Here is a 230686-nt window from a genome sequence, read left to right on the forward strand (position 1 = left end):
TTCCGGGAGCAACCTCTGCCGGTCTGCTGGCGATACTGGGTGTGGATGTAACGCGCAAGCGCAGCCTGCACTCCGTATCGTCACGTTTTTTTGCGTCACTGCTCGGTCTTGTGTTTGCATCAGTGCTGTTTCAGCTGCTGGGCTATCATTACTGGGTACTGGCATTATACATACTGATTGCGTTCCCGGCCATTTCCAAAGCGCATTTAAAGGAAGGCATTGTCACGAGCTCTGTGGTCGTATTCCGCGTATTCAGCGGGCAGGAGCTGGACATTCACATTTTTTGGACCGAGGTGCAGCTGCTTATGATCGGGCTGGGCTCGGCGATGGTCGTGAACATGATCTACATGCCCAAGGGTGAGGGGCAGCTGGGTCAAATCAGGCGGCAGGTGGACGGGCTATTCTCGCAGATTTTCACCCAGATTTCCCGCACGCTGCGGGAGCCGTCTCATCTGTGGGATGGCAAGGAAATGATTCAGGCTGGTAAAATGGTCGAGCGCGGCATTGCAGAGAGCAACCGCAATCTGGAGAACCAGATGCTGCACCCGGATCTGGCGTGGAACGTTTACTTCTATATGCGGAAGGAGCAGCTGGACCATATTGCCGCCATGATGCATCTGGTGTCCCAGATCTATGAGAAGCTGCCCACAGGCATATTCGCCGCCGAGCTGTTCGATCAGATCAGCCAGGATGTGATCGCAGAGGAATACACAGGCAAAACCGAGAAGCTGCTGACAGAGGTCCAAGCCAGATTCCGGGAAATGGAGCTGCCGAAGACCCGGGAGGAGTTCGAGGTCAGGTCGGCGATTTTGCAGCTGAGCAAAGAGCTGGAGGATTTTCTGAAAATTTCAAAGCGAAGCAAGGCGCCGACCAGTAAGGTCGCTAAACAAGCTTAGCATCACTATTTTTAGCATAAAGACAATTTATTTGGACCACTTCATTCAACATTCGCCCATGTCGTGCATACACTTGTAGGGAATGATTGTATGGAGGAGGTTCGAAGATGTCATTAAGCAGTAAACACCAATGTAGAGAAATTATCACCAAGGCGATCTGCGGCAAAGGGCGCAAATTCTCTACCGTAACACATACCGTGACTCCGCCCAATAATCCGACCAGTATTTTAGGGGCCTGGATTATACAGCATCAGTATGAGGCGGTGGCCGCCGGAGACGGAATCGAGGTTGTAGGTACTTATGATTTGAACATCTGGTATTCCTATGACAAAAATTCGCAGACCGATGTGGCCAAAGAAACGGTGTCGTATGTAGAGCGCGTGCCTCTCTCTTATCTGGATCCCAAGCACCGTTCCTCCACCGTAGAGGTATCGGCGGAAGCAACCCAGGAACCAAGCTGTGTGGAGGCCAGTGTATCTTCCAACGGGAAAAGCGTAATTCTGAGAGTGGAGAGAGAGTACTCCGTTGAGCTGGTCGCCGAAACCAAGGTGCTGGTGCTGGTGGGTCAAGCAAGTGATCTGGAGGACAAAGAGTTTGAATTTGCCGGGGGAGACAGCGGCGACAGCGATTATGAGGATCTGGAGTTTGACGATCTGGAGGATGAGCTGTAAACCAACCCTGCTGATTCCCATGTTACAAGATAGTCTATGCAGTAGGGGGCGGCTTTGCAGAGGGCAAACGCCCTCTTTTGTTGAAAGCTCCGAGTGCCGGGGCTTTTTTTGTTGGCGTGGAAAGGGTGGTGGATCATGAAGCTGGATGAGGTCGAATGGAAAGGGAGTTCCGGGAATGTGGAGCAGCCGCTCCAAATGAGTCTTGAAGACATTCATCATCGACTGGAGCGTTCCGGCATTCCAAGCCGGATTGGAGGTCCGCTGGAGGGAGATGCCTTGAGCATGCCGTCCAGGTATGCTGCCAGCTACCTGGTGACCGTTTATAGCCTGGAAGACGCAGAGGTCTGCAAGCTGATGGCTTCGAACGCCGGTTATTTGCAGACTTCAATGCAAGGTATGGAGCATTCCGGATCAAGTGATGGCCTCCACGCCCGGCTGTGCCGAGCCGCTATACGGACTCTGTACGTCTTGGGGCTGGAGCGCGGGGAGGTCACAATATCTTTGCTGCCGGGGCGACGTTACGTTGTGGAGCACATCGCCCGGCGGTCTCATTCCGATAATGGTAAGCCGAGGCAAGACAGCAGCCTGAAGCCTCAAGGCCCCGGCGCCCCCGTCTTGTTGGGCATGGACCCGGAATTTATCCTGGTGGACCGGGAGGGGAGGGTGGCTGATGCCTCTCAATTTCTGGACCGGTATGGCCGGGCGGGCTGTGATGCAGTTCGGATTGGCGAGACCGTGACCTATCCGCTGGCGGAGCTTCGTCCTGAGCCTAAAGCGGAGCCGGAAAGCCTGCTGCTGGAGATGAGAAGGGTGTTCCGCGACGCATGGAGCTTGATCACGGACCGGACGCTGGAGTGGAGAGCGGGCGCCATGCCGGCAGACGGCTATCCGCTGGGCGGGCATCTGCATTTCAGCGGTATTCCTCTCTCGCTTGAGGTGCTGCAGTGCCTGGACAACTACCTTTCGCTGCCTTTGGCCGCGCTTGAGGATCCGCGGGGACGCTCCCGCCGTCCGAGATATGGAAGCCTCGGCGATTTCCGTCACCAGAGCCATGGCGGCTTTGAATACCGGACACCCCCCAGCTTTCTCGTGTCTCCTCTGATTACGCGCGGGGTGCTCCACATGGCATATCTGATTGCCCACCATTATAGTGAGCTGAATCTTCGGCCGCTCTCCTATAACGAAGTGCACCGGGCTTATTACGAAGGTGACCGCAGCGTTCTATCTGCATGGGCTGTGCGGCTTCATCAGGATTATGGGAAGCTGAAGGCTTATGAGGCTCACCGGCAATGCATCGACCGATTGTTTCAGCAGATTTATTCCGGGAAAACCTGGAATGAATCGAGGGATATTCGCAGACTTTGGAATCTTCCGGTACTCCCGTGACCTTAACTCGATTTTTGGTATAATAGAGTTCAAGCTGAACACGGCATGGAGGTAAATATGGCAAAATACACGCCGATGATTGAACAATACTTAGGCATTAAAGAACAGGCGCGGGATGCGTTTCTTTTTTTCCGTTTAGGAGATTTTTACGAGATGTTCTTTGACGATGCCATTCTGGCATCCAAAGAGCTGGAGATTACATTAACCGGCCGCGAAGGCGGGGGCGGCGACAAGATTCCGATGTGCGGCGTTCCCTTCCACTCGGCCGAGGGCTATATCGTACGTCTGATTGAAAAAGGCTACAAGGTCGCCATCTGCGAGCAAATGGAGGACGCTTCGGTGACCAAGGGGATGGTGCGGCGGGAAATTGTCCGCGTCGTGACGCCGGGCACCATTATGGAAGGGAAGACGGTCGCCGAGAAGGCGAATAACTACATGGTCTGTATCACGTCTCAGGATGCATTAATGGCAATTGCGGCCTGTGACCTATCCACCGGGGAGCTCTATGTGACCTCCATGCCGGCTTCGGAAGAGTGGCTGCGGGACGAAATCGGAATCTATGAGCCTTCTGAAATTATTGGTGATGAGTCGCTGCTCAGCGCCGTGGCTTCAAGTGCGCTTCCTTCCGGCCGGCCCGTGCTCTATACGTCCTGGGAACGGAGACAGGATGATCTGGTCTCGGCACAGTTCGGGGACTCCACATGGGCCCGGCTGGATCAGGAACGGCAGAAATGCGTGTCGCTGCTCATCTCATACCTGAATGAGACGCAGAAACGAAGCATGGGACAGTTAACCCGGATATCCTCATATGAGCCCGGTCAATTTATGGTTCTGGATCCGTTCACGCGGAGAAACCTGGAGCTGGTTGAAACGGTTCGGGAGCGCTCCAAGAAGGGCTCGCTCCTGTGGCTGCTGGACCGGACGGAGACCTCCATGGGAGCGCGTCTGCTTCGCCGTTGGATCGATAAGCCGCTGCGCTCTCGCAGCCGTATTGAAGAACGTCTGGAGGCTGTAGAGCGGCTGTATCAGCAATATATTGTCCGGGAGGATCTGCGGGCCGCCCTGAAGGAAATTTATGACCTGGAGCGGCTGGTCGGCAGAATTGCCTTTGGCAGCGCCAATGGCAGGGATATGAACGCCCTGAAGCTGTCTTTGCAGCAGATTCCCGCATTGAAAGAGCTCTGTCAGGATTCAGGCTCGGAGACATTGCAGCGGCTCGCCCAAAGCATGGATATCTGCGGTGATTTATGCGCCCTGATCGGGGACGCCATTGCGGATGATCCTCCGGTGTCTCTGCGTGATGGCGGCATGATCAAGCCAGGCTATCATGAGCGGCTGGACGAGCTGCGCGAGGCAAGCCGGAACGGCAAGCAGTGGATCGCCGAGCTGGAAGCCAGAGAACGTGCGGCGACAGGCATCAAGTCGCTTAAGATCGGCTTCAATAAAGTGTTCGGGTACTATATCGAAGTGACCAAATCCAATCTGTCTGCGCTGCCTGAGGGGCGGTATGAACGGAAGCAGACGCTTGCGAACGCGGAGCGTTACGTGACTCCGGAGCTGAAGGAGAAGGAAGGCCTTATTCTGGAAGCCCAGGACAAGATGGTGGATCTGGAGTATGCCTTGTTTACAGAGCTGCGTGAAGCGGTCAATGCCGAGATTGCCCGTCTGCAGAAGCTCGCAGAGCAGGTCGCAGAGATGGACGTATACCAATCTCTTGCTGCAGTCAGCGCAGATCAGCGTTATGTCAAGCCGGAGCTGAGCGATGGCTATGATATGAACATTGAGGCCGGCCGGCATCCGGTCGTCGAAGCGGTTATGAAGGATTCTGCCTTTATTTCAAATGGAACCAGCCTCCAGAAGGACGGCTCGTCCATACTGCTGATTACCGGACCGAATATGGCTGGAAAAAGCACCTATATGCGCCAGGTGGCGCTGTTCTCCATCATGGCTCAAATTGGCTGCTTTGTACCTGCAGAGCGGGCTGTGCTGCCGCTGGTGGATCGTATCTTTACGCGGATTGGGGCGGCAGATGACCTGATTGGCGGTCAAAGCACATTTATGGTGGAAATGGCAGATATACAGGTCATGACAGAGAAAGCGACACCGAACAGCCTGATTATCATCGATGAGCTGGGACGAGGCACGTCAACGAGTGAGGGTATGGCGATTGCCCAGGCCGTGATTGAGTATGTACATGATGTCATACGCTGTAAAGCTTTAGTCTCCACGCATTTTCATGAGCTTGCCCATTTGGCGGACAGCCTGGACGGTCTCGTCAATTATTCAATGGCCGTGCAGGAGAGCGGGGATCAGGTTCATTTTCTGAGAAAGCTGGTTTCAGGTGCGGCAGACAGCAGTTATGGAATCTACTGTGCCAGATTGGCTGGGCTGCCCGGCAGCATCATTGACCGTGCCTACGGGCTGCTGCAGGATCTGGAGAAGGCCTCTCTGCATGCTGTAGCAGGAGAAGCGGCTGCTTCCCTGGAGACAGCATGGAAGCGGGATCAAACCAAAGAAAGCCGGGATGTATTCCAGCTCTCGATGTTCGGTGAGGAAGAAGAGGCTTCTACCCGAGCGATGGCCGCAGGCAAGCCTGAGACCGCCGTGAAGGCGTCGATCCCGGACCCTATGAAGGAGCAGATTCTGGAGGATATAAGGTCAGCCGATATTATGAACATGACCCCGCTGCAGGCCATGCAGCTCTTGAACGAGCTGAGAACGAAAGCGAAGCAATTACTATAATGTAAATCAGCAACAACGATGGAGGTAGAAACGATGGCCAAAATACACATATTGGACGAGCATATCGCAAACCAGATCGCTGCCGGTGAAGTCGTGGAGCGGCCGGCCTCCGTCGTCAAGGAGCTGGTTGAGAACGCGATGGACGCCGGGAGCACCGTGATTGAGGTGTCCGTGGAAGAAGGCGGCCTGCACAGCATTCGCGTCACCGACAACGGCTCCGGCATTGAGCCTGACGATTGCGAAACCGCCTTTTACCGCCATGCTACCAGTAAGATTTCTCAGGGTAGAGATCTGTTTCAGATTACGAGTCTCGGCTTTCGCGGAGAGGCTCTGCCGTCCATTGCAGCTGTATCCAAGGTGACATTGACGACATCGAGCAATACGGACGGACGGGGACGAAGGATTGTTATTGAAGGCGGGCAGCTGAAGGTGAACGAGGATACGGCGGCGCCGCGTGGCACAGATTTCATCGTGAAGGAATTGTTTTACAATACGCCGGCAAGGCTGAAATATATGAAAACGATCCAGACCGAGCTGGGCCATATCTCGGATTATATGTACCGCCTCGCCCTGTCTCGGGCCGATATTGCGTTTACGGTGCGTCATAACGGCAATGTACTGCTTCAGACGATGGGCGGTGGAGATACGCGCAATGTCATTGCAGCGATCTACGGGACGGGTACAGCGAAAGCGATGCTGCCCATTGAAGCGGAGGACATGGATTACCGCATTAGCGGCTTTATCAGCCGGCCGGACTGGACAAGAGCGAACCGCAATGCAATGTCCTTTATTGTGAATGGACGGTATATCCGCAGTTACGCCCTGACACAGGCTGTTCTGCGAGGGTATCATACGATGCTCCCGATCAACCGCTACCCGCTTATGGTCATGAAGCTGGACATGCATCCATCTCTGGTGGATGTCAATGTTCACCCTTCCAAGCTGGAGGTGCGGTTCAGCAAGGAGGCAGAACTGACAGCTCTGATTCAGGAGACTGTGCAAAAGGTGCTGATGCAGGAGGTGCTGATCCCGCGTCCGGCCAAGCAACATATCGGTAAAGAGGGAACGGCTTATATCCAGGAGCAGCTGTCGTTTCCAAGACAAGGCATGGGTGATCCGCAAGCTGCTGCTCCCCATCACGCAGCCAAGCCTTTTGAACCTGCTGAGGACAGGTCAGTGAAAGAGGCTCCGGCGACCCCATCGAAGCTGCCGGAGGCCACACGGCAGGAGGCGGGGCCCCATGCTCCCGAGCTTCGCGAGGCCGCCGCAGCTTCTTATGACGTACAGAAGCCGGCTTCACGAAGCAGCTCTGGCATGCCGGCTTCAAGTGGACAGAATTTCAAGCCTGGAGGGCAAAGAGAGTCGTCGTTATCGCCAGCGGCGAGACAAGTGTCCAAGGACTGGCTGCAGACTGGGGGCGGTGCGGCACCGGAAATCCCGGCTTTTCCCGAGCTGTCTTTGATCGGGCAGCATCACGGAACGTACTTGATTGCCCAAAACGACACCGGATTGTACCTTATTGATCAGCATGCTGCCCATGAGCGCATTAATTATGAGGATTACTTCGAGAAATTCGGCAGGCCGGCAGACGCTTCACAAGAGCTGCTGCTGCCGATTACCTTGGAATTTACGCCTTCTGACGCCTTGAAGCTGAAGGAACGCCTGCACTGGTTTGAGCAGGTAGGTGTCTATCTGGAGCATTTCGGCGGTCAGACGTTTCTCGTCCGTTCCCATCCCTACTGGTTTCCCAAGGGGGAGGAACGAGATCTTATCATCGAAATGGCGGAGTGGGTGCTGCAGGAGCGCAATATTGATCTCTCCAAGCTGCGGGAGGCTTCGTCGATTATGGCCTCCTGCAAGGCTTCGATTAAGGCGAACCAGAAGCTGACAGAGGTCGAGTCCGTGAAGCTGCTGGACCGTCTTGCGGCCTGCAAACAGCCGTATACGTGTCCGCATGGACGGCCGATCGTCATTTCTTTTTCAACCTATGATCTGGAAAAATTGTTCAAACGAGTGATGTAACGAAGCAGGAGGATACGATGATTATTACAACAGGTGAGGCTGAAGCGGCACATTTAGTAAGCCGGGCTCAGTATATTGCAGCAGAAACGGGATGCAGGTACGTGCCCCGCAGCGGACGTTCCTTGGCCCGTCTCGCAGCCAGTAGTGGCGATGAGGATATATTGATACTTCTGGAAGGGCATGTGCGGCTTGGGGGACCCGGGAAGGAAACGCTGGAATTCCATCCCAGCATGGGATTTGTCCGTCTCAAACGCGTCATGCGGGGGGAGACGGACCTTATGCTTCAGGCAGCGCGGATGGAGGAAGGAGATTCTGTTCTGGACTGCACCGCGGGTCTTGGAACGGATGCCCTCGTGTTTTCGTTTAAAGCAGGGCTTTCCGGGCATGTAACGGCTCTTGAAAGCTCTCATCCATTATATGTGCTGCTGAAGGAAGGCCTGAAGACCTATACCAGTCATTTGGCACGGAGTGATGAAGCGATGCGGCGCATTGAGGTCAAGCATAGCGGACATCTGGAATATTTGCAGAGCCTTCCGGACAAGAGCGTGGATATTGTGTATTTTGACCCCATGTTTCGGGATCCATTGACAGATTCGGCTTCAATTAATCCGCTGCGGCATTATGCAAATGGAAGTGCACTGGATCAACTCAGTGTTCAGGAAGCGGTACGGGTGGCCCGTAAGAGTGTTGTGATGAAGGAAAAGCGGAATAGTCCTGAATTCGAACGTCTCGGGTTTGAGGCAATGGCGCGCGGCAATTCAAAAATAACGTACGGAGTGATTTACATTGACTAGTGCTGCGAGACCCAAATTGCTGGTGCTGATCGGCCCGACAGCTGTCGGAAAAACGAAGCTGAGCATTGAGCTTGCGAAAGCCTTGAACGCCGAGATCATCTCCGGCGATTCCATGCAGGTGTACCGGGGCATGGATATCGGGACGGCCAAAATTACGGCAGAAGAGATGGAGGGCATCCCGCACCATCTCATTGATATTCACGAACCGGATTATCCCTATTCCGTAGCGGAATTTCAAGAGGAGAGTGTCAGGCTCATCCGTGAGATCAGCGCCCGGGGAAAGCTGCCGTTTATAGTGGGCGGCACGGGGCTGTATATCGAGTCGGTGTGTTACAATTACCAGTTCAGTGAGACAGGCTCTGACGAAGCATTCCGGCAGGAGAAATTTCAATTTGCCAAGCAGCATGGCGAAGCGGCCCTGCATCAGCAGCTGGTCGAGGCAGACCCTCTGAGCGCGGAGAGGCTGCATCCCAATGATGTCCGCCGCGTGGTGCGGGCTCTCGAAATTGTTCATCTGACCGGGGTTCCTATGTCCGCTTCGCTGCAGCAGCAAAAGAAAGAATCTCCCTATGAGCTCTGTTTGATCGGTTTGACAATGGACCGCCAAATGCTATATAACCGTATTGAGGAACGAATCGATATCATGCTGCGCCAAGGGCTTGTTGAAGAGGTAGCGGCATTGATGGACCGAGGCTTTGAACCCGGAATGGTGGCCATGCAAGGGCTGGGTTATAAGGAAATGGTGTCGTACTTACGCCATGAGCTGACGTGGGAGGAAGCTGTCACCCTCCTGAAGCGGGATACCCGCCGATTTGCCAAACGCCAGCTGTCCTGGTTCCGCCATATGAAGGATATCCAGTGGGTCGATGTGGGAGAAGCCGGAAATTTTATTGAAAGCTATGAAAAAATCCATGCTATAATAGCAGGAAAGCTTCACATTCATATGGAATAACATGATAACAATCTAATTGAACCATTGGGGGTACGGCTAAATGAACAAGTCCATCAACATCCAAGACACGTTCTTGAATCAGCTTCGCAAAGAGAACATTCCCGCTACCGTTTACTTAACGAACGGCTTCCAAATCCGCGGAACCATCAAGGCTTTTGACAACTTTACGATTGTGATCGACAGCGACGGCCGTCAGCAAATGGTGTATAAGCATGCGATTTCAACCTTTATGCCGCAGCGCAATGTTTCTCTGATGCAGGAGCAGCAGGGAGAGCAATAAGATTGGTTTCATGTTTAAGCTGAAACTTTTTGGTGTATATTTCGTTTAGTTGTATAAGAAGTGTGGAGGACAACCTGAGAAGGTTGTTCTTTTCTTTCCGAAGAAGACTTCACATTTCCACAGTACCAGGGAGTCAGGAGGGGGCCGCATATGGCTGGCAAGGATAATAACGGAATTTCAAGGGTAAACAAAAATAACAATGCCCGAAAAACAACGAAGCCCGCAGGCAAATCCAAGAGCAAGGGGAAAAAAGTCGGGTGGATCTTATTTTTCACCGGCGTTTTTGCCGTGTTCTGTGCGCTGGCGGGATACCTGTTTATCATGGTCAGCGGCGAGAGGCTGCTGGAGGAGAACAAAGACAAATTAACGGCATACGGCACATCAAAGGTTTATGATCGTAACGGGCAGCTTATGGGTGAGCTCTCCATTCAAAAGAGTGATCCGGTCGACATTGATCAGATCCCGGAGCTGCTGCAGCAGGCATTTATCGCCACCGAGGACAAACGCTTTTATGATCACAGCGGCGTGGATATTTGGTCGATCGGGCGCGCTGCCGTGAAGGATATTATGGCAAGAGCGATGGTTGAAGGGGGAAGCACCATTACCCAGCAGCTGGCCAAAAATATTTTCCTTACCCGGGATAAGACTTTCTTCCGAAAGGCCACAGAGGTTTCCATTGCGCTGGCGCTGGAGCGTCAGCACACGAAGGACGAAATTATGGAAATGTACCTGAACCGGATCAACTTTGGCGGCCCTTATTATGGAATTAAGGCTGCGTCGCAGCATTATTTCGGCAAGAGTGACTTGAATAAGCTGGAGCTCTGGGAAATGGCGACACTCGCTGCAATGCCCAAGGGACCTTCCAAATACAATCCGATTCGAAATCCGGAGCTCAGTATGGAACGTCGAGCAGTCGTGCTGACGCTGATGGAGCAGCAGGGCTATATCAGCGCGGCGGATGCCGAGAAAGCCAAAAAGGTTGAGTATACCTACGAGCCGCCTGCGACACAGCAGAAATATACCGCGTTCATTGACTATGTCATCGAGGAAGCCGAGGAGAAATACGGCCTGACCGAGGATGACCTGAATGTTGGCGGCTACTCTATTTATACCACGATGGATGCGTCTGCTCAGCAGGCGGTAGAAGATGAGTTCAATAATGACAGCAACTTTGAAAAAGGTGTCGGTGAAGACATTGTGCAGGGCTCTATGGTGATTATGAACCAGCATAATGGCAGCATCGTAGCCATTGGCGGGGGGCGGAATTATCAGCGCGCCAGCTTCAACCGGGCTTTTGACAGTAAGGTGCGGCAGCCAGGATCTTCACTGAAGCCGGTAGCTGTGTACGCTCCCGCACTGGAGAGTGATCCCGAACTGTCAAAAGACACTAGGATTACGAATGAAAAGCAGTGCTTCGGGGAGTATTGCCCGAACAACCTGAATGGATACTCCAAAAGTGTCAGCATGGCAGAAGCAATTCAGCGTTCTGAGAACATCCCGGCTGTTTGGATGCTGAACAAGATCGGGGTCAAGACCGGCTTTCAATTTGCTCAGAAGCTGGGCATCAGTGTGAAAGAAAGTGATCAGAATCTGTCTCTGGCTCTGGGAGCGACGGGCACCAATACCTTTGAAATGGCACGCGCCTTCACGGCCTTTGCCAATGGCGGTGAGCTGAAAGAGGCCTATGCCATTAAGCAGATTAAGAACAGCAATGGCAAAGTGGTTCATGAGAATAAGGGGATGACATCAGAGCGTGTTATGTCACCGGAGACGGCATCGGAGATCACAGATATGATGCAGCTGGTGGTGAATGAAGGGACTGGCCGAAACGCGAGAATCAGCCGCCCTGTTGCCGGCAAGACGGGCACGACGCAGAGCGGGATAACCGGGGTCAGCGGAATCCGGGATGTATGGTTTGTGGGATATACCCCGGAGCTGACTGCAGCAGTCTGGATGGGGTACGATGAACCCAGCGCTGAACGTATGCTGAAGCAGAGCAGCCCGATGGCTGCGGCACTGTGGGGCAAGATTATGGACAAGGCCGTTCAGAACTATGATCCGCAAAGCTTCCCGGTTCTGGATCAGCCCCAGGCGCCCGTTGAGCCGGAGCAGCCGGAGTTGTCCGCAGTCCGGAATGTATCCGGTTATTACAATGAAGAGGGGAATGCAGTTAACCTGACATGGAGTGCTTCCGAGGTTAGCGGAGCAGAGTACCGTGTTTACCGGAAGGAAGCGTCAGAAACAGATTATACCCGGATTATGAATGAGCTGGCTGGCACGTCTACCGATGATATCAGCGTGCTTGCAGGTCTGACCTACAGCTATTATGTCACCGCATATGATCCGGAAAGCGATCAGGAAAGTGAGCCTTCGAATACTGTTGAGGTGGTCATTACCGGTCCGGCACCACCAGAGGAAGAGCCGGAAACGGAACGTAATGATGAGAACGAGCAGGAAGAGGAAGATCGCGAGGAGAATGGGCAGGAAGAAGACAATGCGGAAGAGAATGAGGAGCCTGGCAACGGGGAAGGAAATTCTCGCAACGGGAGCGGTTCGGGTCAAGGAAATGGCTCAGAGCAGCCGAGTCCGGGTCAGAACGGTACCTCGAACAGACCAGGCGGTGAGAGTGGAGAAGGCGAAGGCGCTGGCGAAGAAGATGAAGGGGAGGACGATTCGGGAGAAACAGCACCCAGCGGTGACACCGGCAGCACGCCTGTCCCAGGCGGCACTGAAGGCCGCAGCAGTACAGGCACCGGCAGAAACGGCACGGGCACGGGTACTACAGGTGAAAGCGGAGGCAGCGGTGGGAACACATCTGTCCCTGGCACCACAACGCCTCAAAGCAGTCCATCTCCAGGCAATAATACGGCACAGCCTCAGCCTTAGCACAGTCCTGTCAGGCAGCAGGCACCTTATATTACCGCATTCAAGCATCTGCTACAGCAGCTAAGCAGGCGCGGCTGAGATTCACTCTCGGCTGCGCCTGCTTTGTTTATTTTGAGTGTATTTAACAAATGTGGTAAGCTGAATTTACGATATGGGGAGGAAAATTCCATGAAACGTAAATTCGGAGACCGGGCGAATTGGCGGCGCATTACGAGGCGGCATTTCACTTCCCGGTATGTGGAAGGAGAGCAGTTCACGGGATATCTCACCTTATACACCATCTACGGTTTGAAAGAGCCTTTGTGGAAGACGTATGGAAGGCATACATACCGTATTGCGGATCGAGGCTATTCGTGGCTGCAGTATTACCCGAAGGACAGCCATTTTATTGTCACGGCGATGTTTGATGAGAAGCGGAGAATTGTACAGTGGTACATCGATATCTGCAAGAAGCAGGGGGTTACGGACCAGGGTGTGCCGTGGTTTGATGATTTGTACCTTGACGTCGTCGTGAACAAGGATGGGGAAGTCTTTTTGCTGGACGAGGATGAACTGGAGGATGCGCTTCGGCGAAGCGACATTACCCGCGATGATTACAGGCAGGCCAAGGTAACGGCCCGCGAAGTGCTGAGAGCGATTGATGCGCATGAGTTTCCTTACTTTATGATGTCGCTGGATCATCGAGACCGGCTGTTTCATAATGGGGAGTTTCGCAGGAAACGCTAACAGGTGAGAAGGAGAGGATGAAGTAAATATGAGGGAGTCGAAGGCTGTACAGCCCTCGTCTGCTCGTCCTCGGCATCTAAGACATCACATGAAGATTTGGACGCGCTTAGGTCTGGTTGTGATCCTGTTGGGAGTGATATGGTGCGGTTACGTTTACACAAGAATTGGCCAAGCCGAATCTACACTGGATGACACTGTGGAGGTTGGAATTATTCTGGGAGCCTCGATGTGGGGAGAGAAGCCGAGTCCGGGACTGAAGGAGCGACTTGATTATGCCCGAATGCTGTATGATCAGGGGTATTTTGAGAAGTTTATCGTGACGGGTGGATTGGATGCGCCAGAATATCCTTACACAGAGGCAGAAGGCATGCGCAACGATTTAGTAAGTCAGGGGATCCCTGAGGAGAACATCCACCTGGAGAATGAAGCGACCAGCACGTACGAGAACTTGCTCTTTAGCCGCGCAATCATGGAAGAGCAGGGCTGGGAGCAGGCTGTTATTATCACTCATGATTACCATGGTGCCCGAGCTATGGAAATCGCTGAGGTTCTGGATTACAGAAACCCCAAGCTTGCAGTCACAACCTCGGACGTGCTGCCGCTGACTCAGCAAAAGGGCCGCGAAATTCTAGCGTTCAGCAAATGGAGACTAGACCGGATGCTGCTTGCTATGGGATGGAAGGAATAAGTCTTCTAATAACCGAAGTCCAAAGAGAATACATATGAAGGGATAGTGAGCCCTTTGGATTGAGGTGAGGAGCAATGAACGGGAGAACTAACGCTGCCGGCAGCCGATCGGAGTCGAGGCCTTCGAGACAAATTAATGTCGTGCTCCGAAGCAGCGAGGCCCCGCTGGTCAGCAGTGCCGTACCCGCAAGTGAGCCGGCAGCCTTGAATACGCCGGTACAAGGCCTGTTTCAGGAGATTCAGAAGGAGCTGGACCAATTGGTCGGGCTGGAGCAGATTAAAGAGCTCGTTTACGAGATTTATGCGCTGCTTCAGGTGGCAAGAATGCGATCAGTCGCCGGGCTCCATAGCGGCGGTCAGGTTTTTCATATGATTTTTAAAGGCAATCCGGGGACCGGAAAGACGACAGTAGCCCGGATCGTTGCGAAGCTGTTTCAGAAGATGGGTGTGCTGAGCAAAGGACATCTTGTCGAGGTAGAACGTGCAGATCTGGTTGGTGAATACATCGGACATACGGCCCAGAAAACGCGGGATCTGGTTAAGAAAGCGATCGGTGGGATTCTGTTCATTGATGAAGCCTACAGTCTAGCCAGAGGCGGGGAGAAGGATTTCGGTAAGGAAGCTATCGATACCCTGGTCAAAGCGATGGAAGACCATAAGAATCAGTTTGTTCTGATTCTCGCCGGTTATTGTGATGAAATTGATTTTTTTATGTGCAGTAATCCCGGGCTGCATTCCCGATTTCCGATCCAGATGAATTTCCCGGACTATAACCTGGATCAGCTGATTCAGATCACTGAGCTCATGGCAAAGGAACGGGATTATATTCTGATGCCGCAATCCATGAGCCGGCTGCGTGAGCATCTGCAAAGTGAGAAAGAGGACGGCAGTCATGCCTTCAGTAATGCGAGATACGTGCGAAATTTAATAGAGAAGGGTATCCGGAATCAGGCTGTGCGTTTGCTAAATCAATATGTTACCGGGAATCCGGGCAAGCTGGAATTGATGACGCTGCGGCCTGAGGACTTTCGTATGCAGCTTCCTTAAATGATTTTCTACAGATTTGATGCAATTACCTAACCTCTAAAAGGAGTACTATCTATGGCAAATCATTTACATGAGACGAATTCAGAGATGAAGGATCGGGCAATATTGGTCAGCCTCGTAACAGATCAGGTAAAGCGCTCCGGCCTGAATACCGAGCATTCTCTGCAGGAACTGGTTCAGCTGTCAGAGACGGCTGGCGTCGAGGTGCTGGAGGTGATTACCCAGAATCGCGAGACCCCGGACTCCCGGTGGTTTATCGGCAAAGGCAAGGTCGAGGAGCTACGCATGGCTATTGACGGCCTGGGAGCAAACACCGCTATTTTTGATCAGGAGCTGTCGGGTGCTCAGGTTCGCAATCTGGAGGAGACGCTGGACGTCAAAATAATCGACAGGACTCAACTCATTCTTGATATTTTTGCTCAGCGAGCCAAGACGCGTGAAGGGATTATCCAGGTTGAGCTGGCGCAGCACAGCTATTTACTGCCCAGGTTATCAGGTCATGGCAAAAATTTATCCCGGCTCGGCGGCGGAATCGGCACCCGGGGTCCCGGCGAGAGCAAGCTAGAAACGGATCGCAGGCATATCCGTGACCGCATCAGTGATTTGAAGCGGCAGCTGGATGAGATTACGAAGCATCGCGTCCTGCACCGCGAACGCAGAAAGAAATCCGGAGCCATTCAGGTCGCTCTGGTGGGATATACGAATGCCGGCAAATCAACCTTGCTCAACCGACTGACCGCTGCGGACGTATATATTGAGAATCAGCTGTTTGCAACGCTGGATCCGACGTCCAGAGTGCTGGAGCTGCCGAGTGGCAAGGAGGTCGTGCTGACCGATACCGTTGGATTTATTCAGAACCTTCCTCATGACCTGGTTGCGGCCTTTCGTGCGACCCTTGAGGAAGCGAATGAAGCGGAGCTTATCCTTCATGTGGTGGATGCTTCCTCGCCGATGCGGGATGAGCAGATGCAGGTCGTGTCCAAGATTTTGCAGGAGCTTGGAGCCGGTGATACGGACCAGCTTACCATTTTTAACAAGATCGATGCCTGTGAGCCGCAGCAACAGGAGATGCTGCCGGCAGGTGAGGGGAATCTAAAGATCAGCGCATTCAATGAATCGGATTTGGAGCGGGTAAAGCTTGCCATTCAGAATCATTTGTCCGGGGGAGCGGTCAAGTTCCGAATTCCGGCGGAGCGAGGCGATCTCAGCTCTCTCATTTATCGAATCGGCGATGTGGTAGAGCAATCGGTAGAGGATCATGATCTCCTCTATGAGGTGCACATCAACAGAGCCGACTATGAGAAGCATGGGTATCAGCTCAAAGAGTATCTGATTCCTTAAGGATGACATCGATCTGTTACAGCGGCTGGCTTCGTGCCGGTCGTTTGCAGGTTATATGCGCTATAGTGCAGCATGAATAGTTAGGAGAGAGAGACATGGCAAGGTTTGCAGAAGAAATTACGGCAATAAGTATCGCCGCAGAGGAGCGGATTTCTTCCCGGCACCGGGAGATCGATGAGCTTGTAGATTTTAATCAATGGAAAGTGATTGATGCATTTCAGCGTCATAAGGTTAGCGACTATCATTTCGCAGCATCTACAGGCTATGCGTATAACGATCGGGGACGTGAAGTGCTGGATGAGGTGTACGCGGATGTGTTCGGAGCAGAGGCTGCTCTGGTAAGGCCTCACTTTGCTTCAGGGACGCATACGATTTCAACAGCGCTGTTTGGGGTATTAAGACCTGGGGATGAGCTGTTATCGATCACCGGACGACCTTATGACACGCTTCACAAGGTCATCGGCAAGGAGCAGGACGGTACGGGTTCCCTGCGTGACTTCGGCATAACCTACTCAGAGGTGGCTCTGACGGAGGAAGGCGAGGTAGATTGGCCTGCCGTAGAAGCCGCCATTCAGCCCAACACCAAGGTGATCGCCATTCAGCGGTCGCGTGGCTATTCCTGGAGATCTTCTTTTACTATTTCTCATCTTAAAGATATGGTTGAACAGCTTCGGCGGATCCGAGAGGATCTTATCATCTTTGTCGATAATTGCTACGGAGAATTTACAGAGCGGCTGGAGCCAACAGAGGTCGGAGCCGATCTGATCGCGGGTTCGCTGATCAAGAATCCGGGCGGCGGGATTGCGGAAACCGGAGGCTATATCTGTGGCCGCAAGAAGCTGGTGGATCAGGCAGCCTACCGCTTAACAGCCCCAGGCATCGGGCGGGACGTCGGAGCTATGCTGGGAACCACCCGCGCCATTTATCAAGGCTTATTTCTGGCCCCGCATACCGTTGGACAGGCCTTGAAGGGCAGTATATTTGCAGCGGCCGTATTTCAAGCCATCGGATTTCAAACACGTCCTGCCTGGAACGAACCGCGGACAGATCTAATTCAGGCCGTTCAATTCTCGGGCCCGGAGCATTTGATCGCTTTTGTACAGGGTATTCAGCAGGCAGCTGCGGTGGATAGCCATGTGGTACCGGAGCCTTGGGATATGCCGGGATACGAGCATCCGGTCATTATGGCGGCGGGAACCTTTATTCAAGGAGGGAGTCTGGAGCTGTCTGCAGATGCGCCTATTCGGGAGCCTTATATCGGATATATGCAGGGAGGACTCACCTATTCTCATGTCAAATACGGCGTTTTATCGGCTCTTCAAACCCTAAAAGATCGAAATTTATTGTGAGTTTATCTCACATATGGTTGACATAAGAGATCAGGAAATATACAATGGGAGGAAGAAAAGATCACTTGGAAGGTTGATGAGTTATGGGTGATGATATCCGAAGAAATATGGCGCTGTTTCCGATTGGGATTGTCATGAAGCTCACGGATCTATCTGCAAGACAGATTCGCTACTACGAGCAGCATCACTTAATAGTACCTGCCCGTACTTCAGGCAACCAGAGACTGTTCTCCTTCAATGATGTTGAACGATTACTGGAAATTAAAGCTTTAATCGAGAAAGGCGTAAACATTGCGGGCATCAAGCAAGTGATGAATCCCGTGACGAAGGAGTCGGAGGAAGCCACGGTGCTGACCCCGGATACGGAAAGCAAGCGCCGGGAGATGTCTGAGTCCCAATTGCGGCGTCTGCTGAAGCAGGAACTGATTTCGGCTAAAAGACCGGGTCAAGTATCCTTGATCCAGGGCGAATTGTCCCGGTTTTTTAATAAATAAACCAAAGATGAAAAGGGAGAGGATATAGTGAGTTATTCGAAAGATGATATTCTTCGTATTGCCAAGGAAGAAAACGTACGTTTTATCCGCTTGCAGTTTACCGACCTTCTGGGGACGATCAAGAACGTTGAAATTCCAGTAAGTCAGTTGCCAAAGGCGTTAGACAATAAAATGATGTTTGACGGATCTTCCATCGAAGGCTATGTTCGGATTGAAGAGTCGGATATGTATCTGTATCCGGATCTTGACACTTGGGTTATTTTCCCATGGCATTCCGAAGATCGTGTTGCGCGTCTGATCTGTGATATTTATCTGCCGGACGGCACTCCGTTCCCTGGCGATCCGCGCGGCATTCTGAAGAGAAACCTGAAGGAAGCCGAAGAGATGGGCTTCACTTCGATGAATGTTGGCCCAGAGCCGGAATTCTTCCTCTTCAAGACAGACGAGAAGGGTAACCCGACTATGGAGCTGAATGACCAAGGCGGATACTTTGACCTTGCTCCTACCGATCTGGGTGAGAACTGCCGCCGTGATATCGTACTGACACTGGAAGAGATGGGCTTCGAAATTGAAGCTTCTCACCATGAAGTGGCTCCAGGACAGCACGAAATCGACTTTAAATATGCGGACGCGGTTAAAGCCGCTGACCAGATCCAGACGTTCAAGCTGGTAGTTAAGACGATTGCTCGTCAGCACGGATTGATCGCAACCTTCATGCCGAAGCCGTTGTTCGGTGTGAACGGTTCCGGGATGCACTGTAACCAATCCCTCTTTAATGGCAAAGAGAACGCATTTGTCGATGAGAGTGATGAGCTTGGGCTGAGCGCTACGGCACGTCATTTCATGGCAGGAATTATGAAGCATGCCCGTGCATTTGCAGCCATTACAAACCCTACAGTGAACTCTTACAAGCGTCTGGTTCCTGGCTACGAAGCTCCATGCTATGTAGCATGGTCTGCGAGTAACCGGAGCCCGATGATCCGTATTCCGGCATCCCGCGGACTGAGCACGCGTGTTGAGGCTCGTAATCCGGATCCGGCAGCGAATCCTTACCTGGCTCTGGCTGTAATGCTGAAGGCTGGTCTGGACGGCATTAAGCGTAAGCTTCCTTTGGCAGCGCCTATCGACCGTAACATCTATGTGATGACGGAAGAAGAGCGTATCGAAGAAGGAATCCCAAGCTTGCCTTCTAACCTGAAGGAAGCGCTGAACGAATTGATTCGCAATGAAACGATCTGCGAAGCATTGGGTGAGCACGCCCTGTCCCATTTCTACGAACTGAAAGAAATCGAGTGGGATATGTACCGCACACAGGTTCACGGTTGGGAACGCGATCAATACATGACCATGTACTAAAAGAGGAATCCCTTGCGCCGTATGGCGTGAGGGGTTTTTGTTTTGGGGGGCAAAAACAAAAAAAGATAACCCTGTACAAAGTACAGAGGTCATCTTCTCTTAATTAGATGGTGAATATTCCTAATGAATATCTCTAAAAATGCCTACTACTTTACCTAAAATCGATACATGATTCAAGCGAAGCGGCTCGTACGCCGAGTTCTCTGGCTGAAGACGGATATGATCCTTTTCCTTATAGAAGGTCTTGACTGTAGCTTCGTCCTCTTCGGTCATGGCGACGACAATATCTCCATTGTCCGCGGTCTGCTGCTGTCTCACGATCACGTAATCTCCATTGATAATTCCAGCCTCAACCATACTGTCGCCAGCGACGGAAAGCATGAAAATCTTGTCATCGCCAACAAAATGCTGAGGCAGCGGGAAGTAATCTTCGATATTCTCCGTAGCGGTGATCGGAACGCCGGCGGTAACCTTACCGACTACAGGCACTCTGGAAATCGTATGCGTGAAAAGATTGCTGCTCTCTGACTCTTCCTGGCCCAGCAGTTCAATCGCTCTAGGCTTAGTAGGGTCTCGGCGAATCAGGCCCTTCTTCTCCAGACGGTCTAAATGACCATGTACCGTAGAACTGGAGGCTAGTCCGACGGCTTCGCCAATCTCACGAACTGAAGGCGGATACCCTTTACTGCGTACTTCTGTACGGATAAATTCCAATATGGCCAATTGGCGGCTGGATATCTTCGACATTCCTTATCAACCCCATTTATGTAACGTTTGGTAAAAGTATAACATAGAACTACCGTTCGTACAAACGTTAGTTCTAAATAATTTTTCTCGGAACAATTGTTCGCAAAAACGCTTGAAACAAACAAGTGTTCTTGTTATAGTAGATTCAAACAGAACATTTGTTTGGGAGATGATCGACATGCTGAAATATAGTACTTATCGGAGTATTTATGACCACCCGGCGCAGCCGCAAGCCAGGGCACAGGGAAGGAAGTCCTTATCTCAAGCTTTGAATTACATAATGTCTTTAAACCGCAACAAGCTGTTAGGTATTCTGTTCGTGTTCTTTCTGGGCTTTAGCAGCGCATTGACTGTATTTGCAAAGGGTGAAGAGGAACCTGCAGAGGTGCGGGAGATCGTTGTGCAGTCAGGTGACACCTTATGGAGCATTGCAGCTAGTCACAAGCCGGATTCCATGGACATCCGTGACTATATTCATACCATTGCGAAGTTTAACGGACTGAATAGCCATGATATTAAATTCGGAGAGGTTCTGAGCTTACCCCTCTACTAAACTGTCATAGGGAATAGGCTTATCGTATACTCATTCTCCTTGATCTGCATTATTTAAAATGACGTATCTGTTTCTTCATAGATAATGATATAATATATCTGACTCTTTCATAATAAAGAGCTTGGTCAAGGCCGCTTTCTTGACAAGCTCTTTTTCTCATGTCACAGTTAGGAATGAACATATAAGTGGAGGTATTCAGATGGACATTGATGCATTGGTGGAGCGTATTAACGTTCTCGCGAGAAAGAATAAGACGGAGGGGTTAACGGAGCAGGAGCAGCAGGAGCGTGCTGAGCTTCGTGAAATCTATCTCAATAATATAAGAAGAAATTTCCGGCAGCAGCTTGATTCCATTGAATTTGTTGATGAAGAGCCCGGTAAAGGGAAAGGCTTAAAGCATTAAGTCTGCTTTTTAAATAAACATGAATAAAGGGGTAAGGACATGTCTCGTTCATGGGAAAGAAAAGTAAGCAAGAACCTGGCCCAGGTCAATAAACAGCGTAAGAAGCAGGGCCAGACCTCTATTGGCGGTAACGGTACAGCGGCAGATGGACACATTTTTAAGGGTCGTAAATATGTACTGCCGATTGTGCTTCTGGCCCTGGCAGGTCTGTACGCTTTGTTGGGCAGAGCTACAGCGAGCGCGGCTGGAGCAAGCGACGTTCTGAACTGGGTAGGAGTTAGTCTGTATGTGCTGCTAGCGATCATGATTTTTTTGAGAAAGCCGTTCTTGAAGGTTGGCCGAAATACGCTGTCAACGTTCAAATTCAATCGCGAACGGAAGCTATCACCTTCCGAAATTAGCAAGATTCGGCTTTTGAACGGCTCTGTCGTTATTGAAACGTCAGCAAAGGGCGGCAATTGGGTGTTTTCCCGTCTGATTAACCGATATGACACGGATGCTATGGGGAAAAGGCTGGAGGAATTCGCCAGCATGCACCAAATTGCGGTGGAGCGCGAGTAACCGACAAATTACAGAAGATTGAAGGGGAGAGGGACATGTCTAATGCTGCTGTGTTGTTTGATTTGGATGATACCCTGCTATGGGATGAGCGAAGTGTAGAAGAGGCCTTTACAGCTACCTGCAAAGCGGCTGCCGACGCTGTCTCCATTAATGCCGGGGAGCTGCTTGCAGCTGTTCGTGAAGAAGCTCGTAAGCTTTATGAAACCTATGATACATTTGCTTTTACTCAAATGATCGGCATTAATCCTTACGAAGGCTTGTGGGCGAACTTCACGGCAGGGGAACAGCCAGAGTTTCGCCGGCTGCAGGAGCTGGCGCCAGGCTACCGCAAATCGTCCTGGGACAAGGCACTGAACAGGCTCGGAGTGCAGGATGAGGAGCTGGCCGCTGCACTGGCGGAACAGTTCGCCGCGGAACGAAGAAAGCGCCCTTACGTGTACGCAGAAACGTTTGAAGTGTTGAAGTCGCTGCAAGGTAAGGTCAAGCTGCTGCTGCTGACGAACGGCAGTCCGGATTTGCAGCAAGAGAAGCTGGATGGAGTGCCTGATCTGGCTCCGTACTTTGATCACATTGTGATCTCAGGCAGCTTCGGTAAGGGTAAACCTGATCCTTCCATTTTCCTGCATGCGCTCAGCATGCTGGAGGTCGATCCACAGCGGGCTGTAATGGTAGGGGATAAGCTGACAACTGACATTAAGGGCGGTAATGCGGCCGGACTGACAACCGTCTGGATTAATCGAACCGACCGTCCTAAAGATCCTGCAATCCTTCCGAATTACGAAATTCAGGATCTGAAGGAGCTGCATCCCATCTTAAATAAGCTGCAGCTTACATAAACAATCCTTATATGCTGCGCTATTGAAGTCCCGAATATGATTCGGGGCTTTTTAGCGTTCCCTTTTTACTTCGTACCTCTAAAGCTGTGTTTCACATTCTCTCATTCAGGTAATTATACAGGTAGACCATGATGACCATGAGATCTAAACCTAGAGAGGAGAATTCACGATGAAGACAGCAGTGTTTGGAGCAAACGGACAAATTGGAAGAATCTTCACAGACCTCTGGATTCGAGAGCAGCATGGTGAGGTAAGAGCTTTGATACGAAGCAGTGATCAGGCAGGGTATTTTGAAGAACTCGGTGCAGATCCTGTGCTGCTTAATCTGAAGGATGATGTCAACACACTGGCGAAGGCGCTTGAAGGCTGTGAAGCAGTTGTTTTTGCTGCAGGCTCTGGAGGGGATACCGGGGCAGATATGACGCTGCTAATCGACCTCGACGGGGCGGTGAAAGCTTCCGAGGCAGCCTTGAAAGCAGGCATTGACCGGTTTGTGCTAGTGAGTGCTATGGGTGCAGGTGAACGGGAGCGCTGGAGCGACAGCATCAAGCCATATTATGTGGCCAAGCACTATGCCGATCAGGCCGTTGAATCCAGCGGACTTTCTTATACGATATTGCGTCCGGGTGCGCTGACCAATGACGAGGGCAGCGGAAACATTGAAGCGGGGCCGAGTCTTGAGCCTGGAAGCATTCCAAGAGCAGATGTTGCTGCTGCCATTGTGACTGCATTATTAGAGCCTAACACACAGGGCAAATCGTTTGAGCTGATTGAGGGCAGTACACCAATATCAGAAGCTTTATCAAAGCTCTGATTGAATACAGCAAATGAAGAATGCCTGGAGACACTATCCTCAATTGAAGGTGGTCTCCAGGTCTTTTTATAACTCCGGCGGGTTGAATCGTCACATAATTGTAAGTCTCCTGCAATGCACCGAAGGAGAGGAATCATGTATAATGACCTTACGGATGTAGAACCGATACTAAAGCAGGTGAATTGAATGAAGAGCACTGGCACGAAGCTGTCTTTGAAGAGAAATGCTGCTCTATGGTCCGCGCTCCTGCTCGCCGCGATTGCACTCGCTGGCTGCAGTGGGGAGTCCGTCAAAGGGAGTGGCGGGGAATGGGTGCTAGAGGATCCGATCCTCGTTGAATTATCTTTGAGCAAAGAGGTGGCCGCTGCCGGTGAGGCTGTGTCCATGATCGCGAAGGTCACTCAATCGGGCGAACCGGTGGATGATGCGGATACCGTAGAATTCGAAATTACGCAGGAGGGCGGAGGCATGCAGGTAAAGGTCCCGGCACAGCACTCCGGCAACGGAAATTATGAACTTCAGAAGAGGTTTACGGATACGGGTACATACCGAATTATCTCTCACGTTACCGCGAGGGGAATGCATTCGATGCCTGTCAAGGAACTACAGGTTACCCCATAGCGCACATGCTGGTCACCGCCATACTATGAATATTGTACAATGCAAAAGCAGCAAGACCTCTGAGGCCTTGCTGCTTTTGCTGGTTCCTGATCGTTTTTAGAGGCCTGGGTTAGGCACGGGTGTCGCGATCCAGCCATTGGCTTCAATGAACAAACGGACGGCTACAATTTGCTTGTTATCCATTAATGTAAAGAAGTGCGGCGTATTCTCAGGTACGGAAATAACGTCCCCCGGCTCCAATTCCACATTAAAATAACCTACATCCTCTGCACCTTTAATAATGAAAATGCCTTTACCGCCAACAATAGCGCGGATTTCATCTTCAGTATGAGTGTGAACCTCTTCAAATTTTTGCAGAAGCTCTTCCAGGTTAGGGGTAGATTCAGACAGGGTGATGACGTCCCAGATTTTATAGCCGCGGCGGGCAGCCAGATCCCGAATTTCTTCATCAAAAATATCAAGAATTCGTTTCTTGTCATCATCAGAGAGTGAAAACTGCTCCTGCAGCTCCTTTGGAAGCTTATCCATATTCCAATGCTCGTATACGACCTCTTGCGAGTTTAGGAATTGACGAACATTTTCCTCGCCGGAGATTCTTTCGTTCGTGTTGCGAATTACAATTTCAGCCATGATTATATCCCTCTTTCTCCACTTGGAATAATAAGTATTATAAGGATTTACAAGCAGCTTGTCATCCCTTAACCTGTATTTTATATGATTGCGCCGCATAATTCACGTTATAATCATTCTTTCCTAATGAATTTAATTCTGTTACACTAAGATTTAACGTTTTACGGGGAGGGGTAGCTTTGAGTAAGCCAAGTTTACAAGATATGCTAAAAGAACGAATATTAATCCTCGATGGTGCAATGGGCACCATGATTCAGCAGGAGGACCTCTCTCCAGAGGATTTTGGTGGAGAAGAACTGGATGGCTGTAACGAAATGCTGGTGCTTGAGCGGCCGGACGTGATTCAATATATACATGAAAAATACCTCGAGGCGGGTGCAGATCTAATCGAGACCAATACCTTTGGCGCGACATCCGTGGTATTGGCCGAATACGATATCCCGCATTTAGCCAAAGAAATCAATTTGGAGGCTGCTCGCTTAGCGCGTGCTGCTGTAGATAAATATTCGACACCAGAGCGCCCGCGCTACGTGATCGGGGCCCTAGGACCCACGACGAAGACGCTGTCGGTGACCGGAGGCGTGACGTTTGCTGAGCTGATTGAGAGCTACGAAGAGCAGGTTGTTGCTCTCATTGAGGGCGGGGTTGACGCGCTGCTGCTGGAAACATCGCAGGATACGCTGAATGTTAAGGCGGGTACGATTGGCATTCGTCAGGCTTTTGAGTCATGTGGCGTCCAGCTGCCAATTATGATATCAGGTACGATTGAGCCAATGGGAACCACACTCGCCGGTCAGAATATTGAGGCCTTCTGCATTTCATTAGAGCATATACAGCCGATTTCTATCGGGCTCAACTGTGCTACGGGTCCGGAGTTTATGAGAGACCACATTCGTTCGTTGTCAGATATGTCGAGTGCGGCGATTAGCTGCTATCCAAACGCAGGACTTCCAGATGAGAATGGTCACTATCATGAGTCTCCGGAATCCTTGGCGCAAAAAATGGGTGCTTTTGCCGAAAAAGGCTGGCTGAACATTGCCGGAGGGTGCTGCGGAACGACACCGGAGCATATCCGGGCATTAAGTGAGGTAATGAGCCGTTATGCACCGCGCCCGCTTTCAGGCAGCCATCTGCCCGCGCTTTCCGGAATTGATCCCGTCTACATTGAACAGGATAACCGTCCATATATGGTCGGCGAGCGGACGAATGTGCTCGGCTCCCGGAAGTTCAAGCGCCTTATTGTAGAAGGCAAGTATGAAGAGGCCTCGGAAATAGCCAGGGCGCAGGTCAAGAACGGTGCACATATTATTGATGTCTGCGTTCAGGATCCCGATCGGGAGGAGAAGGCCGATATGATCGCGTTCCTGGAACTTGTCGTCAAAAAGGTCAAGGTGCCCTTGATGATTGACACAACCGATCCGGAAGTGATTGATCTGGCCTTGAGCTACTCCCAGGGGAAAGCGATTATTAACTCCATTAACCTTGAGGATGGCGAAGAAAAGTTTGAGCATGTAACTCCATTGATTCATAAGTACGGTGCTGCGGTGGTCGTGGGTACCATTGACGAGAGCGGTCAGGCCATAAACCGGGAGGATAAATTAAACGTTGCAAAGCGCTCCTATGAGCTCTTGGTTCATAAATACGGAATCAAGCCGGAGGATATTATTTTTGACACGCTGGTGTTCCCGGTAGGTACCGGGGATGAGCAGTATATTGGCTCGGCCAAAGAAACGATTGAAGGAATTCGTCTCATTAAAGAGGCAATGCCGGAGTGCCATACGATTCTGGGGATTAGTAATGTCTCGTTTGGCTTGCCGGAGGCGGGCAGAGAGGTGCTGAACTCGGTATTCTTATATGAATGCACGAAGGCGGGCCTGGATTATGCCATCGTCAATACCGAGAAGCTGGAGCGTTATGCTTCTATCTCCGATGAGGAGAAGCGCCTTGCGGAGGATCTGATCTACCGGACCAATGATGATACCCTTTCCGCTTTTGTAGCCGCATTCCGGAATAAGAAGGTTGAGAAGAAGGAAAAGATCTCGAACCTTTCTCTAGAAGAGCGTCTAGCATCTTACGTGGTTGAAGGCTCCAAGGAAGGCTTGATCCCGGATCTGGATGAAGCCCTCAAAAAAAGCTCACCGCTGCAAATTATTAATGGTCCCCTGATGGAAGGGATGTCCGAGGTTGGAAGACTGTTTAATAATAACGAGCTGATCGTTGCCGAGGTGCTGCAGAGTGCGGAAGTCATGAAGGCTTCTGTAGCTTATCTGGAGCCATTTATGGAGAAGAACGAATCGTCAGTTAAGGGTAAAATCATGCTCGCCACAGTCAAAGGTGATGTGCATGATATTGGAAAAAATCTGGTAGAAATCATCCTCGCGAACAATGGTTACCATATTGTTAACTTGGGTATAAAAGTACCACCGGAGCAGATCATTGAAGCGTATCGCAGAGAACAGCCCGATGCAATCGGGTTATCCGGTCTGCTGGTAAAGTCGGCCCAACAGATGGTTCTGACGGCACAGGATTTAAAAACGGCGGGCATCAGCGTTCCGATCATGGTGGGCGGAGCAGCGTTAACACGCAAATTTACCCGGACGCGGATTCGTCCCGAGTATGAAGGTATGGTGTTATATGCCAAGGATGCGATGGACGGCCTTGATCTTGCCAACAAGCTGAGTGATCCGGTTAACCGCTCCAGCCTGCAGCTGCAGCTTGAACAGGAGCGCGAGGAGGATGCACAGGTTCAAACTGTCGTTAAGGTAATGCCAGAGCCGGTGCGGATTAAGCGTTCTGAAGTTTCTACGGAAGCGCCGGTATACATGCCGCCGGATTTGGATCGTCATATTATTCGTAACTACCCGATTTCTCACATTCTTCCTTATGTAAACATGCAGATGCTGTTAGGTCATCACCTCGGCCTGCGGGGATCGGTAGAGCAGCTCTTGGCAGCACAGGATCCCAAAGCAGTTTCATTGAAGGAGACGGTAGACAGCATTTTTGACGAAGCGATTCGCAACGGGATTATTCAAGCACACGCTATGTACCGCTTCTTCCCGGCGCAGTCGGAGGGCAATGATATCCTCATCTATGATCCAGCGGACTCCAAAACGCTGCTTCATCGTTTTAGCTTCCCAAGGCAGCAGGTTGAGCCTTATCTGTGTTTGTCTGACTTCTTGAAGTCTACAGACAGCGGAATTATGGATTATGTCGGCTTTCTCGTCGTTACGTCCGGGCATGGGGTTAACAAGCTCTCTACGGAGTGGAAGGACAAAGGCGATTATTTGAGATCTCACGCGCTCCAGGCAGTTGCTCTGGAAACCGCTGAGGGACTGGCGGAGCGTGTCCATCATATGATGCGGGATTCCTGGGGCTTCCCGGATCCGGAGGATATGACCATGAAGCGTCGACTGGGTGCTCGTTATCAAGGTATTCGCGTCTCCTTTGGATATCCGGCATGTCCGGATCTGGAGGATCAGGGACCGCTGTTCCAGCTGTTGAAGCCGGAAGACATCGGGGTGGAATTGACGGAAGGCTTTATGATGGAGCCGGAAGCCTCGGTATCGGCCATGGTGTTTAGTCATCCTGAGGCTAAATATTTTAATGTGGATAAAGCTTAACATCATATGCGGTGTACAGCCGCTGGAAATCCTCCGAGTATTCGGAGGATTTCTACGGTTTACATCCCTGCATAACGTGAAGGGAGAAACGACATGGAGCTCTATTTTCTAGGGACGAACGCAGGGGTTCCTTCCTTGCAGCGTAACGTCACCTCAGTTGCCTTAAGGCTGCTGGAAGAGCGCGGGACCATCTGGTTGTTTGATTGCGGCGAAGGAACGCAGCATCAGATTCTCCGCTCTCCGCTGAAGCTGAGCAAGCTGGAATATATTTTTGTTACACATATGCATGGTGACCATATTTTTGGCTTGCCCGGCCTGCTATCGAGCCGTGGAGCGCAGGGAGCAGCCACCAAGGTGACTGTATTCGGACCTGTAGGAATACAGTCGTTTCTTCAAACAGCGCTGACGCTTAGTCAATCAAGAGTGAACTATCCGCTCGACATTGTGGAGCATGATGGAGGCGTATTACTCGAAGACGGTACCTTCAAGGTCGAGGCCGCCAGATTAGAGCATCGGGTAGACAGCTATGGCTACCGGATCACCGAGAAGGACCGTCCCGGCAGTCTCGATTTGGATCAGCTCCAGGCGCTCGGCCTAAAGCCAGGCCCGTTATACGGTCGTTTAAAGCGCGGGGAAAGCGTCGAGCTCCGCGAAGGGGAGATGCTGCATCCGTCTCAGGTGCTTCTGGCTCCCAAGAAGGGACGGATCGTAACAATTCTAGGGGACACTAGACCCTGCGAGAATGTGGTGCCGCTCGCCCAAGATGCCGATGTGTTGCTGCACGAGGCAACTTTCATGCATGAGCTTGCGGATACCGCGGCTGAATATTTTCACAGCACCTCGACGCAAGCCGCAGAGGCTGCGCTCCAAGCTAACGCGCGTCAGCTTCTGCTGACTCATTTCAGCTCCAGATACAAGGATGTAGAGCATCTACAGCCGCTGCTGGAGGAAGCCAAGGCGGTGTTCCCTAACACCAAGCTGGCGGAAGACTTTGCTTTATTTCCTGTCGCTCGCAGGGAATAAGAAAATTATTTTCCGGGAAAGCGCAGGAAATGACAAGGGAATACATTCGATGTAGACTGTTGTCAATTGTAAGTCTGTTACACCTGAAGCAGACATTATGATCGTTAACCTTATAAATATTTAATGGAATGAAGGAAGGGTGTGATCGTGATGAGCATACACACAACAGGGATCTTGATTGATTTGGACGGAACCTTGTATCACGGTAAGCGCCGCATTCCCGGAGCGGATCAATTCGTTTCCCGGCTGAGGGAGCGTCAGCTGCCATTCCTGTTTGTGACGAACAATTCTTCACGGACTCCGGAGCAGGTTGCAGACCACCTGAAGGAAATGGGGATTGATGCTGCAGCGGATGAGGTGTGTACTTCATCCCTTGCCGCAGCGAGTTATATTTCCCGTGAATTACCTGGCGCAAAAGTGGCGATTCTGGGAGAAGAGGGACTTCACACGGCTATCGAACAGGCTGGCCTGCAGGTTACAGAAGATCAGCCGGATTATTGTGTTCAAGGCATATACCGTTCCTTCAGCTATGATTCGCTGGCCCGCGCAGTCCAGTGGATTCACGGCGGTGCGGTATCCGTGCTTACTAATCCGGACCTGCTCCTGCCTTCGGACGATGGCCTGTCTCCTGGCGCCGGCTCACTGGGAGCAGCCATTGAAGCCGCTTCGGGCGTCAAGCCGATTGTCATTGGTAAGCCTTCGTCGATTCTGATGAACTATGCGGCTGACCGCCTCGGCATTTCACCAAGACAGGCTGTTGTGGTTGGTGATAATATGAGGACCGATATTGCGGCAGGCGCTCAGGCAGGCTGCAAGACCATACTCGTCATGACGGGAATTACGACACCGTATAATCTCGAGGAGCACCGTACATCTGCAGGCGTGTCGCCAGACTACATTTGCGAAACGCTATCGCAGGCTGCCGACTTATTATGCAGCGGGGAGCTATTTACATAAAGCTGGAATGGAAAGGGAAGATGCATCATGCCGGAGCTTCCGGAAATGGAGAACTATCGCAGGCTGCTGTCAGAAGTAATCTTGAATACCCCAATTACGGATGTAACCGTTCAGCGGGAGAAATCCATTAACATGGCACCTGAGCTGTTTGCCAGTACTTTAATGGGTTCACGCTTCATTTTTATTGAACGCAGAGGCAAATACCTCATCTTCCACTTAAGCGACGGCAAACGGCTGCTGCTGCATCTGATGCTTGGAGGATTGCTGTACTTGGGACATGGACATGAAGACAAACCGTCCCGAAATACACAAATTGAAATTTCATTCGGGTCTGCTACGCTATACTTTATCGGATTGAGACTCGGCTATTTGCATCTGCTCTCTGCCAAAGAAAGTGATCTTGCACTGGAAGGTCTGGGCCCGGATCTGTTTAGCCGAAAGCTCACCCGGGAGCGCTTCACAGCGATTCTCCAGAGTCGCAGGGGAACCTTGAAAAGCTTGCTCGTTAATCAGCAGGCTATAGCCGGGATCGGTAACAGCTATGCGGATGAGATTGCATTTGAAGCGGGGCTGCATCCTTCAACCAAGGTTCAGCAATTGTCTGAGTCCGAGATCTCCAGGCTTTATGATGCTGCAATGAGCGTATTAATTGACGCTCTGGAGGCTGGCGGTTATATGGAGCTGCCTCTATTTCAGGGAGATGAACGAACGGGCGGCTTTGACGAATCCTTCAGGATTTATGATCGCGAAGGACAGCCCTGCGTCAGATGTGGCAGCACAATTGTTAAGACAGAGCTGAGCGGTAGAAAAGTATTTTATTGTCCGGTTTGTCAGCCGTAAAGGGACATGAATTCCACACATACCACACCTAAAGTTGGCGGACACGTAAGCACTCAAGGCGGATATGCTGCCGCTGCTCGGCGAGCCTTGCAGATGGGCGGTGACGCCTTTCAATATTTCCCGAAGAACCCGCGCCGGCTACACGTAAAAACCCCTGATTTTCATGACTGCCTGTCATGCAGAGCCTTTTGCGAGGAGCATGGACTTGTTTCTGTTGCGCACACGCCTTATCCTGTGAATATGGCTGCTGGTCTGTCAAAGGGAAAAGAGCATTACCGGCTGACTGTGGATTGTCTGATCAATGACTTGATCATTGCGGAAGCTTGCGGCTCCCTCGGAATCGTGGTGCATTTTGGTCACGGCAGCAGTCAGGATCAGCTTACTGCCTACCAGAATATGATTCGCTGCATGAATGAGGTGCTGCGTGAGTGGAACGGACAAGCCAAGCTGCTGATTGAGAACCAGGCGGGTGACCATGGCGATATGGGTATCACGCTTGAAGAATGCGTGAAGGTGAGAGAGCTGTCTTCGTCTCCGGACCAAATCGGCTTCTGTCTGGATACCTGTCATTGGTTTGCCTCGGGACAGTGGCAGGGGGAGAATACGGCTCAGCTTTTAAAGCGGGGCTCAGAGCTCGGGTATTGGGAGTCATTGGCTCTCGTTCACCTGAATGACTCCAAATACGGAGCCGGCTCCCGGAAGGATCGTCATGAGCGTGTGGGGCGCGGCAGGATTGGAAAAGAGTGTCTGCAAAGCTTGCTGCAGAGCAGGGAGCTGGCTGATAAAGTGTTCATTTTGGAAACGGAAAGAGGCGAGGACGGAACTCACCGGCATGATATTGCCAAAGTGAGATCCTGGCTGAACTAAGGAGGGAATGACCATAATTCATGTATATTTGGATGATTGGCGTGCCTGTCCCCCAGGCTTTGCTCTCGCTAGAAACGGGGAAGAATGCCTAATGCTGCTGCGAGAGTGCAAGGTGGGTATTCTATCTCTCGATTATGAGCTGGGGCCGGATGTGATGAACGGCGGGGATGTGGCCGCGGCCATTGTACGGGAGCAGCTGTATCCGGAAGAAATTTTTTTGCACACTTCAAGTCCATCCGGACGCACGCGAATGTACGAGATGCTCTATCAGCACAAGCCTCCGGGCGTGAAGGTTCATCATGGTCCCATGCCGGCGGATTATCTTAAGACTGCAGGGTATTCAGAAGCATGATTGCTATTTCAGAACGGGAGTTCAAGGAGCGTCTGGCCTGGCAGCAGCAGCTGCGGAAGCAGGGACGGAATGGGGTACAGCCGGTTATTGTCTTTTTACACACTCCGTTGTGTGGAACCTGCAAGGCTGCACGTAAAATGCTGGAGGTTGCAGAGGCGATGCTTCCGGACGGAGTGCTGCTGGAGAGCGATGTGAATTTTCTGCCTGACCTGGTCCAGCAGCTACAAGTGCGAAGTGTGCCGGCCCTATTGGCCGTCACTGATCATGACGCAGAGCCTTACAAGATATTGTACCGGATGGGCTCGGTTCAGGATATTTTGAGTTTTGTCAGAGGAGTGATGAGATGATCTCATTGCAGTATATTCACTACAAAAGGGAAGACCGCCTGATCCTTAACGATATTTCCCTCGACATGAAGCCCGGGGAGCACTGGGTCATACTTGGCCGAAACGGCTGTGGAAAGACGACGCTGCTTGAAATGATTACAGGCTATTTTTTTCCCAGTTCTGGGCAGGTTGAGGTGCTCGGGAATCTGTATGGCCGGTGTGATGTCAGAGAGGTTCGCAAGAGCATTGGTTATATCAGTCAGTCCTTGATGGAAAAGCTGTCTCTGCGTGATCAGGTATGGGAGGTTGTAGCCACGGGAGCGTATGCATTTCTTCGCTTTTATCAGCAGATTCCGGAGCAGGTGGAGAAACAGGCCCGTGAATTGCTTGATGATATGAATTTTGGTCATCTGGCTAATCATCCGCTCGGCACGTTGTCCCAAGGTGAACGTAAGAAGGTGATGCTGGCTCGTTCTCTGATGGCTGATCCTCAGCTGCTCATTATGGATGAGCCGTGTGCAGGGCTGGATCTGTATGAGCGTGAAAAAATGCTGCTTGAAATTGACCGGCTTCGTAAACGGAACGTAATGGTTGTCTATGTCACTCATCATATTGAAGAAATTGTTCCTCTGTTCACCCATGTTGCGTTAATGAAGGATGGACAGCTAGCAGGAGCTGGACGCAAAGAAGAGGTATTAAATAAAGAACTTATAAAAGCTGCTTATGATATTGATGCCGAGCTGGAATGGGACGGCGGGCGTCCGTGGATTAAAGTGAAATCTGGAGGGTAACCCCATTGCGAGACATTGAGCATGAAATTAGGAATGAACAAGCCGGTCACATGAAGCAGGTGAAGCTGGTATGTACAGCCAACCATGGCTTTGCACCTTATGCCCAGGAGGAGCTTCGCCGCTTGTTCGGCAAGCTGAAAAGCACTGTGCTAATTCCGGGAGAAGTATTCATCGTTACCCTGGAAGCCGAAAGTATCGAGCAGGTGATCCGCAAAATTAAAGAAGCGTCGCTGATTTTTTTGCGGCATCTATTTCCTGTCCATCTTGAAATGAAGGCTGAAGACGCTGAAGCTGCTGCCAGAGAACTGGAGCGTTATGCACTTGGCCGGGAGGAGCTGGGCGAGAGCCTTGTAGCTCTTCAAATACGAAAAACAGCAGATAGCAGCTGGAAGGAGCACCCTTCTGCTCTTAGAGACAGGCTGCAGCAGTCGATGACTCCCCTTGCTTCAGCGTTTGCAGTTCAGCATTCGGAGTGGATTCTGTCCGTATTTGCGGCAGCTGATCATTGGTATGCAGGCGTCGCTAGACCCGAAGATCAATTGTCGGATTGGAACGGTGGAGCGATTCGGTTCCAGCGGGAGGAGGGTCAAATCTCTAGAGCGAAATTCAAACTGCTAGAAGCAGAGCATCAATTCTCGATTCCGTTTGACTCCTTCCACAATGCTCTGGATATCGGGGCAGCCCCCGGCGGCTGGACCTCGTTCCTGCTGGAGCGCGGGCTGCGAGTTACGGCAGTGGACCCTGCTCAAATGCATGACTCTTTAAAGGGACATCCACAGCTCCGAATTCTGAACAAGAACGCTTCAGATGTGAAATTTAAAGAGCATGAGTTCGATCTGCTTGTGTGTGATATGAGCTGGAGTCCCAAGCAAATGGCTAGGCTCGTGACGGACCTGCTCTATAGTCTGACTCCCGGCGGAACAGCTATTGTGACGGTGAAGCTGCTGACCAAGAAGCCAATGGCGCTGGTTACAGAAATGCTGAATTGGTTCGAGGATGCTCATATGCAGGTCCAGGGAGCCAAACAGCTGTTTCACAATCGCGATGAGATTACGCTGTATATGATTAAATACTAAATAAAAAAAACTCTTTACAAAGTTCGGCCTGGCAAGCTATAATGATTCCAAAATTAACCAATAGATCGGGAAAGCATCCTGCTCTGTTCACTGCGTTACTGCAGAGAACAGTCGGGGTGCTTTTTTTTGTAATGTCGTAATCATGTCAGGAAATTAGGAAGGGCGAGAAGAATGCTGAAACAGCCAAGTAAGCTGAGGCCAGGCTCTGTGCTGGGTGAACGATACCGAATACTGACCCGGATTGGTGAAGGCGGTATGGGCTATGTGTATCTAGCGGATGATGCCAAGCTGCCAGGGAAGCAATGGGCGGTGAAGGAAAGCCTGCATGCAGAAGGGCAGGCAGGACATGTGCAGGCTGAGGCCGATGTGTTAATTGGACTTAATCACCCCATGCTGCCTGGGATCATAGATTTTTTCAAACCAGATCCAGATGGATATGCCTACTTAATTATGGATTATATCCATGGACAAACGCTGGAGCAGTTTATTAGGGGTGAGGGTGGTCAAGTCAGCAACAGCTTTATCTTTGCAGCTGCAAATCAACTGCTGGAGGTGCTGGGTTACCTGCACCAGCAGACGCCGGCTATCATCTACCGCGACCTGAAGCCATCGAATATTATGCTGACTCCGGACCATCTAATCAGACTTGTCGATTTCGGGATTGCCAGAAGCTACAAAGGCCTTCAAGGCGAGGATACCGTCAAGCTCGGAACGATCGGCTTTGCGGCTCCCGAGCAATATGGCGGAGGAGAAAGTGATGAGAGATCGGATTTGTACGGTCTGGGCGCTCTGCTGCTTTACATGCTTACTAATGGGCGGGCGAGTGAATGGAGACCTGGAATCAAGTCTTTTATCCGGGAAGGTGCACCCCCAGAGATGGTCTCCATGGTTCGCCGGCTATTAGAGCAACAGCCGCAGGATCGCTATCAGTCTGCTGCAGAGGTGCTTCGAGTTCTGAGGGAAAGCCAGCACTCCGGGGGAGGCGGCTCCTCTTCCGGCCGTTTCTCTTCTTTCTCCGGGAGCCTGGTGACTGCTGTACTGGGTGCTGCTCCCGGAATCGGAGTGACACACTGCTGCATTATGATGGCACATTATTTGGCGAAGAGCTTCAAGCGGGTAGCGATTGTAGAAATGGGACTCAAATCAACAGCGTTTAAGCAAATTCAAGAAATTGCAGTGGATGCATCAAGGCAGCACGAACGCAAGTTTGTCATTCAAGGTATCGATTACTGGAGGCAGGCGGCAAGAAGTGACATCATTTCACTTCTTGCAGGGAGCTATGATGCCGTTGTGCTCGATCTAGGAGCTTACCGTGACAGCGATAGGCTGGAGGAATTTTTCCGGGCGCAGATTCCGGTTGTAGTCTGTCCCTCAGCAGAATGGCGCTGGAAGGATGTGCAGGCTGTAACTCAAGCGTTGACTCGCTACAGCCAGCCCGGAAGGGTCTATGCGCTTCCTTGTTCAGATGAAGGTGAAGCAGAGAGAATGAGCAGAAAGCTGGGAGGAAGCCAGGTCATACCTCTGCCATTGTTGAAGGATCCTTTTCAATATACAGACACTACCCGTCAGGCTATGGATCAAATCTATGCTGCGGTTATTCCTGCAGGCACCAGAAGGCCGTGGTTTTCATTTGCAAAACGATGGATGCATTAGAAGGAGGTAGATTCAGCACATGCCAATATTAACTGCCCGAAACCGAAGGCTGCTGCTAGCGGGGCTGACTGGCGCCGTGGTTACTGCTTTTTTCGCCGCGGGAGGCTTATATTTTGCGCAAGATCATTTCCAAAGCCAGTATCGTGAGGAGAAGCAGCAATATTTGGATCAAATTGAGGAACTGCAGCTTTTGGCTTCGGCCGGCGGTCAAGGCATGAAGACCTTGTGGGTGCCGGATCAGGATGTTCCTGCAGGAGAGCTGCTAAGTATGAAGAAGATGAAGCAGGTTCAGGTTCCAGCTGAAATGCTGCCTGAAAATGTGCCGGCGTCCCTGGAGGAGCTTCAGGGAAAAGGAGCCAAGATCGAGCTTCGGAAAGGAACACCCATCACGCTGTCTATGCTGTTTGATCAGGAAATGACACCCGATGATCTCCGGCACCGGGAGCTGAAATCGGTGTGGCTGCCCAGCAACCTCAAGCTGCAGGATCAGATAGACATTCGTATTCAATTTCCGACGGGACAGGATTTTATCGTTCTTGCCAAGAAAAAAGTGGATCGCTTGGCGGCGCCTGCTTTTTGGACGACGTTGAATGAAGAAGAGATCTTACTGCTATCCAGTGCGATGGTGGATGCCTATCTGAATGGTGCCTCGCTGTACGCTCTGACCTACGTTGAGCCTGGAATTCAGGATCGGGCCATTCCCAATTACCCGCCTAACGTAAAAGTGAATTCTCTCATTAGAAGTGACCCTAACATTATTAGGGCAGCGGAGAGAGCCTTAGAAATCTCTATAAGGCAGGCTCTGGAGAAGGATCTGGCACCGCTGAATACAGGTGACAGCCCAAACAGCTACGACAACAGTTTTGGCAGCAGCTCTAGTATCAGACATGGCAGCGGTAGCAGCGGGACACAGGATTTTGCTACCTGGATTCCGGCGGGTGGACCATCGCAGCCTGATTTAGGAACGGGTACCCTGCCGAGTAATGAGTTCGTGCAGGAGCGTGCAGATCAGGAAACTGAGTCTAGTCGTATACTGGGAGCACCTCATGCAGGGCAAGCCTCCGGTTCTACGGAGAAGGAAGCTGATCTGATATTTTCAGCTCCATAAATGGAGCTAAGGAGGACTTATTGTTGTGAAAACATGGATATTTGCAGGTGTGAGTGAAAAAAACGATTTTCTGCTCTATATGGCTAAAGTGCTTAGCTGCAGCGGTTATCGGGTGCTCCTGGTAGACGGGACTTTACAGCACAATTATGCCCATCACATTGGGGCGGCAGGGCAAGATCAAGGCATTTATGAATTTAGCGGCTTTGATGTTGCGTGTTACTTCCGGCACGGGGAGGATCTGATGACTTGGATGAACCACTCCGAGGAAGAAGCATATGATTATTGGCTATGGGATGTTGAATGTTTAGATTATATTCTAGATCATCGTTGGAAGGAGGCAGACGCATGCGTATGGTGCAGCAGCTTCAGTCTTACCAATCTGTTGAGCGATCAACGGTGGCTGAACGAGCTCTCAAGAAGCAGCGCATGGAGCAGCGAAATCGCCTTTCACCAGCTGTATTTAAACGTTATCGAAGATAGAACTGCCGACTCTTATATTACTAGCATTATGAGCCAGGTGTCAGTGCACTGGCTGGCTGATCCAATCCGCATTCCCTGGGATGAGACCGCAGCAGCACTAAAAATTGATAACGAGCACACCTCCCGGCTGCGAATCAAGCCGCTAAGCCGCAGATACAAGCGGGCATTAGCTCAATTTATTCAAAGATTGAGCGATATGGAGGATCACCATATTCATAAAGCATTCAAGCAGGCCGGAAGGAGAAGAGCATGAGCTTGATTACCATTTGGAGTCCGTTGCCAAGTGGCAGCGGGAGTACGCTCCTGGCTGCTTGCCTGCCGGCGATGCTCTGTACAGCCTATTCATCCAGCTGCTTGCTGCTGCATGGTGGTGCTTTAGGTGACAGGGTTGAAGCAGGCTTGCTGCCATCTAATAAGCTAGAGGGCTTTAGGACTGAAGAAGAGGACTCAGGTATGAGGGCACTTCAGCGAATGTACCTAAGCGGCCGACTGGATTCACGGAACATTAAGGATTACACCGCCTCATTAATACCGGGCAAGCTGGATCTGATCAGGGGCGATCAGGATGGGGAATCGGGCTCTTACGGAGCAATTCAATTATTGCAATACAGCGGCATCCTTACAGCGGCGCTGAGTGGTTATGATGTTGTCATAGCCGATGCTGGTAATGGCTTGCCGAATGCTTTAGACATGGAGCTTATATCAAGATCTGATTTGTTAATTATTGGGTTGAACCAAAACCTTCTTGCGCTCGATCAGTGCTTTAGAGATCAGCTTCCGGCAATGGTTGAGCATGTCAAACAGTATTGTTTCGTTACAGGTAAATACGATGCTTCAAGTCACGCCTCATTGCTCAATATGAAGCGCAGGTATGGAGTGAAATCGTGGGCTGGCACCATACCCTACTGTACGGAAATACAGGATGCCTGGAATTCTAGAAACCTGCTAGCAGCGATGCTTCGGAGTGGTGGTGTGATGCGGAGAAGCCGTACACCATTCGGAGAAGCTGTTACAGTCATAGCTGCACATGTCGCTAAACAGCTGGGTCTGCCGGGTGCCGCCGCAGAAGGGAAGGGTGCTTGATGCATGGGGAGTGGTTACGAAACGCTCTGGCGATGGCGGCGGTCATTGTGCTGCTCTTGATTTACATGTTCATTCGTGTTTCTTCCAAAACATTCAAGAGCCGTACACCTGAACAGGGGGCCGCCACATATACGCTGGATTCATTGACGGATGGAGTGAAAGAGCAGCTTCATCAGCTGACCCATGGACAGCTGGCAGACCTAGGACTCCACGATGTAGAGTACCGTAAAAGGCTGAATAAGCAAAATGAGCTCAAAAGGGCGCTGAAAGGCTGCGTAACCGGTGATATTTCTGACAAGCAGTATGTTAAATCTTTTATCCGTGAGCTGTTAAGAACCAAACTGCGCCTGGACGAGCAGGCTATGAACTTGATCATTCCATTCGATCATCACGAACAGCTAACTTCAGCAGATAAATTCGATATTATCCTTTTTCTATTCAAGCAAGAGCATCAGGATGACGCACTTTCCAGATTGCTGGAGAAATATGAATTAGCAGTCCCGAGAGTGCTGGAGGGTTATGGGGAGGACCCTGTCTACGCAGTCAATGCTGCAGATATTGATTTGATTTACGAGCATGAAATACGAATGCTGACGGCAGGTGAGAAGCTGGATCTCATTGTACAGCGGTTATATCAGCATTACAAAGGCTTTTCGGTCATTGATGAGCTTCGAGAGCAACGTATTGATGGAATCAGTGGAGGCGTAAGCGGTGTAGTCGGCAGACTGCTGCAGAGTCCGATTCAGGATTCTTATTGTTTGGATGAGATCCCGATGTCCACGGAGCGGGAGAGTATCTGGCTGTTCTACAAAGGTGTATCTATCCATTTAAGCTTTCTGTCTTTTGACCAGCCTAATGAGCTGCGCCGGGTATGTCAGAACATTTATAAATTCAACCATCCCGGTCAGCTAACCGAGGCAGTAGGCTACAAAGTCAATGAAATGAAGGACGGCTCCAGAGTCGTTGTCGTTCGTCCACCTTTCTCAGAGGGCTGGGCTTTCTTCGTACGGAAGTTTGATGTCCAGAAGGCTACGCTTGCGCAATTGATTCAGGGTGATAATGCGGAGATGGCGGTAAAGCTGCTAGCGTTTCTAATGAAGGGAAGCCGAATCACAGCGGTCACCGGATCGCAGGGCTCTGGTAAAACAACATTGCTCATGGCTATGATTCAGCATATTTACGCGACCTATCCCATTCGGGTGCAGGAGATGTCCTTTGAGCTGCAACTGCGAAAGCTGTACAGCCGGCGAAATATCTTGAGCTTCCGGGAGACAGCTCATATCTCAGGACAGCAGGGCCTGGACTTGCAGAAAAAGACAGATGGCACGGTCAACATTCTCGGGGAGGTTGCCAGCGATGAGGTTGCAGCATGGATGATTCAGATGTCACAGGTAGCGAGTTTGTTTACCGTGTTCACTCATCATGCCAAGACATTCCCTGATTTAATCTTATCGCTGCGCAATTCCCTGCTAAAGTGCGGCATATTCCAGCAGGAGCAGCTGGCGGAGGAGCAGGTGGTTCAGGTGGTTCACTTTGACGTTCATCTGAAGCGCACCCACGATGGCCGTCGGTTTATTGAACGGGTGACAGAATGTCTTCCCGGTGAGCCGGACACCCACGGCATAGTAAAAGCAGGGTCATCCCGTAATGTGCTGGAGTATCGCGATGGAGCCTATTATGCGGTGAATCCGCTGTCGCGGCGCTCTATTCAGGATATGGAGCAGCAAATGCAGCCACAGGATCTTGAGGCGTTCAGGGCTTTTGTGCTGGATGCATGGGGGGAATCCGCTTGAGCCAGCAGCTGCTAATCGGCATTTTGGTATGCTCTCTTGTCATCTGCGTTATTCTGACGATAGCTTCTGTCCGTATTCAGCGCCGCTATGAGGCGCTATATGGCATGAACAGCAAGACGTTGGGCCCGGGCGGCTCTCTGAAGGATGTTAGGCTCAAGCTGAAGCAATGGCTGCAATCCTTGTATCTTGCTGCGATCGACATCCCTGGGATCTCTAACTATGTAAGAAGGATCCGAAGAAAGATCAAGCTGCTTCATCCGTATGACGAGGTTGCTTTAAGATACGAGACGATGAAGCTTATTCTACTTGTCATTACGGCGTCTGCTCTCTCCGGAGCCTTACTGTTCATGCATAATCCCGGTCCGGTCTTTATCATAACTTCAGTGCTGGCTGCGGTCATTATCCATCATTTAATGATTGATTTATTTCTCCACCGCCTGGAGCTGAAGCTGATGCATCAAACGGTAGAGCTGTTCTCCTCAGTCAGGCATCATTACCAGCAGCACGGTATGGTGGAAGAAGCGATCTACGAAGCAGCAAGTACTTCAGGTCATGAAATTTCTATCCATGGACACCGCATACATCAGGCATTAATTTCCCGGGATGCAGAGGAAGAACTCAATCATATATACAATACCTCACCGAATCGGTATATTCAGGCTTTCGCGGGTATTTCGCATTTAGTGCTTGAGCTTGGAGATCACGAGGATAAGAGCCATTCCGTATTTTTGAAGGGATTAAGCAGCCTGACTAAAGAGCTGCATCTAGATATTTTAAAAAGACAACGCCTTGATTACCTGCTGAAAGGCCTGCATGCTATTGCGCTGGTTCCGGTATTTTTCACCTCTCCCATTGAGCAATGGGCTCGAGCCAGCTTTCCGGCTATGGATGTCTTTTATATGAGCAAGCTCGGTATTCTGACCAAGCTATCCGTATACGTTGTTATTTTAGCTGCCTATATTCTGCTTCAAAAATTGTACTTGAATGATGAAGAAGAGGTTAAAGTCGGGTTTCGAAAAAAAAAATGGGGTGCCAGCCTGCTCCGAAATGTGATCATTTACCGAATAGTGATCGCCTTGCTCCCTTCTCCCGGAACACCTAAATATGAACAGCGAACTGGGCTCTTAAAAGACAGCAGCCGCCGTATTCATTTGGAAGTGTTCTATTTACGGCGGCTTCTCTTAGCTCTGGGAATAACCTTTAGTATGCTGGTCATATTTATATCTCTTCATCTATTTGCAAAACATCAGCTTCTCCATGGTCAGTCTGTAGAGGCAGGTTGGTTCGGACGGGGAAATCCGGAGGTCACTCTTTCCGGGAACACCATCAGAGTCAGTGATTCAGAAATTATGGCCGCCATGCTAGGTAACGACAAAGTGGAGGCAGGCCAGCTCATTGACTGGATTTCTAAAGCGACAGAAGGACGATGGAGCAAAGACCAGCTGCGAGAGACCGCAATGAGAGTACAGGATAAGCTGAATCGGTATCAGCATGAATATTTGAAATGGTGGGAGGTTCTTCTTGCTGCCGCCGCAGGCTATGCCGGTGCTTATTTTCCGCTAGGGCTGCTCTACTTTCATCGCAAAGTTCGAAGAATGGAGATGAAGCACGAGGTATATCAGCTATACACCGTCATATCAGTGCTCAGGGATATGAAGCGCATTTCGGTCGAGGAATTGCTGGAGTGGCTCAGCCGGTTCAGCGTGATTTTCAAAATTCCAATCCAAAAGGCCGTGCTGCATTACGAGCATGGTGCCGAGCTTGCGCTGCATGAGCTGAGGGACGAAGTATGGTTTGCTGATTTTCGCCGGCTGGTGGACAAGCTTCTGCTCGCCGAAGAAAAGGTGTCGATCTCTGAAGCCTTTGATGACCTGGACGGGGAAATGAGCTTTATGTTTGAGCAGCGCCGACAGGAGTATGAGGTCATGATCGAAACCAAGGCAGCGTGGGGCCGGATGATCGGCTTTGCACCGATGTATGCATTAGTGTTTCTTTATCTGGTTATCCCTTTGATCGGGATGAGCTTTGCCCAGATGAATGATTATTACGAACAAATTCAAAACATTTAAATTTTGAGAGGACGATACCTATGAATAATGCTTCATCGGCTTTAAAAGTAGCGGCTGGTATTTTTTTAACGATTGCCTTGATCACGATTGTTGTCATTTTGTTTATTTCAGCCCAGGAAGCCACGAAGACAGCGCAGAACAATTTCTCGGATATCCAGACTGAGCTCTCTCAGGCTGCATTTACCGTATATGACGGGACCACGATCAGCGGGTCACAGGTGACAAATGCGCTGCGTAAATATAAAGATAAGGATCAGTTTGGCATTATGATTATGACAGGAAAGAACCCGGGCGGACAGTGGTACGGTAATGTGCTTCGAAACGATGGCTCTGTCGATTCACCGGATATTAGACAAGGTGTCATTACGGAAACCTGGAATGAACGAAGTGCTGAGTATGTGAACCCGAGCGGGAAATTTAAAGCGACGATTGTCAAGGATCATTCCAATGTGATCCGGGGCATTATTTTTGCTCAATAAGTGATGACTAACCAGACCCTTGGTATGCTGGAGGTGGCTGCTTACGCCGCTATGTTTATAGCTGCCTGCAGCCTGGCCTTCAGTCTTCAGCAGGAAATTGGTATAACGCAAAAGTCTTATTATGAAGCCAGGTTTATGCAAAAGAACAATCTTACCGCATATGAGATCAATGACGCTGGAGCACCACGATCAGCCTTATTGAAGTTAACCAGTGCACAGGTATATTATATGCTGACGCATGCCGAAGAAGCTTACCTGATTGAGCTCGAAGGACATAGCTTTGTCTCTGGCAGACAAGCAGCCTCCCCAGTGATTCTCCAGAATCTAGCTGATAATGCCATGTATGAGGCTGAGTATGAGTACGACGCTGAGGGCAGGGTTAAGCTGATCAAATTGAGTAAGGAATGAGGAGAAAGCCATGGTAAATTCATTAACCAAATGGTTCGCCGCTTTGCTGGCGGTGCTTCTCCTGTATATTGTGCCCGCATGGGAGGGGGCGCGGAGACAGGAGGATTTGTCGCGGCTGATGATTATGCAGACCACTGTAAAGTTTGTGGACCATGTCAGGACGAAGGGGTATGTAACACCGGGAATGTACAATGATTTTCTGGAGGAGCTGTCGAATTCAGGAGGCGCTATGCAAGTGGAGCTGGAGCATGAGCACAAGAGGTATCACCCGGAATATGGTGACCCGGCAGACCCCGGAACCTTTCTCCAGTCTTTTGCCGTGGTGTATGATGGTTATTATAACGAGGAAATACTTGGCGTCCTGTTTCCGAATCAGGCAATGGATCTGGACGCTCCTGAACGCACCTACAAATTGACAGCCGGGGATCGTTTCTCGATTCAGGTATACAGAAGCAGCAGCAGTCCCTATGGCCTTCTTTCCAACTTCATAAATGGAGCATCCTCTGACGCTGAACCCGGATACCATTATGGCGGGGTGGTGCTGAATGAAGATTACTGACTTTGCAATTTTATTCACTGCTGTGTTTGCCCCTTTTTTTCTTGGCCTGAGTCTCCAGGGACACGAGCTGGAAGAGACAGCTTATCTAGAAATGAAATACAATGCTGCCTTGAAAGCTGCTGTTCAAGATGCTGGATACATGCTCCATGACAATGCGGAGCCACAGTATGAGGCTGGCTACGAGTCACTTAAAACTCTGAAGATTAATAAAGAGAAAGCCTTAGATACATTTAGTCAAACCTTGTACAGAAATTTCGGCATTCATGAGGATGTATTGGCTCAGGGTGCGCTTTGGACGTATATTCCTGCCGTTGCAATTATAGATGAAGACGGGTTTTACGTTTACTCTACAGAGTTAATTCCATCTGCTGCAGGCGAGACCCTGCTTAAACAGTTTTGGTCTAGCAAAATTCCTTTTGCGTATACGGATGATCAAGGCAATTATATTCAATTTACGCTTGATCGTCAGGTGAAGGCATATCAGGCCGGCAGCGGCATTTTATACGAAGGCATGCAGGATGAGCTGGTTGGTCAGAGCAGCATCCCATTGCTGAATGATTCTGTTCAATTCGAAGCTGTTCGCCGTACTACGATTGTTCACACTCTGCAAAGCTCTCTAGCTTCCTTAATCGCCAGACATAATGAGGCAGCGAGATCCTATGGGATCACGTATCAGTTTACACTTCCGCTTCTTTCCGAGGAGGATTGGCTGAATACGATCGACGATATTGGTGTGATGGCTTTTATTCAAGGAATGCCGCTCGGGAGCGGCTATTTCAACAATTATGCATTTGGAGGCGGAAGACTGATCAAGAAGCCTGTATATTTCGGTACGAGTGATCCGGTTTATGGTCAAAGGCTGTTTTACAGGGACAGCTGTGTTGTCCCCTATTCACCTCAAGAGGTATTCTTCTCTCGAAAAGCGGCTGCAAAGGCAGGCTACAAGGAAGTGGATTGTACCTCTTCTATCATTCCTTGACAAAAATACAGTTTCAGCTTAGCTTCTCTCTGTGATACAATAAATTCTTGATTGCGAGCCGATACATTGCCCGCTATTCAAGGGCTTATTCCATATAGACAGGAGTTACCTAAAGATATGAGCTTATTGACTGTTGAAGACGTATCCCATAATTTCGGAGATCGTGTACTATTTAAGAATGTTTCTTTCCGACTGCTGGCCGGTGAACATGTCGGGCTGGTAGGTGCCAACGGCGTCGGTAAATCGACGTTGATGAACATTTTAACAGGCCAGTTGCTGAAGGACAGCGGTAAAGTAGAATGGACGCCAAAGCTGCGCTACGGCTACCTGGATCAGCATACCAAGCTGACGCCGGGCAAGACCATCCGCGACGTCTTAAAGGACGCATTTCTGCCGCTGCTGGAGCTGGAGCAAGAGATGATGAAGATCACTGACCGCATGGGTGAGGCATCTCCGGAAGAGCTGGAGCTGTTGCTGGAGCAGATGGGTGAAATACAGGAGCAGCTGGAGATTGGCGACTTCTACTTGCTTGATGTAAAGGTCGAGGAAATGGCAAATGGCCTCGGGCTGTCCGTAATTGGACTTGATCGCGATGTGGCAAGCCTGAGCGGCGGACAGCGTACGAAGGTACTGCTGGCCAAGCTGCTGCTTGAGAAGCCGAATGTGCTGCTGCTGGACGAGCCGACGAACTATCTGGATGTAGAGCACATCGAATGGCTGACTCAATATTTGAAGGATTATCCGTACGCGTTCATTCTTATTTCTCATGATACTGAATTTATGAATCAGGTTGTCAATGTGATTTATCATTTGGAATTTGCGAAGCTGACAAGATACACTGCGAATTACGAGAAATTCCTGGAAATGGCGGATATCAACAAGAATCAGCACATTGACGCTTATGAGAAGCAGCAGGAGTTCATTAAGAAGCAAGAAGATTTTATTCAGCGAAATAAGGCTAGATACTCAACCTCAGGCCGTGCGAAGAGCCGGGAGAAGCAGCTGAATCGTTTGGAGCGCATTGATCGTCCGGAGGAAGCGGCCAAGCCGGTGTTCCAGTTTAAAGAATCCCGGGCAAGCGGCAAGACCGTCTTTGAAGGCATTGATTTTGAGATTGGCTACGATCGTCCGCTGCTCCCGAAGATGTCGATTACGATTGAGCGCGGCGAGAAAATTGCAATTGTTGGCTGCAACGGTGTCGGTAAGTCAACTCTGCTTAAGACGATTCTGGGTAAGATTAAGCCCTTCAGCGGCAAGACCTATCAAGGTGATTTTCTTGAGCCGGCTTATTTCGAGCAGGAGGTTCGGGCCGGAAATCTGACGCCAATAGATGAGGTCTGGAACGAGTTTTCACATCTGAATCAGCATGAGGTTCGTGCCCATCTAGCCCGCTGCGGTTTAAAGAATGAGCACATTACACGTCCGATGAAGGCGCTCAGCGGCGGTGAACAAGCGAAGGTAAGATTGTGTAAGCTGCTGATGCGGGAGAGTAACTGGATTTTGTTTGACGAGCCGACCAATCATTTGGATGTCGCGGCCAAAGAAGAGCTGAGAAGAGCGCTCAAGGAATATAAAGGCACCGTATTGCTCGTCTCTCACGAGCCGGAGTTCTATGAGGATTGGGTCACCAAGACCTGGAATGTTGAGGATTGGTCTCATCGTTCTTAGAATAATCAAGCTGTAGATATGCTGAGCCACTCTTCGGAGTGGTTTTTTCTTTATAACCAATCAGTTCAGAGTGGATGATATCCTGTGGAAGCTTAAAGCATAAGCACCCTTGCTCCTTGGCAAACTATGAATTGAGAGTTCAAGATGAAATGAGAAGGCGGTGCGCACTGTGACGGGAGAGGTGCTATGGATTGTGTCTCACGCGGAGCGCAGGCTATGCATTGAAGAATGGCTTCAAGAAGCTGGATATAAAGTCATTGTTGCACAGCAGCTGTCCACAGCGTTCATCCAGGCTGCACAAGCATCTGTTGATTTAATCATTCTCGACAGCTTGCAGGAGCAGGCGAATCTGATCGCGGTGATCCACGAGCTTCATGCCTTGAGGGAAGGAGTCCCGATCGTGATTTATGGACCTGGCAGTACGGTTGAGGCTGCGGATGCGTTAGAAGCTGGAGCTAATGACTATATCTTTGAATATGCAGATCAAAGAGAGCTTATAGCGCGAGTAAGGAACATGATCACGTTGTTTCGAAGTAAAGCCTCATCTGCTGCTGCCAATGATAATGGACTTATAAAGATTGGCGATTTATGCATTAATGCTCAAACGCGCCATGTCAAGCGAGCGGGAAAAACCATTGAATTGACAAGAAAAGAATATGACCTTCTGCTATATTTGGCTATCCGGAAGGACGAGGTTTGTTTACGAGAGGATATCTTAGGACAGGTATGGAATTTTGATTTTCATACAGGAACAAATGTGGTTGATGTGTACATTCTTCATTTGCGCGAGAAAATGGACAAGGGTCATAAGTGGAAGCTAATACGCACGGTGCGCGGAGCGGGATACCTTCTTCAGAGCCCCGTCACTTCATAGCGCCAATGACCACATGGGTTGGAATATGAAAAAGCCGCCTCCCAGCAGCTTATTGCAAGAGAGACGGCCTTTAAGGCGATGAATCCAATTCGATTTACAGCACGCGGCGTGCTTTCACATATGTCTTGCTCCAATGCCCTGAAGTTAGGGAAGAAACCATAACGCCAGGCTTGCCGTACGTGTGAAGGAATTTGCCGCTGCCAATATAAACGCCAACATGCGTCACATTTTTGCCTGTAGAGCGGCTGCCACTGGAGAAGAAGACCAGATCACCTGTTCGCAGGTTGGATTTGGATACGTAGGTACCCACCTTGGATTGAGCCGAAGAAGTACGCGGCAGGTAAACGCCGTATTTTTTGAAAATATGCTTCATCAGAGACGAGCAGTCGAACACTTTAGTCGTGCTTGTGGAAGCGCCAAATTGGTAAGGAGTACCCATAAATTGTTTGCCGTAATTAACGACCTTCTTGGCCGTAGAATAACTGGAGCTTACAGCCGCTTCAGCTTGTCCGACAGGACCTGCTGCCAGCAGAGTACCAAAGCCCACCGATGCGCTAAGGCTGACAATAATCGCTTTTTTGACCCAAGTATGTTTGTTCATGTTGTAATTACCTCCAAAGGGTTTATTGTTTTGCCGATGAACCGAGTATAACAGATATGAAACTATACATATTTTTCCTTTCTCTGTAAAAAGCTTGCTGTGACTGTATTGAAAGCGATTTATTAAAAGTTGATTAAAAGTTACAAATCTTTAAAAATAATGATTGTATAAGAAATAAAAAGAGCCACAACCCCTTATCAAATAAGGGATTGCGGCTCGAAGACTATGAATTTATTAAGTTACAAAAAAGTAATAACTATGCGTCTTTACTCTGAATAATCAGCAGCAGACCACTCTCAATACTGACATGTCCCACCTTATCTAAGAAACGGTTGCTAATTCCGAGGGATTGTCCGAGCTTAACGGTCGCATTGTGAAGAGGATACTGAAACCCTTCTAAATGAATGCCAGTGACCTCATGAGTAATTGGTAAAATAGATACATAGGTATAGCCTCGATCCACGAGCGAGCAGGAGGAGCCGGTTAATGTAATGAAATTATGCAGATCCAGGATGGAGCAGTCGATGTGATGCTGGACCCCGCGAACGAGCATCTGAATATTGGCAAGCGTATGATCCATTCGGGTTCCCGTGCCTCCGATAATCAGAATCTGTTTAGGGCTGCGGTCAATAGCCAGGTTGAAGGCCATCTCGGTATCCGTTAAATCCTTGGAGATCGGATCGCAGCTCCACACCTCACCGCTGTTCTTCTGGATCACCATCATTTCCTCTCGCGTTACAGAGTCAAAATCACCGAGAGCGATATGAGGTGTCAAGCCGTGCTCAATTAAATAGAGAGCGCCGCGGTCAGCGCCTATCAGAAAATCATCGTCTTCAATGTGCTCCAGTAAAGCAGGAGACATTTGGCCGCCGGTGACGATTACAATTCGGTCCGAGCTCATGGTATACCCTCCAATGTACGATTAATGTATCGGAAGCTGTCGTATTATACAGTATAAAGAAGTTTTTCATCTTGCACAATTGAATCGGCGGCGGATAAAATGGAAGAGCGATGTGAGGATGATGAGAGAAAGCGGGATGAAGGATTTTGGACATGCACGTTTTTGAGTGGTTCAGCATTATCGGTACGGTAGCTTTTGCGATGTCCGGCGCATTTGTAGCGATGGAAGAGGATTATGACATTTTGGGGATTGTAGTGCTGGGCCTTGTAACTGCCTTTGGCGGCGGTGTGGTCCGAAATGTATTAATCGGGGTTCCTGTCACGACCTTATGGAGCCAAGGTGATCTTATTCTGCTGGCCATCATTTCAGTTTTTGTTGCTTTTGTGCTGCCGATGGCTTGGATCAAGCATTGGAAGCGGACCGAGGCTCTTTTTGATGCTATTGGATTATCAGCCTTTGCGGTACAAGGCGGCATTTATGCCACGCAAATGAATCATCCGCTTAGTGCGGTCGTCGTTGCCGCGGCTTTGACCGGAATTGGCGGCGGAATTATCCGCGACCTGCTTGCAGGACGCAAGCCGCTCGTGCTTCGAGATGAGATTTATGCCGTTTGGGCGATGGCCGCGGGAGCAGCCATCGGCCTCGGACTGACCCAGTCCACATGGCAGCTGCTGCTATTATTTCTGCTCGTTATTGTGTTTCGTATGCTTTCTGTTCATTACAAATGGCGCTTGCCAAGAAGGCTGCTTCAGGCAGAATCGGCACCGACCGGTAAGGATACAGCCGCTTAGCTTTGGAATAAAGCTTGAGAGAGTAATCAGTAATAATGAAAGAAAGGATGAGGACCATGATCACAGTGCTATTCGTATGTCTCGGGAACATTTGCCGCTCGCCCATGGCGGAGGCCGTGTTCCGTCACAAGGTTAATCAAAGAGGACTGAGTGAGCAAATTGAAGTAGATTCAGCTGGAACAGGAGATTGGCATATCGGCAAAATACCTCATGAGGGCACGCGCAAGCTGCTGGACAGCTGGAGAATCAGCTATGAGGGCATGAGTGCAAGGCAGGTGCAGCATGAGGACTTGTCCGACTTTGATTATGTTATTGCAATGGATAACACAAACGCCGAGAATCTTAGCGCTCTGCCTGGAGGTTCGGAGGCGGACATTCTCAAATTTATGGACCTGCTTCCGGAAGAAAAGCTTAGAGAAGTGCCAGACCCGTACTTTACAGGAAACTTTGAAGAGGTTTATCGTCTGATCGATTCAGGCTGTGATGTATTGCTGGACAGAATTGTGAATGAAAAGTTATAATCATGTTCGTGTAAAGGGATGCGGCAGCATTCCTCCAGCTGTTCTTTTTGAAAGCGGAATCATAAGTAAGATGAGAGAGCATCAGCTACTAAAAAAAGATGAACAAGGCACATTGAGAAAGAATGCGCACGCTGTTCATCTTTTTTGCAAGGATTTGTATAGTGGAGCCTTTATTGAAGGAAGTATTTCAAAGCCGCCGGCAACTCCTGCTGCCAAAAGCCCCAAATATGACGGCCGTCCTTCTCTTCATAATGGACTGTAGCACCCCGTTCCTCTAATAAATCCCGCGTGTTCCGATTGAGCTCAACAAAATTGTATACGCCCGTATCCGTGGTGTAGCTGTCCTCCTGCAGTCCGACAATCATAAAGATATTTAGCCAGGATAGATCGGTTTCGAGTGCCGTATGATGCTGCGTCTGCTCGTAGTAGGCGCCGGACAAGCTGATAATTTGTTGAAAGAGCTTGGGATAGGAAAGCGCGAGATGCAGTGACACGCTGCCTCCGAGTGAGTCTCCGGCAAGCACACGCTGAGAGGGCTCGGGCCGCACAGGATATTTCCCTTCTATATAGGGAACAATTTCTTCGGCGAAGCACGACAAATAATGGTCAAACCGGTTGCCAAATGGCGCATACTCCTCGGTCCGGACTTTCGTATTCACTTCCACGCCGACAATGATGAATGGCTCAATTCCTTCTTCAAGTATAAGCTGGTTAGCCCAGGTTGCGATTCGCCCGAAATTGAAAAATTCCTCGCCATCCTGGCAGTAGACAGCACGGTAGCTGAGCTTGGGATCATAGCCTGGAGGCAGATAAATCCGCAGGGCTCTGGATTCCTTTAAATGAGCGCTCTGAATTTCTTCTTTGACAATGGTACGCTTCAATAAAGAACGGTCTGTCATATTTCGTCACCTTTCGAGGGTAAGTTTTTGAAAAGATGTCCACAATAAGTTAAGATTAACCTGCAGCCAGGAAAAAAGAAATGGAAACCACGTTACCTGTTAAACTGTTATACTAATTATCTTAACCTGTTACATATACAAAGTGAATTAAATTCACTTTTGTTCAGTAATTCTTTGACGAACATAGTGAAACAGGTGTATAATAATTCTATAACAGCGGAACTTGATATTCAAATATTTATTGAGGTGAAAAAAATGACCAAGGTTCCTTACGAAGTATATTCCGAGGAAGTTGAAGCGCTATCCGTACTTTCTCCGGAAGGCGAGATTGTAAACCAGGATCTGATGCCTGAGCTTACCGATGAGCAGTTGAAGGAAATTATGTACCGCATGGTATTTACCCGCACCTGGGATGACCGCGCCGTTAACCTCGGCCGCCAAGGACGTCTCGGGTTTTACGCGCCTGTATCCGGTCAAGAAGCTACGATGGTCGGCAGTGTGTACGCTCTGGATAAAGAAGATTTTGTATGCCCGGGCTATCGTGATATGCCGCAGATCGTCTGGCATGGACTCCCGCTTTACCAAGCATTTCTGTACTCCCGTGGACATCAGCATGGCGGCCAGATTCCAGATGGCGTAAACGTTCTGATGCCGCAGATCATTATCGGCGCACAGATTCTGCATGCTATGGGGATTGCCATGGGCTATAAGCTGAAGAAGCAGAAGCAGGTTGTTATTACTTATACCGGTGATGGCGGCTCCTCTGAAGGCGACTTCTACGAGGGCTTGAACTTTGCAGGCGTATATAAGCTTCCAACCATTTTCTTCGTTCAAAACAACGGCTATGCTATCACAACTCCGTTCTCTAAACAGACGGCTGCATTGTCCATCGCGCACAAGGCTGTAGCTGCCGGCATCAAGGGTGTTAAGGTAGACGGTATGGACGTGCTGGCTGTCATTAAAGCTGTTCGTGACGCTGCTGAGCGCGGCCGCAACGGTGAAGGTGCGACGCTGATCGAGGCTGTCACTTACCGTTTTCGTCCTCACTCCATGTCTGACGATGCTTCGAAGTATCGGAGCAAGGAAGAAGAAGCAGAGTGGAACGCGAAGGATCCGATCGTTCGTATGGCTAAATTCCTGGAGAAGAAGGGACTTTGGTCAGAAGAAGATACGGCTCGTGTGAAGGAAGAAGCGAAGGCAACGGTGAATGAACAGATCAAGAAGGCGGAGAAGACCGAGAAAATGACGGTTTCGGGCCTGATCGACAGCATGTTCGAGCAAACACCGAAGCACCTGGAAGAGCAAAAGGCTGATTTCCAATAAGATTATGCAGCTCTCGGCTGCGCTATAAATACGGTACTGTCAACCTGATGTGACTTGTAATGTCTAAGGAGGAAATGAAGCAATGGCACAAATGAACATGAAAGAAGCGATTCGCGACGCTATGCGCGTCGAATTGAACCGTGACCCTAACGTTGTCATCTTCGGTGAGGACGTGGGTAATGTAGGCGGTGTTTTCCGGGTAACGGAAGGCCTGCAGAAGGAGTTCGGTGACGAGCGCGTATTTGATACACCGCTGGCTGAATCCGCAATTGGCGGTATGGCTGTCGGTCTCGGTATTCAGGGCTTCCGCCCGATCGCTGAGATTCAGTTCGTCGGATTTATTTTTGAAGCATTGGATCAGATCCTGGTTCAAGCTGCCCGGATGCGTTACCGTTCCGGCGGCAAATATACGTCCCCAATCGTATTCCGTACTCCTTTTGGCGGCGGTGTTAAAGCAGCTGAGCTTCACACCGATGCGCTGGAGGGTTTGATTACACAATCCCCGGGTATTAAAGTCGTAGTTCCTTCCAATCCTTATGATGCCAAGGGACTGATGATTGCGGCGATCCGTGATAACGACCCGGTATTTTTCATGGAGCATTTGAACCTGTATCATGCATTCCGTGCTGAAGTGCCGGAGGGTGAATATACCGTTGAGATCGGCAAGGCTAATATTGTGCGTGAGGGCTCTGATGTGACTATTATCGCTTATGGCATGATGGTTCATACCGCGACGAAGGCTGCAGATGAGCTGGAGAAGCAGGGCATTAAAGCTGAGATTATCGACCTGCGCACCGTATCTCCGATCGACATTGATACGATCGTAAACTCTGTGAAGAAAACGAACCGTGCGATTGTTGTGCAGGAAGCTCAAAAGTCTGCCGGCGTAGCTGCTGAGGTTATCGCTCAGATCAATGAAAGAGCCATTCTGCATCTGGAAGCTCCTGTCCTTCGGGTAGCTGCTCCGGATACGGTATATCCTTTTGCCCAGGTTGAGGATGCCTGGCTGCCGACGCCTGCCCGTATTGCAGCGGCGGTCAAGAAAGTTATGGAATTTTAATCGCAGAATTATCTAGGGAGGTTATACAGTTGGCAAAATTCGAATATCGTTTCCCCGAGCTGGGCGAAGGTCTGCATGAAGGTGAAATCATCAAAATGCACATCAAGCCGGGTGACAAAGTAACAGACGACGACATCATCATGGAAGTGCAGAACGACAAGGCCGTCGTTGAAGTTCCTTGTCCCGTAAATGGTACGGTTCAGGAGGTATTTGCCAAGGACGGTCAGGTATGCCGTGTAGGTGAAGTGGTTGCCATCATTGATGCGGAGGGTGAAATTCCTGAACAGGAAGTCCAGGAAAATGAACAATCCGCTCAAGAGGTTGACGCTTCCCAAGGCGGAGTGGATACCGATTCCTCCCCAGCAGCGGATGCGCCTGCCGATTCGAAGCAAGGTGGAGCGGAGTCATCTGCACCTGCAGCACCGAACAAAGACGTGCTTGCTACCCCAAGCGTACGTAAATTTGCACGGGAACAGGGCGTAGACCTGTCGCAGGTATCCGGTTCCGGCAACAACGGCAAGATTACCCGCGAGGATGTAGAGGCGTTCAAGAACGGCGGAGGTCAAGCTCCTGCCCAGAAGGCCGAGGCTGCTCCAGTAGAAGAAGCGGCTGATGCGGCAGTACCTGCAGCGGCGGCTCCTTCCGATGCACGTGCTGAAGAAGAGCGAGTTCCGTTCAAAGGGATTCGCAAGGCGATTTCAAACGCAATGGTGAAGTCAGCCTATACTGCACCTCACGTAACCATCATGGATGAAGTGGACGTAACCGAGCTGGTTGCATTCCGCACCCGGATGAAGCCGATTGCCGAGAAGAAGGGTACGAAGGTAACCTACCTGCCATTCATCGTGAAGGCATTGGTAGCGGCAAGCCGTCAGTTTCCGGCCCTGAATGCCATGATCGACGAAGAGTCCAATGAAATTGTGTACAAGAAGTACTACAACATCGGAATTGCAACAGATACAGACAGCGGTTTGATCGTTCCTGTAATTAAGGACGCGGATCGTAAGAGCATCTGGATGATCGCGGACAGCATCCGTGATCTGGCAAGCCGTGGTCGTGAAGGCAAGCTGAGCCCTAATGAAATGAGAGGCTCGACTATCTCCATCACGAACATTGGATCTGCTGGCGGTATGTTCTTTACTCCGATTATCAATTTCCCTGAGGTTGCTATTCTGGGTACAGGCCGGATTTCCGAGAAGCCGGTTGTGAAGAACGGAGAAATTGTAGCTGCACCTGTCATGGCTCTTTCCCTGAGCTTTGACCATCGTATTATTGATGGAGCAACTGCCCAAAACTTTATGAATTACATTAAACAACTGCTCGCTAACCCTGAGCTGCTTGTGATGGAGGTGTAACACATGGTAGTAGGAGACGCTTCTCTGGATATTGATACATTAGTTATTGGTGCTGGTCCCGGCGGCTATGTGGCGGCAATTCGTGCCGCCCAGCTGGGCCAAAAGGTTCTGATTGTGGACAAGGCTGAGGTTGGCGGCGTGTGCTTGAACAGAGGATGTATTCCTTCAAAAGCACTGATCTCTGCGGCACACAGCTTTGAATCTGCGAAGCATGCAGATGCTTTCGGTGTTCAGGTTGGTGACGTGACGGTTGACTTTGCCAAGACTCAAGAGTTCAAGAGCGGTGTGGTCAAAAAGCTGACCGGCGGAGTTGGCGCGCTGCTTAAGGGCAACAAGGTTGAAATTTTCAACGGCGAGTGCATGTTCATTAATGAAAACGAAGCTCGTGTATTCAATGAGCATGAATCTCCACGTTATCGTTTCAAAAACTGTATCATTGCTACCGGCTCCCGTCCGATTGAGCTGAAAGCATTCCCGTTCGGTGGACGCATTATGTCTTCCACGGAAGCTCTGGAGCTGCAAGAGCTGCCGAAGAGCCTCGTTGTAATCGGCGGCGGCTACATCGGCGCTGAGCTGGGTCAAATGTTCTCCAAATTCGGCACGAAGGTTACGATCCTGGAAGGTCTGGACTCGATCCTGAACGGATTTGATCCTGATATGACGAAGCTGGTTGCTAAGAACATGCAAAAAACCGGCGTTGAAATTATTACGAATGCTAAAGCTGAAAGTGCAGAGCAGACGGATAAAGACGTCACTGTGAAGTACACTGTCAACGGTGAGAACAAAGAAATCACTGCAGATTATCTGCTTGTAACCGTTGGACGCCGTCCGAACACCGACGGTGAGCTCGGTCTGGATCTGATCGATATTGAAATGACAGACCGCGGTCTGATCAAGGTGGATCACCAGGGACGTACCAACCATCCGCATATCTTTGCGATTGGTGATATCGTGCCAGGTCCTGCATTGGCGCACAAAGCTTCTTATGAAGGTAAAGTAGCTGCTGAAGCGATTTCCGGTCTTCCATCCGTAGTAGACTACAAATGTGTACCAGCGGTTGCGTTTACAGATCCGGAATGCTCCAGCGTAGGCTTGACAGAAGCACAGGCTAAAGAGCAAGGCTACAAGCCGAAGTCCGGGAAGTTCCCGTTTGCGGGGAACGGCCGTGCCCTGTCCCTGAACAGCCCTGAAGGCTTCGTGAAGATTGTTGCTGATGAAGATACCGGTTTGGTGCTGGGCGCTCATATTGCCGGGATCGAAGCTTCCAATCTGATTGCTGAGCTTGGTCTTGCTATCGAAATGGGAGCTACCCTGGAAGATATCGCCCTGACCATTCATGCACATCCTACGCTTGGCGAAATCGTTGCGGAAGGCGCTGAGCTGGTGCTCGGTCATCCAATTCACGCCATGGCACCGCGCAAATAAAGAATTCATATCACTTTCATGATAAAATGGCCGGCGGACTCCATTAGGACTCTGCCGGTTTTTTTCTTTTTCACCTGGTTAGCTTGTGGTCAAAGTTCCACTTGATTTCACTTGATAGGAATACATGGATCACATAAACTAAATGAGAGAAGCTAAATTAAAAGAGATATAAGGTGGGAATCCGGTTGAAAAGTTACCTGGAATTATTACAGGATATTCTAGATCATGGAGTGGAAAAAGAGGACCGCACCGGTACGGGAACCTTGTCCGTATTTGGTCGCCAGCTTCGCTTTAATCTCGCTGAAGGCTTTCCACTGGTAACAACAAAGCGTATCCATCTAAAATCTGTCGTCCACGAGCTGCTATGGTTTCTGAGCGGAGACACGAATATCCGTTATCTGAAGGAAAATAAGGTGCGGATCTGGGACGAATGGGCAGACGAGCAAGGCGAGCTTGGGCCAGTATACGGCTCACAGTGGCGTCATTGGGAAGCGCCGGACGGTCGACAGATTGATCAGATTGCGAATGTGATTGAATCCATCCGACAGAACCCAGACTCTCGCCGGCATATTGTAAGTGCATGGAATGTCGCGGAGATTGAGCAAATGAAGCTGCCGCCATGCCATTTCGTCTTTCAATTCTATGTCGCCGGCGGGAAGCTATCCTGCATGCTGACGATGAGATCCGTGGATACGTTTCTGGGACTGCCTTTTAACATTGCGAGCTATGCATTATTGACGCACATGGTCGCTCAGCAATGCGATTTAGAGCCTGGAGAATTCATCTGGTCCGGCGGTGATGTTCATATCTACTCCAACCACTTGGAACAGGTAAAAACCCAGCTGGAAAGAGAGCCATATGCTCCGCCGCAGCTCGTGATCAAGCGCAAGCCAGACAGTATTTTTCAGTACGAATTTGAGGATTTTGAATTCCAGAATTACGAGCATCATCCGACAATCAAGGCAACGGTCGCCATTTAACGATATCTCTACCGTAGCAGGTCTGAGCGTAATTTAAGGCAAAGGAGCGTCTTTAAAGGATGAGCATTTCAATGATTTGGGCTATGGGCCGAAACGGAGTGATCGGCAGGGACAATGACATCCCTTGGCGTTTGCCGCGGGATCTGGCCTACTTTAAGAAAATGACACTGCAAAAAACGATTCTCATGGGCAGAAAAACGTGGGAGTCGTTCGGTGGCCGGCCGCTGCCTCAGCGTCGCCATTTAGTAGTGACCGGAGATCATAATTATTCGGTTCCTTTTGAAGAGGTGCACATCCTTCATGATTTGGAGGAGGCGATGCCTTACTCTCAGGATCAGGAGCTAATGGTTATTGGCGGATCTCAAATCTACAAGCAGATGCTGCCGAAAGCGGACCGATTGTATGTAACATTTATTGAAGAAGATTTTGAGGGAGACACGTATTTCCCCGAGGTTGATTGGAGTCAGTGGACGCTTGTGAGCAATGAGGCCGGAATTATGGATGAGAACAATCCGTACAGCTATCGATTTGCAATTTATGAGCGGGCTGAGAGCTAGAAACGATTTCCTGTGGTGACTCTTCGTGCTGAGATGGTTGTAGGAAAACACAAATGATTATGCATATAATCCATTTAACAGCAGAAAGAACTAATGCTACGATATTTTTACACTGTGAACCGGTAAAGATGCTGACAAGCCAGCGGACAAGCGGTGATAAAAGTTTTTCTTAACAGGCATAGAAAAAATAAATCGCGATTTTCACGGTTTATTCCTTCTTTCACAGATAGATAGCTCACATTTTATGATATGATTAAAAATACAATCACACGAATGACTCAGCATGACTAGAACGGATGGGGGAAAGCAGGATGTCAACACCAACTGGATTTATGGAATATAACCGTCAGCTGCCGGCAGATCGGGAACCGGCGGAGCGGATTAAAGACTGGGAAGAATTTCACAAACATATGGAAGAAGAAGAGCTTCAAACCCAGGGAGCTCGCTGTATGGATTGCGGAACGCCATATTGTCATACGGGCATCGACATGGTTGGAGGTACGGCAGGCTGTCCTGTGCACAACCTGATTCCAGAGTGGAATAATCTTGTTTATCGCGGCTTGTGGAGAGATGCGCTGGAGCGTCTTCATAAGACGAACAATTTTCCGGAGTTTACGGGACGAATCTGTCCGGCGCCTTGTGAAGGCTCATGTACAGTAGGCTTGATTGGTCAGCCTGTGACAATTAAGACCATTGAACAGGCCATTATTGATAAAGGCTTTGAAGAGGGCTGGGTAGTTCCAGAGCCGCCGGAGAAGCGGACAGGGTGCCGTGTTGCCGTAGTAGGCTCCGGTCCTGCCGGTCTGGCGGCGGCGGCGCAGCTGAATAAGGCTGGACATACCGTTACAGTTTACGAGCGTTCTGACCGTGTTGGAGGACTGCTTATGTACGGTATTCCATCTATGAAGCTGGATAAAGCAGTTGTTCAGCGCCGGGTGGATCTCCTCGCTGCAGAGGGTGTAGAGTTCATTGTGAACACGGAGATTGGGAAGGACATTCCTGCCCAGCAGCTGGTGGATGATTACGATGCGGTTGTCCTGTGCGGCGGAGCCACAAAGCCCCGTCAGTTCAACATTGAAGGCAGTGACTTGAAGGGCGTTCACTATGCGATGGATTACCTCAACGGTACAATCAAGAGCTATCTCGATTCCAACCTGGAGGATGGCAATTATATCTCCGCTAAGGATCAGGATGTGATCGTGATTGGCGGCGGCGATACAGGCTCTGACTGTGTGGCTACTGCTCTGCGTCACGGCTGCAGAAGCATTACGCAGTTCGGTACACACAAGAAAGCGCCATTAGAGCGTGATACCATGAACAATCCGTGGCCGCAATTCCCGAACGTGTACACGCTGGATTATGCACACGAAGAAGCCAAGGCTATGTTTGGACAGGATCCGCGTGAATTTTCCATTATGACGACGAAATTTGTCGGGGATGAAGAAGGCAATCTGAAAGAGCTCCATACGATTCAGATTGAACGGATTGTAGATGAAACAGGACGTAAGGTATACCAGCCGGTACCGGGCACAGAGCGGATCTTTCCGGCTCAGAAGGCGTTTATTGCCATCGGTTTTGACGGACCGGAATCTACGATTCTGGATCAGCTCGGTCTGGAAGCCGACCGCCGCTCTAATGTAAAAGCGAAATACGGCAAATATACAACGAACGTTGACAAGGTTTTTGCAGCAGGTGATATGCGCCGGGGACAGAGCTTGGTTGTATGGGCAATTAATGAGGGCCGTGAGGCTGCCCGTGAAGTGGATAAGTTTTTGATGGGCAGCACGGTGCTGGTTTAATCACTCTGTCATCTATGCTATAATTAAATATCATGTTGAGAAGGACTTCGCCTGGGCGGAGTCCTTTTTTAGAGTCCAGCGGGAGTCTGCAAGTGGTAGATTCAGCTGAAGAGTCGGCGGATAGGAGGGTCTTGCTATTGAAGACACTGGTCATTGCGGAGAAGCCGGATATGGGCAGAAATATCGCTGCGGTCATGGAGCCGCGAGCAAAGAATAACCGGACATATATCGAAGGAGAGCAGTATATCATTACCTGGGCGATCGGCCACTTGGTTGGACTGGCAGAGCCGGATGCCTATGATCCCAAATACAAACGCTGGAATATCAAGGATCTGCCGATTATTCCGGAGTCCTTCAAGATTGTTCCAAACCCCAAAACCAAGGATCAGCTTAAGGTCATCGGTGAACTGGCGAAGAAGTGCAACCAGATTATTAACGCCTGTGATGCAGGGCGGGAAGGGCAGTACATTTTTGCACTCATTCAGCAGCAGTTGAAGCTTAAGCAGCCGGTTAAACGCCTGTGGATCTCGGATCTGACACCAGAGAGTATTGCGAATGGCTTCAAAGGGCTAAAGGACGGGGCGGAATTTGATAATTTAACGAAGGCGGCACGGGCACGGAGCGAGGCAGATTGGCTGATCGGGATGAATGCATCCCGGGCGTTCACAACGAAGCATCAGACCCTGCTGTCTGTAGGCAGAGTACAGACTCCGGTGCTGGCGTTAATCTATGACCGGCAGAAGGAAATTGAAGCCTTTGAATCTCAAACCTTTTATGAAGTAAAGGCGGCTTTTTCTCAAGGCACGCTGCAGTACACCGGGGTCTGGCAAGGAGACCGTTTGACCTCCAAAGAGCTTGCGGAGGACATTGCCGCCCGCGTACAAGGCCGAACAGGCCGTATTGCTTCTTATGAGGTCAAGGACACGCGGGACTATCCCTTCAAGCTCTACGACCTGACACTGCTTCAGCGGGAGGCAAATGCGAAGCTGGGCTTCTCAGCTAAAAAAACACTGGATATTGCTCAGGCATTGTACGAGCGGCACAAGATTATCTCTTATCCTCGTACGAACTCCAACTATGTGACGGAGCAGAACATCGAGCCGATGCACAAGGCATTAAATATGCTGAAAGCTACAGCTTATCAAGCCATGGCGGAGAATGCGGATCCATCCCGGGTGCACAAGAACAATAAATCTGTATGCAATCCGCAGCGGGTCGAGGATCACCATGCCATCCTTCCGACCCTGAAGAAGCCAGGAACGTTAAGCAAGGAAGAGCAGCAGCTGTATGACCTGATCATCATCCGCTTCTTATCACAATTTTACCCTCCGGCAGAATATAAACAGCATACGGTCATTACGCAAGTGGAGCGCGATGCTTTTAAGACCAGCATCAAGGAGCTTGTCTCCTTAGGGTGGAAGGTACTGATTCAGCAGGATTCAGAGCGAAAGCCAGCGCGTTCATCAAAGAAAGCTAAGGACGATGAGGAAGAAGAAACACAGGAATGGAGCGGCAAATCATTCGGTCTAGAAGAAGACGAGCCGGTGCAATGTGTGCAGAGCGAAGCAAAAGAAAAGGCGACACAGCCTCCAAAAAGCTTTACGGAAGGAACCCTATTGAAGGCCATGGAGAGCGCCGGCAAAAGCATGGAAAATGAAGAGCTGCGCGATATTATGAAGGATAGCGGCCTCGGCACGCCGGCAACACGAGCAGCTACGATCGAACGGCTGAAGAAGGTTGGCTACATTACGATGCAGGGGAAAAAGATTACCGTGACGCAAAAGGGCAGATCCGCTATTGAGCTGATCCGTCACGCCGGCGTTGAACTGCTGGCTTCCCCGGAAATGACCGGACAATGGGAGCGCCGATTAAATCAGATCTCTAAAGGCGAGGCTTCCTCCGAGCAATTTATGAGCAATGTGCAGCGCTTTGCGGTTTCCATCATTCAGAAGGTGTCCACGCAGCAGGCAGCGCCGCCTTCCATGTTCGGAGATGAGCACAGCGCAAGCTCACCGCGTACCGGGAAGCGAAGTGAAGGGCCTACAGGGACGCGGACCAAGGCAGCTTCAGGCACAGCGGGATCCTCTAAAGCTGCGAAGACGGGGCGAACATCATCAGCAGCCTCCGCCGTGGACACGAGAGTGAAGACGACGTTAGGCAGTTGTCCTGTTGAGGGCTGCGGCGGACACATTATTGAGGGACGCAAAGGCTATGGCTGCTCCAGCTTTAAATCCGGCTGTACATTTGTCATCTGGAAGGAGTTTGCCGGCAAAACGATCTCACAGGCAATGCTGAAATCACTCCTGAGCCAGGGGCGAACACAGCTCTTGTCATTTAGGGATGAGCGGGGTCATCCCTTCAAAGCGAGAATTGTGCAGCAGCGTCCCGACAGCGGACAGCTTCGGGTGGAGCGGGAGCAAGGATCATGAAGCAGCACGTTTATCAAATGTCAAACAGGCAGAAGGCGCTCTCTATTAGAGTGCCTTCTGCCTGTTTGTAGTGAGGAAATTAAAGGGAGGTCTGTGTGAGATGGCTCGTAATAATTTCTGGCACCTCTGTCAGGGCCTCCACGGTGTATAAAATATTGTGGGGCTGCTTCTTTAACTCCACCATATTGTACTGCCATTCCGTTTCCTGCTTCAAATAAATGGTGTTAATGCCTGCCGTCAAAGCCGGCATAACATCCGTACGCAGGGAGTTGCCGACCATCCAGGTACGGGTGCGCTCGAAGCTTCGCATCTGGAGAATTTCCTCCAGGGCATGAATATTTTTGTGCTGACGAATGTAGATCCGGTCGTCAAAATACTGGAAAAGCTTCATCTGCTGAATCTTGCGCTGCTGAATCTTTGTCTCTCCTCCTGTGTACAAGTAGAGGTGATGACCGGATTCCTGCAAGGCGTTCAGCGTTTCGACCATCCCGGGATAGGCCTCAACCTCCTGATCGTAGACGCTCAGTCCCAGCTGATACAGCTCCTGCTCCTCTGAGGTGACCGGCGTTCTGCGGTGCCGCTTGCTGAAGAAGCGATAAGTGGCAATCAGCGATTCCGGAAAGTTGCTGCTGGCAAAGCCCAGCTTGTTAATCCCCTCGACATCAATTTCGATCTGCTTGGAACGCACTTCCTCTGTGGTCACGCCGTAATCCCGAAACCAGTCTGTGATCTGCTCGAAGTAGGCGGCCAGAATCAAATCAAAATACTTATTGCAATGAATTAACGTATCATCCATGTCAAAAATAATATGCTGGTTCATGCTGTTCATGCTCTCACTCCTCACAACATCTCTCTCTAGTATACCGCTATTAGGTTAACCGCATGTAAGATTCCAGAAACATTTGCAGCTCCGCGGCTCCATCAGGTCTTAAGCTAAAACGGCCATTCTCATCGGTAGTATCAACATGAGAACGCAGCAGTCCTGCTGCTCTCAGAATAACCAGATGATGAAGCAGCCTTTCGTCAGATAAGGCCAGGTGCTTTCCGATTTCGCCGACGGTCTTGGGCTCATGCGCCACAAATCGCAGCAGGCGGAGACGTTCCGGATGGGCGAGGGCGTCGGTCATGCGAAGCAGCACCATCGGCGGGTCGTCCTCATTGTCCTCTGGCACATCGACCGGATACTGAATCAGCAGCAGGTTTTCATAAAAGCAGTATGTATTAATGGGACGAAAATGAACACCCGGAAACAAAATGACGCTCGTGACAGGCAAATTGTCAAGAATTACGCCGCCGGTTGCATATTCAACCAGGCTCTCCGGCTCCATCTTGTTTAGCAAAATATTTTTTTCTTGAGCGTCCTCTTCCAGCAGAAGGCGGTATTCATGTTCGGCCTCTTGAAAATAATGATGGTACCATAGGCGCATCAGGGCAGGATAAGTATCAATCACGCGCTCCAGCTCATCCCGAGACAGAACGGGCATATAGGTTATCAGGCGAGAATACAGCTCATCCACAGGGGTGCTGTCCAGCCAATCCAGGAACGCCGCGGGCTGATCGTCCATATGAGGGTCGCGTAGCATAATCAGGGCGTACAGAACATCGAAATCTAGAAACGGCCAGTCACGGGCTTCATTCAGCTTAGACTTGACCTCTTCAGGAAGACGCTGATCCAGATCCTGCATAAATGAAGGGCCGATGTCGAGATTGTCCGTCCACTTCTTGGTTACATAGATCATAAAGCTGCTGAGGCATTCATAGACCACCGATACATCAACGCTTACTTTGTACTTCATAAACTAAAGTACCCTCCTGATAAATGACATTATTTTATTATGGCTTGTAAGGAATAGGCTTGTCTACTATAATGTTTCTTTGGCTTTTTTTATTTTAAAGCTAAGAACACAAATGTACAGCATACGCTGGAAGGGGAATATCCTGAAATGTCAATGACCCGCACGGTCAGTCAGAATTCAACACACTATATCATTCTCATCGCTGTCATTATTGCGGCGGGAATTAGCCAGGGACTGCTGCTGCCAGTACTGGCTATATTTTTGGAACGCATGGGTGTCTCCTCCGGGATGAACGGCCTGAACGCGGCTGCTCTGTATGTCGGCTCCTTCGGCATGACCCTAGTAGCTGAACGGATTCTCGGAAGACTAGGCTTCAAAAAACTGATTATCGGCGGGCTTTTGCTCGTGATGGCAGCACTTATGGCATTTCCGTTGTTTCCAAGCCTGGGTCTGTGGTTCGTCCTGCGCATTCTGGTCGGTATTGGCGACAGTGCCCTTCACTACGCCTCTCAGCTATGGGTGCTGATGATGTCCACGGACCGCAACCGCGGCAGAAGCATTTCCATATACGGAATGTCTTATGGCATCGGCTTCAGCATCGGTCCGCTGGGAATTAATCTCTTGAATTACGGCACAGCGGTACCCTTCTTCGCACTGGCTGCCTTGTATGCTGCCCTGCTTGTGGTGGTTCTGCTTAGATTGCCGGATGCACGTCCGGAGAAGCACTCAGGCAGCGCCGCCGAAACCAGAGGAAGATACCGTTTAAGCTACCGGCTTGCCTGGTTTGCACTTATTCCCGCCTTTTTGTACGGATATATGGAGGCGGGCCTGCATAGTAACTTCCCGGTTTACGGGCTTCGTAGCGGCTTTACGCTGGAGCAGATTTCCTCCCTGCTTCCTTTTATCGGCATTGGTGGACTGATCCTGCAGCTTCCGCTAGGCATCTGGAGTGACCGATTCGGCAGAAAAAGAGTGCTTACGCTTTCCGGCTTCATTGGCGGAATCAGCTTTCTGCTCATTCCGTTCGCGGGAACGAACTTTTGGATGGTTCTGATTCTTCTTACCCTTGCCGGGGGCATGGTAGGATCATTCTTCTCGCTTGGTCTCGCCTATGCAGCGGATATCTTGCCAAGGGCCATACTTCCGGCAGCGAATGTAGTCGCTTCCTTCCATTTTAACATGGGAAGCATCCTCGGGCCGAATATAGGAGGAGCGGTCATGCAGACCGGCTGGATCGGCGGCATGTTTGTTCTGCTGGGGCTGTTTTATCTGATCTTTTCCAGCCTTAGCCCCTGGTTTAAAGGAAGCCCGCTCAAGCTATAGGGAACATGTGTTCTCATGGCAATTAAGGGTAGTTTCTTCTAAACTAGAGGTATGGAATGTAACGCGACGGGAGAGAGACAAATGATAAAAGTGGATCGCCTGATCAAGAAAATTGTCACCGAGCCCAAGCCGGTGCTGAAGGATATAAGCTTTCAAATGGAGCCAGGAGAAATGATCGGCCTGATCGGCGGCAGCGGCAGCGGGAAGAGTCTGCTGCTCAGCTGTCTGGCACTGCGCCAAAAATGGGACGGCGGACGCTTTCTCATTGACGGAGAGGATGTGCTTAAGGCTGGCGGCCGGCGCAGAATCCGCCGGGAGTGGGCTTATCTGGAGCAAAATCCGGAGCTGAACCGCAACCGTACAGCCCTAAAAAATGTTCTGGTAGGACAGTCCAGCCAAACGCCGCTGTGGCGCATGATCACCGGTATGGTCCGCTCGGATGATTATATGGGAGCGATGGATACGATTGAGCATTTAGGTTTGCTGGACAAGGCCAAACGCAAGACAGGAGAGCTGAGTGGTGGCGAGAAGCAAAGAATTGCGATTGCACGGGCGCTCGTCCATGGTGCAAAGGTCATTCTCGCAGATGAGCCGGTTATGGGCCTTGATCCCAAGTCAGCCGAGCATGTCCTGCAAACGCTGCGCTCCCTGTGCGAAGAGGAGCGCCTTACCGTCATCGCAGTGATCCCGCTGGAGCTTGCTGAGAAATATTGTACTCGCATTCTGGGTCTTGCCGGCGGGGAGATTGCCGTAGATGTGACCGGAAGACGTCTTACACACGGTGAAAAAAGCAGACTGTAATTTAGGTGTATTCTCAGGAACAGGTACGTTATAGAAAGGTGATGCATGGAACATTGAAATGGATAAAGCAGACGACAGCCGGTCTGATGGCGCTTCTGCTCAGCGGATGCAGCTTTATCAGCGACCCGGTATCGCTCATGACGACACCGGATCTGCCTGCTGATAAGGCGACGCTGATGGGGGCTGTCAGCTCGGCTCTGAGTGCCAAAGGCTCTGAGAAGGGGGATATTATTCGTCCCCGCCGCGATCCGGATCCCAGCTCGATTCGAATCGAGGATTTGAATGGTGACGGTGTCATGGAGGCCGTGGTGTTCTACAAGACTCCGAATCAAGAGGTGCAGATTCACGGCATGATTATGCAGGAGCAGGGCAGCTCATGGGTGAAAAAGCTGGATTTTGACGGGGAAGGCACTGTTCTTGAATCCTTCGAGCTCATTGATATTACGAATGACGGCAAGCTGGATATTGTCGCAGGGTTCTCCAGAGGACAGGAGGAGCTGCAAAACGGTCTGGCTGTATACAGCTTCACAGGAGACTCACTTCGCAAAATTTTAACGATTCCATTCACGCAGGTGGAGATTACGGACCTTAACGGTGACCGGGTGGATGAGCTTACCGTCGTCTCGCTGCAGCGATATGAGCTGTCCTTTATTGCAACGTATCAGTATGACAGCAGTGAAGATGATTTCAAGGAGCTCTCGAAGCTGGACCTAGGCCAAAACATTGAGAGTTATTACAATATTGTCTCAGGAAACGTGTCGAAGGACAAAGAAGGAGTCATTCTGGATACGACGATTGTGTCCAATTCCTCTACCTCCAAGATGATTGTGATGGAGAATGGCGAGCTGATTGATGTGCTGAAGGAGGATGCAGCGTATAAAGAGCTGCCTGTGCTCAGCCAGGATGTAAATGGCGATGGAATTCTGGAAATCGGACTGCTGGAGGAGCCCGCAGGCTGGAAGGATGCCCGATATGAGGAAATTCCGTTTCTCAGCTCTTACTATCAATGGGATGGTGAGACAAGGCTGGCCAGCAAGAAAGAGGGCTTGTCCTTCGTATCACAGCGGTATGAGGATATGGAGCGCCGATTTTTTCTGAATTTTCCTGTCGAATGGCATAACCTGATTACGATTGATCCTGCGTCGGATAAAGATGAGTATCTGCGGTTTGTGATGACGAATACCGGCAAGACCGTAGCGGAAGTGAAGTTTTTCCCGGCTGCAGAGTGGGAGCAGGAGAAGCAGGAATGGAAGCTGCTGGTCAAGGACGACGATCAGATTATTGGCTATAAAGGGGACATGAAGCTGATTAAAAATGAGAAAAAGGCCAGCAGCGAGGTTGCGCCTATCGAGAGAAAGGGGAATTAACCATTGAGCAAAGTTCTCATATTGGAAGATGAAGAATCCATCCGCAGCTTTATTGTGATCAATTTGAAGCGTAACGGTCTGGAGGTTCTGGAAGCGGGAGACGGAAATGAAGCGCTGCATCTGCTGCAGACTGTACCGGATATTGATATTGCGCTTCTGGATGTGATGGTGCCTGGCATTGACGGGTTTGAGGTATGCCGCAGAATCCGCGAGACGAATGAGCGAATCGGGATTATTTTCCTCACAGCCAAGGTGCAGGAGCAGGATAAGGTATACGCGCTTTCGGTCGGCGCCGACGATCATGTCAGCAAGCCGTTCAGTCCGACCGAGCTGATCGCGAGGCTGCAGTCACTCCTTCGCCGTGTCAATGTACAGCGTGCCGGAAGCGCCAAGGTTAGCTTTCAGTCGGGGCCGTTTACGCTGGACCTCATATCCAAGCTGTTTAAGAAGAACGGCAAGACGCTGGAGCTGACGCCGACTGAATTCTCTCTGGTGCAGTTTTTTCTGGAGAAGGAGAATACGCCGCTGAGCCGGGACGTGCTGCTGGATCATGTATGGGGCAAGGAATATATGGGCGATCCCAAAATTGTGGACGTGAACATCCGCAGATTACGCCAGAAAATTGAAGACAATCCTTCCGAGCCGGAATTCCTGCAAACGGTATGGGGACATGGCTACAAGTGGAAGGGTAAGGGCCAATGATCAAAAAAGGGATCCGGCGGGAGATCGTTGTTCACTACTTTCTGGTAGTGTTTATGGCGCTCCTGCTGGTCGAGGTTATATTTCTTTTGGCGGTAAGGACTTATTACTATGACAGTGTCTACAGCCATATCGCCTCCCATATCGTGCTAGCGGATGAATATTATCAAACCTATGCGCTGCGTGATAAAAATACATCGATCATCAATCAGGTCATTTCCTACTTCGAGCTATATGGGACAGAGCTGCAGGTGCTGAATCTCGATGGAAGAATACTGTCCAGCTCTAATGATTTTGATACGGATAATGTGATTCAGACCAGTGATGTGACCCAGGCGCTGGCCGGTGAAACGAGCCGGTGGGTAGGGAAACAGCCCGGAACGAATCAGATTGTCATGTCCGTCTCCAAAACCTTGAAAAACGCAGGTGAGAATCAATACATACTTCGCTATGTAACCTCCCTGGAGAAGATCAACGACAAGCTGCTGAATCTCACGATGCTGTCCATTCTGATCGGAACTGCCGTGCTGGCTACCGTGCTGGCCTTCAGTATTGGCTTGGCGAACTCGATTGTTAAGCCCATTAACAATATTCGTGCTGTGTCTGCCCAGATGGCAAAGGGGCGCTTCAACGTACGGGTAAAGGGCGATTACAAATATGAGCTGGGTGAGCTGGCTTCAACGCTGAATTATATGGCACAAGAAATTGTACGCAGTAACCAGGTTAAGGATGACTTCATATCCTCCATCTCCCATGAGCTTCGGACACCGCTCACGAGCATTAAAGGCTGGAGTGAAACACTCAATTCTGGCGGGTACGATCCCGAAGAGACGCGCATCGGAATGCAGATCATTACGAAGGAAACCGATCGGCTTATCGGCCTCGTTGAAGAAATTCTGGACTTCTCCAAGCTGCAGCAAAACGAGATGAAGCTCGTAACCAGCTCAGTCAATCTGAAAGAGCTGCTGCAGGAAATCATGCTGAATATGTGGGCCAAGGCGGAGAAAAAAGGCATCAAGCTGAATCTGGCCGCGGATTGGAAGCCAGTCATTCAGGGAGATGCCAACCGGTTGAAGCAAGTATTCCTCAACCTGGTGGACAATGCCGTCAAATTCTCGCATGAGCACGGCACTGTCGATCTCACCTTTGAGATGGAAGAGGGCTTTGTGGCCGTTGTCGTGCGCGACTATGGCATTGGTATTAGCGAGGAGCATATCCAAAGAGTTAAGGATCGGTTTTTCCAGGTGAACCCTGTCAATGGTGGAACCGGGCTGGGTCTGGCAATTACGCAGCAGCTCGTGGAACTGCACCGCGGGACGCTGCAGATGGCCAGTGAGCTGGGTCAAGGCACTACCGTGACCGTGCGGCTGCCGCTGCTTGAGCCGCAGCCGCAGGACATGTCCGTAAATGATCAGCAGACAGAGATCGAAGCAACGGCTTCTCCGTCACAGCAGGATTATACGTAATTAGGTTTACGCAGAGACAGGAGGAGCCTGTAATGTTCAATAATTCAATAGCATATATAGAAACCTCATCCGGTGTATTCACGCTGGCCCCGGCGGAAGCAGGGGAAGAGGGCATGATGCTTCAGATTCTGGTCTCTACCGCGGAGGAGATGGTTCGGCAAGCGCGTCATCAATGGACGCCGGCCTTATTTGATCTCAAGCTGATGGAGCAGTACCTGAGTGAAAGATCCGTGTTTCTGCTCAAACATGAGGGGGAGCCTGCTGGCATGTTTACGATCCAGGAGAGCGACCCCTCCTATTGGCAGGATCGGAACGACACCCGTTATCATTATTTACACCGTCTCGCTGTTCTTCCCAGGTATCGGGGCTTCGAACTGGGGCGTCAGATGATCGCCTTCGCCGAGAGGCACTCCAGAGAGCAGGGGAAGGCAGGCTTACGCCTGGATTGTGTAACACACCTCCAGGGGTTAAATGATTATTACCTAAGACTAGGCTATCAATTTGTTGCTATGCAAAATATGGGTGGCCGCACGGTTAATTTATATCAGAAGCAGTGGTAGTCATCATTTTCTAAGCTGAAGAGGGCATCAAAAAAGCGATCCGAGTCATCGGATCGCTTTTTGTATAAGGATAATTAAGAAGAGGAGACGTTGGCGCGCAGACGGCCTTTCTCATAGACCTCCAGCAGACGCGCAGGCTGAGTACGAACCGTCGGCTTCGGTGTCACGGTTTCGTGAGGGGCAACGACAACAACATTGCCTAGTGTTCCTTTTACGCTGGCACCGTCTTTAATCACAGCACCTTCGCCAATGATGGCATGCTCGATGTGAACATTTTTCCCGATTTTTGCATTCGGCATAATAATGCTGTCCTTGACAATGGAATTCTTCCCAATCTCAGCGCCGCAGAAAATGACGGACCGCTTCGCTTTACCTTCGAATTGACAGGATTCATGAAGCAGGCTGTCGCTGCTGTAGTCATATTGCCGGCCAATGTGAGCAGAAAGCTTCGTACGCCATGGGCGGGTGAACATAGGCCATTCAGGCTTCTCCAGAACGAGCTCTGTTTGATCTAGAACGTCCATATGAGCTTCCCACAAGCTCTCCACCGTACCCACATCTCTCCAGTAGCCTTTGAACCGGAACGCGTACAGTGGATTCTGCTCGGCAAGCATCTTTGGAATAACATCCTTGCCAAAGTCATGGCTAGAATTGTTATCCTGTGCGTCCTCTTCAAGGTGACGCTTCAGGTAATCCCACTGGAACAAGTAAATGCCCATTGAGGCCAGATTGCTTTCCGGCTTTTCGGGCTTTTCAGCAAATTCAGTAATTTTCAAATTCTCATCTACACTCATCACGCCAAAACGGCTGGCCTGCTCCCAAGGCACCTCCATCACAGAGATGGTTGCAGAGGCTCCTTGCTCAATATGGCTCTCCAGCATTTCGCGGTAATTCATATGATAAATGTGATCGCCGGAGAGAACGAGCACATGCTCCGGATTCTGACCGTCAATGTAAGTCATGTTTTTATAAATCGCATCTGCCGTTCCCAGGTATTGACCCTGTGAAATCTCGTCTGAGGATAATAGCGCAACTCCACCTGCTTCACTGCGCGTCATTCCCCAAGGGGACCCGTCGCCAATATGCTCGTGCAGCGAGCTGCTCTCATATTGCGTCAATACGCCTACGGTATCGATTCCCGAGTTCACACAGTTGCTGAGAGGAAAATCGATAATACGGTAATGGCCCCCAAACGGAACGGCTGGTTTGGCAAGCTTTGACGTCAGTGGAGCGAGTCGTTTACCTTCTCCTCCGGCCAACAGCATAGCGATGCATTCTTTTCTCTTCATCACGTTTCCCTCCCAAAAATTTTCAACGTAGTACATTAATAAACGACTGCTCCGGGGTTTGAAACGATTATATTGAGCAATTTTTATGAAAATTACAAAATAATTTTTCAGTATCATTTTTATTTTCAACATGGTTAAAATGGGGTAATAGTGTTATATTGTTTAACCATAAGATCTATTCTAAAGCAGGTGATAATTTGATCGGTAAAACCTTTTGGGAAGGAAACGCAAGCTTGGAAGCCATGTATTTGTTTCATGAAGGCACATCGTTTCACAGCTACCGATTTATGGGCGCGCATCCGCGTATAGAAAACGGTCAGGAGGGTGTCCGGTTTACGGTATGGGCTCCGAATGCCTCTCATGTGGGGCTTGCAGGCGATTGGAACGCCTGGGACGGCTCCAAGGATTCATTACATAAGATACCCGAAACGGGCATTTGGACTCGCTTTTTCCCCGGACTTACGGTTGGTACTTTATACAAATATGAAATCACGGGGCCTCATCAAGAGATGTTTCTAAAAGCAGATCCTTATGCGTTTGCCTCCGAGCTCCGCCCGGCTACAGCCTCAGCGGTGACAGATCTTACCGGCTACAAGTGGAACGATGCAGCCTACCGCCGCAAGAAATCTGCTGGCTATCGCAAGCCGGTCAATATTTACGAAATGCACTTTGGAACCTGGCGCCAGCATGAGGACGGAAGCTTCCTGACATACCGTGAAATGGCAGATCACCTCATTCCTTACTTGCTGGACATGAACTACACGCATGTAGAATTTATGCCCTTGGCGGAGCACCCTTATGATTTATCCTGGGGCTATCAGGGTACCGGGTTTTACTCCTTGACGAGTCGTTACGGCTCCCCGCACGATTTCATGTATCTGGTGGATCAGCTGCATCAGGCAGATATCGGGGTATTGCTGGACTGGGTACCTGCGCATTTTGCCAAGGACGCGCATGGCCTGCGTCAGTTTGATGGGGGTCCGCTGTATGAGTATGAAGATCCCTCAAAAGCCGAAAAGCCGGGATGGGGCACACTCTCCTTCGATTATTCCAAGCCAGAAGTGGTTTCATTCCTCATTTCTAACGCTATTTTCTGGATGGAAATGTATCATATTGACGGTCTTCGAGTGGATGCCGTCACAAGCATGATTCGTCTCGATTTTGAGAAGGAAGAGTGGCAATATCATCCCAATGAGCAGGGCACACTGGAGAACCTGGAAGCCATCTCCTTCCTGCAGCAGCTTAACAAGACGGTATTTGAGTACTACCCGAATGCACTTATGATGGCAGAGGAATCCAGTGCTTGGCCTGGTGTAACATCCCCTGCGCACGAAGGCGGACTCGGCTTTAATTACAAATGGAACATGGGCTGGATGAACGATACGCTTTCTTACATAGAAGAAGATTTCGACCAGCGGCCGGGCAAGCATCATCTGCTGACGTTCCCGATCTGCTATGCGTATTCCGAGAACTTTGCGCTTCCCTTTTCCCATGATGAGGTTGTGCATGGCAAGAAATCACTGCTGGACAAATGTCCAGGGTCGTATGAGCAGAAATTTGCCGGACTGCGGGGGCTTCTGGGCTACCAGATGACCCAGCCGGGCAAGAAGCTTCTGTTCATGGGAGGAGAATTCGGCCAGTTTATCGAATGGAAGGATCAGGAGCAGCTGGACTGGCTGCTGCTGGATTATGAAGCCCATCGTCAGCTGCACACCTATACGGCGTCATTGAACAAGCTGTATAAAGAGCAACGCGCGCTATGGGAGCTGGATCATGATCTGGACGGCTTTCAATGGATCTGTGCGGATGATGCGGGGCAGAGCGTAGTCACGTATTTAAGGAAAAGCACCAAGCCAGGCGACACCTTGATCGTGATCATCAACTTTCAGCCTCAGCAGCATGAGCGTTACCGCATCGGCGTTCCGAAGCCGGGACAGTATGAAGAGATTTTTAATTCCGATGACGTGCTGTACGGCGGGGAAGGCCGCAGGAATAATGAGACGTTGAAGACGGATAAGGTCCCATGGCACAATCAGCATCAGAGCCTCGAGGTGAGGGTTCCGCCACTGGGCATGCTCGTACTCAAAAAAAAACCGCCTCGTCCCCGTAAAACAACTGCCTCAAGCAAGCCGGGTACGAAGGGGACTACTGCAGCGAACAAGTAGAACACAAACACCATATAAAAATCAGGAGATCAGGGGGAGAGAAACCATGAAGCTGTTATTTGCCGCGGCAGAAGGTGTACCTTTTGTCAAAACAGGCGGACTTGCCGACGTGATTGGGGCTTTGCCCAAAGCGCTGCAAAAGGCCGGTGCTGACATCCGTATCGTGATGCCGAAGTATGGATCCATTTCCGAGGAGTATGTCTCCCAGATGGAGCACGTCGGGGAGACCCGGGTGCAGGTAGGCTGGAGACGACAGTTTTGTGGTGTGGAAAAGATCGTGGAGGACGGAATTACGATCTATTTCATCGACAATGAGTATTATTTCAAACGGGATGGCATTTACGGCTATATGGACGATGGCGAACGTTTTTCCTTTTTCAATCGGGCCGTACTGGAAATGCTGCCGCTTGTCGATTTCATGCCGGATGTCATTCACTGTCATGACTGGCATGCAGGCATGATCCCGCTGCTGCTGGAGGCAGATTATCGGCATCGGGAGGGCTATGGTAATATCCGCTCTGTGTTTACGATCCACAACCTGCTGTACCAAGGTGTATTTCCGTATGAGGTACTGGTGGATACATTAGGACTGCATAGCCGTTACTTCCATGCTGAAGGTGTCGAGTACTACGGAAATGTAAATTTCCTGAAGGCCGGCATTGTCTATTCTGATCACGTTACAACCGTAAGTCCGACATATGCCCGTGAAATTCAGACCTCGTACTACGGCTATGGTCTCGATGGCATGCTGTCGTCCTGCGGTGACCGTTTAAGCGGCATTGTGAACGGCATCGATACGAAAAGCTATAATCCTGCTACCGATCCTCACATCGCGGTGAAATACCGCAGCAATCTGGGGAAAAAGGTCAAAAACAAGCTGCAGCTGCAGCAGGAGCTGGGCTTACCGGAATCCAGTACCGTTCCATTGATGGCGATGGTCACCCGATTGGTGGACTCCAAAGGACTGGATCTTGTCGTTCGTATTCTGGACGAGCTGTTATATTACGACGATATTCAGATTGTTATTCTGGGTACCGGTGACCCGTCATATGAGCACTGGTTCCGCGAGGCTGCCATTCGCTTTCCGAATAAATGCTCCGCACAGATCCGCTTCAGCGAGCCCTTGTCCCGCAAGCTGTATGCCGCCAGTGACTTGTTCCTGATGCCATCGAAGTTCGAGCCGTGCGGCATCAGCCAGCTGATTGCGCTCCGTTACGGAAGCATTCCCATCGTTCGTGAAACCGGAGGGCTGAATGATACGGTACAGGCTTATAATGAATTTACCGGCGAGGGTAACGGCTTCTCATTTACGAATTATAATGCCCACGATATGTTGAACACGATCCGCCGAGCGGAAGACATCTACCGGAAGCCGGAGCATTGGAAAAAGGTTACCAAGAACGCCATGTCCGGAGATTACAGCTGGCTGGTGTCCGCAAAGCAATACATGGATATTTATGATCTCATTAACAGCTCAGAGTAAGACGGCATGAATACAAAAACTTCCGAAGCAGGGAAAGGGCGAAAGCGCCTGTCTGCTTCGGAAGTTTTTTTTGGTTTGTTAATGAAGTTTGTTAATGAAGATTTCGGCAGAGAATACGGAAGCCATAGGGGTCCAGGCTAATATTCATGATGCCGTCCTCGGTGTCTACCTTTTCATTCGTAAAGGAGTCATACCAGTCATTCTTGACGAGCGGATGTGATAGGGTGCAGGGCTGGTCGGTATTGTTCATCCAGATGATGAAATGAACCTTGTCATCGACGCGCTCATATACCACGCACGGGTCATGAGGATCAGCCTTTAGGAACCGGAAGCGGCCTTCGCGCAGTGCTTTATGCTTGCGCCGTAACCCGATCATAAGCTGGTAGAAATCATACAGCTCCCGCTGCTGCTTATCGGGATCCCACTCCATACATTTGCGGCAATCGGGATCATCGCCGCCGGTCAAGCCAATCTCATCGCCGTAAAAGATACATGGGGTTCCCATATATGTAAACAGAAATACGACGGTCAACTTCATTTTGCGGATGTCATGTCCGACCCGGGTGAGCAAGCGTGGTGTGTCATGGCTGCACAACATGTTGAATACGACTTCATTCGTTTGCTGCGGGTAGCGCATGATCAAGGAGGCCATATTATCAGCAAAGGTACGCCCATCGAGTTCTCCATTGAAGAAGCTCAGCACCTTGTCAGCGAACGGATAATTCATGACGGAATCAAACTCGTCCCCCATTAGCCAGTTCAGGGAATCGGACCAGACCTCGCCGACAATATAAGCCTCCGGGTTCGCACCCTTTACAACCTTGCGGAAGTCTCGCCAGAACTCATGGTCAATCTCATTCGCGACATCGAGTCTCCAGCCATCCAGCTTGATTTCCTTGATCCAATATTCGGCGACGTCGAGCAGGTACTGCTTGACCTCCGGATTCGCTGTATTGAATTTGGGCATATTGGCAAAAAATCCGAACGTATCGTAGGTCGGTATGCCTTCATGCACTGTACATGGAAACTCATTCACATGAAACCAGTCTGCATAGCGGGAGTTCTCTCCGTTCTCCATTACATCCTTGAACGGCCCGAATTGATCACTGCAATGATTGAACACCGCGTCCAACATGACACGAATTCCTCGCTCATGGCAGGCTTCCACCAGCTCCTTCAACAGCTCATTACTGCCCAGATGAGGGTCTACCTGCTTATAGTCTACAATGTCATATTTATGGTTGGAAGGGGAGAGGAATAAGGGGGTAAAATAGATTGCATTAATGCCGAGATCCACCAGGTCATCCAGGTGATCCATTACGCCCTGCAGGTCGCCGCCAAAAAAATTGTCCAGCTGAGGCTGACCGCCCCAAGGCTCCGTGCCCTCAGGGTCATTAGAGGGATCTCCATTGGCAAAGCGCTCCGGCATGATCTGATAAAATACCGCCTCCTTGGCCCAGGCCGGAACCTTAAATACATCAATTTCATGGATGTAAGGAAACTCGAAATAGCCCCCTGGAGGGTAAGGGTAATCAGAGCAGAAGCCATTGTCGATGAGATAGACGGCTTCATCCCCTTTATGGAAGCGGAAGCCGTAAGACAAACGTTTGTACATCGGATTCACGGCACACTCCCAATAATCAAACATCCCGTCAGACGCTGCTTTTTCCATCGTAATCTCAAAATACGTACGATCCCAGTCATATTTATCGCCGGTCAGTGCCATCACACTGTCCACGTCATCCTTCTGGGTGCGGACACGCAAGTGAATGGTTGAAGTATCATAAGCGTAAGCCCACTTGTCTCGGGGAACATGGTAGATTGCTTCGAGCAGCATGGCAGCACCTCCAATACATTTATTCAGTCAGTAGGGTTTAATAACCAGCCAGCTTGTCTATTGAATCAAAACAGGAATTTTTTTCTTCATATTAAAAGAAGGAGGCTGGAATCGGAGAATTGACCATGGTTAAGATAAAATATGCCTGAAATGACTCGTTAATACACAGATCCAGAACTTTTTCATGAAAATAAATGGAAGAGGATTGAATAATCATACACACTGGTCTATAATAACTCAGTCATCAAGATCACCTACAGATACAATGAAGAGGAGAGAGTGCAAACGTGAGAACCAAAATAAAAATGTCCATGCTTATGCTTCTGGTTATGTTGTTGTCTTTTGGCAGCGTGGCTGGCGCTGAGGGTGTGAAAAAGACAATCATTCTGGGCACAAGCGCAGACTATATGCCTTATGAATTTCACAAAACCATTGATGGCGTCGATACCATCGTTGGCTTTGATATTGAAATTGCCAAGGAGATCGCCAAGAATCTGGGTGCGGAGCTGATCATCAAGGATACGTCCTTTGATGCGCTGTTACCGGAGTTAACCAGCGGCCGGGTCGATTTCGTTATTTCTGGCATGAATCCGACGGAGGAGCGCCGCAAGAGCATTGACTTCTCCATCCCGTATTATCGGGCAGAGCAGTCGGTCATCGTCCGCAAGGAGGACGAAGAGAAGTACAGCACTATGGAGAGCCTGGAAGGCGCAAGAATTGGTGTTCAGAAGGCGTCGGTTCAAGAGGGCATCGCCTCGAAGATTTCAAATGCCACGGTAACGTCGCTGGACAAAATCCCGGATCTCCTTCTGCAGCTGGAAAGCGGCAGGGTGGATGCGGTCATCGCCGAGTATCCCATTGCCAACGCCAATATGGATGCTGAAACGATGGCGATCACGGCTGCTGTGCCACAAAGTGAAAATGACGAGTATGCCGTCGGTGTGCGCAAGAACAATGAGGAGCTGCTGAACAGCATTAATCAGACGCTGCAGCGCCTGATCGAGAATGATCTGGTGCAGCAGTATGTGGATGAAGCAGGCGATCTCGCCGCAGGACGCGTGAAGGAGCAGCTGAACACCGTTGAATTTTTTTGGAAATATCGCGACTATTACCTGAAAGGCATTCAATACACTTTGCTGATATCCGCGCTTGGAGTATTTTTCGGCTTTATTCTGGGCCTGCTTCTGGCACTGATGAGAATGTCCGGCTTGGCTGTTCTGCGCTGGATTGCTGTCAGCTATATCGAGGTGCTGCGGGGGACGCCGATGCTGGTGCAGCTCTTCATCATTCATTACAGTTTGACCTCGTTTGGCATTAACTTCACGCCGATCCAGTCCGGTGTATTGACGCTCTCTTTGAATAGCGCAGCCTATCTTGCTGAAATATTCCGGGCAGGCATTCAGGGAGTGGACCGGGGACAGCTGGAAGCCGCGAGGTCCCTCGGGATGAGCCGCAAGCAAGCGATGAGGCATGTCATTCTTCCGCAGGCATTTAAGGGCGTTCTGCCAGCCATCGGCAACGAGTTTATTGTCATCATTAAGGAATCGTCTATCGTGTCTTTTATCGGCGTATTCGATCTGATGTATCAAGCGCAAATTTTGCGGGGCAGCACCTATGCTCCATTAAATCCGCTGCTGGTTGCGGCCATCATATACTTTATACTCACCTTCACGCTCTCGAAGCTGATGGGTGTGCTGGAAAGGAAGCTGAGCTCAAGTGATCAACGTTAAGAATTTGCATAAATCCTTCGGTAAAGTTGATATTTTGAAAGGCATGGATGTGGAGATTCAAAAAGGTGAGGTTGTCGTTGTCATCGGTCCCAGCGGCTCGGGCAAGAGCACCTTTCTCCGCTGCCTGAATCTGCTGGAGGAGCCGACGTCCGGTGAAATTAGGTTTGAAGGCAAGAATATTACCGCGAAGAATCATAACATCAATGAAACCCGGGAAAAGATGGGGATGGTATTTCAGCAATTTAATTTGTTCCCGCATAAAAGCGTGTTAGAGAACATTACTCTGGCACCGATTCAGGTTCAAGGCATGTCATCCGCAGAAGCAGAAGCCATTGCAGATGAGCTGCTCACAACCGTGGGTCTGCTGGACAAGAAAGGGGCGTATCCGTCACAATTGTCCGGCGGCCAAAAGCAGCGGATTGCTATTGCAAGGGCACTCGCCATGCGTCCGCATGTCATGCTGTTTGATGAGCCGACCTCAGCGCTGGACCCTGAAATGGTCGGTGAAGTGCTGGAGGTGATGAAGAAGCTTGCGATGAACGGCATGACCATGGTGATCGTCACGCATGAGATGGGCTTCGCCCGGGAGGTTGGCGACCGCATTCTGTTCATTGACCAGGGCAGCATTGCCGAGGAAGGGACCCCGGAGCAGATTTTCACCCAGGCGAAGCATCCTCGTACCCGGGAGTTTCTGAGCAAGGTTCTGTAATAGGGTGTTTCAATTCTAAGCCGGTTCCTCTATTGGAGGTTCCGGCTTCTTTTTCGTCGCTTTGATTGGCAGCATTTTCATGCGGAATTAGTTACAAAATCGTGATATATTTGTAACCAACTTACCACAGGAGGCAGCTAGATGAACAGACGTTTGCGAAACAAAAGGATGCAGAGCAGTAAAGCATTAAAATGGTTTACCGCCGCCATGATGGCATGCACCATGACCGCTGGACTTGCAATTCCAAAAGCAGAAGCAGCACGGATACATACAGCCAAGCAAGGAGATACCTTTTATTTGTTATCCAAGCAGTATAACGTGAATCTGACTACGCTGATGAAGGAGAATCCTTCCATTCACGCTCTGAACATTTATCCCGGTCTAAAGATTACAATTCCTGGCACCAGCACGAAGCCAGGTGTGTTTGTACCAAGCCTGAATGTCTTCCCAGACCAAAAGATCGTCGAGGCTTGGGGGAAAACCTTTAGCTACAGTAAGACGCTGGGGGTCAGAGCGACGGCCTATTCCTCGGACGCTGCCGAGAACGGGGGCTGGGGGGCTGTGGATTACTTCGGCAACCCTCTTGTGCTGGGCACTATTGCTGTAGACCCCAAGGTCATTCCCTTAGGCACCAAGGTGCTGGTGACCGGACATGCGCATCCTGGACTGCCTAAAAAAGCCTTTGTAGCTGTTGCACGGGATATTGGCGGAGCGATTAAAGGCAATAAGATCGACATCTTTATCCCTGGTTCTCAGCAGTCAGTCAGAATGTTCGGATTTCAGGATATCAAGCTTTATTTCATTCAATAATTCAACAAGGCCGCTTCCGTGGATGCTCTGGAAGCGGCCTTATGATGTTATGAGGCGCAGATCGGTTCGGTTCAACGCGGCTCAGACAAAGACAATAGCTCAGGTAAGGTAACAAACTCATAGCCTTGGCTGCGAAGCTCGGTAATAATCTCCGGCAAAGCCTCAATCGTACCACTCAAATCCGAGCCGGTTCCTCCGCCTGCATGCTGCAGCACGATGGCCCCCGGACCGGCTGCTGACAATACATTGCTCTTCACCTCATCTTTGCCGAGCCCTTTCCAGTCCAGGGAGTCCACGTTCCAATTTACAATCTTGTATTGGTGCTTACGTGCCCAAAGCAGTTGTTCTTCAGTAATATCGCCGTAAGGGGGACGAATGAGCAAGGTGGCCTCGCCAGTAATCTTCTGAATGATCTCATTCGTACGTTGAATCTGATCCTGAAATTGGGCCAGGCTCAGCTTGCCGAACTGAGCGTGATTGTATGAATGGTTGCCGATGGCATGCCCTTCCTGCTTCATTCGAAGAACAAGCTCGGGATGCTTTTCGGCCCGGCTGCCGACCACGAAGAAGGTCGCTTTGACGCCATGCTCTTTCAAGGCATCCAGCACCTGGGGGGTGAAGCGCGGATCAGGCACATCATCAAAAGTTAAAGCGATTTGCTGTGAAGAGAGCCCCTTAGTACGAAAGGTGTCCGGATACTTTTTGATCAACTGACTTAAGGTCAGAGGATCTGACCGTCCGCTCCGCGGGTTGGTGTCTATGCTGCTGGAAGCCATAGCAGCTTCCGGTGATGACATCAGCAACACGACCAGGAGCATCAGACATCTGCTGATGAAGGCAGTGTATTTCACAAGACTCCGCTCCTTTTTGTTTTTTTATGGTATTCCCTGGCAGCGGTGAAAATATGCTATGGGGATGAATATTAAAGCATTCCAGCGTTTTGGATGCCTGGTTTAAAGGGTGTATAATAAAGGAGCGTGAACTATTTAAGCACGGAAGGAATGAATGTTGTGGCTGACTTATTTACACCATATAGCTTTCATAATTTAACGTTAAAAAACCGGATCGTCATGCCTCCCATGTGTCAATATTCCGTTCAGGCGGAGGATGGCAAGCCTAATGACTGGCATTTCGTCCATTATGTCAGCCGTGCTGTCGGTGGAACGGGTCTCATTATCGTAGAAATGACGGCAGTCGAGCCGGACGGCCGAATTACGAATCGGGATACCGGTATATGGAGTGATGAGCATATTCCGGCATATCGCAGGATTGTGGAAAGTGTTCATACCTATGGCACCAAAATCGGAATTCAGCTCGGTCATGCGGGACGAAAGGCGCAGGATGCGGATCCGCCAGCAGCTCCTTCCAATATTCCGTTTAGCTCCACCTATAAAATGCCTGCAGCGATGTCAGCTGAGGACATTGAGAATGTGATCAACTCTTTTCGGGAGGGGGCCAGACGGGCGGTGGAAGCGGGCTTTGATACGGTTGAAATTCACGGTGCCCACGGATACTTGATCCATCAGTTTCATTCGCCGCTTAGCAACGAGCGCGAGGATGAATACGGACAGGATTACGCTCTCTTCGGTGAGCGCGTAGTTCAAGCGGTCAAAGAAGTTGTGCCTGCCGGCATGCCGATTATGATGCGGGTGTCTGCAATGGAATATGTGGATGGCGGCTATGGCTTGGATTACTGCGCAGAAATATGCCAAAGGTACAAGGCTGCGGGAGTTGATCTCTTTCATGTGACTTCCGGAGGAGAGGGTCCCATTGGCTCCGACGGAGGGCCGAAGGCGGTGCCGGGGTACCAGGTGGAGATGGCCTCTGCATTGAAGCAGAAGCTGCAGGTGCCAGTGATCGCCGTCGGGCTGCTTGATGAATATCAGGCGGCGCAGGAGGTGGTATTGTCTGGTAAAGCGGATCTGGTAGCCGTAGGCCGGGGGATGCTAAACGACCCGTACTGGGCGCTGCATGCCTCCCATGCACTGCAGGGTGAACAGAAGGTGCCGAAAGCCTACGAGCGTGGCTTTCCCAAAAAATAATGAATTCTCGTGCATTTTCGTGAAACCATGCGCAGCCTGCTGCGTATTCATTTAGCAAGTGAACCTACTAATAAGAAAATTTCAGGAGGAACAATACCATGTCCATTTTCAAAAGACTGCGTGATCTGACCATGTCCAATATCAATGCGATGATCGATAAGGCCGAGGATCCCATCAAGCTGACGGATCAATACATTCGGGATATGACAGAAGACCTGGAGGATGCCGAGAAGGCCGTAGCAGCACAGATCGCGATTGAGAAGCGCTTTAAGGCTCTGTTCGAAGAGCAGCAGGCGCTGGCCGAGAAGCGTACGCAGCAGGCTCATACTGCAGCACAGGCACAGAACGTGGATCTGGCGCGCCGGGCGCTGGAGGAGAAGAAGACGGCTGAAGCCAAGCGGGATGAATACAAGGCAAGCTATGATCAGAACAAGGCTGCCGCCGATAATCTTCGTGCCAAGCTGGACGAAATGCGCAAGCAGCTGACCGCGATGAAGAACAAGCGCGAGACCCTGGTTGCCCGTTATAATGCAGCTAAAGCTCAAACCGAAATTAACAAAGCGATGAACGGCTTCAGCAGTGACTCCGCATCATCAGGGCTGAAGCGCATGGAAGAGAAAATGCTTCAGATGGAGGCACGTGCCGAGGCGGGCAATGAGCTGAACGCCAAAGAGAAGTCGCTGGATGATGAGTTTGAAGCGCTGGGCAAGGATAAGGCCGTTGAAGACGAGCTGGCAGCGCTGATGAAGCAATACGAGAACAAGAACGAATAGCAGTAAGCCGCTGCTGGAACAGCGGCGGATCCATGGATCATAACGGAGGAGAATGAGCGCTGGATGCGAGCTTTTCCTCCGTTTTCCATGAGGTTACAAGCCTATTATGACGGAGGTTGAGTATGACTTTTGAAATGATCTTAGGAATCAGCATTTGGACCGGGGTTGGCGCGCTGCTGCTGTTTATCCTGATGTATGTAGATTCGCTGTTTACGAAATACAAGGATCTCGAGGAAGTGAAGAAAGGGAATATGGCCGTGACAGCCAGGCTGATCATGAAGTTGTTTGCACAGGGCTATATTCTTTCTGTATCGATTCAGACCTCACCGGATCTGGTGGAAGCCATTGTCGTGTCGGTCGTCTCCTTTATTATCCTCTTTATTGTGGAGCGGCTGACGGAGTGGATGCTCAAGCTGCTGGGTGGCATCAATCTGGATCTGGGCACTCAGCAGGGCAAGACGGGCTATGGATTATTTGCAGGCTCGCTCCATATTGTAGGAGCATTAATTATTACAGCCTGCCTGTAAAGATATTTATGAACGATAGGAGCCGCTTATCATGAGTGTATGGAAACGAATCCGCAATCTAATGACCAAGCCCGAGCCGCCGAAGCGGGAGAAAAGCATGCTGGAGCTGTCGCCGGGAGATATATGCGAGGTTTCTCTCGTGACCTACGAGGTAACAGGCCGCGTACATAATCGCGGCAGAAATGCAGTGATGCTCACCCTGCAGGACGGCAATACGACCATGTATTTGCAGATTGAAGAGCGCGAAACGCTCCAGTATAGATTGTATGAGCCGATTGATGGGCGATTGGATAACCCGCATGAGGTTCCGACCACGATTGAGCTGGATGACAGGATGTATCATTTGGAGGAAGAGTACGGCGGAATGGTTACGCTTGCCGGCCGAACCCCGTTTACTCAAAATGGCGAGCAGCACGTCTGGCAGCATCAGTCTGATGACTACCGACTGGTTCGTGTGGAATGGCAGAATGGAAGGTTTATGCTCTACGAAGGGGAGAAAGTCATACCGGGAGATGTTAAGGTCATCCGGGCAACCTAGGAGTGGTTAAATGAAGCAACGCTCAATGCTGTTTGTTAAATTATTGCTGGTTCTCAGCTTTCTCGTGTCGATTCTCAGCGGCTGCGGGACGCCGCCAGATGTGAAATCCAGCTATCCGCTGGAATCGGTCAACCGGATGGACAATGCGTCCTCCTATGTGTACCGGGCAGAGAATAAGAGTGTTCCCATCGTCGCCCAGGAGCTTGCGGCAGATACCGCGCCGGATGAAATGTCGAAGGAAGACACCGAGCGGATGTTCCTGGTGTATGGAGATGATATCTATCATTTGCAGCAGGATCCTGAAAAGCCGGAGGACACGCTGGTAGAGATCAGCTCCAGAGAATATGTAAGGCAGAATTATGATTCCAGCTTTCTGCAAGGGTATTTGACGGCTGTGCTGATCGGCAATCTGTTTGATGCTCTGGATGGACGGGGGGGCGGCTACCGGGGATATACAAGCCGGGAGGTGTACCAGCCCAAAGCCGGTACGTATAAGGTACCAACCGCTGATGATAAGAAGCTGGCTCCGCCCCTGACCTCTGATCGAAGCGGAAAGATTACGCGCCGCGGTCAGGATTCAGTAGGGTCAAGCGGCAGCATTTTCAAGCGGCCTTCTGATAATAGCAGTAAGGGCACGATTAGCCGCGACAAAAGCAGCGGCAGCAGCGGAGGAGGGCTGTTCTCTCCGCCTAAGCGTTCCTATACGAAGCCCAAAACGAGCTTCGGTTCCGGCAAAATCGGCCGCCGCGGCCGAAGATAAGGTTCTTGACGGGACCGTCTGATGCGATCACCTTCGCATCAGGCGGTCTCTTTTTATTACATTATTTTTACAATTCCGACAAAAGACATAATATTTACGTAACAATTCATCATTATGCTAGGAATGTATGAACAATTGGACAAGGGGTGGAGCACTTGAATAAAACGATGGATCGTAAAACATTTCTTTCTTACTTGGGTACTGGAACTGCCGCATTGGCGGCAGCATCTGCCGGCCTGGGACTGCTGGAAGGAAAAGCATCAGCGATGACCGGAACCGCCGATCACCTATTCGGGTTCAAAACCAACAAGGTTAGCGGATACTTCAATCCCATTGAGCCTACGGATGTTGATGAATTGGTACTTCCTAAAAACTTCAAATATGACGTTGTAGCCGCTTTTGACGATGTCATCAACTCGGCCGGCGAGAAATTCGGCTCTGGCTGCGACTACAATGCCTTTTTCCCGCTGAAGGGCTCGAACGTGCGCGGATTGCTCGTAACGAATCATGAGTACTCCACCATTTTCTCCATCGGTCCGGTGAAGGACGGAAAAATGACCGCAGATCAAATTCAGAAAAATTTGTATTACCTCGGCATGTCTGTCATTGAGGTGTACCGTGATGAAAATGGTGTCTGGAAAATGGATACCCGTTCGTCCTACGCACGCCGTATTAACGGCTTCACTCCTTTCCAGCTGACCGGTCCGGCCAAGGGGATCCCAGCGCTTAAGGGAGCTACATCCGTTCAAGGTACGTTTGCAAACTGCTCCGGCGGGGTGACGCTGTGGAATACCGTGCTTTCATGCGAAGAGAACTTTGAAGATACCGCTGCTGTATCCAAGCTTCCGGATACTCATTACGGCTGGGTTGTTGAGGTTGATCCGTTTGACAAATCCTATCTCAGAAAGCATACCGCACTGGGTCGCTTTAACCACGAGAATACCGCCATGGGCCTTGCAGCAGACGGCCGGGTTGTCGTTTATATGGGCGATGACAAAAAGGACGCTTGTGTGTACAAATTTATTAGCAAGAACAAGTACGATAAGAGCAAGGGCCGCGGCAACTCTGCATTGCTGGAAGACGGAACGCTGTATGTGGCTAATCTGAAGAGTGGTAAGTGGCTCCCTATTACGCTTGCAGAAGTGAGCAAGGCTGCGGCGAAGGATCCAAGCCTCAAGAACAAGTTCAAATCCCAGGGCGACGTAGTTACATACTGTCAGGAGGCTGCCAAGCTGGTGGGTGGAACACCGACAGACCGTCCGGAGGATATCGAGATTTCACCATTTGATAACACCGTGTTCATCTGTCATACGAACAATGACAGCCATGGCAATATTCACGGCCATATCACACGTATTTTTGAAGCAGGGAATGACCTCGGCGCCATGGAGTTTGATTTTGAAATTTTCGCTGCCGGCGGACGCCAATCCGGCTTCAGCGCACCGGATAACCTCGCTTTTGATTCCAACGGTGATCTGTGGGTCGTTACAGATATTTCGAGCAGCAGCCAGAATAAAGGCGTACATAAGTCCTTTAAAAACAATGGCATGTTCGTCATTCCAACCAGCGGTCCGGATCAAGGCAAAGCCATGCAATTTGCTTCAGGTCCTGTAGAATCCGAGCTGACCGGCCCTTATTTCACACCGGACGAGCAGACGCTGTTCCTTTCCATTCAGCATCCGGGAGAAACGACACAAGACCTGAGCAATCCGACCAGCACCTGGCCTCATCGCCGTGGCGAGAATATGGCACGCTGCGGTGTGGTCGCAATTAGCGGCTTCAAGCTGCAGTAGGACAGGCACTCATCCATAGAAGAGAAAGGAGCTAGAATATGCCATTTGGAAATATTGGAGTCGGTGGTCTTATATTGATCCTGATCATCGCGTTGATTATTTTCGGACCCTCCAAGCTGCCAGAGCTCGGCCGGGCATTCGGCCGGACACTGAGCGAGTTTAAAGGGGCTACGCGCGGATTGGTGAACGGGGATGAAGAGGAGAATATGAAGAATGATCAAGCATCTGCTGCAACGGTCTCTAAACCGCAGAGCTGATCCCAATGCGCAAAATGCGATCCAGCATCTGGAGGAGCTGCGCCGGCGTTTAATCACCGTGTTCACTGCGTTCCTGGTATCCATGGCCGCTGCCTTGATCGGTGTCAAGCCGATGTATGCCTGGCTGGTCCGGGATCTGGATCAGAAGCTGATCCTGCTCGGTCCCTCGGATGTGATCTGGGTGTATATGGTCATTGCGGCAGTGGCGGCACTGGTGGTGACGCTTCCCATCGCAGCCTACCAGATCTGGAGGTTTGTGCAGCCAGCCCTTCCGGATCACGGCCGGCGTGCTGCTCAAGTCTTCATTCCGCTGATCAGTGTGCAGTTTGTGCTGGGAATCAGCTTCGGGTATTTCGTGCTTTTTCCCATGGTCTATGAGTTTATGAAGGGGATGGCTGCGGGAAGCTTTGAAACGATGTATACCGCGCAGAAGTATTTCACCTTTCTGGTGCATATGACCGTGCCCTTCGGTGTACTGTTCGAGATGCCGGTCGTCATCGTCTTTCTGACGAAGCTGGGAATTCTGAACCCCGAGAGGCTGTCCAAATCACGGAAAATGGCTTATTTTCTACTCTGTATTATCGCTGTAACCATCACACCGCCAGATATCATGTCCGATCTCATTGTGATCGTGCCGCTGTTTCTGCTGTACGAGATCAGCATTGGACTATCGAAAGCGGTATACATGAGAAGCGCCCAGCTTGACCCCGGCAAAGGCTAGCTCAAAGAGGCTGTTCTGTAAAGATCTGCGGATCTTTCGGAGCGGCTTTTTTGTTTACGGAAACCTATTAGTGAGGAGAAACGGTTTGCACTTTGAGGGCTAAAGAGGATATAACAGTAGTAGGATGAACAGCAGAGGGAGGCACGAAGCATTGAGTACAGATCGGTTTACACGTAAAGCGCTGCAGGTTCCTGCAGCGCAGGAATTGGTATTATCTCATGTAGCAGCAGGGCACACAGAATTGATTTCGACGGTAACCAGTGACGGGAGAACCCTAGCGGAAACGGTTCAGGCACCCCATGACTACCCCGCTTTTCGAAGATCCGGCATGGATGGGTATGCGGTTCGGGCACAAGACACAGTACCGGATGACGGAGAATTACCGTGGCTGGAGGTCATTGACGATGTGCCCTGCGGAGCGGTGCCGAAGGAGGCAATAACCGCAGGGACAGCGGCCAGAATTATGACCGGAGCCCAGGTTCCGGAAGGGGCTGACGCTGTAGTTATGCTGGAGGTGGCAGAGCAACGCGTGGAGAACGGCAGGAAGCTGGTCGCTGTGAAAAAGCCAGCCGCAAGCGGACAGCATATTACGCCCATCGGCTTTGAGATTCCTTCCGGTGAGGTTCTCCTCAAACCAGGCCGGCTGATTGGTCCTGGAGAGCTGTCAGTGCTTGCCACCTTCGGAGTCCATCAGGTGAATGTGTACCGCAAGCCGGTCGTGGGTATTTTCTCCACAGGGAGTGAGCTTCTGAATATTACAGACCCTTTGGAGCCGGGGAAAATCCGCAATAGCAACACCCACATGCTCGCGGCTCAAATTGTAGAGGCGGGCGCCGAGCCGGTGGTCATGGACGCGATTCCTGACGACATCGAGCTGGCAAAGGCAAAGGTCGAAGAAGCCTTGAAGGCTTACGACCTGGTCGTGACGACAGGAGGCGTTTCTGTCGGAGATTATGATATTATGGGGGATCTGGTGCGAAGCGGTTCGATGGATATGCTGTTTAACAAGGTGGCCATGCGGCCCGGCAGTGTTACTACAGCTGCGGTACAGGACGGACGCCTGCTATTTGCTCTTTCCGGCAATCCGGGTGCCTGTTATGTCGGCTTCCTGCTCTTTGTACGGCCGGCCATTCGCAAAATGCTCGGCATGCCTAAAGACAAGCTGCGGCTCCCAAGCTGGAGCGCAAAACTGGGCCGAGCCTATACAAAAGTGAACAACTTTACTCGCTTTGTCAGAGGTACCCTGGAGGTATCGGACGGACAAGTCGTGGCCTATCCCGCACAGCTGGATGAATCCAGCGTCATGGTGACGATCAAGGACAGCTCATGCTTGATCATTATTCCTCCAGAGCTGAAGGGGGCCTCTGAGGGAACAGAGGTGAACGTCCTGCTGCTGCCGGGAGCTCTGCATTGAGCGGTCAGGTCATCCTTCAAATTACAGGGTATAAGAATAGCGGCAAAACCACCTTGATCTCTTCTTTAATTCCCTGGTTGAAGCGGAGAGGCCACAGAGTGGCGGTCATCAAGCATGATGGTCATGATTTTCAGATGGACCACACGGGCACAGACACCTCATGTTTCATAGAGTCTGGCGCCGAGGCAGCACTGATCTCCTCACCATTTCGTATGGCAGTCCTCAGACAGCGTCCAATGGAGCTGGAGGAGCTCATAGGCGAGGTCGATGATTGCATCGACTGGATTGTAGTCGAGGGCTTCAAGCAAGAGTGCTATCCCAAGCTGGTGCTGCTCTCCGGCTTTCAGGATGTAAGCCTGGTGGGGGGATTGAGCCACATTCTCGCAGTTGTCGTGCATCCGGACATGGCAAAGGAACCGCAGCGCCTGCAAGCCTTGCAACAGGAAGCAGAAGCTACGGTACCTTGGTTTAGCCGGGAGGATCGAAATCATATTTTTGAGCATCTCTATTCGCAGCTCTCAATCCGATGAGTCATTGCGCCGTTCAATAGCCTGGGACATCGTCTTGTCGGTCAGATGGGCGTATACCTCGGTCGTTTCCGTTGAAGCGTGTCCAAGCTGCTCCTTGGTTTTGTAAATATCGTTCTGGAGATAATAATCGGTAGCAAAGGAGTGTCTCAGCTTGTGCACAGTCAGGAAAGGCTTGCCAAACCGCTTGGCGTATTTAATGATCATCGCTTGAATCGCCCGTTTGGTCATTCGAGATCCTTCTTTCTGACCGTTACGAATGGCGACAAACAGTGCTTTTTCTTTCTTGGGCACGTGATAACGATGAGGTCTGAGAGCGATATAATGCTCCAAATCATCCTTGGCCTGGTTGCGGAAATAGACCGGAGATTTGAAGGTTTCGTCATTATTGCCTTTTCTGTAGACGTGCAGCATTTTGTTGCCAAGATCCAGATCATCAACATTCAAATTGACGACCTCCGACACTCGAAGACCCGAGTTCAAAATCAGGCTGACGATACAGGCATCCCGTTCTGAATTTAATCCGTGGGCGAACAGAGCTTGTTTGTTATCAGCAACATCCAGTGCATATCCTTCATGGATATAGGAGATGAATTCAATCAGCTCATCTTCCTCCAGAATTTTGCCTTTCAATTTAGCGGCGGTGTCCTTGGGCTTATGTATTCTTTTGTTTTCGATTTTGGCCATAATGTTGCGCTTGAGCAAGGGGTAGAAGTTTTCATCTTCCGCAATTTGACTTAAATAGTGAAAAAGGGAGCGCAGGGACGAAAGCTTCCTGGATACGGTAATCCTTGAATTGGTTCCTTCACGTCGGGTCGTCAAATAGAGTCGAAAGCCCGTAACGTCCTCCATTCGAAGCGTTTCCAGCTCCTCCAGCTTGATATGGCGGTTATCTTCACTGAGTGAGAGGCCTTCAGCCCGCAGCCAGTTGAAAAAGGTTTCATAATCTCTTACATATTCAAGCAGCGTGGAGGGAGACAGATCAGGCAGCTTATAGTCAATAAACTGCTGCACGTACCAAGGCATGGAAGGGACCTTTTCATCCAGCTTGGTACGGTCGATGACTTTTTGAATATTCATGGGAGGTGTAAACTCCTTTCCTTCACTGAGAACATATGTTGCTTCTAGCTTCATCATATCAGATATGAGGGAGCTGCGAAATGAAGAAGTGTAGTGGCTTGGTATTCTATGACGAAGGGACAGTGAACCTGATGAGAGCGGCATCTGAAGCTCATATGAGACTGAGCCTGCTTCCAGCAAGGCAGAAACAGATTATTCACAATTTGATGCAGTTTTATTTTTACGATTTTACGGAGTTTCTGGATTTTGACGTTAATGCTGAGGGGATGTATAGTGCGTATCCGGATTTGGAGCTGTTTTTTACAAGCCGGGGAGATAAATTCCCGTTTCTTATCACGTACCAGCAGCAGCCCGCCGGGTTTGCCTTGGTTGAACGGATCGATACCGCGGCGGCGGATTATTATCTGACGGAGTTTTTTGTCATGAAAAAGTATCGCCGGAGCGGGCTGGGCACCTGGGCAGCGAAGGAGCTGTTTGACCGCTTGCAGGGAAGCTGGAAGGTGACGGAGGTCGCATCCAATGTCCCGGCTCAGGCCTTCTGGCGAAAAGTCATTCATGCGTATACGAACGGCAGCTACCGAGAAGAGAGAGATCCGGAGAGCGGGAACCCCTCGCAGTATTTGCAGAGCCGTAGAATGAATAAGACCCAGACCCATCAGCATGAATCACAATGACATTTAAACGAAGGAGTGTGGATTATGGAAAGAAGAGCCTTTGGCAATACAGGCATGAATGTGAGTATACTCGGTTTTGGAGGTTCGGAAATACGGGATTCTGATCAAGCCACGGTGAATCGGCTGCTGCACTCAGCGCTGGATGCGGGACTAAACATGATTGATACGGCTGAATGCTATGGAAGCAGCGAGGAGTTGATCGGACAAGCCTTGAAAGGACGCAGAAGCGAAGCGTATCTGTTTACGAAATGTGGACATGCCGATGGGATTGCCGGTCACAATTGGGATCCAAAGGTACTCGCAGGCACGATCGACCGCAGCTTAAAGCGGCTTCAGGTAGATAATGTGGACGTGATTCATCTGCATAGCTGTTCTGCAGAAATATTGCGGCAAGGTGACGTGATTGAAGTGCTGCAGCGGGCTAAAGAGGCCGGTAAAACCCGATTCATCGGCTACAGCGGAGATGCTGATGACGCCTATGCTGCCGTTCAGAGTGGAGTATTTGACAGCTTTCAAACCTCACTTAATATTGCAGATCAGCAGTCTATTGAGCTGACCATTCCGGTAGCAGCCCAACGAGGCATGGGGATCATTGCCAAACGTCCGATTGCGAACGTAGCCTGGAAGCATGAGACGATGGAGAAGGATCATTACGGGTTTCCGTATTGGGAGAGATTGAAGAAGCTGCAGTATGAATTTCTTCAGGATACGGATGCGGATTCAGACGTAGAACAAGCGTTAAAATTTACGCTTAGTGTTCCGGGTGTAGCTACTGCTATTGTGGGAACGAATAATCCAAATCGCTGGCAGCAGAATGCCAGTCTGCTCGCGGGCGGCTCTGCCTTGAGTCAGCCTGCTTATGAAGCCATCCGCGCACGCTGGAAAGAAATATCGAGCGAGGATTGGATTGGCCAAATATAGCTCGATCATAGATCAGTGAGCGAAGCATCGTGAAGCAAGCTTTTGATTCACTAAGCCTACAAAACGATTACTCCCATCGCAGGTGGGAAAATTGTGCTCAGCCCGGCGTAATAACCGGGCTTTTTTTGATTTTTATGGTATGAGCAATATCTGAGTAAATAATAAATATTATGTAAACTTTATAATTTCAACATATGAAAAATTCACAATAGAATTTAAAATTATGATCGTGTCAATGAGTGTTCCATGCTTGAGGTACGAAGTCAACATTCGTTTGATGAAATACTAAAATCGTGCCGGGCCGCTTTTTCATAAACGACAATATGTGCTAAAGTGAAACTTAGAATTTCAACCGGACCTCAGGAGTGATCAGGAGAATGAACGCACGATATTTAAAGCCTTATTTGTGGCTCAAGTTAGCTGCACTATTTATCATTCTATTAAGCGGCTGCGGTGGGGAAGAAGGGCGGGGCTCGAAGGAAAAAATAACGTTAACAGTATCCGCAGCATCCAGCCTGAGAGATGCTCTTGAAAAGCTGGAGCTGGCGTTTGTTGAAGTTCACCCGGAGATCCAGCTACAGTTCAATTTCGGGTCATCCGGCAGTCTGCGTCAGCAGATTGAGGAGGGCGCACCGGTCGATTTGTTTATTTCGGCCTCCTCTGAGGAAATGCAGAGTCTAGTCACTCAGCAGCTTGTAGAGCCACATCAGCAGACGCCGTTATTAAGTAACTCGATCGTTGTTGTCACAGCCCCGGAGAGAGCAGGAGAGATTAAGACGATTCAGGACCTGGCGGGAGAGAACATCAACAAGATCGCCCTAGGCATACCCGAGAGTGTACCGGCGGGGCGCTATGCAAAAGAAAGCTTGCAGGCTGCGGGTCTATGGGAGGATGTACAAGATCATATGATTCAAGCGAAGGACGTCAGGCAGGTGCTTCAATATGTAAAAACAGGGAATGTGGATGCCGGTTTTGTCTATCAATCCGATGCCCAAACCACCGATCAAGCTGTTATTGCATTAAAGCCTGATCGTTCTACATATTCGGCTGTAATCTATCCGATCGGCATTGTGAAAGCGACGAAGTACACAGAACAAGCCCAACAACTATACGATTTTCTCCGGGGAGATGAAGCCATTTTACAATTTCAATCCTATGGCTTCGATGTTGTAGAATGATACTGAATCACGTGAGTTGGAGTGAATTCTGGTCACCTGTGTTACTGTCTTTGCGGATCGCTTTGCTTTCCAGTATCGCTGTGCTTCTGCTGGGCCTGGCAGCTGCCTGGATGATGACCCGCCGACCTGTCATCCGAGGAAGAGTGATCATTGAAACGGTGTTTATGCTGCCACTGGTTCTTCCTCCTACAGTGGTGGGATTTATTCTGCTCAAGCTGTTAGGTCGAAAAAGCTGGATGGGTCAATGGATTGAAACCTTATTTTCTTCACCTATCATATTCACATGGTGGGCTGGAGTCATAGCTTCGGTCGTCGTTGCCTTCCCGCTTGTGTATCAGACGATGAAGGTAGGCTTTAGATCGGTCGATCACCATCTGGAAGAAGCCGGTCGATCCATCGGGGCAAGTGAATGGCAGGTATTTCGTCATATTACGCTCCCGCTTGTACTGCCATCCCTAATCTCTGCCTGGATTCTAGGCTTTGCACGCAGCCTTGGAGAATTTGGGGCAACGTTAATGATCGCCGGCAATATTCCTGGCCAAACTCAAACGGTACCGACAGCCATTTACGTCGCTGTAGACACCGGAAATATGCCGATGGCTTGGATCTGGACCTATGCTATGATTTTCATATCATCCATGCTGCTACTGGCTACCAACTATCGCGCTCGAGATTAAACACCTTTTGAACTGTCGAAACGGCTGAAGCAGCCGTTTTTTTGTTATTATAGCTGCCCTAATTAAATTATTTCATTATGTGAAAAATTCAGAATAGTAAATATAAACTTTTCTAGTCACTATACAATAACCCATCAGTCAGATGAATCTAAAATTAACGTAAAAAGGAGGGAATTGTGCATTTATTCACAACTGGCAATAAGGCAATAAGCAATTAAGATTGTTGTTTCAACCTAAGTAGGCGCTGAGGTTCAAATAAACTGACGCTAATATGGGGGCTTGTCAATCAATTGTTTTCCGGCGAGATGTATTAAGGGGTCCCGCCAACAAAACGCGAAAAACGTACGCTAAGCGATCATTTCTCCCAATAACCCGGATTTCCCGTACGCTAAGGAAATCCGGAATTTATATTCGCCAGATGCTACGCTTAGCTTGACGGGGATTTTAGCGGACGTAAACCCTTCAACGCCTTGATTTGCTTGATGTCAAACTTGTATTCTCCCAAGAAATTGATGTGTTCCCATCCGAACGGAGAAATGTGCTTCAAAAGTTCTTCGTTCAATTGTCTGTTGTCTCTCATAAATTCTGTCGCTCGGGTTAAATAAACCGTGTTCCATACGCTTATTGCATTGATGATAATGTTTAACGCGCTGGCCCGCTGAAGCTGGTCTTGAAGCGCCCGTTCCCGGAGTTCCCCTCGCCTCCCAACAAAGATCGCTCTGGCCAATTCATTCATGGCTTCCCCTTTATTCAATCCTCGATGTATTTTTCGCTGCATCGCCTCGCTTGAGAGGTAATCCAGAATGAAGATCGTTTTTTCAATTCGCCCCATTTCTCGGAGTGCCGTTGCTAATCGGTTCTGACTTGCATATGAGCCTAATTTCTCCATAATCAACGATGCAGAGACTGTACCTTCCCGGATAGGGGTAGTACCAGCGAAGCTGACACCACCCGCAAAGTAGATGTAATTAAATGGTCTTCGTTGTGTTTGTCTCTTATTTTGCAGTTCTCTTTTCTCGTTAAATAATGATTTGACACTTTCTTAGCTGAAGATTCCAGCGTTACTGTAAGTGCTAACTGTATGCATAAATACGGTAATTACAAGTCTGAATAAAAAATCCTTCAAGTGAGAGTAATCCTGATCCTATTACCACCCATGGGTAACGTCTAATATGGTAAAAACGTAAAAACAAGCCGTATCCATTTGGGCACGGCTTGTTTTTATCTTATTCCGGACTAGACGCAGGAATTGCTGGTCGTTCTGATGCAAGAGGAGCTGTGGACGGGTCTCTTGGCTTACTTTTAGTCCAAGTATCGCCATTTAAAATCGGAGATTGCCACCAATAAAAATCTCTATAAACCAAATCGGCCGTTAAGAATACAATGAGTTGTCCAGTTTTATCCTGGATACTTAAATCATATTGAGTTATGCCGGTTCCAGATGATTCATTAAGTTTTGAAATAATCATCTCGATCTCTGGAATGGAATCATTGACTTTAGCAAGATCCACTTGTTGAATAACCATGTTGACCAGATTCCCTTCTAGCGGACTTTTGCTAATCTCTAGTTTACTAACCGTAAGCCCTTGATCCGACAATCCCTTTGACAAAAAGCTCTTTACATTAAGATCATCCAATTTTACTTCCGGCTTTTTTACAAAGTCGGGGATCGCAGTAATATCATTGATGGTTGAATCATAAATCACTTTCCCCTGTTTACCCGAAAACTTGACTTTCAGATCTTTGATACCTAGGATCTTGTTTGAGCCGCTCCTTATTTCGTTTCGAATATTGCGAATGGCCTTAATATCCTCGGGCGTCATTTGGTCAGTACCTTCTGATTGAATTCCTACTTGAAGAACTTTTCCAGACATGGACATGCTTTTGACTATCACTCCTTTCTCCGCTAATCGATTGCTAATGGGCGCAGTGTCCAAAGAGCTTGCAGACGAAATGAAACTAAATGCTAACACACTGCTTAATATAGCAGCAGCGCCTGCGATTACAATCCACTTTTTCATGGAAACACCCCTTCAAATCAAATTTATTCGTTCAACTATTGTGAATTGTGCATTTAAGGTCCGTACACCCTGAAGTTTGCATTATCAGTAATATTTACTGAATAAGGACTTTTGGCTGTAGGCTTGGTAGTGTTCCAATTCCACCCGCTTGAGTCTTTGATGACCAGTTCTATAAAGTTAAACGGCCCATGTTGAGTGTTTGTTGCATGGGATTCTGCATTGGATTGTACATTTTGGTATTGGGACATGGTCCAACTGCCTTTATCGACATCTGCAATAAAGCCATGCCACTTACTGTCCGCTGAATCATAAGCCACGCGATATCGAACTGTAAAATCAAGCACATGGGTCCCAATCTCATCAAGTCCATACCCGCCTGAGATGTTATGCTCAATGTATGTTTTGAAACCAGTATAACCCGAATAATACCGAATGCCGGTCTGAACCCAATCACCACTGGATGATAAGTTGCTTACCCATGCTGACTCTCCACTTGAACCTAACGTCGGTAAGCTGGTTGGGGTTTTAATTTGAGCCGCTACACCATTATATGTGTAACCTGACTTAGTCACCCCTGCGTACCAGCTAGCGGCAAAGATATTTGAGCTAAACGAAATCAGACCCACTACTGCTACAACAAGAAAAACAGAAAGATTTTTCATCATCTGGTATTCACCCTTTCATATTCATTGTTGAACATTGGTAAATAGCGAGTAAATCTAAGCTGACAAATGGTATCGTGCTGATGGTGCGTCCCCTCCTAGCTAGATATCAAATGTGAGTCTCACCAGATCATCAAACTCTGTCCTTTGTAGGTCACCTATATCCTACTATTTATTCCTATTTATGGGAATACGATAAAAGCCTCATTTAAATTCGTGTTCGAACGCGCAAATTCGACTCGATTTTCCAATTGGTGGGCACGAATAAAATTCGCTTCCTACCTAAAGGAAGTACGATATTTCAATACACCTGCTCAAACAATGGTTACTGCAATTATCTAAAATTTCAAAGTTCCTATTTTGATTTTGTCAAAGGAACATCGCACATTTTAAGACTTGTATTGTCGTGAGTTAGATTGTCCGATATGCTAGTTCCAGTATCATTATTCCGATACTGACCATTTTAGGAACTTTTCACGGAGGGGATCATATGAAGCGAAATTGGGAGCTGGAGGAGTTAATTGAGCATTTCACATTTCTTCCAAATGAAATGCAGCAAGTCGGCAATAAGTCGGGGGAGACTCGATTGGGGTTTGCTGTTCTGTTTAAGTTTTTCCAATATGAAGCGCGATTCCCATTCCATAAATTTGAAGTGCCCAAAGCAGTCATTCAATACATAGCAAAGCAGATCGAGGCACCGGCAGAGCTGTATACACAATACGATTGGGCCGGTCGCTCCATCACCTACCATCGAACACAAATCAGGGAGTTCTTTGGCTTTCGTGAGGATACCATCAATGATGCTGAAGAGGTAATCGATTGGCTATGCAAAAGTGTGTTATTCCAGGATCACGACTTCGAACATTTGGTTGAGACCGTATACCGGCGATTTCAGGATATGAGAGTTGTACCGCCTACGGCTGATCGCATCGAACGACTTATCAGAGCCGCAATCCGAACATATGAGGAACAATTTTTCCAAGCCACACTGGAAAAACTGCCTACGCCGTCGATGGCGTAAAATAAGTTGTGTACCAGAATTTGTGGTCTAGCCGAACACAAAAAAAGTAGGGTATTCTCGGGGTTGCGATGCCACCAGAGAAAGGACCCTACCGATGACTAATATAACCGAAAACACGATGAATAATCTATTTGAAAATCTTGTCATGCAATTTGTACAGGATAACCTCGAGCGCATAATGCGTGCTGAAATTACAGCCTTTATGGAATCGGACGAGTCCTGCAGACACAATAGCCGCAATGGCTACTACAAGCGCTCCCTTCACACGAAATACGGCAACATCGAGGACCTGTCGGTTCCGCGAGATCGTAACGGCGAGTTCCAGACGCAAGTGTTCGAACCGTATCAACGTCGTGACGGTTGGTTGGAGGAAGCTGTCATCCAAATGTACAAAAGCGGCATGGGCACCCGTGACGTCGCTCGCTTCATCGAGAGCATGTTCGGTAGCCACTATTCTCCGACGACGGTAAGCAATATTACGGCAACTGTGCTTGAAGACATTCAGATCTGGCAGGAACGCCGGCTCTCCAAGCGCTACGCCGTCATCTATTTAGACGGGATGTACGTCAAGTTAAAGCGCAGCACGGTAAGCGGCGAGGTCATCTATTTCGCGATGGGGATCGACGAGCACGGACATCGTCAGATCCTCGGCTTCTACATCGGCGGGCAGGAGAGCTCTAACGGCTGGCGCGAGGTGTTGAAAGACCTCTATAGCCGTGGAGTCGAAAAAGTACTGCTCGGCGTGTTCGATGGCTTGCGGGCTTGGACGATGCCTTCCGGGAGACCTATCCGAAGGCCGATGTGCAACACTGCATCGTACACAAGGTCCGAGCGACCTTCCCGAAGATTCGGGTGGAGCACAAGACCGACGTGATTAACGATCTGAAAACGATCTATAACGCGAACGACCATGAGATGGCGCTTGCCGCCTTCGACACGGTGAAGTCCAAATGGGGCAAGCTTTACCCGAAGGAGATGAAGTCATGGGAGAGCCAGCTGTCGACGCTGTTGACGTTCTACAAGTACCCCGCGGCACTGAAGAAGGCCATCTATACGTCGAACCCCATCGAGCGTATGAACAAGGAGTTTCGTAAGCGGCTCAAGCCAATGAACAGTTTAACGAATATGGATGCGGCCGAGAAAGTCGTCTACTTACAATGCATTGAGTACAACGATACGTATGCAGAACGCGTCACACCTGGATTCGGAATGACAGAGGTCAAAAAGAAGCTTGCTGAGATGTTTGACGAACGCTATCCGCTACCCGAGAGTAACCAGTAACGACCGCACAAACGTGGGGCTTGTCCCCCACGAACAACACGGTCTCAACATTCAGACATCACTCATATCCATCGTCCCGATGGATATCCTTACCGCCTTACACAAACTTCTTGACGCTACCTTTGAAAGTGAGAAAGAGGTGAATTAATAGATGAAAATCAATAAAATAAACTTCATTATGCTGCTTCTTGCAGTTGCTTTAGGTTTTATACTTGGGTGGCTCTTGATGCCTAGTAGTGAACATGATAAGTGGACTCCGGATAAGATCAGTCTTTACTATAACGAAGAACAAAGCCAGGTTACAAAAGTAGAGCAGCCGCAAACTTTCGATCAGATCCTTCATTTAATTATATTTGAAAAAGGAGATATGATGTCAGGAGGAAATCCTCCTTTATCTGAAGAAGAGGTCAAAGAGATGAAAAAATCTGCAGTAGAATACTTCTATAATAAACCGATCTCTATACAGATCAATAACGGAACTGGTAAATTCGAAAAAATAAAATTTAAATCTATCCTTTTTCCAATAGATGAGAAATGGAATGGTGCAGCTTATATACAAACAACCGATTCAACTTACTTGTATTTCGTATCTAGGCCGAGTTTAGATTTCATGTTGAGACATATGTAGATGTTGACTCTTGCAATTCAATTTTAAATAATACCCGATATAATCCATTCGTTTGCGGGTGGTGTCAGTTAAGCTGGTACCATCCCTCACTGGAAGCATCTAATCCCCGTAATAAAGCGCTTCGCGCCTTAGCATGGCTAGACTCCTAACAAAGATTTACTCTCTTTAAAAAACAGCGTATAATATAAATTATACGCTGTTTCGATTTTAAGCGATTTTTCAATGACTAATGCACCCTTGTCCCACCTCAATAAGTGTAATAATAATCTATATCATACATTTATAAACAGATGATTCATCATCGCTCTGCTGGATTTCAAATCATCAAGGAGGTTCTGTCGTGGAGGAAGAGCAAGACGTTAGAGAACAATATGCAGAAGAACTAGAGGGGTTCTTGATCTGGATGAAGGATGCCGGCTATACCTCTTATACGATTCGTTCGTACATAAGTGACTTGCTGGAGTTTTTGAACGCTTTAAATGGTAAACAGATTCATCAAGTGAAGAAGATTCATGTCATGTCGCATTTATCCTCGGTGAGGGAGAGAGGGGTAAGTGATGCCACGCGTAATCGCAAGCATGCAGCTGTGACCTGTTTTTTTAAAGCGCTGATGGAGCTGGAGCTTGCAACTCACAATCCTGCTGCCGGAGTCAAAAAATCCAAAACCGAAAAGAACAAAACACCCATGTATCTAGACGAACAGGAATTGTCCCGTTTTTTTGCATCGGTGCAAGGGAAGTACCGGACTCGGAACATTGCGATCTTCCTGCTTATGGCTTATATGGGGCTTCGAATCGGTGAGGTGCATTCGCTGAATTTAGCCGATTACAGAGCTTCGCAGCGGTCACTGAACGTATTCGGTAAAGGACGTAAGTGGAGGACCATACCGGTACCAGAGACTGTCGCTATGATGCTCGAAGCTGCTTTAAAGGACAGAATTGAGCCTCGCCGGATCAAGGAGGACGCCATGTTCACCTCGCAAAAAGGACGCCGGCTGTCTGTTCGATGTATCCAGCAAATTGCCGCCGAAACGTTTGACCGCTTTCAGCATCATTTACCGGCAGAACGGCGAATTGCGTATTCCAGTCATAAGCTGAGACACTCCTTCGCGACCATGCTGCTGCGCAAAGGGGCTGATTTGAGAACAGTGCAGGAGCTTTTAGGTCACTCCTCCATTCAAACGACCACGGTCTATACACATGTCACTGACAAAGAAAAAGCAGCGGCCGTAGATAAGCTCGACATCCAGCTTCCCATTAGCATAACCAATTAATACATATTAATTATTATGTAAACTAATGAACGGATAGCTATGATTCACTCCGAGATGCTCACATCACGTATGACCTGCGGCAAAAAAAGACGCCCACCTCATTTTTATAAGATGGGCGCCTTACATTTACAGATTCAGCTTGGCAATCTCGGCCTTCAGCTTGTCGGCAGATTGATGGAACAGCTTGGTTTCTTCTTCACTCAGAGGAAGATCCAACACTTCCCGCACGCCGGATCGGTCTACAACACACGGCACGCCCAGATACACATCGGACACGCCATTATATTGATCTAGCAGTGTGGACACATTGAGTACGGCGCTTTGATTTTGCAGGATGGCGGTGACAATTCGATCAAGGGCCAAGGCAATGGCATAGAAGGTGGCGCCTTTGGCGTTGATAATCTCATAGGCTGCATTTTTCGTGCTGTCAAAAATTCGTTCTTTGTGCTCATCCTCAATGTCCAGCGCTGCACCGGCGACATTGGCAAGACTCCATACAGGAACCTCCGTATCTCCGTGCTCGCCGATAATGTGAGCATGAATGCTGCGGGGATCAATCTGCTTGTGCTTGCCGAGTAAATAACGGTATCTGGCGCTGTCGAGCAAGGTTCCGGAGCCGATCACGCGGTGAACAGGGAACCCGCTGTATTTTAAGGTCACATAAGATAAAATATCAACAGGATTGGTAGCGATCAGAAGAATGCCTTCCTGATTATATTGCGTAATATTATGTACAATGTCTTTGAAGATGGCAGCGTTCTTCTTGAGGAGGTCCAGACGGGTTTCACCAGTCTTTTGAGCAGCGCCGGCCGTAACGATCATAATATCTGCGCCTGCACAGTCGGAGTAATCCCCAGCCCAGATCTTTACACCGCCAACGAAGGGAAGACCGTGATTCATATCCAGCGCCTCGCCGACAGCCTTCTCATGATTCACGTCAATGAGAACAATTTCGGATACCCGTTTGCGCAGCATAAGGGTATAGGCGGTCGTAGTTCCTACCGCTCCCGCTCCGATAATTACGGCTCGAGTGGGCTTGTACGTCGTTGTGTTCATGTTACCGTCTCCTTTAAATTAAGATTGAGGTATACACACGCGTGGAAAGCATTGGAACGACTTGTCACCTTAATACTAAGGGATGCAGATTAGCCTCCGCAATAGAAAGGATTGAACAAATGATTACAATTTCATCGTTATTATTTTTTATCGGCGCTGCCGTGCTGTTGATCCTTGTTCCTGGACCTGATTTGATCTTTGCAGTAACCCAGGGCTTGACCAGCGGCAAAAAAGCAGGCGTCATGACGGCCATTGGGCTTAGTCTCGGCAATGTCATTCATACTTTAGCGGCTGCTTTGGGGCTCTCCCTGATTCTGAAAACTTCTGCGTTTGCATTTACGCTGTTCAAAATTCTCGCTGCTGGCTATTTATTGTATCTGGCATACATGTCCTTTAAACACCGTAAGGACCCCATTGAATGGAAGCAGGGCAAGAATCAAAGTGGAGTTCAGCTTCTTCTAAAAGGGTTCATGATGAATGTCCTGAATCCGAAGGTGGCACTCTTTTTTCTAACGTTTCTGCCTCAGTTCGTCAATTATTCCTATGGGAGTGAGGCTCTGCAGTTGATTATGCTCGGGGTGATCTTCTTGGTGCTCAGCGGCTTGATCTTTGGACTGCTGGCTTATTTTGCGGGTGCATTCAGCGAACAGCTGCTCAGTAAGCCAAGCTTCGGGATTTGGAGTCAAACCGCTGGAAGTACTATTTTTGCGGCGCTCGGCATCAAGCTGCTCTTCACCAAAATGTAAATCAAACAAGCAGGGAGCCAGATCGGCTTCCTGCTTGTTTGATCTAGACCCAATCAGGTTTCTTCCCGCTGCGCCGCCTCGTCTTTAATTTCGTTGCGGAAGCTCGCGATGCTTCTCTGACGGCGTTCGTTTTTCTCCATCAGCTGTTCTTTCTCGGAGGCTGATATTTCGTCACCATGCTCATACAAGTAGTCCTTGGTCTCCCGAAAATTCTCAATCGTATTTTGCACGGCTTCTTGTAGGCGTTCTACGTTATCACTGCGGTCATCCGGTTTCGGCATCAATATTCACCCTCCTGATCTTAATGGTTGTGGCTTATCCGTCCAGGTGCGGATGCAGCACGTCATCAGTCTTCCAAACGTTGCCGAGCGTTATGCACGGACGGCGTGTAAAAGCGGATGGCTACAATATTGTAACTTCTTCCCACTTCATCCTTGTCCTGAAAAGAGCGGACGGGTATGTTATAATGACTCCGACTAGAGGAGTCCATTTACGCGGCAAGAACGAGGAGGACAGGTGAGATGAAAGGTTACACCATACAGCTCAGGCGCTGGGGAATCATCGGATTCATGATCTTGATGTTCACGGCATGTACCCCGGATCAAGAAGCTTCAGACGCCGCAGACAGCCTTCCCGCAATGACAAAGCCGGAAGAAGAAGAGTCCATCAAGGATGGACAAACTCTTACAGTGGTCACTCCGGAAACTGCTAAAAACCCTCCTGAAACCAAAAATAAATATCAAATCCAAACGCGTTTAACCGATTTTCATATGCTGGATGAGGCAACCGGAGTGGCCTGGGGACTTAATGGAACAGCTCTGCGCCTCTACATTACAGACGATTATGGTGAAACGTGGGTAGATATCTCTCCCTCTTCCAATGTGAAATTTATGGACAAGCTTGTCTATGGAACCGATCTAGTGTTCACCGATGAGCGGCATGGCTATATTGTCCGGAATGGACAGGGACAGAGAGATACGATGATTATGACAACCGTGGACGGGGGAAGAGAGTGGAGATTTTCGTCTTTACCAAACACCGGGCGGGTTACAGCCTTGAGCTTTGATTCTGATCAGGGCTGGGTCATGACGGCTCCTAAATCCATTCTGGGTATCCAGGAGAAAATTCTGTACCGTCTCGTTCCACAAGATACGGCCTGGACAGAGATTATGCAGAACCGGAACTATCCGGCTTCGCGAGTACCGGATTTTGTACTTCCAAGAAGCGGCTTCGTGACAGGCATGTCCTATGCCAATGCCTATACCGGATTGGTTTCCGTTAAAGAGCGCCGGGGTGGAGCGCTGTATATCACCCGGGATGGAGGAGAAACCTGGAGTCCGGTCGACCGCGTGTTTTCGGAAGAACCGCTGACGGAGTGCGAAACCTTTTATCCCGGCTCGGCCGTATTTTTAGGAAATGCGCAGAAGGTTTGGGTTCCCTTGCAATGCTTTATGGAAGAACAGCTTCACGATCTGGGCTATTTCTCCGAGGATGGGGGCAAGTCGTGGGAGCTGATTGAATTTCCGTTGGTTCGAAAGAGCAGCACCCGGAATGCCGCCCCTTTCTTTTATCGCATGAATCAGGGATATGCCATTATGGACGGCATCGTTTATGTTACAGAGGACAAGGGTCAAACCTGGGAGCCCTTTGAAGAGGATGAAGTATTGGCTCAGAATTTGGACAACTACCCGATCATATCCAAGCTGCAGTTTGCTTCGAGTGAGGTAGGCTGGATGCTGGTTGAAACGTTGGATGGATCTCGATCCAGATTGCTTCTTAGCCTCGATGGAGGGAAGAGCTGGAAGGTGCGTTAATACGAAACATTAAAGCCGCGGTATAGCGCAACGTGTCCTCCTTTGCAAGGATTCAAGTTATTTTCTCGTACAGGCGCATATACTTGAATGATCACGAGGGATGGCCTGCGTGAGATGAACCTTGCGGGGAGGGTGCCGAAATGGGATCGGATTCACAGTGGATGTTCGACTTTTTCGGAAGCGTGATGCCCGTTTTTTTGGTTGCAGTACTGGGCATTGTATTGCTGTCAGCCGGCAAAAATATACTGCAGTGGAATCGCAACAACCATCAGCCGCTGTTGACGGTGTATTCGGTGATTGTTAGCAAGCGAAGCGAGCTGAAGCACACGGCTCCTGCGGAGGATGGCAGCGGAAGCCGCCCCCGTACCCTATATTTCATCACCTTTGAGGTGGAGAGCGGCGATCGAATGGAATTTGCCGTAAGCGGCGATGAATTCGGCATGTGCGCCGAAGGAGATGAAGGCCGGCTCTCTTTTCAAGGAACCCGATATTTAAAGTTCGAAAGAGATCATAAAATACGCCGTCAGGCGCTTCGAGGATGAGGAATGCATGAAATTTCAACAACAGACTGTACTGATTACCGGTGCTGCTCAAGGCATTGGCCGTGGTCTTGTAGAAGCGTATGCAGCTGCAGGCGCACATGTATATATGGCAGATGTGCAGGAGAAGGAAGGGGAGGAGCTGGCCCAGACCCTGCAGCAGCAAGGATGGTCTGCCACGTTTGTACCCTGTGATGTTCGAGAGGAGCATCAGATTCAGCACTTCGTCCAGGCGGCAATCCAGCAGACAGGGCGAGTGGACATTGTCATCAACAACGCCGGAGTTTCTCGTTGGAAATCGCCGCTTGAGCTGACTATAGAGGAATGGGACGATGTGCTGAACATTAATGTGCGCAGCAGCTTCCTGCTATCTAGGGAGGCAGCCAAGCATATGAAGTCCCAGGAGCAGGGGGGAGCCATTGTTAACATTTCCTCTACCCGCTCTCTGATGTCGGAGCCCCATTCCGAAGCTTATGCTGCGTCTAAAGGAGCCATTGTTGCCTTAACGCATGCGCTCGCAATGAGTCTTGGGCCTCAGGTTCGAGTGAACTGCGTCAGTCCCGGATGGATCGAAACTCAAAACTACAGTGCACTCCGGACAGAAGATCACGAACAGCACCCTGCCGGGAGAGTAGGAACCCCGCAGGATATTGCAAGAGCCTGCTTCTATCTCACAGATCCGGATAATACCTTCGTTACAGGTACCCATATGGTAGTCGATGGCGGAATGACTCGCAAAATGATATATGAAGAGTAGATCACTCCTTTGTTCCTTTCCAGTCATAGAGAAGCACCAGGACAGTAAGCAAAGCTTGCTGTCCTTTTCAATACATCAGTGATCATATTAATTATTATGTAAACTATTTTCTCGCCACTTTAATTTCTTACATCACGCTTATGAGCTTCAGTCACAAAACTCTCATTAGCTTTGGTCAGCACGCTTTGATATTATGTTACATGAATGACCATAATCATCCTTAAAGGAGGAGCGAACGTGTCTAAATCCATCAAAGCTGCCGCACTACTATTCATCATGCTTCTCATCCTTAGCCATCCGACTGACGTCTGGGCTCATTCCAAGCTTACGGCATCGGAGCCAGCGGCCGGATCGGATGTTAATGATGTTGTATCTGAGCTGGACCTGACCTTCAATGAAAATATTGATCCCAAGCTTAGCAGCCTCACGATTACGAATGCAGAGGGACAGTCCTCAGCCTTATCCGCCGTTACGGTTACCGGACAGGAAATGAAGGCTGTTCTCGAGAACGCACTTCCATCCGGGACGTATGAGGTACAGTGGAAGATCATTAGTGCGGATGGCCATCCTATTCAAGACAAGTATTCATTTACCGTTACGGCCCCGGAAAAGGCAGCAGACTCTAGTGAGAATGCGACAGAACAGCCTCCTGCGGGCTCCGAAGCATCCGAAGCATCCGAAGAGACGGACAGCCAAGAGGAGGCAGCTTCTGAGGCGGCACCTGAAGGAGAGTCTGCTCCGGAGAATAACGGTAATGCCGCCGAAGGCGAAGATGAAGCACAATCCAAGACCTCGGAAGCAGCTGAAGCCGGAAGCTCTCCTGCGATCCTGATCGGAGTCATTGTCCTTGTGATTGTGGCTGCTGCGGGAGTGTATATCGTAAGACGACAAGCCCGTAACAAAGGATAAGCCATGTACTGGCTCAGCGAACCCATCCTCTATCTGGGATATTCAGTTCTTGCCGGGATTGCCGTCTTGTCTCTGGTTCCCTCCAGTCAGAAGCCGAAGCTTTCGCTTCCATCGTGGCTCGGACCCGCGGCTGCAGGTGTCGTGATGATCGGCTCTTTTATTCCAGTGCTGCAAATTATTATGTTCTTCAAAGATGATATCGGTCTGTATGCTTCCTTTGAAGCGGTGATGTTTTCCTTCTCGGAAGGTGAACGCTATACCTGGATTCTGATTCTGTCCTTGCTAATGGCTGTGACTTCAAGAAGAGTCATCAAGAACCCGCAATCCAGACTGAGAGGCGTGCTATTGCTGCTGCTGCTGGCTACAGCAGCGGCGATGTCCGCCTTTAACCATGCCGCTTCGCTCATGGGCTGGAAAGGGCAGGCTGGGTACTTCATTCATTTTACGGCCATGGCAGTCTGGTCGGGGACGCTGTTTATCGCAGGCTTCTACAATAAGGGCAGAGAGGGCTGGAGCTCATACCTGCGTTGGTTTCATCCGTTAGCGGTCACGGCAGTCCTTCTGGTTATATCATCAGGCCTTTTTCTGATGTCGGCGGTCACCCCCCAGCCCGTTCAGAGCTGGATTCTGCCCTATGGACAGGCCTTGCTCCTTAAGCACATATTGATCCTTCCGGTTTTAGTGTTCGGGCTGGTCAATGGACGCTGGGTCCGGCAAAGGCTGGAACGCTCCTCAAGCTTTGCTCCTGCAAGCTGGGCCAAGGCGGAGGGGGTACTGCTGTTTCTCATTTATGTCGTTACCGGTTTTTTAAACCAGCAAGGCGCACCGCATGCCTACCCCGAGGTCCTAACGTCCTCCTTTTCAGCAAAGCCGTTCCTATGGTTTCATCCTGAGTTTACCGAGGGACCCATCATGCTGGAGTGGAGCTTTACTGGAACCCTGCTGCTGCTTCTGGCTGCCGGAATGCTGGCAGGAATGCTATGGTCCTTTATCAAGCATAAAAAAGCAGTCACCGCGCTTCTGCTATCGCTGGGCGCTGCGGCTGCGGCTTATGCAGGCATCATGTTTAGTGTTGCCTGAATTACGGATAAAAGGCTCAGATGCGTCACGCGACGCATCTGAGCCTTTTACTTATTTTACCGTCTTATTGTAGGTTTCAATCTTGGACGTAATTTCTTTGGCAGCCTTGTCCAGAGCTTCTTGAGGGCTGCTTTGCCCGTTTAATACTTCTTCAATCGCTGTTTCGGTAATCTGTCTTGCCTCTGGGAACACGCCCATCACTGCGCCCTGAGTTGCCGCATTCGGCACCGTTTGATGCAGCTGGTCTACCGCGGTTTGAAACTGAGGATACTTCTTCAGGTTCTCTTTGACGCTGTCTTCCTCATACGCCTTGGTGTGCACCGGGAAGTAGCCTGTGTTAATATGCCACTCGGCCTGCGTAACCGGGTCCGCAAGATACTTCATGAACTCCCAGGCTGCTTTCGATTCCTCCTCGGATTTATTGTTCATGAGCCACAGGCTGGCTCCACCGATGATAACACCGCCTTCACCAGCGTCTGAAGGCTTCGGCAGGAAGCCTGTTCCGACTTCAAACTTGCCTTCGGCAGAGCTGACAATACCTCTCAAGGAAGCAGTAGAATCCAGCATCATCGCGATTTGGCCGGCCGCAAAGGCTTTTTTCGTGTCATCCGTTTTCCGGCCCAGGTTTAACAGAGATTGATCGTCCAGCATTTCCTTCCACCACTCAAGGGTCTTCACACCGGCTTCGCTGTTTAGCTGAGATGCCGTTGCGGCTGAAGAACGGCCATTCCCATTGTTAAGGAGCTCCTGTCCCTGGTTCGCAAAGAACTGCTCCATGAACCAGCCATAAATGGCAAAGGATGCTCCGGTTTGTCCACCTTGAGTCAGCTTCTTGGCAGCTTCTGCTACCTCTTCATACGTTTGAGGCGGGTTCTCAGGGTCCAGGCCGGCTGCTTTAAAAGCATCCTTGTTGTAGTACAGAATCGGGTTAGAGGAGTTAAAAGGCATAGAATACAGCTTGCCATCAAAGGTGTAATAGTTCTTGATATTCGGCTCCAGGCCTGAAATGTCATAGCCTTCAGCATCCATAAAATCTTGAACAGGGCGGGTCGCTTGTGTATCCATCATAAAGCGGCTGCCGATTTCATACACCTGAATCATCGTGGGTCCGCTGTCCGAGCCAAGAGACGCCTTTAGCTTGTTCAAGCTCTCGTCATAGGTGCCCTGAAAAACGCCCTCCACTTCGATTCCATCCTGCTTCCCATTAAAATCTGCGATCAGCTTGTCTACCGCCTGTCCCAGCTCACCACTCATAGAATGCCACCATACGACCTTAACCGGAGTACTAGAGGTAGCTGCCGCTGCTTTAGCCGGTGGAGCCAGCGGCTCTTCAATGCCCCCTGCTCCGTTACTGCTGCACGCTGCGCTGACCAGCATGGTCCATGCCAGCAGCATGAGCGTCAGTGACCTTCTTCCATAGCCCTTCTTCATCTTCATAATCTCTCCCTTATGAGTTATTGAGCTTGCTATATCAGAAATTGAGCTGACTAAAGCTTCAGCTCAAGGCTGATTGTTAACCCTTCAGCGCTCCTGCCGTAATGCCGCGAATGAGAGGCTTCAAGCCTAAGGCGAGCAGCAGCAGGGAGGGAAGCAGCATGAGCAGCACACCGGAGAGAATCAGATTCCAGGCATTCATCTCCTCAAATTGCAGCATGCCTACACCGATTTGCACCGTGCGCATCTCTTCGCGGTTGGTGGTCAGGAGGGGCCATAAATACATATTCCAGTGATTCAGAAAGGAATAGACACCCAGTGTCGCTATACCGGGCAGGGAAAGCGGAAGCGCCATAGTGATAAAGGTGCGAATATGTCCGCAGCCGTCAACCCGCGCAGCCTCGAACAGCTCTTTGGGAAGCTGGAGAAAGGTTTGCCGCAGCAAAAAAGTGCCGAATGCGGTAGCCAGAAACGGAACGATCAGGCCGGGATAGGAATCCAGCCAGCCCCAGCTTTTGATCGTTAGATAATTCGGGATCATAATGACCTCCCAAGGAACCATCATCGTGGATAGAAACAGGCTGAAGAGCAGGGTTTTGCCTGGAAATCGCATAAAAGCAAACGCATAAGCTGCCAGACTTGAGGTCACTATTTGTCCCAGCATAATGACCAGGGATACCCAGAAGCTGTTCGTAATAAAGCGAAGGACCGGTACGGTCTCTATAACCTTCATGTAATTATGTAAGCTGATGCTTTCTGGCAGTAAAGGAGGCGGATACACTGACGATTCGGCCTCGGTCATCATAGAAGAGGACAAAGTATACAGCAGCGGAAAAGTGATCAGAAGCGCGCATACCACCAGCAGCACATAATTTAACAACGTAGAAGAAGCGATTTTTACGCTCACTGATAATGCACCTTCCTCTCTACGAATTTAAATTGGAGCAGCGTCAGCAGCAAAATGATGACAAACAGGATCAGGGCCTGCGCACTGCCGATGCCGAAACGGAAATTGACGAATGCGTCTTGATAAATGTTAAATACAATCACATTCGTACTGTTTATTGGACCGCCCTTCGTTAAAATATTAATCTGGCCAAACGCCTGAAATGCTCCGATGATGGAAACGACCAGGGTAAAGAAAAGGGTAGGAGAAATCAGCGGCAGTGTGATGCGGAAAAACGTTCTAAAGGGATCACTGCCATCGATCCGTGCGCTGTCAAAAATGTCCTCTGAAATGCCTTGAATCCCGCTCAGCATCAGGATGTAGTTAAAGCCTAGATTCATCCAAACCGTCATAAGCGCGACCGAGAACATAGCCCAATCGGGATCTGTGAGCCACTGAACGGGTCCGATCCCTGCCAAGGAGAGTAAATAATTGAACATGCCCATGGTCGGATGATAGAGGATCATCCAGATCATGGATCCTGTACCGACGGAAACAGCCATAGGCAGGGAGAAGATAAACCGGAATATTTTCATCCCCTTTAGCGTATTGAAAGAGAGAACCGCCAGAATAAGAGCCGCCGCCATGGCGGTCGGTACGGTCATCAGCATAAACAGAAAGGTATTACTCAGACTTTTTACAAATATATCGGCTGTCAGTATGTCCACAAAGTTGTCCATGCCGACAAAGACAGCGACTCTTCCTTGAGGATCCGTTAAAAATAAGCTCAGATATATGGATTTCAGCAGCGGATAAAACAAAAAGAGGCCGAACAGCAGCAATGAAGGGGACAGCAACAAATAGGCGACCCAGCTTTCTTGCAGCCGCGGGTTTCGCAAGACACGGGCAGCGACCGGCTGACGTGTGCTGGGAGAGCGGGCCTCGGTGGCTGCAGTTCCGGGAGGTGAAAGCAGCAGATCTTTGTCCATATTTTCTTTAGTCCTCTCTATCAGGTTTAGGCTTACAGATCAAAGTATAGAAAGAGGATGTTAAATAAAATGGATGAATTTGTAATGAAAGAGTAATTTTTTTGCAATCATAAAATTTATTGTCACATTTCTGGGCGAATGCACATACGATACGTTGTGCAATTAATGTGCGGTAGGAAGGAGGAGCCATCATGGCGGTCATCAATACCAACTCATCTGATGTCGATTTATTGGCTAGGCTGATTCGGGCTGAGGCTGAAGGAGACGGGGAGCAGGGGATGCTGATGGTTGGAAATGTCGGTGTGAACCGCATCCTGTCCAATTGCCTGGACTTCAAGGGAATTCGCAGCATGAATGACATGGTGTATCAAAGCCCTGGAGGGTTCGAGGCAACACAGAAGGGCTACTTTTATCAAAAGGCAAGAGAGCGCGACCGCAGGCTGGCCCGCCGCGTCATTGCCGGCGAACGCGTCTGGCCTGCAAGCAACGCGCTCTGGTTCTTTCGGCCTGCCGGAGGCTGTCCGGCAACCTGGTACAATCAGCAGAACACAGGACGCTATAAAGCTCACTGCTTCTTCAGGCCGACAGCAGCCGATTGTCCGTCCGTGTATTAAAACTTAAGAAGTACGAGGAGGAAAATACTTATGATGAATTTCGGCGTCCCTTCAAATCCGGTAATTGGCAACGGCTATCCAGGCTTATCCCAGCAATCTCAGCGCGGAGCTGCACCCGGATACAACGCAAACGTACCGCCGCAAATGACTGGAGGCGCAGGCTATACGGCGAATGTTCCTCAGCAGGCTATGGGCTCCAAAGGGTATTCTGCGAATGTACCGCCTCAAGTCATGAGCGGCGCAACCATGACTCCGAGCGGCCAAGTGCTGCCCACGCCGCAGTTCGAGCAGTCCTACATCGAGAATATTCTGCGTTTGAATCTTGGAAAGCAAGCGACCTTCTACATGACTTATGAGAACAACTCCCAGTGGAACGCCAAAATTTTTACAGGTGTCATCGAAGCAGCGGGGCGGGACCACATCGTCATCTCCGAGCGTCAGAGCGGTCGGCGCTTGATCCTGCTCATGGTAAATCTGGATTATGTCGTTTTTGATGAGCCGCTGAATTATCAATATCCCGGCGTCATTGGGAATCCGCCGCCTACAGGGCGTTAATCCATAATCGTCTTGGCCCGGACACCGGCCTGTACAGCTTAGCCGCGGTGCATGCCGGTGTTTTTTTTCTCCAGGGTGCAGAATCAGGCGAAATCAAGAGATATCGGGTTTATGCTTGCAAAACAGCCTGTAACATCTGAAGATGTTGTCATCACATTCAATTTGACTGTCAAAAGGTTAGCTATATAATTAATGATATAGGATAGTAACCCTTGAATCTTGAGAGGAGATGAGCCCGTTGGGAAGTTGAAGCTGAATCTGATGACAGAGATGACGTCGTATCCCGAGTTGGCAACACACATTTTTAATTACCGAAGGAGGTGTTCCTATTCGCCTTAGAGCCACATCCGGCGGATAGGAGAACATTTGAGTGACCCCTTACCGAGTCTAATAGGTTTATCCTTGGTTATGATTTTGGTATTTTTGAACGGTTTTTTTGTAACTGCAGAAATTGCATTTCTGAAGGTGAAAGGCAGCCGGATCGACGCATTAGCGGAAGAAGGCCATCGTAAAGCAAGACAGGCGCAGCGAATCCTGCGCAATCTGGACCCGTATCTGATCTCCTGTCAGCTGGGCATTACGTTATCGACCCTGGCACTTGGCTTTGTGGGAGAGCAGACGCTAGCGGGCATGCTTGCCCCTTTGATGTCAGCGACTGGCTGGAGCACCGGGGTACTTCACACTATTTCTATACTGATTACCTTCGCATTCATTGCAATCATGCATATGATCTTTGGTGAACTGGCACCTAAAACCGTAGCCGTGCGCAAGGCAGAAACCATGACACTGCATACCGCCAACTTGATCCGTGGGTTTTATGTACTGACCTACCCCGTGATCTGGCTAGTGAACGGAGTGTCGAATGTGCTGCTGCGTGTATTTCGGATGACGCCCGTCGTGGAGAAGGGAGCGGTTCATACGGAAGAGGAAATTCTCGATCTTATGAAGGAGAGCAGCGAGGTAGGTCTCATTAATGATACCGAGCTTGCTCTGGTGGACAATATTTTCGAATTTGCAGACACCACAGCCAGAGAGATCATGATTCCGAGAACCGATATGATCTGCTTGTATACCAACCTGTCGATGGAAGAAAATCTGGATATTGCGCTGAATAATATGCGCACCCGTTATCCGATCTGTGAAGAGGATAAAGACCATATATCCGGCTTCATTCATATCAAGGATTTGATGAGGGGGCATATCGGAGATCAGCTCACCCTGATCCGCCCAATCATTGCCGTGCCGGAATCCATCAAAATCAGTGAGCTGCTGAAACGGATGCAGCGTTCCAAGACCCAGATTGCCATTCTTATTGATGAGTATGGCGGAACCTCGGGGCTGGTCACGATGGAGGATATCATGGAAGAGATTGTCGGGGAAATTCAAGATGAATTTGACCAGGAACGACAAGGGATTGAAGTGATATCAGAGGACGAGTACTCTATTGACGGCTTGATGCTAATTGAAGAAATAAACGGCCATTTCGGCCTGAACGTAGATACAGAAGATTATGATACGATTGGCGGTTGGCTATCATCCAAGCTTGAAGCTGTAGTGCCTCAAGTCGGTCAATCGTATGCGTTTGAGCATGTGCTGCTCGTCGTTGAGGAGTATGACCATAAGCGAATATCACGGATTCGACTGATTCAGCAGGGCCATATGGAACTGCTGGAAGCCGGCGCATCTTAGTTTCAAATAAAACCAGCGAAATATTTCGCTGGTTTTATTATTTTCCATGTCATAAATGCAAAATATTTCAAGGAATATATAAGGAGGTCATGCTAGAATATGGATCGAAAATAAAATAAAGGGTAAGGTGATATGATGTTGAAATTGTTCAAGCCTGCTAAAATTACATCTATGTTTGCCGCAGCATGTGCCCTTAGCTTGACCCTCGCTTCTGGCGTTTATGCCGACACTTCTTTGGAGAGCGCCAACAAAGAGCCTCGTGCTTTAACGGCTCCGCCTCCGGTAGAAATGAACATCAACGCCGCCAACTCCAGCACCATGTACATAACCTCGATTGGGGCATCGCTGCAGCGATACGGCTCCATTCAATTCCAGCTTAATGGTTCAACCAGCTCCAGCACGGTCGTCGACAGCATCGGAGTTAACTTTATATTGCAGCGCTGGACAGGCTCTGCCTGGGTAGACAGCGGTACCAGCTCCGGACAATCTAACAATGCAGCATTCTACAACGACAACCGAATATTCAGCGCCACTACAGGCTACTACTACCGCGGCAAAACGATTCACTGGGTGAGAAAAGGCACTTTTTATGAGGAAACGCTGAATTACACCGAGACAATTCTCCGCTAACTTAAATCATTTTTCAAGGGGCTGTCCCAAAAGATCTAGGGTCTTGCGGGATGGCCTCGTTTGTTGTTGCGAGATGCTTCGTGGCCTGACAAAAGTAAGCCTTAAGGTCGGATGGTTTTCGCTTGCCTTAATATGCTCAAGAAGGGGTAACACCAGCAAAACGCGAAAAACGTACGCTAAGGATGTTTAGGCATTATTAGCGATCATCAAGTCATCAAGCGGACAGAAACGGATTCTACCTTCCTCTTAGCGTATAACATCTAATTGTTGGCGCTACCCCCCTCTTTATACCTTCAATGTTTTAGAAAGTTAGTAACCCCCAAGAAAAGAAGCTTGCTGCTCAAAGCAAGCTTCTTTAAATGTAGAGTAAAGGACTGAGCAGGTCTCAGCCCTTTACTCTACAAATATAAACAAATGACCGTTTTTTAGCGATCATTTGTTTAGTCCCTTTGAAAATACATGAATGTCTTTTGGATCTTTAGTTTGCGTTACGACTTTTTCATTGTCTAATATGAGGATTGTTGGGGAATGTTTAAGATCAAATGTTTTTTTGTAGTTATATTTTTGGGTTTTATCATTTACGCTAACAAAAGTCATGTTACTAATCTTCATCGATTTTAGGACTTCTTCGGAGTTAATTACTTCTACCATTTCTTTCGTTAGGGCCGAGTAATCAGTTGTTTCACCGTCCCAGAAAACATAAATACTATAGAAACCTTTCTCGCTTGCGACCATACTTTTAACGACATCAGCTTTACTTGTAGAACAGCCTGCAAGAGCGCTTAGTGCTAGGGCAAAAAGGAGTATTATTAGTGCGGACCTTTTTATAAAAACCAGCCTCCCTTGGAACAACAATCGGAGGTCCTATGAGTAGGACCCCCGTTGTTATTGTATCACTCACTGACGATTGATGCTATAAAATTAGGAATGCAAAAATTATCATGCAGAACGACATCTTGTGCAGGAATATCACCGAAGTAATACATTGCTCCGATATCAATAGAGGCACTCGTTGCAACTTCACAGCTTTGTCCTGCCCCGGTAATTGTCGTAAGCCCTTCAAGATAATATTGATCCAAATCGTCGCCATTGTTATCAATAAAATCCAGATATTGTTTTTTTAATTTCCAGTTTGCAGATGTTCCGGGAGAATGAGAGACAACAGACAATTGAACGAAGAACTTTTGAAGCACATTTCTCCGCTCGGATGGGAACACATCAATTTCTTGGGAGAATGCAAGTTTGACATCAAGCAAATCAAGGCGTTGAAGGGTTTACGTCCGTTAAAATCCCCGTCAAGCGAAGCGTAGCATCTAGCGAATATAAATTCCGGATTTCCTTAGCGTACGGGAAATCCGGGTTATTGGGGGAAATGATCGCTTAGCGTACGTTTTTCGCGTTTTGTTGGCGGGACCCCTACTTCTCTTTAGCGCTGCATGCCATCCGCAATAGCAATGAGCTCTTCCCGGGTAACGGGGGCGGTAATGAGTGTGCGAACATTGTTGTCTACGAAATCCAGCTGATTATAGCCGGTCGACGTTTCTTTAATCTGTGCTGTCACCCCTGAAGCTAACGTAATTTCGCTCAGTTCTCCGAGCACACCAATGCTAACCTTCTTGCCATCTGACAAATCATAGAAGTCGAACGTTAAGCGATCACCCTGATCGTTGGTGTAGACCATAGTCAGCATGCCAATCGGATCGTCTCTCTTCACCACATGAGGCAATGCCTCTTCGTAACGGTAGCCGTCTGGAATATATCCCAGCTCTGGCATCGCAAAGGTCAGCTTTTCTTGAATTTCGTCCCAGGTGTAAGTCGTATTGTCGACTTCAGGAATCGTAACCTGGCCTTCATTTGGATGTAATTGCGCGGGCTCATCGTCTCTGTAGTCTGGAGGTGGTGACGTCTTGGCCTTGGACTCATTCTCGCTGACCGGTTCATCTCGCCCGGATACAATGGTAATAATCCCATCGCCCCAATCCTTAACCTGCTGGTAGAGCGGGGAGATTGCCTGGGTCACAGCCGGAGGCGAGAAAATTATAGCTCCACCGGCGATGGAAGCCGCGATAATGCCTGCAATCTGATACCTCTTAACACGCTTTCTTACTTTATGCTGCTGATCTAGCTGCTGCTTTACCTTCTGCCAGGATTCCACTTTAGATGTCGGGACGGGGTAGGGGGAATCCATCTTGGATGCGGCCGACTCGAAGGCTTCGTCAAACGCCTTGTCAAACGCCTCATCAAAAGCCGGGTCAAATCCATCTTCAAATTTTTCGTTGCTCATCAAAAACACCCCATTCCCTGTTCAGCTTCTTCTTCACGGATTCCCTGGCGCGATAAAGCCGCTGCTTCACGATCTCTTCCTTCGTATTTAGCACATCGGCAATTTCCTTATAAGACAATCCGTGCTTCCAGCGATACTCAATCAGAAGTCGGTACTCCGGCTTCATCTCCTCCAGGTAAGCTGCAATCGATTCTTCCATCAGCTTCGATTCCACCTGGTGCTCCACATTGTTAGAGGTAGGTAGCACCGCTTCTTCACTAATATAAACACGGTCAACATCCAGTTGGTTACGGCTGTTTTTGTTTTTTCTCAAAAAATTCATGGTTGAATTTTTGACCACTACACGCAGCCAGGCTTTTAGCTTGCCTTCATTCTCAAATTCCGGCTTATGGGTGATGACTTTAATAAATGATTCCTGAATAATATCCTCAACCGCTGCATGATCTCGTACAATATACATGATCTGTCCGTATACCAGATCATAAAATTCATAATAAATTTCTTCCTGTAAGGCTTCATTTATATTCTCAAATTCTGCTGCTAACAACAGCTGAAGACGATTAGACACACGATAATCTCCTCTCCGATGCATCTTTCTCTAATCTTTTATATATTTTATAACTTTCTTGAAACAACGTCCAATAAACCTTATGTATAGCATGTAAGCGTTCTAAATATAACCTGTCAAGATAAACCGTTTCAGGATGACCACAACAGTTTGAAACCGGGACTTTTGTAGGACTAATCTGCCCTGTCTGGTTATGTCGACAGGGTTGCTTTTTTGGAATATATAATTTTAAAATGGGGAGTACAAGGGGGAGATCATGATGACAGGAGCGTTAGCTTATGGATAACCTGCCGGACAGGATCCCGAATGTACTCATCTTCATATCCGTCTTGATCGCTGTAGTGTCTACCTATACAGCCTTTCATTATATTCAGCAAGCATTGTTAAGAAATATTAAAACTTTAGGATATACATTCTTCATCTCATTTGCCCTGGGGACAGGGCTTTGGAGTATGCATTTCGCAAGAATGCTGTCGATGGATTTCGGCTATGCCTTAGCATACGAACCACCCATGTTTGCCGTTTCATTTCTTCTCCCATTGATGGCCTCATTTTTTGCTGTCCGCCTGGTCTTCATGGACCATGTCATCTCCAGAATTCAATTTATATTAAGCGGACTGCTGATCTCGCTGGCGATGGTGTCCATGCACTATGCCGGGATGCTGTCGCTGGATATTCCTTTCATGTACCGCCAAAATCCTCTCTATGCTTCACTTTCCGTAATTATTGCCATGCTGGCCGTGTATACCGCTTTATATTTAGGCATCTACCGCTCAGTCTCACCGCATCGCCAATCCCGCTTGCGCCGCTGGGCAGGTGCGGTAATCCTCGTGCTGTCCGTTTCACTGATGCATGATACGGCGATGGAGGGAACGACCTTTACACCAAGCTCTCAGATTACTGCAGACTCGCTCAACGAAGGGATGAAAAGCACATTGTTGGCAGCTATGGTCATCACCGCTTCGCTGCTGCTCATCACAATCATTCTTACTGGGCTCTACTGGGACCGGAGAAGGGTCTTAACCGATGCGAGATTCAATGAACGGCGCTACATGACATTGTTCGAGCATAACCCCGACCTTGTTGTCTGTGTAGATCACCATCAGAAAAAAATCTTGAGCGTAAATCCGGCTGTGCTCGCCCTGACGGGCTATACCCCAGAGGAATTGATATCACTGCCTCTAGATGATCTGTTCTGCAATCGCCGTGACTATCTCATTATGCTCTCCGCGGTCCGCCAAGCATCGGAGGGAAGCCCGAGGCAAGTGGAAATCCGTATCCGAAGCCAGCAAGGAGTGATGCTCATACACAGCGCTACCGTATTCCCTCTGGAGACGCCGGGTCATCAATGGTCTTATATTATTACAAAGGACGTCACGGACAAGCGTCTGTTTGAGCAGGAGCTGATGGCCGCAAAAGAGGCAGCAGAAGGAGCAGCACGGATGAAAAGTGAATTCCTGGCGACGATGAGCCATGAATTAAGAACTCCGTTAAACGGGATTATCGGCATCAACGAGCTGCTTGGGGACGAACAGGATGAGGATACCAGGAAGGAGCTGCTAGATTTGCAGCTTAAGAGCAGTCACGCCTTATTAAATGTAATCAACGATATATTGGATTTATCAAAGATGGAAGCGGGCAAGGTGAAGCTGGTTCGGGATGATTTCAATCTGCACCAGCTCATATCAGAATGCTTCGATTTGTTTGAGATTATATCCCGGGATAAGGATCTTATCGTTCGTTACGTCGTTGACGAGCAGATTCCAGGCCTGCTGACAGGAGATCCTATGCGATTACGACAAATTCTGGTCAACCTGATTGGCAATGCGCTTAAATTTACGGAGCGGGGCTATGTGAGTCTGCACGTATCCGTAGTAGAGGAAGCCAGAGATTACTTCAGCCTTCAATTTACCGTGGCGGACACAGGTATTGGCATCAAGCCAGAGCAGGCTGAGATGCTGTTCCAGCCTTTCTCCCAGCTTCATGAAAGGGAGGGCAGGGAACGCAAGTACGAAGGCACAGGCCTTGGCCTTGCCATCTGCCACAAGCTCGTAGAGCTGATGGACGGAAAGATTTGGGTAGAGCCGCGATTTGAACAAGGCGCTTGCTTTGCATTTCGCGTACCCATTCGGAAATCCAAGGCCGCACAGGAGACCGCAGCGGCCACATAAGACAAAGGGGTGCCCGGCTGATTACAGCCAAAGGCACCCCTTTTCGTTATGAATGAATCATTCATCCCAGCATTACGCCCAGTTTCCATTGATGAAGATAGGCTCTTCCAGGCCTTCCTTTGTAATCCCCGTGATGCTCAAATCCTTGGAGCCCATCATAAAGTCTACATGAGTGATACTTGCATTCAGTCCGTGCTCAGCCAGCTCTTCAGGAGACATGGTCTTGCCGCCCTCCAGGTTGAAGGCATAGGCACTGCCAATAGCAAGATGGCAGGATGCATTTTCATCGAACAGCGTCGTGTAATACAGTATTCCGCTGTTCGAGATCGGGGAATCAAAAGGCACCAGCGCAACCTCGCCAAGATAGCGGGAGCCTTCGTCCATTTCAATCAGTCGCTTCAAGGTATCGTAGCCTTCTTCAGCAGCATAATGTACAATTCGGCCTTCTTCAAAGGTTAATGAGAAGTTGTTGATGATATTCCCGCCATAGCTCAGCGGCTTCGTGCTACGCACAGTGCCATGCACGCCGGTTTTCAGAGGGGCAGTAAACACCTCTTCGGTCGGAATGTTGGCGACGAAACGATCACCTTTCTCGTTCAGGCTTCCAGCCTGGGCCCAGATATGGCCTGGAGGGAGCTCAATGACAAGATCAGTGCCTTCGGCCGTAAAATGCAGCTTGTGGTATTTCTTGCGGTTCAGCTCATCTGATTTCTTCTGAAGCTTATTAATATGCTGCTCCCAGGCAGCAACCGGGTCTTCCTGATCCGCGCGTACTGCTTCAAAAATAGCATCCCATAACAGCTTCACCTGCTGATCCTGAGGTTCATCGGGAAACACCTTGGCAGCCCAGTCCGGCGATGCGAAAGCAAGACCGGTCCAGCTCATCTTGTCGGCCTGCTGGTATCTGCGGTAGGTAGCCATCGCTGCGCCAAATGTACGCTGAAAGTTAGATACTCTTTCAGGCTGTACCCCTTTCAGCAAATCCGGATTCGAGGACAGAATCGTCATGAATGCGGCGCCGTTGCCGGCAAGCTCCGTCATTTCTTCGGCATAATAGGTAGGGGGCGTCAGAAAATCCTCGTCCGGCGCAAGATCAAACCGTAAGCGGTTCACTTGCTCGTCACTGTAATTGACCTTAACATGCTTGGCTCCGGCCTCATAGGCTTTGCGCACGACGAGGCGAACAAGCTCCGCCGAGTCAATCATCGCATTCACAACCAGCACCTGCCCAGGCTGCAGGTTGACACCTACTTTAACGGCAAGCTCCGCATATCTCTCCAGCTTTTGTTGAAATGTCAGCATGCTTAAAACTCCTCCATCACATGTTCTTTTATTCTACCGTTGGTTAATAAATATCAAAAAAGAGAGGACGAAGCAATGAAACAATGTTCCAGCCGGCAGGAGCATCTGCCGGCTGCTAGAACCTTATTCTTAAAATGCCCAGTTTCCGTTCCGGAATACAGGCTCTTTGCTGCCGTCATGTGTAATGCCGTCAATGTTCATATCTGCAGAGCCGATCATGAAATCGACATGGGTGACACTGGTGTTCAAGCCCGCTTCAGTTAACTCTTCCTGAGACATCTGCTTGCCGCCTTCCAGACAGAATGCATAGGCACTGCCAATCGCCAGATGATTGGACGCATTCTCATCAAAGAGCGTATTGAAATACAAGATTCCCGACTCTGAAATTGGTGATTGATGCGGCACTAGCGCGACCTCTCCAAGATAGCGGGCACCTTCGTCCATGTTCAGCAGACGCTCCAGGGTCTCATAGCCTTCTTCGGCTGTAAAGCTAACCACTTTACCTTCCTCAAAGGTCAATGAGAAATGGTTAATAATGTTGCCCGCGTAGCTCAAAGGCTTCGTGCTGGAGACCTTCCCATGCACACCCGATTTCAGCGGTGCGGTAAATACTTCTTCTGTTGGCATGTTAGCAACAAACGTGTGCCCCTGCTCATTAATGCTGTCTCCTTGAGCCCATATGTGGCCCTTCGGCAGCTCAATCGTAAGATCTGTACCTGGGGCAGTATAGTGCAAGGCTTTGTATTGCTTCGCATTCAGCACCGTCGATTTCTGATTCAAAACGTCCAGATGCTGCTTCCAGGCTTCTACAGGAGCTTCTTGATCAATGCGCACGGTATGGAAGATTGCTTTCCACAGGCGTTCCATCTGCTCTGCCTCCGGCGCCTCCGGAAATACCTTCGCTGCCCACGCAGGAGAAGGAACAGCGATCAGGCACCAGCTGAATTTATCTGCCTGCTGATACGCGCGGTATTGCTTCAACGCTTCTCCGCGGGTCTTATAGTAATTCGCAATACGTTCCGCGTCAATGCCCTTCAACAAATCCGGGTTCTCTGCCAAAATATGAAGCACCGCAGCTCCGTTCTCCACGAGCTCCGTAATTTCGCCGGCGAACCATTTGGGCTGCTCTGTGAACACATCGTCGCTCGCATGCTCGTACTGCATCCGGGTTAGCGCTTCATCATTCCAGTATACCTTAACAAGCCGGGCACCGGCTTCATACGCTTTGGCAGCAATGGACCGGGTAAAGTCGGCGGATTCCACCGGAGCGTGAACGACCAGGGTCTGTCCTTGTTGAATATTGACCCCCACCTTGACGGCCAATTCCGCATATTTGTCCAGTAATGCTGTGAAGTCGGACATTGTGGTATCCTCCAATACATGATTTAATGGGTAACAACCACATTATACTAAATTGTATTCCATAAGAAAAACGACTGATGAAGAAATGGAAAAAGTGATATACTTACAGGGACCTGAGAAGCATTTATGGAACACTAAAGGAGAGAGTAAAGATGTTGATTTCATATACCATAGAGCGGGCAGCCATGCAGCTGGATGAAGAGAAGCATTTCACCGGCAGCACGGTATTTACTGTGGAGGATCATCCGGAATCGTACGAGGTTACGTTCATGAGCAAGGACGGCAAGAACTGGGATTACAGTCTGCACTTTGCCGGTGAACCGGGACCGGAGGAGAAATTCCTTCAGGTGGATGAATGGCTGGAGCTTCACGATGATTTGTTTGACGATCTACTGGATGCTGCGATTGATGCCGGCGGATTTGAATAAAAAAGCACCCGCCCCCTGCTAATTGAAAGGGCGGGTGCTTTTACGTCTTCTGCTTTATGCTTACCCCATGCCGTTCAAGCTGCCGCCTGAGGTGAACAGTCGGTCAATCCGCTTCTGAACAGCCGCATCAGGAATGAGTGGAGGGGCGTGGTGCGGCTTGATCCGGGCGTCAATAATGAGGGTGTCACATCCCCAATGCTTGAAGGAATAGCCGCTGTTCACTCCGTACATGTCATGAGACGGATTACTGCGAGTGAAGGTCGCCCACAGGAAATTGGACAGCGATGCGGAGAGGAACCCGCTGTCGTCACAGATCACGATCAAAGGAATGTCCGGTATACCACCGCGCTCCGCGATTGCCTGAGACAGCTCCTGCAGCTGCTCCTTTGCCTCGGTATAGCTTGTGAACGGTGGACATTCCAGCGCTACAACACCGGGCTGAACGATACGCGGATGAACGAACTCCCGCAGTTCTTGCAGCTGCGACGGTACGCTGATGCCCAGCTCGCGCTTCTTCTCGCCGCAAGCGGCCAGGATGACTTTGCTGCCCTGGTTCAGTCCCGTACCGGAATAGTCCAGGGTATCTATCGTCGTATTCGTCTGAAAATGTAGATCCCGCTGAAGATCGATTCGCTCCAGGATATACGAGAGAAACGCCGCCTCGTCATGCGTGCTGATCGGCTCCTGCTCTTCGGCGGCAATGAACAAATATTTGGCCAGGCTCAGCTGCCCTGTGCCAAGAATCCGATTGGCGATAGTGAGCAGCTCAGCTGGCTGCTTGGCGGGCGCATACGGTGTATATCGTTCGCTGCCGATCGCGAACAGCAGCGGGTGAACACCTGCCGCATCCACAGCGTGCACTTCCTTCACCCCAGGAATTTCCTGCTTAACCGCATCTCCGGTCAGCTCATGGATCAGTGCTCCGAACGCAGTATCCTCCTGCGGCGGCCGGCCTACGACAGTGAACGGCCAGATCGCGTTAGGCTTCGCATATACCTTATGGACGCGCATCAGAGGGAAGGGGTGTGCAAGGCTGTAATAGCCTAAATGATCTCCAAAAGGTCCTTCGGGCTTCGTCTCGCCGGGATGAATCTCCCCGGTGATGACGAAATCCGCATCGCGACTTATACAGTAGCCATCCTCGTAGCTGTATCGGAAGCGGCGCCCCGCTAACAAGCCGGCGAAGGTGAGCTCACTAAGGCCTTCCGGCAGAGGCATAACGGCCGACAGCGTATGTGAGGGAGGCCCGCCGACAAAGATGCTCACCTTCAGAGGCTCGCCTTTGCGGGCCGCATGATGCTGGTGAATGCCAATGCCTCTATGGATTTGATAATGCATGCCGATCTCTTTATCCGCGATGAAGTCATTGCCCTGCAGCTGTACACGATACATGCCGAGATTCGCATTCATGATGCCAGGCTTGTCCGGGTCCTCGGAGTATACTTGTGGAAGTGTAATAAAAGGGCCGCCATCCATAGGCCAATGCTTGATCAGGGGCAGCTCCTGAATGGAGATCTCCTGAAAGCCGGCCGCGCCGCCTTGACGCATAGGTAATGCCTTTGCTGCGGCGGCGGCGGATCTGGCATGCCGCAGCGGATGCTTGAGCGCCTGGATGGGATCGTTACGCAGCGCAATGACATTTTTCGTGGATTCCCAGGTCTGACGAAACATAAACTTGCTGCGCTCCAGCGTCCCGAACAGATTGGAGACAGCCCGGTAGCGTGAGCCTTTCACATTCTCAAACAAAAGAGCCGGCCCTCCCGCCTCGAATACTCTCAGATGAATGGCAGCCAGCTCCAGATCCGGATCGACCTCCTCCCGAATCCGTACGAGATGTCCATTTCGTTCCAGATCATTGACGCATGCTTCCAGTGTTGGGTACATAGCTTTGCCGCTCCTATTCATGATTAACATTCTTTGTTTTTATTTTAGCAGAACTGTAACGGAGCGTCATTTCTTCGGCCGTACAGCATCGGCAGGACACCGAGAGCGTTTCATCTGCCAGTAAGCTCTGATGTCAATAAAGACTGTAAGAAGAAGCTGAACTTAGCCCGAAGACGCGGGTAAACCAAGCTGCATAGAGAAAGGGCGGCGCCCGCAGGCTCCGCCCTCTATAGAGATACGCTTAACGGTTAACCGATAATGATCCGGCCTTCCGGGTGGCGGTACAAATCCTTGTGCTTCTTGCGCGTAAGAGCGTAAGCGAGGGTCAATGGACCCAATCGCCCGAGAAACATGAGCAGCGCCACAAACACCTTGCCAACCTCAGACAGCTCCGGCGTCATCCCCATGGACAAGCCCACGGTGCCGAAGGCAGAAACAGCCTCAAAAAAGATGACTAGAAATTGCTGATCCTCAGTAGCCGATAGGAACATCGCGGAGCTTACGAGCACGATCAGGGCGATAATTGTAACGGTCAGGGAGCGATAGACCATCGCTTCCGGAATTCTTTTTTTGAACAGGACCACATCCCGCTTCCCTTGAATCATGCTGATTACAGCGCCGATCAGGACAGCGAAGGTCGTGACCTTGATGCCGCCGCCGGTAGAGCCGGGCGCTGCGCCGATAAACATCAGAATGATGAGGAAAAACTGGCTGGACTGCTGCATACTTCCGATATCAATGGTGCTGATGCCGCCAGATCTTGCGGTGATGGACTGGAAGAAAGCAGCCATCCACTTTTCATACCAGGTCATATTGCCAATGGTAGCGTCATTACTGTATTCTAGCAGGAACAGGGAAAGCGCTCCGAGCAATATCAGAAAGCCGGTGACGGACAGCACGACCTTGGAATGAAGGGAGAGCTTGCGGCATTTCGGATATTCCATCACGTCGAACATGACGATAAATCCAATCCCGCCCAGGAATATAAGAGCCATGTTCACCAGGTTAAGATAGATATCCGTACCATATACCGGGAAGCCGGCAAATGGCCCGTGAATCGAGCCCAGCAGATCAAAGCCTGCATTGTTAAAGATGGATACACTCTGGAAAATGCCTAAATAGAGAGCTTCATCAAAATGCATGTCTCTCCAGAACCTGAGCGTCAGCAATAAAGCGCCAATGCCCTCAATAGTGAACGCATACACTAACACTTTGCGGATCAGATCGACGATGCCCTGAATCTGATACTGTCCCATAGCTTCCTGCAGAATCATCCGTTCACGGAACGAGATCCGGCGGTTCAGCATCATCGCAATCCAGGTAGCCGAGGTCATAAATCCCAATCCGCCAAGCTGGAACAGAAGCAGCAGCACGATCTGGCCGAACGTGGACCAATGTGTGCCGGTATCGACGACGACGAGTCCGGTTACGCTCGTGGCAGAGACTGCGGTGAAGAAGGCGTCTGCCAACGAGGTGCGGGTGCCATCGGCGGTAGCCATCGGAAGCTCCAGGAGAAAGGTGCCCGTCAAGATGATGGCGGAGAAGCCCAGCGCGAGAAATTTCGGGGGGCTGATGGGATCATTACGGGTTTTGTTTTTTTTCGAAATCATGGGATAAAAAGCTCCTTACCAAAAATTAAACCATTACTACTATACCATGAAAGGCTGGTCCCACAATGATAAAATCGGGCAAAGCGCCGATTCCTGTACTCATCCTGCTGCTGATCGGCATCACTGCCATCTCGTTCTCATCCATATTCGTAAAATGGTCGGAGGCGCCGGTGTCGGTGCAGGCGATGTACCGTCTCTTTATGACAGCCTTCATGATGCTGCCCTTTGTTTGGCGCAAGGCACCTGAAATCAAGCAAATTACGCCTAAACAACAAGGTTTGTTGTTTCTCTCGGGCTTCATGTTGGCGCTGCATTTTCTGCTCTGGATGGGGTCCTTACGCTATACCAGCGTTGCCAGCTCGACCCTGATTCTTGCGCTGGAGCCGGTGTTTGTCATGCTGGGGGCTTATATCTGGTTCAAGGAGCGGACGAGTTTATCTGCGCTAGTCGGCGTGGCCATAGCGTTTATGGGCATTTTTCTGCTGATGGGCGCAAGTCGTGTCTCAGGCTCTGACGCCAGCTTTACCGGCGATATGATGTCACTGCTAGGTACAGCCGCGGTTGCCGTTCATATGCTGCTGGGACAATCGCTTATGAGCAGGATGAGCTCACTCGTGTACAGCTGGATGGTGTTTCTGTCGGCAGCGATGTGCTTGGGGGTATACAATATGGCTCTAGGCATTCCCGTCACAGGCTATCCCGCAAAGGAGTGGGGAATCTTCCTGCTGCTGGCAATCGTCCCGACCGTGTTCGGCCATCTGCTGTTTAACTGGATGATGCGCTTCTCCAGCGCGTCCGTTGTCTCGATGAGTGTGCTAGGGGAACCGGTCGGGGCAAGCCTGCTGGCCTTTATCCTCCTGCACGAAACCATGAATGCCTGGCAGTTTGCCGGGGGCTTCTTCGTGATGTGCGGCTTAATCTGGTTCCTGAGGTATAAGCAGCCTCACAGCGAACCAGCTCCTCCCATGAGGGAAAGTGTGCCGCAGCTATAGCTTGTCAATAACATCCATAAGTCATTCAACATGCCGGGTCCCTGTCAGGGAATCCGGTTTTTCTTTGTGTGGAAATGGATGAATGCACAGGGCAGGAAGCCGCTTCCCTTGGGAAATCTTCGCATAAGGTGTACTAACCCGCCTGCTGCAGCGGAGGCAAAGCTTTATGAAGCACATTAGAAGGAGGGAAGCATGGATGACACCGAAGGTGACGATCGTCATTCCATTTTATAACTGCCCCTATATTGAGCATGCCCTGGTCAGTGCCTGCGGACAGACCTATCCTGATGTAGAGATTATTGTGGTAGACGATGGTTCTACCCAGCACCATAACCTGATTGCACCCTATCGAGATAGAGTTCATTACCTGGGCAAAAAAAACGGAGGCACCGCCAGTGCGCTGAATCACGGCATTCTGCATGCCTCCGGAGAATATATCGCATGGCTCAGCTCGGACGATCTGTTTCATTACAGCAAGCTGGAGCAGCAAATGGCCTTCATGCAGGAATACGGACTTCAAGTGAGCTACACCGATTTCTCCACCATTGACAGCAAGCATGCCATTACGCGTCCTACCTGCGGGATACCCATGAGCGGAACATCTGATCTTGCGCGCCAGCTTACGTATAGCAATCCGGTGAACGGCTGCACCGTCGTCGCAAGCAAGGATTTGTTCATGAGCCTCGGCCTGTTCAATGAACGGCTGCGTTACACCCATGATTACGACATGTGGGTACGGATGATTCTGCACGGCGCACGGTTTGGTTATTTGCACGAGCCGCTCACCCTGTACCGGGTTCACTCCAGAATGGGAACGGTCCGGCATAAGAAAACGATTTTGCGAGAATACGGAAAGCTTAAGAAAATGTACAGAGCCAGCCTGAATCAAAGGTGGGCACTGGGCGGGTGAGGAGAGAAAGATGAGAATACTGCTGGCTACGATGTGGCTTGTGCCTCATGTTGGAGGGGTCTGGAATTTTATGCAGCAGCTGCACGACCGGCTTGTCCTGATGGGACATCAGGTAGACCTCCTTGGCAACAGCCCCGATTACTCAAAATATTACCTTGTAAATCAAGGCAGAGAGCTTCCCAAGGAGCTCTTGTTACCGATGCTGCGTGCAAAGCTGAATCCGGTAACTTCGCCCGTTGTGAACGGCGAAAGCTATCTCAAATATTATGAATTTGAACGTTATAGTCTTGAGCTCGCTGCTGCATTTTTTGGCCTGGACTGCTATGACATTATCCATACTCAGGATATTTTTGCAGCCCGGGCACTGTATCGGGTCAAACCAAAGCACGTTCCGCTCATCTCTCATGTACACGGCTCGGTCGCTAGAGAAATGCACGAGCATTTTCGCATGCGTCCTGAATTGCACGTAATCCCCGGGTCTCCGACATGGAATTATTACCCTGAAATGGAATATCAGTCTGCCATGTCTTCGGATCTCACCATTACAGCGAATCATTGGAGCAAGAATATTCTTGTTCAAGATTATGGCGTGGCTCCGGAACGCGTACAGGTATTTCCTTATGGACTGGAAACGGGAGCATTTTATGCCCGAATGGCACAGGACACTCCCATCAAGCGGCCTCCCGGAAAAAAAGTTATCATTTTTCCGGCCAGACTCGTTCCTGTCAAAGGGATTGATGTGCTGCTTGCCGCGCTCGCCATCGTGGCTCGCCGAAGATCCGACTGGGTATGCTGGATCGTTGGTGACGGAGAGCTTATGGCGTCGCTTCAAGCGTTGACGCAGCAGCTGGGCCTGCAGGAGTACGTAGTTTTTCACGGGGCACGTAATGATATTCCGGCTCTGCTGGGACAATCGGATATTTTCGTCCACACCTGTGTACAGGACAACCAGCCATATTCCGTGATGGAGGCACAGCTGGCGGGCTTGCCATGCGTAGTGTCCAACGCGGGAGGGCTGCCGGAAATGGTGCAGGAGGGAGTCACTGGACTGATCAGTCAGGTGGGAGATGCCGGAGCCATTGCAGAGCAGCTGATACTGCTCTTGGCCAACGATGAGTATCGTCAAGCCCTGGGCAGAAATGGCCAGGCATATGCGAATGAGGTCTGGTCCATGGATCGGATGATGGAGCAGATGATTCTCACCTATCATGAAGTTCTGGCACGAAAAATATAACGACAGGAGGGCTGTCATATGAATCCGGATGCCTATCAGGTCATCAGCGACCTCTATAATCGGTGGTTTGCCGTTCAGACCTCCAATCCCGAGCTCTTGGTGGATTATGCCGTATGGAATCAGATCGTCTCCGCTCTGCCCAAAGATTACGTACTGCCGGACCCGCTGATTTACAATATCGGCTAAGCGAGGTTCTGGTCTGTACAAGGAGGTCATTCATCATGTCGGTATTTCGCTTGGAAGCTGCACCCTTCAGCCCCATTGATGCCAGATACATTCAAAGCAGTGATCTATATATCAGTAACCATGGCAGTGAGCCCTTCGACGTGCTAGTCCATGGCTACTATCATGACGGGAGCATATTCTATGTCACCTTGGTCCACGCCGCTGCCGGAAGCACGGTCAGCCTTCCTGATATTTATAATCACCATCGGGCGTTTAGCCTGCTGCTAGTAACAAACATTAACACCTCTCTTACGACCGGCATTACTGTCTATGCCAAGGATCAGGGACAGTTGATCGCGGTGTTCTCCAATTCCCACTTCAGTGTGATGGAATAAAGAAGGGAGGCCTGCTAAAGATGAAGGTATTATTTGTTTATTATACTCCGAGCGGCGGGGTTGAGACCTTGAATCGGCAACGCTGCCGTGCGCTTCGATTAGCGGGCATTGAAGCGCACTGCTTGTATTATACTTGGGGGTCCGGCATGCAGAATTACGTAGATTTCCCGATCTATGTGACCAGAAATGACATTGAAATCAAGCATTACCTGGATTTGCACCAGTATGCTGCCATCATCGTCACGACAGACCATCTCAGCTTTCCCCGGCTGCGAATGCTGGGCTACACTGGCAAGCTGATCTTGGAAATTCAAGGGTATGGACCTAAGGATTATGCGCGTACCCAATTAATATCCGCAGCACCTTATGTAAACGCACACGCATCAGCGCTTCTAAATCCATGCACGCCTCATATTACCTCGTTGTTTAACGAGCTGTACCCATATATTCCCCAGTATAATTTCAATAATTGCTTTGATACTACAAGCTTTACCTACTATGCTGCTCCTGCACCGCGATCACCAGTCATTGCCTGGCTCGGCCGAATTGAGGATAATAAAAACTGGCGTGAGTTTTTGTGGATTGGATATCACTTGAGTCAATACGTCCCGGAACTGAACATGTGGATGTTCGAGGATCCTCAGCTAAGCATCCCTTCAGAACGAGAGCAGTTTTTGCAGCTCATTGCTGAGCTGAGTCTAGAAAAACGTCTGACCCTGTTCTCGAATGTCCCCAATGCCGATATGCCATATTACTATTCAGTGATCGGAGATTCGGGAGGGTTTCTGTGCTCCACCTCCAAGGTGGAAGGAGCCCCGTATGGGATCCTGGAGGCGATGAGCTGTCGCTGTCCGGTCTTAACGACAGATTCAGACGGCGTCTCCACTTCGGTATATCATAATGTTACCGGGAAATTTTACACGCTCGGGAATATAGAGAATGCCGTCCATGAAGGGTTAGGGCTGATGCAGGATTCAGTTTTACGGGAGCAGATCCGGACCCAGGCGCAAGGCCATGTCCAACAAGCGTTTAACCCCCACATCTATGCCGCGAATTTCGCGCAAATGCTGCACTCCATATAAATCAAGAGGTGGCACCCGGGATGAACCGGGTGCCACCTCTTTTGAAATGTTTGATAAGATTTCCCGCTCGCAGGATAACGGGGATACGAGAAGAACCTACCCGGATCAAGGGGAGAGACGCCAAGCCTTTACAGTTTCCGCCAGCCCTTGTTCCATATCATACTGAGCCTTCCAGTCGAGTACCTTCAGTGCCTTGGTGCTGGAGAGACAGCTATGATAAACGTCACCGGCTTTGACAGGATGATAGTGTGGGATAATGGTTCTGGCTAGGCGACCGGCAAGAAGGTCAATTAAGCGGTTGATACTCGTAGACTGTCCTGTGCTTACATGCAAAATCTCGCCATGTCCCTTGTACATCGCGGCCAGATTGGCCCCTACAACATCCTGTACATAAATGAAATCACGGGTCTGATTACCATCTCCGTACACATTCAAAGGCAGCTCTTGCGCCAGCCGCTCGCCAAACACGGAAATAACACCGCCTTCTCCTTTCGGTGTCTGTCCCGGTCCGTAAACATTGCCATAGCGCAGGATGGTATAGTCGAGACCAAAGGTCTGACTGTACAGCTGGATATATCTCTCACCACACAGCTTGGACAAGGCGTAGAAGGAAATTGGAGCCACAGGGTCCCCCTCTGTAATGAGCGGCTGATCCAGCGCGCCATAAACGCCGGAGGTGGAGGCAAATATGATTTTCCGTACACCTGTTGCTTTGGCGGCTTCCAAGAGCCTTAAGGTACCTGAAATATTCGTGTCTGCATCCAGCCAAGGATTGGCAATGGAGCTTTGTACATCAGCCTGGGCCGCCAGGTGGAAAATAAGCTCCGGCTTAATCTGTGCAAGACGGGAGGCAGCGTACTCACTTCGAACATCACAGACATGAAGGATCGCTTCATTATGAAGACGCCCAGCATCGCCGCTGGCCAGATTATCAAGTACATGCACCTCATAGCCGCTCATCACCAGACGGTTCACGAGATGCGAGCCAATGAATCCGGCACCTCCGGTAACTACTACTTTCATGTTCGGGAACAACCTCCAGCCTTGGTTGGGATGCTCTATGATACGTGAAATGCTGGAGGTGCGCTTGTGGTGATGACCAGAGGAGTCTTGATTGGGCATTTCCAGGCTCTTCGGCTGCCGCTATTGGTTTGGGTGTTATTATGCTGATATAATAATGACTATTGTAAAAATGAATACCGAAGTATGTAAAAATAACAATCATAAAGGAAGAGTACACGATGAATACATCACCAAGAACCGGATTGCTCTGGTATAGCGGCATGCTTGTTCTGCTGCTGCTCAAGCTGCTATTGTTCAGATGGTTTGTTTTTAAGGATATTGAATGGGGCAGGATCATCTGGGATGTGATCTCGATTGCAGGCTTACTCGCATTGCTGGAGCTGTCGATCAGTGCTAAAGTCAGGCCGCTGGTCTACTGGCTGTTTAATGGAATCATTTCAATCCTGTTGTTTGCTTCCGTCGTGTACGTCGCATATTTCGGCTCCGTCCCGACCTACACAGCGCTTTCCGGTCTGGGTCAGGTCAATCAGGTAAAGGGCAGTGTCCATACGCTGCTGCGTCCGGAGCAGTTTCTATTCTTTATCGATCTGGCGGCGCTGCTGGTAGCTCGCGCAGCTCGAGCCGTGGCGGTTCGCAGAAGACATCGAAGTGCGCTTTCCTTTGGCACCCGTGAAGCAGGAAAGAGACTGTCAAAGCTCTGGAAGCTCTCGATGGCACTCATATTGATCTCATCCCTCGGATTGTCGGCAGTGGCGATGACCAGAAGCTGGACCATTGAGAACGAGAAGGTGCGCGCAGAACAGCTGGGGTTTGTGAGTTATCAGGTGGCCGAAGCTCTCCGGGATGCGCGGGACACCAAAGCGCTGGCAGATACCAGCTTGGAGGAGACGGCACAGAAGGTGCAGGAGCTCAAAGCATCCTATACGTATCAGGATGAGACCGAAAGCAGAGCGGAGCCTGACTATTTCGGCAGCGGAGAGGGAATGAATCTGCTGATCGTACAGCTGGAGTCGCTGCAGCGCTTTCCGCTGCATGCTTTTCTGGACGGACAGGAAATTACTCCGGTGATGAACACACTCGCTGATGAGGGACTGTACTTTCCGAATGTTTTTCAGCAGATTGGCCAAGGGAATACGTCGGATGCGGAATTTCTAACCAATACGTCGATCTATCCCGCAGGGTCGATTGCGATGTCCAAGGGGTTCGGCCATAAACAGCTGCCGAGTCTGCCCAAGCTCTTGGCGGAGCGGAATTATATCTCCAGTACCTTTCACGTAAATGATGCCGCCTTCTGGAATCGTACACAGCTGTACCCGGCTCTAGGCTTTGATCAATATTACGATAAGCCGACCTTCAACAATGACCAGTTTAACGACTTTGGCGCTTCGGATGAGGAGATGTACAGAACCGGACTGCAAAAGCTGATCGAAGTGCAAGAAACCGGCAAGTCCTTCTACGGCCATTTTATTGCGGTATCCAGCCATTCTCCCTTTATCGTACCGGAGGACCGATCCAAGATTGACATCCCTGCTGAACTGCAAGGGACCCAGCTTGGACATTATCTGGATGCTGTGAACTACTCGGACTATGCGCTTGGCCTATTGGTTGACGCTTTGAAGCAGAAAGGACTGTGGGAAAATACGGTGCTTGTTGTGTATGGAGATCATTTTGGCATCAACCCCGCCGAAACTCCGGCGAACCTCATTTCATCCACGCTAAATATTCCTTACGAGGATGATGTCAGCCGGCTGAACGTGCCGCTTGTGATACGTATTCCGGGGCAGCAGGGCGGCAAGACCATCGAGCGCACCGGAGGGCAGATTGATATTCTCCCGACGGTGGCAAACATTATGGGGATTTCTTTGGAAAAGGAAGGCTTCACAGCCTTTGGTCAAGACCTGCTGAACATTGATCATAATGTGACGGGGATGCGATACTACTTGCCAACGGGCTCTTTTCTGAACGATGAAATTCTGTTCATTCCCGGTAATGGATTTGAAGACGGCAGAGCAGTATCGCTGGATACCCTGCAGCCTGTAGAGGATTTCTCGGCTTACCGAAATGATTATGATTTTATATTGCAAATCATGAAGCTGTCCGATGAGTATGTCAATCTGCTTCCATCCCGGGCACCATGAGCCATAGGAGAAGCTGTCCGTGTCGAGAGATGCTGGCAGCTTCTTTTTTATACTCAAAAAAGGCATTCTCGTTCGCAAAAGCGCTTCATCCTAGTCTTGCCAGTCTATTGTTAACTTGATAATATGATATTTGAGTTAACAATATAAGTAAGGGAGTACAACGGATGATAACCTTAACCCCGAACCGCTGGCAGCACATGTCCGCTCAAGTGCTGCAGAAGCAAGACCTTCTACCCCAGGATGCCCTGGCTATTCTTCAATGTCCCGATGAGGAGCTACTCTCTTTAATGCAGGCGGCTTATGAAGTTCGGCGTCATTATTTCGGAAACCGGGTCAAGCTGAACATGATTATTAACGCCAAATCCGGGTTATGTCCGGAGGACTGTGGATATTGCTCCCAGTCGATCGTTTCGGAAGCACCCATAGACAAATATGCCTGGCTGACCAAGGAGAAGATCCTGGAAGGTGCGCAGGAGTCGATTCGCCGTAAAGCCGGTACATACTGCATTGTCGCTTCCGGCCGACGCCCGACGGATAAGGAGGTGCGACATGTGGCAGAGGCTGTGAAGGAAATACGAGCCACCACCGACCTGAAAATTTGCTGCTGCCTGGGCTTCCTGAATGAGGATCAGGCAGGTCAGCTGGCTGAGGCCGGAGTGCATCGCTACAACCATAACCTAAATACGTCGAAGGACCATTTCAGCCGCATTACAACGACGCATCAGTATGAGGATCGGGTGGATACCGTGAATCAAGTGAAGGCCGCCGGCATTTCACCTTGCTCCGGAGTTATTTTTGGCATGGGTGAACGTGAAGAGGAAGCGGTAGAGATGGCATTTGCACTGCGTGAGCTGGGAGCTGAATCCATTCCTTGTAATTTTCTGAACTCGATTGAGGGCACACCGCTGCAAGGCGTCAAGGAGCTTACCCCTGTTCAGTGCCTGAAACGGCTTGCAATGATGCGAATGGTGAACCCCTCCGCAGAAATCCGGATTGCCGGAGGGCGCGAGATCAACCTACGATCGCTGCAGCCGCTGGGACTTTATGCAGCTAATTCGATCTTTGTCGGTGACTATTTGACCACAGATGGACAAGATCAGCAGTCTGATTGGTCGATGATTGAGGATCTCGGGTTTGAAATTGAGACATGCGCTCTTTGACAATGATAATCTTTATCATTTACAATGAGGATATTCATAACTGATCAGTGAGCGACTGGCTGTCAGGAGGACTATTTTCTTACAAGGGAGTGCTGTTCATGTTCGTAGAGGTCAAGACGATCGTAGTTACTGCTGGTCATTCACATCATGTGGTGGACAACTTCACCGGTCCCGGTGAGATTGAGAAGATTGAGGGCTTTATCGATCTCAGCGTCATGGTGAAGGAGAAGCGGCGCCAGGATGAAACGGAAGAAATTATGGTGGTCATCCGGTGGGAATCCAAAGAAGCATGGAAGCGCTGGGAAACAAGTGAAGCGCATATTCAAGGCCATAAGGCGAAGATTGGCAAGCCCAAGCCTGACTATCATGTCAGCAGCACCCACGGGGTGTATACTGTGGAATCGTCCAAGGGACCCCGAGCCGATTGAGTATTTTGGAAAATAGACGGGAATGTTAATGAGGCAGCTAAGGTCTGCCTCATTTTTAATTGTGAAGGAGCGTTCCTATTGTTTCACTTATATAGCCACAATGATCTGGACGGGGTGAGCTGTGGAATTCTTGCCAGGCTGGCGTTCGGATCCAAGGTTGAGGTGCGGTATCATGCAGTTCATAGCTTAAATGCGCAGGTAGAACGGTATTTGCTTCAGCAGGCGGAGCAGAACCAGCCGGAGAATATGCTTCTGATTACGGATCTTGCTGTGAGTCCGGAGATCGAAGCGCGCATAAATAGGTTTGTCACGTCGGGCGGGAAGGTGATGCTGCTGGATCACCATAAGACCTCACTGCATCTGAACGCACACGAATGGGGGAGCGTGCACATTCATCATGAGGATGGACGTACTGCATCTGCCACCTCCTTGCTTTATGAATATATGCAGTCCCGGGAGTGGCTGCAGCCTTCACCCTCACTGGATCAATTTGTAGAATGGGTCCGCTTATATGATACATGGGAGTGGGAGAAGGCAGGTGAAATCGAGGCGAAGCGGCTGAATGATCTATTTTATCTGCTGTCTCCCGAGGAGTTTGAGCCCCGCATGTTAAGCCGCCTTCAGGGCAGCAGTCACTTTGCCTTTGATGAGTTTGAGGAGAAGCTGCTGACGCTGGAAGAGGACAAGATTGAACGCTATATCCGCCGCAAGCGCCGGGAGATGCTTCAGACCTTTATTGGTGAGGAGTGCGTAGGAATTGTGTACGCAGAAAGCTATCATTCCGAGCTGGCGAGTGAGCTGGGCAAGGGCAACCCTCATCTTGATTATATTGCCATTCTGAACCTGGGTGGACGGCGCATGAGTCTGAGAACGATCCACGATCATATGGATGTAGCGGACATTGCCAAGCGCTATGGCGGAGGCGGGCATGCCAAGGCAGCGGGCTGTACGATGAACGAAGAGGTGTTCCGCTTATATGCGGCAGAGCCGTTTGAGCTGGACCCTCTGCCGCTGGATGCACCCCGTAACGCCTATAACGTAAAAGCTTCCGAGCACGGCGTGCTCTACGACACACCGGGGAAGAGCAACATCCTATTGTATCAATCCGGCTCCGGCAACTGGACGGCGGAATGGGACAAGGAGGCGCTGCCGTTTGACTTCCCTTCCTTTGAAGACGCCGAGCGTCATATTAAACGACACTATGGGGCCTGGCTCTGCCGAGACGACCGATATGTTCAATTTCTGTCGGAGCACTGGCTTCGCAGCCGCCGCAGAGGGCTTAAGCCCGATTTGGATGAAGAAAAGATTATTGATGATCTGTGATACCTTACGTAAGCACAAAGAAGCTGCCTTGAAGATCTAATCTTCGAGGCAGCTTCTTTGTGAGTATTTCTAACGATTGGCCTTCGAGCTTAAGCGTACCATCCCCACACGAAGATAAAGAGGGAGCCGAAGATGGTGACGAGGGCTACGAAGACGGCAAAGAATATATTGATATACAGCGATCTCTTGTCGTCCGATTCACCGATGTGCATGAACAGGACCAGCTGCAGCGTAGCCTGTAGAATGGCAGTGACCACCAGGATGGCCATTTTGACAGCTTCGGGCAGGTCCATCAATGCGACCAGTGCCAAAGCAGTCAGGCCGAGGGAGGCCACATAGCCAACGACGTGCTTGATGGGAAACAGCTGCTTCAACATGTCACATCAGTCCTTTCAGATATACGAAGCTGAAAATGAAGATCCAAACGACGTCCAGGAAGTGCCAGTACAGCGAGAAGATAAACGATTTGTTCGCTGTGCTATGATCCAGTCCATGCTTTCTCAGCTGGACCAGGATGGCAATCCCCCACAGCAAGCCGAAGGTGACGTGAGCACCGTGCGTTCCCAGCAGGGTGAACAAGCTGGACAAGAATGCACTTGTAGTAATCGTAGCCCCTTCATGAACGTACGTGAAAAATTCGAAAATCTCAATGCCCAGGAAGACCGCTCCCAATGCCAGCGTGATGATCATAAACATCATCATCTGCTTCTTCAGCCCCAGACGCATGGCGTGAACCGCCAGGCCGATCGTGAAGCTGGAGGTCAGGAGGATAAAGGTTTCGGCCAGAACGGGGCCGATCTCAAAGATCTCGGCGCCGTTCGGACCGGAAGCATACCGGTCAACCAGAACAAAGTATACGGTAAACAGTGTCGCAAACAGTGCAATCTCCGCGCCAAGGAACAACCAGAACCCAAAGATCTTATTGCGGTTCTCTTCCGTTCCATATTCCAGAGGCTGAGTGGCATCTATCTTCATACCGTATCACCCCGCAGTTTCTTTTCAGTTTGGGCGACTTCTTCCGCTGGAATGTAGTAGCCGTGGTCTCTGTCAAAGGACATGGTGGCCATGATGATCAGAACGGCCAGGCCGGCAGGGATCGCCAGGCTCCACCAGCTGAATACCACGAAGAATCCGAGGAAGAAGAACGCGATGCCAAGGACAAATGGCTTGCCCGAATTGCTTGGCATATGAATCTTCTCAATTTTCTTATCAAACAGGGAACGCTTCTCTTTCTTGGCAAACCAGTATTCATCCCGCTGCTTAATTTCCGGAACAACGGCGAAGTTATATACGGGAGCCGGACTTGGAATGGACCATTCCAGAGAGCGTCCGTCCCAAGGATCGCCGGTCTTGTCACGCGGCTCGTAGCGGGTACTCCAGTAAATGTTGTACACCAGCAGGATAAACCCGATGGTCAAGCCGATCGCACCTACCATCGACAGCATATTCAGCGGACCGAAGCCGGTCTCTTCCGAATACGTGTACATCCGGCGCGTCATGCCCTGCAGACCCAGGAAGAACAGTGGGAAGAAGGTCACGTTAAACGAGATAATAATGAACCAGAAAGCGGTTTTGCCTTTACGCTCGTTCAAGCGGAAGCCGAACACTTTCGGGAACCAGTAGTGGAAGCCGGCGATGACGGCAAACACGGTACCCGGGATGAGCACATAGTGGAAATGCGCCACCAGGAACATCGTATTATGATACTGGTAGTCGGCACTGGCCATAGCCAGCATAACGCCGGTTACCCCGCCGATCGTAAAGATCGGAATGAAGGCCAGGGAATACAGCATAGGTGTCGTAAACTGGATTCGCCCTCGATGGAGCGTGAAGAGCCAGTTGAATATTTTAACCCCGGTCGGTACAGCAATCGCCATCGTGGTGATGGAGAAGAAGCCGTTGACCATAGCACCTTGACCCATCGTGTAGAAATGGTGAGCCCATACGATAAAGGACAGGGCAGAGATGACGAGCATACTGAGTACCATGGAGGTGTAGCCGTACAGATTTTTTCTGGCAAAGGTCGAGATGATCTCACTGAAAATCCCGAATGCCGGCAGTACGACAATGTAAACCTCAGGGTGTCCCCATACCCAGAACAGGTTGGCCCAGAGCATATCCATGCCGCCGTTCTGCATCGTAAAGAATTGGGTGCCGAACTGACGGTCCAGCATCATCAGCAGCAATGCAATCGTCAGGACAGGGAAGGCGAAGATGATGATCACGCTTGTGATCAGAACCGACCAGGTGAACATCGGCATCTTCATCAGCGTCATGCCCGGTGCACGCATCTTGAGGATGGTGACAATAAAGTTCACACCGGTCATGAGAGTACCAATCCCTGAAATCTGGATGGATAACGAGTAATAGTTATTCCCCACATGCGGGCTCAGCTCAGGTCCAGCGAGCGGGAAGTATGCCGACCAGCCGGCATCCGGAGAGCCCCCGATGACAAACGAGATGTTAAAGAGCATCGCTCCGGCGAAGAAGAGCCAGAAGCTGATCGCATTCAGCCGAGGGAAAGCAACGTCGCGCGCCCCGATCTGGAGCGGGATGATAACGTTCATCAGGCCGAAGATAAATGGCATCGCCATAAACAGGATCATAATAACCCCGTGTGTTGTAAAAATCTCATTGTAATGCTGTCCGTCCAGGAATTTCATATCCGGCATAGACGTTTGCGCCCGCATCATAATCGCATCGACGCCGCCGCGGAACAGCATGATGAGTGCAGCCAGAATGTACATGACCCCGATTTTTTTATGATCAACGGTTGTCAGCCATTCTTTCCACAGATATCCCCATTTCTTGAAGTAGGTCAAGCCTACTACAATGGCCAGGGAAACGAGAACGATACTAACCATGGCGCCATAGATTAATGGTTCACCGGTAACGAAAAATTCGTCCCATTTCATAAGGGCTTATCTCCTTTCAGGATGTACAGGGGAGAGGGGGCAGTATACGCAAATCTACGCCGTCTGCCTCAGCCTCATCAGTCCCTAGTGACCTTCGTGGTCGTTGTGAGTAGAATCTTCTTTAGATGTGTCCGGCTCGACATTGGGCTCGCCATCAAACTCCACTTCCTCTTCAGAGGTTGCCGGATCTGGGAACTTCTGCTTCTTATCCTGATGATCTGTATGACCATTGGAATGGTGGCCATCCTCCGGCGGAGGACTGAATTCGAGGTGCGTGCTGGAGAAGGACATTCTGCCAACATGCGGGGTCACCAGAAGGTCATCAAACTGCTCCTCGGTCAAATCCTTCTCGTTCGCCTTCACGTCTTCTACCCACTCTTCAAATTCAGCAGCAGGCATCGCCAGCGCTTCAAAGTCCATGTGGGCGAAGCCTTCACCACTAAAGTTTGCGTTTTTACCCATATAAGAGCCCGGAACGTCTGCTACCATGTTAATCTTCGTAACCATGTCACTCATCGCATATTTCTGCCCGGCAAGCTGTGGAATCCACAAGCTCGTAATCGGACCGTAAGAATACATGCGGAACTCGATGGCACGGTTGGTCGGGAGATTCACATAATTGACGGTCTCAATGCCTTGTTCCGGATAGCTGAAATGCCATTTCCAGTTGGAGGTGGAAGCGTAGATAACCAGCGGCTCCTGATCTTCATAGCCCTCCGGCACGTTCTCGACAGCTATGGTTGATTTGACTGTCACTACGGAAAGGATGATTACAATAATGATCGGAATTATCGTCCATGTAATCTCCAGCAGCTTGCTGCCCTCATCGTGCGGCGGCTCGTAGCCTTCATTGGATTTTCTAGCGCGGTATTTGACCAGCATATAGATGTAAAGAACGTATACCACAGCCAGAATGCCGACCATCATGAAGATAGAAAATATGATTGTATCGGACAGGGTCCTTGCAGCCGGACCTTTCGGATCCAAGACGGTCAATGAACTACAGCCCGATAAAAGCAAGGTTATACTCATCAACAATGCAAATAACGGCCCTCGTTTTTTCATGGTGTACCCCTTTCTGACATATTAAATCTCACATTCGCTTGTCACTTCATAATCCTATAGTAATGACTATTTTCATTCGTTGCAAAACCCATTACATTGTATATTTAACATTTTATGGTTTAACTTTGACGAACACCGTAACGTTTTGTGATCAAATTGTTTCAAAAAGACCCTCAAGAAGAGCAAAACCCTGTCGTTATGCGGTTTCTAGTGAGTTCAAACTTTGTTCAAATATTCACGAGTGTTCCCAGATTCGTCACAAATCACCGCCTCCAAATACGCTGTAATGCCTGGTGGGTAAGGGTCATTTGCCCAAAATAGCCTTGAAAAATTAGTTTGATCCTAAAGCAAATAAGATATGTAGTCCACTGTGCAGGGCTGAAAGCACGTCTCAGCAAAGCTGAGTAAAAAGCTCACATGCGTTATTTAAAGCATTCACCTTCTTTTGAATCGAGAGAGGCAGTATCTGGGTCTTTGCAACGCTCAGAATTAGTTAGCGTACACTATAAATGTTGCCCATGAGAAAAATCGTTGACAAACCGCAATAATCACGTTATTTTGTTATCAAGCATATATTTTGCCCAAGGGAAATTTAATTGTTTCATCCCACACAATAATGAATAATATGGTTAAGGAGGAAATTTGAAGATGTTGTCTCACATGAAGAAGGTTTGGATTCCTGCAATGCTCATTCTGGTGCTGGCTTTGGCTGGCTGTGCCGGCTCAAATGAGAAAAACGGCAGTACGGCTGTGGGCAAAATCAACATTGTTACCACGATCGCTCAAATTGCAGAGCCGGTTTCTGTCATCGGCGGTGACAGGGTGCAGGTATCCAGTCTTATGGGCCCTGGGGTTGATCCTCATCTATACAACGCTACTCAAGGTGACATTAGCAAACTCGACCAAGCAGATATTGTGTTTTACAGCGGACAGCATTTAGAAGGAAATATGACAGAAGTATTTGAGCAGATTGGCAAATCCAGACCTGTAGTTGCGATTAGTGAATCTGTATCCGAGGATCAGCTTCTGACCGATGAAACAGGCGCCATTGACCCTCATGTCTGGTTCGACCTCGATTTATGGGAGGTTTCATTAACGGCAGCGGTCGAGGAGATGAAGACATTTGCTCCGGAGCATGCAGAGGAATTTGAGAACAATAAGCTGAAATATTTCAAAGAACTGCAGGCGCTGAAGCAGGAAGCTCAGGAGAAGCTGGCTTCAATCCCCGAGAATCAACGCGTGATCGTAACGGCACATGATGCGTTCGGCTATTTCGGCAGAGCCTATGATATGGAGGTTGTTGGACTCCAGGGACTGAGCACGGAGGATGAGATTAGCGTATCGGATATTGATCAGACGATTGATATTCTAATACAGCATCAGGTTCCTGCCGTATTTGTAGAAAGCAGCATTAATCCCAAGTCCGTTGAAGCGGTAGTGGAGGGGGCGTCCAGTAAAGGGCTGGATGTAAAGCTGGGCGGTGAGCTGTTCTCTGATGCGATGGGCGATGAGGGAACCGCAGAAGGAACCTACCTGGGCATGTACAGACACAATGTCAACATTATCTATGAGGCACTGGCCGGAAAGGGAGAGTAATGCATGAGTGTGATTGAGGTTCAAGGCATAACCGCATCATACCGGAAGAATCAAGTACTTAAAGACGTGAATTTTACGGTTGAGCCTGGCACGCTGACGGCCATCATTGGACCTAACGGTGCCGGGAAGTCAACTCTGCTCAAGGTGCTGCTGGAGCTTCATCCGAAGCTCTCCGGCTCTACCGCTTTCTTCGGCTCTTCTCTGCAGAAGATGAAGAAGCGGATCGGCTACGTTCCGCAGCGGGGCTCCGTGGATTGGGATTTTCCAACGAATGCATTAGATGTCGTCACCATGGGGCTCTATGGCCAAATAGGCTGGCTTCGACGTCCAAACCGCTCTCATCGTGAGCGCGCTATGGCATGTCTGGAGCAAATGGGGATGGCCGACTACGCTAACCGGCAGATCAGTCAGCTGTCCGGCGGTCAGCAGCAGCGGGTATTTCTGGCTCGGGCGCTGGTACAGGAAGCAGATCTGTATTTTATGGATGAACCGCTTGCCGGGGTTGACGCCGCAACCGAGAAAGCGATTATGCATACCTTAAAGGAGCTTAAAGATGGAGGCAAGACCGTGATGGTCGTGCATCATGATCTCCAGACGGTGGAGGATTATTTCGATCATGTACTGCTGCTGAACCGCTCGGTATGGGCTCACGGACCCACGGAGGAAGTATTTACACAGGAGAATGTTTACCGTACCTACGGCGGAACATTGCGCTGGATGAAGGAGGCGTAACGAATGTTATCTTGGTTATCGCCGAACACACAGTGGGTCCTGCTCAGTACGTTGATCTTAGGGATGGCTGCGGGGATGATCGGCTGCCTGGCCTATTGGAAGAGACAGAGCCTCATGAGTGACGCATTATCTCACGCCGCCCTGCCTGGTGTAGTTATTGCCTTTGCGCTCACTGGAGTCAAGAGCCTGCCCGTGCTGCTTATCGGTGCTGCAATCAGCTCTTTGCTGGGTGCGCTCATGATTCAAGGGATTCGCTCCTCCAGCAGGATTAAAGAGGATACTGCGATGGGCATTATATTATCTGTGTTTTTCGGATTTGGCATCATGATGCTGACCCTGGTTAGTCGTTCTGCTGGCGGAAGCCAGAGCGGCCTTGACGGATTTATATTCGGGCAGGCTGCATCGATGGTTCGGCAGGATGTGTATATTATGCTCGGCATGGCGGTGCTGGTCATTCTCGTGGTATTTATAGGCTTTAAAGAATGGAAGCTGTTTCTGTTCGATCCCGGCTTTGCGAAAGGGCTTGGCTTATCTGCGAGATGGATGAACAACATTTATCTATCGGTTCTCGTTCTCGTCATTGTCATCGGCATTCAAGCCGTTGGCGTCATCTTGATGGCTGCGCTCCTCATTATTCCCGCGGTCAGTGCGAGATACTGGAGCCACTCGTTCAAGACGATGGTGGTCACCTCCGGATTGTTCGGGGGCATGGCCGGGATGAGCGGCAGCCTGCTGAGCTCGATGGGCAGCGGCTGGCCAACAGGACCGTTTGTCGTGCTGACCTCATCGGCTATTTTCCTCGTCTCCCTTGTATTTGGAGCTGAGAAAGGGCTTCTCGTTCAGGCGCTTCAGCTTCGCAGTCAGAAGAAACAATACCAGCATAGTACCTGGCAGCACAAGACCGTTCACGTGAAGGAGGCAGACTAACATGACCTACCCCATGTGGATTCTCCTTACCGCCTCTCTAGTCGGTCTTTCCTGCGGGATCATCGGGGCCCTGCTCATTCTGAGAAAAATGGCTATGATGGCCGATGCCATCAGCCACAGTGTGCTGCTAGGCGTTGTGGTAGCTTATTTGATCACACGAGAGCTAAGCGGCATTCATATGCTGATTGGCGCGGTGATTGCGGGCCTGTTGACAGCCGTTCTTGTGCAGTGGTTCCACGCCCGCGGTGTTCAGCAGGATGCTTCGATCGGTGTTGTATTTACTACGATGTTCGCGATCGGTGTTGTATTAATCGCAACTCAGGTCGGGAATGCGCACCTGGATACCAAGCATGCGCTGATGGGCGAAATCACCTTTATCCCATGGGACACGATCGCTCTTCCCGGACTCGGAGAGGTGCCGCGAGCGACGCTGACCTTATCCATCGTGCTTCTGCTGGTCATTGCGGTAATTACGCTGTTCTACAAGGAGTGGAAGATTACATCCTTTGACCCCGCGCTGGCCGCGAGTCTCGGCATTCCGGTAGTGCTCATGCATTATCTGTTTATGTCCATGGTTTCACTGACAACGGTGGCCGCCTTTGATGCGGTTGGAGCCATTATGGTTGTGGCCATGCTTATTACACCGGCAGCCTCCGCTTATCTATGGACGGATCGTCTGTCTGTAATGATCGGGCTTAGTGCCATGTTTGGTGTGATCTCGGCCATTACGGGCTACTATATCGCCGTCTGGCTGGACACGTCCATCTCCGGCTCTATGGCCTTTGCTACGGGATTGGTGTTCTTGTTCAGCTTTCTGTGCTCGCCAAGACATGGTCTTGCCTCACGCCTTCGTTGTCGTCCGAACATGTCGGAGCAGAAGCTGTAGCATCTGCATTCAATCAGCACTTAAAATCCCCTGGAGATCACGCTCCAGGGGATTTTTTGTTGATCAGACAATATTGAAGGTATGAATGTCAAAACGGTTACAGGCCGCTAGTGGACAGAAGCACGCTCCTATTGTTATTGTTATATATTAGGGGTCACCGGAAAGAACCCTGGAAAACAGCATTCTTTTCATTACATAGATAAAGGAAGAGGAATGAACATATGAGCTTGTCCAGCGGTATATTCGGGTTCATTATTTTGCTGAACATCACATTTGCAATGGTTGTCATTTTTCAGGGCAGGCGGGACATTGGATCTACATGGGCCTGGCTGCTCGTTCTGCTGCTGATTCCGATTGCCGGCTTTATTCTGTACCTGTTTCTCGCCCAGAATTTCAGACGCAAAAAACTGTTCTATTGGGAAGAATATAAGAAAAGCGGCCTGGATCGAGGCCTGAAATCCCAGGTTTCCCAGTTTCGGTCCCAGCAGTTTGAGTTCCGCAACAGCATCTCGGAGGAGTATCAGGACCTGATTACCATGAACCTGCTGAACAATCAGGCTTTTCTGACTGAAGACAATAAGGTGGAGATTATTACAGATGGCCATCAAAAGTTTGAAACGCTGTTCCGGGACATTGAAGCGGCGACCGATTTCATTCACATTCAGTACTACATCATGCGCAAGGACAAGCTGGGCAGGAAGCTGATGGATCTCTTGTCCAAGAAGGCGAGAGAAGGGGTTCGCGTCCGGGTTCTGTATGATGAGCTGGGCTCCAGAGGGATCGGCAAAAGATTTCTGAAGGAGCTGCGGGAATCTGGCGGCCAGGCTGAGGCTTTTTTTCCATCCAAGTTCAGATTGATCAACCTCCGGCTGAATTACCGGAACCACCGGAAGCTCGTTATCATTGATGGCAAGGTCGGCTATATCGGCGGCTTTAATGTAGGAGATGAATACCTGGGGCTGGATCCGAAGTTCGGATACTGGCGCGACACGCATTTAAGGCTGCAGGGGACCGCGGTGTATTCGATTCAGACCCGCTTCGTGCTCGACTGGAATCAGGCATCGCAGGAGCATGACATCACGTATTTTCCCTCCTTATTTCCGGAGGTGCCTGAAGGCGGACTTGTTGGCATGCAAATCGTATCCAGCGGACCGGACAGCGAGTATGAGCATATTAAGAATGGTTATCTCAAAATGATTACCTCCGCCAGAGATTCCATCTTTATTCAAACGCCGTACTTCATACCCGATCCCAGTATGCTGGATGCTCTACGGGTCGCATGCCTGTCCGGGGTTGAGGTCAATATTATGATTCCGGACAAGCCGGATCATATGTTCGTGTATTGGGCCACGCTCTCTTACATTGGAGAGCTGCTGAAGGCGGGAGCGAATGTTTATCAATATAACAACGGCTTTGTGCATGCCAAGACGCTGGTTGTCGATGATAAGGTGGCTTCGGTCGGCACGGCAAATATTGATTATCGAAGCTTTCGCTTAAATTTTGAGGTCAATGCCTTCATCTATGACGAAACGATTGCCTGCCGCCTTAATGATGAATTCCGCAAGGATCTGGAGGTTTCCACACTCTTGACTCTGGACAAATACCACGCCCTCTCCAAATGGGTGCGGTTAAAAGAAGCGATCTCGCGACTGTTATCACCTATATTGTGAGGGAAAAAGCTGCTTAGAACGAATGTTCTTATTTAGCTTGACGAGTCGTTTGAACTGGAGTATATTGGAATTCAATACGTTACTGCGGGAGAAGCACCTCGCTGAACGAGCTGATTGCAGCTTGTTTGGCGGGGTGTTTTTTGTTGCGTAATGACAGTAGAAGGAGAGGATCATATGTTTATTCAAGGGCTGAAACGATGGGTGAAAGTGGGGGTAATGACCTTCCTCACGGTCGCCTTCATCGGCAGTACAGCGGGAGAAGGGAAGGCTTCGGCCTCGGCTTGGGACGCCGCCTTGCGAAGCGTTGAAGGGCTGTATGACGGATATGAGTCGGCTGAGCTGTCTCTAAAGGTCCTTAAGGGCGAGGTCAGTTACATCCGCAAGCAGAATAACGAACGCCTGGATCAGGTGAATGCGGCCGTGAAGCAGATTGACAAGAGCAAGCTGAATCAGCTGCAGGCGGCCTATGAGAAGCTGAAAGAGAAGCATGACCCGCTCCTGAAGCAATATACGGAGCTTGGGAAGAAGGCGGCAGCAGCTCGAAAGGCTAAGGACAGCAAGGGCGCCCTTGTGTACGACCTCAAGCGTAATCAGATCAAGGAGCAAGCCGCGGCAGCGCGCCTTGAAATCAAGAAGAAGTATGACGAGCTGGATGCAGCTAAGAAGCAGACTGCAGCTAAAGCCAAGCTCGTGAAGGATGCGCTGCAGCCTGTATATGCCAATAAGACCAGAATTACCGCTGAGAACAAGACCATTGCTGAAATGAATAAACGCAAATCAGCTGCAGATCAACGATACAAAAGCTCAGTCAAACTGGGAGATGCGATCGGCGCCGCAATCGAGCTGAATCGGCTTCTCTCAGAGCTAAGGGGCATGTATCAGTCTCATCAGCATATTTATCAATGGGAGAAGGATATCAAGCAGCAGATATTCCTCGCCGAAGCCAAGCTGCCCCGGTAATACCAGGGCAAGAAGGCTGTGGCGCGCGGAACTCAATGTGGATAGATGGTTTGAAATTCAACGCCGCAGGGTGGACCGTGAATAAAATTGCCATTGAAGAACACGACGAAAGTCCGATCCCTAATTCCGGATCGGGCTTTTGTCTTTGGAAGGTTTCATGAAGTATGTTGTTTCATGGACTCAATGGAAATGAATCAGCCCGTATTCAATCCATTATTATTCATCATTTTGAAACGGCTTCAATGTTCAGACGTAAGTTTGTTATACGTTGTAAAGATTAACAGAACAGAGTCGAAGTCAAGGCAGGCGGGGGAAGCTTACATGACACATCACAATGACAATCAGGATAATGACAATCAGGCCGCAGGATGGTATGACAAGAAAGCAGCGCAGGCTTCACAATATTTTGAGCTGTTGTCAGCCTCTGTTCATCGGCAAGACTATGCAGAACATCTTATGGAGGATGTAAAGGCATGGAAGCAGCAGCATCTCAGGCCTTTACTTTCACGGCTCCTGCAAGTCCGCAAGGAGCCGCGATCAGCGGAAAACTTCACTTATCTGAAGTATCTTCAGTATAACGGGCGGCTGAACGACTACTTGAGTCGCAGCATCACTTATATTTATATGCGAGATCTTGGAGCTTCTCCCGAGAATCCGGCAATCCAGCAAAGGATACAGAACCTGACCGTAAAAATAGAACATCTACTTGAACAGCACGTTAACTCAAATCATGAAGCTGCAAACGGCAATTTGTTCAGCTTTAAGGATCTATACCGCTGGGGACAGAAGGAACAGATTGAGCCTGTCATAATCTGGCTCATTGAGAAGCTGAGGCATGTGCGCGACCATATTCCGGAAGGCATTCATAAGGAGCATGCCCAAAGAAAGCTGATCAAACTGATCGCAGGCGTCGTTATGCACGCCCTGGAGGAGCTGGGAGAGGACGTTCCTGCCGAGGAGCGCAGCAGAAGACTGGGCGAAGCCATCAAGCTGGGTTATTCTTACGGATTGACCTATCCTTTTATTGATGATCTTCTGGACTCCGATGTGCTCAGTCCAGAAGATAACCTGCAATATGCTCAAATGATCCGCCAAGCTCTTGTCACAGGCATTGTTCCCGAACCGGGGGATTGGGCCCGGCAGCATGAGCAACTGGCAGCATTTATTTATCGTGAGCTGAAATCAGCCTTTGAATATATTCAGTCCATTCAGCGTGACGAAACGCGAAGTGCATTCTTTGAACAGACTTATGTGTTTTTTCATGCCCAGGAAATCGACCGGATCAAACGGCTGGATTACGCAGCGTACAGCAACGAAGAGCTTTATATTCCGATCATTCTGAAGTCTGCTGCTTCCCGGACGATTGTTCGTTCTGTTCTTGCAGCGGACGCGAGTGCAGACTATGAAGAGCGCACCTTTTATTTTGGAATTTACAACCAGCTGTCCGATGATTTCGCAGATCTGTATGAGGATCTGGAGCATCAGTCTGTAACGCCGTACACCTATTACTTGACCCACCGAGAAAACCGCCCGGATCTGATCAATCCATTTGAACTGTACTGGGCTGTCGTTCATTATCTCATTCATCATTTGTATCAAGGTAATAAGCAGGTACAGGAGGCGATTCTAAGCAGAGCGATCAGCAGTCTGCACAGATGCCGGTCCCGGCTCGGCCATGATAAGTATAAGTTCTTGATGAAGGAGCTCGAACCAAGCCACACCCCGTTTGCGGTCCTGCTGCAGCAGCTGGTTCGTGACAGTAATCCTGTCCAATTCTTCGACAAGCTGCTACGGGATCAGCTGATCAGCTCACTGCGCAGCCAGGAGGAAGAAAAGGCTCAGTTCCGACAAACCATGGAGAATGCGCGGCAAGTCATACAAGCATCCCTTCCGGTACCTTTGCCGCAGGACGACCAAGCCTTTACCGCAGACATCATTGCTGCTGCGAATTACAGCCTGCAGGGTGATAGCAAGCTGCTGCGCCCTGTGATTGCTTATGTCATGGGGGTCCTGGAATACGGGTTTGCGGAAACGGATCTCCTGCCTTTACTCCGATCCCTGGAGTATATGCACACGGCCTCGCTTATTTTTGATGACTTGCCCTCTCAGGATAATGCAGCTACCCGGCGAGGGCGGCCCACGCTGCATAAGGTCTACGATAGTGCCTCCGCAGAGCTGGCCGGAGTCTACCTTATTCAGAAGGCGATGCAGGAGCAGGCTTCCTTGACCTCCTTTGATCCTTCCCGGGTGCAGACTCTGATGAAATATTCCGCGGAGCGCGCGGGGGATATGTGCGCCGGCCAGATGAAGGATCTAAGCACAAGAGGCCAGACGCTGACGCTGGAGGAGCTGAATGCGCTTTGCTACTACAAGACAGGTATTGCTTTTGAGGCATCTTTGGTCATGCCTGCTATTCTTGCCGGGACACCGGCCGACGTCATCGACAGCATCAAGAAATTTGCTTACCATGCAGGCATCGCGTTCCAGATCCAGGACGATGTCCTGGACACCGAAGGCCATGCACAGACCCTCGGTAAAGACACCCAGATGGATCGGCAGAACGGAAATTCTACCTTTGTGACCATTCTTGGTGTAGAGGGTGCGCGGCAAGCCATGTGGGATCATTATTGCTCTGCCATGGAGGCGGTAGAGAAGCTAAAATTAAAAACGGCTTTTTTTCAGCATTTTCTGGATTACATTATTCATCGCAGCCACTGAAGCACAGGTTTTCCTGGATCATACGCACATTCCTTCACTCCTGTCCTGGAGCCGTTATAAATGATAGTACCCAAATGCGGTGAGCCTTCATATGCTAAAGAAGATGTATGTAACAGCTTAACCATGGACAGCGATGACATTTTCTGCGTAAAGGCGGTGCTTATCATCATCTATACCTTCAACACCTTGAACAGCAGTGAAAGCAGCCCTCAGCAGGATGCCAAGGATTTCTACATCATCCTGATCACCGCCATTGCGTTTTATCTTCTGTTTGTAGCTCCCCGTTCGACAGAGGAGGAAGGAGGGAACCCCGTTGGCAGGCACGAGAACCTCTAAAGCTCCAAACGATGAACAGCGAAGCATAAATCTGGTGTTATTTATTGTAATCTCACTCTCTTTCATTTACGGATTCGGGAAAGAATTGACGCCGGAGGCGCCGGAAACAATCATTCCGTAACGGATGGATTCATGTGTAGTGGAGGCTAGCTATGGCACAAGGAAAATCGGGAAAAGGAAGCCGCAGACGTTCCAAGCCTAAGCAGGATCGGTCTCTGTTAAATAACCTAACGCCTCAGCAAATCGCGGTCATTGCCGGTTTACTTACCAATGCCTTGACCGTAGACTCCTTACTCATTGACAAGGAGCAGCGACTGCAAATCGTTCTTGGAGGCTCGCTGAGAAGGAAAACCAGGCTGGATCAATTGATTAACGAGCTGCAGGATGCATCCCTGGATGAATTGCTGGATTCACTGTTGAATCGGTAATCCAGCTGCGGAAAATGACAGCTTCGAGCTTTTAGAAACTTAAAGGGCGGCCCTATAGTCAGGGCTTCATCACAACGATTCTGGAACAAGGCACATCAGCGAGAGATCGGACGAGCCTATTTTTGTGTCACAGGTTCCGGATTGATTTGATCGATCACAAATTCATTCTTTGAACTGTCAAACTTATACGTAACGAGGAATCTAGAAGTTAATTGTTCTTAGTGATCTTTGTTTTTATCTGTCCGCGAAGTATCCTCCCCTTATCTTTATCAATCTAATAACCCAGTTCATTCATAGATTAACTTTCCTTTGTATGTGATTTGATCTTCCGATTTGATCTCAATCTTAGTGCTACCGATCTTTGTACTATCCTTGTAGGCGTTTATCTCAAGGATACTGTCAGTTGCCGCTGATTGAGAAGGGTCATCATTTACCAAAGGAGTCCAATAAATATTTTCACCTGATTTAATGGTCGCTTTCTTTCCCTGCGGTATCACCTTAGAATCCTCTGGATTCCATAATAACAGTTGTCCCTCTGAGGTTTGTAATTCAATTCTTTCAGTACCTTCAGAAGCAATGGTTACAGGAAAGCCTGGCACACTGCTCATTAACATAGAGTATTGGCCAAGCGGGAATTCTACATCTGGTTTTACCACTAATGGTGCTCCGTCTGCTGCATAAGCGGTAACCACGAACCCGCTAAATAATGTAGATGGATTAGCTTGATCCCCATTGCGAAGAACAAGCGGTCCTCCAATGGCCAGAAGAAGGATAATCAAGCAGGAAACGGTAATCGTAGCGACCGTTCTGCGAAATTCCCGAGCTGCGGTATGAGGAGCATTGGCACTCGATTTGGCTTTGCGGATGATTAATTGTTTGAGGTCATCATCCGCCTTTACTTCGTTCATACCGTTCACAAACTTACTTCTCATCATCATCGTCAAATCCCCCCGTTATCTTCATCTTCAGAAGTTCTTTAGCTCGTTTTAGTTGTGTCCGAATCGTACTCTCTTTTATATTTAAAAGCTCGGCGATCTCGGCTGTTTTGTAGCCTTCATAATAGTAGAGATGTATGACTATCCGGTATTTCCGAGGAAGCATAAGAATAAGGGACACGACCTCCATGTTCTCTGTATGATTATTTGGCAGGGGTACCTCCTTGGATGGTGAGAACCATTTCTTCCACAGACTTCTGATTAGGTCTTTACACGCATTTATCGTTACTCGTATGATCCATGCCTTTTCATGCTCAGTGTCGTTAAAGGAACGTTGGTGCTTAAAGAACTTGATATAGACCTCCTGGCACACATCTTGCGCATCTGCTAAATTGCCGAGGTGGGCTAGTGCCAGCCGTAGTATCATATCGGCGTATTTGTTCACTATACTTGTGATGTACTCATGTTTGTCTAGCTCGTTAACTCCCAATTGCTCTCCTCCTTTCACCCCTAACACGTTGGAAAATGGGGAAATGTTTCATTCCTCAAAAAAATAACTGCAGAGTTAAGCAGCATGATTTAAGTCAGTAGTAGCCATCAGGCACTGGGATAATGAAATAGTTAATGAAGTATAAGATTTCAGAGAAACTAAATCTATTATTCGCAGATAGTAAGGGAAGTTGGAATCTGGGAACTTACAACAATGTTCAAGCAAACGCTGAAAGCCATGCAACAAATACGGAGATGGGTCCGTTTAGGTTTACGAGTGTATCTTACAAAAATTCAAGTGGAGTCTGGACTGTTAATGATACTGCTCCAACAGCAGACAGTCCTTATTCAGTAAGTAAGACAAGTAATGTAAATTTCCGGGTTTATGGACCTTGTTTATTTAAGGAGGGTATTAAATTGAGAAAAATAACATGGTTTCTTACAGGGACAGCAGTAATTGTCCTAAGTGGAACTTTCTGCAGAAATAGAGTTGATGTAAAATGCAATCCCCCTACGCAAAGGAACATTGACATACAAAATAATTTCATCGGAAGTAAATTTGCTTAAATATGACTATGTTAAGCATAGCGAATAACGCTCGTTAACCAGGAGAAGAGTTGGTTTAAGTAAGTATATTATCCATATATTAGATATTTAATAACATCTACTTTGCGGATGGTATCAGCTTCGCTGGTACTACCCCAACACTTGCCAGCAAAAATACTCCAATCCCTTTTTTCAAACTTTTTCTGCCACCTTTCTTCTTATGAACCTCATGTAATGCATTATAAAAGAAATCATTTTTCATAAATTTACAATATTATTACAATTATTGGATAGCAATATAAGAAACGTACATAAAGAAAAGGTGCTGCGATAGAAACTGCGGCTTTTTTGATTTGATTTATCAGATTAGATTATGCTAATATGTGTTCAACCTAACATATGCGTTTAGACTAATATGATTGAGGAGGAGAGTGACTCACGTGTATACAATAGATCTGGATCTCAAAACAAAGTTTATCCGCGGCTTCTCCGATAAGACGCGTCTGCAAATCGTGAATATATTGAAAAGCGGAGAGAAGACGGTGTCTCAGATTGTAGAGGCTGTGCAGGGCAATCAGTCCAACATCTCCCAACACCTGGCATGCTTGAAGGGCTGTGGCATTATTGTCGGCAGACAAGAAGGCAAGTATATCTACTATGCCCTGCGTAACGAGCAGATTTTGTCTTTCATCCAGCTGCTGGATGAGGTATATGAGCAGGTTCAGAACGAAACGATGGCTTGCGATAACCCGATAATGGAGTGATGAGCATGAATGAGGAGAAGAAAGAGACGGGCTGCTGTCAGGATTCTTCTTGTACCACGAAGGAAACGGTGCAGCCTAAACATCAGATCAAGGTTGACCTTCGGCCAAAGGTGCAGGTCCGTGAACGTGCTGACGCTTGTCAGGATGATTGCTGCACAGCAGCACCTGCAAAGGCTGTTGAGAGCATAACACCGGCTGCTCATATGAATGCTTCCTCGAAGATCAGAACCTATGCTATAGAGGGCATGGATTGCGGTGCATGTGCTGCAACGATTGAGAAGCAATTCAGGGGCGATCCGGCGGTGCAAAGCGTCAGCGTTAACTTTTCCACCGGTAAAATGCAAATGGAGCACGATCATCCGGTCGAGGAAATTATCAAGCGGGTGTCCAAGGCCGGGTTTCAAGCCACCCTGTTGACCAAGAAGCAGCAGAAGGCACCGGCGGCACCTACTGCCAAGCCATATCCCCTGATCCTTTCCGGCGTGCTGCTAGCATTGGGCTTGATCAGCTCATTTACTAGCTTCTCTGCTGCATGGGGTACATTTGCTTATGTCTTGTCGATACTCACCGGCGGCTACAAGCCGGCTAAAAGCGCATATTACGCCCTCAAAAGCAGAGCTTTAGATATGAATGTGCTGATGACGGCTGCCGTCGTTGGCGCGGCCTTGATTGGAGAATGGCTAGAAGGAGCCACGGTCGTCTGGCTGTTCGCCCTTGGCAACATGCTCCAGACCGCATCTATTGAAAGAACTCGTCAATCCATCCGGAACCTGCTGGACCTCGCGCCGCCTGAAGCATGGGTTAAGGAGCAGGATAAGCTTGTCAAGGTGCCGGTCGAGGAGGTGAGGTTGGGACAGATTATTGTAATCAAGCCCGGGGATCGTATTCCGCTGGATGGCAGGGTTGTGGTGGGAGAGTCCAGTGTTAATCAGGCTCCCATTACGGGTGAGTCCGTTCCGGTCGATAAAGAGATCGGGGACGCTGTCTACGCAGGAACGATTAACGAACAGGGTACGCTGGAAGTAGAGGTTACTGCTCTAGCGGAGGATACAACGATCTCCAAGATTATCCATCTCGTAGAAGAAGCACAGGAGAAGAAAGCGCCGACGCAGGCTTTTGTCGATCGCTTTGCTCAAATATATACGCCTATTGTGTTTACAGCAGCCTTGCTCACCATGGTGCTGCCTCCGGTAATCGGGCTGGGAAGCTGGGGAGAGTGGTTTTATAAAGGGCTGGAGCTGCTCGTGGTAGCCTGTCCTTGCGCGTTGGTTATTTCTACGCCGGTTGCCATTGTTTCCGCCATCGGAAACGCTGCGAAGCATGGGGTGCTCATCAAGGGTGGCGCATTTTTGGAAACGGCTGGCCGCATTAGTGCTATTGCTTTTGACAAAACAGGCACCTTGACGGAAGGCAAGCCCTCCGTATCTCACCTGGAGGCCTGGAAGGTCAGCGAATACGAGCTACTCTCCATTGCGTACACACTTGAGGAGTACTCAACGCATCCGATCGCTAAAGCAATTACGGCCTATGCTCAAAGCAAAGGCGTCGTCAAACAGAAGGGAACCGGATTTAATAACAAGGTAGGACGCGGTGTCGAGGCAGAAATGAACGGAACCACGTATTGGGCCGGGAATATGAAGCTGTTTCAGCACCTGCATATGCCTGACTCCATACAATCCAAAGTACAGAAGCTGGAGCAGGAAGGGAACACCTTAGTATTGATCGGCACAGCGGATCGGCTGCTAGGGCTGATTGCGGTGTCGGATCGCCTTCGGCAGGTGACCGTAGATGCACTGCAAGGCATTCGGCAGACGGGAGTGCAGGAGATGGTCATGCTGACCGGGGATAATGAAGGAACCGCAAAGCATGTGGCTGCGAACTCCGGGGTATCCCGGTATTTTGCCGAGCTGATGCCAGAGCAGAAGGTAAGTGCTATTGAGAAGCTGCAGCACGAAGGCCACCGCGTAGCGATGGTCGGCGATGGAATAAATGATGCTCCTGCTCTGGCTGCTGCGGATCTCGGCATCGCCATGGGCGGCGCCGGGACGGACACCGCTATGGAAACCGCAGATATTGTGCTGATGGCCGACAATCTGGAGAAGCTGCCCCATACGATCAAGCTCAGCCGTAAAGCGCTCGGCATCATCAAGCAGAATATTTGGTTCTCGCTGATCATCAAGGCTGCTGCGCTGGTCCTAATCTTTCCTGATATATTGACACTATGGATCGCCGTGTTAAGCGACACCGGGGCCGCACTGCTCGTAATCTTGAACAGTATGAGACTGCTGCGAGTGAAGGGATAGAGCCATCTATCCCTTTTTGGTGTATCTGAACTAACATATGCTTCTTCCGCTAGCTATAGCTCAACAAAGCTTCAATCTCAAGAGCCGCTCCCGGCGGCAATACGGCTTCGATGCGTTCGCGGACACCATGGTCCAGCACCACCTCTGCGTCAAGCATGGCTGCAATGCCTTGATCGGTCGAGGTACGAATCAGCCTTCCCAAGCCTTGACGCAAGCGGAGCAGCATATAGGGAAGGTCAACCTCCTCAACAGCTGAAGCAGCAGCCTTCCGTTTTGCCGTAAATACGGGGTCCTGCGGCGGGTAGGGCAGTGACCATATGATGACGTTAGATAATGAAGGCCCCGGTACATCAAGGCCCTCCCACAGGCTCGCTGCACAGAGCACGCTCTGTTCCTGCTGCTGAAATTGAGTAATCAGGCTGCTGATCTCCCGGTCCCCCTCATACAGCATGGTATAGGCAGTGAGCTTAGGATGACGCATTGACGCATGCTTGAATGCCTTGAGCTCGTCCATGGTTTTGAATAACAATAGAGCTCGTCCGCCGGTCCGCTCAATCAGCTTGGCTGCCAGCTCCAGCTTCTGCATCAGCTTCTCTTCCTCCGTCATAGAATCGCTGTGCATAAGCTCCCGCGGCGCAAGCAGCTTCATCTGCTTCTCGTAATCATAAGGAGAGGCTACCGAGAAGGAGATATAATCCGTTATACCAAGGCTCTCGGCCACGTAGTCAAAAGATCCATCCACTGACATCGTGGCGGACGAGAAGACAATCGGCATTTTCAGTCCGAACACGCGCTCCTTCAGCACCTCTTTGACCGTCTGCGGCATCATGGCCAGCGTAGCCTCGCCATTCTGATTCATTTCCGCCCAGCAGATGAATCGGTCACGCTTCTGAAACAGCTGCAGCGCAATCTGGATCATCTCCAGGTGCTCCTCTACAATGCGCAGCTTATACTCATCCAGGGTATGCAGTCCACTCTCAAACACCAGCTCCTCATCGATTTGCTCAATCGTGCTCCGCCAGCGATTCAGTTCAGAAATCAGCTTCTCATCCACGTCAATTTCATAACGGTCGGATCCCGGAATGGCTTTGGCCTGCTTGGCAATGAGGTCAAACACCAGCTGACTCTGATCCAACGAAGCTTCAATGGACTCGGCCAGCGTCTCCCGAATCTCGCCATCCAGAAGCCGGGTGATAATTTCCTCATAAGCACTATGCTTCAGCTTGTAGCTGAGGGCTTGCTGCGCCGCGGATTCCAGCAAATGCCCCTCATCAAAGACGACGGAGCTATGCTCCGGCAACAGAGGGAGCTGGCCTTCACGCTTGCGCCCCTCATATGTCCATACATGCTCCATGTAATAATCATGGGAACAAATAATGAGGTCGGTCGATTTGCGATAATGATCCCGGGATAAGGTCATGCCGCAGCGATGCCTTTTTTCACATACAAAACAGTCCTGGAATGAGTCCCAGTTCATCTTCTGCCACTGCTCATTACTCAAATGAGGATATTGCTTTCGGTCACCATAAGGATAGAAGGCCTGCATGGTACCGGGAGCATGAACAAAGTCAGGGAGGCTTTCGTGCACCTCTTCAATGAATGCTGCATCCTCATCCTGAAGACGAGCACCGTCTATTTTACGGAGACACAGATATTGATCGGGTGATTTACCAAGCCTTGCGTCAATCTGCAGATCCAGGTAAGAAGCCAGCTTCGCCAGATCTCCTTCCTGCTTCACCAGCTGCTCGATCAGCGATTCATCCGCGCAGGCAATGACAGCCGGCTTGCGGGTATACCTCGCATAATTGATGGCATAAAGCAGATACACCAGGGTTTTCCCTGTACCTACACCGGCTTCAGCAAAAATGGTCTGTTGCTCTGCATAGGCACGCTCCAGCTGGTAGGCCATATAAATTTGTTCATCCCGGATCTCGAACCCATGCTCCGGCAGCACATCATAAAAAACATCCGCCACCCAATCGCCAACCTGCTTGACGAACGGTTCTGACGGATTATAGGAAAAAGGATATCGCTCCACGCTCACGCCTCCGACACAATTTAATATCGTTTAATGTAAACATCAATCTCATTACGATTTGGAAAACATCAATTATCTCATGGAGTAACAGGTTTAGCAAGATAAAGTTGAATGAACCACAAATCCCACGCTTTGCAAAATGGTTGACAACGGCAAAACAAATTGCATATACTTCATTTATTCGTAATAATTACAATTAAATGAATGTCATCATTATGATGGACAAGGGAGAATGAAGCATGGGCAAAACGTCATCCAATCAACGGCTGCCACGGGCCAAAGGCATCGACATGGCTGCTTATTATACGGTTAAAGAATGTGAGAGCAGGGTAAAGCGTATTGTGCTGCCGGATCGAAACCGGCAGATTGTGGAGGAGTTCATTACCATTTTGGGCATGAAGGAAAGGTTTAAGGAGCATGATGTGCCGATTCCCAATAAGATTGTGATGTTCGGGCCTCCCGGGACAGGCAAGACGCTGACCGCGTTCTATGTAGCGACCCGGCTGGAGCTGCCTCTGCTGCTGGTGCGTCTGGATGCTATTATTCATAGTCATTTGGGAGAGACCGCGAGCAATGTCCGTAAAATTTTTGAATATGCGAAGGCCACACCTTGTGTCCTGTTTCTGGATGAATTCGACGCCATCGCGAGAACGCGAGAGAACAACGATGAGGTTAAAGAAATGTCCCGGGTGGTTAACACGCTTTTGCAATGTCTGGATGAGTTTGAGGGCGACAGCATCTTTATGGCGGCAACCAATCTGGAAACCGAGCTGGATCACGCAATCTGGCGGCGGTTTGACACCAAGATGGCCTACAGCCTGCCGGATGAGAAAGAACGGGATCAATATATCTCGCTCCTGATCGGCGGTTTCGGCCAAGAGGATCAGCTCCAGTCGATCGCTGCATCCATTCTTCAAGGATCAAGCTACGCAGAGATGGAGCAAATTGTTCTGAAGGCCAAGCGAAAGGCAATCATCGAGGATAGCCTGCTGCGCGCAGATCATATTGAAGAAGCTTTTGCGGAGTACCAGCCAAAGCGTTAATCTTTAATGGAAGAAGATCTGAAAATCATCGGCTTCCTGATCCTGACCGTCATATCAAACTTGAAATATCCAGGAACTGCGCATAAACTAAAATGCAGAACATGTGAGCTTTGATGCAAAGTGAGATGGACAAGTACATAAAGGATAAGGAGCAGACATGAAACCATACGATTTTCTACCCATCATTCTAGGAAGCGATGAAAACGCATATGGCAATGCCCGGCTGATTCATGAAGCCTATCAGATCAAGCCTTTACTGCTGTGCACCCGGCTGCTCATTCCAACGATGAACAGTCAGTTGTTTCACCTTGTGCAGATCGACAGATTTGACCATGACGAGGTCTTTCCCGGAGCGCTCTTATCCATTCTGGAGAAGCACGCTGCCGACAATCAAAAAATAGTGGTCATCCCGTGCTCAGACTACTATGCCAGCCTGCTGACCCGTCATTATTCCAAATTCAAAGGGCTGATTGCGAATCACTTTGTTTCTGAGGAGCTGCTGGATACCTTTGATACAAAGGATAAATTCTATCAGCTGTGTGAGCGCCATGGATTGGACTATCCCAAGACGATCGTGTGTCAACCGCATGAACGCGAAACCGCTTTGGATCAGATGAGCTTTGACTTTCCGATCGTAGTAAAGCCGGAGAACAGCAATGCCTATGACTACCTGCATAGTGATTTTGAAGGCAAGAAGAAGGTGTTCTTTTTCCATGATAAGAATGAATATCTCAAGATGGTCACAAGCCTGAATCGTTCGGACTATCAAGGAAAATTAATTATTCAGGAGTTCATTCCCGGCGGGGATGACGCCATGCGAGTCATGAACAGCTATTCGGATGAGAACGGCAAGGTCAAGCTGATGAGTCTGGGACAGCCCGTCCTGGAGGAATACGCTCCCAAAACACTCGGTAATTATGCCGCCATTATTGCTCGCTCCGACATGAAGCTGTACCAGCAGATCAAGACCTTTCTGGAGGAGATCGGTTATGTGGGCTTCTCGAATATCGATATGAAATACGATAGCCGAACCGGAAAGTATATGATGTTTGAAATCAATCCGAGAATGGGAAGAAGCAGTCTTTTTGTCAGAGCGGCGGGCCTGAATATGATCAAGGTGCTGATCGACAATGTCGTCTATGGCAAGGAAGAGGAATGTGTCTACGGCAATCAGACAGGAATGTGGACCAATGTTCCTAAGAGCGTACTGAACAGATACGTATCGAACTCGAAGCTGCTTCAAGAAATCCATGAGCTGTATAAACAAAAAAAGGTTCTAAAATCGCTCTGGTATCCCCCGGATTTGAACCTCAAGCGAATCATTCGAATTGCAAGATACAATAATGGTCATGTGAAAAATTTCCGCGAGCATTATTTTGAGAAGCAATAGGAACATCACAGCACTCCGTAGTCATAGGGTTTACGATCAAACAGCAGCTTGGGCTAGGTCCAGGCTGCTGTTTTTTTGGGGAATATAGCGGATCTATACGGCAGACTTCACTCGAAAATATTGAAATTGTAGCATCTACCTTAAATTGTTGGTATGTCCTGTTGTCTAAAACCCAAGTACAATTTACATAGTATGAGATTATGATCATCGGAGGGAATGCTTTGCCAAAGAATATGAACCAGAAACCATCACAGGCCTTTGCAGACTTCAGCCGCAAAGCCGCAACAGAAGGAGCCGTACTGCTCCAAAATCACGAACAAGGTCTGCCGATTGGACATGGGAAGGTTGTTTCGGTGTTCGGACGCTCCCAGATTGACTATTATCGCAGCGGTACCGGCTCTGGCGGCAGCGTCAATGTAGCCTATACAACGAATTTGTTAGACGGTTTGCGCAGCAAGCCGCAGGTTAAAGTCAACGAGGCTCTGGCAAGTATTTACGAGGAGTGGATCAAGGAGCATCCGTTTGATAACGGCGGCGGCGCTTGGGCGGCAGAGCCTTGGCATCAGCAAGAAATGCCTTTAAGCGATGACATCGTGCAACATGCCCACAGCCTCTCGGATCAAGCCATCGTTGTTATTGGCCGGACCGCTGGCGAGGATCAGGATAACGCATATGCCCCTGGCAGCTATCTGTTAACGACTGCGGAGCAGGAAATGCTCACCTTGGTCAGTAGTCATTTTGAGCGTACTGTAGTTGTTTTGAACGTGCCCAATATTATGGATATGAGCTGGCTGAAGGACAGCGGGCACAAGCATCCTATTTTGAGTGTGATTTATGCCTGGCAGGGCGGTATGGAAGGCGGCAATGCCATTGCGGATCTGCTGGCGGGGGATGCCGTGCCGAGCGGCAAGCTGACCGATACTATTGCTTATACGCTGGAGGATTATCCGTCAAGCGCTAACTATGGCAGTGATACGAAAAACCTGTACCAGGAAGACATTTATGTCGGCTATCGGTATTTTGAGACCTTTTGCCCAGAGAAGGTTCAATATCCCTTCGGCTATGGTCTGTCTTACACCACGTTTAGCATCGAAGGTGTACAGGGAACTGTAGTGCGTGAGGATGGTGAGGACATCATTCAGGTTGAAGCCACCGTGACCAATACCGGAGCTGTTTATGAAGGAAAAGAAGTGTTCCAGGTGTACGTGGAGGCTCCGCAAGGCAAGCTGGGTAAGCCTGCTCGCGTGCTTGCCGGTTTTATCAAGACCGGATTGCTGAAGCCCGGATCATCCGAACAAGTGACGGTACGAATACATGCTCATGCGCTGGCGTCCTACGATGACAGCGGTGTCACCGGACATCGGTCGGCATATGTGCTGGAAGCGGGGCATTATCGCTTCCATGCGGGATGCAGTGTACGTGAGACCGTGCCAGTCCAGCTGGATGGATTGGAGGGCTATGAGGTGAAGTCGCTGCAGGTGGTCAAGCAGCTGCAAGAGGCGATGGCACCCACTGAAGGCTTCACCCGCATCGTGCCGGGAGAGCGGAAGCAGGACGGAACCTACGAGCTGACCTATGCAGAGGTGCCTACGCGTCAGGTCGATATGGCCAAACGTATAGAAGCTGGACTGCCGGCAGAAATGACACCGACAGGGGATCAGGGATTTAAGCTGCAGGACGTGCAGGCGGGCCGCGTGACATTGGAGACGTTTATTGCTCAGCTGAGTGATGAAGATCTCGCTGCGCTTGTCAGAGGCGAAGGCATGAGCAGTCCGCTCGTTACACCCGGGACTGCTTCAGCCTTTGGCGGAGTAACCGAGCAGCTGCTTCACTATGGACTGCCCGTCGCCTGTACGGCAGACGGCCCATCCGGCATCCGAATGGATAGCGGACATCTGGCCACCCAGGTTCCGATCGGTACGCTGCTTGCTGCCAGCTGGAATACAGAGCTGGTGGAGGCGCTGTATGTATGGGAAGGACAGGAGCTGCTGGATTACCAGATTGACGCTCTGCTCGGACCGGGGATGAACATCCGCCGGCATCCGCTGAATGGACGTAACTTTGAATACTTCTCGGAGGACCCGCTTCTAACTGGTGTTATGGCCAGTGCATCAGTGCGGGGAATTCGAAAGGGCGGCGCTCATGCGACGCTGAAGCATTTTGCTTGTAACAATCAGGAGCATCAGCGTCATTTCGTCAATGCCGTAGTGTCTGAGCGCGCAATCCGGGAAATTTACCTGAAAGGCTTCGAAATCGCCGTGAAGGATGGCGGCGCGACTTGCATCATGACTGCTTATAATCCGGTGAACGGATATTGGTCTGCATCCAGCTATGATCTGAACACCACCATCCTGCGGGGCGAGTGGGGCTTTACCGGGATTGTGATGACGGACTGGTGGGCCAAGATGAATGACCCCGTCCTGGGCGGAGCGTATGATGAGAAGAACACGGCCGCCATGGTCCGGGCACAGAACGATCTGTACATGGTTGTACAGAACTACGGAGCTCAATTCAACGTCATGAACGACAACACGATACAAGGCCTAGCAGATGGGCTCGTTACACGGGCTGAGCTGCAGCGGGCGGCCAGCAACATCTGCCGTTTCCTAATGAATGCTCCGGTATTTGCACGTGAACCTCAAGCGGAGCCGCCTGTCGCAAGAATGGCTGCGGCAGAAGCTTCTGCTTCAGCAGTACAGGTGCTAGAAGGCGAAGGGCAGATCATTCCTAACGAAACCGAGTCCATCACATTCCGCGTAGAAGAGGCCGGGATCTACCGTCTTGTCGTTAAGCTGAAATCGGATGCTGTACGCTGGGCACAGTGTGCCTGTAACGTGTACTTGAATGAGGAGCTGTTAACGACCGTGCAAACCAGCGGTACAGAGGGAAGCTGGCTGCAGCAGCGTCTCGGCAAGGTGGAGCTGGAGCAGGGGTATTATGAGATGAGGCTGGATTTTGTGAAGCCAGGAATCGAGCTGGGCTGGATTGCATTCAAGAAAGAATAATTGAGAACGCCATAATGATCATTGAGCATCATTAACTAGATTGAGGAGCTTATGACAGTCTTGGAGACTGCTGTAAGCTCCTTTTTTGCGCAACTGTACCTTCGATAACATGGCATTAGAATAATAGGCATTTTATTAAAGATTATCATCGGAGTCATATTATTCCATTAACTAGTTCAATTTGGTATTATATAAGATGAATGATTTATCATTGGGTGATAGAAAGTGGGTTTGATCATGCAGGATCAACAAAGAAAGAAATCTAAACTGAAAAGTCGTTATTGGCATATAAGTCATTGGATTCAAAAGGTGAATTATTTATTTATCTTATTGCTCCTCGTATTGACCAGCGTGGCTTATATTTTGTTTTCGGATAACAACGATAAAAGAAATCTATTCATTTCGAACCAGAGCGACATACAGTCGATGACCATTTATAAGAATGTCAATATGTCCAATCAAAGCAGCCAGACGATTACGGATCTGCAAACGATTCATAGAATTGTCAACCAGATAAATAGCGCTGAACGAGTAAAGGCCACAGAAATAGTGTTTGAAAAGGGCCCTGAAGGTTTGCTTGTCTTCAAATTTATGAATGACGCTTCATTACATATTCCTTTTTTTCAAAATAGCGGGGATGTGCTGTATAAAGAAACTCTCATTGATGCAGATCTGGTGAAATGGATATCAGCCGCTCAAATGCGATAAAGCACAAATCATATAGGTAAAGGGTGAAGGTGCAGATGAAATGTTTGAATGACGGAAACGTTCAGGTCAAGCAAGAGAAGGACGGCGAAGATCTTCGGGCAGATTGTGATCATTGTTTTGGGCTATGCTGTGTCTCTCTATGTTTCTCAGCTTCTGAAGGTTTCCCCATTGATAAAGAAGCAGGTCAACCGTGTATCCAACTGCAGCATGACTTTCGGTGCAATATTCACAAAAGCCTGAGTGCCCGTGGTCTTAAGGGGTGTTTGGCATTTGACTGTTTCGGAGCGGGGCAGAAGGTTTCTCAGATTACGTTCCGCGGGCAAGACTGGCGCCAGTTTCCGGACACAGCTAAGTCAATGTTCAACGCATTCCTGGTTATGCTGCAGCTTCATGAATTGATGTGGTATTTGACAGAGGCAATGACGCTTCAAGCGGGAAAGCCTGTTCATGACGAGATTCGCAGCTTGCTGGAGATGACAGAACGATGGAGTCTGCTCCCAGCTAACGAGCTCCTGGAATTAGACATGATTGAACACCGTGCACACGTAAATACACTGCTTATTAAGACCAGTGAACTAGTGCGTACGGAGGCTCAAAGTAAGCAAACACATGGAACGAGGCCGAAAAAAGGGGGTTCCGCTCGTAAAGTGAAGATGGGTAGAGGGGCCGACCTCATTGCCGCCGATCTGAGAAAAGTGGACCTGAAAGGAGCTTATTTGAGAGGAGCGTATCTCATTGCTGCTGACCTGAGAGGAGCGAATCTGAGGGGGGCAGATCTCATCGGTGCAGATTTTCGTGATGCCGATATTAGAGGAGCAGACCTCTCCAAGAGCATTTTTCTAACTCAATCTCAGATCAATGCGGCTAAAGGCGATGATCATACACGATTACCTTTGGCACTCACACGTCCACAGCACTGGGACGATCCTTTTGTGGACGGAGCTTTGTATTTTAACCAGAAAATTACCTGCATAATGGATTTATTAGATCGCGATCATATTCATTCACGAGTAGAAGATCAGTATCAAACGTTACTGAAGGAAGACATAATAAAAATTGTACAATCTATTATATTGCTAGCTTTACCATTTAAAGCCCCTGATGAATGGTCATTTATAATTAAGGTTTTAAGGCAACTTAATGGTTACAATTCAAGAACTTCTAATACAGTTCAACAAACACTTGAGGGTAACTTTGTAAAGTACATTAAGACGCTAGAGTTAAAAATGACGAATTTAACTACTGTAGACGAATTGTACCTTACAGTCTTAGATATACTTAACCATTTGGATCGGGAAAAATTAAGAGGAGTATACAGACAATATAATAATGCTTATTTAGATACTCTAATTAAAAACTATGTAAGTCTATTGTGGGCTGAATATGAAACTTGTACAGATTGGGTATATTCAATTGAAAGATTTAAAGGAATGCATTCGATCCCAGTGATGTCAATACACAAAAGCAAAGGATTAGAATATAAGGTAGTTTTTCTTATCGGTTTGGAGGATGATGCTTTCTTTGGAGACAATATCGATGAAGAACTTTGCACTTTTTTTGTTGCAATATCTAGAGCAATCGAGCAACTGTTTATAACAAAATGTGACAAACGTGGTGATGATGTAAAAACTGTAGACAAAGTTAAACCATTTTTTAATTTGTGGAATTCTTCTGGAATTGGTCAACTAATCTCTTTCAAAAATGAATTCAACAAAAAAAAGTACTTTGAAGAATAATAAAATAACCAACACAATGAAAAGAGGCAAGTAATCACATAACTAGTGACTACTTGCCAATGAATATGAGGTATTAGACATATGTACAAAATACGAGTTTTGTGTATTAGTATAAAAAACTCATAGTGGACGGACTTGGATTGCTTTACCATTGTTTTCAGAAGCCTAGGAAACACTTTCCGGCGAATACTCGGCGTAATACCATATTTAAGCATACCGACTGGACGGATCATCCCCTCCCTCTCTATTCCGATAAGCCACGCATAGATGATACCACAACAAAGAGCCCTCTCAGTGCTTCAGCCTAATTTGCACTTTCTACGAGGGCGGAATGATTCACAGTATCCTGCCGGATCAATAAATGTAAAATCTTACATCACTTTGCAGCTACCTGAATCTGTTCTCTGCAGCCACACCTTCAGAGCCACATTGAGCCACATTATTGATTTATTGCATACATATAAATAAAGAGAGCATCCGGACCAATTGCTTAAGAAATACAAGAATTTTCCTTCCATATTCTTTGCAAACCGTATTTGATGAAGTACCAGCCTATTATCATTAACTCCTACAGCCTCAGAACAAGTTACATAGTGAATTAACACTGCGTAAAGAACCTTACAACTTTATACGGGTAATAAGCGTTAATACCTATAATTAGTCAGACATGTACAAAATTAAGGATAGGAGTGAAAATGTCATGAAAAAAAAGAACCTGGTGTACATCTCTATTGGAGGTACACTTACCTTAATTATTTTGCTTTTTGTAATGATTTGGTCTCCTTGGATCAATACAAATGTTGCTCATGCTAAAGCAATTTCTAGCTTCCAAAGAGCATGGGAAAATTCTGCTGACAGCTGTTCTTTGGAATGTGAAGAATGTGGAGTATTTTCTGTTAAAAAGGTACCCTTTGGCCAGTTAGTTACCTTACAGTCCAAATGCGGCTGGGAGGGCGATGTTATCAGCTTAAAAAAAATGATGTTTTCGTGAATTTTCTAGGCAGCTCCAAATTTAGAAAATAATAAATTTCAAGTAATTTAATATCTAATTTTATTCACTTTCACCAGTAAAAAAACCGCCTTCTCTCATAAATCTGAAAGAAGACGATTAATATACAACTTAGAATAGTACTAGCTCATCAATTATAATTAATTGAATTTTGCGAGATACTGTATAAACTTACAATCCCCGCTCCCTCATCATTGTCACTCATATTCATGAGCATCTGGCGCTTTATCTGAAATCAAATTTAATTCAACATTATGCTCCAACAATGCTTTCAACCCACATAACACCATTGTAAATCCACCAACAGAGTCCATACACTGACGAATAATTTCATCATCGGTGCCTGTAAATCCATAGTTTTCGATTGTAACGAACGTCTCGTGATCTGCTCTTGATGTAAAAACCCACTCAATTGTAGTACCATCAGACGATTCGACAATAATTCGTTTATGCTTGTCAAGCTGTTTCACGAGTATTTCATCCCACACACCATACATTTCCCAATCCCACCTAACGCTTTTACCCACCTCTAATCTTCCGCTACTTTTGGTAAACCAAAATTTGGTAGTTAGCTCCGGGTTAATTAAGGCTTCAAATACTAATTCTACAGATTTTCTGATCAGCATTTCTGCTTTTGCAAGGTTCCTGATTATAAATTACCATCTTGACCCCCGCTCCCTTGGATTCGATAATGATTCCTTCACTTATCTTCTCGGAAGAATAGCCTGCTGCTTCTCGCAGTTGTTGTTTAACCTCAGCTTCCGTCACCTCCACGGTGACGTTAGGGTGGGAGTCACGCGATGATCATTGATGCCCTACTTGCGCGGCAGACGGATTAACGTAAATCTGCTCTTCCGGACCGTCATGGGTTCCTTGTAGAATTCGCCATTGAGAATCAAAGTCCCTCTTCACTGTCCAACATTTCCTAATCTACATTTTGTCTCTACTCTCTACCATTCAAAATAAGAATGATTCCTGTGTAACACGGGAGTCATTTTTATTTTTCATTCGAGAAGAATCCGTATCAAGGTAATGTTGTCTGACATCCTCTCATTCATCTGCCCCATATTGTTTCGGGCAGTGATTCTCTTTATACTATAACTATATAAAAAGTCCTTTTTTTGCTAGCAGCGCATCCAGCTTTTATGCAAATTTGCACATTTTACATTGGCTTTACTTTGCTTTTACATTCTTCTGATGAATGATGTTTTCTATACACGTACAATAAGCATAAGGTCAAGTCTGGATCTTAACGGAGGTTGCTAATGTTATGTTACAAGAAATCATAAAGCAAGGAGAAAAGGGCGTGTCGAACCGCTACTTGAACCGCGATCTGAGCTGGATCGAATTTAATCGAAGAGTGCTGGAGGAAGCTCAGGATGCTGCAACTCCCCTGCTCGAACGCGCCAAATTCCTGGCGATTGTAGGCAGTAATCTGGACGAATTTATGGCGGTCCGGGTCGCCGAAACGAAAGAGAAGACAAAGGCAGGCTTTACTCATAAAGATTTTACCGGCTATTCCCCTGCCGGCTTATTTCGTCGTCTGCGAAAAAGAACAACCGCTATGGTCACCGAGCAATACCGCGCTTATCGGGACCTGTCCCGTCAGCTGGTCAAGAAAGGGATTGTGATGCTGGGCTATCACGATCTCAATGCCACACAGCAAAAAGCAATGGATACATACTATCATGATATTGTATTTCCGGTTCTTACCCCCATGGCCGTGGATCAGAGCCGTCCTTTTCCACTCGTTCACAATAAATATGTGTATTTGGCCGTTGTATTGCGTCAGCATCATAGTGATCTGGAGGATGAACGCTTCTTCGCCATTGTGCAGGTGCCCTCCAATATACCAAGGGTGATTCCGGTCCCCCACCGCTCCAACAGCAAGAAGCGGTCCTTTATTCTTATTGAGGAGCTGATCAAGCATCACATCCAGTCGCTGTTTGGCGGTTACTGGCCTGAGGCAGTCCACGGCTTCCGGCTCACCCGGAATGCGGATCTTACAATTAATGAAGAAGAAGCCGAAGATTTACTGGAGGAAATTGAGAAAGAGTTACGACGCCGACGCCGAGGTGCCCCGGTCAGGCTGGAGGTGGAGAAAGGCATTCATCCGTTTGCGCTGGAGCATCTGCAGGAGGAGTTCGGTTTGGATGATCATGTGTTCGAGGTCGACGGACCGCTGGATCTCAGCTTTCTAATCTCGTTCGCGGACAGTATCGAAGGCATGTCTCATCTCCGTTACCCGCCAATCAAGCCGGTATACCCGCAGGAGCTTCACACCGAGCAGGATATGTTCAGCTTGCTGCGTGCACAGGACCGCTTGATGTACCACCCTTATGAGTCCTTTGATGCGGTCACTGACTTTATTATTGAGGCAGCAGAGGACCCGCAGGTCATGGCGATCAAAATGACGCTGTACCGCGTCAACGGTGACTCCCGTCTGATCCCGGCACTCGCCCGGGCAGCGGAATCCGGTAAACAGGTCACGGTTGTTGTGGAGCTCAAGGCGAGATTTGATGAAGAGCGGAATATCGCCTGGGCCCGCACATTGGAAAAAGCCGGCTGCCACGTGGTCTACGGGCTCGTCGGCTTAAAAACTCATGCTAAGATCATTCTCGTCGTACGGCGCGAGAATCAGGTGCTGAACCGGTATGTGCATGTAGGAACCGGCAATTACAATGAAACAACAGCAAGAATCTATACGGACATCGGATTGCTGACCTCCAATCCAATCATCGGCGAGGATGCATCTGCGCTGTTCAACGAGATTACAGGCTATGCCGCTCAACGAGAGCTGCAAGCCTTCAGCATGGCTCCCACAGGCATGAAGGACAACCTCTTCTCTCTCATTCGCCGGGAAGCGGAGCATGCCGCCGCCGGGAGGCCGGCAAGAATCATTGCCAAGATCAATTCCTTATCCAACCAGGAAATGATTGATGAATTGTATGCCGCCTCCCAGGCCGGAGTGCATATTGATCTGATCGTGCGGGGAGTCTGCTGTCTTCGCCCCGGCATTCAGGGCCTGAGCGAGAATATTCGGGTTCTTAGTATTGTGGACCGCTTCCTGGAGCATTCCCGAATCTTTTACTTCCAAAATGCCGGTACGCCGGATGTATTCCTCTCCAGTGCGGACTGGATGACGCGGAATCTGACACGGAGAATCGAGCTTATGTGCCCCGTGTTCGATCCCAAGCTCAAAGATATTATATGGAGCATCCTGGACCTTTCCTTGCGGGATAACGTGAAGGCCAGAATGCTCCTCCCTAACGGAAGCTATACCCGCGTGAGCAGTGATAGCCAGCTTATACGCAGTCAATTCGAGGCGATGAATATTGCCTCATGGAAGTAAATGAACGGACCAGGATAGGTTGACGTCCCAGGCCTTCTGCACATCCTTCGCAGCGGCCTCCAGCTCGCCCATCTCCAGAACCGGTTCTGTTTTGCAGCTTAGCTGCAAATGCACAGAGCCGGTTTTTGTTTGCGCCGTCACCTCGGTGATACTTCCCAGTTCACTGCGGTCCAGTGCAGCAGCCAGCTTAACCAGTGAGCCCAGGCGGTAAATTCGCATATCATCAGCATCGTGAAGGATGTCTTTGAATTCTTGGATCTGCTCAGGCGTCCTTGCCTTGGGATGATAATCGGCAATCAGGGCCGTGAGCACAGCCTCCCGGTGCGTCATTCCCCGAAGCCCGGCGTTCAGGAGCCAATAATACGTATGCCGGCTGTATTGATAATAGTTAAGCGCAGCTCCGGTTTTGTATAGCCTGCTGGACACCTGGAGCAGCTTCTGATCAAGCTCTAATGGAGCCGGCTCTAGAGCGGCGTAGAGCTGCCGGGCGTGAGCGGATACCCGCTCCAGATGCTCAGGCGGCACGGGCGTGTTAAAGGCAAGAATGTTCTGCAGACTGATCTCCAGCGGATCCGGTACGATCGGATGGTCCGGAGTGATCAGCTCCTGAAACAATCCATCCCGCAGACCCGAGCCGCAAATCATCCACTGCGAGGCCTGAGCGGTGCGGTAGATGGTCTGCATGATAATAACGCCAGGGATAATAATATCGGCGCGGCTTTTGGAGAGACCCGGAATTTTCTTGCGCTGAAGAACCGTCATGTTAGGCAGGCTGTGATAGAGCTCCTCTACATCCTCACCGCGCATCTGATAATGATGCGTGACCGGCAGAGAATAGCGGTGCTTCTTCTGATTCATCTTGCCCACCGTACGGATGGTTCCGCCCAGGCCGATGATTGGCAGACCCGGATTCGAGGCAATCCATTCATGCTGCAGCAGCTGCTCCCGAATATATTGCTCCAGAGCTTGAGCGTGCTTGGCTTCCCACTGACCGTCTCCACTGAACCGAACATTCATGTTCACCGCTCCAAAAGGAAAGGAGTACGTGTGAATCAGCTGCCGGGACCGGAACAGCGTGACCTCTGTGCTGCCCCCTCCGATATCGATAATAATCCCGTCCTGAGCGTTCATCGTGTTCACAACTCCAAGAAAGCCTGCGGCGCCCTCCTGCTCCCCGGTGAGAACCTCAATGGACATCCCTGTGTCCTGATAGAGCCATTCAATAATCTGGCTGGAATTCTCGGCATTCCGAATTGCGGCGGTAGCGGCCGCACGCAGATGAGTCACCTTGTATAAATCACAGATGCTTTTGAATTGGCGGATGATGGGGACGATCTTGTCCACCGCTTGACGGCTCATGTACCCCTGCTGATCGATTTTCTCGCTGAGTCGGGCGGATTCCTTGCACTCCTGGATGACCCGATAGTGGCCTTGCTCTGTGACCTCATAGATCACTAATCGAATGGAATTGGATCCAATATCCATAATCGCGGCTCTGATGTTCATCGTTCATACTCCTTATCTGTGTCATTGGCAGCTTAGCCATGGGTTGGAATCGCTATTGATATTGTATCAACCAAGCTGCGAATGAACAAATCAGGAGGCAAAAGATGGTTACAGCCTGCTCCGGGCCACCCGAAAGCCCTGATCCGGACCGAAGCCACTGGGTTCGAATTTCCCTCTGAATTCAATGGAATGACTGCCGAGATCACCGATCCACCCGCCACCTTTGACGATGCGGTATACTCCCTGCGGGGTCCCCTCATCGGCCATCCAGTCCTGGACCCATTCCCGCACATTACCCGACATATCATAAATGCCCAGCTCGTTCGGGAGCTTGCTCCCTACAGGCCGGGTCTGACTGTTATTATTCTCGATGAGAGGCCAGCTCCAGTCTCCGGTCAGGTAGCGGGTACCTGAATTCCGCCAATACCAGGCTACCTCATTGAGATTATGACTGCCGCTATACCTGAATCCCAGGCTTCCAGCTCCTCCGCTAGCCGCATATTCCCACTCCAACACAGTAGGCAAGCGATAACCGTTCGCCTCAGGTTGAATTGTGACGCTCCATTGGAGGGGATCATTGGGGTTGTAATTTTCAGAATCCTGATCTTGAGGATGGATGACATAATACGGCTCCAGGCCCTCCAGCAGGCTTCTTTTATTACAGTATTCAACCGCAGCATACCAGCTCACTCCCTCCACAGGCAGCCCTTTCCCGCGAAAGGTAGAAGGGTTATCCTCATAAACCTCATTCCACTCCTCCTGCGTAACTTCATAAGCGCCAATATAAAAAGAAGGCACCTCCACCGCTCGCTCCAGCCCAGTTCCGGATTGGGAAAACGAGGGGTGCTGGAATGTTCCTCCCGGTACAAATATCATAGAGTGCTCCTCGGCCGCCCCCATACGATCCTCCGTAAATGAGGTCACGAGGAGCATACTTAACACACACACCATGCCTATGATCCGATTCATAGGACGCTCCTTTCTCCACTCTATTGATGGATTCTTCTCTTTTCTAAAAAAAAGAAGACCGTCGATCCTGCCAACGGCCTTCCGTCTATAATGCAGCTATTCCGGCATCACCATACGGTGACGTTAGAGCTGCCGCTGCTCTGATTGCCTTCGGTGGCCATGACCTGATAGGACCAGCTCGTTCCTAGATTCATGCCTTTACTCTTCCAAGCATTCACGTGATTGCTGAACGTAATGGCCGCATTGTTACCGGTAGGACGCTTCGATTGACGAACACTCCAGTATTGCTGAAAGGTTTGTGTGCCATCAATGGAAGGAGCATTGTACCGCATAGTCGTGTAAATATCATAGGTGCCGCCATCGCTGGTGACAGTTCCTTTATAAGTGCCAGTCGGTCTGTAGGTGCCCCAGCTGTCCACGACGTAATATTCAATCAAGGAGTTTCGGGTCCAGCCGTACAAGGTAAGATAGCCGTTACCTGATGGCGCCCAGACCCCGGCATTATAGTTCACGACACGATTGGCTGTGCCCGTCTTCCAGCCTTTGCCGACGACAAAGTTCCCGGTGTTTGTCCATTGAACACTATAATTGCCGCCAGCGCCGTTCGTTGCATTGACGGTACCGCCTCCATCTGTCCAGTTCTGCCAGTAATCTGTAGCCGCATAGGTCGTATGACCGAATACTACCAGGCTCATAGCGGCGGCCAGCATGACGGTGACCCATCGTTTACCTTTTTTCATAACATTCATTCCCTTCATCTTTAATTGGAGTGTGTTATGGACTGCTCGATGCAGCCCGGATTCTTAGCAGCCTCCCTCCTTTCATAATCATTGTAAAATGATAGCGCATTCATAAATAGTTCCAAATTAAAGCTCCTACCTGAGAAATCTCAGCATTTCATCGCAAAGACTGCCGCATTCACCATGCGGCAGTCCTCTTCGGTCACGAATTCTAATCCATCTTTTCCGCTTCGGAAGCCAGCTCCTTCAGCGATTTGATCTTGCCGTGGGGATGCTGATCCTGCTTTCGTGATTTCCAGGCAGCTTCTGCTCTTCTCTTTTGTTGAGACATCACAGTACCCTCCTTGATGGATTCAAATGAAATGACCTCCATTAGCATTCCACCTCGATTACATTTTCATGCCATCCCCTCTTGCCGGAATCCATGGTTTGGGTCTCTGTCAAGCGTGTAATACTAAGCATATACCTATACATCTACATGGAAGGGAATGAGCTATAGCATGAGTATGACGAAACATCCGGAGGATATTCAAAAGGTCGCTAAGCTGATCAAGGACATCGACACGGCGATGCTGACAACGATTTCTGAAGACGGACTCGTGTCCCGCCCTATGAAAACGCAAGAAGTAGAGTTTGACGGAGATCTGTGGTTCCTGACCAAAAAGGATACTAGCAAGTTTCATGAAATCCTGCATAACAAGCAGGTGAATGTATCGTATGCTGACAAATCCTATGTCTCGGTGCGTGGCAATGCCGAGCTGATCGACAACCCGGAGAAGATCAAGGAGTTCTGGAATAAGGCCTATGAAGAAATATTGGACTGCAGCTATGATGATCCGAGCCTGGTTCTGATCAAGGTGCATGCAGAGACGGCGGAGTACTGGGATTCCGGCAATAAATTCAAGATGATGACGTACATGCTGCGCCGTGCTGTTGGCCAAGATGTGAAGGCTTCGGATATGAATGAGGAAGTAAACCTGAAATAACGCGTTGCCTGAAGAATCAATCACAAAGATAAAAAGAAACCCCAAGAGCGGCAAGAAATTCGGCTCTTGGGGTTTTGATGCTCACACTAGTTTATGGATTTGAACTTCAGCTCCACAGTGAACGTGGTTCCTGCATCGACTTCACTTTCGACGTGAATCTGTCCTCCCATTAATTCTGCGAGCTCTTTGCAAATGTTCAGGCCCAGGCCGCTGCCGCCAAAGCGGCGGGAGTGGGAAATGTCCGTCTGAACAAAGGTCCCAAACAGACTCTTCATCTTGGACTTCGGAATGCCGATCCCTGTATCCTGCACGATAAATGTGATCTCAGCAGATTCGTTATGCTGCTTGACCAGCCTGGCCTGCAGCTGAACACGGCCAGACTCTGTAAATTTAATCGCATTGCTCAGCAGGTTGTCCAGAATCTGCCTTAACCGAAGCGGATCCCCGACCAATACCTCCGGGAGGCTAGGATCAATATCTGTGGACAGCTCCACCTGCTTAAGCCTTGCTGCCGGCTGATGGATCTTGAATAGCTGCTGAAGCAGCTGATCGGGCCTGAATTCGACCTCTTCCACCTTCATTTTTCCCATGCCAAGCTTGGCCATATCCATACTGTTATTTACAAAGCTCAGGAGCACCTCCGCAGATTGCTGTGCAAGCTCCAGATATTCCTCCTGCTCCTGCGGGGAAGCATCCATCCCGGCGAGCTCAATCATATTCATGATGCCGTTAAGCGGCGTTCTGATCTCATGACTAAGCTTGCCAATGAACTCCATATGCTGTCTGGCATTGTACTCCGCCATTTGTATCGCGAATTGCAGCTGCTGCTCGGCGAATTTACGCTCACTGATATCATATTGAATACCAACAAAATACAAACACTCTCCAGCTTCGTTAAAAATAGGGTCGATATTCAGCTCGTTCCAGAATTTACGACCGGCTTTAGTGTAGTTTAAAATCTCAACCTTCGTAGCCTTCTGCTGCTGAATAGCCAGCTTGATCTTATCCACGGTCTCGCGATCCGTCTCGGGTCCTTGCAGGAAGCGGCAGTTGCTGCCTACGGATTCCTCTACCGAATAGCCGGTCAGCTCCGTGAAATGCTCATTGACATAAATTAAAGGCAGTATCGGATCCCTTGCATCCACTACCGTAACTGAATATTGCAGTCTGGCGATCAGGTATTCCCACGGGATCAATGTGTTTTGCGATTGGGCTTGCTTCATCATGGACCTCCTGTATACTGGCCTCTAGAATCCCTATCATAACATTGAACCTGCAAGCTTTCCACATGGATCTTGGAAAAACGACAAAAAAAGCCAATTCCTGTACGGCTCAGGAATTGGCTTGGTGTTTACATCAGGTGCTTCTGCTTGACGAATTGTAGTGCCTTTTGAATCGCGTCGCGGGACACAGGCTTGCTAATATATTCGTTCATTCCTGCCTCCAGGCAATGCTCCCGGTCCCCTTTGAGCGCATTGGCCGTGACAGCAACAATGTACGGCTGCCTATCCTCGGGAATAGATTTACGGATCTCCTGGGTTGCAGTCAAGCCGTCCATCACAGGCATATGAATGTCCATGAATACAATATCGTAAGGATGACGGGTTAGTGCTTGCAGCGCCTCTTGTCCGTTCGTAGCCACCGAGACACGGTGGCCCATCTTCTCCACCATTTTGCTAAGCACAAGTCTGTTAATCTCATGGTCCTCGACTATGAGTATTCTAGCAGGCTCCAGGTCTTGGTCATAACCTTCCTCCTGAGTCTTGGCGACTTTCATCTTCCCTTCCTTTAGAGGAAACGTAAAATGAAAGCGTGAGCCACTCTTGCCATCACTATCCGCACAAATCTGACCGCCCATCATTTCCACGATCCGCTGACAGATGGAGAGTCCGAGTCCGGTTCCCTCATGCCGCTTCATCATGAAGCTGTCAATCTGTGAGAAGGGCTCAAAGATTACCTTCAGCTTATCCGGAGGAATACCAATGCCAGTATCCGCCACCGTGAACAAGAGCATGTCATCATCGCCACGGCGAGCCTTTGAGACCGCAACCGAGATTTCCCCGCTCCCGGTGAATTTCACCGCGTTACCGAGCAGATTCAGCAGCACCTGCTTTAGACGATCCGCATCGCCGAGCAAATGCTCGGGCACATCGTGCTGGATGGAGTATGACAGCCTGAGCTTCTTCACTTCGGCCTTGGCCGACACAATAGAAAGGCATTCCTTCACAATCCGCTGGACATCGAAGATTTGCTCATGCAGCTCACTTTTTCCCGCTTCAATCTTCGATAAATCCAGAATGTTATTGATAATGGAGAGCAGCGATTCCCCGCTCTGGCGAATGATGCGCAGGTACTCTTTGTGCTCCTCCTCCAGATCGGAATCCAGCAAAATATCCGTCATCCCGATGACACCATTCATCGGTGTCCGAATTTCATGACTCATCATCGCCAGAAACTCACTCTTGGCCTTATTGGTGGCTTCTGCGGTCTCTTTGGCCATAATCAGCTGCTTCTGCTCCGACATGTCCTTGCAGATCATATAGAACCCGATATTCTGCTCATTCACAAAAATCGGCGCAATACTTGTAAGCACTTCCACAAAGTGACCTTCCTTGGTCACCAGGGTATCAATTTCCTGCTCGACGGAGCTGTCATGCAAGGATTCCGTTAAAATGCGGTATACATGGCTCGGACCAATCAGATTGGCAAGCTCCATCCCGATCAGCTCGGTAGACACGTTGTACCCGGTCAGCTTCTCCGCCATAATATTCGCATTGATGATGTTACCCTTCAAGTCAAAGGATACTACAGCGTCGTGATTGTATTTTTTTAGAGAGGTGTAACGCTCTACCGATTCCTGCAGTCGCTGCTCCGATTCTTTTTGCTTCGAAATATCAATCATCTGTGCAATATAGTACATCGGCGCTCCTTGATCATCACTAAACAATCGCACAGAAAACAAGCCCCATATCAAATGGCCGTTGCGGTGGATAAAGCGCTTCTCAACCTGCAGCTCTGTCTCTGTGCTTCCGATGAGCCCAAGAATTTGGTTCATAAGAGGAAGGGGTTCTTCCGGGTATGTAAACTCGGCAAGATGCTTGCCGTCCATTTCATGCTGCTGATATCCAAACATACGTTCGAAGGCCGGGTTAACTGATAATATCAGCCCTTTATGATCCATCAGTGCAATTCCAAATGAGGCGAATTCAAATACTTGGCTATTCAGCGTTGGCTTATCCAGGTTAACACGGTGCATATGTGACCTCCACATGATCAGTGTCTCTCGCATGGTAGAAATAATAGGCTATATACCCAACAATCCGAGGGCTGAAACAGTCCTTTCAATCTACCTATCTCATAGGATTGTAAGGGACTCTGTGATATTATGCAATCATGGAGGTTTAAGATGATAAACATACAGCGTTGGATGAGTCGACAGTATTTAAGCTTTTTTGTAACCTGGGGAGTGTTTCTTCCCTTCTGGACCGGGTGGCTGATGGAAGCCAAGGGCTTGAGTGTATCCGAAGCCAGCCTGATTATGAGTCTGGGTCTAGCCATGAGAGGGCTGTCCACTCTGTTTTTGTTTCCCTGGCTGTCGGCCAGATACAGCAGTAATACCCTGCGGATCGCGATGTCGATCGCGACGTTGCTGGCTATTCTCACCTATATTCCGGCAGAATCCTTTATAGAGCTCATTCTTGCGACGGTGCTGGTGCATATGTTCTACCCGACCATTATGCCGGCGCTCGACAGTGCGGCAGGAATCCTGATTCAGCGGAAGCTGCTGAACAATTATGGACGAAGCCGATCCTTTGGCTCGGCAGGCTTTGTGATGGCGGGTGTGGTGCTTACCTTTTTTACAGGAACGTACGGTGACGGCGTGGTCTTATGGGCACTTATTCTCGGGATGTTTGTATTTGCCGTGCTGAGTCTGCTGCCTGCCCCTGAAGCCCTGCAGGAAGGAGCCTCACTGCACCGCTCACGTAACGGCATGCTGCAGCTGTTCCGTGTTCGTTATTTCGGAATCGTGCTGGCTGCCGTCGTTCTGCTTCAGGCGGCCCATGCCTCGTATTACAGCTATGGCTATATTTATTTGCAGCATATTGAGGTTCCTACCTACTGGATCGGGATCATCATAAACATTGCTGTGGTTGCCGAGATTATTTTTTTCGTGGTAGCCGACCGTTATTTTCAGAGCTTCTCTGCCGGGTCTCTGTTGAGTCTTGCGGCGATGGGCTCTACCGTGCGGTGGCTGCTCGTGTTCGCTTTTCCGAATGTGGTGGTGTTCTCGATCTCTCAAGCCCTGCACGCCTTCTCGTTCGCCATGGGTCATTATGCATTTATGCGATTCATCACGCACCATATTCCTCAGTCGCAAATTCCGAATGCTCAAGGGATGTACGGTGCGCTGGCATTAAGCTGGAGTACGGCGATATTAACGCTGTTCGGCGGGTTTCTATATGAAATTCAGCCCGGGTTTGCGTTTCTCGGTATGATTGTGTGTACACTGCCCTCCTTGCTCCTGGCCCTGATGTATCGATCTCAAGAACGCAGAGCTGCTCTAGTATAAAGTAATGTCATCAGCAGCAGAAGCTGTCCCCCAAAAAATCGAGGTCATAAACTCAAATAAAGACATGGTAGAGTCTGGGAGGTTAGCCCAGCATCGCCATGTCTTTATTTTTGGTTTCATTTTCACTCAAGGAAGACGCCTCGTTGAGCAAGAAGCTGACCCTAAGAGGTTCTCTTGCTTTATAAGATAAACAATAGCAAAATTCCGACCGCAAAGCAGTAATAGGCGAAATACTTCAGGTTTCCTTTAGCCATCACGTTCATCAGCCACTTCATGGAAAAATAGGTCGTTACCAGTGAGGCTGCAAAGGCGAGTACATAAGGGACCGCCATTGAGGCTCGTTCCGGAATCTGGGTCAGATCGGAAACACTGAGAATGATCCCGCCGACACTGATCGGAATATAGAGCATGAACGAGAAGCGCAGGGCCGTCTCCTGCTTCATCCCTACCGCCATAGACGAAATGACCGTAGCGCCGGAGCGGCTGATGCCTGGAATCAAGGCAACGGCCTGGGCCAGACCTACAAGTAAGGCGTCACGGACGGAAAGGTCACCGTCTCTTTTTCGTCCCCGTAAATTTCGGATCAGCCATAAAGCGACCCCTGTAACAAGGAGTGAAATGCTGACCGTATGTATGGAAGAGAAGAATTGCTCGATCTGACTCTTGAGCAGGACTGCGGCCAGCGCCGCCGGAATCGTCCCGATCACCACATACAGGCTGAACATGAAATCGGACCGGTACTCCTTCTCCCGCGTAAGGATGAACTTCACAGTGGAAGAGATCAGGCGCGCAATGTCCTGCCTGTAAATGACAGCAATCGCAAACAAGGATGCCGTATTCGTCAGCACTTCAAAAAACAGACCTTCTTGCTTAAGGCCCATCAGCTCCTGCACAATGACCAGATGACCACTGGAGGATACCGGGATGGGCTCGGTAATGCCCTGCACCATTCCTAGAAATAAATACTTTAACCATAACAATACATCCATTGAACACTCTGCCTCCTGCTTCGTCTTATCGACAATGATGATTCTCTCATTCTACATGAGACAGAGTTAGGACTTCAAATGGTCCGTTCAATGGGTGCTTCCCGAAGACTATACGGTAATAAACAAGCTAAATTCCTGACCCTGCTTCTCGGGCTCCTGAGCCATCGTATAGCCATGCTTCACGGCTTCCTCCGGCACGTTACGAAATGCCGACGGACAATCCGAGATCACCTGCAGTGTCTGGCCCTTCTTCATTCCCTGCAGCGCCTCTAAGGTATAGATAACGGGATACGGACAGGATTCGCCGCGTAAATCCAATGTGAAATCAACGGACATGGGTTGCACCTCCTTTCGTAAAGCCTTTTCCGAAGCGGTAATGCCGCTGCCATACGGCTGCAATAGCGTAGAAGACACCAAGGACTAGCAGAGTCAGGAGCAGTGCCGCCGCCGGACCCATCACTGAAATCAGATTGACAGGGGCTCCGCTTTCACCCAGATAGCGATAGACTCCCAAGTGATCCCAGGAATAAGCAAGCGCCGTGGCGCCAAGAATATTTCCGATAAAGACGGGAACAAAGACGATCTGTCCCTCCATCATCCGGTACATCATCCCGGTTTCACAGCCCCCGGCCATGACGATGCCAAGACCGAACAGCAATCCCCCCACCAGCGTGCTGGGTGCCGCCAGCTTCGTGACCGGGTCCAAGCCTGCCACTAAAATGATAATCAAGGTGGCGATCGCGCTGACGGCCATGCCAAGCGTGATCGCCTTGGTCATGGTCGCCCGGCCGCTAATCCACAGATCGCGAAATGCTGAGGTAAAGCAGATCTGACCGCGCTCGATCAGAATGCCAAAAACGGCGCCGAACAGCGCGGCTGTGCCCAGCATAAATTGATTGCTGGCGTAGAAATAAATGATGAGACCAAGATATAAAAGGCCCAGCACCGTCCCCCCTATGGGCTGACGTGATTTTTGCTGTCCGGTTGGCTGAGCCGTACCGCCAGCGCGCAGGACCGGCTTGCCTTTCCACCATTTCATATTCACAAGCTTCGCACCCAGGTAAGTGCCTCCGGCGGTAGCGACAATGAACAGCCAGGCGTGCAGGGAAAACTGCGGTACGCCAGTAAAAAATGCAGCCAGGTTGCAGCCCAGCGCCATCCGCGCACCGAAGCCGGCAATGATGCCGCCGGCGAGAGCCTGCACGTACCGTCTTTTTTGACGAGGAAAGCGGATCTTGAAATTGCTGCTCAGAAGCACGCTGATGAGCGCACCGATGAACATCCCCCAGACGATCCACCCGTCAGTCCGGCTCCAGGTAGTGCCGTCCAGCTTCACGAGACCAAAATAAGCCCAATCCGATACATCCACACCGAACAGCTCCAGAATATGACCTCCGAAGCGGGTGAACTCCCCGGTCACGGCCCACACCGTATGCGTAATGCCGAAGTACAGCGCACTAAAGATTCCTGCCAGCGCCATTACCAGATATGGACTCCAGTAATGTTTAAATCCGAAATAATACCATTTGTTCACGTTGCTGCTTCTCCCTCTCTGCTTATAAATGTTTCATCAGAAATTCATTTTACTATATTTTCGGAGAAGAGGTTGAGATTTTTTTCCATGCAGGACAAATCAAAAAAAGCCGCTTCCTCTACGGAAACGACCTCTGATCCTAGATTATAAACGATGATATTGATTCACAATTTCCTGATGGACGGGATGGTCCTCAAGGATTCCCGTAATCTCGGTGATTGTCGGAGTCAAGCCACGCAGTCTCAGGCTTTGCTGAATTTGAACCGCCTCTTCGTCCTCGGCTGCGTTAAAGCGGAGTGCTGCTGCCATGGACTTGGCTAGTCCTTGATAGGGTAAACCGCGCTCAAAGGCCTGTAAAGCGGGAGAGACGAGACGGTCATTAGGGGAAAGCTTCCGAATTGGAGATCTGCCAATCCGCACAATGTCATCCTGCAGCGCCGGATTCCGAAAACGCTCCAGAATCTTCTGGATGTAGCTATCATGCTCCTTAGGGTCAAAGCCGTGCTTTGCTACCAGCACGGCTCCCGACTCCTTCAGGACCTGAACCAGCTCGTCTTTAATATCCTGATGGGCCATCGCCTGCTGAATCGTCTCCAGCCCCTTCAAGTATCCTCGGTATGCGGCAGAGCAGTGGCCCGTGTTCACGGTGAAGAGCTTGCGCTCAATATACGGTGCAAGCTCCTTTACATACAGCACGCCTTCTACAGGTATGTAGCCTGGCAGCATGCCGGAAGCATCCACAACCCACTCATAAAATGGCTCCACCTCTACCATCAGCGGATTTTCATGCTGCTGCAAAGGGACAATACGATCTACAGCCGCGTTCGGGAAGGCGACAAGACCTTCAGCCTTCTGAATGATTTCACGATCCAGCAATGGCTCTACGTGCTCTTTCAGCTGCGTACTGCCGCCGATCGCATTTTCACAGGCGATAATATGAAGCGGCTTCGGTGAAGGATCAGCCAGCCGCTGCGATATGGCTGCCGCAATCGTCGGTGCAATATGCTTCAGCACGTTGACTCCTACGGCGGTTGTAATCAGGTCCGCTTCCGCCGCGGCTGCAATCGCTTCAAAGGGCTCCATGGCGCTGTTAATTCCGCTAACCCCGCGGACGATAATTTGCTGCGGCTGATCATCTGCCAGGACGACCGGATACTCTCCCTCCTTTTTCAGGGCACCCACTAGCGTGTCATTCACATCGACAAATGTAACCTGATACCCGGCCTGGGATAGCAGCAGACCGATAAAGCCCCTGCCGATATTCCCCGCCCCAAAGTGGACGGCCTTCTTCATCCCTCCAAGCCTCCTTCAAAGATTGAAATGATCTCATCAGCCGTTGCTGCATTCATAATATGCTCCAGGCTCTCCTCTTCGCTGAAGATCATTGCGACATTGGTCAAGATTTGCATATGGTCTCCGCCTGCACCTGCAATACCGATCACGACAAATGCCGGCTCATCTCCACCAAAGTCCACGCCTTCCGGAAAGCGAACTACAGAAAGACCCGTAGAATGAATGAGTGCCTTGCCTTCCTTCGTCCCGTGCGGAATCGCCAGGCCGCTGCCCATGTAGGTGGAGGCGATGTCTTCACGCTCGACCATCCGATCAACGTATTCCGGATCAACATGACCGGCTTGAACCAGCAGCTGTCCGGCCATGCGGATCGCTTCATATTTATCATTGGCTTTAGCGTCAAGCACTACTTTATCTGCGGAAAGAATACTCATTATGAACACACCTTTATCATTTATTTTTGAAAAAGCTCAGCAGCTCCGTGGACAGAAACAGCTTGATTTCCTGCTCACTTCCTTGCTCCATTAAAGTGACAAGCTCCGGCCGGAGCAGCATGGCACTAATCTCGCTCAGCACCTCCAGTGCTTCCTTCGGCAGCTCCTTCGGTGCCAGCATTAGCAGCATCACACGCATGTGGTGTCCGTCCCCCATCGGTAAAGGCGCTTGGAAACGGAATAGAGCTACAACAGGCTCCAGGATATGATGACTGCGCGTATGAAAGAGGGCCAGCGAGCTATCCGGGATGAGCAGACTGCCCTGCCGCTCCCGCTCCAGCAGTAAATCGGTGACGACAGCGGGATCCTTCAGCAGCTGCGCTTCCCACAGCTTGGCACAAGCGGAGATCAATACCTCTTGCAGCTCATGGCTCTGTGAATCCAGACTGTAGCTGTGAAATCGCTCCAACAGCAGCACCATTTCCTGCAGCGTATGCTGCAAGGAAATCATTTCATCCATGGGCTGTACCGTAAAGATCTGCTCTTTTCTATTACCCGGGTTCGTACCCGCAATATTCATCTGGTGAAGCGTCGTGGTTCTGATATACTCCATCAGCTGTTCCAGATCTTCCCGGCTCAGCAACGGACTTAAGCGAATATAGCGCTCTTTAGGAAGCGGCAGGTCTATCGTAGAAATGATCAGATCATATTCTTCCTCCGGAATTCGGGCCGCTTCATACCAGGAGCTGTTACGTATAATCTGGATTTGAGGAATTTCCTTCTCCAGCCTCATGGCGAGCAGCTGAGTCGAGCCAATGCCGCTGCTGCATACAAGAATGGCCCGTACCTCCTGCTGGAGCTTCTGCAGACGCTCTAAGGATGCACCAAAATGCATCGTCAAAAATCCGATTTCCTCCTCCGGTACGTCCAAATCCCACTGCAGTCCTGCTACCGCCTCCTTCACGGTGAGAAACAGGTCTCCATAATCCTTGCGAATCGAGCCCAGCAGCGGATTACGGATGCTTGCGCCTTCACGAATCCGTTTCAGCGCGGGATCAATATGCTGCAGTAATCCCTCGCGCAGCGATTTGTCGCCTTGCAGCGGATAGCCTGTCATCTGTGCGACCCTGTGAATGAGCTGATGAATTTGTTCCAGCAGATGCAGATCGGTATACATAAAATAAGGAGATGCCCCTTCTAGCTGCAGGGTGTGAAGCAAATATGCGATATGCTCTACCTCTGCGGAGCTGATGGGAAGGCCGGTATCCGCGGCTAGCTGATCTGCCAGCGTCTGAGCCTGCGGCATATAAGATGATGAGCCGGCTATGGAAGCTGGTGACGCTTCAACCTCCTGACCCTGCTGAATCCTTTGCAGCGACACAGACAAGGACAATATCAGCTGGGTATAGGCCTGTTCACTCAGCTCGTTTACCCACCCGGAGCTGCTGGACCATAGAATATGCTCTGCATTTAGGACAAAGGGCTGTCCTGTCAGGGTCAGCAGATGCTGCTTCAGTGGAGGCTGCTGCTCTCTGCCCGCGATCCAGTCCGAAGGCTCAAGATGGTCCTTGGCGAGCTGACAAATGGCTTTGCGCTTGTCTTCTTCCTGGCCGCCGATCTCAACGCCATATCCCCGCCGGCGTACCAGCTCCAGCCGAAATTTGTGCAGCCATACCTCCAGCTCGTTCAAATCATGGGTGATGGTTTGCGGCGTTACCTTTAAGGTATGTGCCAGGGCGAACAGCTTGAGCGGCTCATTCGCCTGAAGCAAGAGCAGTAAAGTGACGAGCCTTCGCTCCTCAGCAGAGTAGTGAGCCGTCATGCTCTCAGTCAGAGCACTGGCAAGGCTGCTTCGCGCCTCCGGTGTTCCTTCCAGCTCAATGCCTTTGCCGGACTTTTTCTTTAATGTTATTTGAAAACGGGAAAGGAAAGGCTCCAGCCCTTCCATTTCCCGGTATATGGTGCGCACGCTCACACGAAGATCCAGCGCCAATGCAGATGCTGTGATTTCGCCGTCGTGCTCTAGCAGCAGCTGAATAATTTGTCGCTGCCTTGCTGTCAATTTGTTCAACAACGATCGCCTCCAGTATGGCGGACCCTGCCGGTATGATACCGGCATGTACACATCCGTTACCCTTTAAGACGATCCACCAGCTTGTCATATTCAGGGCTTTTCAGGAAATTTTCGATGGAGATATGCTCCGCCGCAGGAATTTTTGATTTCGCCCGATCAGTCAACGTTTTTTGCGTAATGACGATATCTGCATCAACCGGGATTTCACTAATGGCTGAATTAACAACGGTCACATTGACGTCAGCCTGCTGCATTTTCTTACGAAGCACCGAGGCTCCCATGGCACTGGAACCCATGCCGGCATCACAAGCGAATACAATCTTGCGCACTTCTTCGCGCTTCAACTGCTGGGCCGCCTCTTCTACGGATTCCGCAGCACCGGTTGCAGCCGCTGTGCTATCACTTACCCCTGCCTGCTTCATATCCTTCAGCTTGGCCGATGCTTCTTCAATATTGTCGTTTTCCTGCTTCTTGCTCGTCTTCAGGAAGAACACGGAGAGCAGGAACGAAACGACAGCTGCCACAACCACACCCGCGATCATCGCAGCATAGCCGCCTTTAGGTGTCACTAGCGCATAGGCGATGATGCTGCCCGGGGATGCAGGACCTGTAAGTCCGGCACCGAGCAGCTGGAATACGAACGTACCAGATACACCGCCCGCAATGACAGCCAGGATCAAACGTGGATTCATCAGGATATAAGGAAAGTAAATCTCATGAATGCCGCCCAGGAAATGAATCACAACCGCGCCTGGCGCCGATTGCTTCGCTGCACCTCGGCCAACGAGCATATACGCCAGCAGGACGCCGAGACCCGGACCCGGATTCGATTCCAGCATGTACAGGATCGACTGGCCGGCACGAACAGATTCCTCCACCGCAATTGGACTCAGTATACCATGATTGATGGCATTGTTCAGGAACAGCACCTTGGCCGGTTCAATAATAATATTCACCAGCGGCAGCAGATTCGCGTTCACCAGGAACTGAACACCGCCGGACAACAGGCTTGTCAGGGCTTGTACAGCCGGTCCAATTCCGGAGTAGGTGCCCAGCATAATCAGTCCGCCGATGATGCCGATCGAGAAGTTATTTACGAGCATCTCGAATCCTGCACGAATTTTGCCTTCAACAGCTTTGTCGAACTGTTTCAGAATCCATGCTGACAGCGGACCGACAAGCATCGCGCCGAGAAACATCGGAATACTGGAGCCGACAATGACCCCGATTGTAGCGATGGAGCCGATGACCGCGCCCCGCTTGCCGTGAATCATCTCCCCGCCTGTGTAACCAATTAACAAAGGCAGCAGGTACGTAATTGCAGGACCTACCAGCACCGCTAAATATTCATTAGGGATCCAGCCCGTCGGAATAAACAGCGCCGTAATCAAACCCCAGGCAATAAATGCACCGATATTCGGCATAATCATGCCGCTAAGTAAACGACCAAATTTTTGAACACCGACTCTCAACCCGCGCGGTTGATTTTCGTTTACTGTGGATGTTGCCATCTTGAAGCCTCCTCAATACAAATGAAATCAGGATAAGCTTACATACTGCGTAATCTGTAAGCCCTTTGCATTTATGTTAAATCAAAAGTGACCTCTCTCACAATGAAATGAAAACACACTTTCGTCATGAATATTGTTGACAACTTTTAGCGTAACTAATGAGACAATTTTGTCCATGAATTGAGGGAGCAGCACAGCATGATTGACGAGCCTGTGACCATGAAAAAAAGCCTGCATCCCATTCACGGGGATACAGGCCGATTCTTACCCTAAAGGCTCAGTGCGCATGATCATATTCAGTATAGACGGGCCGATCCGGACCTGGCTCTGCTAAAGACCACGCAACACCGAGAAGCACCACCGCAGAAACGGTAAAAACCGGGATGACCCATCTCCAGGAAAAGGACAGCATACGGATCGCAGGCGCCATCATTGCTAAGACCGGAGCTATAATAATCATGCTAAAAAGATGAATGGACGGCGGGAGCATGAGAAATACGATATGCAGAATGGAAGTGAATAGCAGCAAGGGCAAAAGTGACGATCCGAAAATCACTAGCAGGGAGCCCTCTGCTGCAGAACGTCCGGACTCCTGAGTTCGTGCCGACAATCCCATCAGCAGCAGCAGACCGGCTAGCGGAACCGCGAATAAATAGCTTGCTCCCGTCAGCCATAGGGTTGACGCTGCGAGCAGGATCAGAACAACGACGGAACCCCCCAGCATCATTTCGAGCGAAGAGGATTTAGGCTGCAGCCACCGGGTACAGGCAATATGAATGGCTGCTGTAAGCAGCACGAACACGAGACTGTACAGAATGGAATCGTACACCGCTCCCGTAAATTGAGTCATGGAGCTTGCCCATAGCTTATGGACTGCCAGCCACACCAAGTAGCATACTCCTGTAGACATCAGTCCTGAGAATAACGGAATGGCCGCTCCCCAACAGCTTCCACGCCAGTGAGCCCGCTTGCTTCGCAGAAGCCAGACGGCAAGTCCCAGCCACATTAGAAACAGGAATACAAGGATACTGATTGCTAGGCTTGAAGGATAATGAAATAGCATGCCGAACAGATTGAAATAGATCTGATTGTCCGGATTCTCAAGTGAAGAGAGGTCCAGATTGCCGAAATGCCGGGCGATGGATAGCACATTCTCGCCGTGGTGCTGCAAGGTATGTAGTGAAACCTGATCTATATTGTCCAGTGGCGTATGGTAAGCCTCCCACCCTTCTCCAAAGGCAAAATTGATGCCGGGATGACCGTACTCCAGCGCGACGGTAAGATCGGTGTCGTTCGGCATTTTTTTATACAAATCGACGAGCACGGAATTTCCAACCGGCTTGGAAGCCGTCTTGGCATACTCTTCAATCAATCCGCGATTTCCCTCGCTGGTCTGAAACATAAAGCTGGCCCCTCTGGAGCCGCGGGCTTCAAAATTCGCAATCAGTCCAAAATCCTCTTCCTCATGCTCCTTGAAGAAGCCCTTCGCCCCAGCAAGCCCAATCTCCTCGCCGTCAGTCAGCACAATCCAGATATCATTGCGTGGAGCAGGTCCTTGCTGCAGGACTCTCGCCGTTTCCAGCAAGGCTCCGACACTTACTGAAGCGTCATTGGCACCAGGCGCGGTAGGGACGGAGTCATAATGAGTCATGAGCAGCAGGGGCTTGCCGTTCTCCGTTCCGGGAATCAAGCCCCGCAGGTTCGTGAGCTCCATCTCGGCATTGATCCGCCGGGTTACAACCCGGGAGGTAAAGGTGTGCTGCTCCGGATTCAGTCCCAGCAGCTCCATTTGTTCTACCAGATAATTGCGCACCTTCAGATTCTCCTCAGAGCCGCTCGGGTGAGGCTCTTGGGCGATCTGCTGAATATGACTCATCGCCCGTTCAGCTGAGAACTGATCCAGTGGAGCACTGACCGGTTTAGGGGCTGTCGGGGACTCTGCCCACAGCACGGCGGTGATGATTAGAACCGTGGTAAGAAGAAACACAATCGGTGTCCATGGCCTGTAAGGGGACGTCGTTACAGCGGCTGCAGAGCGCTTGCCGAGAGCTTCGTTTTGAACTTTGACAGTCTTCACGGTCATCATCTCCTCGTTTTTTCTTTAAAAGCCATAGATGTCATTTCTAGTTTGTTTATTAGAGATTTAGTATTTGATGATGAGCTCATTATACCAAACATATCAAACCATAAATACCATATATTAATATTTTATAGAAGACTTAAATAATATTTTTTTTGCATATACTCACAGCAAACAGGCAGCCCATCTTGGGCTGCCTGTTTATACTGATGTAATAAACAATGGAGGGGATTACCCTTGTTCCGCCGCAATAGCATCGGCGCGGATCACATGCACGGTGCCGTACGGATGCTCGGGTGGAGCATAAATCACGTACAGCTTGAGCGGCATAGGGCCTGTATTGGTGATATTGTGCCAGGTTCCGGCCGGTACGATAATGGCATAATCATCACATGCCATCACTTCAAAGTCCAGCTGGTTTGCAGAGGGCCCCATTTGAACCAGACCCTGCCCTTCTTCGATCCGCAGGAATTGATCTGTGGAGGGATGCACCTCCAGACCAATATCTTCTCCGGGAAGAATGCTCATTAGCGTGACCTGAAAATGGTCTCCCGTCCACAGTGCCGTGCGATACGTCTGATTGCGCTTGGAGGCCTCATCGATGTTGATGACTAGCGGTCTTTTGCCATAATCGACGAGCTTAAGCTGGCCGTGACAGGAACAAGTATCTTGATATGCCTGCGGATGGCCGGGATGATACGGATGAAAACCAGGATACATGACGCACTCTCCTCACTCTTAAGGTCATGAAAAAGCCGATAATGTATCCTATGCATATGCCCAGCCTATAGACTCATGGATTTACAACAATCGGAAATGAGATCACTTAACCCTTCTGTGTGGACAATGGCTTTTGAGCGGCAAAAAAGATTGTATTTGCATGAAATTCGGTCGGCTCCTCATATTTCTCCTCTTGGATGGAAACCTCCTTCTCTTCGTCCTCGAGAATACGCCATCCGCGGTAAACCTCCGCCAACAGTGCTTGAGCCTCCGATTCGCTCATATTGAGCTCAATTTGTGCGGCTTCCTCTTCACCCGTAGACAATTGCTTTTCCCGAACCTCTGTATTCATGGATAAGCAGTGAATGCCTCCTGGCTTGGTCGCCTCCTGGAGCCTTGCAATCACATCCCGCAATGCGGCCTTAGAGGATACATGCTCCAGACAGCCGCAGGCCACAATATAGTGGTACGATTCGGCTTCATATTGTCCATCCTCCACATCGGCCTGCATGGCTTGAATAAAGGGCTGTACTTCGTATTTGACTGCGTTGTCCTGCAGCTTGCTGACCGCTTCATCCAGTAGGTCTGTACCGATGACCCGGCCATGTCCGGATTCCTTCAATCGCTGTGCCATCGGGATTGCATTGCGTCCAGGACCGCTCCCCAGATCCAGCACGACCGGATCTTGATGCTCCTGAAGCACCTGCTCCAGCAGCTCCATAACGATCGGGACAGGCTCAGACATCCAGCTGCCCGGCTCAAGAATATCCTTGCTTTCATACAGCTTGGCATGGTATTTCTCTTCGGATTCCCGGGCTTGTTCAAATTCTGCAGATGACATCCGTATTTCCTCCTTCAACAGATCAGAATCTTGATTCTTTAAACGTTACATACCCTCGCATGTATAAGCTGTAACAAAGGCCATCTGGATATCCCAACAAATAAAAAAAAGAACCGCTTCAATAGATCACAGGATCTATTGAAGCGGTCATGCATGACTTAATGGCAGCAGCTACAGATTAATAATAGATGGCGCTTTATGATTAACTGTGGAATCAGCCTGAGCAAGACCCAGTGTCATAGCTGTTGAAGCATGAATTTCGTGGAACAGCTCCGGGTTATCGGTTAGCGACATGCCATAGGAAGGCACCATCTCACGGATCTTCGGCTCCCATTTCTGCATATGCTGCGGGAAGCATTTCTGCAGCACCTCCAGCATGACGTGCACTGCCGTGGAAGCGCCTGGCGATGCGCCGAGGAGTGCGGCCACCGAGCCGTCGGAGGCGCTGACGACTTCTGTACCGAACTGCAGGGTGCCTCTGCCTGTTGGGGTATCCTTAATAACCTGAACGCGCTGTCCGGCAACGACCATTTCCCAGTCTTCACTCTTTGCGTTCGGAATGAATTCCCGAAGCTCCTCCATGCGCTTCTCGTTAGAGAGCAGGACCTGCTGAATAAGGTATTTCGTCAGGGCCATTTCCTTCGCGCCAGCAGCAAGCATGGTCAGGAGGTTATTCGGCTTCACAGAGCCGATCAGATCGAAATAAGATCCGGTCTTCAGGAATTTAGGGGTAAAGCCGGCAAACGGTCCAAACAGCAATGATTTCTTATTATTAATATAGCGGGAATCCAGGTGAGGCACGGACATCGGAGGCGCACCTACCTTAGCCTTGCCATACACCTTGGCATGATGCTGCTCTACAACCTCCGGATTGTTACATACCATGAACAAGCCGCTTACCGGGAAGCCGCCAATCTGCTTCGATTCCGGAATGCCAGTCTTCTGCAGCAGTGGAAGGCTTCCCCCGCCTCCGCCGATAAAGACGAACTTGGCCGAGTGCTGCTCTACCTGGCCGGTGTTCAGATTCTGCACCTTCAGGTCCCAGCCGCCGCTTTGGTTGCGCTTTAAATTCTTGACAGCATGCTTGTAATAGGTCTTCACGCCCTGCTGGTTCAAATGCTGAAACAGCATGCGAGTTAAGGCTCCGAAGTTCACATCCGTTCCGGAGTCAATCTTCGTCGCAGCAATCTTCTCGCCGGACTTTCGGCCTTCCATAATCAGCGGAATCCACTGCTTCAGCTGCTCCGGATCCTCTGAATACTCCATTCCTTGGAATAACGGATTGGTGGATAAAGCTTCAAAGCGCTTTCTCAGAAACTCAACGTTCTTGTCCCCCTGCACCATGCTCATATGGGGAATTGGCATAATGAAATCCTGCGGATTCTGAATCAAGCGGTTCTTCACGAGAAAAGACCAGAACTGCCGGGATAGCTGAAACTGCTCGTTAATCTTGATCGCTTTGCTGATGTCAATAGATCCATCGGGCTTCTCCGACGTGTAGTTCAGCTCGCATAATGCAGCGTGGCCGGTACCCGCATTATTCCACTCATTAGAGCTCTCTTCCCCTGAGCTGCCCAGCTTCTCGAACACTTTAATCTCCCACTCCGGAGATAACTGCTTCAATATGGCGCCCAAGGTTGCGCTCATTACGCCGGCACCAATCAAGATCACGTCTGTTTTTTTCTGTACGCTCATGATTACCTTCCTTATCCATGTATTCGCAGTAAAAGGCTGTCTCCCTGTCCTCTGTACAGATCAAATCAAGCTAAGAGAGTGCAGCTTTCCTGTGTAAAATTGACTCCGCTTCTCGTTCTACTCATATTAATTCATGGCATGAAATATGAACTCTTCCTTCCTATTATAAACCATTTAAAGACGTTAAAAAAGATAGATATGACAATCTAAAGACAATATACGGACATTTGGGCCCTGCACCTGCTGTCCGTGCCATTTATAAAGGATGATCCAGCTAGAAATTTCATAGCTAAAAAAGCCCCTCTCCTTAGCGAAATAACGCCAGGATCAGGGGCTATTCAAGCTTCTTGCTTACTTCAAACGAGGGTCTACGGGCGGCTCATACCAGCCTGAGGAGGATTTAAACCATTCAAACAGATGGGTCACGCATACTTTGAGCACTGCGTATCCAGGTACGGCCAGCAGTACGCCCACTACGCCGAACAGGTTGCCTGACGTAAGAATGACAAATATAATCGTGATCGGATGAATCTTTAACGTTTTTCCCATAATCTGCGGAGAAATGAACTTGCCTTCAATCAGCTGCACAATGGTCCACACCGCAATCATCTTGAGCAGCATAATGGGGGAAGTCACGATGGCTACAACCAACGCGGGCGTAATTGCAATGGCCGGCCCGAGATAAGGAACTACGCTGGTAAATGAAGCAATGATCGCCAGAATCAATGCGTAATCCAGGCCAATGATCATGTAGCCGATGTACAGCAGAATGCCAATGCAGAAGCTGACAATAATCTGTCCACGAATAAATGAGCTGATCTGGCGGTTGATGTCCTGCAGGACATGCAAGATGCCGGAGCGGCTGTTCGTAGGCAGAAAGGACAGAATCTTGACCGGCAGCTTTTTGCCATCCTTCAGCATGTAGTACAGGATAAATGGCACCGTAATAATCGACAATACAGTCTCCGTGAATGCGCCCAGGAAGCCCCCCAGTCGGGTCCAGGTATTCTTGAAGAGCTCTGTCGTTTTCTCTGTGACGGTGCCCCACCATTCCTCGGAATTGACATTTAAGGCACCCTGAAGCTGTCCGAACAGCTCACTTCCTGTTAGATCCTCAAACTGCTGCCGAACGGTTTCACTATAAGCCGGAAAATTGTTAATCAAGCCCATAATCTGATTGCGCAGCACGGGAATGACAGCCAGCACCACAACAGTCAGAATCCCGGCGATGGCCAGAAACAGAATCAGGATCGACCAGACACGCTTGATCTTCCACTCCTCCATCACATTGACGAGCGGATTGAGCAAATAATACAAAATACCGGACAACACAATCGGCAAAATAATCGTCTTGATTAATACGTTCAGCGGATACAAAATAAACGTGATCTTGCTTAGAATAAATATGTTAAGGCTGGCCAGCAGCAAGATGAACAGCAGAAGTACAAATTTATTGTTCAGAAAAAAACGTTTAAATCGATCCGGCCAAATGCGGGGCTGCTCCATATACGTCCTCCCTCATCTCATCATACCTTTAGCAGGCCATGCTACTCAGCGAGCTTTGCTCCTTTAACTATAATGTTTCACAAGCCGTCATGTCCAGTTTGCGAAAGATCAAATGTGCAGGCTCCGCCTTAGACAACCTCATTAGATCTATATGCGGCCTGTACTAGATTTATAGCCGAAACACAAAAAGACCCGGGAATCCCGGGTCTCGCCTGATATTAACGTTATGAAGAAAGGGATGAACCTGCACTCTTGCCGGATTTCATCTCCAGCGAGTTGACCTCGCCTTTCCAAACCACCGTCTCGCCATATTGCTTGCCCCAATCATACATCAGATTGAGTATCGGCATCAGGCTTTGACCGTAAGGAGTCAGCGAGTACTCGACCCGCGGCGGAACCTCGGGATAGACTACACGCTGCACAAGCTGGTCTTCCTCCAGCTCCCGAAGCTGATTGGTCAGCATTTTTTGCGTAATATTCGGGATGAGGCGGTCCAGCTCGCCAAAGCGCTTTACGCCTTCGAGTCCCAGATGCCACAATATAATCAGCTTCCACTTGCCGCCAATAACGGCAAGCGTCAGCTCTTTATGACAGTTAATTTCCTTCAGATTGATTCGGTCTTTGACTTCATGGGCCATATGACGCCCTCCCTTCCTCATCAAGTATACCTTGAAAGGCAGGTAAATCTCAAAACAGGGCGTGCGCACCATACTGCAAGCGACGGCTACTCCAGATTGGCATGCTGAACAAACATGTTTTCCGAAGACAGCTCCTGCATCGACATCAGCTTTAGAATCATACCATCCAGTACAACAAGCAGCGTCTGCTCAAAGAGGGAGGCCATCGGCTGCCGGGTTGTCCCTGTAACACCAGCCTGATCCTTTGTGGCTCCGGGAAGCTTCAGCACAGCATCCGCCAGCTTTCCGATGGTAGAGCCGGGCTGAATCGTGATGAGTGCCAGCGAGGCGTCAAGGCTCTTCGCCTTGTTCGCCATGGCACATAGGCTTTGCGTTTCCCCGGAGCCTGAGCCGATCAACAGCAGATCCTCTGGACCAATGGCTGGTGTCACCGTCTCACCGACTACGTAGGCCTGGTACCCCATTTGCATCAGCCGCATGGCAAAAGCTTTCATCATCAAACCGGAGCGCCCGCCGCCGGCGACGAAGACGCTTCTGGCTTGCATAATACGCTCTGCCAGCTTCTCTGCTTCCTCTGTGTTGATCTCTTTCACAGCAGTGCTGATTTCGCCGCTAATTGCTAAAGCTTGGGCAAAAGAATTACTCATCATCTTGATATCAGCCCTGCTTGATCAGATCGTTCATGCGAGAAGCGGCTGCCTGAATGTCTGCTTCACCCGTAATGCCGCCGCCAACGATGACCAGATCCGGCTGAGCCTGAATGACCTCGGGCAGCGTATCCAGCTTGATGCCGCCGGCAATTGCAGTCTTCGCATGTTTCACGACACGCTTGATGGCGTTCAGCTCCTCGAAGGAATTTTTGCCCTCAGCCTGATGGTCGTAGCCGGAGTGCACACAAATATAATCTACGCCCATAGCATCAATCTCCGCGGCCCGCTCTTCCATGTTCTTGACATTGATCATATCCACCATAACCTGTCTGCCCTGCTTGGCAGCTTCCGCAACCGCGCCTTTGATCGTGGAATCGTCGGATACGCCCAGAATTGTAATAATGTCTGCCCCTGCCTCTGAAGCCTTCATCACTTCATAGCCTCCGGCATCCATCACTTTAAGGTCAGCGAGTACACGCAGCTGAGGAAAGGCTTCCTTCATGGCTTTGACGGCGTGCAGTCCTTCATTGATCACGATCGGTGTGCCGATCTCAACAATGTCAATATAGTCGGCGACCTGTGCCACCAGCTTCTTGGCTTCCGGAATATCGACCAAATCTAGTGCGAGCTGTAGTTCCATATGTTTACTCTCTCCTTGTCGGTTCATTTCAGTTTCTTAAACAAGGATATTGTAGGTCCAGAGCTGTCCTTTATGGAAGTACGTACTTTAAAGTCAGATACTTACGCGAAGGTTAGAATTGCGGTGCAGCAAGGATTGGAGACGGATCTCATCCTTCATTGTTTTGCCAAGCTGCTATAAGATAAAAAAACCTTCCAGCGGATCAAGACGTTCTGAACCGTTCCGGAAGGCTTCTTAAACTTGCGTAAATGCGAGATACCATACAGCCCTTCATTCTGCTTCTGAAATTGCATGAGTGAGATCATAAAGGGAAAGATCCAGCTCCGGCTCTTCACCAAGAGCTAACCGTGCCAGCTGCCGCCCGAGAAACGGACCCACTGTGAGGCCTGAGGCACCCAGTCCATTCGCGGCTAGCAGCCCCTTCCAGCCTGGCATGCGGCCGATCACGGGAAGAAATCCAGGTGTAAAGGGTCGAAAGCCAACACGAACCTCCTGCAGCGTGCTGCCCACCAAAGCAGGTGCCAGCTGGAGACCCTTGTTCAGTATTTCCTGCATGCCTCCGGCGGTCACAGCGGTATCGTGCAGTGATGCGTCATTCTCGTGCGTCGCACCCATGACGATCCTTTGCTCGTCAAAAGCCAGAAGGTATTGATCCGTGGGCGGTATGACTACCGGCCAGGTCCCGGTTTCGGCTATGGAGTTCATCTTCAGATGCATAATTTGCGCCTTCTGATGTGAGATTTGAAAAGGGATGCCCAGCGGCTGCAGCAGTTCATCCGCCCAAGCCCCTGCACACACAAGCACTTCATCGGCGGAATATGATGCCTCGCCCAGGCGGGCGCCGGTAACCCGGGCTTCGTGAACCTCAAGCACCGCTTCCCCATGCAGCAGCTTCGCCCCATGATTTCTGGCTGCGCGCAGCAGCGCATCGCGCAGGGCACGGCCATCTACACGTGCCGCGCCGCTAATGTGCACAGATCTGTAGCCTTCCTTCAGGAGAGGAAACATAGAACGGGTCTCGGCCTCTGAGAGGGAGCGGATCTGTCCGATCTCTGGTGCCTCGCCCTTGCGGAGAGCCGCACGCTCTTGCATAAGTCGAATTTTGGCTTCGTCCTCATGGATGCTGATGGCTCCAACCTGAGCATACCCGGTGTCACTTTCCCCTTCCTGCTCCAGAGCCTGCACCAAGTCAGGATAAAATGCTGCTCCAGCCTTTGCAAGCTGATACCAGGCCTTATTTCGGCGCTGGGAAAGCCAGGGACAGATTATGCCCGCAGCCGCAGCCGTAGCCTGTCCAGCATCAGCCCGGTCGATGATCAGCACCTCAGCACCCTGGCTTGCAAGATGATAGGCGGCCGAAGCGCCAAGAATGCCGGCGCCGATTACAATTGCTTTTTGTGTCATAGATGTATACCTTTCTTGAAAGCTTGACTCTTCTTCTCAAGGTACGACATCTCCCGTTAAAATACAAGCTTCCTGCCTCTGATCAAGACATTGCCAGCTTCCCCCAGCCCTATACAGGCTGCTGTGGATTCCGTTCCCGATGTGGAGCACCGAAGGCAAACAAGATCAAGCTGCCGCCAAGAACGGCACAAACACCATACATGACCCCGTAGGAAAACAGGTCTGCAAGCGGCCCCATCAAGACGCTTCCCATAGAAACACCCAAATCAGCCGATGCAATGAACCATCCGATGAGTACGTTGCGCTGCTCCGCCGGCAGGACAAAGGTCAGGTAGGTGGTGAGCGAAGGGTAGATCATTGCCTGGGCGACTCCCATCAGTAAAGCCCCCGCATAAAAAACTGCCGCGCCCAGGCTGGAGGCAGCCCCCGTGCAAATGGCTGCTAAGGTCAGCAGCAGCAGGACCCATGCTACATAAGAAGCATGCCAGCGCCCATCGGAAGGAATCTTCTTCCGAAGTGTGAAACGGGAGGCGACGACGACCGCGGCTTGCAGCATCAGATACAGCCATGCTTCGCCGTGCTTCACCTCTTGGGCATAAAGGGGAATGAACGTCGTGACCGCACCAAAAATCATGGATGCTACCAGCATGATGATGCTGCACCTCAGAAGGTCCCGATTCAGAAATACCTGTTTAAAGGATACGCCCATCGAGGATTTTTTTGCAGAAGACTGTTCTTTGTCTTCAATCGGCTCCTCCTTGATGACCACCGTAAAGCCCACCCAGCCCGTGAAGACTGCGATCCCAATCATCACGAAGGCAAATCCGCTCATGCTGCCCGTCTGCCAGAGCCCCAGCGCCAGCAGCGGCCCCAATATTCCAGGAATATAAGAGCATAAGGAATACATGGAAATGCCCTGCCCCCGGTCTTTCTCGGGCAGAGCATCCATAATGGCAATCTGGAGAGCCATGGAGAAAAAAGCGGTCACGGCGCCTTGCAGCATTCTTGCGACAAAGTAACCTTCAAGGCCCGATATCGTGTATAGAATAAGCGCGGCTCCGTTGATTAACAGAATGCTCCGCAAAATGGTCACCGGCCCGTATTTTTGAATCAGGCGCCCCGCCCAGGGGCGAAACAGCATTGTAGTAAACAAATAAGCTCCCATTATCATTCCGATGGCCGTATTACTGGCGCCCAGTGCGTTTCCCTGCAGTGGAATCATCACATTCAGCACGGCATTGGCACTAAAATACAGCAGGGTCAATAAATAGAGGCGCATAAAGGGCCAAGCGAGCGCACCCGTCAATGTGCTTCACTCCTTTCTACAGCTATAATGAAAGCTAGCTGGATTCAATGCTGATGCTGATACAGGTCTTCCTAATACATACTCATGCTCAGCAAGGTGCGAGTATAGTCACTCTGAGCGTGCTGCAACTCGGATACGTGGAGGTTCTCCTCAATTCGGCCTTGGCGGAACACAAGGATGCGGTCGCAGAGGAACGCTGCGGCCTGTATATCATGCGTGATGAAGATGTATGCGGTATTTAGCTGCTTGTGCAAGCCTTTTAACAGCTCCAGAACCTGCAGCTGCACAGATCCATCGAGCGAACTAACCGCCTCATCCATGACAATCAGCTTCGGCTGCGTGGAAATCGCTCGGGCAATGCATACCCTTTGAGCTTCGCCTCCGGACAGCTCATGCGGTGCCTTGTTTAGATAAGCCGGACTTAAACCGACCTGAAACAAGAGCTCCTTCATCCGGCGCTCCCGGTCCACTTCCTTCCTGCTCTGCAGTCCGAAAGGCTCCAGCAGCGCTTCCCGCACCGTGAAATAAGGATTCATGGAGGAGGTATAGTTCTGAAAAACCGCGCTCATATTGCCTCGTCTTACTTTGGCTTGAGAAACAGGCTGTCCTTCAAACAGCACCTTGCCGCTGTCCGGCTGATCCAGTCCCAGGATCAGCCGTCCCAGGGTCGATTTACCGCTGCCGCTCTCACCGATAATGCCCAGGCATTCTCCAGGAAGACAATGTAAGGAAACGTCATGCAGTACCTTTTGAGGCTTGCCGGTTAACCACCCGCTTGCTTTGAAGCTCTTATGTATGGACTGGACTTCCAGCACGGTCTTCACCTCCAAGTGCTTGTTGAAATGCCTGTGACAGCTTCTGTTTCGTCGAGATCAGGTACCGGGTATATTCGTGCCCGGCATGGTCAAACAGCTCTGAAGTCTTTCCGGCCTCCACAATGTGCCCCTTCTTCATGACGAGCATATCGTCGGCCAGCTTGTGGACCATGCCCAGATCGTGGGACACGAGAATCATGGAGCATCCCAGCTCCTGCTGAAGCAGCGACAGCTGCTCCATGACCTCAAACCGCGAGATCGTGTCCAGCGCCGTTGTCGGCTCATCTGCCACAATTAATTCCGGCTTCAGCACGAGCCCAAGGGCAATCATCATCCGCTGCAGCATGCCACCGGACAGCTGATGGGGATATTTCTGAAGCGTATCCTCCGGCTGATTCAGCATGACCTTGCGCATCGCGTCACTCATCTGCTTAAAGGCCTCCTGCTTCCCCCATCCAAAATGCTGCTTCAGCACATCCTTCACATGATGTCCCACGGCTCTCGACGGATCGAAGGCGCTCATCCCTTGCTGCAGAATCATGTACATATGACGTCCCCGCATGCCCCTCATCTGAGAACGGGACTGCTTATTCAGATCAAGACCCTTGAACATCATCGTTCCCGAATGAGCTAAGCTTGGGGGATTCAGCCTCATAACCGATTTGCAGGTCAAGGATTTGCCGCTGCCGCTTTCACCGACGATAGCAAGACAACTGCCTTCCCTCACGGAAAAAGAACTGCCATGAACGAGCATCTGCTCGCTGTGCCGATCCCAGATCTGGAGCTTGTCGACGGTCAGTATATCCTGGCTCATCCAGCCACCTCTCCTTTCGCGAGACGTTGATTTCCAGTCGCCACACTGGTTACAGGTACCGTTCCCTTCGCGCTGAGCTGGGGATTTAGTGCCTTCTGCAGTGCATCTGCCAGAAATTGTACGGAAGATACCGTAATGATAATGGCCAGGGCAGGAGCGATCACAAATTCTGGCTTCGTAAACAGAACATCCCGAACCTCATTCAGCATCATCCCCCACTCGGCATGAGGGGCCTGAATGCCAAGGCCGAGAAAAGAGAAGCCGGAGATCTGCAGGATCATAGAGCCAAAGGAGCCGCTTGCAGCAACAGCGAAATCCGGCAGGGTCACCGGAATGATATGCTTGGTCATAATCTTGGATGTGGGCACTCCTATAACCTTGGCAAACTTGACATACTCTGATTCGGTGTATTGCAGCACGGAAGCGCGCACAACTCGCGCAAACCAGGCCCATTTTAACAGGATAAAGGCAAGCAGAATGTTCTCCATCCCCACGCCCAGCATGCCGACAATAGCCAGAGTCATTACCGTGCCGGGAAAAGAAAGCACGACATCACAGGCGCCCATAATGACCGCCTCTGTTTTACCTCTCAGAATACCGGACACCAGACCGAGCAGGGCGCCGAACAGAGCAGAAAGAAGCAAAGTCCCGAACACCCAGATCACACTGGGGCGAATGCCATAAATGAGCCGTGACAAAATACATCGTCCAAGATGGTCGTTCCCCAGCCAGTGCTCCATCGAGCTGCCGGCATACCGGAGGCTCATGTTCACTTCATACGGATCATGGGGAGCAAAGAAGGGCGCAAAGGCCCCGGCTGTCATAATCAGGGTAATTACACCCAGTGACAGAGCCGCAAGAGGATCACTAAACAGGCGCTTCAGCCTTAACCTCATATTCATGCAGCTACATCCCCTCTCTGGATTTCGGATTGAGCACAGCATTAATCGTGTCGGAGAACGTATTAAAGATGACAAAAGCCGCAGCCAGCACGAGCACAAAGGCTTGAATAACCGGGAAATCTCGGCCAAGGATGGCCCGAACGCTCAAGCTGCCTAGACCCGGCCATGCAAAAATATTTTCGACCACCACCGTGCTGCCGAGAATAATCGGCACCGCCATACAGAATACCGATACCGCCACCTGCAGTGAATTTCTTAATACGCTCAAGATAATTTTGGATTCCGGAAGCCCGCATGCTCTGCCGTAAAGCACGTAATTTTGGTTCAGATTGTTAAGCATTGAGGTCCGAATGACGCGGAAATAAAGTCCGGCATAGGTCGTTGTAATGATGATGACAGGAAGCACATAGCTTTGGACGGAATCCATTCCGCTTGTGGGCAGCAGATCCAGTCGGATCGAGAACAACCAGATCAGCAGCGCAGCGAGTGCATAAGCCGGCATCGCAGTCAGAAAGAAAGAGACTGACCGCACCGAATGATCCACCCATGAGCCCGCTTTAAGCGCACAGATCACGCCAAGCACAATGGACAGCGTCACAATCGCCACCATGGACACGAGCGTGAGCTTAAGTGTGTTCCACAGTGCCGGACCAAGCATTGACCATACGGTTTGCCCAGTGACATAGGAATCGCCGAAATCAAGCTTCAGACAGGACAGCAGCCAATCTCCGAAGCGAAGCAGAAAGGGGCGGTCAAGCCCCAGCCTCTGCTCTGTTTCAATAATCAGCTCTTCTGTAATAACCGGTACCCCTTGTGCCTGGAGGACGACCTGCGCCGGCTTCATCGGTGATAAATGGATCAGAATAAAGGTCAGAAACGAAATGATTACAAGCAGCGGAATCGACAGAATCCATCTGCGGCTAACATAACGAAGCACAGCAATCCTCCTTTAGCCGTTCATTATTTGAAGCTCATCCGCTCAAATGGCAGCTCGAACTGCGTCTGCTTGAATGCAAGTCCGGTTAAGTCGCTTGGGGCAAGAACCGTCACACTTCCGTGTGTCAGAGGGATAAAGACCGCTTCTTCATGAACCATGTTCAAAATGTCGGCATACAGCGCTTTCGCTTCGGATTCCTCTTGCGCGGCCCGAGCCTGTTCGATCTTGGAGTACAGAACATCTGCGTCCTTCATTCCTTTTGTCGTATGCAGATACGAGGATTCCAGGGCAAATGCGGCGATCGTGCTCTGCGGGTCGTAAGCAAGTCCCCAGGTTTGATTGAACAACAGGTCATACTCGCCTGTTCCGCGGCGGTTGGCAATGGAAGAGGATTCTTCGCCCACCAGCTCCAGCTGCATACCGATTTCCTTCAACGTGCTTTGGATGTATTCCGCCTGGATCTTCTGCGTACTGGAGTTAATGTCAAAATAAACGCTCATCGCAAGCGGCTTACCGTTCTTCGTACGTACCCCCTCACCCTCCTTCATCACCCATCCAGCTGATTCCAGCAAGGACTTGGATGTTTCCAGGTCATATTCTCGTTTCTTAAGCGGCAGGTCAGCTGCGTACACATTCGCAGAGAAGAGCGCTTCTGCCGGGCCTTCAGCGCCATTCATAATCTGGCTGCTGATCGTTTCGCGATCAATGGCATGCCAGATGGCTTCCCGTACCGCCAGCTCACTAACCGGACTGTCTGCCTTGCCGCTGTTCGCTGCGATCATCTTCGTATTCATGGGCTCGCTGCGCTCCAGCTGATATTTCCCTGAGGCAACCAGAGCCTCCATTGCTTCTTCATCCAGGCTGTCAGCACCCCGGTCGTCGGTAAACACAAAGTTCACTTCACCCTTTTGCAGCGCCAGGAAGGTGGTTTCGCCGGCTGGAAGCACCTTGGAGGTGATTTTTTTGACGGCCGGTGCGCCGTTCCAGTACTGCTCGTTGGCTTCAAACACGGCATATTGATCAACCTTATGCTCGGCAAGCTTGTAAGGGCCCGTCCCGTGGTAGCTCTTTACACCATCCTTGGTCTCGCCATTGATAAAGCTTTTTGGAGAGATGAATACAAACGGTCGGGTCATCGCCAGCTCATTCAAGGCCGGCTGATATCCTTCCGTGAGCACGAGCTCGACAGTAAACTCATCAATGACATTGCAGCTTTCAATCCGGGTTGTTAGTCCGATCCAGGAATGCTTGGCCGCATTGCTCAAGACAGCCTCGAGGTTCTGTTTCACCGCTTCTGCATTAAACGGCTCTCCATCGTGGAAGACCACGTCCTCTCTCAGCTTGAACGTGTACACCTTGCCATCCTCAGACAGCTCCCACGATGCAGCGAGCAGCGGAGCAATTCCTTCTTGAGTGCTCTCTACCAGAGATTCGTATACAATGCCCTGTGCCGGCATGGAGCCTGCATAAAGATGGGGGTTCATATCGACAATATCCTTTGCCGTTGCATATACAATCTCTTTACTCTCTTTGCTCTCTGGATTTGCTGCCTGCTTCTCGGCTTGCTCTGAAGAATTGCAGGCAGATAGCAGCACCAGGGCTGCCAGGGTTAGCATCGTTATCCAAAATGATCTTCTTTCTCTCACAGTAAATCCTCCTTGTTGTATATCTGCCTAAGCTTTGCTGGTTTCAGTCAATAAATCCTGGCAGATGCTGTTGATATCCTCTTGAAAGCTCTGAACATTAAACCCGCTTGAGAGCGGGAAAGCTTTCTTTGCTGAAGCGGCTTGGATCAGCCAGCGTTCATATGTAGCAATAAATTGATCCGCGGCCGGACAAGGGATTTCCAGATGCCTGGCCATTCCCTGAATGATCTTGATGCGGTAATAATCCTCTTTGGGCATTCTGGGAATATCCAGCTCGCCCTCTTTGTTCACATACACATGCCTGATGGGAACAGCAGAGAAATCATAATATCGTCCGTTCTCGTCAGGCTCTGAGAAAGGATCAATCAGTAACGACACATAACGTACGTACAGTAAATATTGCTGGTGAATCGGCTCCAGAGCAGGAAATTGCTCAATATCCTGTCTGCTGAGGCTCTCGGGACGTACCGGATAATTATCATCGGTCATAAATTGCAGTAGATTCATGCCGGATAAGCCGAGCTTCGATAAGAGCCCCTCAATCTCATGCCAATACGCAAGCATTCCTGTAATCAGATCCTGGGTGATCGGACCTTCCGGGAACATTTTGTACACATATCTCTGCGGATGGGGCTTCTCAAAAATAGCGGAAAGCGTAACATCATTCATGAACAGCGGCGGATGGACAATTAACGAAAGATTGCGAGTTTCCGCTTCCAGCGGTGAAGACAGACGAGCCAAATCCATCCCCAGATTGCGATACATCTCTGTTAGATGAGGTATGATCACAGAATTGGAGTCTGTGGAGCTGATATACAGTCTCTTCTTCACTGCAGCGGTCAGAACCTGATGTCCCGGCGATCCGCCTTCCCAGCGGGTATCCCCAAGGTAGGTGGAGAAGCTGATAATCTCAGCCGCACTTCCACTGCTCCGTACATAACGCTGAACCAGTCGGTTGGAGCCAAAGGTTGGCGACAGCAGCACGATGGTTGTCAGCGAGCCCAGCACCTGCGGTGGAATTTGCTTCAGCACCTGAAGGTAAGCGTCTGTAGTCACCGACAGGATGAGCATATCCCACGTTCCCGTAATGGTCTCATAGCCCTGAAACACTTGATCCAGGCAGCATTCTCCGGCTAATCGGCTGTGAGCTGGATTCTGTACCTTTACCGCAATGCATGAAGAGCTTGCCTTTAGAGATGCATAAAAGCCTTCAGACCGCAGCGACATCCTCCCGGCAATACCGGTGATCGCATGTCCAGCATGCTTCATCATGACGGCCAGCTGAATGGAGGCGGGGCCTGTTCCTGCAATCAAGACGCGGTTAACATGATTCATGGAATTCTCCACGCGCTGAGCTGAATGCTGTGACAGCTGCGCTTTTCCGGTACAATGCCGTCTCAAACACCTGACCCGGCTGACGAACCTGCTCCGAGAGCGTCCATAGCGCCGGACTGACTTCCAGCAGCGGGTAATTAAACAAAGATTTCAATCCGTTGCCATACCGCATGGCGATGATCACATCGGGATTCGTTAAATCATGAAGCTGCTTCAGAAGATCAAACTTCTCCGGAATCGTAGAAGCAAATATAATGTGCGTGGCCTCCCGGGTGAAGCTGAGCTGATCCACGGTAAGCTGCTCGATCTGGATTTCTCTGCACTCCAGTCTTTCGAGCACCTGCGCAGCAAGGCGGTTGGCTTCAGCATCGATGTCAATGCCGACAACCTGTGCACCTGTCCGCCGCTGAATCAATAAAGGAGTCATCGGAAAGGCACCAGAACCGATCATTAGCACCTTGGAATGCTTGTTCATGCCAGCACCTTGAAACTCTGCTTCAATACAGTCTTCAATGTTATGAAAGTAGTCTGAAATATCAGGACGGTTTTCCAGCCAGGCTCTTGCCCGATGCTTCTCCATGGCCCATACACAATGACAAGCTTCCTGCCGCAAATCTTCAGCCAGCTCTTTGAAATGCATCGTTTGCTCAGGCATGGCGCCCCAGGCGGCCTCGTGATCTGGATGAACGATAAACGCAGTATACTGCCCGATCGTCTCTTCCATCTCACTATAGCTTTGATCGTTAAGCTCGAAGGCCTTGTTCAATTGACGGAAGCGGGATAAAAAAGATTCCATTTGCTGCTGTAATGAGTCTTTTTCGACCGAAATCATATGGCGGATCTCCTTTCGTTGTACAGCTTGCCCGGTTAGATATACGCTGTTCCGGACGCGGAAATATGTACCTGCCCCTGAATGGCCAGGCGGGTAATTTGCCGATTTTCAATCTGAGCCCAAACGTCCATGGTTCCTCCAGGCTGCTTGATCTGAGTATGTATATGACGCTGTTGTTGTCTTGCAAGCCAGGCGCCTACCGCAGCGGCTCCCGAGCCGCAGCCCCGCTCCCACACCAGGCTATTGGCAGCCGGTATGTATACGAGCGGCTCCATCTCCTGCGTATCCGGGCAGTAAAGCATAATCCCGACGGCCTGCTCATCGCAGATGGCTGCTAAAGACTGTACTGCCTGTTCGGCAATAGATCGTAAATTCACTTCTCCAGGGGCAACCTCAAGGATCGCGTGGCAAATGCCCGGGTAGCGAACCAGGGCAGCAGAAATCGTGAGTGCTGATTCACGAAGCAACAGAACCGATGGCTCGATACTTAACGGTGGCGGCAGCTCCAGCCTGCAGGTATATCCAGGAGCCGCATCTGCCGTAACTCTGCACGATAGCAGCTGGTCTGCACCAGACACCTCCAGCGGAATGTCAAGACTGCGTCCCAGCGGCAGATTCCATTTCCATGCCATCACCGCTGCCAGTGACATGGCCGCATTGCCGCAAAATTCTCCGGACATCATCTGCAGTCTGGCCCAGGCCTCCTGACCTTCAGCTTGCTCAATAAATCCGACCTGCTCTGCAAAAACATGATCATAGGACATCATGCGCTGTGCCACTTGTCCGTAATCCTCCCGGCCGTGACGGCTCTCTACGAGGATCGTCATATTCTGGGTGGGATTCGTCTTAATAAACTTGACCTCCATTTCTAACTCTTTCACCCCTTCCCCGTATAAATATATTATCCGCTGCCTAAGATAGTAATCTTTACGATTAACAATAACTATAATGACAGTGATTACCATTGTCAATCATCATTTTCTGAAAAATATTAAAAAAACAGCGGAGCCGATTTCAAATCAGCTTCGCTGTTCTATTATTTTACCGATATAGATTCCGTGACTGTTGTTTCTTTGATGAGCTATGCTTTACACTGTAAGAAATGTCTTCAGCTTCGTCAGTACACTTGAACAAGGAGCAGAATGTATGCGTTTATTTCACAGAATGCGGGAGTTTATGATGGCCTGGAGAGATTACCCCCTGCAGCCTGGAAGTATGCTCCACGAACGATATCAGGTCATGTCTCTGCTTGGAGAAGGCAGCTATGGCTTGACCTATCTTTGTCACGATCAGGATTCCGGTAATCAAGTGGCCGTCAAGCAAAGCCGCCGCAGCAAGGGATCATCCTCACGGCTTCTGCTTCAGCGGGAGGCCCGGATGCTGCGGCTGCTGCATCACCCGCGGATTCCAGCTTATCTGGATTGCTTCCAAGCAGAACGCTGCGCTTTTATGGTCATGACATATTTGGAAGGCAGGACACTGGAGGAGCTCATCTTTGAGCAGGGGCATACTTACGGAGAAGCCGAATGCTTCTCCTTGGCTCAGCAGCTTTTGGAACTGGCTGTTCACGTTCATGATTGCGGCTTTGTACATTTGGATCTGCGAATTCCGAACGTGATCATTCAGGGGGATGAGCTGTATCTTATTGATTTCGGGTTAAGCCGCCAGGTGGGAGAAGAACTGCCCTCCATCAATCAAAAGCACCGGCCTGCCTTCTGGCGAAAGCCTGCTGCTGCAACCGGCAGCAAGGTGGTTGATGAGACAAGCGATTTAGAGGACATCGGTCATTTCATGCTGTTCATGCTTTACTCGTCTTACGAGCCGGATAACGGCATGACTGACGAAGAGTGCAGCTGGAGAGAAGAATTAGACCTTTCAACTCAAATGAGGCAGTTCCTTGACTCCCTCTTTGGGCATTCTCACCCTTTTTCCAATTCTAGGGAAGCGTTAGCGGCGATTCGACAGCGGCAGTCCTAGTTTGACGTTGAAAGCAGCATCTTGATTGTGATACGATGTTAGAAATTTAAGGTAATTATGATTGGTCATCATCCTTTATTCCTGTTATTCACTAGAAAGTGAGGCTGAAACAGATGTTAAGAAAAATGTTTGACAAGCTTCTTCACTCTGCATCCCACAGCCGGGGCAAACGCCACTACAGCAGCTCCGATCAACGCTACAAGAAGCGTTACAGCAGCAGCTACAGTCATGCCCGGAGAAAGAGCTCTTCCTCCGATTACAAACGTAGACATGGCAGTATGGGACACGGATACTACAAAAGCTGCAAGTACAGCTCCAGCTGATCACAGGCACCTGAATATTGACGAAAGAGGCTGTCCCCCAAGTAGATTCTTGTTTAACGAGGCAGATCACTTGAGTGAGCTCTGAAGCAAAAAATAAAGACATGGTGGAGTCAGGGAGGTAATCCCAGCACCGCCATGTCTTTATTTTGGTCTATTGCGACCTTCTTCAACAACAAACGAGGCCATCCCCCAAGACCCTAGATCTTTTGGGACAGCCTCTTTGTTCAGATGATGAATCCGGCACAAGATTAGAAGCTAGCTTTTCTGCACTCTCTTGGAGGAGCCAAAGTATATCGCAATGCCGGCTCCCGCCAGGAAAGTAAGAAGGCAAATCACTATGGAGCCAAAGCCTGCCGGAACACCCGGGAATATGACGAGTACCGAACCGGCGATCAGGCCGATCATGACCGCATACATCATGTTTGGAAAAGCAGACATCAAATACCGAATCCCTTTACTGCTGAAATAAAAGCCTGCCAGCACACCGGCTCCGATCACAGCAATGACCGGTACATCCAGGTTAGACAGTGCGTTAATGGCTGTTGGGTATACCCCAACCATCAACAGCATAAAGGAGCCGCTGACACCCGGAAGCAGCATGGCCATGCTGGCCAGCCAGCCGGCAAAGAACATGCCGATGCCATTCACGACGTTGAGGTCAATGAGCACCCCGCCCTCTTTGTCACCCTGGATGAAGCCAAGCAAGGCCATCAGCAGAATACATACAATTAAAACCCCGATGTGCGGACCTGTGAAATTCCGTTTGACCTCTGCCAGCCGAATGAGCATTGGGAGTACCCCGAGAATCAGTCCCGTAAAGAAAAATTGAGTGGGTGCGTAGTGATGCTCCAGCAAGTATTCAATCAATCGGCTCAACGATCCGATTGCGAGCACCATGCCGATGCCCAGCGGGATCAGAAAGCTCCAGTGACGCTTCCAGTCTTTACTGAATATGCCGCTGATTGCTTCTAACAAGCGCTCATATATACCGAGCACTACGGCCAGAGTGCCGCCGCTGACCCCCGGTATCAGATCGGTGGTTCCCATCACAAAACCGCGATAAAGATTTCTCCATTCCATCATGTTCTCTCTACACCTCATTAACAATATCCGAAATAAAAGTTCTGTTTTTGAAATATTCAGCAACTAAGTCTACCATATTTCTGCATTTTTTACGAACGAAGAGCGAATGGTTACGTTGCTTGTTTATTTGACTATGAAATAAGCACCGATGATGATGAGGGCGATCCCGATCAGCTTCGAGAAGCTCATGGTTTCATGAAATAGGAAGAATGCCGGAATTAATGCCAGCACGTATGCGATGCTTTGCAGAGGATAAGCAATGCTCAGCGGCAGCCGCGACAGCACGGCAAACCAGATCACAGTTGCAGCGCCATAGAGCACCAGACCGCTCCAAACATACATGGAGGTCATCAGCTTCATCCACTGCAGCCCCCCACTGCTTTCCAGTCCCAGCTTGAACAAAATCTGGCCCGATACTAGCAGCATGATATTTAGGAATAACAGCCCATAGCTAACGAATATGCTCATTGTGAGATGCTTTCTCTCCTTTCATGATGGCAATCTCCTGCGTAAGTCGGAGCACCTGAGCGCTCAGCTTTGTAATGACAAGCGTTAAGTGGAGGATCAATACAAAGCAGAACAGCAGTCCAAACAGAAATAAAAGCGCTGGCGCATATTCAATCTGCAGAAATGAAGCCAGCCGCTCTACTCCCTGTACATTTACAGATATGATGAACAGCGTGAAGCCCATCAGAATCCATAGTAAGGAATATTGCTCTTTTAGCCTTCGTCTTCGGACCAGTTCAATGATCATGACGAGGAATACAATGGAAAACATTACGGAAAGAATATATACATTCATCACAGCTATGCTTTTCCCTCCCGGTAGCGGACTGCGCTCATCAGCACAGATAATGTGACCTTGACCATATAGTACGCAGACTTCAGCGGGGTAATGGAGGACTTGCCGGTCTCCCGCGCCCGCATTTCAGCTTTAACCTCCATCAGTCGGCAATGCTTACGGGTCAAATACACGATCGACTCTACCTCAGGATAATCCATCGGATAGTACTCGGCATATAAGTCAATGACCTTCGCTCCGGCAGCACGAAAGCCGCTTGTCGTGTCAGTAAAGCGCTGCCGGGTCACGAGACTGACCAACCGAGAGAAAAAGGTAATTCCCACTTTTCGCATTACGGACGACTTATATGAGGTTTTTTCCAGAAAACGTGAACCGATGACCAGATCACAGTCGCGAACCTTGCTTAGCAGCCGAGGCAGATCAGCAGCAGCATGCTGACCGTCCGCATCCATCTGCACGGCCACGTCGTATCCGTGCTTCTTGGCGTACATGTAGCCGGTTTGCATGCCGCCGCCAATGCCTACATTAAAGGGCAATGTCAGTACTTTGGCTCCTGCCTCCATAGCCACTTGTGCTGTCCGATCTCTGGAACCGTCATTTACAACAAGAATATCGGCAGACGGCATATGATTACGAATGTCCTGGATGACGTAGGGGACACTACTCTCTTCATTGTAAGCCGGAATGATGACGAGTACCTTGAGCATGTGCAGACTCCTCCTTGTTCGTTTCCGGCTTGTTCGTAATCGCTCCATATAATTGCATGAATGCATATCCACTAAAGAGGATAAACACAATACTCGTTGGATAGCCGTATCTTGACATTGCGACAAAAGGAAGATGAATGAGCGTAAAGTATATCAGGAGCAGTAATAACGGAAGCATGGACTTCCCTACTTTTCGAACAGAAGCCCATACGATACCGGCTAACCCCGTATACACAATAACCTGCTGCATGATTTGAACAAAAGGCTTCGGAATCGAAAATAGATCCTTGAGATAGAAAGGCACCAGATACAAAGCTTCGAAACGACCGATACTGTAATGGTACAAATAAGTCAAAGGCTGAACAGTAAAGCCATATTTCAAAATATCCATTCCTTTTTGAATAGCGGCGGCATCTGAACCCTCAAATACCGTCTTGGGATCATACTGCGGATAGGCTGTGAAAAAGCCAGCAGGCGGCAGCTCATATGAAATCATGGTCCCCAGTAGAAATGGACTTCCGGCAGAGCTGGTGAATAAGATAAACTCACCGAAGGTCAACAGGTTACGAACCCACCATGGAATAAGCAGCAGGATATAGCTTCCTACAATGGCCGCGGTGAAACGAACAATTTCTTTGAAGGTATAACGGTGGGCAAGCCAAATGAACAGCAGCATACAAGGAAACAGCGATGCCTGCGGCTTGAGATAGGCAGCGGCGGCCGTAAGCAAGCCGACAGCGATGTACCAACGAGTTTTTTTGGTGTGAATGGCCGTAATCATGGCACATAGAAGCAGCAGGATCACGGTCCGGAAGCTGGACTCCGTCAAGATCGAGCCTGACGTAAAATAATCCGGGATATACAAAGCAGCAATGATGACACCCAGCATGGCCACTTTGTGATTGCTGAAGGTATATCTGGATAACAGATAAATCAGCATGAGGGATGCCGCCTGAAGCACCGACTGAAAAATCCGGAAGGCAGTGACGCCTCCCTGCTCCTGCCCGAAGACAGCCATAAATCCGCTCAATAATAGCGGAAGACCCGGCATGATGAAGGCCGACGGGGCTTCGCCCGAATTGTAGACGAGTGTACCTTCATTCAGTAGCACCCTTGCCGTATTTATGTATTTGACGTCATCATTGTTCAGCTTCTCGGGATCTCCCAGAAACAGTCCATTTCCATGATACAGTACGACAACCACGGAAATGAGAAAAACGGCAAGAACGACAGGATATAGCTGCTTCTTGACGCGGTCTTCTTGCAAATAGCTGTATAACAATTTCACGCCCTCCATCCTATTGATAGGTATATGAAAACAATGACCTCATCAAATAGTAATTCAATTTCCATTCATTTACAAGGGATATACACAGATGTGATCGTCTACCTACTCACTATAAAAAAGCCGGTCTCGACAAGCAGACCGGCTCCTCAAACATGATAGACTATAGTACCTTATCCAGGAAGCTGATCGTGCGCTCATGCTTGGGATTCCCGAATACGTCCTCCGGGGCTCCCTCCTCAACAATATACCCGCCGTCCATAAAGATGACCCGGTCAGCCACTTCGCGGGCGAAGCCCATCTCATGTGTCACGATCATCATCGTCATTCCTTCACGGGCCAGATCGTTCATGACGCCGAGCACCTCACCAACCATTTCAGGATCCAGGGCTGAGGTCGGCTCATCGAACAGCATAATATCCGGATTCATGGCAAGTGCACGCGCAATCGCGACCCGCTGCTTCTGACCTCCGGACAGCTGGCTTGGAAATGCTTCAGCCTTATCGGACAGGCCGACTCTGTCCAGCAGCCGTAAAGCCGTCTGTTTGGCTTCCGCCCCACTCTGCTTGCCCAGCTCGACGGGGGCAAACATAATATTCTTCAGAACATTAAAGTGAGGAAACAGGTTGAAGTGCTGAAACACCATGCCGATGTTCTCGCGAACCTTATTGATGTCAGTCTTCGGGTCATTAATATTTTTCTGATCAATGATCACTTTGCCGCCGGTCATCTCGTCCAGTCGATTAATACAGCGCAGAAAGGTGCTTTTGCCGGAGCCTGACGGGCCGATAACACAGACGACCTCTCCTTCATGGACTTTCATATCAATACCCTTGAGCACCTCGTTATTGCCAAAGCTTTTCTTCAAGCCTTCTACGATAATTTTAGCCATGCTGCCCCACCTTTCTTTCCAGACGGTTGGCGATCTTGATTAATACTGTGATGACGATAAAATACATCAGCGCGACCATCAGCCAGATATCGAAGGATGCAAAGGTTCTGGCAATGATGATTTTCCCGGATTGCGTCAGCTCTACCAGGCCAATGACAGACAGAATGGATGTATCCTTCAAGGTGATGACGAACTGATTGATAAACGACGGAATCATGACCTTGATCGCTTGTGGAATGATAATCTTGAACATAGCTTTCCGGTAAGGAATTCCCAAGGAGCGCGCCGCTTCCATCTGTCCCCGGTCAATGGATTGAATACCGCCGCGGATGATCTCAGTCACATAAGCGCCTGCGTTCAGGGTCAGGGTCAGCACGGCTGCAAGAAACAGCGGCATGGTAAAGCCGAACGCCTGCGGAATGCCAAAGTAAATGAAGAACGCAAGCACGATCAGCGGAATTCCGCGGAAGACGTCCACGAACACCGTAGCTATCCCCCGCAGCCATGCATTTCTGCTCACCTTCATGAAGCCGAAGATCAGGCCTATAATGAATGCAAAGAACAAGGAAATGAAGGTGTACAAGATCGTTTTGCCCATACCTTCAAGCAAAGGCAGGAAGGAAGCTTGAAGCAGCTCCAGGCGGCTGAGTGGAGCCTTGCCGGCGGCATTCTCACCAAGATATTTTTCCAAAATCTCTTCATGGGCGCCTGTGGCCTTCAGGTTCGTCAGTCCGGCATTGAATTTCTGCAGCAGCTCCTGATTCTCACCTTTGCGCACCGCAAAGCCATATGAAGCTCCCGGTTCAGGCTCTGTAACCAGCTTAAGCCCGATGTTTTGCTGTTCACCATAAGCCAGTACCGCATGATCATCGAAGCAGGCTGCTGAATTCCCGGTTTTGACGTCCTCATACATCAGGGCGGATTCGTCAAAGGGAACGATCGTAAATCCATATTGAGACGCAATGGATTCCGCGAAGGAGTATCCCTCTGTGCCGGTTTTGACAGCGACCTTTTTGCCACGAAGATCATCATAGCTCTTGATTTCTTCGTTATCCTTGTCGATGCCCATAACGACGCCAGAATCATAGTATCCTTCGGAGAAATCGAATTTCTGCTTCCGTTCCTCCGTTATGCTCATTCCGGCAATCACGCCGTCTACCTGATTGGCCTCCAGCGCCTGTACAGCAGCATTGAAGCCCATAGGCCGGATTTCGTACTGGAAATTCTGGTCCTCCGCAATCGCCTGGATCAAATCCATATCGATGCCGACAAAATCGCCATTGATGTCCTGGAATTCGAATGGAGCAAATGTAACATCCGTGCCAATGACATAAACCTTGCCCTCTGCCGGCTCTGCAGCAGCCGTCAAGCTTCCAGCCCCCCAGCTTGCCGCGATCAGCACGACCAGGGTCAGCATCAGATGAAGTCTTCGAAGTAACCTCATGACAAACCTCCTCTATGTAAACAACTATTTAATTAGTTACCCACTTCGACCCTGTATCTAACATTTACTGTCAACTTATTGACATATGCCACTGCACACTAAGCTTATTTTGCACCAGAACGCGAAAAAAAACCGCTGAACAAGTCAGCGGCTTGTAATCCTAAGCTTCAGCTCTGTAACAGCTGTTATCTTACGGTGCGCGGTAACTCCTCGCGCATTTTCTTGACTACTGGACGCAGCGGAGGCTTCGGATTCATACCGACCTCATCCTGAATGTCACCGACGATTTCCTCCAGAATATCCTCCATTGTAACCATGCCGATCGTGGCTCCGCGACTATCAACAACAGCCGCCATATGAACTCGATCCTTCTGCATGCTGCTCAGGATGTCCTGAATCAGAGCATCCTCCGGATACTCCGGCATATCGTAGATGAAATTATTCATCAGGAACGTTCTTCCCGCAGCCAGATGGGTCAGAATTTCCTTCGTGTTAATAACTCCCTTGAAATGTCCAGGCTGCCCGGAATCCTCTACCGGATAACGAGTGTAGACGTAGCTGTCCAAGCCCTGCAAAATCTCTTCAACAGACGCATTATCATGCACGGTCACGATTTTTGATTTCGGGATCATAATATCCTGAACTTTCCGCTCATCGAAGGAAAAAATATTTTTGAGATAATCCAGCTCTGTTTGGTTGATCTCGCCGCCCTCATAGCTTTGCGTGACAATCAGCCGGATCTCCTCCTCCGAGTGAGCGGTATCATGACCGGCCGGCTTGACACCGAACAGCTTCAGCAGCAGCTGCGCCGAGCCATTTAAGGCATAGATAAACGGATACATCAGCCTTCCGAATCCGTACAGCGGCGGCGCGAGCAGCAAGGTCATGCGCTCGGCATATTGAATCGCCAGCGTTTTGGGAGCCAGTTCCCCGATAACGACATGCAGAAACGTAATGACCGAGAGTGCGATCGCATAAGAGAGCACTGTGGATAATGCTTCCGGTACCTCAAAGCGTTCGAACAACGGGTGCAGCATTCTCTCAACGGTTGGCTCACCCAAGGCACCGAGCACGAGAGCGGTAATCGTAATCCCCAGCTGACAAGCTGACAGGTAGTAATCCAGATCCTGCGTCACCTTTTTTGCTGTGAGCGCCTTCTTGTTGCCTTCGGCAATCAATTGATCAATTCGAGTCATGCGAACCTTCAGGATCGCGAATTCAGCCCCTACAAAGAACGCTGTAAGACCAATAAATACGGCCACCAAAAATAAGTTTAAGGCTATTGTCCCGTCCAATCATTTCCCTCTAGTGGAGAGGGTTCACCTCCGTTAAAATACAAGTTAGAATATAATTCTGGCCACCGGCCCAGTCAGCGTTTACTCTGTCCCCGGCTCCGGCAGCTTCATCATCACTTGCTTGATTTGATAATTTTCGGTCTCCATGACGGTCCAGATGATATTATGCTGTTCAATGACATCACCAGGCTCTACCGTTTCCCCTTTACGGTACTGAATCCAGCCGCCAAGGGTATCCATAATTTCATCCTCTTCAAATACCAACCCGAACTGCTTCTCCAGATCGTCCAGCAGCACTCTGCCCTGAATCAAATACTGGTTCTCGCCAGACTGCACGATATCCTCAATTTCATCCTCGTCGAATTCATCCCGGATCTCCCCGACGATTTCCTCCAGAATGTCCTCCATCGTCAGGATGCCTGCCGTTCCGCCGTATTCGTCGATAACGAGGGCCATGTGCACCTTCTCCTGCTGCATTTTCAGCATCGCATCCTGAATTCGGGTGGATTCGAATACCATTGGCAGGTCGCGGATGAAATCAGACAGCTTCGGATTTTTGCCCGAAACAATAAATGGCAGCATTTTCTTAACATTGACCATCCCGATGATCCGGTCCTTATCTCCTTCTTCGGAGATCGGATAGCGCGAGTATTTGAATTCATCCAAAATCTCGATAATTTCTTGCTGCGACATGGATTTATCGAGAGAGATCATTTCCGTACGCGGAATCATGATGTCCTTGGTCACCCGCTCATCAAAAGAAAATACATTTTCCATATAAGCCAGCTTTGTTTCCTCAATTTCGCCGGCCTGATAGCTCTGGGTCATAATGATTTTGACCTCTTCCTCGGAATACACCTGCTCATGACCGGCCGGCTTGACGCCGAACCCGCGAAGTATAACTCGGGACGCGCCATTGAGTGCCCAGATAAACGGATTCATGATCTTACCAAACCAGTAGAGCGGCGGGGACAGCATCAAAGACAGCTTCTCAGAAAATTGAATCGCGAGCGTCTTTGGCGCCATTTCACCGACCACCACATGCAGGAACGTAACGAGTATAAAAGCAATGGCATAAGACGCTACAGAAGAATTGGCTTCGCTCATATTCAGCGCTTCAAATACAGGAAGCATAATTCGCTCTACCGCCGGTTTACCGAGTGCGCCGAGTCCCAGCGCGGTTACGGTGATGCCTAGCTGACACGCTGACAAGTAATAGTCCAGATCACTTGTCACTTTTTTGGCAAGAACGGCCTTCTTGTTTCCTTCTTCAATGAGCTGATCCAGCCTGGACGCACGAATCTTGACAACCGCAAATTCAGACGCCACAAAAAACGCCGTTAACAGAAGCAAAAGTGCAAGAATGATTAAGTTGATAATCGTAAGGATGTCCAATCCATCCCCTCGTAAAGAGGGATTCACCTCCGGTATAGTTCTTAATGAGTTGATTGTTACTTATAACACTGCTTACGTCCGCTTCGGGAGATCGTACTGCTGAGACTTCCAAAGCTCCCTGCAATGAGCCATACCGCTTAGATTTATATGAGCCAGCTTACATGCAAACAGAATCGCCTTCCCAATGACACGACCTCCCTCCCTTAAATTTAAAAACAAGTATATCACAAAGTAAACCCAACCATCCAGTTTCACGTTATGGTTTGGAATGTGCACAGGAAAGCGCTTCAAGGTTGAAGCGACCTGATCTAGCACAAAAACCGCGCAGGGCGCGGTTTTTATCAGTCATACGCTTAATCAAAAATCATCCAGATCGCGACAAAGGCAACAATGGAGAGCCCATAAATTACACTCAGCATGATGATGTTCGCTTTCGTCTTTTTCTCATACTTCGGATTGGATTTGCTGTTCTCCTGCGACATTCCGACCCACAGCGTGGCGATCAGGCCGATGACGATTAATGAAATGATGACGATATAGATCCACATGACGTTGACTTCCTTTCTGCAGCGTTCTAAGTATCATTCTTTAGAAAAAGTCCATCAGCATCGGCGGGCGGACCGGAATGGAAGCCTCCAGCCGCTGCAAGGCCGTCTCATCGCCCTGCAGTCTGCCGGCCTGAACCAGCTCCGCAGGCTTTACATAGCCCAGCAGCAGAGCGGTTAGTGCTCCAATGTCCAGATGAAGCTGGTCAGGACTTGAACCCTTGACGGCTTCTTCGACCTTCTGAACGATGATTCCGGTGTCAGCATTGCTTTGAATGATCCACACTCCATCGTTCCAGGGCGCTGCCTCATCAGAGATGTGAAGTGTCCACCCTTCGTCGGTAATATGATGCAGTGGATATGAACTCAGAAAAGCCTCTACATCCACAATCCTCGCCATGAAATATGGAAAACGCTCCTGACGAATTCGTGGATCAGGCAGCATGAACGGCAGCCGATCATCCCCCGGCACCATAGTCAGAGTCACTTCTTCAATCCGAGCGTCATGGTTGGAGATATACGTCCATAGAGCGCTTCGGGCCTGTTCATGTAAGAACACGAACTCGCTGCATACCAGCTCCTTATCCTTCAGCTCGTACAGAATATATCCCTGCGGCTCACCGTCCTCTGTATAGTAAACGGCGGTATGGACTTGGTCTTTAAGCACGGAATGCTTCCACCACTCGGTTGTGCGCACCAGTGTACCGTTGAAGCGTTCAGCAAAAGCCTCATAGAGAGAGCTTAGCAGATTTATATCTGCAGCTCCGCGGACAATCCGTCCCGGAACGGAGGACTTGGGGGGAAGCTGATGCATCTGAAGCTTGTAGGTTAAGGTATCCGTAAATACCTCCCAGCCAAATTTGCGGTAAAAAGGAATGGAGAACGGGTGAAGAAACGAAATGACCTGTCCTTCTGCTCTCATATGCTGAAGGGCATGCTTGAGCAGCTTAGCGACATGTCCTTTGCGCCGATTCTCCGGCCAGGTAGCTACACCGGCAATGCCGCCCATGCTGAACTTCTGGTTGTGCAAATAAATCTGAAAGGGCAAGATGGACAGCTTCGCCTGCAGCTTCCCCTCCTCAAAGCATCCCCAGAACTGTTCTGGCCGGAAAAGCTCTCGTTTCTTATCCTTCTGCTCTTTGGTTAATGTGTACTGAAAAGCATACTCCGACAAAGAGATGCTGTCCTCAAACTCATCCATACTCAGGTTTCTCATTTCCATAGAGATCGTGCTCCTTTCCATGCTGCTGTCTGACAACATTGTCTACGCTTTCCCCTGTCTCTGTCAAACATGAAAAAAACTGCACCGTGTCAGCCTAAAGGCTCCCCGGTGCAGTTTACGCTAGGCCCTATTATTTCTCGCAAGCAATCCCGTCTTTGTCACGGTCCTTCTTGTAATTCGCTTCATATAATGCTGCAGATACAAACGGCTTGTATTTCGTCTTGCCGCCCTTGTTCTGAATCCCTGCTTTTTTGGCGACGCCGCCTTTATACACCTTGTTCAGCACCTATTCTCTAGGTTCATAATGGCAGAGCTTGCCCTCGTAAATGAGCATCAGTTGGCTGCATTTTCGAAAATCGTCCGGTGTCACCAAAGCTGGCAGCTTGTCCCACAGCTTGATGCCCGAGCGCTGCAAGATTTCGGCTACAAACTGAGAGCAGAAGTAAGAGTTGCTGAATTCAACCGGTTCCTGAAGAGCAATGCCGATGACACCTAATATATTGTAGAGAAACTTCTTCTGGCTGCGGATGAAGATGTGCAGGACACGCTTCATTTTCTCAATTTCCCGCTCACTGACCTTCAGCTCATAAATGACACAGGTAGTATCCGGGAATTTACTGAAGGTGCCTGTCGCAACGTCCTCCTTGACGAACCCGCCGTGCAGCGGATTTCGCGGGTGCTTACGTCCAAAGCTGTACATTTCTGATAATTCACGGTTCATAATAACATAGGATTCTACTCTTGAAATCATTTCATAGACAAGTTGGTGATGGTGTTGAACAGCAGCGCTTCTACTTTAATTGTAATCCTGGCAGGCCTTTTGCTCGTACATATTCTGTTTCTTATTCTGGGTCGGCTCCAGCCGGACCGTGATTACTCTCGTATCGGTCATCGTATTAATACCTGGTGGGGCATGTTCTTTGTCTTCTGTCTGGCCGCGCTATTAAATCCGGTGGTTTCCCTGCTTTCTCTGATGGCCTTGTCGTTCTTCGCTTTAAAAGAATATTTTTCCATGATCCGCACTCGAAAGCATGATCGGCGGATTTTTCTGTGGGCGTATCTATCGATCCCGGTTCAATTTTATTGGATCTATATAGGCTGGTATGGCATGTTTATTGTGTTTATCCCGGTCTATGTGTTTCTGTTTCTGCCTCTTCCCCGTTTGATCAACAAGGGTACGCTCGGTTTCCTGCGCAGTGTCAGCTTGACCCAATGGGGGCTGATGCTGATGGTGTTCGGCCTGAGCCATCTGGCTTATTTCCAGGTAGCCACCCCGCAATACGGGGCCGGCCTGGTTCTGTTTCTGGTCATCCTGACGCAGCTCAATGATGTGGTTCACGAGATCTCCTCCATTTATCTGGGCAAACGCCGGATTGTACCGACTGCCAATCCGCTGCTGACCTGGGAGGGCTTTGTCTGTGGCTTTCTGGCTACAGCCGCCGCGGCTGTATTCCTGACGCCATACCTGACGCCCTTTGATCTAAAGTTCGGTGTCATATCCGGGATGCTGATCAGCCTTGGCGGATTTTTTGGCAGCCTAACCGTCTCTGTATTAAAGCGTGATTTGCTCATTGGCGATGATGAACGCTTTGAAGCGTTGAAGAAAAGCTACCTGAGCCGCGTCGATAGCCTGGCTTATACCTCTCCCGTCTTTCTGCATTTCACACGCTACTTTTTTGACTTTATGTAGGTGGAATGTAAACAGGCCCTGTTATAAGCGACAGGGCCTGTTTAACTATTCATTTTAGACTATGCATTACGATCTAATACAAATTGAGAGGAGCTGTCATCCAGCTCTTCTGCAATTCGCTTCACGTGATCGGCCTGCTGCATGGTCTGCTCGACGGCAGCCGACTGCTTGGCGGCTTCCTGCTTCATATCCTTGCCGCTTTCAGAAGATTTCAAAGCGATCTGCGAAACCTCTTCCAGTGCGGCACTGATCTCCTCGGTTCCTGCCGACATTTGCTCTGCAGCTTGAGAGATTTCGGAGATTTGAGAGGATAATGCACCAGCCGATTCTATCAGCTCTTCAAAAATCAGGCTGGTCTTCTGCATCATATTCACGCCGACTTCAATTTCATGAGAATTGCTTTGGATCGATGAAGCCGTTTGCTCTACCGAATCCTGAATGTCGGTAATCAGCGCGGTAATCTGCTCCGCGGAGGTTCTCGACTGCTCCGACAGCTTGCGGATTTCCGAAGCGACGACAGCAAAGCCGCGTCCGTGCTCTCCCGCTCTCGCGGCCTCAATACTGGCATTCAGCGCAAGCATCTGGGTCTGAGAAGCTACACCCTGCACGATCAAGGCCATTTCACCAATATGCGCGGAGTGCTCATTGAGCTTCAAGATCGCTTCCTGCGCAAGCTGTGCCGCCTGATTGACTTCGTTCATCTGCCCTACTGCGGCTTTCAGAGAACGTCCCCCTTGCTTGGCCCCTTGATTCATAAACAGCGCCGCCTGGTTTACCGTTCCTGCAGCTTCAGCCACTTTTGTCACGGATTCAGCAAGCTCCTCCATCGCCCGGGCACTTTCACGCAGCGCCTGAGATTGATTCTGAGTGCCCTTCACAGTGTCATTAAGAGATTCCGATAGTGACTCCGTAACCTCACTCGTTTCTTGAGCGGACTGGTGCAGCTGCAGCGAGCTGGCATTCAGCTGCTGTGTGCTTTGCTTGACCCGTGTCATCAGCTGCTCCAGATGATGAATAAAGCGATTAATTTCATTAGCCAGCCCGGCAAGCTCGTCCTGTCCCTTCACGGGAATTCGATACGTCAGATCCGCCTGGCCGGAATTTAAATTTTGGGCAGCGAACAGCAGCTGCTGCAGCTTTTTCCCGATAATATAACGGTTTAATATGTAGATGAGCACCAAAACCATGACGAACAGCACACTGAATTGCAGGAGCACGTTTTGCTTCTGCTTGGCAGCCATAAGGTCAGAGGCATCCTTTGAAAGTGCTACCCGGACCCCACCCCAGTGCTCGCCATCAATGTAGAGCGGATAAGAGATATCCCAGGTTTCCACCACTCTGCCGTCAATGACCCGGGGATATTTCTGCAGCAGCACCTGGGATGTATCTGTGTTTGCCGCCGCTGCATAGCCGGTCTTGTCGTTAAATACCCGATTAGCGCGATATTTTTGGCTAAATAAATCGGTATCACCCCAGGAATCCAATGAAAGCTCACCGGTTGGAGAATATATCGTGTTATGAGTCGGTATAAAGCCAGCAGCCCCCGGATTATCCGAATACGCAGCCGGAATTGCAAACACAACCGAGCTGTCTACAAGGAAGCTGTCAATAACAGACTGCCATTTGTCATCGGTGTAAGCATCGTATTCACTACTATACTTTAGCTCATATTGCCACAGCGGAATCTCACTGCCGTCATGCAGCCGCTGAAGCTTGTTCATGGCTTCCGGCTCATTTTCCATTCTTTTGCGGGCAGCTTCTTCACTTTCAGGGAGTACAGACAGCTGATCGTTAAAGAGCCGAGTTCTCAACTCCTGTCCGGTGTAAACCTGGCCGTTGCTCAGCGTAACTCCGTTTGAAAGATCATCCTCCGTTAAGGACTGAAGCGTCTGCGCGAGAGATTTGGCAAGCGCACTTCCCTTATCCAGCAGCTGCTGCTCCACATCCTTCTCCATTTGATCCCATTGCCTCATGACAAAGAGAAACATAACTAATAACAGTACCACGGCCATCACGAGAATAAATTTTGCACTTAACGTATGTAGCCAGCGAATGGTAATACTCTCCTCTCTTTTTCTACAATATTCTACAATGCACTTCTATTCACATTCTAATCCTTTGTGATTCATGTTACAAGCGGACATTTTATTAAAGTAACATGGTAAAGCGCTGCACAAAAAGACCCTTTTCCTCTCATCCAGGAAAAAGGTCTTTACATGCTTATCTGTCCTTATTTCACAATCAGTACCGGACATTGAGCCCGCTTGACTACCTTATGGCTGACGCTGCCAAGGACCATCTCCTGAAGAGCATTGAGGCCACGGCTGCCGATCACGACCAGGCTGACTTTTTCTTTGTTGACATAATCTACAATGGCAGGCCCCGGCTCACCGTGGAGCACCTTCACCTTATACGTGATGCCTTCCTGCTGGAGCCACTCCTCCACGCTTGCAAGCTTTTTCCGGCGAAGCTGCTCTACCTCTACATGGCTCTGGGCATGAAGTATTTCGCTTTTTGCCTTGTCGAAGTCAGCGACCAGTATAACCTCTACGATAGCGTTAGCCGAAGCTTTAGCCAGCTTGCCGGCTTCCTTCGCCGCTCGTAACGAATTCTGTGATCCGTCAGCAGCTAGTACAATACGTTCATACATGGAATATCACTCCTTGGTCCATTAATGTGCACTCCGGTTTGCTGCTTGAGGATCTTTGTATACCGCCAGCTTATCTACGATTTTTTGGCTTGCTGAATTGAGGCCTTTGACAGTCACTTTATTGTCGTTCTCTTTATACTTGATGACTACCCGGTCAATGGCTCCCACTGCGGAGTCATCCCATACATGGGCGTTGGAGAAATCAATGACGACATTCTGATTCTGTGCAGTCAAGTCAAACTTATGAACAAAGCTGTCAACGGATGCAAAGAACAGCTGACCCTCCACCTGAAAAATCGTACTGTGTTGCTGCTTCGATTCTGTAACCTTGATGCGCGAGATTTTGGAAACGAACAGAACGGCACTCAGAATGACCCCGGCAATAACGCCTTTGGACAGGTCATGGGTGGCAACGACAATAATAACAGTGACCAGCATGACTGCGGCATCGCCGCGCGGGGCCTTCACAACATATTTAAAGGAAGACCAGTCAAAGGTGCCGATGGATACCATGATCATGATTCCGGCAAGAACCGGCATCGGGATCTGAACCACATAATTGCCGAGCACAAGGATCAGGAACATCAGGAATGCACCTGCCACAAAAGTAGACAGCCTTCCTCGTCCGCCAGACTTCACATTAATGACCGATTGGCCAATCATTGCACAGCCGGCCATGCCGCCAAAGAAGCCTGTTACAAAGTTTGCAATTCCCTGTCCCCGGGCTTCCCGGTTCTTATTGCTGCCTGTATCCGTCATATCATCTACGATTTGAGCGGTCAGCAAAGACTCCAGCAGCCCCACGATCGACAAGGCAATCGCATAAGGGAAAATAATCTGCAGCGTCTCCAGATTTAACGGAACATCCGGAAACAAAAAGGCAGGAAGCGACCGGTCGATATGTCCCAAATCGCCGACGGTTCCCAGGTTAGCACCAGACATCACCGCGATCACCGAGAGCAGGACGATTGCGATAAGTGGTGCCGGGATCGCTTTGAAGAAACGTGGCAGCACGTACACAATCAGCAGCGTCAAGCCGACAAATAAATACGTCATCATCGAGATATTCCAGAAATACGGCACCTGAGCCATGAATATCAGAATCGCCAGGGCGTTGACGAAGCCAATCATGACTGCTCGCGGGATGAATTTCATCAGCCTGGCTACCTTGAAGTAGCCAAGAAGAAACTGAATAATCCCTGTTAGGATTGTAGCGGCCAGCAAATAGTTCAGGCCATGGTCTTTGACGAGTGAAGCGATCACTAATGCCATCGCACCCGTAGCTGCGGATATCATTCCCGGACGGCCGCCTGCAAAGGATATGATGACAGCGATGATAAACGAAGCATACAGCCCCACCATCGGATCCACATTCGCAATTAAGGAAAAAGCAATGGCTTCCGGGATGAGCGCGAGCGCAACTACGATGCCGGAGAGCAGATCTCCCCTCACATTGCCGAACCATTCATTTCTTAATCTTTCGGACACTTGTATTCCACCTCATCCAATATATTGGCTTTTACGATTGATATAGGATATGATTACATCGTATTCAGCCTGTTCACAACCAACAGTTTATCACCGCTAGTCCCGAAATGGAACCTTTTTGGGGCTTTTATTTTTCATGAAGGATATACCGTGTTTTGCAGTAAGGAGCCTGGTTATGATTATTGGATATATGCGACCTTTTTATGAAGACCCCGAGTGTGAATGCCAGACAAAGCAGTTAACGGACCATGCCTGTCAGCATATCTATCAGGAGGAGCATGCCGCACCCAAGAGACGCACCGAGCTGGAGCGGATGATGGAGCAGCTGCAGCCGGGCGACACCGTCATCGTAACAAAGCTGTTCGTCTGGGCCGATTCAACCCGGCACCTGGTAGAGCTATTAGAGATGCTGGAGCAGAAGCAGGCGGTCTTATTATCCCTCCAAGAAGGAATTGAGACAGATCCTGCCCTAGCGTACCCGTTCCAGACCATTGCCAAGCATTTGGTGCAATTTCAAAGCGATGCCATGAGCGAGAATACGCGGCAAGGATTGCTGCAGGCAAAGGAAAAAGGCAATGCCCCCGGTCGGCCGCGTAAGCCGGATCAGAATGTACAGCGCGCGATTGAAATGTATCAGAGCAAAACATACTCGCTTGCCCAGATCAAAGATGAGACCGGCATCAGTAAATCAACACTATACCGGTATTTGGAGCAGTGATGCTGATCTCCACGCACCTTCTATCCACCGTTCTTTTGCAGAGCCTTGGGATCTCGTGCCGGCTCTGAGGAGAACGGTGTTTGGGTTGTACTCCTGATATTTGGCGGTGGTTATGTGCCTCCTTGGCGGGGTTCGAGCCTCCGTTGTGACGAATATTTAATGTTTTATTGTTATGAATTTTTCACATGTTGCATTTGTATAAATAGAGAAGATAATAGAGCCCTTCACATGAAAAAAGCTGATCGAAAGGCTTATGCCTCAGACCAGCTTGATGGATAACGAATATGAGTTCTTCTCAGCCTTATTTCTTGGCAGGCACGGGGGTAAAGAGCAGGTTGACGGGAAGGTTGCTTCCCGGAGCAGCAGTTAACATGATTTCAACACTTTGCTCGTAGTCGCCAGTACGGTACAGAACAGCCTGCTCATTTGGAGCGCTGACTTGTCCATTCGAATAAATGGCGGTGATTAACCCATTTACCATAGCATATCCCGAATACTTTCCGCCGCGGGGATTGAATGAGATCAACGTATTAGGTGCCACTCGTTCCAGACGAATCTTGTAAAGAACTCCAAAATTGCCTGCGTTGGAGGTAGGACTGTTGTACATAGGATCGGTGCCCATTAAATTCGGATCGTCTCCATCATCTCCCAGCAGCAAACGCTCTGGCTTAGCGCCCACTTCTTCGAAATGTTGAATGATTCGGGTCGAGTTCGGGTACGTTCCGCGATTATGCACGCCGTCTTTGTCAAGCAGTGGAAGCTCCTTCCACACCTTCAGCGGTTCAGCCTTCTCATCAATCATGATGACGTCAAACTGAATCGGAAGGTCACTGTAAAGATCTGCAAAAAGCGAAATAACATCACCCTGCTTCATCCGCGTCTGGCTCAGCTCGGTCATGACCAGTCGGCTTTCCCCTGGCGCCAGCGTGATCGCAGACTGCTTGGAGCCATTCTGCATCGATTCAAAATAGTACAATACAGATTTCTTTCCGGCTGCCGTGGCAATATAGGTCGGTCCGGCAAAGCCCAGATTTTCTGTGTTTATCACAGCTGGAGATGCATTATTGTTCGTAGCAACCACATACATTTTGACATTTTTATTTACGTTGTTTACATGATGAATCATGAAACGCATGTCCCCGGAGGCCGTCTCGCGATAGACATTGCCGAGCTCATTCACGGTTTCGGGGCTGTTGCTGCGGATCAAGGTGCTTGGCTCGTCCAAATACTTATAGAGAATTCGGTCACGGCCTGTCACTTCAGATCCATTAAACGTAAACTTCTCTCCGGCCGGAATAAACAGCTTATTGAAATCATCCTCTGCATACAGCGTTTCACCTGTAATGTTGATGATTCGGGTCGCCGTTGTGCTTACCCCTTGCTGGTCAGTCACGGTCAAATTAATCGTCTTGGGGCCCGGTGTGAAAAAAGCATATGCATTATTGTCCCATTGCACAGACTTGATGCCTTCATCATCGTAGCTCTGGTCAGTGTATGTAATCCACTCGCCCATTTTATATTCTGCTTTATCGGTTGTAAATGCGGCCACTGGAGGCTGATTCGGCTTCAGAACCTTTACTGTCTGAGTGGCTGGTTCACTCCAGGCTCCACTGGCATCCTGAACATAATACGTTACCACGTAATCTCCAGGCTGGCTAAACACGTCCTGCCGCCCCTCCCAGCGCTCATTCACGATCGGAAGCCCTGTAGGAGACGTGGCTTGCGTGTTGTAGGTTACTAGCGTCTCACCCGCATAAATCTCCTTCGGTCCTATTGTAAATGCTGCTACAGGCTTCTGCTCCAGATTCATAATGATGCGCTTGCCGATGTTATCCACTTGGTACTTCAGAATGAGCGCTTGTGTTATGGACGTCAGCGGAACCATGAAGGTTCCTTTGGTCTGATACGATGCCCCTTTCATTGACTTTACGACACCATTCACCGTGTAGCTGGCGCTGTCTGTCTTGAAGCGCAGCTCGGTATCCCCCTTCAGAATCACGGTTTCCTTCGTCTTGGCTTCATAGCGGAGCTTGAAACCAACACGGTCAACCAGCGTCCGGATCGGAACATAAGAAATACCTTTATTGACCAGCAATGGCTGCGGCGCTTGATACACCTGTCCGCCTAGCTCAAGCTTTGTACTATTATAATAAAAAATGAGTTCGTTCATGGACACCGGCGATGGCGCAGGCTCCGATTCCGGGCTGTTTCCAGCTCCTTCTTCTGCTTCTTCTGCATCTTCTGTACCTTGCCCTGGTACAACGTCCTTGTCCGCTTCTACTTCTTCCACTTCTCCTTGAATAACTTCTAGCTGTCCGTCCTTCTCACTCTGCGGTGCTTCATAGACTTCGCCGGTCACTGTGCCGGGTACGGGTCCCGTACTTACAGACTCAGCTCCTGCAGGAAGAACTGCAGCAGCCTGTACGACGACCAGCAAAGCGAATATCGTTAACTTTTTCAAATTCATACCTGTGCTCCCTTAAGTTTCTCGTTTTATTTTTCCAGCTCCCTAGTATTAAACGCACACTTTGGTAAAAAGTTCTTGTCTAAATGGTTAAAACCTCGCCACAGATCTTTATTTTCTGCGAACAAAGAAGATTAGAGCCATACTTATGACAGTCTGAAGCACCCAGAAAAGACTCGCAAGCAGGATCGTCATCGACATTTGAAACCAATGCTGAATCATTAATCCTCCCAACCATCCACCAAGCATACCTAACGCGCCGTACACAAATAGGGATACAATAATTGTGATGAAATGCCTTTGTTTTTGACGTAAGGTATGAAGAATTCTCGCAATGGTCATATCTGCTAGAAGCGATAATGGCAGAAGGAATAATAGAGTGAACGGAAGAAAGAAGACGTAACCGGCTGCAAATATATAACCGGTGGATGAGCTGACCTCATGACTTGGCTGGATCTCAAAGGATCTTTGAAGCGTAAAGAAGAACGAGACCATGGCCGGTGTCAAAAAAGCCGCAAGCACTTTACCAAAAGCATTCAATGTGTACCTCATAACCCCACTCCCTTTTGTACTTCATCCTTGTGCAAGCCGCAATTTATAGGAATGGAAACAATATACCATAGATTCTCAGTATTGTGAATTAAATCACTTGATGAAGGTATGAAATACATGAAGGGGTTTATCAACAAAACAAGCGTGCTGCCTCATGATGAGATCGCACGCTTGTTTGGCTTTATCATTCAGAAGGTACAATTTGCATAGCATCCAAGGCTTGCTTGGCGTGAGTTCTGGCCTGCTCTACGCTGTCCGCCGCAGACAATGCGACAGCCATCCGGCGACCGATCTTGGTCACCGGCTTGCCGAAGATCCGAACCTGGGTACGAGGCACAGCAAGGGCCTTCTCGACGCCAGTCACTTCATAGTGCTCCAGCTCGACCGCAGCCTTCAGCGGCCGACTGGCGCCAGGCGTAATCAGCTCAATCTCAGGGATCGGGTAGCCCAGAATCGCCCGGACATGAAGTGCAAACTCCGATAGATTCTGGGTAACCAGGGTCACAAGTCCAGTATCATGAGGCCTTGGGGAAACTTCACTGAAGTAAACCCGGTCCTTGGCTAGAAACAGCTCGACCCCAAATAAGCCGTAACCGCCAAGCTCATCAGTGATAGCCTGAGCAATTCTTTTGGCCTCGGCAAGCTGGTCTTCACTCATGGCATGAGGCTGCCAGGATTCAATATAATCGCCGCTTTCCTGAATATGTCCGATTGGTGGACAGAAGACGGTTCCACTGACCGAGCGAACGGTTAACAGTGTAATCTCAGATTCAAACGGGATAAATTCCTCAATAATGACTCTTCCGTTCTGCACACGGCCGCCTTCCATCGCCATATTCCAGCAGGACTGAATGTCTTCTTCACGGCGGCATACACTTTGTCCTTTACCTGAAGAGCTCATGAGCGGCTTGATCACGCAAGGATAGCCGGTTGACTTGACCGCAGCATCAAATTCTTCGTATGTGTCGGCAAACTGATACCCTGCCGTAGGCAGACCCAGCTTCTCGGCAGCCAGACGCCGAATGCCTTCACGGTCCATGGTCAGCCTTGCTGCACGCGCCGTCGGAATCACGCGGTGTCCTTCCGCCTCCAACTTTTCCAGCTCGTGGGTGGCCAGGGCCTCAATCTCCGGAACGATCAAATCCGGCTTCTCTTCCTCAATGATCTGACGCAGCCGGGACGCATCCATCATATCAATCACATAGTGCCGATGAGCCACCTGCATGGCAGGTGCATGGCCATACCGGTCTACCGCCACCGTCTCAACACCTAAACGCTGTGCCTCCAGAATAACCTCTTTGCCCAGCTCCCCAGAGCCAAGCAGCATCATTTTGCGGGTCTTTAACATGGTAATCTCCTCGCTTTGTCGAAATGATCCGGCAGAACCGAAATTACAAAAAAGAGGCAAGGAGAAAGACACTCCTTACCTCTGCCCAGGCGTACGGCGATATCCACGATGATGCTCCCCCATGGTTTCCCATGCTACGCCAGTTACATCTCCGTGCTGAATTATAGTTCTATCATACGTATTTTAGAGTCATCCCGCAACTATTAAGACAACTGACTCCTATTCTTTGTATAATTGTTCTACTCAAAAAGTGAGTTCATGCTTACTCCTCGTCATACTCCACGTTGTGGTATACCTGCTGCACATCCTCCAGATCCTCAAGCGCATCGATCAGCTTCTCGAATTGTGGAATGGAATCCTCGGGCAGGCTGACATAGGTTTGAGGCAGCATGCTCAATTCAGCAACCGTAAATTCAGTAACGCCGGCTTGCTTCAGCGCCTCCTGGACCTCGTGATACTGATCCGGCTCTGCGTAAATAATGACGACA

213 protein-coding genes, 4 pseudogenes and 1 riboswitch (2 of these 218 only partly in view) are annotated in these 230686 nt (G+C 49.7%); of the genes and pseudogenes, 130 read left to right on the plus strand and 87 right to left on the minus strand.

Annotated elements, in window-relative coordinates:
• From ACH6EH_RS01200 to glnA, 16 genes are all read left to right on the plus strand, one after another.
• Positions 1-896: the 3' portion of an aromatic acid exporter family protein gene (locus ACH6EH_RS01200; RefSeq protein ID WP_397330943.1), read on the plus strand. Its footprint begins 70 nt before the window's first position; only the last 896 of its 966 coding nucleotides appear in the window; its start codon lies beyond the left edge, outside the window; the stop codon is at positions 894-896.
• 107 nt (positions 897-1003) lie between these two features.
• On the plus strand, positions 1004-1567 hold the full coding sequence (locus ACH6EH_RS01205; protein ID WP_138225667.1) for an outer spore coat protein CotE: 564 nt from the start codon (positions 1004-1006) through the stop codon (positions 1565-1567).
• Between the two features lie 135 nt (positions 1568-1702).
• Positions 1703-2953, plus strand: a complete 1251-nt coding sequence (locus ACH6EH_RS01210; RefSeq protein WP_397330770.1) for a putative amidoligase domain-containing protein — start codon at positions 1703-1705, stop codon at positions 2951-2953.
• Positions 2954-3010: 57 nt separating this feature from the next.
• A complete protein-coding gene (gene mutS / locus ACH6EH_RS01215) occupies positions 3011-5695 on the plus strand; it encodes a DNA mismatch repair protein MutS (RefSeq protein WP_397330771.1) in 2685 nt (894 codons plus the stop codon).
• Positions 5696-5728: 33 nt separating this feature from the next.
• On the plus strand, positions 5729-7717 hold the full coding sequence (mutL, locus tag ACH6EH_RS01220; RefSeq protein WP_397330772.1) for a DNA mismatch repair endonuclease MutL: 1989 nt from the start codon (positions 5729-5731) through the stop codon (positions 7715-7717).
• Positions 7718-7734: 17 nt separating this feature from the next.
• Positions 7735-8511 (plus strand): class I SAM-dependent methyltransferase, encoded by a 777-nt coding sequence (locus tag ACH6EH_RS01225; protein WP_397330773.1) that lies wholly within the window; start codon positions 7735-7737, stop codon positions 8509-8511.
• Positions 8504-9463 carry a tRNA (adenosine(37)-N6)-dimethylallyltransferase MiaA gene (gene miaA, locus ACH6EH_RS01230; RefSeq protein ID WP_397330774.1) on the plus strand — a complete coding sequence of 320 codons (960 nt, stop codon included), beginning with the start codon at positions 8504-8506 and terminating at the stop codon, positions 9461-9463. The genes ACH6EH_RS01225 and miaA overlap by 8 nt, the downstream gene beginning before the upstream one ends.
• Positions 9464-9503: 40 nt before the next feature.
• A complete protein-coding gene (gene hfq / locus ACH6EH_RS01235) occupies positions 9504-9743 on the plus strand; it encodes an RNA chaperone Hfq (protein ID WP_138225673.1) in 240 nt (79 codons plus the stop codon).
• A gap of 150 nt (positions 9744-9893) precedes the next feature.
• Complete coding sequence (locus tag ACH6EH_RS01240; protein WP_397330775.1) at positions 9894-12629, plus strand: transglycosylase domain-containing protein; 2736 nt, start codon at positions 9894-9896, stop codon at positions 12627-12629.
• Positions 12630-12797: 168 nt separating this feature from the next.
• Positions 12798-13355: a ribonuclease FAU-1 family protein gene (locus tag ACH6EH_RS01245; protein WP_138225675.1), complete on the plus strand. Its 558-nt coding sequence runs from the start codon at positions 12798-12800 to the stop codon at positions 13353-13355.
• A gap of 88 nt (positions 13356-13443) precedes the next feature.
• Complete coding sequence (locus ACH6EH_RS01250) at positions 13444-14043, plus strand: YdcF family protein (protein ID WP_397330776.1); 600 nt, start codon at positions 13444-13446, stop codon at positions 14041-14043.
• Between the two features lie 74 nt (positions 14044-14117).
• Positions 14118-15089 carry an AAA family ATPase gene (locus tag ACH6EH_RS01255; protein WP_397330777.1) on the plus strand — a complete coding sequence of 324 codons (972 nt, stop codon included), beginning with the start codon at positions 14118-14120 and terminating at the stop codon, positions 15087-15089.
• A 54-nt stretch (positions 15090-15143) separates the two neighbouring features.
• Complete coding sequence (hflX, locus tag ACH6EH_RS01260) at positions 15144-16430, plus strand: GTPase HflX (protein WP_397330778.1); 1287 nt, start codon at positions 15144-15146, stop codon at positions 16428-16430.
• Positions 16431-16525: 95 nt separating this feature from the next.
• Positions 16526-17779, plus strand: a complete 1254-nt coding sequence (locus tag ACH6EH_RS01265; protein WP_397330779.1) for a methionine gamma-lyase family protein — start codon at positions 16526-16528, stop codon at positions 17777-17779.
• Positions 17780-17862: 83 nt separating this feature from the next.
• A complete protein-coding gene (locus ACH6EH_RS01270) occupies positions 17863-18273 on the plus strand; it encodes a MerR family transcriptional regulator (protein ID WP_138225680.1) in 411 nt (136 codons plus the stop codon).
• Between the two features lie 27 nt (positions 18274-18300).
• Positions 18301-19629: a type I glutamate--ammonia ligase gene (gene glnA, locus ACH6EH_RS01275; RefSeq protein ID WP_397330780.1), complete on the plus strand. Its 1329-nt coding sequence runs from the start codon at positions 18301-18303 to the stop codon at positions 19627-19629.
• A 120-nt stretch (positions 19630-19749) separates the two neighbouring features.
• Here glnA and lexA read toward each other — a convergent pair whose 3' ends face one another.
• Positions 19750-20376, minus strand: coding sequence for a transcriptional repressor LexA (lexA, locus tag ACH6EH_RS01280; RefSeq protein WP_138225735.1), 627 nt, complete (start codon positions 20374-20376; stop codon positions 19750-19752).
• A 178-nt stretch (positions 20377-20554) separates the two neighbouring features.
• On the opposite strand from lexA, the gene ACH6EH_RS01285 reads away from it, so the two are divergent.
• The 6 genes from ACH6EH_RS01285 (at position 20555) to ACH6EH_RS01310 (ending at position 24164) form a co-directional block, all read left to right on the plus strand.
• Positions 20555-20929 (plus strand): LysM peptidoglycan-binding domain-containing protein, encoded by a 375-nt coding sequence (locus ACH6EH_RS01285; RefSeq protein ID WP_397330781.1) that lies wholly within the window; start codon positions 20555-20557, stop codon positions 20927-20929.
• Between the two features lie 199 nt (positions 20930-21128).
• Positions 21129-21332 (plus strand): DUF896 domain-containing protein, encoded by a 204-nt coding sequence (locus ACH6EH_RS01290; RefSeq protein WP_138225737.1) that lies wholly within the window; start codon positions 21129-21131, stop codon positions 21330-21332.
• Positions 21333-21371: 39 nt separating this feature from the next.
• Entirely contained in the window at positions 21372-21893 is a 522-nt protein-coding gene (locus ACH6EH_RS01295) for a hypothetical protein (protein ID WP_138225738.1), read from the plus strand.
• A gap of 35 nt (positions 21894-21928) precedes the next feature.
• The gene (locus ACH6EH_RS01300) at positions 21929-22729 is read left to right on the plus strand and encodes an HAD family hydrolase (protein ID WP_397330782.1); all 801 of its coding nucleotides are present in this window, start codon (positions 21929-21931) and stop codon (positions 22727-22729) included.
• Between the two features lie 169 nt (positions 22730-22898).
• Entirely contained in the window at positions 22899-23543 is a 645-nt protein-coding gene (locus tag ACH6EH_RS01305; protein WP_397330783.1) for an SDR family oxidoreductase, read from the plus strand.
• A gap of 186 nt (positions 23544-23729) precedes the next feature.
• A complete protein-coding gene (locus tag ACH6EH_RS01310; protein ID WP_208202784.1) occupies positions 23730-24164 on the plus strand; it encodes a FixH family protein in 435 nt (144 codons plus the stop codon).
• Positions 24165-24260: 96 nt separating this feature from the next.
• Here ACH6EH_RS01310 and ACH6EH_RS01315 read toward each other — a convergent pair whose 3' ends face one another.
• Positions 24261-24794 carry a cupin domain-containing protein gene (locus ACH6EH_RS01315; protein WP_397330784.1) on the minus strand — a complete coding sequence of 178 codons (534 nt, stop codon included), beginning with the start codon at positions 24792-24794 and terminating at the stop codon, positions 24261-24263.
• Between the two features lie 179 nt (positions 24795-24973).
• On the opposite strand from ACH6EH_RS01315, the gene metH reads away from it, so the two are divergent.
• The 21 genes from metH (at position 24974) to ACH6EH_RS01420 (ending at position 47799) form a co-directional block, all read left to right on the plus strand.
• On the plus strand, positions 24974-28414 hold the full coding sequence (gene metH, locus ACH6EH_RS01320; RefSeq protein ID WP_397330785.1) for a methionine synthase: 3441 nt from the start codon (positions 24974-24976) through the stop codon (positions 28412-28414).
• A 93-nt stretch (positions 28415-28507) separates the two neighbouring features.
• Positions 28508-29437 carry a ribonuclease Z gene (gene rnz / locus ACH6EH_RS01325; protein ID WP_397330786.1) on the plus strand — a complete coding sequence of 310 codons (930 nt, stop codon included), beginning with the start codon at positions 28508-28510 and terminating at the stop codon, positions 29435-29437.
• 150 nt (positions 29438-29587) lie between these two features.
• Positions 29588-30394 carry a TIGR01457 family HAD-type hydrolase gene (locus tag ACH6EH_RS01330; RefSeq protein WP_397330944.1) on the plus strand — a complete coding sequence of 269 codons (807 nt, stop codon included), beginning with the start codon at positions 29588-29590 and terminating at the stop codon, positions 30392-30394.
• A gap of 27 nt (positions 30395-30421) precedes the next feature.
• Complete coding sequence (gene mutM / locus ACH6EH_RS01335; protein ID WP_397330787.1) at positions 30422-31234, plus strand: DNA-formamidopyrimidine glycosylase; 813 nt, start codon at positions 30422-30424, stop codon at positions 31232-31234.
• A 6-nt stretch (positions 31235-31240) separates the two neighbouring features.
• A complete protein-coding gene (locus tag ACH6EH_RS01340) occupies positions 31241-32101 on the plus strand; it encodes a deoxyribonuclease IV (RefSeq protein WP_397330788.1) in 861 nt (286 codons plus the stop codon).
• 13 nt (positions 32102-32114) lie between these two features.
• Complete coding sequence (locus tag ACH6EH_RS01345) at positions 32115-32453, plus strand: cyclic-phosphate processing receiver domain-containing protein (RefSeq protein ID WP_397330945.1); 339 nt, start codon at positions 32115-32117, stop codon at positions 32451-32453.
• Complete coding sequence (locus tag ACH6EH_RS01350) at positions 32450-32800, plus strand: thioredoxin family protein (protein ID WP_397330789.1); 351 nt, start codon at positions 32450-32452, stop codon at positions 32798-32800. The genes ACH6EH_RS01345 and ACH6EH_RS01350 overlap by 4 nt, the downstream gene beginning before the upstream one ends.
• Complete coding sequence (locus ACH6EH_RS01355; RefSeq protein WP_397330790.1) at positions 32797-33570, plus strand: ABC transporter ATP-binding protein; 774 nt, start codon at positions 32797-32799, stop codon at positions 33568-33570. Before ACH6EH_RS01350 ends, ACH6EH_RS01355 begins: the two co-directional genes overlap by 4 nt.
• A gap of 50 nt (positions 33571-33620) precedes the next feature.
• Positions 33621-34646 carry an SAM-dependent methyltransferase gene (locus ACH6EH_RS01360; RefSeq protein WP_397330946.1) on the plus strand — a complete coding sequence of 342 codons (1026 nt, stop codon included), beginning with the start codon at positions 33621-33623 and terminating at the stop codon, positions 34644-34646.
• Positions 34647-34817: 171 nt separating this feature from the next.
• The gene (locus ACH6EH_RS01365; protein WP_397330791.1) at positions 34818-36299 is read left to right on the plus strand and encodes a protein kinase domain-containing protein; all 1482 of its coding nucleotides are present in this window, start codon (positions 34818-34820) and stop codon (positions 36297-36299) included.
• Positions 36300-36318: 19 nt separating this feature from the next.
• Positions 36319-37407, plus strand: coding sequence for an SAF domain-containing protein (locus ACH6EH_RS01370; protein WP_397330792.1), 1089 nt, complete (start codon positions 36319-36321; stop codon positions 37405-37407).
• 25 nt (positions 37408-37432) lie between these two features.
• Complete coding sequence (locus ACH6EH_RS01375) at positions 37433-38140, plus strand: hypothetical protein (RefSeq protein ID WP_397330793.1); 708 nt, start codon at positions 37433-37435, stop codon at positions 38138-38140.
• Between the two features lie 2 nt (positions 38141-38142).
• Positions 38143-38970: a hypothetical protein gene (locus tag ACH6EH_RS01380; RefSeq protein WP_397330794.1), complete on the plus strand. Its 828-nt coding sequence runs from the start codon at positions 38143-38145 to the stop codon at positions 38968-38970.
• A complete protein-coding gene (locus ACH6EH_RS01385; RefSeq protein WP_397330795.1) occupies positions 38970-40763 on the plus strand; it encodes an ATPase, T2SS/T4P/T4SS family in 1794 nt (597 codons plus the stop codon). The genes ACH6EH_RS01380 and ACH6EH_RS01385 overlap by 1 nt, the downstream gene beginning before the upstream one ends.
• Complete coding sequence (locus tag ACH6EH_RS01390; RefSeq protein ID WP_483875076.1) at positions 40745-42832, plus strand: hypothetical protein; 2088 nt, start codon at positions 40745-40747, stop codon at positions 42830-42832. The genes ACH6EH_RS01385 and ACH6EH_RS01390 overlap by 19 nt, the downstream gene beginning before the upstream one ends.
• A 20-nt stretch (positions 42833-42852) precedes the next feature.
• Positions 42853-43311 carry an ABC transporter permease gene (locus ACH6EH_RS01395; RefSeq protein ID WP_138225754.1) on the plus strand — a complete coding sequence of 153 codons (459 nt, stop codon included), beginning with the start codon at positions 42853-42855 and terminating at the stop codon, positions 43309-43311.
• Between the two features lie 51 nt (positions 43312-43362).
• Positions 43363-43719 (plus strand): hypothetical protein, encoded by a 357-nt coding sequence (locus ACH6EH_RS01400; RefSeq protein ID WP_397330797.1) that lies wholly within the window; start codon positions 43363-43365, stop codon positions 43717-43719.
• A gap of 10 nt (positions 43720-43729) precedes the next feature.
• Positions 43730-44278, plus strand: a complete 549-nt coding sequence (locus ACH6EH_RS01405) for a hypothetical protein (protein WP_397330798.1) — start codon at positions 43730-43732, stop codon at positions 44276-44278.
• Positions 44265-45257: a hypothetical protein gene (locus tag ACH6EH_RS01410; RefSeq protein WP_397330799.1), complete on the plus strand. Its 993-nt coding sequence runs from the start codon at positions 44265-44267 to the stop codon at positions 45255-45257. Before ACH6EH_RS01405 ends, ACH6EH_RS01410 begins: the two co-directional genes overlap by 14 nt.
• Positions 45258-45374: 117 nt before the next feature.
• A complete protein-coding gene (locus tag ACH6EH_RS01415) occupies positions 45375-46925 on the plus strand; it encodes an ABC-F family ATP-binding cassette domain-containing protein (RefSeq protein WP_138225758.1) in 1551 nt (516 codons plus the stop codon).
• A gap of 181 nt (positions 46926-47106) precedes the next feature.
• Positions 47107-47799, plus strand: coding sequence for a winged helix-turn-helix domain-containing protein (locus ACH6EH_RS01420; RefSeq protein WP_397330800.1), 693 nt, complete (start codon positions 47107-47109; stop codon positions 47797-47799).
• Positions 47800-47893: 94 nt separating this feature from the next.
• Here ACH6EH_RS01420 and ACH6EH_RS01425 read toward each other — a convergent pair whose 3' ends face one another.
• Both ACH6EH_RS01425 and ACH6EH_RS01430 read right to left on the minus strand, forming a co-directional pair.
• A complete protein-coding gene (locus ACH6EH_RS01425; RefSeq protein WP_397330801.1) occupies positions 47894-48400 on the minus strand; it encodes a C40 family peptidase in 507 nt (168 codons plus the stop codon).
• A 256-nt stretch (positions 48401-48656) separates the two neighbouring features.
• On the minus strand, positions 48657-49301 hold the full coding sequence (locus ACH6EH_RS01430) for a thiamine diphosphokinase (protein ID WP_138225761.1): 645 nt from the start codon (positions 49299-49301) through the stop codon (positions 48657-48659).
• 152 nt (positions 49302-49453) lie between these two features.
• Here ACH6EH_RS01430 and ACH6EH_RS01435 point away from each other — a divergent pair, with 152 nt between their 5' ends.
• Both ACH6EH_RS01435 and ACH6EH_RS01440 read left to right on the plus strand, forming a co-directional pair.
• The gene (locus ACH6EH_RS01435) at positions 49454-50092 is read left to right on the plus strand and encodes a trimeric intracellular cation channel family protein (protein WP_138227733.1); all 639 of its coding nucleotides are present in this window, start codon (positions 49454-49456) and stop codon (positions 50090-50092) included.
• A gap of 56 nt (positions 50093-50148) precedes the next feature.
• A complete protein-coding gene (locus ACH6EH_RS01440; RefSeq protein ID WP_138225762.1) occupies positions 50149-50613 on the plus strand; it encodes a low molecular weight protein-tyrosine-phosphatase in 465 nt (154 codons plus the stop codon).
• Positions 50614-50783: 170 nt separating this feature from the next.
• Here ACH6EH_RS01440 and ACH6EH_RS01445 read toward each other — a convergent pair whose 3' ends face one another.
• The gene (locus ACH6EH_RS01445; protein ID WP_397330802.1) at positions 50784-51512 is read right to left on the minus strand and encodes an alpha/beta hydrolase; all 729 of its coding nucleotides are present in this window, start codon (positions 51510-51512) and stop codon (positions 50784-50786) included.
• A 255-nt stretch (positions 51513-51767) separates the two neighbouring features.
• On the opposite strand from ACH6EH_RS01445, the gene pdhA reads away from it, so the two are divergent.
• From pdhA to ACH6EH_RS01485, 8 genes are all read left to right on the plus strand, one after another.
• A complete protein-coding gene (pdhA, locus tag ACH6EH_RS01450) occupies positions 51768-52835 on the plus strand; it encodes a pyruvate dehydrogenase (acetyl-transferring) E1 component subunit alpha (protein ID WP_138227734.1) in 1068 nt (355 codons plus the stop codon).
• Between the two features lie 82 nt (positions 52836-52917).
• Entirely contained in the window at positions 52918-53895 is a 978-nt protein-coding gene (locus ACH6EH_RS01455; RefSeq protein WP_397330803.1) for an alpha-ketoacid dehydrogenase subunit beta, read from the plus strand.
• 29 nt (positions 53896-53924) lie between these two features.
• Positions 53925-55250: a dihydrolipoamide acetyltransferase family protein gene (locus tag ACH6EH_RS01460; protein ID WP_397330804.1), complete on the plus strand. Its 1326-nt coding sequence runs from the start codon at positions 53925-53927 to the stop codon at positions 55248-55250.
• Positions 55251-55253: 3 nt separating this feature from the next.
• Positions 55254-56675, plus strand: coding sequence for a dihydrolipoyl dehydrogenase (lpdA, locus tag ACH6EH_RS01465; RefSeq protein WP_138225766.1), 1422 nt, complete (start codon positions 55254-55256; stop codon positions 56673-56675).
• A 185-nt stretch (positions 56676-56860) separates the two neighbouring features.
• The gene (gene thyA / locus ACH6EH_RS01470; protein WP_138225767.1) at positions 56861-57655 is read left to right on the plus strand and encodes a thymidylate synthase; all 795 of its coding nucleotides are present in this window, start codon (positions 56861-56863) and stop codon (positions 57653-57655) included.
• 59 nt (positions 57656-57714) lie between these two features.
• Positions 57715-58212 carry a dihydrofolate reductase gene (locus tag ACH6EH_RS01475; protein ID WP_208202763.1) on the plus strand — a complete coding sequence of 166 codons (498 nt, stop codon included), beginning with the start codon at positions 57715-57717 and terminating at the stop codon, positions 58210-58212.
• A 311-nt stretch (positions 58213-58523) separates the two neighbouring features.
• The gene (locus ACH6EH_RS01480; protein ID WP_397330805.1) at positions 58524-60011 is read left to right on the plus strand and encodes a glutamate synthase subunit beta; all 1488 of its coding nucleotides are present in this window, start codon (positions 58524-58526) and stop codon (positions 60009-60011) included.
• 137 nt (positions 60012-60148) lie between these two features.
• Positions 60149-62440 carry a type IA DNA topoisomerase gene (locus tag ACH6EH_RS01485; protein WP_397330806.1) on the plus strand — a complete coding sequence of 764 codons (2292 nt, stop codon included), beginning with the start codon at positions 60149-60151 and terminating at the stop codon, positions 62438-62440.
• A 79-nt stretch (positions 62441-62519) separates the two neighbouring features.
• Here ACH6EH_RS01485 and ACH6EH_RS01490 read toward each other — a convergent pair whose 3' ends face one another.
• Together ACH6EH_RS01490 and ACH6EH_RS01495 are read right to left on the minus strand one after the other, a co-directional pair.
• Positions 62520-63269: an HAD family hydrolase gene (locus tag ACH6EH_RS01490; protein WP_138225771.1), complete on the minus strand. Its 750-nt coding sequence runs from the start codon at positions 63267-63269 to the stop codon at positions 62520-62522.
• Positions 63270-63309: 40 nt separating this feature from the next.
• Positions 63310-64236: an ArsR/SmtB family transcription factor gene (locus ACH6EH_RS01495; RefSeq protein ID WP_397330807.1), complete on the minus strand. Its 927-nt coding sequence runs from the start codon at positions 64234-64236 to the stop codon at positions 63310-63312.
• A gap of 147 nt (positions 64237-64383) precedes the next feature.
• Here ACH6EH_RS01495 and ACH6EH_RS01500 point away from each other — a divergent pair, with 147 nt between their 5' ends.
• The 6 genes from ACH6EH_RS01500 to ACH6EH_RS01525 all read left to right on the plus strand — a co-directional run bounded on the left by ACH6EH_RS01500 (position 64384) and on the right by ACH6EH_RS01525 (position 70452).
• Positions 64384-65559: an MFS transporter gene (locus tag ACH6EH_RS01500; protein ID WP_397330808.1), complete on the plus strand. Its 1176-nt coding sequence runs from the start codon at positions 64384-64386 to the stop codon at positions 65557-65559.
• An 81-nt stretch (positions 65560-65640) separates the two neighbouring features.
• The gene (locus ACH6EH_RS01505; protein WP_138225774.1) at positions 65641-66360 is read left to right on the plus strand and encodes a phosphonate ABC transporter ATP-binding protein; all 720 of its coding nucleotides are present in this window, start codon (positions 65641-65643) and stop codon (positions 66358-66360) included.
• Between the two features lie 53 nt (positions 66361-66413).
• Positions 66414-67727, plus strand: coding sequence for a hypothetical protein (locus ACH6EH_RS01510; RefSeq protein WP_397330809.1), 1314 nt, complete (start codon positions 66414-66416; stop codon positions 67725-67727).
• A 3-nt stretch (positions 67728-67730) separates the two neighbouring features.
• Entirely contained in the window at positions 67731-68429 is a 699-nt protein-coding gene (locus ACH6EH_RS01515) for a response regulator transcription factor (RefSeq protein WP_208202756.1), read from the plus strand.
• Positions 68426-69892: a sensor histidine kinase gene (locus tag ACH6EH_RS01520; protein ID WP_397330810.1), complete on the plus strand. Its 1467-nt coding sequence runs from the start codon at positions 68426-68428 to the stop codon at positions 69890-69892. Before ACH6EH_RS01515 ends, ACH6EH_RS01520 begins: the two co-directional genes overlap by 4 nt.
• A gap of 32 nt (positions 69893-69924) precedes the next feature.
• On the plus strand, positions 69925-70452 hold the full coding sequence (locus ACH6EH_RS01525; protein ID WP_397330811.1) for a GNAT family N-acetyltransferase: 528 nt from the start codon (positions 69925-69927) through the stop codon (positions 70450-70452).
• Between the two features lie 74 nt (positions 70453-70526).
• Here ACH6EH_RS01525 and ACH6EH_RS01530 read toward each other — a convergent pair whose 3' ends face one another.
• Positions 70527-71741 (minus strand): glucose-1-phosphate adenylyltransferase, encoded by a 1215-nt coding sequence (locus tag ACH6EH_RS01530; RefSeq protein WP_397330812.1) that lies wholly within the window; start codon positions 71739-71741, stop codon positions 70527-70529.
• Between the two features lie 242 nt (positions 71742-71983).
• Between ACH6EH_RS01530 and glgB the strand changes: the two genes are divergently transcribed.
• Positions 71984-73906 carry a 1,4-alpha-glucan branching protein GlgB gene (gene glgB / locus ACH6EH_RS01535; protein ID WP_397330947.1) on the plus strand — a complete coding sequence of 641 codons (1923 nt, stop codon included), beginning with the start codon at positions 71984-71986 and terminating at the stop codon, positions 73904-73906.
• 46 nt (positions 73907-73952) lie between these two features.
• Positions 73953-75389, plus strand: coding sequence for a glycogen synthase GlgA (glgA, locus tag ACH6EH_RS01540; protein WP_397330813.1), 1437 nt, complete (start codon positions 73953-73955; stop codon positions 75387-75389).
• A gap of 91 nt (positions 75390-75480) precedes the next feature.
• Here the strand turns inward: glgA and ACH6EH_RS01545 are convergent, their stop codons facing one another.
• Complete coding sequence (locus ACH6EH_RS01545; RefSeq protein ID WP_397330814.1) at positions 75481-77226, minus strand: alpha-glycosidase; 1746 nt, start codon at positions 77224-77226, stop codon at positions 75481-75483.
• 305 nt (positions 77227-77531) lie between these two features.
• Here ACH6EH_RS01545 and ACH6EH_RS01550 point away from each other — a divergent pair, with 305 nt between their 5' ends.
• From ACH6EH_RS01550 to ACH6EH_RS01560, 3 genes are all read left to right on the plus strand, one after another.
• A complete protein-coding gene (locus ACH6EH_RS01550; RefSeq protein WP_397330948.1) occupies positions 77532-78956 on the plus strand; it encodes an ABC transporter substrate-binding protein/permease in 1425 nt (474 codons plus the stop codon).
• Positions 78943-79665, plus strand: a complete 723-nt coding sequence (locus ACH6EH_RS01555) for an amino acid ABC transporter ATP-binding protein (RefSeq protein WP_397330815.1) — start codon at positions 78943-78945, stop codon at positions 79663-79665. Before ACH6EH_RS01550 ends, ACH6EH_RS01555 begins: the two co-directional genes overlap by 14 nt.
• Before the next feature lie 141 nt (positions 79666-79806).
• Positions 79807-80475 carry a 3D domain-containing protein gene (locus tag ACH6EH_RS01560; protein WP_397330816.1) on the plus strand — a complete coding sequence of 223 codons (669 nt, stop codon included), beginning with the start codon at positions 79807-79809 and terminating at the stop codon, positions 80473-80475.
• A 71-nt stretch (positions 80476-80546) separates the two neighbouring features.
• Here ACH6EH_RS01560 and ACH6EH_RS01565 read toward each other — a convergent pair whose 3' ends face one another.
• Positions 80547-81251 (minus strand): polysaccharide deacetylase family protein, encoded by a 705-nt coding sequence (locus ACH6EH_RS01565; protein WP_397330949.1) that lies wholly within the window; start codon positions 81249-81251, stop codon positions 80547-80549.
• A 234-nt stretch (positions 81252-81485) separates the two neighbouring features.
• On the opposite strand from ACH6EH_RS01565, the gene ACH6EH_RS01570 reads away from it, so the two are divergent.
• The 10 genes from ACH6EH_RS01570 to mobB all read left to right on the plus strand — a co-directional run bounded on the left by ACH6EH_RS01570 (position 81486) and on the right by mobB (position 89830).
• Positions 81486-82517: an NADH:flavin oxidoreductase/NADH oxidase gene (locus ACH6EH_RS01570; protein ID WP_397330950.1), complete on the plus strand. Its 1032-nt coding sequence runs from the start codon at positions 81486-81488 to the stop codon at positions 82515-82517.
• Positions 82518-82615: 98 nt separating this feature from the next.
• The gene (locus tag ACH6EH_RS01575; RefSeq protein ID WP_138225782.1) at positions 82616-83290 is read left to right on the plus strand and encodes a PspA/IM30 family protein; all 675 of its coding nucleotides are present in this window, start codon (positions 82616-82618) and stop codon (positions 83288-83290) included.
• Positions 83291-83412: 122 nt separating this feature from the next.
• Positions 83413-83817 carry a DUF350 domain-containing protein gene (locus ACH6EH_RS01580; RefSeq protein WP_138225783.1) on the plus strand — a complete coding sequence of 135 codons (405 nt, stop codon included), beginning with the start codon at positions 83413-83415 and terminating at the stop codon, positions 83815-83817.
• Positions 83818-83848: 31 nt separating this feature from the next.
• Complete coding sequence (locus ACH6EH_RS01585; RefSeq protein WP_138225784.1) at positions 83849-84355, plus strand: DUF4178 domain-containing protein; 507 nt, start codon at positions 83849-83851, stop codon at positions 84353-84355.
• Between the two features lie 10 nt (positions 84356-84365).
• A complete protein-coding gene (locus ACH6EH_RS01590; RefSeq protein WP_138225785.1) occupies positions 84366-85115 on the plus strand; it encodes a DUF4247 domain-containing protein in 750 nt (249 codons plus the stop codon).
• Between the two features lie 167 nt (positions 85116-85282).
• On the plus strand, positions 85283-86908 hold the full coding sequence (locus tag ACH6EH_RS01595) for a PhoX family protein (RefSeq protein WP_397330817.1): 1626 nt from the start codon (positions 85283-85285) through the stop codon (positions 86906-86908).
• Positions 86909-86946: 38 nt separating this feature from the next.
• Positions 86947-87165 (plus strand): twin-arginine translocase TatA/TatE family subunit, encoded by a 219-nt coding sequence (gene tatA, locus ACH6EH_RS01600; RefSeq protein WP_397330818.1) that lies wholly within the window; start codon positions 86947-86949, stop codon positions 87163-87165.
• Positions 87122-87886 carry a twin-arginine translocase subunit TatC gene (gene tatC / locus ACH6EH_RS01605; protein WP_208202745.1) on the plus strand — a complete coding sequence of 255 codons (765 nt, stop codon included), beginning with the start codon at positions 87122-87124 and terminating at the stop codon, positions 87884-87886. The genes tatA and tatC overlap by 44 nt, the downstream gene beginning before the upstream one ends.
• 124 nt (positions 87887-88010) lie before the next feature.
• Positions 88011-89300, plus strand: a complete 1290-nt coding sequence (locus ACH6EH_RS01610) for a molybdopterin molybdotransferase MoeA (protein WP_397330819.1) — start codon at positions 88011-88013, stop codon at positions 89298-89300.
• Entirely contained in the window at positions 89297-89830 is a 534-nt protein-coding gene (mobB, locus tag ACH6EH_RS01615; RefSeq protein WP_397330820.1) for a molybdopterin-guanine dinucleotide biosynthesis protein B, read from the plus strand. The genes ACH6EH_RS01610 and mobB overlap by 4 nt, the downstream gene beginning before the upstream one ends.
• On the opposite strand, the gene xerS is transcribed toward mobB, so the two are convergent.
• Positions 89819-90907 carry a tyrosine recombinase XerS gene (gene xerS / locus ACH6EH_RS01620; RefSeq protein WP_397330821.1) on the minus strand — a complete coding sequence of 363 codons (1089 nt, stop codon included), beginning with the start codon at positions 90905-90907 and terminating at the stop codon, positions 89819-89821. The genes mobB and xerS overlap by 12 nt on opposite strands.
• Positions 90908-91038: 131 nt before the next feature.
• On the opposite strand from xerS, the gene ACH6EH_RS01625 reads away from it, so the two are divergent.
• The 4 genes from ACH6EH_RS01625 to modB all read left to right on the plus strand — a co-directional run bounded on the left by ACH6EH_RS01625 (position 91039) and on the right by modB (position 94357).
• The gene (locus ACH6EH_RS01625; RefSeq protein ID WP_397330951.1) at positions 91039-91581 is read left to right on the plus strand and encodes a GNAT family N-acetyltransferase; all 543 of its coding nucleotides are present in this window, start codon (positions 91039-91041) and stop codon (positions 91579-91581) included.
• 24 nt (positions 91582-91605) lie between these two features.
• Positions 91606-92502: an aldo/keto reductase gene (locus ACH6EH_RS01630; protein WP_208202739.1), complete on the plus strand. Its 897-nt coding sequence runs from the start codon at positions 91606-91608 to the stop codon at positions 92500-92502.
• 377 nt (positions 92503-92879) lie between these two features.
• Positions 92880-93680: a molybdate ABC transporter substrate-binding protein gene (modA, locus tag ACH6EH_RS01635; RefSeq protein ID WP_397330822.1), complete on the plus strand. Its 801-nt coding sequence runs from the start codon at positions 92880-92882 to the stop codon at positions 93678-93680.
• A complete protein-coding gene (modB, locus tag ACH6EH_RS01640; RefSeq protein WP_397330823.1) occupies positions 93677-94357 on the plus strand; it encodes a molybdate ABC transporter permease subunit in 681 nt (226 codons plus the stop codon). The genes modA and modB overlap by 4 nt, the downstream gene beginning before the upstream one ends.
• Positions 94358-94784: 427 nt before the next feature.
• On the opposite strand, the pseudogene ACH6EH_RS01645 reads toward modB, so the two are convergent.
• From ACH6EH_RS01645 to ACH6EH_RS01655, 3 genes and pseudogenes are all read right to left on the minus strand, one after another.
• Positions 94785-95279, minus strand: a pseudogene (locus ACH6EH_RS01645) (Tn3 family transposase); the annotation flags it as partial.
• Between the two features lie 304 nt (positions 95280-95583).
• On the minus strand, positions 95584-96378 hold the full coding sequence (locus ACH6EH_RS01650; RefSeq protein WP_397330824.1) for a hypothetical protein: 795 nt from the start codon (positions 96376-96378) through the stop codon (positions 95584-95586).
• Between the two features lie 53 nt (positions 96379-96431).
• Positions 96432-97043, minus strand: a complete 612-nt coding sequence (locus ACH6EH_RS01655) for a hypothetical protein (protein WP_397330825.1) — start codon at positions 97041-97043, stop codon at positions 96432-96434.
• A 487-nt stretch (positions 97044-97530) separates the two neighbouring features.
• Between ACH6EH_RS01655 and ACH6EH_RS01660 the strand changes: the two genes are divergently transcribed.
• The 4 genes and pseudogenes from ACH6EH_RS01660 (at position 97531) to ACH6EH_RS01675 (ending at position 101243) form a co-directional block, all read left to right on the plus strand.
• Positions 97531-98061: a DUF4158 domain-containing protein gene (locus ACH6EH_RS01660; RefSeq protein ID WP_397330826.1), complete on the plus strand. Its 531-nt coding sequence runs from the start codon at positions 97531-97533 to the stop codon at positions 98059-98061.
• A 94-nt stretch (positions 98062-98155) separates the two neighbouring features.
• A pseudogene (locus ACH6EH_RS01665) lies at positions 98156-99342 on the plus strand (IS256 family transposase).
• A gap of 151 nt (positions 99343-99493) precedes the next feature.
• On the plus strand, positions 99494-99970 hold the full coding sequence (locus ACH6EH_RS01670) for a hypothetical protein (RefSeq protein ID WP_397330827.1): 477 nt from the start codon (positions 99494-99496) through the stop codon (positions 99968-99970).
• A gap of 403 nt (positions 99971-100373) precedes the next feature.
• On the plus strand, positions 100374-101243 hold the full coding sequence (locus tag ACH6EH_RS01675) for a tyrosine-type recombinase/integrase (protein ID WP_397330952.1): 870 nt from the start codon (positions 100374-100376) through the stop codon (positions 101241-101243).
• A gap of 126 nt (positions 101244-101369) precedes the next feature.
• On the opposite strand, the gene ACH6EH_RS01680 is transcribed toward ACH6EH_RS01675, so the two are convergent.
• Positions 101370-102299, minus strand: coding sequence for an L-lactate dehydrogenase (locus ACH6EH_RS01680; RefSeq protein ID WP_397330828.1), 930 nt, complete (start codon positions 102297-102299; stop codon positions 101370-101372).
• 119 nt (positions 102300-102418) lie between these two features.
• Here ACH6EH_RS01680 and ACH6EH_RS01685 point away from each other — a divergent pair, with 119 nt between their 5' ends.
• Positions 102419-103045, plus strand: coding sequence for a LysE family translocator (locus ACH6EH_RS01685; protein WP_397330829.1), 627 nt, complete (start codon positions 102419-102421; stop codon positions 103043-103045).
• Positions 103046-103098: 53 nt separating this feature from the next.
• Here ACH6EH_RS01685 and tlp read toward each other — a convergent pair whose 3' ends face one another.
• On the minus strand, positions 103099-103332 hold the full coding sequence (gene tlp / locus ACH6EH_RS01690; protein WP_175415413.1) for a small acid-soluble spore protein Tlp: 234 nt from the start codon (positions 103330-103332) through the stop codon (positions 103099-103101).
• Positions 103333-103566: 234 nt separating this feature from the next.
• Here tlp and ACH6EH_RS01695 point away from each other — a divergent pair, with 234 nt between their 5' ends.
• The 5 genes from ACH6EH_RS01695 (at position 103567) to ACH6EH_RS01715 (ending at position 108144) form a co-directional block, all read left to right on the plus strand.
• Positions 103567-104859 (plus strand): sialidase family protein, encoded by a 1293-nt coding sequence (locus tag ACH6EH_RS01695; RefSeq protein ID WP_397330830.1) that lies wholly within the window; start codon positions 103567-103569, stop codon positions 104857-104859.
• A 140-nt stretch (positions 104860-104999) separates the two neighbouring features.
• Positions 105000-105401 (plus strand): DUF2500 domain-containing protein, encoded by a 402-nt coding sequence (locus ACH6EH_RS01700; RefSeq protein ID WP_397330831.1) that lies wholly within the window; start codon positions 105000-105002, stop codon positions 105399-105401.
• Positions 105402-105408: 7 nt separating this feature from the next.
• Positions 105409-106155, plus strand: a complete 747-nt coding sequence (locus tag ACH6EH_RS01705; RefSeq protein ID WP_397330832.1) for an SDR family NAD(P)-dependent oxidoreductase — start codon at positions 105409-105411, stop codon at positions 106153-106155.
• A 237-nt stretch (positions 106156-106392) separates the two neighbouring features.
• A complete protein-coding gene (locus ACH6EH_RS01710) occupies positions 106393-107064 on the plus strand; it encodes a copper resistance CopC family protein (protein WP_397330833.1) in 672 nt (223 codons plus the stop codon).
• A 3-nt stretch (positions 107065-107067) separates the two neighbouring features.
• The gene (locus tag ACH6EH_RS01715; RefSeq protein ID WP_397330834.1) at positions 107068-108144 is read left to right on the plus strand and encodes a copper resistance D family protein; all 1077 of its coding nucleotides are present in this window, start codon (positions 107068-107070) and stop codon (positions 108142-108144) included.
• A 51-nt stretch (positions 108145-108195) separates the two neighbouring features.
• Here the strand turns inward: ACH6EH_RS01715 and ACH6EH_RS01720 are convergent, their stop codons facing one another.
• The 3 genes from ACH6EH_RS01720 to ACH6EH_RS01730 all read right to left on the minus strand — a co-directional run bounded on the left by ACH6EH_RS01720 (position 108196) and on the right by ACH6EH_RS01730 (position 111453).
• Complete coding sequence (locus tag ACH6EH_RS01720; RefSeq protein WP_397330835.1) at positions 108196-109581, minus strand: ABC transporter substrate-binding protein; 1386 nt, start codon at positions 109579-109581, stop codon at positions 108196-108198.
• A 76-nt stretch (positions 109582-109657) separates the two neighbouring features.
• Entirely contained in the window at positions 109658-110473 is an 816-nt protein-coding gene (locus tag ACH6EH_RS01725) for a carbohydrate ABC transporter permease (RefSeq protein ID WP_397330953.1), read from the minus strand.
• Positions 110474-110481: 8 nt separating this feature from the next.
• A complete protein-coding gene (locus ACH6EH_RS01730) occupies positions 110482-111453 on the minus strand; it encodes a carbohydrate ABC transporter permease (protein WP_397330836.1) in 972 nt (323 codons plus the stop codon).
• A 191-nt stretch (positions 111454-111644) separates the two neighbouring features.
• Here ACH6EH_RS01730 and ACH6EH_RS01735 point away from each other — a divergent pair, with 191 nt between their 5' ends.
• The 4 genes from ACH6EH_RS01735 (at position 111645) to ACH6EH_RS01750 (ending at position 114941) form a co-directional block, all read left to right on the plus strand.
• On the plus strand, positions 111645-112067 hold the full coding sequence (locus tag ACH6EH_RS01735) for a cell wall hydrolase (protein WP_138225808.1): 423 nt from the start codon (positions 111645-111647) through the stop codon (positions 112065-112067).
• 30 nt (positions 112068-112097) lie between these two features.
• On the plus strand, positions 112098-112622 hold the full coding sequence (gerQ, locus tag ACH6EH_RS01740) for a spore coat protein GerQ (protein WP_397330837.1): 525 nt from the start codon (positions 112098-112100) through the stop codon (positions 112620-112622).
• Positions 112623-113030: 408 nt separating this feature from the next.
• A complete protein-coding gene (locus ACH6EH_RS01745) occupies positions 113031-114311 on the plus strand; it encodes a hemolysin family protein (RefSeq protein WP_233280977.1) in 1281 nt (426 codons plus the stop codon).
• Positions 114312-114443: 132 nt separating this feature from the next.
• Complete coding sequence (locus tag ACH6EH_RS01750) at positions 114444-114941, plus strand: hypothetical protein (protein ID WP_138225810.1); 498 nt, start codon at positions 114444-114446, stop codon at positions 114939-114941.
• Between the two features lie 432 nt (positions 114942-115373).
• Here ACH6EH_RS01750 and ACH6EH_RS01755 read toward each other — a convergent pair whose 3' ends face one another.
• Entirely contained in the window at positions 115374-115796 is a 423-nt protein-coding gene (locus ACH6EH_RS01755; RefSeq protein ID WP_397330838.1) for a hypothetical protein, read from the minus strand.
• A 38-nt stretch (positions 115797-115834) separates the two neighbouring features.
• Positions 115835-116110 carry a hypothetical protein gene (locus ACH6EH_RS01760; protein ID WP_397330839.1) on the minus strand — a complete coding sequence of 92 codons (276 nt, stop codon included), beginning with the start codon at positions 116108-116110 and terminating at the stop codon, positions 115835-115837.
• On the opposite strand from ACH6EH_RS01760, the pseudogene ACH6EH_RS01765 reads away from it, so the two are divergent.
• Positions 116111-116251 (plus strand): annotated as a pseudogene (locus ACH6EH_RS01765) (hypothetical protein); the annotation flags it as partial.
• A 116-nt stretch (positions 116252-116367) separates the two neighbouring features.
• Here the strand turns inward: ACH6EH_RS01765 and ACH6EH_RS01770 are convergent.
• Positions 116368-117225 carry a DUF4367 domain-containing protein gene (locus tag ACH6EH_RS01770; RefSeq protein WP_208202719.1) on the minus strand — a complete coding sequence of 286 codons (858 nt, stop codon included), beginning with the start codon at positions 117223-117225 and terminating at the stop codon, positions 116368-116370.
• Entirely contained in the window at positions 117206-117793 is a 588-nt protein-coding gene (locus tag ACH6EH_RS01775) for an RNA polymerase sigma factor (protein ID WP_138225812.1), read from the minus strand. Before ACH6EH_RS01775 ends, ACH6EH_RS01770 begins: the two co-directional genes overlap by 20 nt.
• A gap of 278 nt (positions 117794-118071) precedes the next feature.
• On the opposite strand from ACH6EH_RS01775, the gene ACH6EH_RS01780 reads away from it, so the two are divergent.
• Positions 118072-119964: a sensor histidine kinase gene (locus tag ACH6EH_RS01780; RefSeq protein ID WP_397330840.1), complete on the plus strand. Its 1893-nt coding sequence runs from the start codon at positions 118072-118074 to the stop codon at positions 119962-119964.
• Positions 119965-120036: 72 nt separating this feature from the next.
• Here the strand turns inward: ACH6EH_RS01780 and ACH6EH_RS01785 are convergent, their stop codons facing one another.
• Positions 120037-121266 (minus strand): aminopeptidase, encoded by a 1230-nt coding sequence (locus ACH6EH_RS01785; RefSeq protein ID WP_397330841.1) that lies wholly within the window; start codon positions 121264-121266, stop codon positions 120037-120039.
• 129 nt (positions 121267-121395) lie between these two features.
• The gene (locus tag ACH6EH_RS01790) at positions 121396-122628 is read right to left on the minus strand and encodes an aminopeptidase (protein ID WP_138225815.1); all 1233 of its coding nucleotides are present in this window, start codon (positions 122626-122628) and stop codon (positions 121396-121398) included.
• 152 nt (positions 122629-122780) lie between these two features.
• On the opposite strand from ACH6EH_RS01790, the gene ACH6EH_RS01795 reads away from it, so the two are divergent.
• Positions 122781-123056 (plus strand): hypothetical protein, encoded by a 276-nt coding sequence (locus ACH6EH_RS01795; RefSeq protein ID WP_397330842.1) that lies wholly within the window; start codon positions 122781-122783, stop codon positions 123054-123056.
• A 60-nt stretch (positions 123057-123116) separates the two neighbouring features.
• Here ACH6EH_RS01795 and ACH6EH_RS01800 read toward each other — a convergent pair whose 3' ends face one another.
• Both ACH6EH_RS01800 and ACH6EH_RS01805 read right to left on the minus strand, forming a co-directional pair.
• Entirely contained in the window at positions 123117-124940 is a 1824-nt protein-coding gene (locus ACH6EH_RS01800) for a UbiD family decarboxylase (RefSeq protein WP_397330843.1), read from the minus strand.
• Positions 124941-125188: 248 nt separating this feature from the next.
• Positions 125189-126550: a TrkH family potassium uptake protein gene (locus ACH6EH_RS01805; RefSeq protein ID WP_397330844.1), complete on the minus strand. Its 1362-nt coding sequence runs from the start codon at positions 126548-126550 to the stop codon at positions 125189-125191.
• 65 nt (positions 126551-126615) lie between these two features.
• Between ACH6EH_RS01805 and ACH6EH_RS01810 the strand changes: the two genes are divergently transcribed.
• The 6 genes from ACH6EH_RS01810 (at position 126616) to ACH6EH_RS01835 (ending at position 131328) form a co-directional block, all read left to right on the plus strand.
• Positions 126616-127542: a DMT family transporter gene (locus tag ACH6EH_RS01810; RefSeq protein ID WP_397330845.1), complete on the plus strand. Its 927-nt coding sequence runs from the start codon at positions 126616-126618 to the stop codon at positions 127540-127542.
• A 196-nt stretch (positions 127543-127738) separates the two neighbouring features.
• Positions 127739-128452: a glycosyltransferase family 2 protein gene (locus ACH6EH_RS01815; RefSeq protein WP_397330846.1), complete on the plus strand. Its 714-nt coding sequence runs from the start codon at positions 127739-127741 to the stop codon at positions 128450-128452.
• 10 nt (positions 128453-128462) lie between these two features.
• Positions 128463-129686: a glycosyltransferase family 4 protein gene (locus ACH6EH_RS01820; RefSeq protein ID WP_397330847.1), complete on the plus strand. Its 1224-nt coding sequence runs from the start codon at positions 128463-128465 to the stop codon at positions 129684-129686.
• Between the two features lie 18 nt (positions 129687-129704).
• A complete protein-coding gene (locus ACH6EH_RS01825) occupies positions 129705-129872 on the plus strand; it encodes a hypothetical protein (protein WP_208202714.1) in 168 nt (55 codons plus the stop codon).
• Positions 129873-129907: 35 nt separating this feature from the next.
• Entirely contained in the window at positions 129908-130246 is a 339-nt protein-coding gene (locus ACH6EH_RS01830) for a hypothetical protein (RefSeq protein ID WP_397330848.1), read from the plus strand.
• Between the two features lie 20 nt (positions 130247-130266).
• Positions 130267-131328 (plus strand): glycosyltransferase family 4 protein, encoded by a 1062-nt coding sequence (locus ACH6EH_RS01835; RefSeq protein WP_397330849.1) that lies wholly within the window; start codon positions 130267-130269, stop codon positions 131326-131328.
• 105 nt (positions 131329-131433) lie between these two features.
• Here ACH6EH_RS01835 and ACH6EH_RS01840 read toward each other — a convergent pair whose 3' ends face one another.
• Complete coding sequence (locus ACH6EH_RS01840) at positions 131434-132351, minus strand: NAD-dependent epimerase/dehydratase family protein (RefSeq protein WP_397330850.1); 918 nt, start codon at positions 132349-132351, stop codon at positions 131434-131436.
• Between the two features lie 218 nt (positions 132352-132569).
• Here ACH6EH_RS01840 and ACH6EH_RS01845 point away from each other — a divergent pair, with 218 nt between their 5' ends.
• From ACH6EH_RS01845 to ACH6EH_RS01860, 4 genes are all read left to right on the plus strand, one after another.
• Positions 132570-134489, plus strand: a complete 1920-nt coding sequence (locus ACH6EH_RS01845) for an LTA synthase family protein (protein WP_397330851.1) — start codon at positions 132570-132572, stop codon at positions 134487-134489.
• A gap of 197 nt (positions 134490-134686) precedes the next feature.
• Complete coding sequence (gene bioB, locus ACH6EH_RS01850) at positions 134687-135649, plus strand: biotin synthase BioB (RefSeq protein ID WP_397330954.1); 963 nt, start codon at positions 134687-134689, stop codon at positions 135647-135649.
• Positions 135650-135747: 98 nt separating this feature from the next.
• Positions 135748-136077 carry an antibiotic biosynthesis monooxygenase gene (locus ACH6EH_RS01855; protein WP_138225827.1) on the plus strand — a complete coding sequence of 110 codons (330 nt, stop codon included), beginning with the start codon at positions 135748-135750 and terminating at the stop codon, positions 136075-136077.
• Positions 136078-136155: 78 nt separating this feature from the next.
• Positions 136156-137400: a DHH family phosphoesterase gene (locus tag ACH6EH_RS01860; protein ID WP_397330852.1), complete on the plus strand. Its 1245-nt coding sequence runs from the start codon at positions 136156-136158 to the stop codon at positions 137398-137400.
• Between the two features lie 89 nt (positions 137401-137489).
• Here ACH6EH_RS01860 and qoxD read toward each other — a convergent pair whose 3' ends face one another.
• From qoxD to qoxA, 4 genes are all read right to left on the minus strand, one after another.
• Positions 137490-137777 (minus strand): cytochrome aa3 quinol oxidase subunit IV, encoded by a 288-nt coding sequence (gene qoxD / locus ACH6EH_RS01865; RefSeq protein WP_138225829.1) that lies wholly within the window; start codon positions 137775-137777, stop codon positions 137490-137492.
• Between the two features lies 1 nt (position 137778).
• Positions 137779-138375, minus strand: a complete 597-nt coding sequence (qoxC, locus tag ACH6EH_RS01870) for a cytochrome aa3 quinol oxidase subunit III (RefSeq protein WP_138225830.1) — start codon at positions 138373-138375, stop codon at positions 137779-137781.
• Entirely contained in the window at positions 138372-140315 is a 1944-nt protein-coding gene (qoxB, locus tag ACH6EH_RS01875) for a cytochrome aa3 quinol oxidase subunit I (RefSeq protein ID WP_138225831.1), read from the minus strand. Before qoxB ends, qoxC begins: the two co-directional genes overlap by 4 nt.
• A gap of 84 nt (positions 140316-140399) precedes the next feature.
• Positions 140400-141380 carry a cytochrome aa3 quinol oxidase subunit II gene (gene qoxA / locus ACH6EH_RS01880; protein WP_397330853.1) on the minus strand — a complete coding sequence of 327 codons (981 nt, stop codon included), beginning with the start codon at positions 141378-141380 and terminating at the stop codon, positions 140400-140402.
• 660 nt (positions 141381-142040) lie between these two features.
• On the opposite strand from qoxA, the gene ACH6EH_RS01885 reads away from it, so the two are divergent.
• The 9 genes from ACH6EH_RS01885 (at position 142041) to ACH6EH_RS01925 (ending at position 151633) form a co-directional block, all read left to right on the plus strand.
• Complete coding sequence (locus ACH6EH_RS01885) at positions 142041-142976, plus strand: metal ABC transporter solute-binding protein, Zn/Mn family (RefSeq protein WP_397330854.1); 936 nt, start codon at positions 142041-142043, stop codon at positions 142974-142976.
• A gap of 3 nt (positions 142977-142979) precedes the next feature.
• Complete coding sequence (locus ACH6EH_RS01890) at positions 142980-143708, plus strand: metal ABC transporter ATP-binding protein (protein ID WP_397330855.1); 729 nt, start codon at positions 142980-142982, stop codon at positions 143706-143708.
• Between the two features lie 3 nt (positions 143709-143711).
• Positions 143712-144635, plus strand: a complete 924-nt coding sequence (locus tag ACH6EH_RS01895; protein ID WP_397330856.1) for a metal ABC transporter permease — start codon at positions 143712-143714, stop codon at positions 144633-144635.
• A gap of 1 nt (position 144636) precedes the next feature.
• Complete coding sequence (locus tag ACH6EH_RS01900; protein WP_397330857.1) at positions 144637-145521, plus strand: metal ABC transporter permease; 885 nt, start codon at positions 144637-144639, stop codon at positions 145519-145521.
• 221 nt (positions 145522-145742) lie between these two features.
• Complete coding sequence (gene cls / locus ACH6EH_RS01905; RefSeq protein ID WP_138225837.1) at positions 145743-147191, plus strand: cardiolipin synthase; 1449 nt, start codon at positions 145743-145745, stop codon at positions 147189-147191.
• A gap of 174 nt (positions 147192-147365) precedes the next feature.
• A complete protein-coding gene (locus ACH6EH_RS01910) occupies positions 147366-148151 on the plus strand; it encodes a hypothetical protein (protein ID WP_397330858.1) in 786 nt (261 codons plus the stop codon).
• 321 nt (positions 148152-148472) lie between these two features.
• Positions 148473-150869 (plus strand): polyprenyl synthetase family protein, encoded by a 2397-nt coding sequence (locus ACH6EH_RS01915; RefSeq protein WP_397330859.1) that lies wholly within the window; start codon positions 148473-148475, stop codon positions 150867-150869.
• Between the two features lie 60 nt (positions 150870-150929).
• Complete coding sequence (locus ACH6EH_RS01920) at positions 150930-151205, plus strand: hypothetical protein (protein WP_397330860.1); 276 nt, start codon at positions 150930-150932, stop codon at positions 151203-151205.
• Positions 151206-151357: 152 nt separating this feature from the next.
• Positions 151358-151633: a hypothetical protein gene (locus tag ACH6EH_RS01925; protein ID WP_138225841.1), complete on the plus strand. Its 276-nt coding sequence runs from the start codon at positions 151358-151360 to the stop codon at positions 151631-151633.
• Positions 151634-151920: 287 nt separating this feature from the next.
• Here the strand turns inward: ACH6EH_RS01925 and ACH6EH_RS01930 are convergent, their stop codons facing one another.
• Entirely contained in the window at positions 151921-152571 is a 651-nt protein-coding gene (locus tag ACH6EH_RS01930; protein WP_397330861.1) for a hypothetical protein, read from the minus strand.
• Positions 152555-153058, minus strand: a complete 504-nt coding sequence (locus ACH6EH_RS01935) for an RNA polymerase sigma factor (RefSeq protein ID WP_397330862.1) — start codon at positions 153056-153058, stop codon at positions 152555-152557. The genes ACH6EH_RS01930 and ACH6EH_RS01935 overlap by 17 nt, the downstream gene beginning before the upstream one ends.
• A 134-nt stretch (positions 153059-153192) precedes the next feature.
• Between ACH6EH_RS01935 and ACH6EH_RS01940 the strand changes: the two genes are divergently transcribed.
• The 3 genes from ACH6EH_RS01940 (at position 153193) to ACH6EH_RS01950 (ending at position 156670) form a co-directional block, all read left to right on the plus strand.
• The gene (locus ACH6EH_RS01940) at positions 153193-153624 is read left to right on the plus strand and encodes a hypothetical protein (protein ID WP_397330863.1); all 432 of its coding nucleotides are present in this window, start codon (positions 153193-153195) and stop codon (positions 153622-153624) included.
• 419 nt (positions 153625-154043) lie between these two features.
• The gene (locus tag ACH6EH_RS01945) at positions 154044-154367 is read left to right on the plus strand and encodes an ArsR/SmtB family transcription factor (RefSeq protein WP_397330864.1); all 324 of its coding nucleotides are present in this window, start codon (positions 154044-154046) and stop codon (positions 154365-154367) included.
• Between the two features lie 5 nt (positions 154368-154372).
• The gene (locus ACH6EH_RS01950) at positions 154373-156670 is read left to right on the plus strand and encodes a heavy metal translocating P-type ATPase (protein ID WP_397330955.1); all 2298 of its coding nucleotides are present in this window, start codon (positions 154373-154375) and stop codon (positions 156668-156670) included.
• 49 nt (positions 156671-156719) lie between these two features.
• Here ACH6EH_RS01950 and ACH6EH_RS01955 read toward each other — a convergent pair whose 3' ends face one another.
• Positions 156720-158708 carry an ATP-dependent DNA helicase gene (locus tag ACH6EH_RS01955; protein WP_397330865.1) on the minus strand — a complete coding sequence of 663 codons (1989 nt, stop codon included), beginning with the start codon at positions 158706-158708 and terminating at the stop codon, positions 156720-156722.
• A gap of 239 nt (positions 158709-158947) precedes the next feature.
• Between ACH6EH_RS01955 and ACH6EH_RS01960 the strand changes: the two genes are divergently transcribed.
• The 6 genes from ACH6EH_RS01960 (at position 158948) to ACH6EH_RS01985 (ending at position 167581) form a co-directional block, all read left to right on the plus strand.
• Positions 158948-159751, plus strand: coding sequence for an AAA family ATPase (locus ACH6EH_RS01960; protein WP_397330866.1), 804 nt, complete (start codon positions 158948-158950; stop codon positions 159749-159751).
• Positions 159752-159908: 157 nt separating this feature from the next.
• Positions 159909-161141, plus strand: a complete 1233-nt coding sequence (locus ACH6EH_RS01965) for a carboxylate--amine ligase (RefSeq protein WP_397330867.1) — start codon at positions 159909-159911, stop codon at positions 161139-161141.
• A gap of 233 nt (positions 161142-161374) precedes the next feature.
• Positions 161375-164146, plus strand: coding sequence for a glycoside hydrolase family 3 protein (locus ACH6EH_RS01970; RefSeq protein ID WP_397330868.1), 2772 nt, complete (start codon positions 161375-161377; stop codon positions 164144-164146).
• 237 nt (positions 164147-164383) lie between these two features.
• Positions 164384-164854: a hypothetical protein gene (locus tag ACH6EH_RS01975; protein ID WP_397330869.1), complete on the plus strand. Its 471-nt coding sequence runs from the start codon at positions 164384-164386 to the stop codon at positions 164852-164854.
• Between the two features lie 44 nt (positions 164855-164898).
• Positions 164899-166590 (plus strand): pentapeptide repeat-containing protein, encoded by a 1692-nt coding sequence (locus ACH6EH_RS01980; protein WP_397330870.1) that lies wholly within the window; start codon positions 164899-164901, stop codon positions 166588-166590.
• 700 nt (positions 166591-167290) lie between these two features.
• Positions 167291-167581, plus strand: a complete 291-nt coding sequence (locus ACH6EH_RS01985) for a hypothetical protein (RefSeq protein ID WP_397330871.1) — start codon at positions 167291-167293, stop codon at positions 167579-167581.
• 215 nt (positions 167582-167796) lie between these two features.
• Here the strand turns inward: ACH6EH_RS01985 and ACH6EH_RS01990 are convergent, their stop codons facing one another.
• On the minus strand, positions 167797-168225 hold the full coding sequence (locus ACH6EH_RS01990) for an SRPBCC family protein (protein WP_397330872.1): 429 nt from the start codon (positions 168223-168225) through the stop codon (positions 167797-167799).
• A 644-nt stretch (positions 168226-168869) separates the two neighbouring features.
• Here ACH6EH_RS01990 and ppk1 point away from each other — a divergent pair.
• Positions 168870-170951: a polyphosphate kinase 1 gene (gene ppk1 / locus ACH6EH_RS01995; protein WP_397330873.1), complete on the plus strand. Its 2082-nt coding sequence runs from the start codon at positions 168870-168872 to the stop codon at positions 170949-170951.
• Here ppk1 and ACH6EH_RS02000 read toward each other — a convergent pair.
• The 4 genes from ACH6EH_RS02000 to ACH6EH_RS02015 all read right to left on the minus strand — a co-directional run bounded on the left by ACH6EH_RS02000 (position 170940) and on the right by ACH6EH_RS02015 (position 174497).
• Positions 170940-172457, minus strand: coding sequence for a Ppx/GppA phosphatase family protein (locus tag ACH6EH_RS02000; protein ID WP_397330874.1), 1518 nt, complete (start codon positions 172455-172457; stop codon positions 170940-170942). The genes ppk1 and ACH6EH_RS02000 overlap by 12 nt on opposite strands.
• A gap of 108 nt (positions 172458-172565) precedes the next feature.
• Positions 172566-173426, minus strand: a complete 861-nt coding sequence (locus tag ACH6EH_RS02005; RefSeq protein WP_397330875.1) for a formylglycine-generating enzyme family protein — start codon at positions 173424-173426, stop codon at positions 172566-172568.
• A 107-nt stretch (positions 173427-173533) separates the two neighbouring features.
• Positions 173534-174175 (minus strand): glycoside hydrolase family 11 protein, encoded by a 642-nt coding sequence (locus tag ACH6EH_RS02010; RefSeq protein ID WP_397330956.1) that lies wholly within the window; start codon positions 174173-174175, stop codon positions 173534-173536.
• A gap of 202 nt (positions 174176-174377) precedes the next feature.
• The gene (locus ACH6EH_RS02015) at positions 174378-174497 is read right to left on the minus strand and encodes a DUF6254 family protein (RefSeq protein WP_243895836.1); all 120 of its coding nucleotides are present in this window, start codon (positions 174495-174497) and stop codon (positions 174378-174380) included.
• A gap of 169 nt (positions 174498-174666) precedes the next feature.
• Between ACH6EH_RS02015 and ACH6EH_RS02020 the strand changes: the two genes are divergently transcribed.
• Entirely contained in the window at positions 174667-175152 is a 486-nt protein-coding gene (locus tag ACH6EH_RS02020; RefSeq protein WP_397330876.1) for a pyridoxamine 5'-phosphate oxidase family protein, read from the plus strand.
• An 86-nt stretch (positions 175153-175238) separates the two neighbouring features.
• Here the strand turns inward: ACH6EH_RS02020 and ACH6EH_RS02025 are convergent, their stop codons facing one another.
• Positions 175239-176378, minus strand: coding sequence for a sensor histidine kinase (locus ACH6EH_RS02025; protein ID WP_397330877.1), 1140 nt, complete (start codon positions 176376-176378; stop codon positions 175239-175241).
• A gap of 125 nt (positions 176379-176503) precedes the next feature.
• Entirely contained in the window at positions 176504-178408 is a 1905-nt protein-coding gene (locus ACH6EH_RS02030) for a PAS domain S-box protein (RefSeq protein ID WP_397330878.1), read from the minus strand.
• Between the two features lie 153 nt (positions 178409-178561).
• Between ACH6EH_RS02030 and ACH6EH_RS02035 the strand changes: the two genes are divergently transcribed.
• Positions 178562-179722, plus strand: coding sequence for an MFS transporter (locus ACH6EH_RS02035; protein WP_397330957.1), 1161 nt, complete (start codon positions 178562-178564; stop codon positions 179720-179722).
• Positions 179723-179901: 179 nt separating this feature from the next.
• Here the strand turns inward: ACH6EH_RS02035 and ACH6EH_RS02040 are convergent, their stop codons facing one another.
• The 25 genes from ACH6EH_RS02040 to ACH6EH_RS02160 all read right to left on the minus strand — a co-directional run bounded on the left by ACH6EH_RS02040 (position 179902) and on the right by ACH6EH_RS02160 (position 207184).
• Positions 179902-180711, minus strand: a complete 810-nt coding sequence (locus ACH6EH_RS02040; RefSeq protein WP_397330879.1) for an undecaprenyl-diphosphate phosphatase — start codon at positions 180709-180711, stop codon at positions 179902-179904.
• Between the two features lie 108 nt (positions 180712-180819).
• On the minus strand, positions 180820-181047 hold the full coding sequence (gene yedF, locus ACH6EH_RS02045; RefSeq protein ID WP_138225867.1) for a sulfurtransferase-like selenium metabolism protein YedF: 228 nt from the start codon (positions 181045-181047) through the stop codon (positions 180820-180822).
• The gene (yedE, locus tag ACH6EH_RS02050; RefSeq protein WP_397330958.1) at positions 181037-182191 is read right to left on the minus strand and encodes a selenium metabolism membrane protein YedE/FdhT; all 1155 of its coding nucleotides are present in this window, start codon (positions 182189-182191) and stop codon (positions 181037-181039) included. The genes yedF and yedE overlap by 11 nt, the downstream gene beginning before the upstream one ends.
• Before the next feature lie 198 nt (positions 182192-182389).
• Positions 182390-183538 (minus strand): mannitol-1-phosphate 5-dehydrogenase, encoded by a 1149-nt coding sequence (locus ACH6EH_RS02055; protein WP_397330881.1) that lies wholly within the window; start codon positions 183536-183538, stop codon positions 182390-182392.
• Positions 183535-183972, minus strand: coding sequence for a PTS mannitol transporter subunit IIA (locus ACH6EH_RS02060; RefSeq protein WP_138225869.1), 438 nt, complete (start codon positions 183970-183972; stop codon positions 183535-183537). The genes ACH6EH_RS02055 and ACH6EH_RS02060 overlap by 4 nt, the downstream gene beginning before the upstream one ends.
• Positions 183973-183988: 16 nt before the next feature.
• Positions 183989-186043, minus strand: coding sequence for a BglG family transcription antiterminator (locus ACH6EH_RS02065; protein ID WP_397330882.1), 2055 nt, complete (start codon positions 186041-186043; stop codon positions 183989-183991).
• A 59-nt stretch (positions 186044-186102) separates the two neighbouring features.
• Positions 186103-187557 carry a PTS mannitol transporter subunit IIBC gene (locus ACH6EH_RS02070; protein ID WP_397330883.1) on the minus strand — a complete coding sequence of 485 codons (1455 nt, stop codon included), beginning with the start codon at positions 187555-187557 and terminating at the stop codon, positions 186103-186105.
• Positions 187558-187834: 277 nt separating this feature from the next.
• Positions 187835-189634: a M28 family peptidase gene (locus ACH6EH_RS02075; RefSeq protein WP_397330884.1), complete on the minus strand. Its 1800-nt coding sequence runs from the start codon at positions 189632-189634 to the stop codon at positions 187835-187837.
• A gap of 234 nt (positions 189635-189868) precedes the next feature.
• On the minus strand, positions 189869-190357 hold the full coding sequence (locus ACH6EH_RS02080) for a cupin domain-containing protein (RefSeq protein WP_397330885.1): 489 nt from the start codon (positions 190355-190357) through the stop codon (positions 189869-189871).
• Positions 190358-190463: 106 nt separating this feature from the next.
• Positions 190464-191198: a class I SAM-dependent methyltransferase gene (locus ACH6EH_RS02085; protein WP_397330886.1), complete on the minus strand. Its 735-nt coding sequence runs from the start codon at positions 191196-191198 to the stop codon at positions 190464-190466.
• Between the two features lie 171 nt (positions 191199-191369).
• A complete protein-coding gene (locus ACH6EH_RS02090; protein ID WP_397330959.1) occupies positions 191370-192896 on the minus strand; it encodes a malate:quinone oxidoreductase in 1527 nt (508 codons plus the stop codon).
• A 348-nt stretch (positions 192897-193244) separates the two neighbouring features.
• Positions 193245-194399, minus strand: a complete 1155-nt coding sequence (locus ACH6EH_RS02095) for an AI-2E family transporter (RefSeq protein ID WP_397330887.1) — start codon at positions 194397-194399, stop codon at positions 193245-193247.
• Positions 194400-194623: 224 nt separating this feature from the next.
• Positions 194624-195037, minus strand: coding sequence for a winged helix-turn-helix transcriptional regulator (locus ACH6EH_RS02100; RefSeq protein WP_397330888.1), 414 nt, complete (start codon positions 195035-195037; stop codon positions 194624-194626).
• Between the two features lie 86 nt (positions 195038-195123).
• Positions 195124-195687, minus strand: coding sequence for a 6-phospho-3-hexuloisomerase (hxlB, locus tag ACH6EH_RS02105; RefSeq protein WP_397330889.1), 564 nt, complete (start codon positions 195685-195687; stop codon positions 195124-195126).
• 7 nt (positions 195688-195694) lie between these two features.
• Positions 195695-196327 carry a 3-hexulose-6-phosphate synthase gene (hxlA, locus tag ACH6EH_RS02110; protein WP_208202677.1) on the minus strand — a complete coding sequence of 211 codons (633 nt, stop codon included), beginning with the start codon at positions 196325-196327 and terminating at the stop codon, positions 195695-195697.
• A gap of 270 nt (positions 196328-196597) precedes the next feature.
• Entirely contained in the window at positions 196598-197731 is a 1134-nt protein-coding gene (locus ACH6EH_RS02115) for an NAD(P)/FAD-dependent oxidoreductase (protein ID WP_397330890.1), read from the minus strand.
• A gap of 109 nt (positions 197732-197840) precedes the next feature.
• Positions 197841-199037, minus strand: a complete 1197-nt coding sequence (gene cntE, locus ACH6EH_RS02120) for a staphylopine family metallophore export MFS transporter CntE (RefSeq protein WP_397330891.1) — start codon at positions 199035-199037, stop codon at positions 197841-197843.
• A gap of 71 nt (positions 199038-199108) precedes the next feature.
• Positions 199109-199852 carry an ABC transporter ATP-binding protein gene (locus tag ACH6EH_RS02125; protein WP_397330892.1) on the minus strand — a complete coding sequence of 248 codons (744 nt, stop codon included), beginning with the start codon at positions 199850-199852 and terminating at the stop codon, positions 199109-199111.
• Entirely contained in the window at positions 199827-200666 is an 840-nt protein-coding gene (cntF, locus tag ACH6EH_RS02130; RefSeq protein ID WP_397330893.1) for a staphylopine uptake ABC transporter ATP-binding protein CntF, read from the minus strand. The genes ACH6EH_RS02125 and cntF overlap by 26 nt, the downstream gene beginning before the upstream one ends.
• Positions 200663-201562 carry a nickel/cobalt ABC transporter permease gene (opp1C, locus tag ACH6EH_RS02135; protein WP_397330960.1) on the minus strand — a complete coding sequence of 300 codons (900 nt, stop codon included), beginning with the start codon at positions 201560-201562 and terminating at the stop codon, positions 200663-200665. The genes cntF and opp1C overlap by 4 nt, the downstream gene beginning before the upstream one ends.
• A gap of 10 nt (positions 201563-201572) precedes the next feature.
• Entirely contained in the window at positions 201573-202505 is a 933-nt protein-coding gene (opp1B, locus tag ACH6EH_RS02140) for a nickel/cobalt ABC transporter permease (RefSeq protein WP_397330894.1), read from the minus strand.
• A gap of 23 nt (positions 202506-202528) precedes the next feature.
• On the minus strand, positions 202529-204151 hold the full coding sequence (gene cntA, locus ACH6EH_RS02145; protein ID WP_397330895.1) for a staphylopine-dependent metal ABC transporter substrate-binding lipoprotein: 1623 nt from the start codon (positions 204149-204151) through the stop codon (positions 202529-202531).
• Positions 204152-204178: 27 nt separating this feature from the next.
• Entirely contained in the window at positions 204179-205486 is a 1308-nt protein-coding gene (locus ACH6EH_RS02150) for an opine metallophore biosynthesis dehydrogenase (RefSeq protein WP_397330896.1), read from the minus strand.
• On the minus strand, positions 205473-206318 hold the full coding sequence (locus tag ACH6EH_RS02155) for a nicotianamine synthase family protein (RefSeq protein ID WP_397330897.1): 846 nt from the start codon (positions 206316-206318) through the stop codon (positions 205473-205475). Before ACH6EH_RS02155 ends, ACH6EH_RS02150 begins: the two co-directional genes overlap by 14 nt.
• 35 nt (positions 206319-206353) lie before the next feature.
• Entirely contained in the window at positions 206354-207184 is an 831-nt protein-coding gene (locus ACH6EH_RS02160) for a histidine racemase CntK family protein (protein WP_397330898.1), read from the minus strand.
• A gap of 280 nt (positions 207185-207464) precedes the next feature.
• On the opposite strand from ACH6EH_RS02160, the gene ACH6EH_RS02165 reads away from it, so the two are divergent.
• Entirely contained in the window at positions 207465-208295 is an 831-nt protein-coding gene (locus tag ACH6EH_RS02165; RefSeq protein WP_397330899.1) for a serine/threonine protein kinase, read from the plus strand.
• A 125-nt stretch (positions 208296-208420) separates the two neighbouring features.
• A complete protein-coding gene (locus ACH6EH_RS02170; RefSeq protein WP_397330900.1) occupies positions 208421-208618 on the plus strand; it encodes a hypothetical protein in 198 nt (65 codons plus the stop codon).
• Positions 208619-208873: 255 nt separating this feature from the next.
• On the opposite strand, the gene ACH6EH_RS02175 is transcribed toward ACH6EH_RS02170, so the two are convergent.
• The 13 genes and pseudogenes from ACH6EH_RS02175 to ACH6EH_RS02235 all read right to left on the minus strand — a co-directional run bounded on the left by ACH6EH_RS02175 (position 208874) and on the right by ACH6EH_RS02235 (position 220039).
• The gene (locus tag ACH6EH_RS02175; RefSeq protein ID WP_397330961.1) at positions 208874-209698 is read right to left on the minus strand and encodes a DUF368 domain-containing protein; all 825 of its coding nucleotides are present in this window, start codon (positions 209696-209698) and stop codon (positions 208874-208876) included.
• Between the two features lie 126 nt (positions 209699-209824).
• Positions 209825-210127: an EamA family transporter gene (locus ACH6EH_RS02180; protein WP_397330901.1), complete on the minus strand. Its 303-nt coding sequence runs from the start codon at positions 210125-210127 to the stop codon at positions 209825-209827.
• Positions 210128-210152: 25 nt separating this feature from the next.
• A complete protein-coding gene (locus ACH6EH_RS02185) occupies positions 210153-210503 on the minus strand; it encodes a DUF2304 domain-containing protein (protein ID WP_397330902.1) in 351 nt (116 codons plus the stop codon).
• 5 nt (positions 210504-210508) lie between these two features.
• Positions 210509-211210 (minus strand): glycosyltransferase family 2 protein, encoded by a 702-nt coding sequence (locus tag ACH6EH_RS02190; RefSeq protein WP_138225890.1) that lies wholly within the window; start codon positions 211208-211210, stop codon positions 210509-210511.
• Positions 211173-212498, minus strand: coding sequence for an ArnT family glycosyltransferase (locus tag ACH6EH_RS02195; RefSeq protein WP_397330903.1), 1326 nt, complete (start codon positions 212496-212498; stop codon positions 211173-211175). Before ACH6EH_RS02195 ends, ACH6EH_RS02190 begins: the two co-directional genes overlap by 38 nt.
• 160 nt (positions 212499-212658) lie before the next feature.
• Complete coding sequence (locus ACH6EH_RS02200; protein ID WP_397330904.1) at positions 212659-213387, minus strand: amino acid ABC transporter ATP-binding protein; 729 nt, start codon at positions 213385-213387, stop codon at positions 212659-212661.
• Positions 213380-214831: an amino acid ABC transporter substrate-binding protein/permease gene (locus ACH6EH_RS02205; RefSeq protein ID WP_397330905.1), complete on the minus strand. Its 1452-nt coding sequence runs from the start codon at positions 214829-214831 to the stop codon at positions 213380-213382. The genes ACH6EH_RS02200 and ACH6EH_RS02205 overlap by 8 nt, the downstream gene beginning before the upstream one ends.
• 185 nt (positions 214832-215016) lie before the next feature.
• Positions 215017-216126 (minus strand): hemolysin family protein, encoded by a 1110-nt coding sequence (locus tag ACH6EH_RS02210; RefSeq protein ID WP_397330906.1) that lies wholly within the window; start codon positions 216124-216126, stop codon positions 215017-215019.
• An 81-nt stretch (positions 216127-216207) separates the two neighbouring features.
• Entirely contained in the window at positions 216208-217521 is a 1314-nt protein-coding gene (locus tag ACH6EH_RS02215; protein WP_397330907.1) for a hemolysin family protein, read from the minus strand.
• Positions 217522-217874: 353 nt separating this feature from the next.
• On the minus strand, positions 217875-218069 hold the full coding sequence (locus tag ACH6EH_RS02220; RefSeq protein WP_397330908.1) for a hypothetical protein: 195 nt from the start codon (positions 218067-218069) through the stop codon (positions 217875-217877).
• A 40-nt stretch (positions 218070-218109) separates the two neighbouring features.
• The gene (locus ACH6EH_RS02225; protein WP_397330909.1) at positions 218110-219288 is read right to left on the minus strand and encodes a GNAT family N-acetyltransferase; all 1179 of its coding nucleotides are present in this window, start codon (positions 219286-219288) and stop codon (positions 218110-218112) included.
• A 130-nt stretch (positions 219289-219418) separates the two neighbouring features.
• Positions 219419-219571: pseudogene (locus tag ACH6EH_RS02230) on the minus strand (excalibur calcium-binding domain-containing protein); the annotation flags it as partial.
• Between the two features lie 3 nt (positions 219572-219574).
• Positions 219575-220039 carry a hypothetical protein gene (locus ACH6EH_RS02235; protein WP_397330910.1) on the minus strand — a complete coding sequence of 155 codons (465 nt, stop codon included), beginning with the start codon at positions 220037-220039 and terminating at the stop codon, positions 219575-219577.
• 24 nt (positions 220040-220063) lie between these two features.
• On the opposite strand from ACH6EH_RS02235, the gene ACH6EH_RS02240 reads away from it, so the two are divergent.
• A complete protein-coding gene (locus ACH6EH_RS02240) occupies positions 220064-220978 on the plus strand; it encodes a phosphatidate cytidylyltransferase (protein WP_397330962.1) in 915 nt (304 codons plus the stop codon).
• 59 nt (positions 220979-221037) lie between these two features.
• Here the strand turns inward: ACH6EH_RS02240 and ACH6EH_RS02245 are convergent, their stop codons facing one another.
• From ACH6EH_RS02245 to ACH6EH_RS02255, 3 genes are all read right to left on the minus strand, one after another.
• Positions 221038-222951, minus strand: coding sequence for a methyl-accepting chemotaxis protein (locus ACH6EH_RS02245; RefSeq protein WP_397330911.1), 1914 nt, complete (start codon positions 222949-222951; stop codon positions 221038-221040).
• Between the two features lie 257 nt (positions 222952-223208).
• Complete coding sequence (locus tag ACH6EH_RS02250; RefSeq protein ID WP_397330912.1) at positions 223209-223628, minus strand: universal stress protein; 420 nt, start codon at positions 223626-223628, stop codon at positions 223209-223211.
• Positions 223629-223649: 21 nt separating this feature from the next.
• Positions 223650-225116 carry a SulP family inorganic anion transporter gene (locus ACH6EH_RS02255; protein ID WP_397330913.1) on the minus strand — a complete coding sequence of 489 codons (1467 nt, stop codon included), beginning with the start codon at positions 225114-225116 and terminating at the stop codon, positions 223650-223652.
• Between the two features lie 175 nt (positions 225117-225291).
• Between ACH6EH_RS02255 and ACH6EH_RS02260 the strand changes: the two genes are divergently transcribed.
• On the plus strand, positions 225292-225834 hold the full coding sequence (locus ACH6EH_RS02260; protein WP_397330914.1) for a recombinase family protein: 543 nt from the start codon (positions 225292-225294) through the stop codon (positions 225832-225834).
• 301 nt (positions 225835-226135) lie between these two features.
• Here ACH6EH_RS02260 and ACH6EH_RS02265 read toward each other — a convergent pair whose 3' ends face one another.
• The 4 genes from ACH6EH_RS02265 to ACH6EH_RS02280 all read right to left on the minus strand — a co-directional run.
• On the minus strand, positions 226136-228301 hold the full coding sequence (locus ACH6EH_RS02265; protein WP_397330915.1) for a stalk domain-containing protein: 2166 nt from the start codon (positions 228299-228301) through the stop codon (positions 226136-226138).
• 108 nt (positions 228302-228409) lie between these two features.
• Positions 228410-228850 (minus strand): hypothetical protein, encoded by a 441-nt coding sequence (locus ACH6EH_RS02270; RefSeq protein WP_397330916.1) that lies wholly within the window; start codon positions 228848-228850, stop codon positions 228410-228412.
• 184 nt (positions 228851-229034) lie between these two features.
• A complete protein-coding gene (gene purT / locus ACH6EH_RS02275; protein ID WP_397330917.1) occupies positions 229035-230198 on the minus strand; it encodes a formate-dependent phosphoribosylglycinamide formyltransferase in 1164 nt (387 codons plus the stop codon).
• A 76-nt stretch (positions 230199-230274) separates the two neighbouring features.
• Positions 230275-230355: riboswitch (ZMP/ZTP riboswitch) on the minus strand.
• Between the two features lie 105 nt (positions 230356-230460).
• Positions 230461-230686 carry the end of a YebC/PmpR family DNA-binding transcriptional regulator gene (locus ACH6EH_RS02280; RefSeq protein ID WP_138225907.1) on the minus strand. Its footprint extends 497 nt past the window's final position, so 226 of the gene's 723 nt are visible here — the last part of the coding sequence; its start codon lies beyond the right edge, outside the window; the stop codon is at positions 230461-230463.

It is taken from the genome of Paenibacillus sp. JSM ZJ436 (assembly GCF_044383795.1).
Lineage (GTDB): Bacteria > Bacillota > Bacilli > Paenibacillales > Paenibacillaceae > Paenibacillus_AQ > Paenibacillus_AQ algicola.

Coding starts and splice junctions, on each gene's coding strand:
- ACH6EH_RS01360 (WP_397330946.1), top strand. CDS start 33,621: ATGAAGCAGGTGAAGCTGGTATGTACAGCCAACCATGGCTTTGCACCT.
- ACH6EH_RS02265 (WP_397330915.1), bottom strand. CDS start 228,301: ATGAATTTGAAAAAGTTAACGATATTCGCTTTGCTGGTCGTCGTACAG.
- mutM (WP_397330787.1), top strand. CDS start 30,422: ATGCCGGAGCTTCCGGAAATGGAGAACTATCGCAGGCTGCTGTCAGAA.
- glgA (WP_397330813.1), top strand. CDS start 73,953: ATGAAGCTGTTATTTGCCGCGGCAGAAGGTGTACCTTTTGTCAAAACA.
- ACH6EH_RS01810 (WP_397330845.1), top strand. CDS start 126,616: ATGATAAAATCGGGCAAAGCGCCGATTCCTGTACTCATCCTGCTGCTG.
- ACH6EH_RS01245 (WP_138225675.1), top strand. CDS start 12,798: ATGAAACGTAAATTCGGAGACCGGGCGAATTGGCGGCGCATTACGAGG.
- yedE (WP_397330958.1), bottom strand. CDS start 182,191: ATGGCGCTGGCAGGAATCTTTAGTGCGCTGTACTTCGGCATTACGCAT.
- ACH6EH_RS01920 (WP_397330860.1), top strand. CDS start 150,930: ATGATAGTACCCAAATGCGGTGAGCCTTCATATGCTAAAGAAGATGTA.
- ACH6EH_RS01545 (WP_397330814.1), bottom strand. CDS start 77,226: ATGCTGCTCGAAGCAATCTACCATGTTCCCCGAGACAAGTGGGCTTAC.
- ACH6EH_RS01480 (WP_397330805.1), top strand. CDS start 58,524: ATGTCAACACCAACTGGATTTATGGAATATAACCGTCAGCTGCCGGCA.
- ACH6EH_RS01925 (WP_138225841.1), top strand. CDS start 151,358: ATGGCACAAGGAAAATCGGGAAAAGGAAGCCGCAGACGTTCCAAGCCT.
- yedF (WP_138225867.1), bottom strand. CDS start 181,047: ATGTCCGTTGATTTCACATTGGATTTACGCGGCGAATCCTGTCCGTAT.
- ACH6EH_RS01225 (WP_397330773.1), top strand. CDS start 7,735: ATGATTATTACAACAGGTGAGGCTGAAGCGGCACATTTAGTAAGCCGG.
- ACH6EH_RS01805 (WP_397330844.1), bottom strand. CDS start 126,550: ATGATTTCGAAAAAAAACAAAACCCGTAATGATCCCATCAGCCCCCCG.
- ACH6EH_RS01885 (WP_397330854.1), top strand. CDS start 142,041: ATGAAGAAGGTTTGGATTCCTGCAATGCTCATTCTGGTGCTGGCTTTG.
- ACH6EH_RS01495 (WP_397330807.1), bottom strand. CDS start 64,236: ATGAAGTACAAAGTAAGCGTTGATGTATCGGTGGTCTATGAATGCCTC.
- ACH6EH_RS01830 (WP_397330848.1), top strand. CDS start 129,908: ATGTCGGTATTTCGCTTGGAAGCTGCACCCTTCAGCCCCATTGATGCC.
- ACH6EH_RS01425 (WP_397330801.1), bottom strand. CDS start 48,400: ATGAACAAACATACTTGGGTCAAAAAAGCGATTATTGTCAGCCTTAGC.
- ACH6EH_RS02030 (WP_397330878.1), bottom strand. CDS start 178,408: ATGCACCGTGTTAACCTGGATAAGCCAACGCTGAATAGCCAAGTATTT.
- mutL (WP_397330772.1), top strand. CDS start 5,729: ATGGCCAAAATACACATATTGGACGAGCATATCGCAAACCAGATCGCT.
- ACH6EH_RS02080 (WP_397330885.1), bottom strand. CDS start 190,357: ATGTATCCTGGTTTTCATCCGTATCATCCCGGCCATCCGCAGGCATAT.
- ACH6EH_RS01365 (WP_397330791.1), top strand. CDS start 34,818: ATGCTGAAACAGCCAAGTAAGCTGAGGCCAGGCTCTGTGCTGGGTGAA.
- ACH6EH_RS01590 (WP_138225785.1), top strand. CDS start 84,366: ATGAAGCAACGCTCAATGCTGTTTGTTAAATTATTGCTGGTTCTCAGC.
- ACH6EH_RS01560 (WP_397330816.1), top strand. CDS start 79,807: ATGAACAGACGTTTGCGAAACAAAAGGATGCAGAGCAGTAAAGCATTA.
- ACH6EH_RS01370 (WP_397330792.1), top strand. CDS start 36,319: ATGCCAATATTAACTGCCCGAAACCGAAGGCTGCTGCTAGCGGGGCTG.
- lexA (WP_138225735.1), bottom strand. CDS start 20,376: ATGTCGAAGATATCCAGCCGCCAATTGGCCATATTGGAATTTATCCGT.
- purT (WP_397330917.1), bottom strand. CDS start 230,198: ATGTTAAAGACCCGCAAAATGATGCTGCTTGGCTCTGGGGAGCTGGGC.
- ACH6EH_RS01265 (WP_397330779.1), top strand. CDS start 16,526: ATGGCAAGGTTTGCAGAAGAAATTACGGCAATAAGTATCGCCGCAGAG.
- ppk1 (WP_397330873.1), top strand. CDS start 168,870: ATGTTACAAGAAATCATAAAGCAAGGAGAAAAGGGCGTGTCGAACCGC.
- ACH6EH_RS01950 (WP_397330955.1), top strand. CDS start 154,373: ATGAATGAGGAGAAGAAAGAGACGGGCTGCTGTCAGGATTCTTCTTGT.
- ACH6EH_RS02260 (WP_397330914.1), top strand. CDS start 225,292: ATGATTATTGGATATATGCGACCTTTTTATGAAGACCCCGAGTGTGAA.
- ACH6EH_RS02025 (WP_397330877.1), bottom strand. CDS start 176,378: ATGATGAAGCAAGCCCAATCGCAAAACACATTGATCCCGTGGGAATAC.
- ACH6EH_RS01715 (WP_397330834.1), top strand. CDS start 107,068: ATGTACTGGCTCAGCGAACCCATCCTCTATCTGGGATATTCAGTTCTT.
- ACH6EH_RS02200 (WP_397330904.1), bottom strand. CDS start 213,387: ATGGCTAAAATTATCGTAGAAGGCTTGAAGAAAAGCTTTGGCAATAAC.
- ACH6EH_RS01595 (WP_397330817.1), top strand. CDS start 85,283: ATGGATCGTAAAACATTTCTTTCTTACTTGGGTACTGGAACTGCCGCA.
- ACH6EH_RS02095 (WP_397330887.1), bottom strand. CDS start 194,399: ATGGAGCAGCCCCGCATTTGGCCGGATCGATTTAAACGTTTTTTTCTG.
- ACH6EH_RS01815 (WP_397330846.1), top strand. CDS start 127,739: ATGACACCGAAGGTGACGATCGTCATTCCATTTTATAACTGCCCCTAT.
- ACH6EH_RS01355 (WP_397330790.1), top strand. CDS start 32,797: ATGATCTCATTGCAGTATATTCACTACAAAAGGGAAGACCGCCTGATC.
- ACH6EH_RS01890 (WP_397330855.1), top strand. CDS start 142,980: ATGAGTGTGATTGAGGTTCAAGGCATAACCGCATCATACCGGAAGAAT.
- ACH6EH_RS01770 (WP_208202719.1), bottom strand. CDS start 117,225: ATGAGCAACGAAAAATTTGAAGATGGATTTGACCCGGCTTTTGATGAG.
- ACH6EH_RS02225 (WP_397330909.1), bottom strand. CDS start 219,288: ATGGAAATGAGAAACCTGAGTATGGATGAGTTTGAGGACAGCATCTCT.
- ACH6EH_RS01985 (WP_397330871.1), top strand. CDS start 167,291: ATGAAAAAAAAGAACCTGGTGTACATCTCTATTGGAGGTACACTTACC.
- ACH6EH_RS01750 (WP_138225810.1), top strand. CDS start 114,444: ATGATGTTGAAATTGTTCAAGCCTGCTAAAATTACATCTATGTTTGCC.
- ACH6EH_RS02175 (WP_397330961.1), bottom strand. CDS start 209,698: ATGGAATGGAGAAATCTTTATCGCGGTTTTGTGATGGGAACCACCGAT.
- ACH6EH_RS01730 (WP_397330836.1), bottom strand. CDS start 111,453: ATGGACAAAGATCTGCTGCTTTCACCTCCCGGAACTGCAGCCACCGAG.
- ACH6EH_RS01670 (WP_397330827.1), top strand. CDS start 99,494: ATGAAAATCAATAAAATAAACTTCATTATGCTGCTTCTTGCAGTTGCT.
- ACH6EH_RS01855 (WP_138225827.1), top strand. CDS start 135,748: ATGTTCGTAGAGGTCAAGACGATCGTAGTTACTGCTGGTCATTCACAT.
- ACH6EH_RS01675 (WP_397330952.1), top strand. CDS start 100,374: ATGAAGGATGCCGGCTATACCTCTTATACGATTCGTTCGTACATAAGT.
- ACH6EH_RS01695 (WP_397330830.1), top strand. CDS start 103,567: ATGAAAGGTTACACCATACAGCTCAGGCGCTGGGGAATCATCGGATTC.
- ACH6EH_RS01845 (WP_397330851.1), top strand. CDS start 132,570: ATGAATACATCACCAAGAACCGGATTGCTCTGGTATAGCGGCATGCTT.
- cls (WP_138225837.1), top strand. CDS start 145,743: ATGAGCTTGTCCAGCGGTATATTCGGGTTCATTATTTTGCTGAACATC.
- ACH6EH_RS01660 (WP_397330826.1), top strand. CDS start 97,531: ATGAAGCGAAATTGGGAGCTGGAGGAGTTAATTGAGCATTTCACATTT.
- ACH6EH_RS01435 (WP_138227733.1), top strand. CDS start 49,454: ATGCACGTTTTTGAGTGGTTCAGCATTATCGGTACGGTAGCTTTTGCG.
- ACH6EH_RS01440 (WP_138225762.1), top strand. CDS start 50,149: ATGATCACAGTGCTATTCGTATGTCTCGGGAACATTTGCCGCTCGCCC.
- ACH6EH_RS01525 (WP_397330811.1), top strand. CDS start 69,925: ATGTTCAATAATTCAATAGCATATATAGAAACCTCATCCGGTGTATTC.
- ACH6EH_RS01990 (WP_397330872.1), bottom strand. CDS start 168,225: ATGCTGATCAGAAAATCTGTAGAATTAGTATTTGAAGCCTTAATTAAC.
- lpdA (WP_138225766.1), top strand. CDS start 55,254: ATGGTAGTAGGAGACGCTTCTCTGGATATTGATACATTAGTTATTGGT.
- ACH6EH_RS01520 (WP_397330810.1), top strand. CDS start 68,426: ATGATCAAAAAAGGGATCCGGCGGGAGATCGTTGTTCACTACTTTCTG.
- ACH6EH_RS01240 (WP_397330775.1), top strand. CDS start 9,894: ATGGCTGGCAAGGATAATAACGGAATTTCAAGGGTAAACAAAAATAAC.
- ACH6EH_RS01785 (WP_397330841.1), bottom strand. CDS start 121,266: ATGCTGACATTTCAACAAAAGCTGGAGAGATATGCGGAGCTTGCCGTT.
- ACH6EH_RS01250 (WP_397330776.1), top strand. CDS start 13,444: ATGAAGATTTGGACGCGCTTAGGTCTGGTTGTGATCCTGTTGGGAGTG.
- ACH6EH_RS02005 (WP_397330875.1), bottom strand. CDS start 173,426: ATGAATCGGATCATAGGCATGGTGTGTGTGTTAAGTATGCTCCTCGTG.
- ACH6EH_RS01290 (WP_138225737.1), top strand. CDS start 21,129: ATGGACATTGATGCATTGGTGGAGCGTATTAACGTTCTCGCGAGAAAG.
- ACH6EH_RS01680 (WP_397330828.1), bottom strand. CDS start 102,299: ATGAACACAACGACGTACAAGCCCACTCGAGCCGTAATTATCGGAGCG.
- ACH6EH_RS01505 (WP_138225774.1), top strand. CDS start 65,641: ATGATAAAAGTGGATCGCCTGATCAAGAAAATTGTCACCGAGCCCAAG.
- ACH6EH_RS02220 (WP_397330908.1), bottom strand. CDS start 218,069: ATGTGGATCTATATCGTCATCATTTCATTAATCGTCATCGGCCTGATC.
- ACH6EH_RS02040 (WP_397330879.1), bottom strand. CDS start 180,711: ATGGATGTATTGTTATGGTTAAAGTATTTATTTCTAGGAATGGTGCAG.
- ACH6EH_RS01580 (WP_138225783.1), top strand. CDS start 83,413: ATGACTTTTGAAATGATCTTAGGAATCAGCATTTGGACCGGGGTTGGC.
- ACH6EH_RS01400 (WP_397330797.1), top strand. CDS start 43,363: ATGTTTATAGCTGCCTGCAGCCTGGCCTTCAGTCTTCAGCAGGAAATT.
- ACH6EH_RS02205 (WP_397330905.1), bottom strand. CDS start 214,831: ATGAGGTTACTTCGAAGACTTCATCTGATGCTGACCCTGGTCGTGCTG.
- ACH6EH_RS01965 (WP_397330867.1), top strand. CDS start 159,909: ATGAAACCATACGATTTTCTACCCATCATTCTAGGAAGCGATGAAAAC.
- ACH6EH_RS01445 (WP_397330802.1), bottom strand. CDS start 51,512: ATGACAGACCGTTCTTTATTGAAGCGTACCATTGTCAAAGAAGAAATT.
- ACH6EH_RS02180 (WP_397330901.1), bottom strand. CDS start 210,127: ATGCTGCTAGTATCGGGCCAGATTTTGTTCAAGCTGGGACTGGAAAGC.
- hflX (WP_397330778.1), top strand. CDS start 15,144: ATGGCAAATCATTTACATGAGACGAATTCAGAGATGAAGGATCGGGCA.
- xerS (WP_397330821.1), bottom strand. CDS start 90,907: ATGAATATTCAAAAAGTCATCGACCGTACCAAGCTGGATGAAAAGGTC.
- ACH6EH_RS01285 (WP_397330781.1), top strand. CDS start 20,555: ATGCTGAAATATAGTACTTATCGGAGTATTTATGACCACCCGGCGCAG.
- ACH6EH_RS02160 (WP_397330898.1), bottom strand. CDS start 207,184: ATGGAGGTCAAGTTTATTAAGACGAATCCCACCCAGAATATGACGATC.
- ACH6EH_RS02015 (WP_243895836.1), bottom strand. CDS start 174,497: ATGTCTCAACAAAAGAGAAGAGCAGAAGCTGCCTGGAAATCACGAAAG.
- hxlA (WP_208202677.1), bottom strand. CDS start 196,327: ATGGAACTACAGCTCGCACTAGATTTGGTCGATATTCCGGAAGCCAAG.
- ACH6EH_RS01835 (WP_397330849.1), top strand. CDS start 130,267: ATGAAGGTATTATTTGTTTATTATACTCCGAGCGGCGGGGTTGAGACC.
- ACH6EH_RS02115 (WP_397330890.1), bottom strand. CDS start 197,731: ATGACACAAAAAGCAATTGTAATCGGCGCCGGCATTCTTGGCGCTTCG.
- ACH6EH_RS02070 (WP_397330883.1), bottom strand. CDS start 187,557: ATGGCAACATCCACAGTAAACGAAAATCAACCGCGCGGGTTGAGAGTC.
- ACH6EH_RS01350 (WP_397330789.1), top strand. CDS start 32,450: ATGATTGCTATTTCAGAACGGGAGTTCAAGGAGCGTCTGGCCTGGCAG.
- ACH6EH_RS01490 (WP_138225771.1), bottom strand. CDS start 63,269: ATGAACAGCATGAACCAGCATATTATTTTTGACATGGATGATACGTTA.
- ACH6EH_RS01565 (WP_397330949.1), bottom strand. CDS start 81,251: ATGGCTTCCAGCAGCATAGACACCAACCCGCGGAGCGGACGGTCAGAT.
- ACH6EH_RS02245 (WP_397330911.1), bottom strand. CDS start 222,951: ATGAGGCAATGGGATCAAATGGAGAAGGATGTGGAGCAGCAGCTGCTG.
- ACH6EH_RS01900 (WP_397330857.1), top strand. CDS start 144,637: ATGACCTACCCCATGTGGATTCTCCTTACCGCCTCTCTAGTCGGTCTT.
- ACH6EH_RS01825 (WP_208202714.1), top strand. CDS start 129,705: ATGAATCCGGATGCCTATCAGGTCATCAGCGACCTCTATAATCGGTGG.
- ACH6EH_RS01800 (WP_397330843.1), bottom strand. CDS start 124,940: ATGTACCCAACACTGGAAGCATGCGTCAATGATCTGGAACGAAATGGA.
- ACH6EH_RS02270 (WP_397330916.1), bottom strand. CDS start 228,850: ATGAGGTACACATTGAATGCTTTTGGTAAAGTGCTTGCGGCTTTTTTG.
- rnz (WP_397330786.1), top strand. CDS start 28,508: ATGGAGCTCTATTTTCTAGGGACGAACGCAGGGGTTCCTTCCTTGCAG.
- ACH6EH_RS01735 (WP_138225808.1), top strand. CDS start 111,645: ATGGCGGTCATCAATACCAACTCATCTGATGTCGATTTATTGGCTAGG.
- ACH6EH_RS01390 (WP_483875076.1), top strand. CDS start 40,745: ATGGGGGGAATCCGCTTGAGCCAGCAGCTGCTAATCGGCATTTTGGTA.
- ACH6EH_RS02165 (WP_397330899.1), top strand. CDS start 207,465: ATGCGTTTATTTCACAGAATGCGGGAGTTTATGATGGCCTGGAGAGAT.
- glgB (WP_397330947.1), top strand. CDS start 71,984: ATGTATTTGTTTCATGAAGGCACATCGTTTCACAGCTACCGATTTATG.
- ACH6EH_RS01530 (WP_397330812.1), bottom strand. CDS start 71,741: ATGAAGAGAAAAGAATGCATCGCTATGCTGTTGGCCGGAGGAGAAGGT.
- ACH6EH_RS01840 (WP_397330850.1), bottom strand. CDS start 132,351: ATGAAAGTAGTAGTTACCGGAGGTGCCGGATTCATTGGCTCGCATCTC.
- ACH6EH_RS01385 (WP_397330795.1), top strand. CDS start 38,970: ATGCATGGGGAGTGGTTACGAAACGCTCTGGCGATGGCGGCGGTCATT.
- bioB (WP_397330954.1), top strand. CDS start 134,687: ATGTCCGCTCAAGTGCTGCAGAAGCAAGACCTTCTACCCCAGGATGCC.
- ACH6EH_RS01820 (WP_397330847.1), top strand. CDS start 128,463: ATGAGAATACTGCTGGCTACGATGTGGCTTGTGCCTCATGTTGGAGGG.
- ACH6EH_RS02100 (WP_397330888.1), bottom strand. CDS start 195,037: ATGGCCCATGAAGTCAAAGACCGAATCAATCTGAAGGAAATTAACTGT.
- ACH6EH_RS01300 (WP_397330782.1), top strand. CDS start 21,929: ATGTCTAATGCTGCTGTGTTGTTTGATTTGGATGATACCCTGCTATGG.
- gerQ (WP_397330837.1), top strand. CDS start 112,098: ATGATGAATTTCGGCGTCCCTTCAAATCCGGTAATTGGCAACGGCTAT.
- ACH6EH_RS01630 (WP_208202739.1), top strand. CDS start 91,606: ATGGAAAGAAGAGCCTTTGGCAATACAGGCATGAATGTGAGTATACTC.
- ACH6EH_RS01330 (WP_397330944.1), top strand. CDS start 29,588: ATGAGCATACACACAACAGGGATCTTGATTGATTTGGACGGAACCTTG.
- ACH6EH_RS01340 (WP_397330788.1), top strand. CDS start 31,241: ATGAATTCCACACATACCACACCTAAAGTTGGCGGACACGTAAGCACT.
- ACH6EH_RS02190 (WP_138225890.1), bottom strand. CDS start 211,210: ATGCTCAAGGTACTCGTCATCATTCCGGCTTACAATGAAGAGAGTAGT.
- ACH6EH_RS01205 (WP_138225667.1), top strand. CDS start 1,004: ATGTCATTAAGCAGTAAACACCAATGTAGAGAAATTATCACCAAGGCG.
- ACH6EH_RS01550 (WP_397330948.1), top strand. CDS start 77,532: ATGTCCATGCTTATGCTTCTGGTTATGTTGTTGTCTTTTGGCAGCGTG.
- ACH6EH_RS01315 (WP_397330784.1), bottom strand. CDS start 24,794: ATGGCTGAAATTGTAATTCGCAACACGAACGAAAGAATCTCCGGCGAG.
- ACH6EH_RS02055 (WP_397330881.1), bottom strand. CDS start 183,538: ATGAAGAAGGCCGTCCACTTTGGGGCGGGGAATATCGGCAGGGGCTTT.
- modA (WP_397330822.1), top strand. CDS start 92,880: ATGAACGCACGATATTTAAAGCCTTATTTGTGGCTCAAGTTAGCTGCA.
- ACH6EH_RS01780 (WP_397330840.1), top strand. CDS start 118,072: ATGGATAACCTGCCGGACAGGATCCCGAATGTACTCATCTTCATATCC.
- ACH6EH_RS01405 (WP_397330798.1), top strand. CDS start 43,730: ATGGTAAATTCATTAACCAAATGGTTCGCCGCTTTGCTGGCGGTGCTT.
- ACH6EH_RS01720 (WP_397330835.1), bottom strand. CDS start 109,581: ATGAAGATGAAGAAGGGCTATGGAAGAAGGTCACTGACGCTCATGCTG.
- ACH6EH_RS02235 (WP_397330910.1), bottom strand. CDS start 220,039: ATGATTTCAAGAGTAGAATCCTATGTTATTATGAACCGTGAATTATCA.
- ACH6EH_RS01745 (WP_233280977.1), top strand. CDS start 113,031: ATGATTTTGGTATTTTTGAACGGTTTTTTTGTAACTGCAGAAATTGCA.
- cntF (WP_397330893.1), bottom strand. CDS start 200,666: ATGAGCCAGGATATACTGACCGTCGACAAGCTCCAGATCTGGGATCGG.
- ACH6EH_RS01430 (WP_138225761.1), bottom strand. CDS start 49,301: ATGAGCTCGGACCGAATTGTAATCGTCACCGGCGGCCAAATGTCTCCT.
- ACH6EH_RS01610 (WP_397330819.1), top strand. CDS start 88,011: ATGAACAGCAGAGGGAGGCACGAAGCATTGAGTACAGATCGGTTTACA.
- ACH6EH_RS01700 (WP_397330831.1), top strand. CDS start 105,000: ATGGGATCGGATTCACAGTGGATGTTCGACTTTTTCGGAAGCGTGATG.
- ACH6EH_RS02000 (WP_397330874.1), bottom strand. CDS start 172,457: ATGAACATCAGAGCCGCGATTATGGATATTGGATCCAATTCCATTCGA.
- ACH6EH_RS01455 (WP_397330803.1), top strand. CDS start 52,918: ATGGCACAAATGAACATGAAAGAAGCGATTCGCGACGCTATGCGCGTC.
- ACH6EH_RS01305 (WP_397330783.1), top strand. CDS start 22,899: ATGAAGACAGCAGTGTTTGGAGCAAACGGACAAATTGGAAGAATCTTC.
- ACH6EH_RS02155 (WP_397330897.1), bottom strand. CDS start 206,318: ATGATTTCGGTCGAAAAAGACTCATTACAGCAGCAAATGGAATCTTTT.
- qoxD (WP_138225829.1), bottom strand. CDS start 137,777: ATGTTGAAGCAGCTGTTTCCCATCAAGCACGTCGTTGGCTATGTGGCC.
- ACH6EH_RS02170 (WP_397330900.1), top strand. CDS start 208,421: ATGTTTGACAAGCTTCTTCACTCTGCATCCCACAGCCGGGGCAAACGC.
- ACH6EH_RS01295 (WP_138225738.1), top strand. CDS start 21,372: ATGTCTCGTTCATGGGAAAGAAAAGTAAGCAAGAACCTGGCCCAGGTC.
- ACH6EH_RS01475 (WP_208202763.1), top strand. CDS start 57,715: ATGAGCATTTCAATGATTTGGGCTATGGGCCGAAACGGAGTGATCGGC.
- ACH6EH_RS01790 (WP_138225815.1), bottom strand. CDS start 122,628: ATGTCCGACTTCACAGCATTACTGGACAAATATGCGGAATTGGCCGTC.
- ACH6EH_RS01960 (WP_397330866.1), top strand. CDS start 158,948: ATGGGCAAAACGTCATCCAATCAACGGCTGCCACGGGCCAAAGGCATC.
- ACH6EH_RS01915 (WP_397330859.1), top strand. CDS start 148,473: ATGACACATCACAATGACAATCAGGATAATGACAATCAGGCCGCAGGA.
- ACH6EH_RS01625 (WP_397330951.1), top strand. CDS start 91,039: ATGAGAGCGGCATCTGAAGCTCATATGAGACTGAGCCTGCTTCCAGCA.
- ACH6EH_RS01975 (WP_397330869.1), top strand. CDS start 164,384: ATGCAGGATCAACAAAGAAAGAAATCTAAACTGAAAAGTCGTTATTGG.
- ACH6EH_RS01255 (WP_397330777.1), top strand. CDS start 14,118: ATGAACGGGAGAACTAACGCTGCCGGCAGCCGATCGGAGTCGAGGCCT.
- ACH6EH_RS02250 (WP_397330912.1), bottom strand. CDS start 223,628: ATGTATGAACGTATTGTACTAGCTGCTGACGGATCACAGAATTCGTTA.
- ACH6EH_RS01655 (WP_397330825.1), bottom strand. CDS start 97,043: ATGATGAAAAATCTTTCTGTTTTTCTTGTTGTAGCAGTAGTGGGTCTG.
- ACH6EH_RS02010 (WP_397330956.1), bottom strand. CDS start 174,175: ATGAATGTTATGAAAAAAGGTAAACGATGGGTCACCGTCATGCTGGCC.
- ACH6EH_RS01575 (WP_138225782.1), top strand. CDS start 82,616: ATGTCCATTTTCAAAAGACTGCGTGATCTGACCATGTCCAATATCAAT.
- modB (WP_397330823.1), top strand. CDS start 93,677: ATGATACTGAATCACGTGAGTTGGAGTGAATTCTGGTCACCTGTGTTA.
- ACH6EH_RS02085 (WP_397330886.1), bottom strand. CDS start 191,198: ATGTCATCTGCAGAATTTGAACAAGCCCGGGAATCCGAAGAGAAATAC.
- ACH6EH_RS02185 (WP_397330902.1), bottom strand. CDS start 210,503: ATGAATGTATATATTCTTTCCGTAATGTTTTCCATTGTATTCCTCGTC.
- ACH6EH_RS02150 (WP_397330896.1), bottom strand. CDS start 205,486: ATGAATCATGTTAACCGCGTCTTGATTGCAGGAACAGGCCCCGCCTCC.
- ACH6EH_RS01415 (WP_138225758.1), top strand. CDS start 45,375: ATGAGCTTATTGACTGTTGAAGACGTATCCCATAATTTCGGAGATCGT.
- ACH6EH_RS01910 (WP_397330858.1), top strand. CDS start 147,366: ATGTTTATTCAAGGGCTGAAACGATGGGTGAAAGTGGGGGTAATGACC.
- qoxB (WP_138225831.1), bottom strand. CDS start 140,315: ATGAAATGGGACGAATTTTTCGTTACCGGTGAACCATTAATCTATGGC.
- tatA (WP_397330818.1), top strand. CDS start 86,947: ATGCCATTTGGAAATATTGGAGTCGGTGGTCTTATATTGATCCTGATC.
- tatC (WP_208202745.1), top strand. CDS start 87,122: ATGATCAAGCATCTGCTGCAACGGTCTCTAAACCGCAGAGCTGATCCC.
- ACH6EH_RS01310 (WP_208202784.1), top strand. CDS start 23,730: ATGAAGAGCACTGGCACGAAGCTGTCTTTGAAGAGAAATGCTGCTCTA.
- pdhA (WP_138227734.1), top strand. CDS start 51,768: ATGACCAAGGTTCCTTACGAAGTATATTCCGAGGAAGTTGAAGCGCTA.
- mutS (WP_397330771.1), top strand. CDS start 3,011: ATGGCAAAATACACGCCGATGATTGAACAATACTTAGGCATTAAAGAA.
- ACH6EH_RS02020 (WP_397330876.1), top strand. CDS start 174,667: ATGAGTATGACGAAACATCCGGAGGATATTCAAAAGGTCGCTAAGCTG.
- opp1C (WP_397330960.1), bottom strand. CDS start 201,562: ATGAGGTTAAGGCTGAAGCGCCTGTTTAGTGATCCTCTTGCGGCTCTG.
- ACH6EH_RS01210 (WP_397330770.1), top strand. CDS start 1,703: ATGAAGCTGGATGAGGTCGAATGGAAAGGGAGTTCCGGGAATGTGGAG.
- ACH6EH_RS02060 (WP_138225869.1), bottom strand. CDS start 183,972: ATGAGTATTCTTTCCGCAGATAAAGTAGTGCTTGACGCTAAAGCCAAT.
- ACH6EH_RS01650 (WP_397330824.1), bottom strand. CDS start 96,378: ATGAAAAAGTGGATTGTAATCGCAGGCGCTGCTGCTATATTAAGCAGT.
- ACH6EH_RS01970 (WP_397330868.1), top strand. CDS start 161,375: ATGAACCAGAAACCATCACAGGCCTTTGCAGACTTCAGCCGCAAAGCC.
- ACH6EH_RS01895 (WP_397330856.1), top strand. CDS start 143,712: ATGTTATCTTGGTTATCGCCGAACACACAGTGGGTCCTGCTCAGTACG.
- hxlB (WP_397330889.1), bottom strand. CDS start 195,687: ATGATGAGTAATTCTTTTGCCCAAGCTTTAGCAATTAGCGGCGAAATC.
- ACH6EH_RS01795 (WP_397330842.1), top strand. CDS start 122,781: ATGTTGATTTCATATACCATAGAGCGGGCAGCCATGCAGCTGGATGAA.
- qoxC (WP_138225830.1), bottom strand. CDS start 138,375: ATGAAGATAGATGCCACTCAGCCTCTGGAATATGGAACGGAAGAGAAC.
- ACH6EH_RS01685 (WP_397330829.1), top strand. CDS start 102,419: ATGATTACAATTTCATCGTTATTATTTTTTATCGGCGCTGCCGTGCTG.
- ACH6EH_RS01585 (WP_138225784.1), top strand. CDS start 83,849: ATGAGTGTATGGAAACGAATCCGCAATCTAATGACCAAGCCCGAGCCG.
- ACH6EH_RS01395 (WP_138225754.1), top strand. CDS start 42,853: ATGAATAATGCTTCATCGGCTTTAAAAGTAGCGGCTGGTATTTTTTTA.
- ACH6EH_RS01270 (WP_138225680.1), top strand. CDS start 17,863: ATGGGTGATGATATCCGAAGAAATATGGCGCTGTTTCCGATTGGGATT.
- ACH6EH_RS01410 (WP_397330799.1), top strand. CDS start 44,265: ATGAAGATTACTGACTTTGCAATTTTATTCACTGCTGTGTTTGCCCCT.
- ACH6EH_RS01930 (WP_397330861.1), bottom strand. CDS start 152,571: ATGATGATGAGAAGTAAGTTTGTGAACGGTATGAACGAAGTAAAGGCG.
- ACH6EH_RS01500 (WP_397330808.1), top strand. CDS start 64,384: ATGTCAATGACCCGCACGGTCAGTCAGAATTCAACACACTATATCATT.
- ACH6EH_RS01705 (WP_397330832.1), top strand. CDS start 105,409: ATGAAATTTCAACAACAGACTGTACTGATTACCGGTGCTGCTCAAGGC.
- hfq (WP_138225673.1), top strand. CDS start 9,504: ATGAACAAGTCCATCAACATCCAAGACACGTTCTTGAATCAGCTTCGC.
- ACH6EH_RS01940 (WP_397330863.1), top strand. CDS start 153,193: ATGAAGTATAAGATTTCAGAGAAACTAAATCTATTATTCGCAGATAGT.
- qoxA (WP_397330853.1), bottom strand. CDS start 141,380: ATGAAAAAACGAGGGCCGTTATTTGCATTGTTGATGAGTATAACCTTG.